This is a genomic window from Pseudomonas sp. CCOS 191 (genome assembly GCF_001007005.1).
GTDB lineage: Bacteria > Pseudomonadota > Gammaproteobacteria > Pseudomonadales > Pseudomonadaceae > Aquipseudomonas > Aquipseudomonas soli.
The window spans coordinates 3763335-3991353 of the sequence record NZ_LN847264.1; the positions used below are offsets into that span (position 1 = coordinate 3763335).

Sequence of the window (228019 nt, forward strand, 5' to 3'; positions counted from 1 at the left end):
CGGCCTGGGCTTCTCCTGGTCGCTGTTCATCCCGATGCTGGTGATCTACCTGGTCACCTCGCTGGAGGCCATCGGTGATGTAACTGCGACCAGCAAGGTTTCGCGCCAGCCGGTCGAAGGCCCGGTGTGGATGCAGCGGATCAAGGGCGGTGTACTGGTCAACGGCGCCAACTCGCTGCTGGCCGGCCTGTTCAACACCTTCCCCAGCTCGATCTTTGCCCAGAACAACGGCGTGATTCAGCTGACCGGCATCGCCAGCCGCCATATCGGCATCTGGATTGCCGCCATGCTGATCCTGCTGGGCCTGTTCCCGTCGGTTGCCGGGGTGATCCAGGCAGTGCCGGAGCCGGTGCTCGGCGGCGCGGCCATGGTGATGTTCGGCGCCGTCGCGGCCTCGGGTATCAATATCCTTGCCAGCACCCGCCTTGATCGCCGCGCCCTGCTGATCATCGCCGTGTCGCTGTCGCTCGGCCTGGGCGTGGCCCAGGTGCCGGAGTTCCTTGCGCATATGCCGTCGGCGCTGCGCAACGTACTGGAGTCGGGGGTTGCCACCGGCGGCATCTGTGCCCTGGTGCTCAACTGGTTCCTGCCGGAAAGCAAAGACCAGGCCTGAGCCCCGCCAGCCAGAGCATAAGCCCGCGCCCACCTGCGCGGGCTTTTTGCTTTATCATGGCCGCATTCATTTGCTCGAGCGTTCCATGAAATTCGCCATCGCGGTCTTTTCCCCGGCCCATGCGCCCTCCTCGCGCCGCGCCTTGCGCTTTGCCGAGGCGGTGCTGGCCGGCGGGCATGAAATTGCCCGGCTGTTCTTCTACCAGGACGGGGTACACAGTGCTTCGGCCAATATCGTCACGCCCCAGGACGAACTGGATGTTGCCGCGCAGTGGCGTGCTTTCGTCAGCGATCACCGGCTCGACGCCGTGGTGTGCATTGCCGCCGCCCTGCGCCGGGGGGTACTCGACGACACCGAGGCCAACCGCTACCAGCGCCCGGCGGTGAACCTGCCGATGCCGTGGGAGCTGTCCGGCCTGGGCCAACTGCACGAAGCCGCGCAACTGGCCGACCGCCTGGTCTGCTTCGGAGGTGATTGAAATGGCCAAGTCCTTGCTGATCATCAGCCGCCAGGCGCCATGGAGCGGCCCGTCCGCTCGCGAGGCGCTGGATATCGCCCTGGCCGGTGGCGCCTTCGATTTGCCGCTGGGCATGCTGTTCCTCGATGACGGGGTGTTCCAGCTCGCCGCCGCACAGCAGCCAGACGCCGTGCAACAGAAGAACCTGGCCGCCAACCTCCAGGCCCTGCCGATGTTCGGTGTGGAGGAATTATTCGCCTGTGGTCACAGCCTCGCCCGCCGAGGGCTGGACAACGACGCCCTGTCACTGCCGGTGGAAGTGCTCGATGACGCCGCGCTGACCGCGCTGATTGCCCGTTTCGACCAGGTGGTGACGCTCTGATGACGACCCTGCACGTAATCGCCCATTCGCCCTTCGGTGACGAGCGCCTGGCCAGTTGCCTGCGTCTACTCGGCCCGCAGGACGCGCTGCTGCTGTGCGGTGACGCCACCTACGCGCTCAAGGCCGGCACCGAGCCCTTCGCTGCCCTGCAGGCCGCCAATCTCGGCGAGCGCCTGTTCGCACTTACCGAAGACCTGCAAGCCCGCGCCCTCGACAGCCAATTGGCCAAGGCAGTGGACTACCCTGCGTTCGTCGAGCTCACCCTGCACCACGACAAGGTCAACAGCTGGCTATGAGCACCCTGACTGTCGGTGATCGCAACATCGCCCTGGACAAGGACGGTTTCCTGATCGAGCTGCAGGATTGGTCCCGCGAAGTCGCCGAGGCCCTCGCCACGCGCGAAAGCATCGCCCTGACCGCAGACCACTGGGAAATCCTCGAGCTACTGCGCCAGTTCTACCAGGAGTACCAGCTGTCGCCGGCCACCCGGCCGCTGATCAAGTACACCGCGCTCAAGCTCGGCGCCGAGAAAGGCAACAGCCCACACCTCAATCGCCTGTTCAACGGCACCCCCGCCAAACTTGCCGCCAAGCTGGCGGGCCTGCCCAAGCCGACCAACTGCATATGACCGAGCCACAGCTGAACGAAGCACGCCCCTTGACCCTGGAAACCCCGGCCGAACACCCGTTCGCCGAATTCGTGCGCATCCTCGGCAAGGGCAAGCGTGGCGCCCGTGGCCTGACCCGCGAGGAAGCCCGCGCCGCGATGACCCTGCTGCTCGAGGGCAAGGTCGAGGACACCCAGCTGGGCGCCTTCCTGATGCTGCTGCGGCACAAGGAAGAAAGCGCCGAGGAGCTGGCCGGCTTCACCGAGGCCCTGCGCGCCCATCTGCACGCGCCCCAGATCAGCGTCGACCTCGACTGGCCGAGCTACGCCGGCAAGAAGCGCCATCTGCCATGGTACCTGCTGGCGGCCAAGTGCCTGGCGGGCAATGGCATGCGTATCCTGATGCACGGCGGCGGCGCCCATACGGCAGGCAGGCTTTACACCGAGCAACTGCTCGACCTGCTGGACATTCCGCTGTGTCGCAACTGGACGGCCGTGGAACAAGCCCTGGACAGCCATCGGCTGGCCTTCTTCCCGTTGCAGGACTGGGCGCCACAGCTTCAGCGCATGATCGACCTGCGCAACACCCTGGGCCTGCGCTCGCCCATCCACTCCCTGGCCCGGGTGCTCAACCCTCTCGGCGCCCGCTGCGGCCTGCAGAGCATCTTCCACCCCGGCTACCAGGCGGTGCACCGCGAGGCCAGCCGCCTGCTCGGCGACCACGCCGTGGTGATCAAAGGTGACGGCGGCGAGATCGAGGTCAACCCGGATGTCATCAGCCACCTGTATGGCACCTCGGCCGGCGAGGCCTGGGACGAGGAGTGGCCGGCCCTCAGCGCCCAGCGCCATGTGAAGCCGGCCAGCCTGCAGCCCGAGCACCTGCTGGCGGTATGGCGTGGCGAGGCACAGGACAGCTATGGCGAGCTGGCCGTGGTCGCCACCATGGCCCTCGCCCTGCGCGGGCTGGGCCAGGACCGCGAGCAGGCGTTCAGCCGCGCTCGCGACTACTGGGCCAACCGCAGAAGCATCGAATAAGCCGATAGATAGGGCGCAGTCTTTGCGCTATTTATTCGAACGCTTTTCACTAGACTGAGCTCCAACGACAAACGACTTTGTTCCGAGGAGCTTTGCAATGGGCCTTTTGATCGATGGCCGCTGGCATGACCAGTGGTACCAGACCAGCCAGGATGGCGCGTTCAAGCGCGAGAACGCCCAGCGCCGCAATCAACTGCCCGCCGCCGAGGCCGGCCGTTATCACCTGTACGTGTCACTGGCCTGCCCCTGGGCGCATCGCACCCTGATCTTCCGCGCCATCAAGGGCCTGGAACCGCTGATCGACGTCTCCGTGGTCAGCTGGCTGATGGGCGAGCACGGCTGGACCTTCGACCAGCAGCAGGGCTCCAGCGGTGATCATCTGGACGCATTGCAGTACCTGCACCAGCGCTACACCCAGGACGACCCGCACTACACCGGGCGCGTAACCGTGCCGGTGCTGTGGGACAAGCAAGAGAAGCGCATCGTCAACAACGAGTCGGCCGAGATCATTCGCATCTTCAACAGCGCATTCAATGAACTGACCGGCAACACCCTGGACCTGTACCCCGAGCCGCTGCGCGCCACCATCGATGCGCTCAACGAACGTATCTACCCGGCCGTGAACAACGGCGTGTACCGCGCAGGCTTCGCCACCTCGCAGGAAGCTTACGAGACCGCCTTCGACGATGTCTTCAACGAGCTGGACCACCTGGAGGCGCTACTGGGCCGCCAGCGTTACCTGGCCGGTGAGTACCTGACCGAAGCCGATGTGCGCTTGTTCACCACGCTGGTGCGTTTCGACGCGGTGTACCACGGGCACTTCAAGTGCAACCTGCGCCGCTTGAGCGACTACCCGAACCTGTCCAACTGGCTGCGCGAGCTTTACCAGTGGCCGGGCGTGGCGGGCACGGTGAACATGGAGCATATCCAGAAGCACTATTACATGAGCCACAAGACCATCAACCCGAACGGCATCGTGCCCAAGGGGCCGTTGCAGGATTTCGGCTTGCCGCATGACCGGGAGCGGTTAATGGGCAAAGGGATCTGGAAGGCTTGATAAAGCTGGGGCTGCTTTGCAACGCATCGCCGGCAAGCCGGCTCCCACAGGGGCTTGTATGATCCTATGAGAGCCGGCTTATCGTGGCGATGGGCCGCAAAGCGGCCCCAGTTATTTCAGGCGTCTTGCGAGCCTTCGAACCACGCCAGCTTCTCGCGCAACTGCACCACTTCCCCGACGATCACCAGGGTCGGCGCATGCACTTCGTGGCGTGCCACCAACGCCGGCAGGTCGGCCAGGGTACCGGTGAACACCCGCTGGTTGCGGGTGGTGCCCTGCTGCACCAGCGCAGCCGGCGTGTTCGCCGCACGGCCGTGGCGGATCAACTCGGCGCAGATGGTCGGCAAGCCAACCAGGCCCATGTAAAACACCAGGGTCTGGGCCGGAGCCACCAGGTCATTCCAGGGCAGGTTGCTGGTGCCATCCTTCAGGTGGCCGGTAACGAAGCGCACCGACTGGGCGTAGTCGCGGTGGGTCAGCGGAATCCCGCCATAGGCCGAACAACCACTGGCTGCCGTGATGCCCGGTACCACCTGGAACGGAATACCTTCGTCGGCCAGCTCTTCGATCTCCTCGCCTCCCCGGCCAAAGATGAACGGATCGCCACCTTTGAGCCGTAGCACGCGCTTGCCCTGGCGAGCCAGGTCGACCAGCAGGCGGTTGATCTTGTCCTGGGGCACGGCGTGGTCGGCGCGGCGCTTGCCGACATAGATGCGCTCGGCGTCACGCCGGCACATCTCGATGATGGCCGGGGCCACCAGGCGGTCGTAAAGCACCACATCGGCTTGCTGCATCAGGCGCAGGGCGCGGAAGGTCAGCAGGTCCGGATCGCCCGGCCCCGCGCCCACCAGGTATACCTCGCCGCCCTGCTGCACCGGCGCGCCGTCGACCATCGCCTGCAACAGGCGCTCGGCCTCGGCGCCCTGCCCGGCCAGCTGGCGCTCGGCGATCGGGCCCTGGAACACGGTTTCCCAGAAGCCGCGACGCTGGTTGACGTCCGGGTACAAGGCCTTGACCCGCTCACGGAAACGCGCGGCCAGGCCGGCGAGTTCGCCATAGGCGGATGGAATCCAGGCCTCCAGCTTGGCGCGGATCAACCGCGCCAGCACCGGGGCGTCGCCGCCGCTGGAAACCGCCACCACCAACGGTGAACGGTCGACGATGGCCGGGAAGATCACCGTGCACAGGGCCGGCGCGTCCACCACGTTGACCGGCAGGCTGCGCGCCTGGGCCTCGGCCGAGACCTGGGCGTTGAGCGCCGAGTCGTCGGTAGCCGCGATCACCAGCCGGCAGCCGTCCAGGTCGGAGGCCTGGTAGCCACGCACCAGAACCTCGCCCCCGCCCTCACGGGCCAGCGTGGCGAGCTGGCCGTCGACCTCAGGCGCCACCACCCGCAGCGCGGCGCCAGCGTCGGCCAGCAGGCGCGCCTTGCGCAAGGCGATCTCGCCGCCGCCGACGACCAGCACACGGCCACCCTGCAGCTTGTGGAACAGCGGCAGGTAGTCCATTCAGCGAATGACCTCGACGCCACCCATGTACGGCTTGAGCACTTCAGGCACGCGGATCGAACCGTCGGCCTGCTGGTAGTTCTCCAGCACGGCGACCAAGGTACGACCTACAGCCAGGCCCGACCCGTTCAGGGTGTGCACCAGCTCCGGCTTGCCGGTTTCCGGGTTGCGCCAGCGGGCCTGCATGCGGCGCGCCTGGAAGTCGCCGCAGTTGGAGCAGGAGCTGATCTCGCGGTACTTGTCCTGGCTTGGGACCCATACTTCCAGATCGTAGGTCTTCACCGCGCCGAAGCCCATGTCGCCGGTGCACAGCGCCAGTACGCGATATGGCAGTTCCAGCAGCTGGAGCACGCGTTCGGCGTTGGCGGTCAGGCCTTCCAGCGCTTCCATCGACTTGGACGGCTCGACCACCTGGACCATCTCGACCTTGTCGAACTGGTGCTGGCGGATCATGCCGCGGGTGTCACGGCCCGAGGCACCGGCCTCGCTGCGGAAGCACGGGGTGTGGGCGACCAGCTTGAGCGGCAGCTGCTTGGCGTCGAGGATTTCACCCGCCACCAGGTTGGTCAGCGACACTTCGGCGGTCGGGATCAGGTAGAAATCGGCCTCGCCTTCGCGGGTGATCTTGAACAGGTCTTCCTCGAACTTCGGCAGCTGGCCGGTACCCTGCAGGGCCGGGGCCTGCACCAGATACGGGGTGTAGTGCTCCTCGTAGCCGTGCTCGCCGGTGTGCAGGTTGATCATGAACTGCGCCAGAGCGCGGTGCAGGCGGGCCACCGGGCCACGCAGAACGGCAAAGCGGGCGCCGGATAGTTTGGCCGCGGCCTCGAAGTCCAGGCCACCGCTGACTTCGCCCAGGGCGACGTGGTCCTTGATCTCGAAGTCGAAGGCCTTCGGCGTGCCCCAGCGGCGCACTTCGACGTTGTCGTCTTCGCTGGCGCCGACCGGCACGCTGGCGTCCGGCAGGTTGGGAATGGTCAGCAGGATGCCGTCCAGTTCCGCCTGGATGCCGTCAAGCTCGGTCTTGCCGGCGGCCAGCTCGTTGGCCATGCGCTCGACATCGGCCATCAGCGGGGCGATGTCTTCGCCCTTGGCCTTGGCCTGGCCGATGGACTTGGAGCGGGCGTTACGCTCGGCCTGCAGCTGCTCGGTGCGGGTCTGCACGGCCTTGCGGCGCTCTTCCAGCGATTCGATGCGCGCGACATCCAGGCTGAAGCCACGGGAGGCCAGGCGGTCAGCCACTTCCTGAAGTTGGCCGCGTAACAGTTTGGAATCGAGCATATCGTTCTCTCGTTATAAGTAGGTGTTGGTTCAGAATCGGGTCAGGGACAGGCCGGCCCAGGTCGCGAGCAGGCCGCCCACCACGCTGATAATGGTATAGCCCAAGGCCAGCGGGACCTGCCCGCTTTCCATCAGGCGCACGGTATCGAGCGAGAAGGAGGAAAAGGTGGTCAGGCCGCCGAGAAAGCCGACGATCAGCCCGGCACGCAGCTCGACCGGCACCAGCGGCTTGTGCAGGAACAGCCCATACAACAGGCCGATCAGCAGGCAGCCGACCAGGTTGACCGCCAGCGTACCGGCATAGAAGTGTCGCGGCCAGTGGGCCGTGACCCAGTTGGCGGTGGCGAAACGCAACAGCGTGCCGGCGATGCCGCCGGCGCTGACTGCGGCAATCAGTGCAATCACGGTTTTCTCCGCTGGCGGGGGCTGGCGCGATCGAGCTCGGCCAGGTGCTTGAGCTTCTCGCCGATCTTCAGTTCCAGGCCACGGGGCACTGGCTGATAGTACTGGCGCGGTTCGAGCTGCTCGGGGAAATAGTCCTCGCCGGCGGCATAGGCGTCCGGCTCGTCGTGGGCATAGCGGTACTCCTCGCCATAGCCCAGTTGCTTCATCAGTTTGGTCGGCGCGTTGCGCAGGTGCAGCGGCACCTCCAGCGAACCGTGCTCGGCCGCCTCGCGCATCGCCGCCTTGAAGCCCATGTACACGGCGTTGCTCTTCGGCGCGCAGGCGATGTAGGTGATGGCCTGGGCCACCGCCAGCTCGCCTTCGGGGCTGCCCAGGCGCTCCTGCACGTCCCAGGCCGCCAGGCACAGGCTCAGGGCGCGGGGGTCGGCGTTGCCGATATCCTCGCTGGCCATGCGCACCACCCGACGGGCGATGTACAGCGGGTCGCAGCCGCCGTCGAGCATGCGCGCGTACCAATACAGCGCGCCGTCGGGGTTGGAGCCGCGCACCGACTTGTGCAGTGCCGAGATCTGGTCGTAGAACGCCTCGCCACCCTTGTCGAAGCGGCGGCGACTGTCGCCGAGCAGGCTCTGCAGCAGCTCGACGCCGATCTCGCCGCCATCTTCGGCCAGGTCCGAGGCGTTCTCGAGGAAGTTGAGCATGCGCCGGCCATCGCCGTCGGCGGCGGCCATGAGCATCTTGAAGCCTTCGTCTCCCACCCGCAGGTTGCGCTTGCCCAGGCCGCGCTCCTCGCTCAGGGCGCGATCAACCAGCTTGCGCAGCGCGGCCTCGTCCAGGCTCTTGAGCACATAGACCCGCGCCCGCGACAGCAGCGCGTTGTTCAGTTCGAAGGAAGGGTTTTCGGTGGTCGCGCCGATGAAGATCAGCGTGCCGTCCTCCACGTAGGGCAGGAAGGCGTCCTGTTGCGACTTGTTGAAACGGTGCACTTCATCGACGAACAGGATGGTGCGTCGACCATACTGGCCGGCCTGCTGCTTGGCCACCTCGACGGCCTGGCGGATCTCCTTGACCCCGGCCAGCACCGCCGACACCGTTTCGAAGTGGGCGTCGCAAAACTGCGCCAGCAGCCGCGCCAGGGTGGTCTTGCCCACCCCGGGCGGGCCCCAGAAGATCATCGAGTGCAGCGCACCCTGCTCCAGCGCCTCGCGCAGCGGCTTGCCGCGCGCCAGCAGGTGCTCCTGGCCGACGTACTCGCCCAGGTTCGACGGGCGCAGGCGGGCGGCCAGGGGCTGGGCGACGGGTTCGCTTCGAAACAGGTCCATCACGGGCTCCGCTTACTCCTTGATGACGTCCGCGCCCTTGGGGATGTCGAACTGGAACTTGCTGTCCGGCACCGCCTGGTTGGCCTTGACGCCATTGAACAGGATGTTGGTGCGCTGGCCGACGCTGTCGATCAGCTGCATGTCATTGATCAGCCCCCGGCGGAACGACACGCGCAGCGAGTCGAACAGGGTGTCCTTGGTCTTGGGCTTCAAGGTGAAGTCCATGACCTCGCCTTGCTCCTTGGAGGTGATGTCGAAGCTCTGGCTGATCTTCGAGACGTCACCGGACAGCAGCAGCGCCGGGGTCTGGTTCAGGCGCACATCGAGCTTCTTGACGGTGGCCTGTTCCAGGTCCGGGTCCCACAGGGTGACGTTCTTGCCATCCGACACCACCACCTGCTCCTGGGGCGCGTCGGTGTGCCAGTAGAACAGGCCCGGGCGCTTGACGGTCATCTTGCCGTTGGTCTCCTGCAGGCTGGTGCCGCTGGCATCCAGGGTCAGTTGGGAGAAATTGGCCTCGATGGTCTGCGACTTCTCCAGCAATTGCGTCAGGCGCTGGACGTCCTGTTCGCCGGCGTGGGCCGACAGGCTGGCCGCAGCCAGGGCAGAAACCAACAGCATGCGAATCGCGCGCATGGAAATCCTCATTGCACAGTGAAGGGGCCGGGCGCCGTCTATGGCGCCCGGCAGGTTGTTCATCAATCGCGTGGGCCGCCCGGGGCAATCACTTCCCGCGAGCCGTTGCTGTTCATCGGCGTGACCACTCCGGCCATTTCCATCGCCTCGATCATGCGCGCGGCGCGGTTGTAGCCGATCTTGAGCTTGCGCTGCACCGCCGAGATCGACGCCCGGCGGCTTTCCAGCACGAACTGCACGGCTTCGTCGTACAGGGCATCGCTTTCCGAGTCTTCGCCATCGCCGCCACCACCGCCGCCGTCGAAGCCGCTGCCGGCCTCTTCGACGCCATTGAGGATGTCGTCGTTGTAGTCCGGCGCGCCGCGCAGCTTCCACGCTTCGACCGTGCGGTGCACTTCGTCGTCGGAGACGAAGGCGCCATGCACGCGGATCGGCAGGCTGGTGCCCGGCGGCATGTAGAGCATGTCACCGTGGCCGAGCAGCTGTTCGGCGCCGCCCTGGTCGATGATGGTCCGCGAGTCGATCTTGCTCGACACCTGAAACGCCATGCGGGTCGGGATGTTGGCCTTGATCAGACCGGTGATCACGTCCACCGACGGACGCTGGGTGGCGAGGATCAGGTGGATACCGGCGGCACGGGCCTTCTGGGCGATACGCGCGATCAGTTCCTCGACCTTCTTGCCGACGATCATCATCATGTCGGCGAATTCGTCGACCACCACCACGATGGTCGGCAGGGTCTTCAGCGTCGGCGGCTCGTCGTCCATGCTCTCGCGACGGTACAGCGGGTCGTGGATGACTTCGCCGGCTTCCTGGGCATCCTTGATCTTGCGGTTGAAGCCCGCCAGGTTGCGCACGCCCATGGCCGCCATCAGCTTGTAGCGCCGCTCCATTTCGGCGACGCTCCAGCGCAGGGCGTTGGCCGCATCCTTCATGTCGGTGACCACCGGGCACAGCAGGTGCGGGATACCTTCGTAGATCGACAGTTCGAGCATCTTCGGGTCGATCATGATCAGCCGGGCGTCTTCCGGGCCCGACTTGAACAGGATCGACAGGATCATCGCGTTCACCCCCACCGACTTACCGGAGCCGGTGGTACCGGCCACCAGCAGGTGGGGCATCTTGGCCAGGTCGGTGATCACCGGCTTGCCGCCGATATCGTGGCCCAGGGCCAGGGTGACCGGCGACTTGTTCTCGTCGAACTGCGGCGACGACAACACCTCGGAGAAGCGCACCATCTGGCGATTCTCGTTGGGGATCTCGATGCCCACGGTAGTCTTGCCGGGGATCACCTCGACCACGCGCACGCTGGTCACCGCCAGCGAACGCGCCAGGTCCTTGGCCAGGTTGGCGATGCGGCTGACCTTCACGCCCGCGGCCGGCTGGATTTCGTAACGGGTGATCACCGGCCCCGGATGGATCGAGTCCACCGCGACTTCCACGCCGAATTCCTTGAGCTTGACCTCCAGCAACTGGCCGACACCGGCCAGGGACTCAGGCGAGTACTCGATCTTCTTCTGCTCGGCCGGGTCGAGGATGGAAATGGACGGCAAGGTACCTTCCACCGCACTGTCGATGAACAGCGGGGCCTGTTTTTCCTTCATGACCCGCTTGCTCGGTTCCGGCGCCTTGTCCGCGGTCGGCGGGATGATCACCGGAGCCGCAGGCTGCGCGCGAGCTACCACGGTTTCGCGCGGCGCCACCGATTCGCGGGCCACGGCCACTTCGCGCGGCACCACCGGGCGGGCCGGCGGCTCGTCACGCGTCATCACAGGCTCTGCCCGCTCACGCAGCTGCGCCTTGGCCGGCTCGCGCCTGTCGCCTTTGCCGCCCAGGTCAAAGACCGGGTCGTCGACTTCACGCAGCTGGGCTTCCAGGCGCTTGCGCTCGTTGCGCGCCTCCCACCAGCGGCTGGCTGCGCCTTGCACCAGTTCGAACAGGTCGAGGGTGATCTTGCCCGTCAGGTCCATCACCTTGAACCAGGACAGGTCGGTGAACACCGTCAGGCCGAACAGGAACAGGGCAATGAACATCAGCGTGCTGCCCTGCACGTTCAGCAGGTTGCGCGCCAGATCGCCCAGGCTTTCGCCCAGGGCACCGCCCGCGGAGAACGGGATGTTCGCCGAGGGGTGGAAGTGGATATGCGCCAGGGCCGCGCCCGACAGCACCAGGAACACCAGGCCGATCAGCCGCCAGGAGAACAGCCAGCCGCTCCATTGCCAGGGCTGGTGGCGCTCGCGGAAGATCTGCCAGGTCTTGATCGCCAGCAGCAGCGGGAAGATGTAAGCGAAGTAGCCGAGCACCATGAACAGGATGTCGGCGAAATAGGCCCCGGCGCGGCCGGCGGCGTTCTGCACCTGCTCGGCGTTGCTGGTGTGGCTGAAGCCCGGGTCGGCGGTGTCGTAGGTGACCAGTGCCATCCACAGGTACAGGCACAGGGCGCCGACGGCAATCAGCGCACCTTCCTTCAGGCGGTAGTGCAGCTGCTGCCGCCACAGGGGCACTGGCAAGGGGGCTGGGGTTGCGGTGGATTTCTTCAAAACGCGTCTATTCCTGCGCGTGCTGCGCGTCCAATAGTGATTGGCCGGTCACCGGCCAATGAACCACTACTTTTAACATTACTGCCCACCCGCCGCCATGGCGGCACGCTGTATGGCGCGTGAACGGGGGCGACTTTCATATTGATGCAATTTGAGCATGCATTTTCTTTTGTGACAAAGGCTTATGCTGTGTTTTTGCACAGGTGTGACAGCAAATGTGCCAGATGGTGCCGGTGGCGGCACGAATGCGTGGTTGATTGGCGGTCGATTCTGCCAGGTCCGGCCCTGTCGCGGGGCAAGTCGGGTCGCCGCATCGCCGCTCCCACGCAGACCGCGCCCGCGACGAGGGTCGTTGACCTCATCCACAAGCCACGCCATGCTGGACGCCCTCCCCTCCCCCGCCGCTCAAGAACCCCATGCTCACCTGGCTGACCCGCGACTCGCTGACTTTCCCGCCCCTGGAAAAGGCCCTGCACGACCCCAACGGCCTGCTTGCCGCTGGTGGCGACCTGACCCCGGAGCGCCTGGTCGCGGCCTACCGCCACGGCTGCTTCCCCTGGTACCAGGACGGCCAGCCGATCCTCTGGTGGTCGCCCGACCCGCGTACCGTGCTGTTTCCGGACGAACTGCATGTCTCGCGCTCGCTGGCCAAGCTGATCCGCCAGGGTCGCTACCAGGTGAGCTTCGACAGCGACTTCGCGGCGGTGATTGCTGCCTGCGCCGCGCCCCGGGACTACGCCGATGGCACCTGGATTACCGACACCATGCGCGCCGCCTACTGCGAGCTGCACCGGCGCGGCATCGCCCATTCGGTCGAGGTACGCCGGGAGGGTGAACTGGTCGGCGGCCTGTATGGCCTGGCCATGGGCCGGCTGTTCTTTGGCGAATCGATGTTCAGCCGCGCCGACAATGCCTCCAAGGTGGGATTCGTGACACTGGTCGAGCACCTGAAGCAGGCAGGCTTCGTGCTGATCGACTGCCAGATGCCCACCGACCACCTGCATAGCCTGGGCGCCCGCGCCATCAGCCGGGCCAGCTTCGCCGATTACCTGGCGCAACACCTGGATCAGCCCAGTGCGGCCAGCTGGGTTGCCTAGGCGAGTTCCCGGAGCTGGCTTACACTTAGATACAACGTCTCACCTAAGGGGTTGATCATGACAGAGCTGGCGCGGTTGAAGTTCTATGCCACTCAACCCCACTCCTGCAGCTACCTGCCGGATGAGCAGGCAACCACACTGTTTCTCGACCCTAGCCAGCCGATGGATGTGCACGTCTACGCCGACCTCTCGGAAATGGGCTTTCGTCGCAGCGGTGACCACCTCTATCGCCCGCATTGCCAGCAGTGCAACGCCTGCGTGCCGGCGCGCATCCCTGCCGCGCGGTTCATTCCCAACCGCCAGCAGCGACGTATCCTCAAACGCAACGCCGACCTGACCGTCACCGCCGCCCGTCCGGCCTACAAGGAAGAGTACTTCGACCTGTACCGGCGCTATATCGAGCAGCGCCACGCCGACGGTGACATGTACCCGCCAAGCCGCGACCAGTTCTCCACCTTCCTGGTGCGCGACCTGCCGTTCTGCTGGTTCTACGAGTTCCGCCTGGAAGGCCGGCTGCTGGCCGTGGCGGTGTGCGACCTGCTGCCCAACGGTCTGTCGGCGGTCTACACCTTCTACGAGCCCGAGGAAGAGCGCCGCAGCCTCGGCCGCTACGCGATCCTCTGGCAGATCACCGAAGCCTTGCGCCAGAACCTCGAGGCCGTTTACCTAGGCTACTGGATCAAGAACTGCAAGAAGATGAACTACAAGACCCAGTATCGCCCCATCGAATTGCTGATCAACCAGCGCTGGGTCACCCTCAACTGAAAGGCATTGGCTTGAAACACAATTTTCGGGCATAATCCACGCCACTTTTTTGCCCGGTGCAGTCGTGCGTCGGGCCATCACTGGATACCGAGGGCTTTACTGCATGTCGAAAGAAGACAGCTTCGAAATGGAAGGCACTGTCGTCGACACCCTGCCCAACACCATGTTCCGCGTGGAGTTGGAAAACGGGCACGTCGTTACCGCGCACATCTCTGGCAAGATGCGCAAGAACTACATCCGTATTCTCACTGGCGACAAGGTCCGCGTCGAACTGACGCCGTACGACCTGAGCAAGGGCCGCATCACCTACCGTGCGCGCTAAGCTCAAGCCATGAAAAAGCCCGGCCATTGTGCCGGGCTTTTTTGTGCCTGGGAAAATGCATCGCGGCTGAAGCCGCTCCTACAGGCACCGCGTAACCCTGTAGGAGCGGCTTCAGCCGCGATAGACCGCGAAGCGGCCCCCAGCCTTACGCAACCTCAGCCGTGGTCTCGTAATCGAACACCAGCTCATCATCGCGCAGGTCGATGTGCACCACACCACCATGCTCGGCCAGCTCACCGAACAGGATCTCTTCGGCCAACGGCCGCTTGATCTTGTCCTGGATCAGCCGCGCCATCGGCCGCGCGCCCATCTGCACGTCGTAGCCCGAGGCCGCCAGCCAGCCGCGCGCGGCGTCGGTGACCTCCAGCAGCACACGCTTGTCTTCCAGCTGCGCCTGCAGTTCGATGAGGAACTTGTCGACGATGCTCTTGATCGTCTCGTGGGACAGGCGGCCGAACTGGATGATGGTGTCCAGGCGGTTGCGGAACTCCGGCGTGAAGCTCTTGCGGATGACCTCCATGGCGTCGGAGGAGTGGTCCTGATGAGTGAAGCCGATCGAGGCCCGCGCGGCGGTTTCGGCACCGGCGTTGGTGGTCATGATCAGGATCACGTTGCGGAAGTCCGCCTTGCGCCCGTTGTTGTCGGTCAGGGTACCGTGGTCCATTACCTGCAGCAGCAGGTTGAAGACTTCCGGGTGGGCCTTCTCGATTTCATCGAGCAGCAGCACGCAATGCGGCTGCTTGGTGATGGCCTCGGTCAGCAGGCCACCCTGGTCGAACCCGACATAGCCGGGCGGCGCACCGATCAGCCGCGACACAGTGTGCCGCTCCATGTACTCGGACATGTCGAAGCGCACCAGCTCGACACCCAGGGCCTTGGCCAGCTGGCGAGCAGCCTCGGTCTTGCCCACGCCGGTGGGGCCGGCGAACAGGAACGAGCCCACCGGCTTGTCCGGTGCCTTGAGGCCGGCACGAGACAGCTTGATGGCAGTGGCCAGCGAGTCGATCGCCGCATCCTGGCCGAACACGGTCAGCTTCAGGTCACGCTCGAGGTTGCGCAGCAGCTCTTTATCGGAACTGGTGACATGCTTCGGCGGAATACGCGCGATCTTGGCGACGATATCCTCGACCTGCGGCACATCGATGCGCTTGACCCGGTTGGCTTCCGGCTGCAGGCGCTGATAGGCGCCGGCTTCGTCGATCACGTCGATGGCCTTGTCCGGCATGTGCCGGTCATTGATGTAGCGCGAGGCCAGTTCGGCGGCGGCGCGCAGGGCCTCGTCGCTGTACTCGATGTTGTGGTGGCTTTCGAAGCGGCCTTTCAGGCCACGCAGGATGCCCACGGTGTCTTCCACCGACGGCTCGGTGACATCGACCTTCTGGAAGCGACGCGCCAAGGCACGATCCTTCTCGAAGATGCCGCGGAACTCCTGGAACGTGGTGGAGCCGATGCAGCGGATCTCGCCGGACGACAGCAACGGCTTGAGCAGGTTTGACGCATCCATCACGCCCCCGGAAGCCGCGCCGGCACCGATGATGGTGTGGATCTCGTCGATGAACAGGATCGCTTGCGGCCGTTTGCGCAGCTCGCCGAGCAGCGCCTTGAAGCGCTTCTCGAAGTCGCCACGGTACTTGGTGCCGGCCAGCAGCGCGCCGAGGTCCAGGGAATAGACCACGCTCTGGGCCAGCAGGTCAGGCACCTGGCCATCGACGATGCGCTTGGCCAGGCCTTCGGCGATGGCGGTCTTGCCGACGCCGGCCTCGCCGACCAGCAACGGGTTGTTCTTGCGCCGACGAGCAAGGATCTGCGCGACGCGCTCGACCTCCTGCTCACGACCAACCAGCGGATCGATACGACCGGCACGGGCCAGTTCGTTCAGGTTGCTGGCGTAGGCGTCCAGCGGGTTGCTGGAAGAGGAAGCCTCGCCGCCCTCCTCATCCTGCATGTCCTGGTCGCTGTCGGTGTTCGGACCATGGCCCGGCACCTTGCTGATGCCATGGGCGATGTAGTTGACGACGTCGATACGCGCCACGCTCTGCTGCTTGAGCAGGAACACCGCCTGGCTTTCCTGTTCGCTGAAGATCGCCACCAGCACGTTGGCGCCGGTCACTTCGCGCTTGCCGGAGCTCTGCACGTGGAACACGGCACGCTGCAGCACGCGCTGGAAGCCCAGCGTCGGTTGCGTCTCGCGGTCCTCGTCATGCACGGGGATCAGCGGGGTGGTGGAATCGATGAACTCCTGCAGGTCGTGCTTGAGCTTGTCGAGATTGGCGCCACAGGCGCGCAGAACGGTCGCGGCAGCCTCATTGTCAAGGAGTGCCAGCAGCAGGTGTTCGACGGTCATGAACTCATGACGTTTCGAACGGGCCTCCTTGAAGGCCAGATTGAGGGTGACTTCGAGCTCGCGGTTTAACATAGCTTCACCTCATACCCAAGTGGTCGGCGATTAACCGTCCTTCTCGATTTCACAGAGTAGCGGATGCTGGCTTTCCCTGGCGTATTGGTTGACCTGCATGGCCTTTGTTTCGGCGATGTCACGGGTAAACAATCCGCACACTGCCCGCCCTTCGGTATGGACGGTCAGCATGATCTTGGTCGCCAGCTCGCGGTTCAGATTGAAGAACGTCTCGAGCACTTCGACGACGAAATCCATTGGCGTGTAGTCATCGTTGAACAAAACCACCTTGTACATCGGTGGCGCCTGCAGGATCGGCTTGGCCTCCTGGACGGCAAGGCCCGCGCCATCGTCCTCGTGCCCGTCCTCATGCGGCTGCGGGTGATCCTGATTGAATGTTAGTCGAATCTCACTGAGTACATGCATGGAAAGAATTTCATCATGATCGACAGGTTAAGGTTGTGGGTTGACCGCGCAGGCCCCTCCCGGCGCGGGCGCCGGCTGACCTTGACTATCGGCAAAACGGTGTTACAACCAATAAGAACCCACCGTGGTCGATAAAGATCCGCGCAGTCAACCAGATTTTCTCGCAAGGTTCGTATGCGGATGAAGTGGATGATACTCCAGTGATGGAGTCCTTTGCAGAGGGACATAGGGATGGCAAGCGGTAAAGTCAAGTGGTTCAACAATGCCAAGGGCTACGGATTCATCAATGAGGAGGGTAAGAGCGAAGACCTGTTCGCCCATTACTCTGCCATCCAGATGGAAGGCTACAAGACGCTCAAGGCCGGGCAAGCCGTAAACTTCGACATCATTCAGGGCCCCAAGGGCCTGCATGCTGTGAAAATCGAGAGCGCCGACGCCGATAAAACTGGATCCAGCACAGGCAGCGCCGCTTCGGCCATCCCCCTGCAAGCCTGATCCCTGCATATTGCCGGTATACGAAAAAACCGGCCGCTTCTTTATAAAGAGGCGGCCGGTTTTTTTACCCGCCTTACATGTGCTTGATCATTGCCTCGCCAAAACCGGAACTGCCAACCAGCGTCGCACCGTCCATCAGGCGCTCAAAATCATAGGTCACCGTCTTGGCACCAATTGCTCCATTGGTGCCCTTGATGATCAGGTCCGCCGCCTCGGTCCAGCCCATGTGCCGCAGCATCATCTCGGCCGACAGAATCACCGAGCCCGGGTTGACCTGATCCTTGCCGGCGTACTTCGGCGCGGTGCCGTGGGTGGCTTCGAACATGGCCACGGTGTCCGACAGGTTGGCCCCCGGCGCGATGCCGATACCGCCCACCTCCGCCGCCAGGGCGTCGGACAGGTAGTCGCCATTGAGGTTGAGGGTGGCGATCACATCGTACTCGGCCGGGCGCAGCAGGATCTGCTGGAGCATGGCGTCGGCGATGGCATCCTTGACGATCACCTCACGGCCGGTCCGCGGGTTCTTGAACTTCATCCACGGGCCGCCATCGAGCAGTTCGGCGCCGAACTCGTCGCGGGCCACCTCGTAGCCCCAGTCCTTGAAGGCACCTTCGGTGAACTTCATGATGTTGCCCTTGTGCACCAGGGTCAGCGACTTGCGGTCGTTATCAACAACATATTGCAGGGCCTTGCGCACCAGGCGCTTGGTGCCTTCCTTCGACACCGGCTTGACGCCGATGCCGCAGTCCTGGTCGAAGCGGATCTTGGTGACCCCCATCTCCTCCTTGAGGAACTTGATCACCTTGTTCGCCTCGGGCGAGCCGGCCTTCCACTCGATACCGGCATAGATGTCCTCGGAGTTCTCGCGGAAGATCACCATGTCGACGTCGCCTGGCTTTTTCACCGGGCTCGGCACGCCCTGGAACCACACCACCGGACGTAGGCACACATATAGGTCGAGTTGCTGGCGCAACGCCACGTTGAGCGAACGGATGCCGCCACCGACCGGCGTGGTCAGCGGCCCCTTGATCGACACCACATAGTCTTTCACCGCATCCAGGGTTTCCTGGGGCAGCCAGGTGTCCTGGTCATAGACCTGGGTGGCCTTCTCGCCGGCATACACCTCCATCCAGGCGATCTTGCGCTTGCCGCCATAGGCCTTCTGCACGGCGGCATCGACCACCTTGATCATCACCGGCGAGACGTCCACGCCGATGCCGTCGCCTTCGATGTAGGGAATGATGGGGTTGTCGGGAACATTGAGCGAATGGTCTGCATTGACGGTGATCTTGGCACCATCGGTCGGAACCTTGATTTTCTGGTATCCCATGCTGCACTACTCCGCTTTTCCTGGGTGATTGGAAATCGTGCGATCCACTGAGCCTAAACCACATCCGCCGACCTGCAAGGCAGGAGCCCGCCAACACCGGCAAACAGCTGGCAAATGCCTGCGGCAACACGCCACATTGCCCCTACGTCTTTGGTCTTATAAATGCGCTGATACCACTTCGCCTTGCTGATTAGCCCAAAGGGTTTGATATACTCCGGCGCGACCATAGGGTCATCGGGGCGAACCCTAGGAAAATGCGGCTCGCCCTTGGTCATGAATGACCACAAAGCCTGGGTCGTTACCGCGGCCCAGCACTTGACGCTCGACTGATGCATCCACCATCACCGCTCGCAGCCTCTCGACTTTCCGCTCATGGCGTCGCCAGGGCGAAGCGCCTACCCTGCGCACCTCGAGACTCGAGTACGCTCAGCACATAGAGAGTTAACCCGCATGCCCACCCGTTCCAAGATCATCTACACCTTCACCGACGAAGCCCCCGCCCTCGCCACCTACTCGCTGCTGCCGATCGTCGAGGCCTTCACTGCCTCCGCCGACATCGCCGTCGAAACCCGCGACATCTCCCTGGCCGGCCGTATCCTCGCCGCCTTCCCGGAGCAACTGGGCGCCGAGAAGCAGGTAGGCGATCACCTGGCGGAACTGGGCCAGCTGGCCACCACCCCTGAAGCCAACATCATCAAGCTGCCGAACATTTCCGCTTCGGTTCCACAGCTGAAGGCCGCGATCAAGGAGCTGCAAGCCAAGGGCTTCAACATCCCCGACTACGCCGACGAGCCGGCCAGCGCCGAAGAGAAAGAATCGCGCGCCCGCTACGACCGCATCAAGGGCAGCGCGGTGAACCCGGTCCTGCGCGAAGGCAACTCCGACCGCCGCGCGCCGCTGTCGGTCAAGAACTACGCCCGCAAGCACCCGCACAAGATGGGCGCCTGGGCCGCCGACTCCAAGTCGCACGTTGCCCACATGACCCAGGGCGACTTCTACGGCAGCGAGAAGGCCGCGCTGATCGAGGCTGACGACAGCCTGCGCATCGAGCTGGTCGGCAAGGACGGCAGCACCACCGTGCTGAAAGAAAAGACCGCCGTCAAAGCCGCCGAAGTGATCGACTGCGCCACCATGAGCCGCAAGGCCCTGAAAGCCTTCATCGCCGAGCAGATCGCCGATGCCAAGGCCTCCGGCGTGCTCCTGTCGGTGCACCTGAAAGCCACCATGATGAAGGTTTCCGACCCGATCATGTTCGGCGTGATCGTCGAAGAGTTCTACAACGACGTGCTCGCCAAGCACGCCGCCGCGCTGGCCGAAGTGGGCTTCAACGCCAACAACGGCATCGGCGACCTGTACGCCCGCATCAAGGACCTGCCTGCTGAAAAGCAAGCCGAGATCGAAGCCGACATCCAGGCCCTGTACGCCGTTCGCCCGGCCCTGGCCATGGTCAACTCGGACAAGGGCATCACCAACCTGCACGTACCGAGCGACGTCATCGTCGACGCCTCGATGCCGGCGATGATCCGCGACTCGGGCAAGATGTGGAACACCGCAGGTGAGCTGCAGGACGCCAAGGCCGTGATCCCGGACCGCTGCTACGCCGGCATCTACCAGGCCACCATCGAAGACTGCAAGGCCAACGGCGCCTTCGACCCGACCACCATGGGCAGCGTGCCGAACGTCGGCCTGATGGCGCAGAAAGCCGAAGAGTACGGTTCCCACGACAAGACCTTCCAGATCAAGGCCGACGGCGTCGTGCGCGTGGTCGACGGCAAGGGCAAGGTCGTCCTGGAGCAGAACGTCGAAGCCGGTGACATCTTCCGCATGTGCCAGACCAAGGACGCGCCGATCCAGGACTGGGTCAAGCTGGCCGTCAACCGTGCCCGCCTGAGCAACACCCCAGCGGTGTTCTGGCTGGACCCGGCCCGCGCCCACGACGGCGTGATGATCGAGAAGGTGCAGCAGTACCTGAAGGATCACGACACCGCCGGCCTGGACATCCGCATCCTGGCCCCGGTCGACGCCATCAAGTTCTCCCTGGCCCGCATCCGCGAAGGCAAGGACACCATTTCGGTGACCGGCAACGTGCTGCGCGACTACCTGACCGACCTGTTCCCGATCATGGAGCTGGGCACCAGCGCCAAGATGCTGTCGATCGTGCCGCTGATGAACGGCGGCGGCCTGTTCGAGACCGGCGCTGGCGGTTCGGCACCGAAGCACGTACAGCAGCTGGTTGAAGAGAACTTCCTGCGTTGGGACTCGCTGGGCGAATTCCTGGCCCTGGCCGCTTCCCTGGAGCACCTGGGCAACACCTACGACAACCCGCGCGCCAAGGTCCTGGCCAACACCCTGGACCAGGCCACCGGCAAGTTCCTCGACACCAACAAGTCGCCTTCGCGCAAGGTTGGCGGTATCGACAACCGCGGCAGCCACTTCTACCTGACCCTGTACTGGGCAGAAGCACTGGCCGCCCAGTCCGACGACGCCGCCCTGCAGGCGCGCTTCGCCCCGCTCGCCAAGACCCTGAGCGAGAACGAAGCGACCATCGTCGCCGAGCTCAACGCCGTCCAGGGCAAGCCGGCCGACATCGGTGGCTACTACGCCCCGGATGCCGAGCTGACCGCCAAGGTGATGCGCCCAAGCCAGACCCTGAACAGCGCCATCGCCGCACTGTAAGGCTCGCTTGACGTAACAACACAAACCCCGGCCACGCACCGGGGTTTGTGCTTTCTGGGACTGGGTCTGCTGCGCAGCCCCCAGCATGCAAAAGGACAACCCCAATGACCTGGCAACCCCACATCACTGTCGCCACCGTCGTCGAACACGAAGGCAAGTTCCTCTTCGTCGAGGAGTTCAAGGCCGGCCAGCATGTCTTCAACCAGCCCGCCGGCCACCTCGAAGCCAATGAAACCATCACCCAGGCCGCCCTGCGCGAAACCCTCGAGGAAACCGCCTGGGAAGTCGAGCTCACCGGCGTGGTCGGGATCTACCTGTACACCGCCCCCAGCAACGGCGTCACCTACCAGCGCATCTGCTTCGCCGCCCGCCCCGTGCGCCATCACCAGGGCCGCGCCCTGGACAGCGACATCGTCCGCGCCGTATGGCTGACCCGCGACGAACTGCTGGCCGAGCCGTCGCGCTGGCGCAGCGAGTTGGTGCCACGCTGCCTCGACGACTACCTCAAAGGCCCGCTGCACAGCCTTGACCTGCTGCGCGACTGACGCCGGTTTGATAGAATCGGCGTTTTTCCCCTCTGATACACATCGGTAGCCATGACCAGCCCAGCACTCAAAGACCCCGCCAAGACCCGCGTCATCGTCGGCATGTCCGGCGGCGTGGACTCTTCCGTCTCCGCCCTTCTGCTCATGGAGCAGGGCTACCAGGTGGAAGGTCTGTTCATGAAGAACTGGGAAGAGGACGACGGCACCGAATACTGCACCGCCCGCGAAGACCTGGCCGACGCCCAGGCCGTGTGCGACCGCATCGGCATCAAGCTGCACACCGCCAACTTCGCCGCCGAGTACTGGGACAACGTGTTCGAGCACTTCCTCGAGGAGTACAAGGCCGGCCGCACGCCGAACCCGGACATCCTCTGCAACCGCGAAATCAAGTTCAAGGCCTTCCTCGACTACGCCCTGTCCCTGGGCGCCGACCTGATCGCCACCGGCCACTATGTGCGCCGCCGCGACACGGGCGAGCTGACCGAGCTGCTCAAGGGCCTGGACCCGAACAAGGACCAGAGCTATTTCCTGCACGCCGTCGGCGGCAAGGAAATCGCCCGCACCCTGTTCCCGGTAGGCGAACTGGAAAAGCCCGAGGTACGCGCCATCGCCGAGAAACACGGCCTGGCCACCGCCAAGAAGAAGGACTCCACCGGTATCTGCTTCATCGGCGAGCGCCGTTTCAGCGACTTCCTCAAGCAGTACCTGCCGGCCCAGCCGGGCGAGATCCAGACCACCGAGGGTGAAGTGATCGGCCAGCACCACGGCCTGATGTACCACACCATCGGCCAGCGCCAGGGCCTGGGCATCGGCGGCCTGAAGGACGCCAGCGACGAGCCGTGGTACGTGCTGGAAAAGGACCTTTCGCGCAACGTGCTGGTGGTCGGCCAGGGCAACGAGCACCCGTGGCTGTTCTCCCGCGCCCTGCTGGCCTCGGAAATCTTCTGGGTCAACCCGATCGACCTGTCCAGCCCGCGCAAGCTTACCGCCAAGGTGCGCTACCGCCAGGGCGACCAGCAGTGCACGCTGGAGCAGACCGCCAGCGGCTACCGCGCCGTGTTCGACGAGCCGCAGCGCGCCGTCACCCCGGGCCAGTCGGTAGTGTTCTATGACGGCGAGGTATGCCTGGGCGGCGGCGTGATCGAAGTCGCCGAGCCCTGGAGCCCGCGCCCATGAACAACCTCCAGGAGCAACTGATTGCCCTGGGCGGCGTATTCCAGGCCGCCGTGCTGGTGGACCGCATCGCCCGCACCGGCCAGGCCAGTGAAGCCAATATCGGCTGCATGCTCGGCAGCCTGCTGGTGGTCGACCCCAAGGACACCCTGGAAGTGTTCGGCGGCGACGACATCAACCTGCGCGACGGCTACCGGGCGCTGGTCGGCGCCCTGGAGCGCGACCCCAGCAGCCTGCAACGCGAGCCGCTGCGCTATGCCCTGTCGATGCTGGGCCTCGAGCGACAGCTGAACAAGCGTGGCGACATGCTCGATACCATCGGCAACCGCCTGCCGCAGATCCAGTCCCAGGCCGAGCATTTCGGCCTGGTTCATGAAAACGTCATCGCCTCCAGCGGAGCCTTGTACCAGGACACCCTGAGCACCCTGCGCCAGCGCATCCAGGTGCATGGCGACATGCGCTTCCTGCAGCAGGCCAGCAACGCTTCGAAGATCCGCGCCCTGCTGCTGGCCGGCATCCGCGCCGCGCGCCTGTGGCGCCAGCTGGGCGGGCACCGTTGGCAGCTGGTGTTCAGCCGGCGCAAGCTGCTCAACGAGCTGTACGGGATGATGCGTACCGCCGATTGAAATGAACCGTGGGAGCGGCGGTGCGCCGCCGCTCCCACGCCAGACACCACACGCTTCGAAATGGCCCGACCTTTGGTCAGCCACCCGACCCGGGCGCGTTTTTCATGTATGATATGCGCCCTTCCAAAAGCCTGACTGTCCGAGAACACCCCATGCAGCTCTCCTCGCTCACTGCGGTTTCCCCTGTAGACGGCCGTTATGCCGGCAAAACCCAGGCCCTGCGCCCCATTTTCAGCGAATTCGGCCTGATCCGTTTCCGCGCCCTGGTCGAAGTGCGCTGGCTGCAGCGCCTGGCCGCCCACCCGCAGATCGGCGAAGTGCCGGCGTTCAGCGCCGAAGCCAACGCCGTGCTGGACAGCCTGGCCACCGATTTCAAGCTCGAGCACGCCGAGCGCGTCAAGGAAATCGAGCGCACCACCAACCACGACGTCAAGGCCATCGAGTACCTGCTCAAGGAGCAGGCCGCGCAGTTGCCTGAGTTGGCCAAGGTCAGCGAGTTCATCCACTTCGCCTGCACCAGCGAGGACATCAACAACCTGTCCCACGCCCTGATGCTGCGCGCCGGCCGTGACGAAGTGCTGCTGCCACTGATGCGTCAGATCGCCGAAGCGATCCGCACCCTGGCCCACACCCACGCCGCCGTGCCGATGCTGTCGCGCACCCACGGCCAGCCAGCTTCGCCGACCACCCTGGGCAAGGAACTGGCCAACGTCGTCTACCGCCTGGAGCGCCAGATCGCGCAAGTGGCCGCCGTGCCGCTGCTGGGCAAGATCAACGGCGCCGTGGGCAACTACAACGCCCACCTGTCGGCCTACTCGCAGATCGACTGGGAAGCCAACGCCCGCGCCTTCATCGAAGACGAGCTGGGCCTGGTGTTCAACCCCTACACCACCCAGATCGAGCCGCACGACTACATTGCCGAGCTGTTCGACGCCATCGCCCGCTTCAACACCATCCTCATCGACTTCGACCGCGACGTCTGGGGCTACATCTCGCTGGGCTACTTCAAGCAGAAGACCGTGGCCGGCGAAATCGGCTCCTCGACCATGCCGCACAAGGTCAACCCGATCGACTTCGAGAACTCCGAAGGCAACCTGGGTATCGCCAACGCGCTGTTCCAGCACCTGGCCAGCAAGCTGCCGATCTCGCGCTGGCAGCGTGACCTGACCGACTCCACCGTGCTGCGCAACCTGGGCGTGGGCTTCGCCCACAGCGTCATCGCCTACGAAGCCAGCCTCAAGGGCATCGGCAAGCTGGAAGTCAACGAGGCCCGTATCGCCGCCGACCTGGACGCCTGCTGGGAAGTCCTGGCCGAGCCGATCCAGACCGTGATGCGCCGCTTCAACATCGAGAACCCCTACGAGAAGCTCAAGGAGCTGACCCGTGGCAAGGGCATCACCCCTGACGCGCTGCTGACCTTCATCGACGGCCTGGACATGCCGGCCGAAGCCAAGGCCGAGCTCAAACAGCTGACCCCGGCGACCTACATCGGCAACGCGGTGGCCCAGGCCAAACGCATCTAAGCTGACCGTCGCGTGCAACGCCCGGCCTGGCCGGGCGTTTTTATTCCCGTACGAAAATTACGTTTTTTCAATAGGTTGAACATGAATTCTGATACTCCACTGCAACTGTTGGGCGGCCTCACGGCCCGTGAATTCCTGCGCGACTACTGGCAGAAAAAGCCACTGCTGGTACGTCAGGCCTTCCCTGACTTCGTCAGCCCCATCGACGCCGACGAGTTGGCCGGCCTGGCCCTGGAAGAAGAAGTCGAGTCGCGCCTGGTGCTCGAGCACGGCGAGCGCCCGTGGGAGCTGCGCCGCGGCCCGTTCGCCGAGGACGCCTTCAGCGATCTGCCCGAGCGTGACTGGACCCTGCTGGTACAGGCCGTGGACCAGTTCGTCCCGGAAGTGGCCGAGCTGCTGGAAGAATTCCGTTTCCTGCCGAGCTGGCGTATCGACGACGTGATGATCAGCTACGCCGCGCCCGGCGGCAGCGTCGGCCCGCACTTCGACAACTATGATGTGTTCCTGCTGCAAGGCGACGGCACGCGCAACTGGAAAGTCGGCCAGATGTGCAACAGCGACAGCGCCCTGATCGACCACGCCGACCTGCGCATCCTCGCTGACTTCGAGCAGAGCGACGAGTGGACCCTGGAACCCGGCGACATGCTCTACCTGCCGCCGCGCCTGGCCCATTACGGCGTCGCCGAGAGCGAGTGCCTGACCTACTCGGTCGGCTTCCGCGCCCCAAGCGCCGCCGAAGTGCTGACCCACTTCACCGATTTCCTCGGCCAGTTCCTGCCGGATGAAGAGCGCTACAGCGATGCCGACGCCCAGCCGGTCAGCGACCCGCACCAGATCCAGCACGATGCCCTCGACCGCCTCAAGGCGCTGATCGACAAGCATATGTCCGACAAGGACCTGCTGCTGACCTGGTTCGGCCAGTTCATGACCGAGCCGCGCTACCCTGAGCAGGTTGTCGGTGAAGAGCTGAGCGAGCAGGACCTGATCAACTACCTCGAACAGGGCGCCGTGCTGATCCGCAACCCAAGCGCACGCATGGCCTGGTCCGAGCTCAACGACGACCTGATGCTGTTCGCCAGCGGGCGCAGCTGCCCACTGCCGGCCAAACTGCGCGAACTGCTCAAGCTGGTGTGCGCCGCCGACGCCCTGCACATCGACAACCTTGGCCAGTGGCTGCAGGACGAAGACGGCCTGATGCTGGTACAACAGCTGGTCATGCAAGGCAGCCTGGGATTCGCCGATGAATAAGATCAGTGTTCGACTGGCCGACTGGCACAAGGACAATGCCGACATCCACCGCATCCGCAGCGCCGTGTTCGTCGCCGAGCAGCACGTACCGCCGGAGCTGGAATTCGACGCAGAAGACCCGACCGCCGTGCACTTCCTGGCCCTGGAGGGCGATTACCCGATCGGTACTGCCCGCCTGCTGCCTGACGGCACCATCGGCCGGGTTTCGGTGCTCAAGGACTGGCGCGGCCTGAACGTGGGCGACGCGCTGATGCGCGCGGTGATCATCGAGGCGCAGAACCGCGACCTCAGCCAGCAGATGCTCAGCGCCCAGGTGCATGCAACGCCATTCTACGAGCGCCTGGGGTTCCGTGTGGTCAGCGAGGAGTTCCTCGAGGCCGGCATCCCGCATGTGGACATGGTTCGGGATTCGCGCGAGATCGCCTGAGCAACGGGCCGGCTAGCGCCGGCCATCGCCGGCAAGCCGGCTCCCACACCGACCGCGCCGCTCTCAAGCCAAGCGCCGCCCCTGTGGGAGCTGGCTTGCCAGCGATGAGGCCCTTACAAACAGCACAAGACAATTGCTCCCACAAACAGCGCTTTGCCTGTGGGAGCCAGCTTGTCGTGCCGACGAACCGCAGCCCCAGGATCAGGCAATCACGATCTGCCCATCCCCAACGCCCTGCCCCGCAATCCCCACCAGCGTCACGCTGTCCCCGCCGAACTTCAGCACCAGGTCATCCCCCACCTGGCTGGCATGGGCACGCCAGTCCGGCGCTGCGGTGCCGCCGTCCACGCCAATGAACACCAGCCGGTCCTGGCCGGTGAAGTCCAGCACCCGGTCCTGGCCGAAATGGCCGCTGAACAGGAAGGTGTCGCGCCCCCCGCCACCCATCAGCACATCGTTGCCCGTGCCGCCGACCAGCACGTCATTGCCGGCGCCGCCCTGCAGTCGGTCGTCACCGCCCAGGCCGAACAGCCACTGCCCCTGATTGCCCGCCACCAACTGGTCGCCTGCCTGGGTGCCGTTGAGCGAGGACGCGTAGGGGGTGATCTTGCCGCTTTCGAACAACCCCTGCGCCGCCACCCCGTGACTGACTTCCTTGCTGAAGATCAGCAGGCTCGACTCTTTGCTCACCAAGCTCTCGACATTGCGCACCAGGCTGATGCCGCCCTCGGCGTCACGCACGTACAGCGTGCCTTCGCCATCCCGGGCGATGCTCAGGTTGGCCAAGGCATCCTGCAGCTTCAGGGTGTCATGGCCGGCGCCGCCGTCGATCAGGTTGAAACCGCCGTCATCGCGGAAGGTGTCGTTGCCGGCCCGGCCTTCGAGGTAGTCGTTGCCGCGCCCGCCATGGATCAGGTCATCCTTGTCCGAGCCGATGATGAAGGTGCTGCCCTTGTGCGGCTCGGCATTGCGGTTGAGGTCCTCGACCCAGGTCGAGCCACGGGTCACGTCCGACAGGTTGCTGACCAGGATGGTCGAGTCGCGGCTGGTCCACTGATAGAAGGAGGAATCCAGCACACGCCCAAGGCCATCGGTGTAGGCCGTCGGCAGGTGCGACAGCCAGGTGGCGATGTTGCCGATGGAGAACGGCAGCAGGTTCCAGGCGTCGGACGCGTAGTGGTCATTGAAGTTGACGATATTGTTGGTGGCCGAGGCCTTGGCGCCGTCGTGCACGCCCAGGGTGCCCCAGGTCGCCGAGGTGCCGTCGAGCACACGGAACACCGGGTCGTTCTCGTAGCCGATATTCAGCACCTTGCTGGCGTCGGCGGCCTGGGTTGGCGAGGCGAAGGCGACGTAGCGCGCATCCTGGTAGAAGCCGCCCCAGCGCGAGCCGCTCAGGTCGGCCAGGCTGTTGACCGCCAGGCCGCCGAGGCTGTGACCGCTGACGGTGATATCCGCGCCGCTCAGGCCGTTGGCCTTGGCAAAGGCCGCCACATCGGCGAGCAGTTGCCCGAATGCGTTGCCGGCGTAATCACGGGCATAGCCTGCCGGGCCGATCGCCGCCAGCAGGTCATTGATGGCGTCACCGATGGTGTCGCCCAGCAGGTTCTCGCGCGGGCCGCTGGTGCCGCGAAAAGCGATACCGATGCCACTGAGCTGGCCGGCGGCATCGTAGCGGCCGAGGATCTCCACCTGCGCCGAGGTGTAGCCCTGCGCTTCGCCGTGGAAGGTACCACGGGCGTCGGTCTTGCCCTGGTAGCCCAGTTGCGCCGCGCTGATCGGCGACCAGCCGGCGGCCTTTACCTGGGCCAGGGCCCGGGCTTCGGAGTCGGGGTTCCAGGGGATGCCGGGGATCACGCCCTGGCTGTCGGTGCCGCCGATCAGCGCCTTGACCAGCGTGGCCGGCAGGCCAAGGCCGAAGCCATACTTCTGGTAGCCGGCGCTGAAGCCATCGTCGATGCCATGGTAGGCGTAGGTGGCCAGCGCCATGGCGTCCTTGTACAGCGCAGAGGAGGCAGTGCTGTCGAGCTGTCGGTAATCGAATACGGGCATTGGTTTACATCCCTGTTGTTCTTGTAGGAAGGACACCCCAGCGACATCGTCCGGTGACACGACTGACGGGCGAAAGGCAAAGCTGGCACGCATTTGCCACCTCGTCCAACCCGAAGGGATGACGTCCCTGCCAAAGATGCGGGCAAAAAACCTGTACATGCATACAGATAAAACTTGCCTGCGCGCCCTGGCTTGCGCATCCTAGTGACCAACTTTCACGATGAAGCGTTTTCGGCCATGCGCCTCTTTCTCTGCGAAAAGCCCTCCCAGGCAAAAGACATCGCCAAGGTCCTCGGCGCCCAGCGCCGCGGCGATGGCTGCTGGCAAGGCACCGATGTCTGCGTGACCTGGTGCATCGGCCACCTGCTGGAGACCGCCCCGCCGGACAGCTACGACGAACGCTACAAACGCTGGACCCTCGAAGACCTGCCGATCATCCCGCAAAAGTGGAAGATGACGGTCAAGCCCAAGACCGCCAGCCAGTACAAGGCGGTCAAGCGCCTGCTGGGCGAAGCCCGCGAACTGGTGATCGCCACCGATGCCGACCGCGAGGGCGAGATGATTGCCCGCGAACTGGTCGAGCACTGCCGCTACCGCGGGCCGATCCAGCGCCTGTGGCTGTCGGCGCTGGACGATGCCTCGATCCGCAAGGCCCTCGGGCGCCTGCTGCCCGGCCAGGAGACCTTCAGCCTCTACCATTCGGCCCTGGGCCGCTCGCGGGCCGACTGGCTGATCGGCATGAACATGAGCCGCCTGTTCACCCTGCTCGGCCGCCAGTCCGGCTACCAGGGCGTGCTGCCGGTGGGCCGGGTGCAGACTCCGACGCTGCGCCTGGTGGTGGACCGCGACCGCAGCATCGCCGATTTCGTACCCGTGCCGTTCTGGGCCATCGATGTGCAACTGGAAAGTGCGGGCGCCGTGTTCAACGCCCAGTGGCGCGCCCCCGAGGACGCCTGCGACGATCAGGGCCGCTGCCTGAAACAGGACCTGGCGCAACAAGCCGCTGCCGACATGCAAGCTGCCGGCAGCGCCCGGGTGCTGAAGATCGCCACCGAACGGGTGCGTGAAGCCGCGCCGCTGCCCTTCGACCTCGGCACCCTGCAGGAGGTGTGTTCGAAGAAGCTCGGCCTCGGCGCCCAGGAGACCCTGGACATCGCCCAGGCCCTGTACGAAACCCACAAGCTCATCACCTACCCGCGCAGCGACAGTGGTTACCTGCCCCTCAGCCAGCATGGCGAGGCCGCCGCCATACTCGCCGCCTTGCAGCGCGCCGACAGCAGCCTCGCGCCGCTGCGGGACTACCTGGACCCACAGCGCCGTTCGCGGGCGTGGAACGACCAGAAGGTCAGCGCCCACCACGGCATCATTCCCACCGCCGCCGCCAGCGACCCGGCGCGCCTGCCACCCAAGTACAAGGCGGTGTACACCCTGATCCGCGCCCGCTACCTGGCGCAGTTCCTGCCCAACCATGAGTACGACCGTACCCAGGCCGAGTTCGATTGCGCCGGCCATGCGTTGCGTGCGGTGGGCAAGCAGATCGTCGAGCCGGGCTGGCGCCGGGCATTGCCCGAGGCGCTGACCCCGGCCAAGGGTCGCGAGGCGCCACCGGCCCAAGTGCTGCCGGCGTTGCGCGAGGGCCAGGACTGTTCAGTGCGGGATCTGCAACTGAAGGACCTGTGGACCCAGCCCCCCAAGCCTTTCACCGAAGGCGACCTGATCAAGGCGATGAAGAACGTCGCCAAGCTGGTGGACGACCCCAGGCTCAAGCAGAAGCTCAAGGAAACCACCGGCATCGGCACCGAGGCGACGCGCGCCAGCATCATCCAGGGCCTGCTCGACCGTGGCTACCTGGTCAAGAACGGCAAGGCCCTGTCGGCCACGCCTGCCGCCTGCAGCCTGATCGACGCCGTGCCCCGGGCAATCGCAGATCCCGGCACCACGGCGATCTGGGAGCAGGCGCTGGACATGGTGCAAAGCGGGGAAATGAGCCTGGAAGAGTTCGTCGCCCGGCAATCGGCGTGGATGGGCAAGCTGGTGCAACGTTGCAGCGGCATGCGCCTGACCATCAGCGGGCCAGCGGCGGGCAAAGCCGCGGCACCTTGGAAGAAGAAGCGCAAAAGCGCTGGCAAGGGCAAGACAGCCGCCGGCAAACCCCGACAGCCACGGCGCAAGGCAGCGAGCTAGCGCGATGGCGCCATTTACTGGCGCAATGAAAATCCTCTGCTATTTTTTCATGAAAATAATCAGAAAAAATTTCACGAGGCCCCGGCATGTTCAAGCAATCCGCCCAGCACGTCGCCAGCTACTACGCCCGCACCTACCCCGCCACCATCCCCTTGCGCCCCACCCTGCAGGGCGGCCACGACACCGACATCCTCATCGTCGGTGCCGGCTTCAGCGGCCTGCATACGGCCCTGCGCCTGACATTGGCCGGCCAGCGCGTGACCCTGCTGGAAGCCAGCCGGGTGGCCTGGGCCGCCTCGGGCCGCAACGGTGGCCAGGCATTGTTGGGCTGGTCGTGCGACATGCCCCCGCTGGAGCGCGCCCTGGGCCTGGAGCGCAGCCGGCGCCTGTGGGACAGCATGTGCTGGGCCGCCCGCGAGCTGCGCGAACTGCCCCAGCGCCATGGTTTCGACGTCGATTACCGCCTGGGCAGTCTGTGGACCGCCGTGTTGCCGCGCCGGGTAAAACTGCTGGAGGACGCCCGGCGTGAAGCACAGGAGAAGTTCGACTACGACTGCCTGCGCCTGATCGGCCGCGAGGAACTGCCCGAATGGATCGACAGCCCCCGCTACCAGGCCGCGCTGTACGATCCCAATGGCGCCCACCTCAACCCGCTGAAGCTGGCCCAGGGCCTGGCCGGCGTGATCGAAGCGCATGGCGGGCGGATCTACGAGCAGAGCCAGGTGATCGGTTACCAGGAACACGCCGACGGCTTCGCCGCCCGCACCGATCAGGGCGAGGTGCGCAGTCGCGTAATGGTGCTGGCCTGCAACGCCTATATCGACCGCCTCGACCGCACGCTGTCGCGTCGTCTGCTGCCGGTGGGCTCCTACCAGGTGGCCACGGCGCCGCTGGACGCCGACTTCGCCGCCTCGCTGCTGCCACGCAACAGCTGCGTGATCGACAACCAGTTCGTCCCCGACTATTTCCGCCTGACACCCGACCACCGCTTGCTGTTCGGCGGTGGCTGCACGTACCTCGGTGGTATTCCCAAGGACGTCGCCGGCGCCACCCGGCCGTACTTGGAGCGGGTGTTCCCACAGTTGCAAGGGGTCGCCATCGAGCATGCCTGGGGCGGCCACATCGATTGCAGCATCCAGCGCACGCCGGATATCGGGCGCCAGGGTCAGCGTTACTGGCTGCAGGGTTTTTCCGGCCACGGCGTACTACCGACCCTGGCCGGTGCACGCGCGGTCAGCGACGCGATCCTCGGTGACGACGACGTGCTGAAGCTTTATCAGGGCATCGACAACGGCCGCTTCCCCGGTGGCGACCTGCTGGCCGCGCCGCTGGAGGCGGCGGCCAAGGCCTGGTACAGGATGCGCGACCATGTCTGACGATATCCAAGCCCTCGCCCGCCAGGTACGCGACCTGCGCAAGCATCGGGGGTTGACCCTCGACGAGCTGGCAACTCGCGTCAACCGCTCGCTGGGCTTCCTCTCCCAGGTCGAACGCGGCCTGTCGCGGCCCACGGTGGCCGACCTGACCGCCATCAGCGAAGCGCTGCGCGTACCTACCACCTATTTCTATCAGGCCGTGCCGCCCCGCGAGATCGACTGGGTGACCCGCCCCGGCGAGCGCCGCACCCTGTACTACGCCGCCGGGGTCACCGACGTGCTGGTCTCGCCGACCCTCAATGGCCGCTTCGCCATGCTCGAAAGCCACCTGGCACCCGGCGCCAGCAGTGGCGAGGGGCATCTGGACGACAGCTCGGAACAAGGCGGTTTCGTCCTTGAGGGCGAGCTGACCCTGTGGCTCGAGGGCCGCGACGACGCCGTCACCCTCAGCCCCAACGACAGCTTCCAGCTGCCACCCCACAGCCAGTTCCGCTACGCCAACCTGACCGCCCGAACGACCCGGGTTCTCTGGGTCTTCCGTTGAGAGCATGCCAATGACAAGTACAACAGGCTTCCCCGATCTGCTCAGCGAAGTGCGCGCCTTCCGCGCCCGACACCCCGACGTGCGTTACGTCGACCTGATCAGCCTGGACATCCCCGGGCATTTCTACGGCAAGCGCTACCCCATCGACATGCTGGAAAAAGTCGCCGCCGGCAGCCCGCTCAAGCTGCCGCAGAACTGCGTACTGCTCGGCGTGCAGGGCGGGCTGTTCCCGATCGGCGACTACTGCTTCAACGACGGCGACCCGGACGCCCCGCGCCGCCTGGTGCCCGGTACGCTCAAGCCGGTGAACTGGGAGCGAGAGCCGCTGGGGCAGATGCTGATCACCTCGGACGGCACTGCGGCACCCATCGAATTCGAACCCCGCGAGGTGCTGGCCCGCGTCCTGCAACGCCTCGAACGCCGAGGCATCCGCCCGGTGGTGGCGTTCGAACTGGAGTTCTACCTGTTCGACAAGACGCTGAAGGAAGGCCTGCCGCAGTTCCCCCGCGACCCAGCCAGTGGCGATGCCGACGACCAGCCGAACATGCATATCGAGCGCCTGTCGCGCTTTGCCGACGTGCTGCGCGAAATGGTCGAGACTGCCAACGCCCAGGGGGTGGACGCCAACGTCATTACCGCCGAACTTGGCCCTGGCCAGTTCGAGATCAATTTCGGCCATTGCGACGATGGCCTTCGCGCCGCCGACTGGGCGGCGCTGTTCTGCCGCAGCACCCGGGGAGTAGCGCTCAAGCACGGGCTGCGCGCCTCGTTCATGAGTAAACCCTATCTGCACGCGCCGGGCAGCGGCATGCATGTGCATGTCAGCCTGTACGACCCGGCGGGCAACAACCTGCTGTCTGCCGATAACCAGCGGCCGCTGCGCCACGCCGTGGCCGGTTGCCTGGCGCTGCTGCCACATTGCATGCCGATCTTCGCCGCCAACCACAATGCGTTTCGCCGCTACGGGGCCATGGTCAACGCCGCCAGCCGCGCCAGCTGGGGCTTCGAGGATCGCGACGCCTGTATCCGTATCCCGGAGTCGGATGCACGCAACCTGCGGATCGAGCACCGGCTGGCCGGGGCGGATGCCAATCCGTACCTGGTGCTGGCGGCGATCCTGTGCGGCATGGAGCACGGGCTGGATGCCGCGCAGGAGCCCATCGCGCCGCTGAACGAGGACCGTGGCAGCGGGATCGATTTTCCCAAGGACATGCTCGGCGCGGTGGCAGCGATGCGTGGGCATCCGGCGGTCAACGAGGGATTGGGCGCGGAGTTCGTGATGGTCTATTGCGAGAACAAGCGCCAGGACCACCTGGCGTTTCTCCAGGAAGTCAGTGCACGGGAGTATCGCTGGTTCCTGTGACATCCCTCGCGGGGCAAGCCCGCTCCCACGCGCTACGAACAGACGTCGGAGCGGGCTTGCCCCGTGATGCGGCGGCACTGGCAACCCCTACCATCCGGGATTACCATGTGCGCCTCTAGCGCGGCCGTTTGCCGCACCCCGCCGTCCAGCCTGCCCGTGCCCTCATGCCCTTCGAACTCACCGTAGAACCGCTCACCCTGCTGATCCTCGCCCTGGTCGCCTTTGTCGCCGGCTTCATCGATGCCATCGCCGGTGGCGGCGGCCTGCTGACCACCCCGGCGCTGCTCACCGCCGGCATGCCGCCGCACCTGGTGCTGGGCACCAACAAGCTCAGCTCGACCTTCGGCGCGGCCACGGCCAGCATCACCTACTACCGGCGCAAGCTGTTCCATCCGGCGCAATGGCGCCTGGCGATTGTCGGCACCCTGGTGGGCGCGTTGATCGGTGCGGTGGTGGCTCACTACATGCCGGCCGAGTGGTTGAACAAGATGCTGCCGGTGATCGTGTTCGCTTGTGGCGTCTACCTGCTGTTCGGCGGTACACCGAAGGCGCCGGTGGACGCCGATGCGCCGATCAAAAGGAAGTGGCAGTTTCCGCAGGGCTTCACCCTGGGCTTCTACGACGGCGTTGCCGGGCCAGGTACCGGTGCCTTCTGGACCGTGAGCACGTTGCTGCTCTATCCCATCGACCTGGTTCGGGCCAGTGGTGTGGCGCGCAGCATGAACTTTGTCAGCAACATTGCGGCGCTGACGGTGTTTGTCATTTCCGGGCAGGTGGATTACATCGTTGGGTTGTGCATGGGGGTGTCGGTGATGGTCGGGGCGTTTTTCGGGGCGCGGACGGCGATCAGTGGGGGTAGCAAGTTCATTCGGCCGGTGTTTATTACTGTGGTGCTGGCGTTGACTGTGCGGTTGGCTTGGCAGCATTGGTTTGGGTAGGGATCTGGATTTGGCTCTGGCTCGATTGTTTTGATTTTTGCATACATATTCTTGAAATGTGTCGACATCTAGTCACCTTTTCGCCTTTACGGCGACCTACTTTTGCTCTTGGGCAAAAGTAGGCAAAAACCGCTGGCTCCGTTCATACGGCCCCTACGCTTCGCTCCGGGGTTCCCTCGCTCCGTTCTTGCTCCCGTGGGTACCGCGCTGAACGCCCCATCCTGGGGCGCAGCGCTCGACGGCCATCCATGGCCGTCGCCCCACTACGCAAGAACTCCACTCGGCCTCCTGAAGTCGCAATTGGCGGCGCCTGGACTATTGCGCGCTTAGAAGCAAGAGCAAGAGCAAGAGCAAGAGCAAGCAATGGGAATGCGAACTTAGTTATTTGACAGTTAGTTATACATTGGCTGTCCCTGACTATCGCGGGGCAAGTCAGTTCCCACGTTAATTCCACGTAAAGCAGTGTTATCTCTATGTGAGCGGGCTTGCCCCGCGACAATCGAGAGATTAACTAAGCTTTCAACTAGCGACAGCTGCGCCAGTCCAGGCGCCGCCCGTAACTTCGCGACTTCAGGAGGCCGAGCGGAGGTCTTGCGGAGGGAGGTGACGGGCATGGATGCCCGTCAAGCGCTGCGCCCCAGGATGGGGCGTTCAGCGCGGCCCTCCCGGGAGCAAGGCCGGAGTGAGGGAACCCCGGAGCGCAGCGCAGGGGCCGTATGAATGGAGCGAGCGGCTTTGCCTACTTTGGCCAAGACCAAAGTAGGCCGCCGTAAGGGCGGAAAGGTGAATAAGCGTCGCCATCACAAATGAATGCGCATACAACTTCCAAAACCAACCAACCCAACTAAAACCAGAAACCAGAAACCAGAAACCAGAAACCAGATATCAGGCAGGCAAAACCGGTTCAGACATCCCCAACCGCCGCGCCACATACAAATCAATCAGGTACCGCGCAATCGACCGCCCCGCCGGCAAAGGCGGCAACTCATGCACATTGAACCACCGCGCATCCTCGATCTCATCCGCCTGCATGACAATCTCCCCCCCCGCATACTCAGCATGAAACCCGAGCATCATCGAATGCGGAAACGGCCAGCACTGGCTCCCCACGTACTGGATGTTCTTCACCTCGACCGCCACCTCCTCCCGCACCTCGCGCACCAGGCAGTCCTCAGCCGACTCCCCCGGCTCGGCGAACCCGGCCAGGGTGCTGTAGACCCCGGTGACAAAGCGTGGCGAACGGGCCAAAAGCACCTCGTCGCCGCGAGTAATCAGCACGATCATGCTCGGCGAGATACGCGGATAGCTGCGCAAATCGCACGGCTGGCAGTACATCGCCCGCTCCCAGTGGATCTGCGTCATCGGCTGGCCACAGCTGCCACAGAAACGGTGCTCGCGAGCCCAGGTACCGATCTGCGCGGCGTAACCGAGCACCTTGTACGTATCGAAGTCGCCTTCAAGCATGAACCGCCGCAACCCCTGCCAGCCGCAACCCGACACTTCGCTGGCACTGCGCAGCTCCAGCAGGAACACCGGCTCGCCGTCCAGATGACCGATGCCATGCTCGCACAACACGTCCAGGTCCTGGCGCTTGAGCCAGTCACGGGGGAACAGCGCGCCGTTGGCGTCCATCAGGAACCCGTCCGGGCTGCGGGCGACGGCCAGCCCCCCGGTGGTCTGCGGGTCGAGTACTGCGGTTGTCCAGCGTGCTGACATGGTTCGGGTCCCTAGATGGCGCCCGCCACTGTCAGTCAGTCGGCGAACGTCGGTTGCTGTTTGCTCATGTGGGCGGCCATGGCCACGCGCAGGTCTTCGGACTGCAGCATGGCGGCGTTCCAGGTGGCGATGTACTCCAGGCCATCGTCGATGCGATGGTCGCGCATGTAGCTGATCATCTCCTTGGTGCCGGCCACGGCGATCGGTGATTTTGCGGCAATCTCGCGGGCAATGGCAAAGACCCCGTCGAGCAGCGCCGCCTGGTCATCATAGACGCGGTTGACCAGGCCGATGCGCAGCGCTTCCTGGGCATCGACCATACGGCCGGTGTAGGCCAGCTCACGCATGATGCCGTCACCGATGATACGCGGCAAACGTTGCAGGGTGCCGACATCGGCGGCCATGCCCATGTCGATCTCCTTGATCGAGAACTGCGCGTCGCTGGCGCAGTAGCGCATGTCGCAGGCCGAGACCAGGTCGATGGCGCCACCGATGCAGTAGCCCTGGATCGCCGCCAGCACCGGCTTGCGGCAGTTGTCCACGGCGTTGAACGAACCCTGCAGGCGCAGGATGGTGCGACGCATCACCCGGGCGTTGCGGCCGACATCCTTGCCCAGCTGCTGGGCCAACGCGGCCAGCATCATCAGGTCGATGCCGGAGGAGAAATGCTTGCCGGCGCCGCTGATGACCACCACCCGCACCGCGTCGGTGTCGTCGATCCACTGGAAGATCTGGACCAGCTCCTCCCAGAAGGCGGCGTTCATCGCGTTGATCTTTTCCGGGCGGTTGATCTGCACGTGGGCGATGTTGTCGGTCAGTTCGACCTTGAACGCAGTGTATTCGGTCACGGACGGCACTCCTGTGGGGAAAGGATTCACAACGGCGGATCTTAGCGCACCCGCAAGGCGGTGCATGTGCCAAAAGCCGGACTGGACAACTTGCACCCTGACGCACGATCCGGCACCGTGCGCCACTGCTGAATCAAAAGGATACAAATTCATGTCCCGTTCCCTGACCGGCGCCCTCGCCCACAGCTTCCTGGGCCAGTCGCCGCGTTGGTACAAGGCCGTCATCTGCCTGTTCCTGCTGCTAAATCCCTTGCTGCTGACGACCCTCGGCCCGGTGGTCACCGGCTGGGTGCTGGTGATCCAGTTCATCTTCACCTTAGGGATGGCACTCAAGTGCTACCCGCTGATGCCCGGCGGCCTGCTGCTGGTCGAGGCGCTGCTGCTGCGCCTGACCACACCCGAAGCCCTGTACGAGGAGTTGCAGCACAACTTCCCGGTGATCCTGCTGCTGATGTTCATGGTCGCCGGCATCCATTTCATGAAGGAGCTGCTGCTGTTCCTGTTCTCGCGGATCCTGCTCGGCGTGCGCTCCAAGGCGGTGCTGAGCCTGCTGTTCTGCGTGTTGTCGGCGTTTCTCTCGGCGTTCCTCGATGCCCTGACCGTGACCGCGGTGATCATCAGCGCCGCGGTTGGCTTCTATGCCGTCTACCACCGGGTCGCCTCGGGCGCCAATCCTCGGGAGGAGTCGCCGCTGGACAGCGACCATGAGGTCGAACAGTTGCACCGCGAAGACCTCGAGCAGTTCCGCGCCTTCCTGCGCAGCCTGCTGATGCATGGCGCGGTGGGCACCGCGCTGGGCGGCGTCTGCACTTTGGTGGGCGAGCCGCAAAACCTGCTGATCGGCCATGAAATGGGCTGGCATTTCGCCGACTTCTTCCGCAAGGTCGCGCCGGTGTCGATGCCGGTGCTGGCGGCAGGCCTGGTGACCTGCGTACTGCTGGAGAAACTGCGGCTGTTCGGCTATGGCACGCTGATGCCCGAGCGCGTGCGCCAGGTACTGGCCACCTACGCCGCCGAGGACGATGCCGCGCGCACCCAGGCACAACGGGTGGCACTGGTGGTCCAGGGTCTGGCCGCACTGATCCTGATCGTCTGCCTGGGGCTGCACATTGCCGAAGTGGGCCTGATCGGCCTGCTGGTCATCGTGTTGATCACCGCCTTCACCGGCATCACCGACGAGCATCGCCTGGGCCGTGCGTTCCAGGACGCCATGCCGTTCACCTCGCTGCTGGTGGTGTTCTTCGCCGTGGTCGCGGTGATCCACCAGCAGCAACTGTTCAGCCCGCTGATCACCTGGGTGCTGGCGCTGCCCAGCGAGCAGCAGCCGGGCATGCTGTACCTGGCCAATGGGCTGCTGTCGGCGATCAGCGACAACGTGTTCGTCGCCACCATCTACATCACCGAGGTCAAGCAGGCGTTCGTCAATGGCGCGATGAGCCGCGAGCACTTCGAGACCTTGGCGGTGGCGATCAACACCGGCACCAACCTGCCCAGCGTGGCGACGCCCAATGGCCAGGCGGCGTTCCTGTTCCTGCTGACCTCGGCGATCGCACCGCTGATTCGCCTGTCGTATGGGCGCATGGTGTGGATGGCGCTGCCCTATACCGTGGTCATGGGCGGCCTGGGCTGGTGGGCGGTGACCTACTGGCTGTAACCGGACCATCTGTAGGAGCGGCTTCAGCCGCGATCACCCGCAAAGCGGGTGCCAGATGCCGCGGTGCCTGCATCGCGGCTGAAGCCGCTCCTACAGATGACCGCGTATCCCGCACCTGCTTTCTCTCCTCCCGTGCCCCCATCTGTCGAACCCTGACTATCGTTCAGCACTGCTGTCGATTCTCGCCACCCCCGTTCGACTATCCAGCACACCCACGAGGAGGTTCACCCCATGCGCAAGCTCATCGTCGCCGCCTTCGTCACCCTCGACGGCGTCATGCAGGCCCCCGGCGGGCCGGAGGAAGACACCAGCGGCGGCTTCACCCATGGTGGCTGGATCCCGCCCCTGGCCGACGAGGCCTTCGGCCAGGCCATGCAGACCTTGTTCAGCCAACCGTTCGAACTGCTGCTGGGACGACGCACCTACGATATCTTCGCCGGGTTCTGGCCAAACGTCGGGCCCGAGGCGCCGGACCGGGCCTTGGCCGACCTGTTCAATGGTGTGGCCAAGCATGTCGCCACGCACCATCCCGAATCCATCGACTGGCAAAACAGTCACCCGTTGGGCGCTGACGTGCCGGGCGCTGTCCGCGCCCTCAAACAAAAGGATGGCCCGACGCTGCTGACCCAAGGCAGCGGTGAACTGGTACGCCAACTGCTGGCGGCCGGCCTGGTGGATGAGCTGCGGTTGCTGATCCACCCCTTGCTGCTTGGGCGTGGCAAGCGCCTGTTCGGTGACGATGCCCAAGCCGCGGCCTTCACATTGGTGGAGTCGAGCAGCACGCCCAAGGGTGTATTGCTCGCCCACTACGCACGCAGCGGCGAGGTGCGGACGGGATCGTTCTGAACCCAGTCAGTCGAGCAGGCGGGCGATGGCACTGGCGAAGCCTTGCGGGTCTTCGAGCATCATCAGGTGCCCCACCCGCGGCAACACCGTGAAGCTGGCCGCCTGTTCCTCGGCCCATGACGGCACGTCCCAACCAGCCCGAGAATGCTCGCCGGCAAACAGATGCACGGGCTTAGTGGCGAACAACCGGCGCAAGCCATCCAGATAACCTGGCACGCCGGTCACCGCCACCACTGAACGCGCCATGGCCTGCAATGTACTCGCCGGTTGATGGGCCAACCACTGACCAGCCAGCGTCAGGCATGAGGCATTGGCCATGATGCCGGAGCGTGCCAGCCAGGCGCCGGCGTCGGCACGATAGCCTTGAAGCATGGCCTCTGCCTCGGCAGAGGCCATGCGCGCCACCGAGGCCGACCAGAACGCATCCTTCAGGGTGAAATTACCTTCGACACTGATCACGCTCGCCACATTGGCCGGGTAGCGCTGGGCAAACAGCATCGCAACCACCCCGCCCACGGAATGGCCGAGCAGATGCACACAAGGCAGATTGTGAGCCTCCAGGCTCCGTCGCAGGTGCTCGACCTGGGCGTCGATGTCGATCAGCGTCGACGGCGTGTCGTCCAGGCGACCATAGCCGAGCAGGTCCGGGGCGATCACCCGCCTTGGACCCAGGACGTGATGAAACGCTGGATGGTCCAGGCAGCCGATCAGGCCATTGATCATTACCACGGGCGTATCCATTGCCTGCCTCACCAGAGTGTTCGCGGGAAAGGCGCAGCATGCTGCCTGTCAGGTCGGTTGAAAAGCGCTATCCCATTGCGCCGCGCCAATCACCGTTTGCCCCGACGCCCTTGTTATCATCCAGGCTCAACCGGGAGGGAACCCATGCTCGACATACGCCGCGCCAGCCGTCACGACGCGCTGCAAACCTACGCCATTCGCCGCCAGGCGATCCTGTGGCAGTGCACCGAAGCCTACGATGTCGCCCTGGCCCAGGCCTGGGCCGACGTACCGTTCACCGAAGGCTATGCGGCCCTGGTCGCCGAGCATTTCCACCTCGCCTGCATGGGCGACACGATCGTCGCCACCGGCATGCTCGACCTGCGCAGCGGTGAACTGGGCGCCCTGTTCGTGCTGCCGGCGTTCATGGGCCGTGGCATCGCCCGGGCGATGGTCGAACACCTCGAAGGCATCGCCAGGGCCGAAGGTCTGGAGGCGGTCAACCTGGACTCGACCTTGAACGCAGCGGCGTTCTATCGCCGCTGCGGCTACATCGGTGATGCGCTGTCGGTCTACCAATCCCCATTCGGCCTCGAACTGTCCTGCATCCCCATGCGCAAGGTGCTGGTCGAGGTATAAGATCAGGGCCCCCTGCGCCCCGGAGACTCGCCCCATGCTGCCCACCGCCACCTCCCAGCACAGTGCCCGTCGGGTCCGCTTGCAGGCCCTGCGCGGGCGGGTCGGCCTGGGGCTGGTGGCCGGATTGTCGGTGCTGGCCGGCATGACTGACGCCATCGGCCTGCTGGCGCTGGGCGATTTCGTGTCGTTCATGAGCGGCAACACCACACGCCTGGCGGTGGCCATCAGCCAGGCGGACTTTTCGCTGATGCTGCGCCTGGCCCTGGCGATCCTCAGTTTCGTGCTGGGCAATACCCTGGGCGTATTGCTGGCCCGCCGCTTGCGCCGCCGCGCCGCGCCCTTGCTGCTGATCGTCGCCAGCCTGCTGGCGTTTGCCACGGCCTGGCCTGCGGCCACCACATTCCCTGCACTGATCGCGGCCACCCTGGCCATGGGCATGCTCAATGCCGTGGTCGAACAGGTGAACGGCCTGCCGATCGGCCTGACCTACGTCACCGGCGCGCTGTCGCGTTTCGGCCGTGGCCTGGGGCGTTGGTTGCTGGGTGAGCGGCGCCATGGCTGGCGGGTACAGCTGGTGCCCTGGAGCGGCATGCTGCTAGGTGCCGCGCTCGGGGCTTGGCTGCAGCAACGGCTGGGCTTGCAAGCGCTGGCGGCCAGTTGCGCCCTGGCCTGCGTGCTGGCGCTGGTGACGCTGTTCATTCCGCGAGCCTGGCAACTGGGCTACATGCCGCGCTGAGGGCCTCGAACGTGCGTTGAACAGCAGGCGCGCAGGCGTCGATAGTCACTATCGAGCACAGCGATTTCCATCGTGCCACTGTGGCCAATAACCTGGGTTCATCGATCCGACAGCCCCACGGAATCATCCCGATGAACACCACCGCCCGCCTCCTCCTCGCCGCCCTGGCCATCGCCGTGCTGAGCGGTTGCGCCAGCCATCCTGAGCTACGCCCCTACAGCGCCGAGGAAACCCGTCAGCTGCAACTCGAGGCACTGCAACGCCAGGGCCTGAGCCAGGAAGAGTACGAACGGCGCAAACTGGCCGTGGTGCGCGCCGATCAACAGCAAGCCGTGACCGACGCCGCCAGGGCCACGGCCGCGATCAGCGGTTGACCTCGACCTCCTCCAGGAACGCCAGCAGGTGCTCGTTGAACGACACCGGCGCTTCCTCCATGACGAAATGCCCGCAACCCGGCAGGATCACCCCGCGCACCGAATCGGCATGCCCCTGCAGCGTTCGCAGCGGCGCGTCGCCCGTGGCGTGCTCGGCACCGATCGCCAGCACTGGCATGGGCAGCGCACGCCTGGCACGCTCGCGGTTCTGCCTGATGGTCTCGGGGATCGCCCGGTAATAGGCGAAGCCCGCCCGCATCCCGCCCGGCGAGGCGTAGGCACGGATATAGACATCCGCCGCCACCGCATGCCGATGGATCGCCCAGCGGTCGAACATGAAGTTGAGATAGCCCTCCTCGCGCCCGGCGATCAGGAACTCCGGCAGATCGCGCACCTGGTTGAACAGGAAGTGCCAGAGGAAGATGTTGTCCTGCGGCGCCACGAAGATCGACGGCGCCTCGGCAAGCCCGGGGATCACCGCTTCGGCCACCGTCAACGAACGCACCGCCTGTGGTCGATCACTGGCCAGGGCATAAGCCACCCACATGCCCACATCGTGACCGACCAGGTGATAGCGCTCATGCCCCAGATGGCTCATCGCAGCATGCAGCACGCCGGCGACGTTACCGGTGTCGTAGCCTTCCTCGGGGCGGTCCGAGCCCCCCAGGCCCGGCGGGTCGATGGCGATGGCACGGAACCCGCGCGCGGCCAGGATCGGCAGCACATGGCGCCAGGCGTACCAGGTCTGTGGCCAGCCCGGCACCAGCAGCACCGGTTCGCCGGCACCGGCCACGACACAGTGGATGCGCTGTCCCTGCACCTGCACATAGACATGCTCGAAGGCGTCAGCCAAAGACTCGATGGCCAGGTTCATACCCGAGCCCCCGTGTCGATGCCCAGCATGCGCTGGATCTGATGGGCGTCGATCGGTGCGCCGGCGAAATCGTCGAATACCTGGTCCGTGACCCGGATGATGTGGCGGTTGATGAACTCGACGCCTTCACGGGCGCCGTCCTCCTGATGCTTCAGGCAGCATTCCCATTCCAGGGTTGCCCACCCCGCGAAGTCGTACTGCGCCAGCCGCGAGAAGATGGCCTTGAAGTCCACTTGCCCGTCCCCCAGCGATCGGAAGCGCCCGGCACGTTCGGTCCAGTCGCTGTAGCCGCCATACACGCCCTGTCGACCGCTTGGATTGAACTCGGCGTCCTTGACGTGAAACATGCGGATCAGTGGGTGATAGAGGTCCAGATAGGCCAGGTAGTCGAGTTGCTGCAGCACGAAATGGCTGGGGTCGAAGAGGATGCGACAGCGCACGTGCTCCCCCACCAAGGCATGGAAACGCTCGAAGCTGGTGCCGTCGTGCAGGTCCTCGGCAGGGTGGATCTCGAAGCACAGGTTGACGCCCTGTTCGTCACAGCAGTCGAGTATCGGCCGCCAGCGCCGCGCCAGCTCTTCGAAGGCAGCCTCGACCAGGCCCTGGGGACGCTGCGGGAACGGGAACAGGTAGGGCCAGGCCAGCGCGCCGGAAAAGGTCCCCATGTCCTCCAGGCCCAGGTTGCGGCTGGCCCGAGCCGCCAGTGTCATCTGCTCGGTCGCCCAGGCGGTGCGTTCTGCCGGCCGCCCAGCCAGCGCGGCCGGGGCGAAGGCGTCGCACATCGAGTCGTAGGCCGGATGGACCGCGACCAGTTGGCCGATCATGTGGGTGGTCAGCTCGCTGACCTGCAAGCCGCGCTCGGCCAGTCGCCCCTTGACTTCATCGCAGTACCCCTTGCTTTGCGCGGCCAGTTCCAGGTCGAACAACCGGGCGTCCCAGGCCGGGATCTGCAGCCCCTTGAAGCCCAGACGCCCCGCCCAGTCGGCAATGCTGTCCAGGCTGTCGAACGGCGCCGTGTCGCTGCTGAACTGCGCGAGGTGAAGGCTAGGGCCTTTGAGTGTTCGCATGATGTCACCTCATTGTTTGTTGATCGACAAACAATAGGATCGAATGGCGCTGCCCGTCAATCGCAAATTGGCTAGAATGCGCGTTTCACGTAATCAGGCAGGCGAGCGATGGCAGGGCGACCTCGGGAATTCGACAAGCAACAGGCGCTGCGCAAGGCGATGCGGCTGTTCTGGGAACATGGCTACGAGGGCACTTCGATGTCGGCCCTGGTGTCCACCCTGGGCATCGCCTCCGCGCGCATCTACGCGGCCTTTGGCAGCAAGCAGCAGCTGTTCGAGGAGGCCGTGGCCCTGTACGAATCGGCCGAGGGCGGTTTCGCCGACCGCGCCCTGGCCCTGCCAGACATCCACCAGGCCCTGGCGCAGATGCTCGAGGCCGCCATCAGCACCTACACCCGCGTCGACGAACCCCGCGGCTGCCTGGTGGTCAGCGCTGCCAGCGGCGTGGCGCCGGATAACCTTGGGGTCCAGCAATGGTTGGCCGGGCACCGCCGGCAGCGTACCGAGTCGATCATCAGCCGCCTGCGCGAAGCCCGTGACCAGGGGCAGTTGCCAGCCGAGACGCAGGTCGAGGCTCTCGGCCACTTCTATGCCACCTTCCTCCACGGCATCTCCGTGCAAGCCCGCGATGGCGTGCCGGGCGAGGACCTGCGCGGCGCCAGCCGCCAGGCATTGGCCCTGCTTCCAAACAGGCAGCCTTGACCTTATCGCCGCCCCGGCAAAGCTGTTAGCCTTGCCCTGTTCAGGTCACCACGGACAGCCCATGGCCAACCACAAGATCGAAATCCGCCGGCGCAACGTCGAAAAGATCCTGCAAGCCGCCGAGCAGGTGTTCGCAGACAAGGGCTACGCCGCCACCTCCATGGGCGATATCGCCGAACGGGCGCAACTGCCGCGCTCCAACCTGCACTACTACTTCAGCACCAAGGACGACCTGTACCGCGCCGTGCTCCAGGACCTGCTGGATGTCTGGAAGCAGGATGCCCTGTGCTTCGAGCACTTCGACGACCCGCGGGTGGTACTGACCAGCTACATCCGCGCCAAGATGGGCCATTCGCGCTCGCGGCCGCTGGGCTCGAAGATCTGGGCCGAGGAGATTCTCCACGGCGCACCGCTGCTGAGCCCCAGCCTGGACGAGATCCTGGTGCCCTGGGCGCAGCTCAAGCAGGCGAAGATCCGCAGCTGGGTCGAGGACGGACGCATCCTGCCGGTGGAGCCATCGGCGCTGCTGTACATGATCTGGGCGGCGACCCAGCACTACGCCGACTTCGGTTTCCAGGTCACCCTGCTCAATGACGGTGAGCCGCTGTCGGACATGGCGTTCGAGCAAGCGGTGCAGACGGTGACCGGCGTCATCCTGCGCGGCATCGGCCTGGAGCCCTGAGCGGCGCCCTTAGCGCCCGAGGTGCTCGCACAAGAAATCGATGAACACCCGGGTCTTGTGCGGCATATGGCTGCTGTTCGGGTACACCACGCTGATCGGCTGCCTCGGCAGGCTGTAGTCCGGCAGTACCCGCCGCAGGGTGCCGGCGGCCAGGTCCTGCTCGACCAGCCAGGCCGGCAGCACCGCTACGCCCAGGGCGGCGCGGGCCATCGCCCGAATGGCGTGGGACGCATTGGACTGGTAGGCCGCCCGGCCGACGACGCTTGCACTCCCCGCCTGCGCGCTGTGCAAGGTCCAGGCGGTCGGGCCCTGCAGGTTGCTGTTGGCAATCCAGGGTGTGTCCGTCAGTTCCTCGGGCCGTTCGATGGCATGGCGAACAAGAAAGGCCGGAGCAGCCACCAGCACAATGTCGTACTCGGCCAACTGGCGACTGCGCAGGTTCGAATCCGGCAACGCGCCAAGACGCACCACCAGGTCAAGCCGTTCGGCAATCAGGTCGCTCAGCGACGAGTCGGTATCGTAGCTGAGCGACAACGCCGGGTAGCGCTCGGCGAACAGCGGGATCAGCGGCAGGATGAAGCGCTCGCCGTACTCCCCGGTGGTGCTGATGCGCAGCTTGCCCGATAGGCCGTTGTGCCGGCGCAGTACATTGGCGAAGGCGCCTTCGACATCGCTGACGATCACCTTGAAATCTTCATAGAAACTTTGGCCGGTTTCGGTCGGGGCGATAGCACGGGTGCTGCGCGCCAGCAGCGTCACCCCCAGGGCCTGCTCCAGCGCCTTGACGTGCTGGCTGGCCATGGCTTTGCTGATGCCGAGAAAGTCCGCCGCCTTGGTGAAGGAGCCGAAGTCGACCACCGCCAGAAACGTCTGCACCCGGTTGAGCTGGGTGTGGAGGGTCGTACGCAGCATTGTTCATTTCCATCAAACAGAGTTTCAAGGGTAGCGACATCGACAGGGCCAGTCCACGCACCTAGTCTGCGCGTCGAAAAGGAGTGGCAATGACGTACCGGTATCGCGTGGCAACGATCTTCCTGATGGGGTTCTTCATCGACTGCATCAACCTGTTCATGCCGACCGTGGCGTTGCCACGGATCGCCGCCGAGTTCGCCATTGGCAACGCCAGCAGCGCGTGGGTTGGCAATGCCTACATGCTCGGGCTGACCGTGGCCGTGCCGGTGAGCACCTGGCTGGCCAACCGCTGGGGCGCGCGCCGGTTGTTGAGCGCCGCCATGCTGGCGTTCAGCGTGGCGGTGTGGGGCTGCGGCGAGGCGCAGAGCTTTGCCGCGTTGATTGCCTGGCGCCTGGTCCAGGGCATGGCCGGTGGCTTGCTGATCCCCGTGGGGCAGGCGCTGACCTTCGAGCGCTTCCAGGGCCCGGAGCGCGCCCGAGTGTCCACCCTGGTGATGGCCGTTGCGCTGCTGGCGCCGGCGCTGTCACCCACCCTTGGCGGCTTGATCGTCGACCATGGCCGCTGGCCGTGGGTCTTCCACAGCAACATTCCGCTGGCCCTGCTGACGGCGGCGCTGGCCTGGGCCTGGCTTGACCAGGCACCGGGCCCGACAGCGCCACGCCCGGACTTCAAGGGATTGCTGCTGGTCAGCGCCGCCCTCGCCTGCCTGCTGCTGGGCCTGTCGCTGTATGGTGCCGGCCATGGCGCCCTGCTGGCCATCGCCTGCCTGCTGGCGGGTGTGTCCTGCGCCCTGCTGTACCGCGCCCATTACCAACGCGCGGCGGCAGGTATCGTCGAGCTGAAGCTGCTCGCCAGTCCGCGCCTGCGGGTCTCGATGCAGGTCTACCATGCGATCCCCGGCGTGTTCACCGGGGTCAACCTGTTGAACATCTTCTATCTGCAGGATGTGCTGCAACTGAGCGCCCAGGCCACCGGCCTGTTCATGCTGCTCTACGCCGCCGGGGCCTTCGCCGCCATGTTGCTGGCTGGCCGCCTGTACAACCGCGTCGGTGCCGCCCGCCTGCTGCTGCTCGGCATGCTCCTGCACAGCCTGGGTATCTGCCTGCTGATCATGGTCGACACCCCGACGGACAACGCCGCACTGATGGCGGCCTATGGCCTCATGGGCGTCGGTGGCGGCATCGGTGCCAACACCGCCCAGACCACCGCGCTGCTCGACTTCAGCGGCGAGCGGATGCAGCAGGCCAGCGTGCTGTGGAACCTCAATCGACAGATGGCCTTCAGCATCGGCGCCGCCTTGCTGCTGATGATCTTCAACCTGTTGCTGGTGGGCCTGAGCACGCCGGACGCCTATCACCTGACCTTCAGCCTGGCCGCGCTGCTCGGGCTGGCGCCCCTGATGACACTGCACACACTACCCCCGGAGAACCCTCACCATGCCTGACCACGCGATTGCCCGCGCCGAGCGCAGCATTCATCACGTCCATGAGCTGATCCACAGAATCTTCACCCGCCCAGCGGCCGAGACCCAGGCAGTGCTCGGCGGGCTGATGGCGGTGTTCGCCGATGATTTCAGCATGGTCGGCACGGCGGGCACGGTGGTGACCCGCGCACAGGTGGAGCAACTGTTCAGCCGGGCGGCCGGCGCACGACCAGGGCTGGAGATCGTCGTCAGCGACGTCCAGGTGGTATGGCAGGCCGGGGTGAACGTAGCTGTACGCTACAAGGAAACCCATCGGTTACAAGGTGGGGTGCAGGCACGCTGGTCACTGGCACTGCTGGAGTGCAGCAACCGCGGTGTGGTGTGGCGCTGCCTGCACGAGACCGCAATCAGCTGACGCGGAGCTCGAGCAGGCGTCACCGCTGCCGAGGCGTGTTTATCGCCCTCCTCCTCAACCCGCCTCGCGATAGGGGTTGCGCGGATCCTGCGTCCAGTTCATGTACGGCTTGCCGGTGTCCTGCGCCTGCATGTCGATGCAACCTTCCACCGGGCAGGTGATCTGGCACAGGTTGCAGCCCACGCACTCGGCCTCGATCACACTGTAGGCGTGGGTACCGTCGGCCTTCAGGGTGCTGGCGATGGCCTGGTGTGAGGTGTCCTCGCAGGCGATGTGGCAGCGCCCGCAGCCGATGCAGGCGTCCTGGTCGATCTGCGCCACCGACTTGTAGTTGATGTCCAGGTACTTCCAATCGGTGGTATGCCCCACGGCCTGGCCACGAAACGCCTCGAGGCTGCGGTGGCCATGCTGGTCCATCCAGCGCGCCAGGCCGTCCTGCATGTCTTCGACGATGCGAAAGCCATGCAGCATCGCCGCGGTGCAAACCTGCACCGCGCCACTGCCCAGGGCGATGAACTCGGCGGCGTCGCGCCAGGTGCCGATACCGCCGATGCCGCAGATCGGCAGGCCGCGGGTCTCGGGGTCGCGGGCGATCTCGGCGACCATGTTCAGGGCGATCGGCTTGACCGCCGACCCGCAGTAGCCGCCATGGGTGCTCTGGTCGCCGACGATGGGGTGGGCAACCATGCGGTCCAGGTCGACGCTGGTGATCGAGTTGATGGTGTTGATCAGCGACACCGCGTCCGCCCCGCCCCGGTGCGCGGCGCGCGCCGACTGGCGGATGTCGGTGATATTGGGGGTGAGCTTGACGATCACCGGCAGCGTGCAATGGGTCTTGCACCAGCGGGTGACCATTTCCACATACTCGGGCACCTGGCCGACGGCGGCGCCCATGCCGCGCTCGGGCATCCCGTGGGGGCAGCCGAAGTTGAGTTCGATGCCGTCGGCGCCGGTGGCTTCCACCAGCGGCAGGATGAACCTCCAGGATTCTTCAACGCACGGCACCATCAGCGACACGATCAACGCACGATCGGGCCAGTCCTTCTTCACCTGGGTGATCTCGCGCAGGTTGATCTCCAGCGAACGGTCGGTGATCAGCTCGATGTTGTTGATGCCCTGCACCTGGCGGTTGGCGCCGTAATGCGCCGAGTAGCGCGACGACACGTTGACCGCCGCCGGGTCCTCGCCGAGGGTCTTCCATACCACCCCGCCCCAGCCGGCCTCGAAGGCGCGGACCACGTTATAGGCCTTGTCGGTAGGGGGCGCGGAGGCCAACCAGAATGGATTGGGTGCCTTGATGCCGGCGAATACGATGGACAAATCGGCCATTTACGCAGCCTCCACGTTGAGCATGAGTTGGGCATGGATGGCTTCGGCGGCCAGCTTGCCATGTTGCACGGCCTGGACGGTGAGGTCCTGGCCCAGCGCGGTGCAGTCGCCGCCGGCATAGATGCCGGGGATGGAGGTGCGCATGTGCGTGTCCACCTGGATGCGCTCGCCGTCGCGGGCCAGTTGTGCCGCCAGCGGATCGCCGAGGCTTTGCTCATCGAAGCACTGGCCGATGGCCTTGAAGATCGCGTCGGCGGCCAGTTCGAAGGTTTCGCCGGTATCGCCCAGGCGTCCGTCGATCAATTGCGTGCGCGCGAAGCGCATGCCGCGCACGCGTCCGGCATCATCCAGTAGCACGGCATCGGGCCGGGCCCAGGTGTGCAGGCGTACCTGGTTGTGCTTGGCGATCTCCTGTTCGTGACCGGTGGCGCCCATGTCGGCTTCGCCCCGGCGATACACCAGGTTGACGTCGCGGGCGCCCAGGCGGCTCATCTGCACGGCCATGTCGATGGCGGTGTTGCCGGCGCCGAGCACCAGGCAGCGGTCGGCCAGCGGCAACTGGGTGAGGTCGTCGGCCTGGCGCAGCTCGCGGATGTACTCGGTGGCGGCGAGCAGGCCCGGCGCGTCTTCATCCGCCAGGCCCAGCTGGCGCACGGCCCCCAGGCCCAGGCCGAGGAACACCGCGTCGTACTGGCCGTGGAGCTCGGCCAGCGACAGGTTGCCGCCCAGGCGCTGGCCATGGCGGATCTCGATTCCGCCGATGCCCAGCAGGAACTCCACTTCACGCTGGGCGTAGTCGTCCACCAGCTTGTAGCGGGCGATGCCGTATTCGTTGAGGCCACCGGCCTTTTCCCGCGCCTCGAAGACCACCACGTCATGGCCGTGCATGGCCAACCGGTGCGCGCACGACAACCCGGCGGGGCCGGCGCCGACCACGGCGATGCGCTTGCCGCTGGCCGGCGAACGCTGGAACGGATGCTCGGTGAAGTTTGCATGGTCCAGAGCATAGCGCTGCAATTGGCCGATCAGCACCGGGGCGCACTCCTGGGCGTTGTTGCGCACGCAGGCTTGCTGGCAAAGGATCTCCGTGGGGCAGACCCGGGCACAGCTGCCGCCAAGGATGTTGGCCGAGAGAATGCGTTCGGCGGCGCCCTGCAGGTTCTCGTCGCTGATGCGGTGGATGAACGAGGGGATGTCGATTTCACTGGGGCACGCATTGACGCACGGCGCGTCGTAGCAGTACAGGCAACGCGCGCTCTCGACAGCGGCCTGGCGGGCGGTGAGCGGGGGCGCGAGGTCGCTGAAGGCCTCGGCCAGCTGGTCGGCGCCGGCGCGGGGGCGCGGCAAGTGGTTCAGGGCATCGATCACGGTTGTAGCCTCTCTCGTTTTTATTGGAGGCGGCGGTGGTCAGGCGCCGGTCCGTTCTGGGGATGGAGATCTACCTTTGTTGTCGGGGGCGCGAAGCGCCCCTTTCGCCGGCAAGCCGGCTCCCACAGGGGGCTGCGGTACGTCTGTGGGAGCCGGCTTGCCGGCGAAAGGGCTGTGCGGCAGCCCCAACTGCTTCAGCGCTGAACCGGCGTCGGTTTCTGCCGTTCGGCACGCCGCTCCAGCACCTCGTACACCGACGGATAGGCCGGGCGCTCCACGTAACGCCCCGCGCCCGGCTCGGCACGCAGGTCGCCATCGGCCCAGAGCACCTTGCCCTGGCTGATGGTGTGGCTGGGGATGCCGCGCACGGTGCGGCCTTCGAAGATGTTGAAATCGACCCGCTGGTGGTGGGTCTGGGCGCTGATGGTGCGGCTGCCCTGCGGATCCCACAGCACCAGGTCGGCGTCGGCGCCGACACGGATCGCGCCCTTGCGCGGGAACAGGTTGAAGATCTTCGCGGTGTTGGTGGAGGTCAGCGCGACGAACTCGTGCATCGACAGGCGCCCGCTGTTCACCCCGGCGTCCCACAGCACCGCCATGCGGTCCTCGATGCCGGCGGTGCCATTGGGGATCCGGCTGAAGTCGTTGCGGCCCATGGCCTTCTGCTCGGCGCAGAAGCAGCAATGATCAGTGGCCGTGGTGTGCAGGTTGCCCGACTGCAGGCCACCCCACAGCGCCTCCTGGTGCGCGCGCGGGCGGAATGGCGGGCTCATCACATAGCCGGCGGCGGTGGCCCAGTCCGGATCACGGTAAACGCTGTCGTCGAGCAGCAGATGCCCCGGCAGCACCTCGCCGTACACCGGCTGGCCCTTGGCCCGGGCGTAGGTGATCTCGTCCAGCGCCTCGCGGCTGGAGACATGCACCAGGTACAGCGGCGTGCCCAGGGTTTCGGCGATGCGGATGGCGCGGCTGGCGGCCTCCCCTTCGACCTGGGATGGACGCGACAGCGGGTGTGCCTCGGGGCCGGTCAGGCCCTGGGCGAGCAATTTTTGCTGCAAGTGATAGACCAGCTCGCCGTTTTCGGCGTGCACCGTGGGCACAGCGCCCAGTTGCAGGCAGCGTTCGAAGCTGGCCACCAGGGTGTCGTCGGCGGCCATGATCGCGTTCTTGTAGGCCATGAAGTGCTTGAAGCTGTTCACCCCATGCTGGGCGACCAGCTCGCCCATCTCCTCGGCGACCTGCTCGCTCCACCAGGTGATGGCGACGTGGAAGCCATAGTCGCTGGCACTCTTCTGCGCCCAGCCGCGCCAGGTGTGGAAGGCCTCGAGCAGCGACTGCTGCGGGTTGGGGATGACGAAGTCGATGATCGAGGTGGTGCCCCCGGCCAGGCCAGCGGCAGTGCCGCTGAAGAAGTCCTCGCTGGCCACCGTGCCCATGAACGGCAGCTGCATGTGGGTGTGCGGGTCGATGCCGCCGGGCATCAGGTACTGGCCACTGCCGTCGAGGATCTCGCAGTCGGTGGGGGCTTCGAGGTCTTTGCCGATGGCGCGGATCAGGCCTTCGGCACACAGGACATCGGCGGGGTAGCTCTCTTCATGGGTAACCACGGTGGCGCCACGGATCAACAGGGACATGCCGTCTTCCTCGCAGGCTGACCGGTCTTCTGGCCGGTTCTTGGAATTGTGTTGGCCGGACACTGGAGGTGATTTCATCAATCCTGTCAGGCCTGACAAGAATCGAGGCTAGTATCTGATCGGATATTGATCAAGAAAAAATATATGCAACCACTAAAAACACTAAACAATTGATTTTTAATGATTTATTTATCAGATCACCAAAAAGTTACACCCCCTCACCATTTTGACGCACTTGACAGGAAGCCAAATTGGTCAAGATTTTCTACGCAAAATCAGGTGTTTGTTTCCTGGCTGGATGGCGCAGGCCGCGCCGGTGGTTTTCCAGGTTGCACCCGTTTGAATCACGCGGGTGATGGACCGGCCAGACAGACGGCATGCGCGGGCGCTCCCGCTTCGCCTGCCGTGTTGATGAATGCCTTTGCAGGTCAGTGAGTTACCTCCGGTCGGCGGCGGCCCGCCGGGAAGGCGCGGGCTTTCCCGGCACGTTTGTTGAAAACGCAGGCCACAACCGCCTGGCCGGGCCGGAGGTGCAGTACTGGTGGTGTGTGTACTCCGGCCATCGCGTCAGCCCGATGAGCGACAACTACAAGAAAAAAGACCTGGAGAACCCCATGCAACAGAGCAGATCACAAGTGGTCGAGCAGCATGGCCTGTACGAGCTCGACGCCGGCAGCGACGTCCTCGACAGCCCCCGCTACAACCACGACATCGCCCCGACCAAGGTGCACCAGCGCACCTGGAACAAGTGGCACATCACCGCGTTGTGGGTGGGCATGTCCATCTGCGTGCCCACCTACACCCTCGGTGGCGTGCTCACCGCCTACTTCGGCCTGAGTGTCGGCGAGGCGCTGCTGGCGATCCTGCTGGCCAACCTCATCGTGCTCATCCCGCTGACCCTCAACGCCTTCCCCGGCACCAAGTACGGCATCCCGTTCCCAGTGCTGCTGCGCGCCTCGTTCGGCGTTTTCGGCTCCAACGTGCCATGCCTGATCCGCGCCGTGGTGGCCTGCGGCTGGTTCGGCATCCAGACGATGTTCGGCGGGCTGGCCATCCACCTGTTCCTGGGTTCGCTGTTCCCCGAGTGGAAGGCACTGGGCGGCACCGGCGAGGTAATCGGCTTCATGCTGTTCTGGTCGCTGAACCTGTGGGTGGTGCTGCGCGGCGCCGAGTCGATCAAGTGGCTGGAGACGCTCTCGGCGCCCCTGCTGGTGGCGGTCGGTGTCGGCCTGTTGTTCTGGGCGCTGCCGCACATGTCGATGAGCGAGCTGCTGGCGCAGCCGCCCAAACGCCCCGAGGGCGCCAGCGTGGTCAGCTACTTCTGCGCCGGGCTCACCGCCATGGTCGGTTTCTGGGCCACGCTGTCGCTGAACATCCCCGATTTCAGCCGCTATGCGAAAAGCCAGAAGGACCAGATTCTCGGGCAGATCTTCGGCCTGCCGCTGACCATGTTCCTGTTCGCCGCCCTGGGCGTGATCATGACCGCTGCCTCCGCCTCGCTGGTGGGCCAGACAGTGTCCGACCCGGTGAGCCTGATCGGCCATATCCAGAGCCCCGGCTGGGTGGCCCTGGCCATGGCGCTGATCATCATCGCGACGCTGTCGACCAACACCGCGGCCAACATCGTCTCGCCCACCAACGACTTCCAGAACATCGCCCCGCGCCTGATCGGGCGCAGCCGCGCGGTCTGGCTGACCGGTTTCATCGGCCTGGCGCTGATGGGCCACGAGCTGCTCAAGAAGCTTGGCTGGATTGTCTCCGACCTGAGCCTGGAGAGCGTGTACTCCAACTGGCTGCTGGGCTATTCCAGCCTGCTCGGGCCGATCGCCGGGATCATGGTGGTGGACTACTTCCTGGTCCGCCGCCAGCAGCTGGACCTCGCAGGGCTGTACCGCGACGACGTGTACCCGGCGTGGAACTGGGCCGGGTTCATTGCCTTCGGCGTGCCGGTGGCGCTGACCGTGATGGCCATCGGCAACAGCAGTTTCAGCTGGTTCTACGACTACGGCTGGTTCACCGGTTCGCTGCTCGGCGGCGGGCTCTACTACGCCCTCGGCGGCATCGCGGTGCGCGGCCCGGCGCGGCTGGACCAAAACCTGAGTCATTGACCTGACACGACTTCTGTAGGAGCGGCTTCAGCCGCGATCACCCGCAAAGCGGGTGCCGGATACCGCGGTGCCTGCATCGCGGCTGAAGCCGCTCCTACCCCCTGCACACCCTCAAGAACAACAACGCCCTGAGGAGACACCCCATGACCACCCCCGCCAAGGAAATCCTGCAATCCAGCCAACGCCACATCGACAGTAACCGCCTGTGGCAATCGCTGATGGAGCTGGCCCGACTCGGCGCCACGCCCAAGGGTGGCGTATGCCGCCTGGCGCTGACCGATCTCGATCGCCAGGCTCGCGACTTGTTCGTGCAGTGGTGCGAAGCAGCCGGTTGCACGGTGAGCATCGACGCGGTCGGCAATATCTTCGCCCGCCGTCCCGGGCGCAACGCCAAGCTGCCGCCAGTGATGACTGGCAGCCATATCGACACCCAGCCCACCGGCGGCAAGTTCGACGGCTGCTTCGGCGTGATGGCCGGGCTGGAGGTGATCCGCACCCTCAATGATCTCGGCGTGGAAACCGAAGCGCCGCTGGAGGTGGTGGTGTGGACCAACGAGGAAGGCTCGCGCTTCGCCCCGTGCATGATGGGTTCGGGGGTGTTCGCCAACAAGTTCACCCTCGAGCAGACCCTGGCCAAGCGCGACGCCCAGGGCGTGAGCGTCGGCGAGGCATTGAACGCCATCGGCTACGCCGGCAGCCGCGCCGTGTCCGGCCACCCGGTCGGCGCCTACTTCGAGGCGCATATCGAACAGGGCCCGATCCTCGAAGACCAGCACAAGACCATCGGCGTGGTGCTCGGCGCCCTCGGCCAGAAGTGGTTCGACCTGACCCTGCGCGGCGTCGAGGCCCACGCCGGCCCCACCCCGATGCACCTGCGCAAGGACGCCCTGGTCGGTGCCGCCGCCGTGGTCGAGGCGGTCAACCGCACCGCCCTCGCCCACCAGCCCCATGCCTGCGGCACCGTCGGTTGCCTGCAGGCCTACCCCGGCTCGCGCAACGTGATCCCCGGCGAAGTGCGCATGACCCTGGACTTCCGTCACCTGGAAGGCCAGCGACTGGAGTCGATGATCGCCGAGGTGCGCCAGGTGATCGAGGCCACCTCGGCCAAGCATGGGCTGGAGTACGACCTGGTGCCCACCGCCGACTTCCCGGCCCTGTACTTCGACAAAGGCTGTGTCGAGGCGGTGCGTGATTCGGCGCGCAACCTGGGCCTTACGCACATGGACATCGTCAGCGGCGCCGGGCACGACGCGATCTTCCTCGCCGAGCTGGGCCCGGCCGGGATGATCTTCGTGCCGTGCGAGGGCGGGATCAGTCACAACGAAATCGAGAACGCCGCCCCCGAGGACCTCGCGGCCGGCTGCGCGGTGCTGCTGCGAGCGATGCTGGCGGCTTCGGAGGCGATTGCCAGCGGGCGGTTGGCGGCGTAGCGGTGATCTCCGGGAAATAACCCAGCCCTTGGGCTGGGCAAGCATCACCTGAGTGGGAGCGGCCGTGCGCCGCTCTCGCAAGGCCACCACCCACGGCAAATCACAACAGCCCCTTCCCGACAGACGGCTTATCGCTATATATTCCGCACCATAACGATAATCCCTCAGGAGCCGTCTTCATGCGTATTCGCTTGTCCTATCTGGCCGCCAGCACCCTCGCCAGCCTGATCTGCCTCAACAGTGCCTGGGCCGATGAAGTCCAGGTCGCCGTCGCGGCCAACTTCACAGCGCCCATCCAGGCCATCGCCAAGGATTTCGAGAAGGACACCGGCCACAAGCTGGTCGCTGCCTACGGCGCCACCGGCCAGTTCTACGCACAGATCAAGAACGGCGCGCCATTCGAGGTATTCCTCGCCGCCGACGACAGCACCCCGGCCAAGCTGGAACAGGAAAAGGAAATCGTTGCAGGCTCGCGCTTCACCTACGCCATCGGTACCCTGGCGCTGTGGTCGGCCAAGCCAGGCTATGTCGACGCCAAGGGTGATGTGCTGAAGAAGAACGAGTACAAGCACCTGTCCATCGCCAACCCCAAGGCCGCGCCCTATGGCCTGGCAGCCACCCAGGTGCTGGACAAGCTGAAGCTGACCGAAGCGACCAAGGCCAAGATCGTCGAGGGCCAGAACATCACCCAGGCCTTCCAGTTCGTCTCCACCGGCAATGCCGAGCTTGGCTTCGTCGCGCTGTCGCAGATCTACAAGGACGGCAAGGTCAGCGAAGGCTCGGCCTGGATCGTGCCCGCCGAGCTGCATGACCCGATCCGCCAGGATGCGGTGATCCTCAACAAAGGCAAGGACAACCCGGCCGCCAAGGCCCTGGTCGATTACCTCAAAGGTCCGAAGGCCGCCGCAGTGATCAAGTCCTACGGCTATGAGCTCTGATGCCCCTCGACGCCAGTGACCTGGGTGCCATCTGGCTGACCATCAAACTGGCCAGCCTCACCACCGCCATCCTCCTGGTGCTGGGCACGCCCATCGCCTGGTGGCTGGCGCGCACCCGCTCCTGGCTGCGCGGGCCGATCGGCGCGGTGGTGGCCCTGCCCCTGGTGCTGCCGCCGACGGTAATCGGCTTCTACCTGCTGCTGGCCCTCGGCCCCCATGGCTGGATCGGCCAGGCCACCCAGGCCCTCGGCCTGGGCAGCGTGGTGTTCAGCTTCACCGGGCTGGTGATCGGCTCGGTGGTGTATTCGATGCCCTTCGTGGTGCAGCCACTGCAGAACGCCTTCGGCGCCATCGGCCAGCGCCCCCTGGAAGTGGCCGCGACGCTGCGCGCCAGCCCGTGGGACACCTTCATCCACGTGGTGCTGCCCCTGGCTCGCCCCGGTTTCATTACCGCCAGCATCCTCGGCTTCGCCCATACCGTCGGCGAGTTCGGCGTGGTGCTGATGATTGGTGGCAACATTCCCGACAAGACCCGCGTGGTCTCGGTGCAGATCTTCGATCACGTCGAGGCCATGGAATACAGCCAGGCCCACTGGCTGGCCGGGGCCATGCTGGTATTCTCGTTCCTGGTGCTGCTGATGCTCTATGCCGGCCGCCGTGGCAAGGCAGGCTGGAGCTGAAATGAGCGCATCGATACAGGCGCGCCTGAAACTGGCGCGTGACGACTTCACCCTGGACGTCGACCTTGACCTGCCCGGTCGCGGCATCAGCGCCCTGTTCGGCCACTCCGGCTCAGGCAAGACCTCCTGCCTGCGCTGCCTGGCCGGCCTGGAACGTGCCGCCAGCGCCTACATCGAAATCAATGGCGAGGTGTGGGAAGACAGCGCCCGCGGGCACTTCATCCCCCCGCACCGGCGCCCGGTCGGCTACGTGTTCCAGGAGGCCAGCCTGTTCCCGCACCTGTCGGTGCAAGGCAACCTGGAGTTCGGCTGGCGCCGCATTGCCCCCCAGGCCCGCAAGATCAGCCAGGAGCAGGCCTGCCAATTGCTGGGCATCGGCCACCTGCTGGCGCGCAAGCCGGCAACGCTGTCCGGCGGCGAGGCACAACGGGTCGGCATCGCCCGAGCCTTGCTCAGCAGCCCGCGACTGTTGCTGATGGACGAGCCCCTGGCTGCCCTCGACAGCGCGCGCAAGCGTGAAATCCTCCCGTACCTGGAGCGCCTGCACGACGAGCTGGATATCCCGCTGATCTACGTCAGCCATGCCCAGGACGAAGTGGCGCGCCTGGCCGACCACCTGGTCCTGCTCGAACAGGGCAAGGCGGTGGCCAGCGGGCCGATCGGCCAGACCCTGGCCCGCCTGGACCTGCCGTTGGCCCAGGGCGAGGATGCCGGGGTGGTGCTCGAAGGCGTGGTGGTGGGCCACGACCCGCATTATGAGCTGTTCGACTTGCGCCTGCCCGGCACGGAGGGGCAGCTGCTGCGGATCGCCCACCCCGCCTTGCAGGTGGGCAGCACCCTGCGCCTGAAAGTCCAGGCCCGGGACGTCAGCCTGGCATTGGCCGCCGACGGCGCGTCGAGCATTCTCAACCGCCTGCCGGTGCGGGTCCGCGAATGCCGCCCGGCGGAAAACCCGGCCCATGTGCTGGTCAGCCTGGATGCCGCCGGCAGTGCGCTGCTGGCACGCATCACACGCTATTCGGCGGACCAGCTCGACGTGCGCCCGGGCCAGTTGCTGTGGGCGCAGATCAAGTCGGTGGCGCTGTTGGGCTGAGCAATGACGCGGCGGCTGCTGTCCATTGCAGCAAGAGTGCCCTCGATGGACTGCGCCGATGCCCGACTGCCCGTTGCCTGCCGCCCTGCATTATGTCGATGACAGCCAGCCCGGCCTGACCCGCCGGCGCTGGCGCGACCGCTTCCACTACTTCGACGCCGGCAACCAGCGGGTGCGCGATAAGGAGACCCTGGCGCGCATCGCCGCCCTGGTGATCCCACCGGCCTACACCGACGTGTGGATCTGCGCCGACCCGCAAGGGCACCTGCAGGCCACCGGGCGCGACGCCCGGGGGCGCAAGCAGTACCGCTACCACACGCAATGGCGCGAGCTGCGCGACCAGCACAAGTACGCGCGCATGCTGGCCTTCGCCGAGGTGCTGCCGAGGCTGCGCAAGCAACTGGACACGCACCTGGCCTGCCCCGGGCTTGGCCGGGAGAAGGTCATGGCGCTGGTGATCAGCCTGCTCGACACCACGCTGATCCGCATCGGCAACCGCCAGTACCTGCGCGACAACCGCTCCTACGGGCTGACCACCCTCGATACCCGCCATGTGCAGGTCAAGGGCAGCCGTATCCGCTTCCAGTTCCGCGGCAAGCGCGGCGTCGAACACAATGTCACCCTGACCGACCGGCGCCTGGCCGGCCTGGTCAAGCGCTGCATGGAACTGCCCGGCCAGAGCTTGTTCCAGTACCTGGACGAACAGGGGCAACGCCATGGCATCGGCTCGACCGAGGTCAACCAGTTCCTCCAGCAGCTGACCGGCGCCGACTTCACCGCCAAGGACTACCGCACCTGGGCCGGCAGCAGCCTGGCGCTGAGCCTGCTCAGGCCGCAGGCCTGGGAGCCCGACAGCGAGGCGCGCCGGCAGGTCGCCGCCATCGTCCGCCAGGTGGCGACGCGCCTGGGCAACACACCGGCAGTGTGCCGACGCTGCTACATCCATCCCGCAGTGCTCGAGCACTTCCACCTTGGCCGGCTTTCGGCATTGCCCCGTGCACGTCCGCGCAGGGGCCTGGAAACCGAGGAAGTGGCACTGCTGCGTTTCCTGCAGATGCTGGAGCGCCAAGACGATCATTGACGGTCACTATTTACTTCATCGAGCAGAGAAATTTCCCATATGGCGCCAAGCACCCTATCCTTGCCACCGAGCACGTTGCCGTGGGGTTGCCCCGCAGCCCTGCCGGCGCCTGCAACTAAAGATCGACAACAGAATTTGTCTGTCGGGGAATTACTATCCGCCGAAAGCGTCTTTAATGAGAAGGAAGAGGGACAGGCTCCCACCGCAGAGCACCTGGCTCGGCGGTTTTCTACATCACCAAGGAGAACTACATGCTGATACTCACCCGCAAGGTTGGCGAAAGCATCGTCATCGACGATGACATCAAAGTCACCATTCTGGGCGTCAAGGGGATGCAAGTGAGGATCGGTATCGATGCACCGAAAGATGTCCAGGTGCACCGTGAAGAGATCTACAAGCGGATCCAGGCCGGCAGCCCCGCGCCCGAGAAAAGCAACGACGAGTAACCCGCAAGCCAACCGCATCATGCCGCACGGATGCGCCTGATCGATTGCCCGCCCATGCGGGGAGCCTCTCCTGAACCTCAGGTGCCCAGTAATTCGCGCACCGTGGCGATCATCCGGTCCATGTCGAATGGCTTGTCGAACACCGCCGCGAACTTCCCGGGGCAGGCCCGGCCCTGGCTGGCCTGGGCGCCGCTCATGAGAATGACCGGCAGGTCCGCCAGTTGCAGCTCTTCGCGTATGGCCTGCAGTAGTTCCTCGCCGTTGAGCACCGGCATCATGTAGTCGGTGATCACCAGGTCCACGCGCTTTTCCTTCAAGGCCTCCAGGGCCTTGCGCCCGTTGCTCGCCTTTTCAACCAGGTAGCCTTCGTCCTCCAGGGCAAAACCGAGGATATCGGCAATCAGGTACTCGTCGTCGACGATCAGGATGCTGTTCATCCCATCAGCGATCTCCCGGCGGTGTCGCCGAGCCACTGAGCACGCCACTGGCACCGTCGAACGCCCGCGCCAGGCTGATGCCATGAGGCCCCAGATTCAGTGCCTGCAAAGCAGGGTCGTGGTCGCTGTCGCGCACCTTGATCACCGACAGGGCGCGGTGCAGTTGCGCGTCGAGCTCGGCGAAGCGCATCAGTATCAGGTTGTCGACAATGCTCGACAGGTCGGGGGCCGGCGCGGTGATTTCCGAGCCGAAGATGTCACGCATCTCCCAGGTCAGCAGCACCGTCACGCCACGGGCACGCAGCTCACCGGTCAGCGCGCGGAAGAAGGCATTCAGGCGGGCAGGCTCCAGTGCCAGGCGGCCGAAGGCTCCAAGGCTGTCGATTACCACGCGCCTGGCACCGAGCGCTTCGACCTGCGCCAACAGCTGGGCGCCGAGTTGGTCCAGCAGGCCTTCGGTGGTCGATTGCCAGCTCAGTTGCACGCTGCCTTCACGCTCGAGTGCCGGCAGGTCGAAGCCCAGCGCGCAAGCCTTCAAGCGCAACCGCGCCGGCGTCTCGTAGAAACCGAAGTGCAGGCCCGGCGCAGCCTTGGTCGAAGCGGCCAGGAACGCGATGCCCAGCGCTGTCTTGCCTACGCCCGATGGCCCCATCAGCAGGGTAACCGACGCCTCGGCCAGTCCGCCGCCGAGCATGGTATCGAGGTCGGCAACACCCGTGGCGACCCGGCTCAGGGTTTGCGCTCCTGCCTGGCTGGGGCGACTGTACAGCGACTCCAGGCGCGGGTAGACCTGCAACCCCGCCTCCGTGATCAGGCATTCGTGGCGCCCGGACAACGCACCACTGCCGCGCGTCTTGCGCAACTGGACATGGCGCACCGCCGTGCTGCCAACCAGGTGCTCGCCAAGTTCGATAACACCATCGACCATGGTGTGCTCGGGGCTACCCTCGTCCAGCCGCGCACTGGTCAGCAGCAGCAGCGTGCAGCCGGCGAACGCCGCATGCCCCTGCAGTTCGGAGACGAATTTCTTGGTGTCGAGGCTGGTTTCCGCCCTGGAGCGGGCGTTGAGCAGCCCGTCGACGATCAGCAAGGTGGCCTGCTGCCGGGCAATTTCCTGGCGCAACAGCCTGACCACCGCGTCCAGGCCGTCCTGCTCGAGGGTGTCGAATGCGCTGACGAACTGGATGGTGTCGCCCACCAGCGCCGCGTCGAAGAAGCTCAGGGTCGACAGGTACTGGAACAGCCGTTCATGGGACTCGCTGAGCAACGTCGCCACCAGGACCCGACCACCCTCACGCACATGGTTGCACGCCAGCTGGTTGGCCAGGATGGTCTTGCCCGAGCCGGGATGCCCCTGAACGATATAAGAGGCGCCGACCACCAGCCCACCTTTGAGCAGCGCATCGAGCCCCTCGATGCCCGTGGCCAGTCGCTTCAGTTGCTCTACCATGGCTGTCTATCCGTCGGTCGAAAGCGAATCGGGGCCCGTCCGGGCTGGCAGGTACAAGCTCATGCAGGTGCCCTCGCCAAGCCGGCTGGACACCTCGATCATGCCATTGCTCTGCCGGGCGAAGCCATAGGCCTGACTCAGGCCAAGGCCAGTGCCCTTGCCAAAGGCCTTGGTGGTGAAGAATGGCTCGAAGATCCGTGGCAGCACCTGCGGGTCGATGCCCTGGCCGTCATCACGTACATCGAAGCGCACGAAGCTCCCATACAGCCCATCCACTTCGCCGGACAACTGCACACTTTCGACCACCAGACGGATCTGCCCGGTGGCGGCAATCGCGTCGCGGGCGTTGAACACCAGGTTCAGCAAGACCATCTGCAACTGCCCGGCGTCCACCTCGATCAGCGGCAAGTCAGGCTGTACCTGGGGTAGCAATTCGATTTCCCGGGGCAATGCGTGCTCCGCCAGCCCACAAATGATATCGATCGCCTCGGCAGGCACGATGCGCGTGATGCTCAGTTGCCGATGCCGGGCAAAGCTGAGCAATTGCTGAGTCAGCTGGGTGCCGCGCTGGCCGGCATCGAGGATATGCTCCAGCAAGCGCCTCACGCGAGCCGGATCCTGGCTGCTGCTGGCAAGCCGCGCAGAGCTGAGGATAATGGTCAGCAGGTTGTTGAAGTCATGGGCCAAGCCCCCGGTGAGTTGCCCCAGGGCCTCGAGCTTTTGCGCCTGGAACAGTTGCGCACGCATGGCATCGAGCTGCAGGGCCGACTCGCGGCGATCAGTGATGTCGCGGGTGACCTTGGCCAGGCCGATGACCTCGCCCTGCGCGTCGCGGATCACATCCAGCGCCGCCAGCGCCCAGAACTGCGTGCCATCCTTGCGCACGCGCCAGCCTTCGTCCTGCGCCTTGCCTTCCTCGAGTGCCTGGCGCAGCAAGCGTTGCGGGCGGCCGTCGGCACAGTCCTGGGCGGTGAAGAACAGCGAGAAATGCTGGCCGATGATCTCATCGGCATCGTAGCCCTTGATCCGCTGCGCGCCAGCGTTCCAGGACACCACATGGCCGGTTGGGTCGAGCATATAGATGGCGTAGTCCACCACCGCCTGGACCAACTGCTCGTAGCGTGCCTCTGGCATCACCGAATGGGTGGGGCGGTCTGTCGAAACCATGCGAGCTCCACAAGCACCGCGAAAGGACATATTGAGCGTAGTCAAAAGTCCAGCCTGCACTGCACCTTATACGACGATCGTCAGCGCTCGCGCTCCACCACGGTCGGCACCAGCTTGCGCGGCATCGCCACCTTGAGCAGCCACACCCCCACCAACAGGATCAGCGCTGCGCCTGCAAAGGCGAGCAAGCGCCTGGGCTGCGCAGCCTCCTGCTCGAAGCCGAGCATCAGCAGGTAACCACCCAGGCTGATGAAGCCGGCATACAGGAACGCCGCCAGCAGGCAGACCAGCAGAAACAATAGGCGCCAGAACAACTTCGGGCGGATACGCCGCGATGCGTCCGGACCAGGGGGAAGCGATGACATGGCAACAGGCCTGGTTGGATCCAATGCGCGACAGTGGCGCAATGGCAGCATCCTGTCAATTGAACTATAGTGCCCGCGCCCCGGATCCCACAGGAACCATCATGACCTCCAACCTTCGCATGCAAGGGCTGCAGGACGACCTGATGCGCAGCGCCAGCGAACTCGATGAACTGAGCCAGGCGCTGGACGGCCATGTCCGTTACCTGCGTCATTCGATTCATCAGGCCGATGCGCACGCCATGGGTGGGCACGTCGATGACCTGCGCCATAGCGCCTGTGAAATGCGCGATATCGCGCGTGCTATCGAACCCTGAACCTCAGGGTCTGTACGAAATGTGTCTGCGCGAAGGCCAGACAAGGCGAAACGGGGGGAGGAAGCGCAGTGTACTGGAGTACATGAGCATTCCGAGCCCCGTTTCAACGCAGTATGGGCGAGTGCAGATACATTTCGGACAGAGCCTAGGCTGGTTGACGCTTCTATAACAATAGGTTATAAAGCGCGCCTGATTGCCTGGGCCTTGCTGCCATGAAGCGCGCCAGCAATCGTGCGAGTGTGGTGGAATTGGTATACACAGCAGACTTAAAATCTGTCGGCGTGAGCCTTGCGGGTTCGAGTCCCGCCACTCGCACCATCTTCTGTCGATGAAGGCGCCCTTGCGGCGCCTTTTTCGTACCCGCCGGAAATCCGCCGCGCAGCTGCTAGAGTGGAACCTGTCCCTGTTCACTGGAGCGCCGCCATGCGCTATAGCCTGCTCGACGGTCAACGCGACTTCATTCTGCTGCTCGCCCGCATCCTGCTGATGATCCTGTTCGTGCTCTCCGGCTGGAGCAAGCTGACCGGGTTCGAAGGCACGGTCGGCTACATGACCTCCCTGGGCGCCCCCGCCCCGATGCTGGCTGCGGCCATCGCCGTGATCATGGAGCTGCTGGTCGGCATCCTGTTGATCCTGGGGTTCTACACCCGCCCCCTGGCCTTGCTGTTCGCCCTGTTCGTGCTCGGCACCGCGCTGATCGGGCATCCGTACTGGAACATGGTCGAGCCCGAGCGCAGCGCCAACATGACCCAGTTCCTGAAGAACCTCGCCATCGTCGGCGGGTTATTGCTACTGGCCCTCACCGGCGCCGGGCGCTTCTCCCTCGACCGCCGCTGAGCACCCGCGTCGACATCAGTCGTCGCAGTCGTCGTGCCAGGCCGGGTGGTCCTCTTCGTCATCGAAGTCGTCGAGTGACTCTTCGTCCTCCTCGACTTCGTCAAGAGCCCCGTAGGCATCCGCCTCGGGGTCGTAGCCCTCGTGGAATTCTGGGTCGAGCAGATGGTCGTGCTCAGGTTCGTGCAGATCGTCTTCGTCGTGCATCACGGGCTCCGGTAACAACGGCAGGCCTGTATAGGCGTATCGGCGCATGGGGTCAATCCTCATGGCAGTTAACCCCGGCTTAACCGACCAGGCGCACAGTGCAGGCTCTCCCTTCAAAAACGTTCTTTGCCCGCCGCGCTGGCGGGCTTTTTTTGCCTGGACCTCCCTCGCACCACTGAACCGTCCGCCATTTCAGCGCTCGCATGGGTGCAGGATCTTTTTCACCCAGGAGCTTTCCCCATGGCCGTGAACATCGACCAACTGATCATTACTACCCCGGTGCCCAAATCCGCTACCAACCCTGTGGCCCTGGAGGTCACCGGCGCCCAGGCCCTCGCCAGCCTGCCCCTGGTTGTAAGCCGGCTGAGCAGTGGCGCAGTGCGCATGACTGCGCCGACCAGGGGCGCGTCGAGCAAGAGTACCCATCGAACCCGCTGCGAGTGGAAGGAAGCCACCTATTGGGCCATGAGCAGCGCCAGCCGACATTTCAGCCACCAGCGCATGGTGCTGGAGCAGGTCAACTCGGCGCAGAAGGTGGTGATCGCGCAACTGCATGTGAAAGACGACGACAGCCCGGCGATCAAGGTGTTCTGGAACAAGGGCAAGATCACCCTCGGCTTTCGCCGGGACTTTAACCAGGCAACGCCGGCCAACAGCACCCTCCTCGTCGATGTGCCTCTAGGCACGCCCTTCGACATTACCCTCGAAGTCACTGCGGCCAGGGCCGCGACGGTGAGCGCTGCCTGCAACGGCCGCAGCGGCGACTCCGGGCTGCTGCAAATGACCTCGGGCTGGAAGGACCACACCTTCAACTTCCATGGCGGCGTCTACAACCAGGTGGACTTCAGCGATGACACCCCGTCCACGGACGCGTCTGTCTGCGTGATCAGCCAGCTGGAGCTGCTGCACCGTTAGATGCTCGGGAGCCGTTGCCGGGGAACGTTCGCCGGACTTATGAAAAACTCAGTAACGTTTACTGCACGATTACCGGGTGGCCTTCACGAAATTCTGACAAACGCCTAGGCAGACTGACCTGGCTTCGATACGTTCTGTTCAACCCGCCTGATTGGCGGGTTTTCTTTTTTGTGCTCCCCGCTTACTCGAACGCAGCGCCAATTGACAACATTTTCACGTCTGCCGTGCCAAGGTGATGACTCATCCGTGAAACACTTGGCCCGCCCTCCCCAGCGGGCCTTTTCTTTGCCCACGGTTTTAGTCGAAGGCACCATTGAGCACTTCGTAGATCACGCCCGTGGCCACCGCAACCAGGATCAGGTCCACGCCCGCCTGCATCCATTCATAACCGTCATAACGCGGTAGCTGGCCCAGCAACCGGCCATCGAGCTTCTTGGCGATGCCTGGGGGCAACGGCTTGCCACGCGCCAGGTTCTTCTGGATGCCGGGAGGCAATGCAGGCCCCGGGCTCCAGTAGTCGCGGTGCCCACCCAGGATACCGAGCACATCGCCACGGTCGATCACGGGACCGCCATGACCGCCATCGTGCTTGCCCGCCCCTTGGTTGCCGTGGTTCTGCTGGGATTGCCCCTTGCCGTGCCCCTTGCCATTACCCGGGTCGGCGAAGGATATGCAGGGCGCCAGCACCAGTGCGATGGATGTCAGTGTGGCAATGACTGTGCGACGTTTGCTCATTGCTGCTTGCCTCTGAAGATTGGGCTCTGTGCAATCCTAGACCATGGCAATGACATGGGGCTTCGCCATGACCCTGCTTGAGCGATCAGGCCTATTGGCACCACGGCGGGCGCGCATATTACCGTTGCGACTTGGTAAAGTGACACCCAGCCGGTATTGAAGGACCACAGGTCAAAGGAACGACATGCTGAAACTGCTCACCGACATAGCCTTCCTGTGCGCAGGGCTATTGCTACTGACCGCCCTCTTCTGGGCATGTACCTATGAACGCAATCGCTGGCGCGCAGCCTTCGAAGCAGACTTCACGACCAAGCTGGGCAAGCTGGGTATCGAGGGCCATGAACTGGTGGTCGACAACGTCACGCTGCCGACCCCCCATAGAGCTGCCGATGTGTACCGGATCCTCCACGATCTGAAGGGCAACTATTTTCTTTACATCAAGAACGGCTACGCAGAGGGAGCACTCAAGCCCTTGACCAGCGAGCGGGCGCTGCAGGCCGCGAAAATGAGTGGATATCCCTGCAAAGGTCCGCAGGTCTAGAGGGCGCGGGCTGTCCTGCAAAATCTGGCAACACTTGCCGGCCACCCCGTCGATGAAACTCAATGGGATCGATGCTGTCCCATTGCCATCGGTTACCGCCGAGGCCGTCCGATAACGCTCACAGACGTGGCAAGGTCCACGTCGCGAAGCGATCCTGAAACGGCCTCGATATCCCGGTTTACCGGCGCGCGCATCCCACCTGTCGCGGATGCCGCCCCCATTTTTCAAGGCTGAAAGAGCGAACCATGAAACAGAACATTCTCCTCGTTGCCGTCTGCGCCGCCCTGCTCCAGGCATGTGCCCCGGCTTCCACCTCCCATGAAGGGACGCCTTCCATGCCCACCACTGCCGCATCCAGCGCAACCCAGCCCAAACTCTCGGCCTACTACTGGAACCTGGTAGCGGCCAACGATGCGTCGGGCAAGCCCATCACTGCCATGGCCCCTGGCATCGAGGGCAAACTGCGGTTGAACTTCGCCGAACGTAACCTGAACATCAATGGCGGCTGCAACAACCAGTTCGGCGGCTATTCCTACCAGGACGGGGTACTGAAGGTGCAATCACTGGCCTCGACCCTGAAGGCCTGCGACAAGCCCCTGATGGAACTGGACGCCCAGGTCGGGCGCCTGTTCAAGGGCGACCTGCGTACCACCCTCTCCGACGATGCCGGGGAGCCGGTGCTGCAACTGACCACCCAGGACGGCTCGGTACTGAAGTTCCAGGGCGAAGCCACCCCGGAAACCCGCTATGGCAGCAAGGGCGAGATCAAGTTCCTGGAAGTGGCCGCCAAGACCGTCAAGTGCAGCCATCCACTGATCCCCAACTACCAGTGCCTGCAAGTGCGCGAGCGTCGCTATGACGACGCCGGCCTGCAGCTGGCGACCCAGGACAGCTGGCACCCGCTGTACCAGTCCATCGAGGGCTTCGAGCACCGTGCCGGCGTGCGCACCGTGCTGCGCGTGAAGCAATACGAATGGAAGAACCCGCCGGCCGACGCCTCGTCGCAGGTCTATGTGCTGGACCTGGTGGTCGAGCAGGACGCTTCGGGCAAGTAATTGCCAGTCGGCGCAGGCCGCCCTGCAGCGGCCTGCGCCTGGAACCGACGGCGACCGTGAAACGCTCAGGTAAGCGCCGCGTTGACCTGCGCACTGTCGACGTATTGCTCCATGCTGACGATCTTGCCGTTGTTCAGCCGGTACAGATGGGCAAAGGTAGCGGTCATCGCCTTCCCGGTCTTGCGATAGGTGCCCGAATAGACGCCGAAGGCGGCAACCCGGTCGTCCTCGGCCACATAGGTATGCACCTTGGCCTGGTAGCCATCCCATTCGGTGGCCAGGCGATGAAACACACCCTCCATGATCGCCTGCGGGCCGACATAGGTACCGGCATAAGGGAAGCCAGCCGCCTCCGTCCAGATCACATCCGCAGCCAGCGCCGCCAGCAGATTCCGGCCATTCTGTTCGGCTGAGCCTTCGTACGAGGCTCGGATGATGTCCAGGTTGCTCCTGCTCATGGCTTTACCCCCACGTTCAGCTCGCGAATGAAAGCCTGAGGATCTGAAAAGATAGCGCTGGCAGGTAACAACTGCATGGCGTCGTCCGCTTGTTGCAGAACGAATGTCGGCACGCCTCGACCGCCCACGCGACGCAACAAGGCACGCCCCTGCCCCACACGATCATCGTTGGCCTGCAGCAAGGCCGAATCCGGACGCGTCAGCCGCTGCGCGGCGGCATCCAGACCCAAGTCCGCCAGCACTGCTGTCAACGTCTCCAGCCGAGTCACGTCCAGGCCATCGACATAGCGCGCCGCCTGAATCGCCTTGAGCGCTTCGAACTCGTGCTCTGGTGAAGTCAGGTTCACTGCGCTGAGCGCCAGGGTAGACGGAGCACTGTCGAACCCCTGAAGACGGTCGGCGAGTACCTGGTCACGATAGCGTTCACTGAAGACCTGCCCGGTCAGGCGCTCGATACGCTGGTCGTTGCTCCAGGCGTAGGCCGCAAAGTCATCATCCATGGCGCGAGCACCGCTGCCGGAAAACAGCCCCGTCGGTATCAGGCGCAACGCAAGGCCCGTGGATTCGAGAACCTGAGGCAGCGGTCCCCCTGCACCGTAGCACCAGCCGCACAGTGGATCGTAGAGGTAAACCAGGGTCTTGTTCATGGTGAAACGCCTTGAATGGAATGCCTCGAATCTTATAGCGCGCGAATTGACATTTAAACGCATACAAAATAAACACACTGTATGTTATTGGCATACATCAAGGGCAAATCAATGACCGGCGCTTCCAGCCTGAACAGGCTTGCGTACTTCACCGCGGTGGTCGAAACCGGCTCCTTCACCGCCGCTGCCGAGCGCCTCGGCATCACCAAGGCCGTGGTCAGCCAGCAGGTGGCGCGACTTGAAAGCGACTGTCGCACCACACTGCTGGTTCGCAGCACGCGGAAAGTCCGCACCACCGAGGCGGGCCAGCAGTTCTATCACCGCTGTGCCTTGATCCTCAAAGAGGCTGAAGAGGCTTTCGAGGAATTGTCCGAAACGGCCAGCGAGCCGACGGGCACCCTACGCCTGACCGCCCCTTTCGATTACGGCATCGGTGTCGTGGTGCCGGCCATCACCGCATTCTCGCAGCGATATCCGCAGTGCAAGGTCGAGGCACACTTCAGCGACCAGACCCTGGATCTTGGCGCCAACGATCTGGACCTTTCCATTCGTGTTGGCTGGATTACCGAGCAACATCTGCAGGCCCGGCGAATCGGCGAGTTTGCGCAACGATTGGTGGCCGGCCCTCAGTGGCAAGCGCGAGTGGACAAACTGCAGGCCCCGGCGGATCTGGCCGAGTTGCCGATCGTGGCGAACCTGGCGTTGCGAGAACCGACCCGTTGGCTATTTGCCAAGGGGGCCTCGCAGCGCGAAACAGTGGAGATGAAAGCCAGCCTGTCGCTCAACGCCACCTTGGCAGTGCGCGAAGCCACGCTGCTCGGGGCCGGGCTATCGGTCCTTCCGGACTATGTGGCGGAACCTGACCTGCAAGCAGGCCGGCTGATCGAAGTGCTGCCGCAGTGGTCGCTACCCCGAGGCGAGATCCATGCGGTCTTTCCAACGGCTCGCTTTCGACCGGTCAAGGTGCGGGCGTTTATCGAGCTTCTGGCAAGCCGCCTGGCTTAATGACTGCTAGCCGGCAGCCAACTTCAGGATTGGCTCTTTTTAGCGTGGAACGGCGCGAAGGTCATACCGAAGAACCAGCCGCCGATCATTGCCAGCCAGATCGATTTGTATCCCTCCACGTTGTAGGCGCACCAATAGTTGATCGCCGTAATCACAACGAAAATCGAGAAAAACTGCTTGCGGGAGTACCTGCTCAGGTAACGGGTGGCGGCTGCGTCCAGTTCTTTGAGCTTTTTCATTGCGTTTCATCCTTGAATAACCAAAACCGCAGACCTGGATCTGCGGGGGTTTTGAATGGTCGAGACCGAGGCCGGCATCCAACCGACGTAGATGGACTTTTCTCTTAACGGCTCGAAGAGATCAAGTTTTCACAGAGTCTGCGAAGGTGCCTTTCCAGGTTGCTCAAGGCTGGAATCGCGTGGCGCACGCGTGACATAGCCAAGTGCGGCGCCATTCTTCCAGCTTGTCGTACTGCGCAACGTTGAACTTCCAGTGGCGCACAAATCCGATCACACCGATGGTGGCGAGCGTGGCTCCGATGAAGAACCTGGTCCAGTCGACACCCCAGTAAGTGTTAATCAGCTTGAGACCATCGTAGAGGATGATGATACCTACTCCGGTCATGATCACAGGACCCAACAGGCGTTTGCCCGGGGGCGGACCTACGCTAGCAGCCAAATCGGTCTGATGCCGACCAGTCGTTTCGACCGTGACAGGACCATAGCTGGAGTTGGTCTGGTGAGTTGCTTGAATGCGAGTGGTACCAGCAGCGTGAATCACGGATAGCAGCTGGACATTTTGGCCTTGGCAATGCGGGCAGCAGATGGCGTTGTTGCTCACCACGTAATCATTCCTTTGAGGGGTGAAAAGCGGCCATTCTAAGGCAATTGCATACAGCAGGGCACTCAAAAAAGGGATCACCGAGCGCGTTTACCGTCGAGTCGGAGCGATCGCCAAGCCTTCCAAGTGATCCAGTTTTGGGACTGCGTGTAATTTGTTTTGGGACTTCGGAAGTTTCCGGCGCACAAAGAAAAACCCCGCAGACCTTAATCTGCGGGGTTTCGAATAGTGGAGGCCGAGGTCGGAATCGAACCGGCGTAGACGGATTTGCAATCCGGAGCATAACCACTTTGCTACTCGGCCTCAAAGTCGGAGTCAGCTTTCGCTATCTCCTTGAAACCGCTGGGCTTTTTCAAGTCAGCTGCGTTTCGATGGAGGCCATTATGTCGGCATTCGATGGACCTTGCAACCCCCTTGAAGAAAAAAATCTTCAAGGGGTTCAAGGTGTTAGCGCAGACGCCCGAGTTTGCTCCACAAGCCAACCAGGGTGTTCTCCACTGCCCCGCTGGCAGCCACGCCGATGCGCTCCTGCAGGCTCTTGCGCTCTGCGAAGCGCAGGTGGAACACGTTGGCCTCACGGGCGCTGCGGCTCAGGTATTCGTCGCTGGTGCCCAGCTCGTCGACCAGCTGGCGATTGAGCGCAGCAATGCCGAGCCAGACCTCGCCGGTCGCCACCTCGTCTATATGAAGCTGCGGGCGGTAGCGGGCGACGAAATCCTTGAACAGCTGGTGGGTGATGTCCAGGTCTTCCTGGAACTTCTCCCGGCCCTTGTCGGTGTTCTCGCCGAACACGGTCAGGGTGCGCTTGTATTCGCCGGCGGTGAGCACTTCGAAATCGATGTCATGCTTCTTCAACAGGCGATTGAGGTTGGGCATCTGCGCCACCACGCCAATCGAACCGAGCACGGCAAACGGTGCGCTGACGATCTTCTCGCCGATACAGGCCATCATGTAGCCGCCGCTGGCGGCGACCTTGTCGATGCAGATGGTCAGCGGGATGCCGGCCTCGCGGATGCGCGCCAGCTGCGAGGCCGCCAGGCCATAGCTGTGCACCATGCCACCGCCGCTCTCCAGGCGCAGCACCACCTCGTCACGCGGGGTGGCCAGGGTCAGCAGCGCGGTGATCTCGTAGCGCAGGCTCTCGGTGGCCGAGGCCTTGATGTCGCCGTCGAAATCGAGGACGAACACCCGGCGCTTGTCCTCAGGCTTTTTCTTCTGCTGTTTTTCCGCCTTGGCCTGCTGCTTGCGCACAGCCTTGAGCTGGGCCTTGTCGAGCAGGCCCGACTCCAGGCGCTCGCGCAGCTCCTTGTAGAACTCGTTGAGGCGGGTGACCTGCAATTGCCCGCCCGCCTTGCGCCGCCCTTTGCCACGCAGGCCGGCGATGGCCGACAGCACCACCAGGATGGCGATCACCAGGGTGGCGGTTTTGGCGAGAAAGCTTGCGTATTCGGCAAGAAACTCCACATTGACTCCTTGATAAACCAGCGCCGCAAGGGCGCGAACTGGATGCAAGCATACCGGGGCGCCAGAGCCGCTGCCAGCGGGTGAAAATGCTGGCAACACAGTTCAAACGACCTTTTCAAACGCTTGTATGTTTTTTCGTTGACAGCCCGCCTGGGGCAACCTAACCTCGCAGCAACCTCCAACCGGGCCGGACTTCAACGTGGGCAATCTCTACCTGATCCGACATGGCCAAGCCTCCTTTGGTGCCGCCGACTACGACGTGCTGTCGCCTGTGGGCGAACGTCAGAGCCAGGCGCTGGGTGAACACCTCGCCCAACTGGGCCTGCGCCTGGACCGCTGTGTGGCCGGTACCCTGCGCCGCCAGCAGGACACCGCCCGCCTGGCCCTGGACGCGCTGCATGCCCATGGCAACCCGGTGCCGGCCATTGAGACCGACGCGGCCTTCAACGAGTTCGACGCCGATGGCGTGATCCGCGCCCTGCTCCCGCGCCTGCTGCCTGAAGAGCCTGAAGCCCTGCATGTACTGCGCAACGGTGCCCAGCACCGCAGCGAATTCCAGCGCCTGTTCGCGCTGATGGTGCAGCGCTGGCACGACGGCGACCACGACCATGACGACCGCCTGGAAACCTGGCAGTCTTTCACTGGCCGGGTCGGCGACGGCCTGGAGCGCCTGCTCGACAGCGCCGCCAGCGGCGACAACATCGCCCTGTTCACTTCCGGCGGCACCATCGCCGCCCTGCTCCACCTGGTAAGCGGAATCACGCCGGCTCAGGCGTTCACCCTGAACTGGCAGATCATCAACACGTCGCTCAGCCACCTGAAGTTCCGTGGCCGCGACGTCACCCTGGCTTCCTTCAACAGCCAAGCCCATGTGCGGCTGTTGCGGTTGCCGGAGCTCGTCACCTACCGATGAGCCCGGTCTGTTGTGTCCTTGCGGACGCGAATATCACTTAACAAGGAATACACCATGAGCGATGTAGCTAAAGCCGTCGAGGCGATGAAGGCAAAATTCAACCCTGCAGCTGCCGCCGGCCTGGACCTGGTGTTCGGCTTCAACATCACCGACGAAGACAAGCACTACGCCCTGCTGGTCAAGGACGGCACCTGCGAGATCCAGGAAGGCGAGAACGCCGACGCCAACTGTACCCTGGTAATGGACAGCGAAACCCTCAAGGGCATCGTCAGCGGTGACACCGACGGCATGCAGGCCTTCATGGGCGGCAAGCTGCGCGTCGAAGGCGACATGATGCTGTCGATGAAGCTCAGCGAGCTGTTCCCGGCCTGATTGGCGCGGTAGAACGCGAATGAAAAAGACCGAAGCCTGATGCGCTTCGGTTTTTTTTCGCCCGCGCAAAGCCGGTCCATCAGGGCCATTGATCGGCCGGCAACACCCAGGCCAATAAGCGTCTGGCACGCTTGTACCAGCTTCGACAGGAAATTAGATTAGCCAATAGTCCTTGCTATCGATCATAAGGAAATCGCATGACGCTCACCGACCAGTCCACCCAGGTACGCCCCGGCGAAGAACTCGACGCGGCCGTCATCGATCCTTACCTCAAGGGTCATATACCTGGCCTGCAGGGCAGCCCGACCATCAGCCAGTTTCCGGGTGGCGCCTCTAACCTGACCTACCTGGTGGCCTACCCGGGCAAGGAATTCGTCCTGCGCCGCCCGCCATTCGGCCACAAGGCCAAGTCGGCCCACGACATGGGCCGCGAGTTCCGTATCCTCAACCAGCTCAATGCCGGTTTCCCCTATTGCCCCAAGGCCTACGTGCACTGCACCGATGAAGCGCTGATCGGCGGCGAGTTCTACGTGATGGAGCGGGTCAACGGCATCATCCTGCGCTCGGACATCCCCGCCGAACTCGACCTGGACGCCGGTCGCACCGAGGCGCTGTGCAAAAGCTTCATCGATCGCCTGATCGAGCTGCACCAGGTGGACTACCAGGCATGTGGCCTGGCCGACCTGGGCAAGCCGGAAGGTTATGTGCAGCGCCAGATCGAAGGCTGGGCCAGCCGCTATGAAAAAGCCCTGACCCCCGACGCACCGCGCTGGGAACAGGTGATCACCTGGCTGCGCGAGAAGATGCCCGCCGACCACCCGCGCCCGGGCATCGTGCATAACGACTACCGCTTCGACAATGTCATCCTCGACAGCAACAACCCGATGCGCATCATCGGCGTGCTGGACTGGGAAATGGCCACCATCGGCGATCCGCTGATGGACCTGGGCAACAGCCTGGCCTACTGGATCGAGGCCGGCGACCCAGCGCCAGTACAGCTGATGCGTCGCCAGCCGAGCAATGCGCCGGGCATGCTGACCCGCCAGCAGTTTGTCGACTACTACGCAGAACGCGCCGGCATTCGCATCGACAATTTCGACTTCTATTACTGCTACGGCCTGTTCCGCCTGGCCGGCATCGTCCAGCAGATCTACTACCGCTTCTTCCACGGCCAGACCCAGGACAAACGTTTAGCCCAGTTCATCCACATGAACAAGCTGTTGGAGCACATGAGCCTGCAACTGATCGGCAAATCCAGCCTGTAATCCGGCCCACAACAAGGAATACCCGAATGTCCAAGACCCACCTGTTCGACCTCGACGGCAAGATCGCCTTCGTTTCCGGTGCCAGCCGTGGCATCGGTGAAGCCATCGCCCACCTGCTGGCCCAGCAGGGCGCCCATGTGATCGTCTCCAGCCGCAAGCTCGACGGCTGCCAGCAGGTGGCCGAGGCGATCGTAGCCGCCGGCGGCAAGGCCACCGCGGTGGCCTGCCATATCGGTGAGATGGAGCAAATCCAGCAGGTGTTCGCCGGCATCCGCGAACAGTTCGGGCGCCTCGACATTCTGGTCAACAACGCCGCCACCAACCCGCAGTTCTGCAATGTGCTGGATACCGACCTGGGCGCTTTCCAGAAGACCGTCGACGTCAATATCCGCGGTTACTTCTTCATGTCGGTGGAAGCCGGCAAGCTGATGCGCGAGCACGGCGGTGGCAGCATCATCAACGTGGCCTCGATCAACGGGGTGTCACCGGGGCTGTTCCAGGGCATCTACTCGGTGACCAAGGCGGCCGTGATCAACATGACCAAGGTGTTTGCCAAGGAGTGCGCGCAGTTCGGCATCCGCTGCAACGCCCTGCTGCCAGGGCTGACCGACACCAAGTTCGCCTCGGCGCTGGTGAAGAACGACAGCATCCGCAATGCCGCGCTGCAGCAGATCCCGCTCAAGCGCGTGGCCGACCCGAGCGAGATGGCCGGGGCGGTGCTGTACCTGGCCAGCGACGCCTCCAGCTATACCACCGGCACCGCGCTCAATGTGGACGGCGGGTTCCTGTCCTGAGCACACAGGCCCCTGGCTGAAATGGCGCGGATTCCGTGGGAGCGGGCTTGACCCGCGATTGCAATCGCGAACCTGTCGCGGGGCAAGCCCGCTCCCACGGCTCGCGTACACGCCAAGCCTTTGATCTACCCTTTGACCGCCTGCAGCGTATAGCTCAGCGGCAATCTCCAGGGCGCCTCGACCAGGCGCCACTCGCCGTCATCACCCAACGCCATCTGCCCAGGCAAGGCCTCCCAGGGAATGCTCTGGTGCTCCTCCAGGGCGGTGATGCGCAGGCCGCTACGCAACAGCGCGGTGATCACCTCGCCGAGGCCATGGTTCCACTCATGGGTTTCGGTCTGCGTCAGGGCCTGCTCGGTGTCGACGTAGGTCTGGTCGCTGATCCACACGGTCGGCGCCTCGCGCTCGAAGTACGGATACTCCAGCTGCAAACGGTCCTCATGGTCTTCGTTGACCGCCATCAGCATCGGATGGCCATCGCGCAGGAACAGGCGTCCGCCCGGCTTGAGCAACGCCGCCACTGCCTGCGCCCAGCGCTCGATACTCGGCAGCCAGCACAACGCGCCGATGCCGGTGTAGACCAGATCGAAACCATCGGCAGGCAGCACCTGTGCCGCCTGGTAGACGTCCGCTTCGACATAGGCGATGCCAGCGCCGCAACGTTCGGCCAGGCCACGCGCCTGGGCCAGCGAGGCGGCAGAGAAGTCCAGGCCACAGACATCCGCCCCCAGGCGCGCCAGCGACAAGGTGTCGGTACCGATATGGCATTGCAGGTGCACCGCGCGCAGGCCATGGATATCGCCCAGGCGCGGCAGGTCGAAACGCACCACCTCGGACAGGTGGCCGGGTTCGGCGACAAAGCGTTCGACCTCGTAGTCCTTCGAGGCGGCGTGCAGTGGCGCCCGTTCATTCCAACTGGCGCGGTTGAGTTCCAGTGATCGGCTCATGCGGTGCATCCCTGTCCTGAATGGGTCAGGCGCCACGTTAACCGGCGCCGCCGAGCGCGGCAACCGCGCTGTCAACCTGAAGTTGACAGCTCAGGTATACTGACCGCCTCGTCCACGCCCAAGGATCCAGCACCCATGACGGAAAACAGCTTCGCCTTTCGCCTCAAGGAACTGCTCGAACACCACAAGCTGACCCTGCAGGCGGTGGGCACGGCCTTGGGGATCTCGCGCACGGCGGTGCACAAGTGGACCCGCGGTGGCGAGATCGACTACGCCAACCTGCGCAAGCTGGCCGACCTGCTCAAGGTCAACTGGATCTGGCTGCGCTACGGCGAAGAGGCCCTGCACAGCGTGCAGCAGGCCGAGGTGGTCGAGCTGCCGATGACCGACGTGCGCCGCCGCTACACCGCCGAGATCATGGAGAGCGAGACACGCATGAAGCTGGCCCAGGAGGGTGCGCGCATCGTCACCTGGGAATGGAACCTGGTCACCGACGAAGTGACCTACTCGCCCAACGTCGAGGCGGTGTATGGCTGGCCACTACGGCGCAACGAGGACTTCTGGGAGCACATCCACCCCGAGGACGCCAGCCACATGCAGGGCATGTATGCCCAGGCCGTGGCTGACGGCACCGGCTGCGAGTGCGACTTTCGCATCACCCGCCCCGATGGCGACCAACGCTGGATCGCCTCGCGCGCCACGGTGCTCAGCGACAGTGCCGGGCGCCCGGTGAAGATGCTCGGCATCAGCATGGACAACACCGAGCGCAAGGTGGCCGAAGAGGAATTGCGCCAGAGCGAGGCGCGCTTTCGCACCATCTTCGAACTGGCCTGGGGCGCGCTGGCCTACATCGACCCGGATGGCAGCTGGCAGCGGGTCAACGGCAGCCTTTGCGAACTGCTGGGTTACCGTGAGGACGAGTTGTACGGCACGACGTTCCAGCAGCTCACCCACCCCGACGACCTACCGGACAATCTGGCGCTGCTGCGGCGCATGCTGGCCGGCGAGATCGAACGATACGAAGTGCAGAAGCGAGTGCGCCACAAGGACGGGCACTACCTCTGGGTGCGGGCACGCACCTCGCTGGAGCGCCGCGCCGACGGGCAGCCGGAACATCTGATCAGCGTGTTCGAGGACATCGGCGCCGAACGCGAGGCAAGCCCGCGTTCTATCTGATACCTGCCCAGCGCCGAGCCTGGCAGGTGCGGGTGAAGGTCAGCGCTTGACGCCGTGCTGGATGACAATCGAGTCGGTGCCCAGCTTGGCCATCACCTCGGCCTTGCGCGCATCGGCCTCGACCTTGGCCGGGAACGGCCCCATCAGCACCACCGGCTTGCCGTCGCGGTACTCGACCCAGGACGGGATGCCCTTTTCGATCAGGCGTGCGGTCATGTCGGTCAGGGCGCCCATGTTCGGCCCCTGGATCACCTCCACGTCCCAACCTTCCGGCGCCGGCTGGTCGGCCAGCGCCTCGGCGCGGCGCTGCAGGTCGGCGCCACCGCAGACTTCGCGGATACGCAGGTTGTTGCCGGTCTCGTCGATGAGGATCTCGTACTGACCGTCGTGCTTGATCGCCACGTAGCTGCGATAAGCCTCGTACTGACCGGCGTCATCCTTGCCGCGGAACTGGCCGCAGATGGAGCCCTGGGTGTCGAAGCGCACGTTGGCGAACTTGGCCGTCTTGGGGTTGTTCAGGTGTTCGGCCACCTGCTTGTGCACGCCTTCGACCTCGTTGTTACAGCCCGCCAGGGCCAACACCGCCATTACCACCGCCAGTTTGCGCACGCCTGTACCTCCAGATTCGAAGGGGCGGATTCTAGCATGAGCGAACCGCTCGGCCGCAGGGATGAGGCGAAGGTGGAAAGTTGCAGCGTATGTCAGCGCCCATGGAACGGCGGAAAGCAAAAAGGGCGATCCTTTCGGATCGCCCTCTTCTGATTTGGTAGGCACAATTGGACTCGAACCAACGACCCCCACCATGTCAAGGTGGTGCTCTAACCAACTGAGCTATGTGCCTGTCGTGTGGTGCGCATATTAGTGATCGACTACGCACCTGTAAAGCGTTTTTTTCAAAAAAATCAAAAACTTTGCGAAATTCATCCGAGCCGCCCCGGCTACCTGCGGGCAAGGCTTTTACCGGCCGATCTCGCATGCGGCTCGCCCGCTGGAAATTACCAAAAGCAAAAAGGGCGATCCTTGCGGATCGCCCTCTTCTGATTTGGTAGGCACAATTGGACTCGAACCAACGACCCCCACCATGTCAAGGTGGTGCTCTAACCAACTGAGCTATGTGCCTGTCGTGTGGGGCGCATTCTACGCGATCCAGATACCCTGTCAACTGTTTTTTTCACGCTAAGCTACTGAATCTTAAACTATTTATAGAAAGGCCAAGGTACAGGGGGGCGTAAAGGATTTTCACCGGACGACTAGCGGGTGTTTATTATTATTGATAGCATCGGTACATTCGTTAAAAATATAAAACACGAGGTTCCTCGAGCATGGCAAACACCCCCTACCCCCAGTCCTACTACGCCGCCTCGGCCAACCCGGTGCCGCCACGTCCGGCGCTGCAGGGTGAGGTGGAAACCGATGTGTGCATCATCGGTGCCGGCTACACCGGCCTGTCCAGCGCCCTGTTCCTGCTGGAGAACGGCTTCAAGGTGAGCATCGTCGAGGCCGCCAAGGTCGGTTTCGGCGCCTCGGGCCGCAACGGTGGCCAGATCGTCAACAGTTATAGCCGCGACATCGATGTCATCGAGCGCACCGTCGGCCCCAAGCAGGCGCAACTGCTCGGTCAGATGGCCTTCGAGGGCGGGCGCATCATCCGTGAGCGCGTGGCCAAGTACGACATCCAGTGCGACCTGAAGGACGGCGGCGTATTTGCAGCGCTGACCAGCAAGCAGATGGGCCACCTGGAATCGCAAAAACGCCTGTGGGAACGCTTCGGCCACAACCAGCTGGAGCTGATGGACCAGAAGCGCATCCGTGAAGTGGTGGCCTGCGACAGCTATATAGGCGGCATGCTCGACATGAGCGGCGGCCATATCCACCCACTGAACCTGGCCCTGGGCGAAGCCGCCGCGGTCGAGTCGCTGGGTGGCATCATCTATGAGCAGACCCCGGCCGTGCGCATCGAGCGTGGCGCCAACCCGGTAGTGCACACCCCGCAAGGCAAGGTGCGCGCCAAGTTCATCATCGTCGCCGGCAACGCCTACCTGGGCAACCTGGTACCGGAGCTGGCTGCCAAGTCGATGCCCTGCGGCACCCAGGTGATCACCACCGAGCCGCTGGGCGAGGAACTGGCCCGCACCCTGCTGCCGCAGGACTACTGCGTCGAGGACTGCAACTACCTGCTCGACTACTATCGCCTGACCAGCGACAAGCGCCTGATCTTCGGCGGTGGCGTGGTATACGGTGCGCGTGACCCGGCGAACATCGAGGCGATCATCCGTCCGAAGATGCTCAAGGCCTTCCCGCAGCTCAAGGACGTCAAGATCGACTACGCCTGGACCGGCAACTTCCTGCTGACCCTGTCGCGCCTGCCGCAGGTCGGCCGCATCGGCGACAACATCTACTACTCGCAGGGTTGCTCGGGCCACGGCGTCACCTACACCCACCTGGCGGGCAAGGTGCTGGCCGAAGCCCTGCGCGGCCAGGCCGAGCGCTTCGACGCGTTCGCCGGCCTGCCGCACTACCCGTTCCCGGGCGGCCAGATGCTGCGTGTGCCGTTCAGCGCCATCGGTGCCTGGTACTACAGCCTGCGCGATCGCCTGGGCTTCTGATGTGAAGCAATCGCGGGGCAAGCCCGCTCCCACAAGGCCAATCTTGTGGGAGCGGGCTTGCCCCGCGATCATTTCAGCCTCACCGTCCCAGGCTTGTGACAGCCTGCTTCGCCGCGATCTCCTGCCCCGAACGGGCCAGTTCATCCGCCGCCTGCAGCCAGCGCTGGCGATCCACCTGGGCCGGCAATTGCCGCGGCGATTGCAGCAACACCGCCCAGCTACCCTCCTTGGCCCACGCCGACTCGAAATCATCGAAAGCCATCAACTGGCGCCGATGCATGCCCGAGCGCAGCAATACCCGCTGCTTGTAGCGGTCATAGCCAATCAACACCGCATAGCGCGGCTCGCTCCACCACGCCGAACCTTCCTGATAACGCAACAACACCGGGTAGCCGGCCGCCACCTGGGCGAGCAAGGCATCCAGGTGTTTGTCCAGCGGGTAGACGACCCGGCCGTATTCACGGGCAACCCGAGGGATGCCGGTTTCCAGGGACTCGGCGGCGGCAGGCAGGCCCAACGACTTGTCGAGCAGGCCCGGCGTGATCGGCGCGCCCTGCTGCGACAGCACGGCGGCCAGGGCCATCGAGCCACTGTGGTTGGCGTTGCCGCCGTAGAAGGGAACGCTGCTGATCTCGACCCGCTGCGGCAGGCCTTTGAGCGCGGCCGGTGGCGCGCTGGCGCAACCCGACAACGTGGCCGCCACCAGGCAGGCGGCCAACAGGCGACGTGGGCCCAGGGCCCGGGACGTGATGAGTTTTTGCAACATGGACACTCGCATGATCCAGCGCCAGGCAGGCGGTGCCCGGCCATGAGTGCCGATCATAGGGCGCGGGCGGCTTCGGGTATAGCCCGATGCGGGCTTGGAACGAAACGGCCCAAGCACTAGACCTTTGGTCAATGGAACGTCATAGGCGACAAGCTAGACTAAAGCAGTGTCTGGATGGCGGGCCTGGCTCGCCAGAGAGAAGGAGGCACACATGAGCCTGACAATGGCGATTCTAATGCTGGTTGGCATGTGGCTGAGCGTCGCAGCCGCCATGCTCTGGGGCGTGCTGCGCATCGTGCGCCGGCATGCACACCCACATCACCTGCCCCCTCAAGCCCTGGTCAAACCACAACCTGTGCGCCGTGCGCGTCGGCATGCCGGGGCGCATTGAACTGAAGCTTTCCTGAAACGCATCGCGGGGCCAGCCCGCCGCCACAAGCTACCTGTCTTGTGGCGGCGGGCTGGCCCCGCGATGGTTCACACCAGGTCAGCCCTCGGCAGCCTCACGCTTCAAGCGCGCCCGGCGAGCCATGATGTTGAGGATCTCGATCGCGGTCGAGAACGCCATGGCAGCGTATACGTAGCCTTTCGGCACATGGGCACCGAAGCCTTCGGCGATCAGGGTCATGCCGATCATGATCAGGAAGCCCAGGGCCAGCATCACCACGGTCGGGTTGTCGTTGATGAACTTGGCCAGCGGGTCGGCGGCCACCAGCATCACGATCACGGCACTGATCACGGCGATGATCATGATCGGCAGGTGCTCGGTCATGCCCACGGCGGTGATGATGCTGTCGATCGAGAAGACGATGTCCAGCAGCAGGATCTGGAAGATCGCCGCGGTGAAACCGATGGTCACGACGTTGCCGGCCTTGGACTCTTCCTTCGCGCCATGTGGGTCGACACTTTCATGGATCTCCTTGGTCGCCTTCCACAGCAGGAACAGGCCACCGGCAATGAGGATCATGTCCTTCCACGAGAACGTGTGGCCGAACACCTCGACCACAGGCTCGGTCAACTGGACGATCCAGGCCACGGTGCTGAGCAGCGCCAGGCGCATGACCAGGGCCATGCTGATACCGATACGCCGCGCCTTGGAACGATAGGCCTCGGGCAGCTTGTTGGTGAGGATGGAGATGAAGATCAGGTTGTCGATGCCGAGCACGACCTCCATGGCCACCAGGGTGGCGAGGGCTACCCAGGCGGTGGGGCTTGCGGCGAGTTCCAGCAAATATTCCATTGGTCAGTCCTGCTCTCAGATGTCCTGGGTGTCTTTCTTGTCGTCTTCGGCCTTGGCTTTCTCGCCATCGCTGCCGATGGCGTCGCTCAAGGCCTGCTGGGCGGCGTCATTGGTCTTGTCGATGGCCTGCTTGGCCGTTTCAGCGGCCTGGTCAAGCATCTGCTGGGCGGATTTCTCGGCCTGGTCGCAGCCAGACATGGCGAACAGGGCCAGGGCCAGCACCAGCGGTGTGCCAATGGATTTGAGTTGTAGCATGAGGTCCTCGCTTGTCGAATGCCGGGCGGCGCTTCATGCGCCTGATGGGGTGGCATTCTAGTGGGGCTGAAACATCCGGAAAATTCGTATTTTCAGCGTGTATACTTCGGTTTTTCCGAATCGAGGCGAACATGCTCAACTATCGCCAGCTCCACTATTTCTGGGCGGTGGCCAAGACCGGCAGCATCGCCCGCGCCAGCGAACAGCTCAACCTGACCCCGCAGACCATCAGCGGCCAGATCAGCCTGTTCGAGCAGACCTGGAACCTGGAGCTGTTCCAGCGCGTCGGGCGCCAGCTGGAACTGACCGAGACCGGGCGCCAGGCCTTGGCCTACGCCGAGCAGATGTTCCAGATCGGCGGCGAACTGGAGGCCATGCTGCGCGCCGGGCCGCAGGAGCAGATCCTGTTTCGCGTGGGCGTGGCCGACGTGGTGCCCAAGTCCATCGTCTACCGCCTGCTGGCACCGACCATGGAGCTGGAGGAGGTACTGCGCATCAATTGCCGCGAGGACAAACTCGAACGCCTGCTGGCGGACCTGGCGATCCAGCGTCTGGACCTGGTGATTTCCGACAGCCCCATGCCCAGCCACCTGGACATCAAGGGCTACAGCCAGAAGCTCGGCGAATGTGGCCTGAGCTTCTTCGCCACCCCTGCGCTGGCCGAGCGCCTGAAGCGGCCCTTCCCCGCCTGCCTGGACGACGCGCCGCTGTTGATCCCAGGCCAGGAAACCGTGCTGCGCAGCCGCCTGCTGCGCTGGCTGGCCGAGCAGCAGGTGCAACCGCGGATCGTCGGCGAATTCGACGACAGCGCGCTGATGCAGGCCTTCGGCCAGTCGGGCAGCGGCATCTTCGTCGCCCCCAGCGTGATCGCCGAAGAGGTCTGCCGCCAGTACGGCGTGCGCCTGATCGGCCAGACCGAGGCGGTAAACGAGTCGTTCTACGCCATTTCGGTGGAGCGCAAGGTCAAGCACCCGGGGATCCTGGCGATCACCGAAGGCGCGCGGCGCGAGCTGTTTCACTGGTAGGCCCGCGCCTACAGGAGCCAGCGCGGTCTGTGGTAAAGTCGCGCGCTTTCACGTAACTGGATTGCGCTGCACATGACCCCCATCCTCCGCCTCATCAACCGCACCGGCCTGGTGACGCAGATCTGCATCGGCCTGGTGGCCGGCATCGCCCTGGCCCTGCTCGCCCCCGACGTGGCCCGCGACCTGGGGTTCCTCGGCAAGGTCTTCGTCAGCGCCCTGAAGGCCGTGGCGCCGATCCTGGTGTTCATTTTGGTGATGGCCTCGATCGCCAACCACCGCCATGGCCAGGAAACCCACATCCGCCCGATCCTCTGGCTGTACCTGCTGGGCACCTTCGCCGCCGCGGTGGTGGCCGTGGTGGCCAGCATGCTGTTCCCCTCGAACCTGGTGCTGAGCACCGGCGAGGCCACGTTGAGCGCCCCCGGCGGCATCACAGAGGTGATGCAGAACCTGTTGCTCAGCGCCGTGGACAACCCGGTCAACGCATTGCTCAACGCCAACTTCATCGGCGTGCTGACTTGGGCCATCGGCCTGGGCGTGGCCCTGCGCCATGCCGGTGACACCACCCGCACCGTGGTCGAGGACCTGTCCAACGGCGTGACCCTGATCGTGCGCATGGTGATCCGCTTCGCCCCGCTGGGCATCTTCGGCCTGGTCAGCGCCACCCTGGCGCAGTCGGGGCTGGATGCACTGCTCGGCTACCTGCACCTGCTGGCCGTGCTGATGGGCTGCATGCTGTTCGTGGCCCTGGTGATGAACCCGTTGATCGTTTACTGGAAGATCCGTCGCAATCCCTACCCGCTGACCCTGCTGTGCCTGCGCGAGAGCGGCATTACCGCGTTCTTCACCCGCAGCTCGGCGGCCAACATCCCGGTCAACCTGGCGCTGTCGGAGAAGCTTGGCCTGCACGAGGACACCTATTCGGTGTCGATCCCGCTGGGCGCGACCATCAACATGGCGGGCGCTGCAATCACCATCACCGTGCTGACCCTGGCCGCCGTGCACACCCTGGGCATCCCGGTCGACCTGCCGACCGCGGTGCTGCTCAGCGTGGTGGCGGCGGTCTGCGCCTGCGGCGCCTCGGGCGTGGCCGGTGGCTCGCTGCTGCTGATCCCGCTGGCCTGCAGCCTGTTCGGCATCCCCAGCGAGATCGCCATGCAGGTAGTGGCGGTCGGCTTCATCATCGGCGTGCTGCAGGATTCGGCCGAGACCGCGCTGAACTCCTCGACCGACGTGCTGTTCACCGCCGCGGCCTGCCAGGCCATGGAGCGGCCCAGCACCTGAAGCCCCAGCCGTGCCAGCTCCCACGCCTCAGGGGAGCTGGCTTGGCCGGCGACGCCAGCAGTGATTGCTTAAGCCTGGCGCTTTACCTAGGCTAGTGGCCTTTTCCTCGCAATGAGACAGGGCCATGTCAGAACACGAAAGCACCCGCGAAGGCCGTTTCAACAGCATCGAGATCCGCGTGCTCGGTTCACTGATCGAGAAACAGGCCACCAGCCCGGAAACCTACCCCCTGACCCTCAATGCCCTGGTCCTGGCCTGCAACCAGAAGACCAGCCGTGAACCGGTGATGAACCTCTCCCCCGGCCAGGTCGGCCAGGCCCTGCGTGCCCTGGAGAATCAGGAAATGGCCCGCCTGCAGATGGGCAGCCGCGCCGACCGTTGGGAACAGCGAGTGGACAAGGGCCTGGAGCTGGTGCCGGCGCAGCTGGTGCTGATGGGTTTGATGTTCCTGCGCGGCCCACAGACCCTCAGCGAACTGCTGACGCGCAGCAACCGCCTGCATGAGTTCGAGGATGTCGATCAGGTCCAGCACCAGCTCGAGCGCCTGGTCTCGCGTGGCCTGGCCTTGCACCTGCCGCGCCAGGCCGGCCAGCGCGAAGACCGCTACACCCACGCCCTGGGCGACCCGGCCGAGATCGAGGCGATTCTCGCCGCCCGCCAGCAGGAAGGCGGCACGCGCGCCAGCGCGGCGGACGAACGCATCGAGGCGCTGGAAGCACGGGTCGCAGCGCTGGAGGCGCGCCTGGCCCAGCTCGAAGGTTGACTCAGGGCTTTTCGGCGTCGGGGAAGTTACGGCAACTCTTGCGTTCGGCCAGCTCCCGCTCACTGGGTCGCTGGTCGACGAACACGGTGCGGCCGTCGGCGTAGATTTCCAGGTAGCCCCAGTGCAGGTCCCGCTCGGTCTGCCCGGGCTTGGGCGGGACGAGCCACCAGGGTTCGCGGCTGATCAGGGTCATGGCGGGCTCCAGCGAATGTCTGGGGTAACTATAGAAGACAGGCGGGCCAGACGAACCAGGCGGGGATTGTTCCGCAAAGAGCAATTATGAAGTGCCGAGAGCACCGATTCTCCCCACCTACCGAACGGACTAATCTCGATCCTGCAAACCAAGCCCACCGACCTTGAGGATTGACCACGATGTCCCGCCCACCACTGCCCCCCTTCACCCGTGAAACCGCCATCGAGAAAGTCCGCCTTGCCGAAGACGGCTGGAACAGCCGCGACGCCGCCAAAGTGGCCCTGGCCTACACCACCGACACCCACTGGCGCAATCGCGCCGAGTTCTGCAGCAGCCGCGAAGAGGCCCAGGCCTTCCTCACCCGCAAGTGGAACCGCGAGCTCGAATACCGCCTGATCAAGGAGCTCTGGGCCTTCACCGACAACCGCATTGCCGTGCGCTACGCCTATGAGTACCGCGACGACAGCGGCCAGTGGTACCGCGCCTACGGCAACGAGAACTGGGAGTTCGCCGAGGACGGCCTGATGCGCAATCGCCACGCCAGCATCAACGAACAACCCATCAGCGAAGCCGAGCGCAAGTTCCGCTGGCCACTGGGGCGCCGTCCGGACGATCACCCGGGCCTGAGCGACTTCGGCTTCTGAAGACCGACACCGGATCAGCGGGGCCGCTCGACGGCCCCGTTTCAGGTTTGGGAAACGGACTACGCGGCCTGGGGAAACAGTGAGCCCAGCGCTGTGCCAGACTTTGCGGCGAATCCACTTCAGGACAGCCCGATGACCCTCCTTGATGCCTTTTTACAGCGTCGACGCTATGATGCCTCCCATGTGCGCAAGCGGTTTCGCATTGCGCGGAGGTGTCCAGCGATGGCAGCAAAAGCGAAGAAGGTCTCCGAACGGGACCTCGATACCCTTGAACAACAGATTCCCCTGCACGCCAGCGAGGCTACGCATTCGGCCTACCTGCGTGCCCTGCAGGCCAGCCAGCGCGGCGTGCTGTGTGTCGATGACGGTGAACTGGTGCGCGTCGGTGCCGATGGTGCCCGGACCGTGCTGGGCAAGGCCAGCCCCCGGCGCAAGGTCCGGGTCGGCGAAATGATCAGTGTACGCAGGGTCGATGACCAGACGGCCGGCGGGCGTGCCTAGGCTGCGTGTTTTTGCGGGCCCCAACGGCTCGGGCAAGAGCACCATCAAGGCCAGCCTGCCTGCGGCGCTGACACGCCTTTTCGTCAATGCCGACGAACTCGAGCAAGAGGCAAAGGACAGCGGCTTCGTCGACCTCGCCCCGTTTGGTATTCAGGCCACTCAGGCCGAACTGCTGACGTTCCATCTCGATCATCATCTGATTGCATCCCGGCAACTGGCCATGCACGCCAGGCAACTGCAACTGCTCGACAACCGGATCGACTACCGTGCAGTGCCAGTGGACTCGTACTTCGCCTCGGTGATCGCCGATTTCATCCGCCAACGCCTGCTGGAGGCAAAGCAGAGTTTCACCTTCGAAAGCGTCATGTCGCACCCGAGCAAGATCGAATTCATGCGCCTGGCACAAACCCAGGGCTATCGCACCTACCTCTATTTCGTCTCGACCGAAAACCCGCGGATCAATATCGAACGGGTCGCCATTCGCGTGCGCGCGGGCGGCCATCCCGTCAGGGACGATCTGGTGCGCAGCCGCTACGAGCGCTCCCTCGACCTGCTCCCGGAGGCCATCGCCGCCAGCCATCGTGCCTATGTGTTCGACAACTCCGGGCAGAGCGCGGTGTGGCTGGCGGAAATCACCGATGGCGTGCAACTGGAGTACCGCAACGAAGAGATACCCGACTGGTTTTTCGAAGCCTACGTGGATGAAGTGGAGCAGCAAGCAGAGACCTAGGGGTCTGTACGAAATGTGTCTGCGCGAAGGCCATACAAGGCGAAACGGGGGGAGCAAGCGCAGTGTACTGGAGTACATGAGCATTCCGCGCCCCGTTTCAACGCAGTATGGGCGAGTGCAGATACATTTCGTAGTGAGCCTGGCGCAGCGCCGCTGACGCGACGCTGCGCCATTGCCTCAGGACGCCAGGATAAAGTCCGCCGCCGTCACGCTGGTCGCATCCCCTACCCCGACCAGGCGGATGGAGTCAGGCCCACCGAAACTCACCAGGGTATCGGCGCCCACATCGGCAATGCTGACACTGACGGCAAAGGTCGCCGCGGTAATGCTCAGCGCCGTGATATCCAGCCGGTCCTGGCCGCCTGCCGGGGCGGCGTCGAAACCGAACACCTGGTCGGTGCCGAAGCCCGCCGCAAACTGGAAGATATCGTTGCCGTCGTTGGCGACCAGCGTGTCGTTGCCAGCCCCGCCACTGACAATGTCGTCACCGGCACCGCCATCGACGAAGTCATTGCCGTTGCCACCCTGCACCACATCGTTGCCGCCCCCGCCCAGTACCGTGTCGTCGCCATCGCCACCGGCCAGCACATCGATGCCGACGCCACCATCGAGGTTGTCGTTGCCGGCCCCGGCCTGCAGCGTGTCATTGCCGACGCCGCCATTGAGCGTGTCGTTGCCGTCACCGCCGTCGAGGCTGTCATCGCCACCACCACCGTTGAGGCTGTCCGCGCCAAGGCCACCGATCAACTGGTCGTTGCCGGCATCGCCATTGAGCGTGTCGTTGCCCGCGTTGCCGATAAGGGTGTCGTTGCCGCCGTCGCCGGTGAGCGTGTCGTTGCCGCCACCGCCGGTGATGACGTTGTTCAGCCCGTTGCCGGTGCCGACGAAATTGCCGACGCCGGTGTAGGTCAGGTTCTCGACGTTGGCACCCAGGCTGTAGCTGGCCAGCGCGGTCAGCACGGTGTCGATGCCACCACCGCCCGCCTCGACCACCACATCCGAGGCTGAGTCGACAATGTAGGTGTCGTTGCCGGCACCGCCCACCATTCGGTCACCACCTGCCCCGCCATCGAGCCGGTCGTTGCCGGCAGCACCCGTGAGGGTGTTGGCCAGTGCGTTGCCGGTGCCGGTAAAGTTGCCGCTACCGGTGTAGGTGAGGTTCTCGACATTGGCGCCCAGTTGGTAGCTGAGCAGGCTGGTCTGCACCAGGTCGGTGCCGCCACCGGCCACCTCGATGACACTGTCGCCGGCATTGTCGACCACGAAGGTGTCGTTGCCGAGGCCGCCGTCCATGGCGTCCGCGCCAAGGCCACCGTTGAGGGTGTCGTTGCCGTCCTCGCCGAACAGGAAGTCACCGTCGTCGCCGCCGTTGAGGATGTCGTTGCCCGCCCCGCCGAACAGCTGGTCGACAGCGCCCAGCCCATTGAGCGTGTCATTGCCGCCCAGGCCGCGCAGCACATCGTTGCCGACGCCGCCAGTGAGCGTGTTCGCCGCGTTGGTACCCACCAGCGTGACGCCGTTCAGCAGCCGCACCGCGGTGGTCGCCGCGGAGGTCACCGTCTCCTGGGCGCCGAAGCCGTCGGTGTAGCGCACGATCACCCGCAGTTGCTGGTTGCCCTGGGCGAAGCCCGGGGTGTAGCTCGCTGCGGTGGCGCCGGCGATGTCGACAAAGTTGCCGCCCACGCCCTGCTGCCACTGGAAGCTGAATGCGCCCAGCCCGTCGAGGTCGGCGATGCCGGCGGTCGAGGCAGTCAGCAGTTGCCCCTGGTCCGGCGTGGTGTCGCTGATCAGCACCGCGCCGGTCGGCGCGTCGTTGACGTTGGCCACCGGGCCGAGAATGTCACTGGCGGCGCGCTCGGCCACGCCAAAGGTGTCCACGTAGCCCACCTGCACCCGCACATGCTGGCCGACCTGGGTCTGGCCAAGGGTGAAGGTGCTGGCGGTGGCACCGGCAATATCGACCCAGCCCCCACCGTTGTTCATCTGCCACTGGAAGGTGAACGGTGCGCCGCCGATGCCGTCGGCGTCGACGATGGTCGCCGGGTTGGCGCTCAGCACCTGGTTCTGCACCAGCAACCCGGCCACGGCGGGCCCGCTGCTGGGCGCGCTGTTGACTGAGGAGTCGACGATTTCCAAGGTGCCCTTGGCGTCCTGGTACACCGCCCGCACCCGGATATTGAGGCCAGCGACATCGTCCGCCACTCGATAGGTGCTGCCAGTCGCCCGCGAGGCTTCGCCGGCGGCAACGAAGGTGATGTCCTCATAGACGCCCGTGCCGGGGATGCTCTCGACCTGCCAGTAATAAGTCACTGGCCCGTTCAGCGCACCGCTCGGGTTGGCCGCGCCCTGGTTGTCGGCATCGTGCACCGCCAGGTTGCTGACCCGCAGCAGCTGCCCGGCCACGGGCGTGTCGTCGCGCAGACCGCTGGCATCGTCGACAATCGCCAGGTGACCGGTCGGGCCGTTGTTGACGGCGCTGCCCACGCCCGAGGCCTGGGCACCGTCGGCGAACTGCAGGCGCTCGATACCGGTCAGGCGATCGACGCCGTCGCGTCCGACCACCGTGTCGGTGACAATCACCGTGTTGCCCTCGACGACGATGCGGTAGTCGGTGGCGATGCCGGAGAACAGCGCGGTGTCGTACTGGTCGGTACCGCTGAGGATCTCCCGCACGATCACCAACTGGCCGGGGTTGTAGGTGCCCTTGAGCATCAGCGGCACCATCGGCTCCATGCTGTCGAACGAGGCGATTTCCGCCCCGCTGCCGTCGTTGTTGGCGCGCACGCTGATGCGCACGTTCAGCCACTTGTCGCCATCGAGGATGTCGTCGCCGCCACGCCCTTCGATCAGGTCGCTGCCACTGCCGCCGAGGATGATGTTGCCGCCATCGTAGAAGGTCGCGCCGGCGGGCAGCAGCCCGGCAAGGCCGTTGATCAGGCTGATGTTGGTGAGCACGCTACCGGTGGCCCCGGCAGTCGGCAGCGAGGTGGCGTCCTCGTTGTCGCCGCGCAGGAAGTCGCCATGCGCCGAGCCCGACAGGCCTTCCATGATGTCGAAGCGCACCAGCGCCGAAGCCCCCGAGCCCGGAACCGGCGGCACATCGAAGAAGCGGTCGCTGTAGTCGATGCTCACGCCCTGGGCCAGGCCCTTGAAGGTTGCCCAGTCATAGCCCGAGCCGCCGATATAGCGATCGCCAAAGCCGAGGCTGCCGACCATGATGTCGTCGCCGCCCTCGCCGTTGAACTTGTCGTTCTCGTTGCCGCCGACGAACACGTCGTTGCCGATCACCGGGTCGTTGCCGAGGGGGTCGAAGTTGTCGCCGGGGGCGCCGTCCGAGGTGCCCTTCTCGATCCAGTCGTCGCCTTCGTTGCCCATGTCCTGCTCGTTGGCCTTGCTGCCGAGGATGAAGTCGTTGCCCTGGCCGCCGATGGCTTCGGAGGCATCCTCGCCAGTGACGATGAAGTCGTTGCCGAAGCCGCCGATGATCAGGTTGACGCCATTGCCGCCATGCAGCACGTCGTTGCCGTCGCCGCCCTGGATGTTATCGTCGCCGCCCATGTCGCTGATGATGTCGTCGCCAGCGCCACCGCGCAGCTGGTCGTTGCCATAGCCCCCTTCGATACGGTCGTTGCCGCCATCGCCCCAGACCGTGTCATCGCCTTCGCTGGAGACGAGGATGTCGTCGCCCTGGGTGCCACCCAGCACAATGTGCTGGTCACCGGCATAGCGGATGTAGTTGCTGTCGGGACCATCGGTCAGCGGGCTGTCGCGGAACACCACCTGCTGGCCGTTTTCCCCCAGCGGGTCGGCGTTGCCCAGGCCATCGTTGTACTGCTTGCCGCGGTCCAGCTCCAGGTAGAACCCAGGGTCGGAGAACACCAGCCCCGGCAGGTGGGTGGCCGAGGTGTTGGCCATGATCAGCTTGGCGAACGAGTTGCTCTCAAGCTCGGCGTTCATCGACAAGCCGGCGGTGCGCTCCAGGTAGTAGAAGCGGTCGCCGTCCTGCAGTTTCTCCAGCTGGTTCTCGAACACGAAGTTGAAGGTGCTGCCGAGCATGCCGCCGAACGGCGTCTTGGCCTCGGCCAGGCCACCGATCCACAGGTCGATGGCATCGACGCCGGTCACCGTCACACCCTTGAGGTCATCGGCGGTGCCCATTACCCCATCCTTGCCCGCCAGGGTCACGTTGGCCCAGGCACCGCTGCCGTTGAGGAAGTCCAGGCGGTCGCTCGGCGCGCCGGGGCCGCCGAGCACCAGGGCCAGCGCCGCAGCACGCTTGTCGTCCAGGGTATGGGCCGAAGTGATGCTGCCGTGGGTGCCATAGGCCGCGATGAAATTGATCAGCGATTCCGGATGCTTCAAGTGCTGCACCAGGTCGACCCAGCTGGTATAGGGTTTGAGCTGGGTGTCGCCGGTCTGCCCGAAGATGTCGCGGCGCACGGCGTTGAGCGAGGGGATGCCGACATCGCGGCCCCGGGCGATGTTGATCGCGGGCAGGTCCAGTGGCAGGCCGAGCAGGTTGTTGCGCAGCGCCTCGGTGACGAACTCGTCGATCTCGTTGCCGGCCTGGCGGGTCACCCCACGTACGATGGCGCTGGTCGCCTCCTCCGGCGTCACGCCGCTGGCGGCATACGCCAACGGGTTGAGGAACGCCGCGATCAGGCCGAGCTGCTGCTCGGGATTGGCGCTGGCCGGGTCACCGATGACCTTGAAGTCGACGTCAAAACGGTCGACTGTTTCGGTCAGCATCGAGTGACCGAAGCGGTACACGGTGTGCGCGAACTCGGCGACGATCGAGGCATCGAGGTCGACGTCGTAGACCTGGGTCGGGGCGAAGAACAGGTCGACGCGCGGCTGGATGGTGCGGGCGAACTCCTCGAACACCAGGTGCTGGTACTGCATCTCGGTGCCGAACTTGGCCGCCTGGAACAACCGCTCGCCGTTCCACACCAGCGCATCGACCTCTGCCTGGCTGACGGGCAAGGCGCTGACCGGGGTCAGCAGCCACTCGTTGAGGAAGGCCAGGTCGCCCGAGTCGAGCACGGTGTCCTGGGTCTGCGCCACCAGCCGGTTGTGCTCGGCGTGGAAGATCGCATGCACCGCCGTCAGACCGATGTTCTCGTTGACCCGGCCATCCCCGGCTATGTAGTGCGCGTCCAGCAGTTCATTGTCGTAGGCCAGGTTGGCGCCGGTGTGCGGGTTGACCGGCACGGCGTTGCCGGTGGCAGCGTCGGCGTCGGGGGCCAGCACTCCACCGGTGAACACTGGCACGGCATTGTGGGCGATATCGGCAAGGAACTGGTGGCCGGTGCGCACGGCGTTGGTCAGGTCGATCGGCGCCAGCGGGTTGCCTTCGACCAGCACGTCGTCAGCAGTGCCGCCCAGGCCGTCGGCGCCCTTCATCACCACCATCGGATAGCCATGCGGCCCTTTGATGAAGTTGCCATAGGCGTCGGTGGCCAACAGCGGCACATTGTCGACGTCGGCGTCGGTCAGGCGCAGGCCAAGAACATCGTTGGCCTGGGCCTTGACCACCTTCCAGGTGGCCATGCCACCGATCTCGCTGTCGTCGCCGGTACCGAACTTGCCGTCGCTACCCAGGTCGCGGTTGGTGATCAGCCGGCCGGTGGCGATGGGGCCACTGGCGGTGAGCTGGTAGCTGCGCAGGAACACCTGGTGCGAGGGGTGCGAGCTGTAGGTCTGGTTCTGGTCCACGAACGGCGTGGTGGTGTTGCTGTGCTCATGGATGTCATCGGCGTTGCCGAGGATGCCGTCCGGCCCTGGCAGGTTGGTGGCTCGGGTCAGCACCATGAAGTTGGCGGCGCCGCCTGGCACGTACAGCGGATCGTCCGGCTGCAGGGGGATGAAGATGGTCCCCGAACCGCCCTTGGTGACCAGGTCAAGGCCATGGTCGAAGAACTGGCCGAAGAAGGTCATCCAGGCGTTGAACGGCGCCGACAGCCCGGCATCCGCCGAGGTGTTCTCGAACAGGAAGACATCATGGTCGTCGCTGGTGCCGAACTGGCCGTCCATGCCCGGGCTGGCGACCACCCGCACACCGTCCTTGAGCTGGTCGTCATTGCCGGGGGTGCCGAAGTCCAGCACGCCGTTGGCGCCGGGGTCGTAGGCGCTGGCGTAGGCCGCCGGGTTGTTCGAGGTCTGGTCGACGATCAGGTTGCTGATGGTGCGTGGCTGCGAGTCGAACACGTAGCCGCTGGTCTGCTGGTAGGACGAGCCGGGAATGGCCGGCGAACCCGGGCCGAAGAACCCGGCGGGCGCGCCCTCGGCGGCGTTGAACACGGGGTCGGTCAGGCGCGGGAAGACATGGTCGGCGGCGCCGTAGCCGGTGTGGTCGTGGCCATTGAGGTTCATCAGGTTATTGTTCGAGCCGTCGACCGCACGCAGGCCCAGGGGCGCGCGGATGTTGGGGATCAACGAGAGGATGTCCTGCCCGGCGGCGTCCGCCTCGGCGATCTTGATCTGGGCCAGGATGAAGTTGAGGTCGGAGCGGACCATGTGCAAGCCATCGCCCCCCGCACTGGCATCGACCACCGGCGTCGGCGCAGTCGGCACCACGGGAGCGCCGGCCTCGACCACGCTGGTGGGCGCGCTGAACAGCACCTCGGTGGTGCCATGGCCGTCCTGGTAGATCGCCTTGACCCGCAGCGACAGCCCGGCCAGGTCCGGCGACACCTTGAACGCGGTGCCATCGGCGCTCTGGAACGCCAGGTCGCCGGCCGGCAGCAGGATGATGTCCTGGAACACGCCGCTGCCGGGATCGGCCTCGAACTGCCAGTAGTAGGACACCGAGGCATTGGCCAGGGTACCCAGCGGGTTGCCCGCCGTGACATTGTCGCCGTCACGCACGCCAGCCATGCTCACGCTGAGGATATCGCCGACGGTGATCGCACCACCGTTGCCGTCGCTGAGGCTCGGGCTGCCGGTCGGCTGCGCGTTCAGCCCCGGCACCAGCACGCGCTGGGCATCGGCGAACTGCAGGCGCTCGATATGCAGCAGGGTATCGGTGCCGTCTCGCCCGGCCACGGTGTCGGCCACGGTCCACACATCATCTGCCAGGTCGGCGGTGCCACGGGTGTCCTGGGTCACCACATACTCGGCCTGCACCCCGGAGAAGACCGTGGTGTCGAAGGCGGCGCCGCCGGTCGAGGTGCCGGGCAGGATCTCGCGGATGGCCTTCAGCTGGCCCGGGTTGTAGGTGCGATCGAGCATGAACGGGATCATCTCGACCATGCTGTCGAAGCTGGCGATCTCGGGGCCGGTGTGGTTGACGTCGCCCGGGGCATACACCGCGATGCGCACGTTGAGCCACTTGTCACCATCGATCAGGTCGTCACCGCCACGGCCTTCTATCAGGTCGCTGCCATTACCGCCCAGCAGGATGTTGCCGGTGGCGAAGCCGGTAGTCGGCAGCCCGGCGTCGGCAAGGAACTGCGCCAACCCGCGGATCAGCGCAACATTGCTCAGAGCACTGCCCGTCGTGCCGCCATGGTTGAGGATGGTCACCGCATCGACGTCATCGCCCTTGAGCACGTCGGCGAAGCGCGAACCGGACAGGCCCTCGACCTCGGCGAAGCGGTCGAGGATCGACGCCGGCGAGGCGCCGACCGGGTTGAACACCCCGGCGTTCTGGTTCGGCGCATTGCCATGGGGCTGCGCCAGCGCGGCCAGGCTCAGGTCGGCGGTGACGCCGACCTGGTCGTTCTTGTAGGTGACCCAGTCGAAGCCGGACATGCCGTCCATCTTGTCCTGGGCATCGCTGCCGACGAAGATATCGTCGCCGCCCTCGCCGATCATCTCGTCGAAGCCGCCGCCACCGACAAAGATGTCGTTGCCCACCACTTCATCGGTGAGCAGCGGCGCGAAGTTGTCGCCCGGCGCGCCGTCCTGGGTGCCCTTCTCGATCCAGTCGTCGCCCTCGTTGCCGGTGGGCGGCAGGTTGGTCTTGGCGCCAAGGATGAAGTCGTCGCCCTGGCCGCCGAAGGTGGTGCTGATGTCTTCGGTGGTGATGATGAAGTCCTGGCCATCGCCGCCCAGGATCAGGTTGCCGGCGGCGAGCATGCTGCCGGCCACGATCACGTCGTTGCCGGCGTTGCCCTCCAGGCGGTTGTCGCCGAACGCATCGGTGATGATGTCGTCGCCTGCGCCACCGAGCACGGCATCGTTGCCGGCGCCACCTTCGAGGTAGTCGTTGCCGCCGTCGCCATAGAGCGTGTCGTCGCCTTCGCCGGAGATGATGATGTCATCGCCCGCAGTGCCGCCGAGCACCACATGGTCCTCGCCGGTGTAGTGCAGGTAGTTGCCATCCGGCCCCACGGTGTCGGGGTCGTCGCGAATGACCAGCGGCACGACCTCCACGCCGTTGATCTCGATTCCTCCGGCGGGGTCGGCGCGACCGTTGCCGCCCAGCCCGGTGAACTGGTTGGCCTGGTTGACCTCGAGGGTGAAGGTCGGCGTCAGGAACACGGTGTTGGACAGGTGGGTGACATCCGAGTTGGCCATGATCAGCTTGGCGAACGAGTTGTTTTCCAGCTCCGCGCCAAAGTTCAGCCCGGCGGTGCGCGACAGGTAATAGAAGCGGTCGCCGTTCTGCAGGGCCTCCAGCTGGGTCTCGAAGACGAAGTTGAAGGACGAGCCGAGCATGCCGCCGAAAGGCATCTTCTGTTCGGCCAGGCCGCCGACCCAGAAGTCGATGGCGTCGACCCCAGTCACCGTCACCCCGGTCAGGTCGTCCGCGGTGCCCAGCACGCCGTCCTTGCCGGCCTTGGTCACGTTGGCCCAGGTGCCGGTACCGTTGAGGAAGTCCAGGCGGTCGGAAGGCGCGCCGCTGCCGCCCAGCACCAGGGCCAGCGCTGCGGCGCGCTTGTCGGCCAGGGTGGTCGCCGAGGTGATCGAGCCGTGAGTGCCATAGGCGGCGATGAAGTTGACCAGCGACGCCGGGTGCTTGAGGTGGTCGGCAAAGTCGACCCAACTGATATAGGGCTTGAGCTGGCTGTCGCCGGTCATCGCGTAGAACTCGCGCCGCGCCTCGTTGAGCGAGGGGATACCGGTATCACGGCCCCGCGCCAGGTTCAGTGCCGGTAGGTCCAGGGGCAGGCCGAGCAGGTTGTTGCGCAGTGCCTCGGTGACGAACTCGTCGATCTCGTTGCCAAGCTGGCGGGTCACGCCGCGGATGATCGCCCCGGCCGCTTCATCAGCGGTGGCACCACTGCCGGCGAAGGCCAGCGGGTTGAGGAAGGCGGCGATCAGGCCCAGTTGCTGGTCCGGGTTGTCCGGGTCGCTGAGAATCGGGTTGAACGCAGGGTCGAAGCGGTCGACGGTCTCGGTCAGCATCGAGTGGCCGAAGCGGTACACCACATGGGCGAACTCGGCGAGGATCGCCGGGTTGATCGAGGTGTCGTAGCCGTTGGGCGCGAGGAACTCGTCGATCTGCGGCTGGATGGTACGGGCGAACTCCTCGAACACCAGGTGCTGGTACTGCATCTCGGTACCGAACTTGGCGGCCTGGAACAGGCGCTCGCCGTTCCACACCAGCGCAGCCACCTCGGCGGGCGTGGCGGGCAGCGCAACCACGTCGATGGCCAGCCACTCGTTGAGAAACGCCAGGTCGCCGGAGGCAAGCACAGTGTCCTTGGTCTGCTGGACCAGGCGGTTGTGCTCGGAGTGGAACACGTGGTGCACGGCGGTCAGGCCGATGTTCTCGTTGACCCGGCCGTCACCGGCGATGTAGTGGGCGTCGAGCAGCTCGTTGTCGTAGCTCAGGTTGTTGCCACCCGGGCCCATGGGCTGGGCATTGCCCACGGTAGTATCGGCGTCGGCCTGCAGCACCCCGCCGACCAGCACCGGCTCGGCATTGTGGGCGATGTCGTCGAGGAAGCCGTGGCCGGTGCTCACGGCATTGGCCAGGCTGATGGGCGCGGCGCGGTTGCCTTCGACCAGCTGGGTGATGTCGTCGGCGGTCCCGGCAATGCCGTCGGCACCATTGCCCACGCGGATCACCACCTGCGGCATGCCGTTGGGCCCGCGCAGGAAGTTGCCGTAGGCGTCGGTGGCCAGCAGCGGCACCCGGTGCACGTCGGCGTCGGTCAGGTTGATGCCGAGGATGTCGCGGGCCTGGGCCTTGACCACGGCCCAGGTAGCCATGCCGCCGTTCTCGCCGTTGCCATCGTCGCTGGTGCCGAACTTGCCATCGGCGCCCAGGTCGCGATTGGTGATCAAACGCCCGGTCGCCACCGGATGGCCGCTCGCGTCGAGGGCGTACTCGCGCAGGAACACCTGGTGCGAGGGGTGCGAACTGTAGGTCTGGCTCTGGTCGACAAAGGGCGAAGTGGTGTTGGGCTGGCCATCGTCGGCGGTACCGAGCACGCCATCGGCACCGGCCGTGCGCACGGCGCGCGGCAGCACCATGAAGTTGGTCGGGCTGTTGGCCACGTACAGCGGGTCGTCCGGTTGCAGCGGGATGAACACCATCTGGCTGCTGCTCTTGGTGACCAGGTCCAGGCCGTGGTCGAAGAACTGGCCGAAGAAGGTCATCCAGGCGTTGAAGCCGGCGGTCAGGCCAGCGTCCGGCGACTGGTTGGGGATGAAGAACACTGCTTTGTCGTCCGCGGTGCCGAACACCCCGTCGATGCCGGGGCTGAGCACCGGGGCGGCGCCGCCGTTGGCATCGACCGCGGCCGGGTTGTTGGCGGTCTGGTCAACGATCAGGTTGCTGATGGTACGCGGCTGGCTGTCGCTCACCGTGCCGGTGCCGGCATAGGCCGCCCGGTACTGGGCATCCATCAGGCGCAGGAAGGCGTTGTCGGCGGCGCCGAACTCGCTTTGCCCGGCCACCAGGTTGTTGTAGCTGCCGTCGACGGTGCGCAGGCCGAACGGCACCTGGCTGTTGGGCAGCAGGTCGATGAGGCTGGCGCCGTTGGCATGGGCCTCGGCGATGAAGATCTGCTGGAGGATGAATTGCAGGTCGGACTTGCTGAAATTGGCCATGTTGGCTGACCTCGATCTGTCGGGCGGCGGGCAGGCGCAGGCGCTCGCCACGCCCGGTCATTGGCGTGCACGGTTATGCGGTTCGATTGTTAGTGGCGAACACGGGCGCAGCCCGCCGAGCGGGATACGAACCTGGAATTCGCGGGGTTCAGGGCTCGCCGACGATCAGGCGCGGCGCGCCCGGGCCCTGGGTGGGCCATGGTTTCGCGAGTGGGAGGGGAACGTCCTGTAGAGCCCATTCACTCGGTACAAGAACAGGAAACGAGTCATGTTCTGCTCCTACAGGAATGTCGACGGAGGATTCGCGGAGGGGTCGGGGCGACAGCAGGCCTGCGGCGAAAGTTCCCACGAACTGATTAAGACTAAAGTTGCGCTGTAAAATCTTGTCAATATTTCGTCAGAAAAAAACCTTGCCAGCGATAATGGTTATCAACCCACTGTTTTTAATAGGAACTTGAAGGAATCCATAGAGCAAAAAGATATTACAAGATGTTTCTGAGGCACCTACTCTGCTGCTTGTGGGCTGCTTGCATTGTATTCGGAAAACGCGCCAAAAGAGCGACCAACCTTTCTGCAAACCAGCAACCACAAGGCTTTTAGCCCGCACGCCGCAACGGCGGGCGGCTTTTGCGCAGAGGGAGGCTCCCCCCGATGACCAGGCATCCAGGTACCCGCTCCGAGCTGGCCGAGGCACTGTTTCATTTGCGACGCAGTTTCTATGCCCTGGCGGTGTTCAGTGGGGTAATAAACGTCATGATGTTGACACCTGCGGTGTACATGCTGCAGGTCTACGACCGCGCGCTGGTCAGCCGCAACCTCACCACCCTGGGCATGCTGACGGTGCTGGTGACGGGCCTGTTCCTGCTGATGACCGCCCTGGAGTTGCTGCGCAGCCGGGTACTGGTGCGGGTTGGCAACCGCCTGGACATGGCGCTGAACCGGCGCCTGTTCAGCGCCGCCTTCGAGCGCAACCTCAGCCGTGCCGGTGGCAGCCCCGGCCAGGCCCTGCAGGACCTGGCACAGGTGCGCCAGTTCCTCACCGGCAATGGCCTGTTCGCCTTCTTCGACGCCCCCTGGACGCCGATCTACCTGCTGGTCGCCTACCTGATCCATCCGTTGCTGGGGCTGGTCACGCTGGTTGGCTCGCTGATCCTCGCGGCCCTGGCCTGGCTCACCGAGAAAGCCACCAAGCAGCCGCTGTCCGAGGCCAACCACGCCGCCCTCGCCTGCGCCCACTACGCCAACAATAACCTTCGTAATGCCGAAGTGATCGAGGCCATGGGCATGCTGCCGTCGATCAGCCAGCGCTGGTTCCAGAGCCACCTGCGCATCCTGCAGATGCAGACCCTGGCCTCCGACCGCGCCGCGGTCATCGGCAGCATCGGGCGCTTCGTGCGCATCACCTTGCAGTCGTTGATCCTCGGCACCGGCGCCCTGCTGGCCATCGAAGGCAAGATCACCCCCGGCATGATGATCGCCTGCTCGATCCTCACCGGCCGTGCGCTGGGGCCAGTGGAACAGGTGATCGCCGCGTGGAAACCGCTGCTCGGCTGCCGTCTGGCCTGGAGCCGCCTCAACGGCCTGCTGCAAGACTACCCGCAGCGCCCGCCGAGCATGTCACTGCAACGGCCCGTGGGCATGCTCGCCGTGGAAAACGTCTACGCCGGGGCGCCCGGCACCAGCAACACCATCCTGCGCGGGGTCAGCCTGAGCCTGTTGCCGGGCGAAAGCCTCGGCGTCATCGGCCCCTCGGCCTCAGGCAAGTCGACCCTGGCGCGGCTGCTGGTCGGGGTATGGCCGGCCCAGGCCGGCAAGGTGCGCCTGGACGGCGCCGACATCTTCACCTGGAACAAGCGCGAACTGGGCCCCTGGCTCGGCTACCTGCCCCAGGACGTAGAGCTGTTCGAAGGCAGCATCGCCGACAACATCGCCCGCTTTGGCGAGGTGGACAGCGACGCGGTCATCCGCGCCGCCAGGAGCGCCGGCGTGCACGACATGATCCTGCGCTTCGCGCAGGGCTACGACACCCGCCTGGACAGCGACGGCAGTCCGCTGTCCGGTGGCCAGAAGCAGCGCATCGCCCTGGCCCGCGCCTTGTACGGCGAACCCAACCTGATCGTGCTGGATGAGCCGAACGCCAACCTTGACGACGTCGGCGAAAAAGCCCTGGTCGACGCCCTGGCCGAGCTCAAGGGCCGCGGCGCCACCGTGGTGCTGATCTCGCACCGCCCCAACGTGCTCTGCGCCGTCGACAAGGTACTGATGCTGCGCGATGGCGGCGTGCAGATGTTCGGCAGCCGCGACGAAGTGTTCGCCGCCCTGCGCACGGCCAGCGTGATCCCCGCTGGCACCGCGACCCCACTGGCCGCCGTCAAGGCAAGGGAGTGACCGATCATGTCCACCACCGCGCATACCGAACTGCTTGCCGCCAACACCGAGCTGCTCGACCTGGACGTTGGCAAACCCGTGCGCTGGGGCCTGTGGCTGGTGCTCGCCGGCTTCGGCGGCTTTCTCCTGTGGGCCTGGCTGGCGCCGCTGGACGCCGGAGTGGTCGCCACCGGCACGGTCAAGGTCACCAGCAACCGCAAGGCCGTGCAGCACCTGAGCGGCGGCACCGTGGAGGCGATTCTCGTACACGAAGGCGAGCGGGTCGGCAAAGGCCAGCCGCTGGTGCGCCTGGATGCCCTGCATGCCGTGGCCGAACATGGCGCGGTCAGCGCCCAGTACATCGTCAGCAAGACCGTGGAGAACCGCCTGGAAGCCGAGCGAGATGGGCGCGACACAGTCATCTTCGCTCCCGAACTGCTCAGGCAATACGCAGGTGACCCACGCCTGCTGGCGGCCATGGACCTGCAACAGCACCTGCTCGATACGCGGCGCGCGGGGCTCGCCGGGGAGATCAGCATCCTCGAGGAAAACCTCGCCGCTTCGGCGGTGCAGCTCAAGGGCCTGCAGCAGGTGTACGGCGCCCGCGCCTCGCAGATCGGCTTCCTCGGCCAGGAGCTGCAAGGCACGCGCATGCTCGCGGCCGAAGGCTACGTGCCGCGCAACCGCTTGCTGGAGCTGGAGCGCAGCAATGCCGACCTCTCCGCCGGCCAGGCGGAGAACCTCAACAACATCGCCCGGGTGCGCAGCCAGGTCACCGAGCTCAAGCTGCGCGTCCTGCAACGTCGCCACGACTACCTCAAGGAAGTGCAGTCGCAACTGACCGACACCGCCAAGGAGAGCACCACCCTGGCCGACCGTTTGCGCGCCCTGGACGACGAGGTGACTCACACGGTCATCCGCGCGCCCATCGACGGCATGGTCCAGGCCCTGGGCATCGCCACCGTTGGCGGGGTGGTGCAGCCCGGCGCGCGGATCATGGAGGTGGTCCCGCTCGACGAGCCGCTGCAGGTCGATGCGATGATCCCGGTGCAGGCCATCGACAAGATGACGCCGGGGCTGGCCGTGGACATCGCCTTCCCCGCCTTCAACCACGCCAGCACGCCGAACATTCCCGGGCGCGTGCTGACCGTCTCCGCCGACCGCCTGCTCGACGAGGAGAGCAAGCAGCCGTTCTACCTGGCCCAGGTGGAGGTCACGGCCGATGGCATGGCCATGCTCGGCAGCAACCATATCCGGCCCGGCATGCCCGCCACCGTCACCATCAAGACTGGCGAGCGCAACCTGCTGAGCTACCTGCTCAAACCCCTGCTCGAACGCGTCGACGCCGCGTTCAAGGAGCAATGAGATGAACCGCCACTGCCTTGGCCTGTGCCTGCTGGCGCTGGCGTTGCCGGCCAGCGCCATGGACCTCAGGCAGGCCTGGGACCTGCTGCAGTACCAGGGGCCGATCTACCGCGCCGCGGTGCATGAACAGCAGGCTGGCCTGGAAAATCGCGCCATCGGCCAGGCCGGCCTGCTGCCGCAGGTCAACGCAGCGGCCTACGCCAACCGCATCGACGGCAGCCAGCGCCAGCACGGCATCGACAATGACCTCGACTACGACTCCACCGGCGCCAACCTGCGCCTGCGCCTGCCGCTGTTCAACAAGCAGAAGATGGCCGAGTACCGCCAGGGCCAGCAACGCGCCGACTACAGCGTCGCTGTGTTCGATGCCAAGAGCCAGGACGCCGCCGTGCGCCTGGCCGACAGCTACTTTGACGTGCTCCTGGCCAGCGAGACCATCACCCTGGCCCGGGCCAAGCTCGCCTCGTTCGAGGAACAGCTCACCTCGGCCCGGCGGCGCATGCAGCTGGGTGCCGGCACCGTGACCGATATCGACGAGTCCCTGGCCCGCCGCGACCTTGCCGAAGCCCAGTTGATCGAGGCCCAGGACGACCTGGCCAATGCCAGCCGCAAGCTGGCCGAATACATCGGCGAGACACCGGCGTCGCTGACCACCCTGCAAACAGACTTCGCCACCCCGCCGCTGCTGCCGGACAACCTGCGCGACTGGCTGGCCCGGGCCCAGGCCGACAGCCCATTGATCCATGCACGCCAGCACAGCTACGCACTGGCCGAGGAAGAGTTCAAGCGTGCCAAGGCCGGTCACTGGCCGACCCTGGACTTCGTCGCTGGCTACACCGCCGGCAAGAGCCAGTCGATATCCGAGCTCAACCAGCGCAACCACTACAGTTCGATCGGCCTGGAGCTGAACATCCCGCTGTACAGCGGTGGCGGTGTCAGCGCGCTGAGCCGGCAGGCCAGCGCCAACAGCGCCAAGGCCCTGGACGAGCTCGACGCCACACGCCAGGAAGTCATCACCGGCACCACACGCGAGTTCCGCGGCGTGCAGAGCGGTGCCCTGCGCGTGCACGCGCTGGAGCGCGCGGTCGCCTCCAACGAACGCTCGCTGCTCTCGGCGCGCAAGGGCTTCAGCGCGGGCGGCACCAGCACCAATGCCGATGTGCTCAACGCCGAGGAGCTGCTGTTCGTGGCACGGCATGACCTGTTCGAGGCCAAGCTGCATTACCTGATGTCACGGCTGCGCCTGGCGTCTTCGGTGGGCAGCCTGGGGGATGACGACATCGACCAGATCAACCGCTACCTGGGGCCGGAGTTGTTGGTGAACAACTAGGTTGGGATAGAGCCACGCGACATCTGCCCACAGTTTGGCGATACTGCGCAGCCCTCATCCATGAAAAGGACTTCGCTGATGAAGCGACTGCTTACCCTCGCCCTCCTCACCCTGGCCATCGCCGGCTGCGACAAGGCCGAACAGACCGCCGCAGTGTCTGGCCAATGCGCCAAGGACACCGACTGCAAAGGTGAGCGCATCTGTGAAAGTGGACAGTGCATCAACCCCCAGCCGCAGCCGGCGCTGCTGGCCAAACCGGCCACCGCGCCACTGGCGCCGAGCATCGCCTACGAGCCGCTGCCAGTCGGCGACGAAGGCGCCGGGCCGTTCACCGTGCAAGGCATGGAGCTGGGCACTGCACTGAACTACCAGTCCCGGGCCGGCGTGGTGAACGTCATGGAGGCCGTCGTCGCCGATGCCGAAAGCACCGGCTACGTCGCCATCGAAAAGGCCTATACGTTCGGCCCCAACCGCTATGTACTCGTGGTGTCCACGGGCGAAGGCGGCAATGCCTGCCCGGCGTCGACCTATGTCTTCAGCTTCGATACCAGCGGTGAGTACGTGGACGGCAAGGCCGAAGTGGACGGCTGTTCGGAAATGGTCGAAAGCATGGCCGAAGGCAACAAGCTGACCATCAAGAAGGACGGCGCCGCGACCGTGGTGTACAACGGCCAGGTGAAGTAAGTGACTGGTGCGCGCGGCGCCTTGCGGGTCCCGGCAACACGCTCCTCAGCCCCTGAAACAGGCGGACTCAGGCCGGCACCACATTGACCCAGAACCCCAGCACCCGCTGGACCCGGACTGGCAGCACTTCGCTCAGCAGCGTCAAGCTGTCGTCCGGCTGGTCGAGGGACAAGGATCTGCTGACCTGCAATCCCGCGACCCGCGGGTCGCACCTGAGCACGCCGGGACGATAGTTGTCGAGTTCCTCCAGCACCTCGGCCAGGGGCATGCGCTCGGCCACCAGGTGCCCGTGGGTCCAGGCTCCGGCCCCATCCGGCAGCGCGGCTCTTGGGGTGCTGCCCTTGTCGCCGAACAGTTGCTGCCAACCGGCTTCCAGTACCACCGGCGCTGCCGAACCACACGCGATCGACGCCACGCCATCGAGCATCTGCACCAGGGTGGCGCCGGCCTGTTGCTGAACGATCAAGCGTGCCGCCTGCCCCGGCAGAATGCGGGCCTGCGCAGTTCGCAGGCTGACTCCAGCGCCCTGCGTCACCTCCAGCAACACCCGTCCACGTTGCAAGATCACGGCGCGGCCAACGCTGTCCAGTGCGCTGCGGCTGTCCAGTAGCACTGAAAGGCCCGACGCCAGCCGCCAGCCACGTCGTTGCCCGGTGCCAGTGGCGCAATCGCTGAACAGGGTTGGCAGCGCGCCGCACTGGCTCACGCCATAGCCACTGGCGAGGAGCGCACCGGCCACGCTCAGTCCGCCGAGCAGTGCCCGCCGCGATACCTTCGCCCCGCCACTCCAGGTGCCCAGCGGCTCGGCGTGATTGTTCTGGATCAGGTCCAGTGCCGGCTCGCGGTTGGTTGAAGACATACGACGACTCTCTGGGGAGGGCGAAAGGCGCTTATGATAATTCTTATCATTTACTTCCTGCCAGTTGCTTCAGTCCACTCCAAAGGCAGGCCTTTCAAGATGCTCGCCACAGCGCTTGCTGCAGACACCCGGAGAGCAAGCCCCGGGGCACGCGCCGCTCCAGAACTTTTTCCATTTTGCCGGTCTATTGGGTGAGTGCGTTCCACGGTTGTTCCAACAACTACCGAACACACGCTCAACTGCCAATCAGAGGTTGTCTTCACTCATGAAAATCCCTGCCCCATACATGCTGCTCCTTGGCCTGTTCGCACTCGCGACCGCAGGCTCGGCAACCGCCGCAGCGATGAAGACTTCGACACCTCCCTCCCATACCCTCGACCTGGCGGACCGCAAGGCCACTGAAACCCCTTGGCCAAGCCTGGCAAGCGCGCCATCGGCACCGCTGCTGGCCCATGACGACCGCTACCGCCACGACGAGCGCTGGCATGACCACCGCGACGACTGGCGCCGGGAGCAGTGGCGTCGCGAACAATGGCGCCGGGAGCAGCACCGCCGGGCAATGGAGCGGCAACGCTACTGGGACCGTCACCATGATCGCGCCCTGCACCATCGCTATGACGATGACCGCCGCTACTATCGCCGCTGAACAGTCCCACGCATTTCCACCCACAGCGTCACGAAGCTTACAACCATGCCCTATCAGACATGGCCACGTTGCAACAAACGTAGGAGCGGATTCATCCGCGATGCGCCGCGCGGGCGGCGCTCGATCTCGCAGGCGCCGCAACACTCTCGTCGAACCCCAGGAAAAATGGCAATCTAAAGCCCGCAGTGGACCATCAACAGGATGTTCAAGGGAGTCATATCTTCATGACAGCAATGGATCGCGTTTTTCATGACCTTCACCAGCAAGGGCTGTTGCTGCTGGCCAATGTGGCGGATGCCGGCGGTGCACGCCTGGTCGAACGCCAGGGCAGCAAGGCAGTCGCCACCAGCAGCGCCGCCGTGGCCTGGTCCCATGGTTACCAGGATGGCGACAAGCTGCCCCTGGCGCTGCTGGCCGGCACCGTCGAGTCGATGGCAAGGGTAATCAGCGTGCCGCTGACCGTGGATATCGAAGGCGGCTACTCGGACGCTCCCGAACAGGTCGCCAAGGTCGTCGACACCGTCATCGCCGCCGGCGCGGTGGGCATCAACATCGAGGACGGCACCCAGCCCCCCGAACAGCTCCTGCGCAAGATCGACGCCGCCAGAAACGCCGCCAGCCAGCGCGGGGTCGACCTGTTCATCAACGTGCGCAGCGATGTCTACCTGAAGAACCTGCTGCCCGCCGAGCAACGCCTCGAAGAGCTCCTGCGTCGCGCCACGCAGTATGCCGCCGGTGGCGCGAACGGGCTGTTCGCCGCCGGCGTGGTCGAGCCCGGCGAGATCGCCACGCTGTGCCGGGAGGTGACGCTGCCGGTCAACCTGCTCTGGCGCGCAGGCTTGCCCGGCCCTGCCGAACTGCAACGGCTTGGCGTTCGCCGCCTGAGCGCCGGCTCGAGCATCGCCGAGTTTCTCTACGGTGCCATGAGCGGCCTCACCCAGCGCTTCCTGCAAAGTGGGCAGCTCGACACCGGTGGGTTGAAGGCCCACAGCTATGCAGAACTCAACGCTCTGATGGCACCTTCTGAACAGTAGGGAAAGCCTGTACCTGCTGAAAAGCACCTGACCCTTATTGGTTCGTGGTGGGCTGGTCAAGGCCTTGCTCTACCTTGACGGCAGCGGATGCCCTAAAAGGCAGAGCAAGCGCCCCACCTCCGTGGGCTGATCACCTTCGGCCCACTGGACGATTAGCCGGAATCGCCCTAGCATCGGCGCCCCCATGGCCTCACTCACGGACGATCATGCCCCCCGCCGCCCGCCTGTTTGCCCTGTTCGCCCTGTCCACCCTGGTCAGCGCCTGCAGTCTCAATGGTACCTATATCGACAGCGCCCGCCCGGATGCCGCCAAGCTGCGTTACATCTCGGGCAATGGCAGCGCCACCCTCGACCTGTTTGACAGCGCGCGCTGTGAAGCCCGGACCACCGGCATGCTCAACAACCTGTTCGTGCCCGACTCTCGCCGGCGGGCCGACATGAGCGTGCCGCCGCCAGCAAACAGCAACAGCTACTACGAGATCCGCCTCGAACCCGGCCAGCCGGTACATGTTCGCGCCAACACACAGGGCGCCACCACGGTCTGCTCGGCCTCGTTCACCCTGACACCACAGGCAGGCTCCGAGTATGAACTGAGCTTCGACCAGTCACCTGGCTACTGCCAGGCGGCACTGGTGCGCCTGCAACGGGTCGAGGGCAAGGACCAGCGGCAGCCCTATCCGATGATCGACACCATCCCAAGCGCCTGCCGGGGTACCTCAGCGTTGTTTCCGAAACAACCCACACCGCTGCCCGATACCCCTCGGCGCACCGCGTTGATCGATAGCATCATCCACGACAGCGTCACCCCGGAGATGGAGCAACTGACCACGTTGCGCACTGCCGTCGCCATCACTCGTCAAACCGCTCCCGAAGCCCAGGTAGCGGCACGCAAGCGGGAACTGGGCCTCGATCTGCCAGAGGCCTACTGGCAGCAGTACCAGCAGAACCTGCAGAGGCTCGCCGAGGCGCTCGCCAACCTCAAGGCACGTACGCTAGAGCGCTACGACGCCGACAGCCGCGCCTACTTGCGTAGCGTGCGCGACGAGCAGCTACAGGTCTGGGCCGGTGGCAACAACGACGCAGGCCTGCGCAGCAAGGCCCAGCGCATGCGCGACATGGCGTACTACTACAACTATGTCCTGCAAGAGACGGTCGCGCAGATCAGCCTCGAACACTTGCGCAGCATGGCTGAACTGGATCAACGCGAAGGGGTTTGCAAGCGCTTCGCCGGATGCTGGAGACTGTAGTCAGTCACACGAGCGGAAGTCTTCCCCATGCAAGTGATCGCCGCCCCCTCGAACCTCGGCCTCAGCCCCCTGCGGCCCGGCCACCAACCCGGTACCTGGCGAGCCCCGTCAGCCCTGCTTGCAGCTGGCCTGCTACGGGCGATCAAGGCCAGCACCGTGAAGCATCTGCCGCGCCAGCCTACTCAGCCGAGGCGCAGCCCGGCACCCGCCTGCGCAACGGCCACGCCCTGCGCGCGTTCAACCTCGCCCTCGCGGACATGGTGCGCGCCGCCACGCTGCAGGACGAATTCGCATTGGTCCTCGGCGGAGACTGCTCCATCCTGCTCGGCGCACTGGCCGGTGCGCGCCACGCAGGCCCGCTGTCGCTCCTCCACATCGACGGGCACAGCGACTTCCGCCACCCCGGCAACTACGACCCGGCACAGAGCCTGGGCGCCGTCGCAGGCATGGACCTGGCCCTGGCAACCGGCCGTGGTGAGGCGCTGGCGACCGACTGGCCCGGCATAACCCGCCCGCTCGTCGCCGATGCCCAGGTTATCCAGCTGGGCGAGCGCGAGAACCGTGACCATGACTTTGCCTGGCCCGATATAAACCATACGGCCATCAACCGGATCGACGTGTTCGAGGCGCTTGCCATCGGCCCGGACGCAGTCATCGCACGGATCCGGGACACGCTCGCTCAGGTGCCTGACCAGGGGCTCTGGATACACCTCGACGTCGATGTGCTGGACCAGGCGGTCATGCCCGCGGTCGACAGCCCCGGCTCACCGGGCATCGCGCCCGACGACCTGGCGAAAATCCTCATCCCGTTCGTGGCGGATCGACGCTGCCGGGGCATGACGGTGACCGTCTTCGACCCTGACCTGGACCCCGACGGGCGCTGTGCGGCGACGATCGTCAAGCTGCTGGGGCGATTGCCGTTCCCACCCAGCACGACCGATTGAAGCAGCCGCCATTTTGCTTGCGTACCGGTAGTGCCCCGCCCCCGACCCTGTGTATGCTGCTCGGGCGCGGCAAGCGGCCCACGGCGGCTTGCAGGACATCGCGCGGCCGCCCTGCGTGATCGGACCATGACCGGGCTACCCGTATCGGACACCCCCGCCCTATGCCCGTCGACCTGCAAGCGCTCTACCCCAGGCTGATCCACCTGATGCTGGACACCGTGTTCGTGGTCGACCGGGACGACACCATCGTGTTCGTGAGCGATGCCTGCAAGGCCTTGCTCGGCTACCGCGCCGACGAGCTGACCGGCACCCCGATCACCCGCTACATGCACCCGGACGACCTGGAGGCCACCCGTGCCTCGATCGTCCAGGTGATGAACGGCAACGCCCATTTCGACTTTCGCAACCGCTATATCCGTAAGGATGGCGAGGTGGTCCATATCCTCTGGGCGGCGTTCTGGTCCGACGAAGTGGGGGCGCGGATCGGTGTGGCCCGCAACATCACCGCCCTCACCCAGGCCGAGCAGGAACTGCGCTTCCTCGCCCATCACGACCCGCTGACCAAGCTGACCAACCGCTCGCTGTTCAACGACCGCCTCGCCACGGCCCTGCGCATGGCTCGCCAGCAGCACCGGCAGCTGGCCTTGCTGTTTCTCGACGTCAATGATTTCAAGGGCATCAACGATGTGCATGGCCATGCCGCCGGCGACCGCGTGCTGTGCACCATCGCCCGCCGGCTGCAGGACAGCGTGCAGGCGGCGGACACCGTGGCGCGGATCGGCGGCGACGAGTTCATCGTGCTGCTGACCGACGTGCTCTCGGAGGATGCCGTGTACGAGATGGTCGAGCAGATCGCCAGGGTCATGGAGCAACCGCTCGGCGCCGAGTTCGGCGAGGTCAGGATGCCCTCCTGCAGCATCGGCGTGGCCTGCTACCCCAGCGATGGCGAGGATGCCGACACCTTGCTCAGCCACGCCGATAGCCAGATGTACCTCAAGAAACGGCGGCGCGTACGCGTGGGGTGAGCCGACCTCATCGCGGGGCAAGCCCGCTCCCACGCGTTCGGGCCACGCGTTTGGGTAATGGTCCGAGCGATTGCTCAGCCCTTCCAGGCCTCCACCACCACCCGCGTGGCTGCCGCGATCGTCTCGCTGTTCCATGGCGCATCCGCCTTGGCTCCACGGCTGAACACCACCACGATCCACGGCGCCCGGCCTTTGGGCCAGATGACCGCGACATCGTTGGCCACGCCGTAGTCACCCGACCCGGTCTTGTCGCCCACCACCCAATCCTTCGGCACGCCGGCGCGGATACGGGCATCGCCCGTGGTGTTTCCCTTGAGCCAATCCTGCAGCTGTTGACGCTCGGCAGCAGCCAGGCCGTCGCCCAGCAACAGACGCTGCAGAGTCACGCCCATGGCCAGGGGCGTGGTGGTGTCACGCGGGTCGCCCGGCAAGGCGGTATTGAGCGTCGGTTCGTTGCGGTCGAGGCGGAACGTCGGGTCACCCAGGCTCCGGGCAAACGCCGTAAGCCCCGGTGGGCCACCGACCAGCTCGAGCAACAGGTTGCCGGCGGTGTTGTCGCTGTACTGCACCGCGGCGGCGCAGAGCCCGGCGACGGTCATGCCGGCGCCGACGTGCTTTTCGGTGACCGGGGAATACACCACCAGCTGTTCGGCGCCGTAGGCGATACGCCGCTCCAGCAAGCCCGGCTCGGCCTGGCTGCGGTGCAGGATGGCGCCGGCGAGGACGGCCTTGAAGGTGCTGCAGAACGCGAAGCGCTCCTCGGCGCGCCAGGCCAGTTGCTGGCCGCTGCCGGTGTCCAGGGCCCACAGGCCGATCGTGCTGCCGGTTGTGGCCTCCAGTTGCTGCAATGCTTTGCGCAGCGGGTCATCCGCCCAGGTTGGCAGGGCCAGCAGGGCCGAGCAGCCGAGCGCGCCCTGGAGCACGCGACGGCGGCTGAGGGTGGGAGTCATGCGGGTATTCCTTACGGCAATGAGCAAAACGCGAAGGCTAGAACGTTTTAGCATGCGCGCCAAGCAGAGGATGCGCCCAGGGCTGCCTGCGCGGCGCATGGCACGCGCTTCTCCCGTGACCGCGTCAGGGTAATTCTTTTCGCGCCACCGCCCTGGCCACCCTTGCGCTGACCGGCAAAAGGCAGGACAGTAACCGGGTATTCCCGCAAAGAAACGGAGATTCGCCTTGACTACCGATCGCCTGAGCCTGCTCCAGTTCGAGCACCTCAGCCTGAAACCCGCCGCCGCCAGCCAGTTCGCCCTCTCGTTGAAGGAGCTTGAACAGCTGACCCTCCCCGAGCGCTACGCCTTCCGCGCTGCCCACTACCTGGGCGACCTGGCCGAAGCGGAGAACAGCCAGCAACTGGCGGTTGCCAAGGACCAGGGCATCGGCTTCACCCAGGGCCTGCTCACCGCCGCGGCAATCGAAGACGCACTGGCGAAAAGACTGATCGAGGTCTTCAATAACGCCAGCGAACGCGCCCACAAGCTGTTGCCTCAGTAATGCCTTCAAGAGCCCGGCGCCATGCCGGGCTCTGCCCTGCCCCGATCCTTTTCTACCAGCTTCTGCGTCTCGCCTGGCATAGCCCAAGGAGTCCACATGCCCCTGGTACGCATCGACATCAAGCGCCACCCCGACCCGACTCACCTGCGCACGCTTGGCCAGATCGTCTACGCCTGCCTGCGGCGCACGATCAATGTCCCCGAGCACGACAACTTCCAGGTCCTGACCGAGCACGACGGTGATCGCCTGGTGTTCGACCCTCAGTACCTGGGCATCCAGCGCTCCGACGGCCAGGTATTCATCCAGATCACCCTCAGCGAAGGCCGCACCCTGGAGCAGAAGAAGGCGCTGTACCAGGCGATCGCCGAAGGTTTCGAACGCGAGGCCGGGGTCCGCCCGCAGGACGTGTTCATCAACCTGGTCGAAGTGCGCAAGGAGAACTGGTCGTTCGGCAACGGTATCGCCCAGTACGCGCTCTGAGGTAAAACGACTATCTGTCGCAGAGGACCTGCGTCCACCCCGGCATGACACGCACTCATTCAAGGAAGAAAAGAGATTGAAAACAGTTTTTGGCGCACTGTTGTCGGCTTGCCTGACGACGCTTGCCTTTGCCGATGAGAACGCCATCGGCTTCCAATCCTCCACACTGCAGGATTCGCACACTGGGCGCCCACTGCAGATGGTTGTCTGGTACCCGACCGCAGCGACCTCCACCGCGCAACTGATCGCCGACAATGCGCTGTTTGCCGGTGTCGCTGCCGTTCCTGACGCACCGCCATCCAGCGGCGAACACCCCTTGGTGGTGCTCTCTCACGGCTATCGGGGCAACTGGAGCAACCAGGCATGGCTCGCCAGTGCCCTGGCCCACAAGGGCTACATCGTCGCCGCAGTCAATCATCCTGGCAGCACGACCCATGACCGCAGCCCAGAAGCTGCCGCGCAGTTATGGCAGCGGCCGGTTGACCTGCGCCGCGCCATCGATCGGGTCACGGCTCAACCGGATAAGTTCGGCAGGGTCGCCGCTGGCCGCATTGCCGTGGTGGGCCATTCACTCGGTGGCTGGACCGCACTGGAAATCGCCGGTGCGCGTTTCGATCCAGATCGCTTTGCCCACGACTGCAACGCCCACCCGCAGCTGTCCAGCTGCTCCGTTTATGAGCAGATGAAGCCGGCAGGCACGCCAGAGGCGAAGACCGCGCTCGGCGCCAATCTGCGCGATGAACGCGTCAGCGCTGTGGTGAGCCTGGACCTTGGCCTTTCACGGGGCCTCACCGATGAAAGCCTGGCCACGTTGCCCGTACCAGCGCTGGTGATCGCCGCCGGCGTCCCCTCGCGGGAACTTCCCGCCGAGCTTGAGTCCGCCAACCTGGCCAAACGCCTGCCCGCGGCGTCAAGCCGCTACGTCGAGATCGGCGACGCAAGCCATTTTACCTTCATGTCGCTGTGCAAGCCTGGCGCACAGTCATTGCTCGAAGCAGAAGTGCCCGGCGATGGCATCATTTGCCTGGACGGCGATAACGGCCGCGCCCGCGAAGTGATCCAGCAGCAGGTCACTTCACTGATAACAGCATTTCTCGCCCAGCCAGCCGGCGAAACAACAGGCAGTCTTTGAACGTGCGGTCAATACCGACAACTGACCTCACCGCGCAGCAAGGGCGTCCTGCTTTGGCATGAGAAACCGGGCGAACAATTCGGATTGTGACCGGACATTCAACTTGGCGTAGAGGTTACGCCGATGCACCTTGATGGTTTCCACCGAGAGCGCCAGCTTGCCGGCCACTTCCTTGTTGGAGAAGCCACTCAGCAGCAACCTGAGCACATCGCTCTCGCGCGCGGTGATCTGCGTGGCCAGCTGCGCAACCGTTTCCGGCCATGACAGTGGCTCGGCAAGGTGTTCGTTCGCATCGACTTCAAAGGCCATGCGCTGGTGCATGAGCGCAGTCACCCAGGGCTTGATGATATCGAGCAGGGTAATTTGCTCCTGGCTGAAACGAACCTTGCTGCCTATGGACATGCACAATGTTCTGTCGGGGTCGAGCTGGACGTTGTATTGGACTTCATCCGCCGAAATATAGTGAGCAAAATACTGCTGATAGTATTCAGTCTCGACAAAGTATTCCGGCGCTATGTCCAGCAGATGAAAGAAGCCACTCTGCGGGTTTTCCCGATTGGCGATATAAAACGGGTCCAGCAGGTAAAGCCCCTTCACATAGCGATGAATGAACGCATCGACCTCCTGCGCATCGGCCACTTCAGGAAGAGCCACCACGTCCACCTGCTGCTGGCTGAAGATCAGCACCACCCAGTTGTCGATCTGCACATACTCATTCAATACCCGCACCAACGAACTCCAGAACGCGGGGCGGTCCAGCTGCATGATCAGCTTGCCGATCGAACGGTGCCACGCCAGGCCATGAAGGTCGAACGGCATTTTCTACCCCTTTTGGGTTAGGAATTAGCAGGTCAGCGCTACGTAATCGGAGGTATTTACTATCCGGGCCTGCCCGGTATAGTCGCTGTCTGGGCCCAGGACGGGCCAGAAGATACATCGTTTCGATAAGGATGTTGCATGAGAACGTCACGTTTGCGAACCATTTTTGCCGCCTCGCTGCTCGGAGCGGCAATCAGCACCTCGGTGGCCGCGGCCCAGCCCGGCATGCACCTGTACAACTGGTTCGGGCTGCTCGCGCCAGAGACTCCCAAGGCCTTCGAGCAGGCAACCGGCACGCGGATGCGCATGGATGCATTCGACAGCGCCGACATCATGCAGAGCAAGGTAATGGCCGGGCGCACGGGGTATGACGTGGTCGTGGCCACCTCCAACGTATTGCCCAGCCTGATCCAGGCGGGCGTGCTGCAGCCCTTGGACCGTGAGCAACTGAGCAACCTGGCGCATATCGACCCTGCGCTGCTGGCCCAGGTCGCGGTCAATGACCCTGGCAATCGTTACGCGGTGCCCTACCTGTGGGGCACCACCGGCATCGGCTATGACGTCGACAAGGTCAAAGCGGCATTGGGTGAACAGGCGCCGGTGGACAGCTGGGACCTGATCTTCAAGGAAGAGAACATCAGCAAGCTGCAATCCTGCGGCGTGGCGATGCTCGATTCCCCGAGCGAGATCATCTCGATTGCCTTGCATTACCTGGGACTGCCCAGCAACAGCAAGAACCCGGACGACTACCAGAAAGCCCAGGCGCTGCTGTTGAAGATACGCCCCTACGTCCTCTACTTCGACTCCTCGCGAATCGACACCGACCTGGCTGACGGCAATATCTGCGCGGTTGTCGGTTGGGCCAATGGTGCCCTTGCGGCACAGGCCCTGAACGAGAAGACCAACACCGGGCGCCGGATTTCCTACAGCCTGCCGCGCGAGGGCGCGCTGGTCTGGTCGGAGAACCTGGTACTGCTCAAAGACGCCCCTCACCCCAAGGAAGGCATGGCGTTCATCAACTACATGCTGCGGCCAGAAGTCATTGCCAAGACCTCGAACCACACGCTGTACCCCAACGCCAACAAGGACGCCACCGAGTTTGTCGAGCAGAAACTGCGCGACAATCCCTGGATCTACCCGGACGCCACGACGATATCCACGCTGATTCCACTTGAGCCACTGCCGTTGAAACTGGAGCGGATCCGCACCCGGGTCTGGACCAAAGTGAAAAGCGGTGTGTGATCTGAAGTAATGGGGTGCCTGCTACCCCATGCCAGCCCTTGATCGTGTCCATTGGCGTGCAGCGCGCTGCGCGCCAATGCCTGTTGCTCAATTGAGTCCGACCTTGAAAAGAGAACAGTGGATGTTCAGCCCAGCCCAACAAACTCGATTCAGTTTGACGATCGACGGTATCGATCACGCTTTCCACGTGCTCGCATTCAAGGGGGAGGAAGCGCTCGGCAGGCCGTACTTCTTCAATGTGGAGCTGATCGCCGAGCGGGCTGACCTGGATCTCGAATGCCTTTTCGACCGTGAGGCTTTCCTGTCCTTCGACAACAATGGCAACGGCATTCATAGCCGGGTCTACCACATCGCTCAAAGCGGTAATGCACAAGGCTCGAAGCGCTACAGCATGACCCTGGTACCGCACCTTTCCTACTTGCGCCACCGCATCAACCAGAGAATCTATGAACAGTTCTCGGTACCGAACATCGTTGCCTTGATCCTGGAAGAGCACGGGATCGTCGGCGACGCTTATCGGTTTCATCTAGGCTCGACTTACCCCGAGCGCGACTACTGCACCCAATACGACGAAACGGATTTGCACTTCATTCAGCGCCTGTGCGAGGAAGAAGGCATCCACTTCCATTTCCAGCACAGTGCCCAGGGCCATGTGCTGGTGTTCGGTGATGACCAGGCGGTGTTCCCCAGGTTGGGGCAACCTGCCGCCTGCAACCAGGACGGCGACAATCCGCTCGATTTTCGTGGCCTGGCGGATCATCAAGCTGAAGGGCAAAGTGACCAGACCCATTTGGCCAGTGGCCATGTGCTGGACATTTGCGGGCACCCGCGCCAGGCGTGGAACGCCCCGTGGCTCCTGACGCGGGTCATTCACCAGGGCAGGCAACAACGGATAGCCGCTGAGCCCGGCGCCACTGACCAGGTGGATGACGTTGCTCAGGGATACCGCAACCACTTCATGGCTGTTCCCTGGGATACGTCGTACCGTCAGCCGTTGACTCACCGCAAACCTGAGCTACCCGGCAACCAGACCGCTGTCGTCATCGCGGTGGAAGACGAGATGTCCCAGCGTGACCGGCGCCTGGCAAAGATACAGGTCAAGTTCCCTTGGGACCGCGAAGACTGGTTCGACGACAAGAGCAGTTGCTGGCTGAGCGCGTCCTCCAGTTGGTGCTGTGCGAGCACACCGCCGCACACGGGCATGGAAGTCATGGTCACCTTCGTGGAAAACGACCCCGATCAACCGCTGATCAGCGGTTGCCTGTGTTGCCGCTGACCGCACGCCCTGCCCGGGCCAGCGACGATTGGTGTACCGTTGCCGCGCCGAACCGATGTTCAGCCCCTACCCTGATCGATGGAGCCCGCTCGATGGCCAACACGCCGTTCTTTCCCCTGCAGCCCCTGGCGGACGAACTGCTGCCCTGCCTGCCCGACGCCTGTACCGATGGCTCCCACGACCTCGCCCATGTGCAACGGGTGTGGAGCAACGTCCGGCGCATCCAGGCCAAGGAAGGTGGCGACCTCGAAGTGCTGCTCGCCGCCACCGTGCTGCACGACTGCGTGGCGGTGGAGAAGAACTCGCCTCTGCGCAGCCAGGCCTCGACGCTCTCGGCCGAGCGGGCCGCTGCGATCCTCACCAACATGGGCTGGCCATCGGCACGCGTCGAACAAGCGGCCCATGCGGTGCAGACCCACAGTTTCTCGGCGGGCATCGCGCCGCTGAGCCTGGAGGCGAAGATCCTCCAGGACAGCGACCGCCTCGATGCCCTCGGCGCGGTGGGCGTCGCCCGTTGTTTCTATGTCGCAGGCCGCATGGGCTCGTCACTGTACGACTTCGAGAATCCCACTGCCGAAGGGCGGGACCACCAGGACAACCGGTACGCCATCGAGCATTTCCACACCAAGCTGCTAAAGCTCGCCTCGGGGTTCCAGACTGTCGAAGGGGCTCGGCTGGCGACGCTCCGGCATGAACGGCTGGCGTCGTTCCTGGACGATTTCATGGATGAGATCGGCGTGGCCTGAGCTCGTCTCAGGTCGCCGGCACCTGCAACCCGGTCTTCACATTGCTCATCGACACCAGCGTCTTGAAGCGCTTCACATTATTGCTCTGGAAGAACAGCTCCCGCGTCAACTGGGTGTACTGCGCCATGTCCCGCACCAGCATGATCAGCACGAAGTCGCATGCCCCCGCCACGTAATAGCACTGCTGCACCTGCGGGCAGGCCATGAAGGTGCGTTTCATGGCGTCGAGCAGGTCAAGACGCTCATTCTCCACCTCCACTTCGGTGATCACCGTCAGCGTGTAACCCAGCGCCAGCGGGGCGACCTGGGCCACGGTGCGCTGGATCACGCCGTCTTGGGTGAGTTTCTTCAGCCGACGGTTAACCGCAGCCGACGACAGGTTCACCTGCACGCCAAGGTCGATCTGGGAAGTGCTGGCATCACGCTGCACGGCGTCGAGCAGTGCGCGATCGAAGGGGTCAAGGCTCATGTAGGTTGGGTCCTGTCAGGCGTATGCAACTGCAATGAGATTACGCTTTTTGCCTGAAAATCAAACTTTCAGTTCACCACAAGCAAATATCATTTCACCCACACCGCATGAATGAGGCCCTGGAGAAGCGCATGAGCAAACTGCACCTGAACGGCCCGAAACTGCTGGAACAGATCCGTGCACTGGGCGAGATCGGCGCCGATGCGCAAAACGGAGGCCGCACGCGTATCGCCCTCACCGACGCCGACAAGGCCGGCCGCGACCAACTGGTTGCGTGGATGCGCGAGCTCGAACTGGAAGTCGCTATTGATCGCATCGGCAATATCTTCGGCACGCTACGCGCGCCCGGCGATGCCGCACCGCTGATGATCGGTTCGCATATCGACAGCGTCACCAATGCCGGCGCCCTGGACGGCTGCTACGGCGTACTGGCCGGGCTGGCGGTACAGCGGGCCTACCGCGAGGCCGGCGTGACGCCCGCACGCTCGATTACCGTGGCGGCCTTCAGCAACGAGGAAGGTGTGCGCTACCAGCCGGACATGATGGGCTCGCTGGTGCATGCCAGCGGGCTCGCGCTGCAGACAGCGCTGGACACCCTCGGCACCGATGGCACACGCCTGGGTGACGAGCTGCAACGCATCGGCTACGCCGGCAACATGGAGCCTGGCGCCATCATGCCCCACGAGTACCTCGAGCTGCATATCGAACAGGGGCCGCTACTGGAAGCCGAGCAAACGCAGATCGGGGTGGTCGAGAACCTGCAAGGGATCTCCTGGCAGCAGGTGACGGTAACAGGCAACGCCAACCACGCCGGCACCACCCCGACCCGCTTGCGCCACGACGCAGGCTTCGTCGCCTGCGCCGCGGTCACCGAGCTGCGGCGCCTGGCCCGGGATAGCGGCACGACACTGGCCACCACCGGCTGCATGCGTTTCGAACCCGACGTGATCAACGTGATCCCACGCCGCGCCACCTTTACTGTCGACCTGCGCGACCCGGACGAACAGCGCCTGCAACAGGCCGAGGCGCACCTGGCGCGGATACTCCGGGCGCTTGCCGAAGCCGAAGGGGTCACCCTCGAAACCGAGCAGTTGGTGCGTTTCCAGCCGGTGACATTCGACGCCGCGCTGGCCAAAGCCATCGAGGCCAGCGCCCGGCGCCTGGGCCTGAGCCATCGGCGCATGACCTCCGGCGCCGGGCACGACGCGCAGATGATCGCGCGCATCGCCCCGGCGGCGATGATCTTCGTGCCCAGCCAGGGCGGTATCAGCCACAACCCCCGCGAGCATACCGACGACGCCCAGTTGCTCGACGGCGCGCGGGTGTTGCTGGACGTGGTCACCACACGGCTGAACCCCACACGCTGATCCCGCCCTGTTGCTCTGCCTATTGGAGAATCACATGCTTTTCGCCAACCCCAACGCCACCCGCACGCCCTACCCTCGTGCCCTGCAAGCCCTGATGAACATCGGCCAGGCAAACGAGAGCCGCCAATGGCTGGCGCACTGGCCGCAACTGCGTGCCACCGGCACGCCACTCTACGACCTGCCTGACCTGGCCGCCGAACTGGGTGTCGGCCAGGTGCGGGTCAAGGACGAATCGGTGCGCTCACCCCTGGGCAGTTTCAAGGCATTGGGGGCGCCCATCGCCCTGGTGCGCCTGATCCTGCGCACCTTCCCCGGGCAAGGCTTGACCGCCGCCGACCTGTTCGCCGGCCGGCACGCCAGCCAGCTGGCCGGTTTCAGCGTGGTCAGCGCCACCGATGGCAACCATGGCCGCGCCCTGGCCGCCGCCGCGCAGAGCGTGGGGTGTCGCTGCGTCATCGTCCTGCACGCCCACGTCAGCGTGGAGCGCGAACAGGCCATTGCCGCCTACGGCGCGCAGATCGTACGGGTCGAGGGCAACTACGACGCCTCGGTGGCGCACGCCGCGGCCTTGGCTCAGGCCCACGGCTGGCAGGTGGTTTCAGACACGTCCTACGATGGCTACGAACAGATCCCCGGCGATGTGATGCAGGGTTACGGAACCCTCGTCGCCGAACTGGTCGAGGCCAGTGGACAAGATCCGGCCTTCACCCATGTGTTCCTGCAAGGAGGCGTGGGTGGCTTGGCGGCGGGCATCGTCAGCTACCTGTGGGAGCTGATGGGCGAGCAGCGCCCGACTTTCATCGTGGTCGAACCAGAGCAGGCCGACTGCCTGCTGCAAAGCGCCATGGCCGGCCAGCCCCGTGCCGCCAGCGGCTCGGTGGACTCGTTGATGGCCGGGCTGGCCTGCGGGGAAACCTCACCGCTGGCATGGCGGTTCCTGCAGCCGAGTGTCGACTTCTTCATGACCCTGGATGACAGCGATGCCATCGCGGCGATGCGCCGCCTGGCGCAAGGCAGTGCTCGGGATATTCCGTTGCTGGCGGGTGAGTCGGCGGTTGCCGGGTTGGCAGGGTTGGCGCGGTTGATGGCGGTGCCTGCGCTGGCGGCCCAGGTAGGCCTCGGGCGCGATTCGAGGGTATTGCTGATCAGCACCGAAGGGGCCACCGCGCCAGCCCTGTATACCGAGTTGGTGGGGGAAACGCCGGCATCGGTGCTGGCCAGGCAACGGGCGTGGCGCTGAATCAGGATACCCTCTGTGGAAATTCGCTTTACCTGTCTATAACTTCAGGGTTCATCATCGCCCCATTGCATGAGGGGAAGACAGGTGTATCGCATTTCCGAACTGGCGGCGAAGGTGGGACTCAGCCGCTCCACGCTGCTCTACTACGAAAAACTCGGGCTGGTCACCTCACGGCGCCAGGCCAATGGTTATCGCCTCTACCATGAGCAGGACCTGCAGCAGTTGCGCCTGTTGCAACAGCTGCAGGCCGGCGGCCTGAGCCTGAAGGAATGCCAGGCGTGTCTGGAGGCGCGACTCGACCGGCCGGCCCTGCTCGAACGTCTGCGCAGCCTCGACGAGGAGATCGCCGCCCGGCAGCGCTCGCGTGAACTGCTCGCGGCCATGCTTGGGTTGTCGTCCATGCGCCCCTGGCACCAGGCCCTCGAGCAGCAGGCGCCCGGCGCCCACCTGGCGTGGCTGCGCAGGCAAGGTTTCAGTGAAAAACAGGCCCTGCGCCTGAAATGGCTTTCGCGCGACATGAACCAGCACGAACACTACATGGCCGACTTCGAACGCATTGTCGAAGGCCTGAAGCACCTTGGGCCAGGCTCGGCGCAGGATTCGCTGAAAGCGTTGCGCGCCCTGCCCCGCCCGCCCGCGACATTGCTGGACATCGGCTGCGGCCGTGGCGCCACCAGCGTGCTGTTGGCCGAACACAGTGCGGCGCAGATCACCGCGCTGGACAACGACGAACACAGCCTCGGCTGCCTGCGGGAAACCCTGGCCGCCAGAAGCCTGCAGGAGCGCGTCACGCCGCTGTGCGCAAGCATGACCCATCTGCCATTCGCCCCCCAGCGCTTCGACACGATCTGGGCCGAGGGCTGCGCCTACATCATGGGCTTCGACAACGCCCTGGCGTACTGGCGCACCTTCATCGAGCCCCAGGGTTGCCTGGTGGTCAGCGACCTGGTGCGAGTGGCCGACAGGCTAGCGCCAACGGCCGAGGCCTTCTGGCAAGCCGCCTACCCGGACCTGCAAAGCGTCGACACCCGCCTGGCCGCCATCACCCGCCAAGGCTATCGCTGCCTGCTGCACTTCCCTCTGAGCGCGCAGGCCTGGACCAACTATCTGGAGCCGCTGCGCGAACGCGTGGCCGCCCTGGCAAACGACACGTTCGCCTCCCAGGCCCTGGCCGACATCCGGCGCGAACTCGAGATCCATCAAAACCACCTGGGCGAGTACGGGTATCATCTGTTCATCATGCAGACACGCTGAACCCGCCCCAGGACATGGAGTCACCATGAACATCGAAAAACTGCAGAACCGCCTGGACTTCCTGCGCCAGGCCGAACAACTCAAGAGCGTGCTGCGCAGCGCCCATACCTCCAGCGGCCGTGCCGAAAGCACCGCCGAGCACACCTGGCGGCTGTGCCTGATGGCCATCACCTTCGCCGACGAACTGGGCGACCTCGACCTGCTCAAGGTCCTGAAGATGTGCCTGGTCCACGACCTCGGCGAGGCCATCAGCGGCGACGTGCCCGCCGTCAGCAAGCAGGGTTTCCCCGACAAGAGCCAGCAGGAGCGCGACGACCTGCTGCAACTGATGGCGAGCCTGGATGCGCCCCTGCGCGAGGAGATCATGGGGCTGTGGGAAGACTACGAAGCCGCGACGTCCGCCGAAGCCCAGGCGGTCAAGGCCCTCGACAAGCTGGAAACCCTGCTGCAGCACAACCAGGGCCGCAACCCACCGGGCTTCGACTACGCCTTCAACCTCAACTACGGCAAACGCTACACCGCCGCCACACCGCTGTTCGAGGCCCTGCGCGGCCTGATCGACGCCGACACGCGCAGGCACCTGGACAATGGCATTGCCCTGCGCGACGAACGCCCTGAAGACATCGACGCCATCGGCCAACTGACCGAAGCCGCCTTCGCCGACGCCGAGCACAGCAGCCACACCGAGCAGTTCATCGTCACGGCGCTGCGTCGGGCGGGGCAGCTCACTGTCTCGCTGGTGGCCGTGGAAGCCGGCGCTGTCGTCGGCCATGTGGCGATTTCCCCGGTCACCCTGGCGTCGGGCGCCAGCGGCTGGTTCGGCCTCGGGCCGGTGTCGGTGTCGCCGGCGCGCCAGGGGCAAGGCATCGGCTCGGCGCTGATCAATGCCGCGCTGGCCCGGCTGCATGGGCTGGGCGGCCAGGGCTGCGTGGTGCTGGGCGACCCGCGCTACTATGCCCGCTTCGGCTTCAAGGCCCAGCCGGGCCTGACCTTGCCGGGGGTGCCTGCCGAGTACTTCCAGGCCCTGGCCTTCAGCGGTGATGTGCCGCAGGGCAGTGTGCAGTACGCCACGGCGTTCGAGGCAACCTCCAACGCGTAAAGCGCGGTCGCTGCAGGCGCGGGGCAAGCCTGCGCCTGCAGGTTACGCATCATCACAAGAGTCGACGCGGGCAGATGTGCTCCGCAGCCAGCGACCATCGTCTACCTGAACGGTTTCGACCGCGTCTTTCCTCCGCACCAGGTTTTCCGATGCAAGCACTCCTGCAAGAGATCCTCGACCACGTCCGCCCCCGGCTCGTCCAGGGCCAGGTGGCGCAGTACATTCCCGCCCTCGCCCAGGTCGACCCCAACCAGCTGGGCATCGCCGTGCAGAGCCTGGACGGCCAGCTGCACTGCGCCGGGGACGCGCGCACGCCGTTCTCGATCCAGAGCATCTCCAAGGTGTTCAGCCTGGTGCAGGCGATCAATCACAGCGGCGAGGACATTTGGTCGCGGCTGGGCTACGAGCCTTCGGGGCAGGCGTTCAACTCGCTGGTGCAGCTGGAGGTGGAAAAGGGCCGGCCGCGCAACCCGTTCATCAATGCCGGGGCGCTGGTGATCTGCGACATCAACCAGTCGCGCTATGCCACACCTACCCTGTCGATGCGCGATTTCGTCCGCCGCCTGGCGGCCAACCCGCGTATCGTCAGCGACACGGTGGTGGCCGAGTCGGAGTACCAGCACCGCGCGCGCAATGCGGCCATGGCCTACCTGATGCAGGCCTTCGGCAACTTCCACAATGATGTCGACGCAGTGCTGCGCAGCTACTTCCACCACTGCGCGCTGTCGATGAGCTGCGCCGACGTGGCCCGTGGCTTCGCCTTCCTGGCCAACAGCGGCTACTGCCCGCACAGCGGTGAACAAGTGCTCAGCCCACGTCAGGCGCAGCAGGTGAACGCGATCATGGCCACCAGCGGGCTGTATGACGAGGCCGGCAATTTCGCCTACCGGGTCGGCCTGCCGGGCAAGAGCGGCGTGGGCGGCGGCATCGTCGCGGTGGTGCCGGGGCGCTACAGCATCTGCGTGTGGTCGCCGGCGCTGAACGCCTCGGGCAACTCGCTGGCGGGGTTGCGGGTTCTGGAGCTGTTGAGCGAACGGATTACCGGGTCAGTGTTTTCGGCGGTCTGAGCGAAGTCGTCTAAGGAGGGCTTTCGCGCCAGGCCGTCGGGCTCAGCCCTGTCCAGCGCTTGAACGCCCGGCGAAAACCGCGCACATCGCTGTAGCCCAGCGTCTCGGCGATGCGCTCGATGGCCATCCGCGGGTTGCCCAGCAGGCTCATCGCCCGCGCCTGGCGCACCTGCTCCTGCAAGCCGTCAAAGGTCATGCCGTGCTCGTTCAGATGCCGGCGCAGGGTGCGACTGCTCATGTTCAGGTCAGCAGCGACGCTATCGATACGGCAGCCCTGGGGCAAGTCGCGGGCGATGGCGCGCTCCACGGTCTGCAGCAGGCTGGCCTTGTGCTGCAGCGGCGCGCATTCCATCTCCAGCAGCGTGAGTGCCTGGCGCAAGGCTACGGGCTGATGACCTGGCAAGGGCTGGTCCAGCCAGTGGCTGGCGATCACCATGCGGTTGTGCAGGCAACCGAACGCCACCTCAGGGCCCAACAGGCAAGCGTAGGCCTCCAGGTAGGCCGGCGCGGCATGGGTGAACTCGAAGCGCAGCGGCGCGAAGCCGGTGCCGATCAGCGCCCGGCTGTAGACCATCAGGCTGGCGAAGAACTCTTCCACCGCGAACACCTGGATATCGGCATAGGGCAACCGGCATTCGACCTCGACGAAGGTCTCCCGCTCGCCCTCATGCAGGCTGTATACCGCGATGCCGCCGCTGGTGTGCTGGTAGCGCGCGCCCACCTCGAAGGCATCGCGCAGGGTCCGGCACAACGACAGCACATGCCCCAGCAGGCCCAAGGTACCCAGCACATTGCGATGCCCGACCCATAGTCCCAGCCCCTGCCCGGGCAGGGCCTCCAGGGTGCGGCGGATCAGCGTCACCGCCTGACGGCAGGCGATGCGCTGGGCCGGGTCCTGCAGCTCGCCGGGGGTGAAGCCCAGGCCGCGACACAGCCGCTCGCCGTCAAGGCCACGGTCGCTGGCGAGCTGGATCAGCGTCTGCAGCATGAAAGGCGAGGCCAGCGCCTGGTCCAGCTGCGGGTCGAGGGGGGTATGGGGCATGGCGACGACTCCCGAACCGAGACGCCTGGATTCTTGTTGTCGGGGCTGCGCTCGGCGCCGTCATCATATCGCGCAGTGGAAGGCCCTGGCGGCGAGAGTAACAAAATATTGCAGGGTGTCCGGCAAAGCCCCCCTGCCTGGCCGGTACGGCCCTGCATCCCCGGGCGGCCAGCGCTTATTTGTATAGGGCGGCCGACGCCGCTCGCCCACAACAACAAGAACGAGCCCGACCATGACCCCGACCCGCCGCCCCTGGCTGCCCCCGGCAGCCGCCTGCATGCTCAGCGCCAGCCTCGCACTCCCGGCCCACGCCACCGAGAACGGTGTCGATAACATCGGCCCCGGCACCGACGGTTTCTTCGTCCTGCCGCTGAACGTCGACCAACTGCCGGAGCACATGTTCGCCTTCAACCTGTACTACAACCACTACCAGGCGCGGAAGCTGGATATCAGTTCGCTCGGTGGCAAGGTCCCGCAGGTGAAGATCACCTCCGACGCGATCATCCCGCGGCTGGACTATCTCAGCCCGCTGCGCGTGTTCGGCGGTCGGCTCGGCGGCTACGTGGCGCAGCCCTACATGCGCCAGCAAGTGGCGATGTTCGGCCAGCGCAGCCGCCACGAAAGCCAGGGCGACGTTACGGTCGCACCAATCATCCTCTGGGACCTCGGCCCACGCCTGACCCTGGGCGCGGCACTGGAGATCACCCTGCCCACCGGGGATTACGAAGCCACGCGCCTGGCCAACACCAGCAACAACTTCTACACCTACAAGCCTCTGTTGTCGGCGACCTGGCTGCCCAGCGAACGCAGCGAGCTGTCGGTCAAGGCTACCTACAGCTTCAATGAAGAGAATCACGACACCGACTACCGCTCGGGCCAGCTGTTCCATTTCGACTATTCAGCCAGCTACCGGGTGACCGACAACCTGCGCCTGGGGGTCAATGGCTACTACGTGAAGCAGACCACCGACGACAAGCAGTTCGGCCGAACCGTGAGTTTCATGGGCGAGGATGTCGATGACGGTGTGCGTGGCCAGGTGTTCGCCATCGGCCCGGCGCTGCATTACACCTTCCTCGAGTACGCCAGCATCGAGGCGCGCTGGGCCAAGGAGTTCGCGGTGCGGAACAGGCCGGAGGGCGAGATGCTGTGGGTCAAGCTGAGCTTGCCGTTCAGTTTGTGATGCTCCTGCTAGGTGCAAGGCGATAGTCTTGCAGTGCTCTCGAGATCGAGCGCCGCCCGCGCGGCGCATCGCGGATGAATCCGCTCCTACATCTGTTGCAACGTGGCCATGCCTGATAGGCCATGGTTGTTAGCCTTGTGTGTTCGACGCGATTTTTCGGTGGGCATTGTTGCCGCCCCACCTGTCTCAAGCCTTGCACCAAGGCTGGCAACCATGGCCTGACAGGTTCGGTACGTTGCAACGAATGTAGGAGCGGATTCATCCGCGATGCGCCGCGCGGGCGGCGCTCGATCTCAAAGGCGCTGCAACGCTTATGTCGAACCCCCTGAAAGGGCTCACGCATATACCGGCCATCTCTCTACGATCCGCCCCTCGCGCACCGCCAGCAGGTCGCCGAACTGCAGCAGGATCGCCTCGGACTGGGTCGGTCGCAGGAACACCTGGTCGTCGACCTGCAGCCCGACCGCGGCCGAGCCATTGAGCATTTCCTGGTTGGAGCTGCGCCCGTACAGGCCGTTGAAACGCAGGCCCCGGGGCGACTCCGGCTCGGCCAGCCAGTTGCCGCCGTAGATGAAGAAGGTCTCGCGCTGATTCGGGTCCCACCAGGCGAACAACGCCGACTTGCCGTCCAGCGCCGGGATCTGCACCGCCCCCGTGCGCTTGATCACCGGCGTGGCGATGTAAGCCGCAGGCATGTGGTCCTGCAGCGACGGCAGGTCATAGTGGCTGGGCTTGAGCAATGCCGAGCCCACCGACACCTCGCTGCTGGTGCGCTCGTGCTCGTGCATGCGATAGCTCGGGCTGCCGGCAGTGTTGAGCGTCAGGTCCGTGCGCCACAGCCCGGGATAGCGGCTACGGGCATGCTCGACGAAACCGTCATACGCGCCCATGACCTTGGCGAACAGCGCCTCGGGTGAACCCAGGATGCCCGGCACACCCATGCCGACAAAGGGGTCGTAGCCCATGAAGCCGGCGAAGGCCAGGTGCCGGGGGTTGGCGGCGATGATGGCGAGCATCCGCTCCAGCTCCGCCACATCCTTTACCCCGCCACGGTGCAGGCCGACATCCAGCTCGATATTGATCCGCAGCCGTGTGCCCAGCCCCTGGGCCAGCGCCAGGTACTGTTGCAGGCGCTCGGGGGTGTCGAGCAGCCATTGCAGCTGCCTGGCCGGATCGAAAGCGCCGCGGTGCGCTTCGTAGAACAACTGCGCCGAACGCACCGGCAACGGTTTGCCGAGCAGGATGTCGGCCTCGGCAAAGCGCACGGCGTCATGGTTGAGGAACGGCTGGTGGAAGGACATCAAACGGCTAGTGCCTGCGCGCCGTGCGATGTAGTCGAGCAACTGCGGCGAAGGCAGCGACTTTTCCACCAGGCGCAGGTGCTTGCCGGCGCGGCGCACCGACTGGGTCACCACGTCGATGTTGTGGTCCAGGCGGTCGAGGTCGATCAGCATCACCGGGCGCATCGGCCCGTGCTCGCGCAGTTCGCGCTGCAGCCTGGCGAAATAGTCGCTGTGCGGCGCGCCCTGTGCGCCGGGGCGCAGCCAGGCGCCGGCGGCGGCCAGCAGCACGCCGGCACCGGCGGCGCCAACCAGGAATCTGCGTCTGTTCATCTACACCTCCTAGTGGGCTACGCCCAGGATCGAGGCCAGGTGGGCATTGAGGAACTTGCCGGTCGGGTCCAGCGCCTGGCGCACCTCGGTAAAGTCCTTCCAGCGCGGATACAACGGTTGCAGGGTGCGCGCATTGAGGGTGTGCAGCTTGCCCCAGTGCGGGCGCCCGGCGTACTTCCAGAAGATCGGCTCGATGGCGGCGAAGAAGTTGTGGTGGTCCATGCTGTAGTGCTGGTGCACCGAGATCGAGCAGCTGTCGCGCCCTTCGAACATGCTCAGCGGGATATCGTCGGCCTTGACGTAGCGGTACTCGATGGGGAACCAGGTGCGCAGGTCGCGCTCGCGGATCAGCGCGAGGATCTCCCGCAGGCAGGCCGGCCCCTGCTCGGCGGGCACCGAGTACTCCATCTCGTTGAAACGCACGTTGCGCACATTGGCGAAGATCGCGTACGAGTCATCGACCCGTTCGTCGAAGCTGGCGACATGCCGCAGGCTGTTGAGCAACGCCCGCCGCGCGGCGGGAAAGTCACTGCCGTACTTGTCGAGCTTCTCGATCAGGCTGACGAACTCATTGCCGCCTTCACTCGCCGGGTCCCGGGCGGCGGTCGGTCCATCCTCGGTTTCGTTGAGGGCGATGGACAGCGCGTAGTCGGAGTGGGTGATCACCAGCATTTCCCAGTGCTGGTTTTCGCGCGTGTTCTTTTCCACCTCCTCCAGCAATTCGTCGGTACGGGCGATCCACTGCCGCTCGCGCAAGCGGAAGGCCTCGCGGTTCTGCAGGCGGATCCGCGTGGCCACGCCCAATGCGCCGAGGGACACCCGCGCCGCAGCGAACACTTCAGGGTGCCGGCGGCTGTCGCAGTCGAGCACTTCACCGCTGGCCGTGACCAGTTGTAGACCGCTGACCCGTGAAGAATACGAACCGAAGCCGACGCCGGTACCATGGGTCGAGGTGGCGATCGCGCCAGCCAGGGTCTGGTAATCAATGTCGGCCATGTTCGGCAGCGCCTGGCCCACCGCCTTGAGCGCCGCGCCCATCAACGCCATCGGCGTGCCGGCGGCGAATTCGGCCTGCAGCGTGGCGGGGTCGTGATCGAGCAAGCCGCTGAAGTGACCGAGCGACACCAGGGTGCCATCGGTTGGCACCAGGGCGCTGAAGGAATGCGCCGAGCCGACCGGGCGCACTTTGCCGGTGGCCTGGCCGATGACCTGGACCAGCTCGTCCAGGCTCTGCGGCGCCAGCCGCGCCTCGGGCAAGCAGCTCTGCGCGCCGGACCAGTTGCGCCAGGGAATCAGCCGTGGCGCGCGCAACAGCTGCGCCAGCGCCGGGTTGCCGGACAGCGCCAGCAAGGCGCAGGCCGCGCCCGCCTGTTGCAGCCAGCGGCGTCGAGAGAGGTGGATCGCCATGGGGATACCTTGCGTTCAGTGGAGGGGCTGGCCGGCCATGTAGCCGATCAGGGCCAGGAACTGTGCCTCGGAGCACTGCATGCACAGGCCCATGGGCGGCATGCCCTGGTAGCCGTTGATGCTGTGGTCGAGCAGGCGGTCGGTACCCTGGGCAAGACGTGGCGCCCAGGCCGCCGTGTCGCCGGCCAGGGGGGCACCGGAAGCCGGGTTGGCGTGGCAGGTCTTGCAGGTGCTGGCATAGAGCGCGGCCAACGCCGGGTCGGCGGGGGCGGCCTGGGTGGCGGCGGGTTCGCTGTCGTCCCGGCAACCGCCGAGCAGCAGGGCCAGGGTGGTCAGGGCTGCTGCGCGCAGCAGCGGTGGAAAAAGCGGCATGGTGCTCCCCTCTTCTACCGTGCTTGGGCACGGCGTTTTCTTGTGGTGGGTAGGGGCAACAGTAAGGCGGGAACAGGCTGGCGGTTCAGGGCATTGGCGGCCAGCGAGGGGGGTGGGATCGGACAATCCTGCAAGGCCCCTTCAGCGCAGGCCTTTGAAGATCCTCGGACGTGGTAGGGATCACATCAGGGTTGCCAGGTGCTCGTCGCAACCCTTGCGGCGCCTAGCAGACCGAGCGCCGCCCGCGCGGCGCATCGCGGATGAATCCGCTCCTACATTCGTTGCAACGTACCGAACCTGTCAGGCCATGGCTGCCAGCCTTGGCGCAAGGCTTGAGACAGGTGGGGCGGCAACAATGCCCACCGAAAAATCGCGTCAAGCACACAAGGCTAACAACCATGGCCCATCAGGCATGGCCACGTTGCAACAAATGTAGGAGCAGATTCATCCGCGATGCGCCGCGCGGGCGGCGCTCGATCTCACAGGCGCGGCAACTCTAACGTCGAACACCTTGAAAAGCCTTGCCCCGCGATAGACCGCAGGGCGGCCCCGTCAGCCCTTGTTGATCAGGCCGTCAAGCTGACCTTCGACCGTCACCGGCCCGACCTTCAGCTTGCCGTCATCCAGCGACACGCTGGGCAGGCCGGCTTCAGGCAGCTTGGGCAGGTCGAGGGTGGCCTTGACCTGGTAACCGAGCGGTTTCACCTCGGCCCCGACCGTGTTCCCGCCCTGCTCCACGCCCTTGACCTGCAGCCCCAGCTCGCGCTGCGCCGCGATCTGCGACGTTTCCTGGACCCCGGCCTTGCGCAGGAACTCGCCCTGCGCGTTGAACGACGGCGTGTAGCCGAAGGCGGGCTTGGCTTCGCCCTCCTTGGCCTCGCCCGGTTTGCCGACCAGGCCGGCGCCCAGGTCGAGACGCACCGAGGTGGTGGTGTCCTGACGTTCCTGGATGCTGAGCCCGCCGTCGAGCTTGCCGCCGATGTGCTGGCCTTCGACACGGGCGCCGCTCAGTTGCGCCGCGCCCATGCTGTTCAACGCCACCGTGTCGGCGGCGATCCGGCTGTTCTGCTGGGTGGTGCCCTGCAGATGATCCACATGCACCTTGCCGCCGAGGTCGAAGTCATGGGACGCAGTGGCCTGCTTGTCGGCGTCGGCCGGGGTATTGCGGCTCAGGTTGCCGCCGGCCTTCAGCTCGACGCCCCAGTTGTTGCGGCTCTGGGTGGACTGCGCCGACTCCAGCGCCAGGCCACCCTCGTCTGCGCCGACGTTGATGCCCCTAGCTGCGACCTGCGTGCCCTGCAGATGCACCGACTGGCCGGCCAGGTCCACATTGGCGTGGCTGTTCAACTGGCCGCCGCTCAGGGTCTGCGAGCGTTCGTTGGTCTGGCCCATATTGAAGTTGCCGCCCAGCTTGCCGCTCAGGTCGCGGCCCTGCTCACCGGTGGCTGCCTTGCCGCCGAGATTGAGGCCGCCGCCCAGGTGGCTGCCGCTGACGGTCCGGGTGTCGCTGGCGGCCTGCAGGTCGAGAGCGCCACCGGCCTTGAGTTCGACCGGGCCCGCCGCGTCGATGCGCGTACCTTGCAAGGTCTGGTCGCCACCGCTGCCCAACCGCACCGGGCCGCTGCCGCTGATGCTCGCCACCTGGGCCTTGCTGTCGGCACTGTGTTCGCCGGCATGGTCGAGTTGCAACCCTGCGCCCAGGTCGACCTTGTCCCCCACCGGCAAGGTGCCCACGGTCAGCGAAGCACTGCCACCGAGGCTGCTGGTGTCGCGACGCTCATGGTTGCTGGCCTGCTCCAGGGCCAGCTTGCCGCCAGTGTTGACGGCCACCGCGCCCTGGCCACCGTCGAGGCGGCTGCCTTCGAAGCGGGCATCGCCGCCGACCTGGATGTTCAGGCCCTGATTGCCAGTGAAGGTGCCGACCACGGCAGTGGAACGGTCTTCGGCCAGGCTCTTGCTCCCCCCCGAACCACTGGCGGTTACATTCAGGTCCTCGCCGGTCTTGGTGTAGACCCGGGCGGATACATCGGCATTCACCTGCTGCTCGCTGCGGCTGTGGGTATTGCTGGCCGCGTCGGCCTGCAACGTGCCGGCCTTGACGTTCAGCGCGCCGCCGTTGGCGTTGTACTGGGTGCCCTGGTCCTTCAGCGCACCGGCCACATCCAGCTGGACGCCCTGGCCGTTGAACTGGCTGACCACCGCGGTGCCGGTCTGCTCGCCCTGCTGCTGGCTGGCATGGCCCACGGCCAGGTCGACGCCCAGGTTCGGCGTGCCAAGCTTGCCCAGGGCGTCGGTCAGCGAGGTCTTGCCCGCAAGCACGTCCTTGACATCGCCCAGCGGCAACTTGCCGTCGAGCGCGTCCTTCACCGACACCTTGCCGTCCACCACATCCTTGACCACCCCGGCGATCGGCCGGGCGATGTCCTTGTACTCGACATTGACACCGACATCCGCCGTCCAGTTGCTCTGCTGGTGGCTGCTGCTGGTGGTGTCGCGAGCCGCGCGGTTGTCCACCTGGTTGGCGCTGACGCTCAGGGTGCCGGCGCTGTTGACCTGCGCGCCTTCGCTGGCCAGGGTGTCGGCCTTGATGGTCAAGCTGCCGGCGCTGTCGATGCCGGTGGTCTTGGCAGTGCTGCTGTTCGAGGTGTCCTGCTGGGTGCCATGGGCGAAGTCGACCCCGGCGCCGGCACGGTCGAGGCCGGCGGTGAGGTAGACGCCACCCCCGGTGTGGCTGCTGTCGCGGGACTCGCTGCGGCTGTCCTGCTCGGCCAGCAACGACACCTGCTTGCCGGCCAGGGTGGTGTCGCCTGCGGTGGACTTCACCGCTGCGCCCTTGATGGTCAAGTCAGCGCCGGCGGTCAGCTGAACCTCGCTGCCGCTGAGGCTGGAACCCTGCTGGCTGACCTGGCTGCCAGTGGCGCTCTGGCGATCGCTCGCATAGCCGACGCCGGCGCGATACTGCCCCGAGCCCGGCGCGGTCTCCTTGGCCGAGGCCACGAAACCACGGCTGCTGCTGGCGCTGCCGTGCTCGCGGGTGTCCTGGGCCGAGGCGACCTTCAGGTCGCCCGCCGCGTCGGCGTTCAACGCGCCGGTGGCCTTGACCGTGGAGCCGACCACCTCGATGCTTTCGGCGCTGTTCAGGCCGACACTGCCACCGGCCACCAGCTCGCTGCGCACGGCGGTGCTTTCCCGGCTGTTCTGCTTGGCTTCGTTGTGGCTGACGCCGAAGAACTTGCTCTGCTGGTTCTGGCTGTCGCGCTGGTCGGTGCGCGAGGCGTTGCTGATCTGCACCTGCTTGCCGGCGATGCGGATGTCCTGGCCGCTGGTCAGCTGGGCACCTTCGGCCAGCACCGAAGCCTTGGCCCGCAGTTCGATATCGCCGCCCTTGAGCTGGCTGGTGACGCTGCGCTGGGTTTCGCTGCGGTTGTCCCAGTCGGCCTTCCAGAAGCCCTTGGTGTGCTTGCCCTGGTCGCTGTTGACCTGGCGTTCGGTGGCAGCGGTCAGGCGCAGGTCGCCACCGCTGTTCAGGCTCAGTTGACCCGGAGCCTCGATGCTGGCGGCATTGGCGGTGAGATCATGGCCGGCATTCGCCCGAGCATCACGCTGGGCCACGACCTGCACCCCATGCTCGCGGGTATCGCTGTCGATCTGGGTGCGCTGGTAGGTTTCCCAATCGATGCCCAGTGCACCGCTGCGCCAGTTCTCGCGTTTTTCCTGGAGCTTGCGGCTTTGCACGGTGCTCAGGGTGAGGTTGCGCCCGGCATCGAGTTTGACGTCGCGCCCGGCCACGTCGGCGGCGGCCAGGGTCAGGTCCTGGGCACCACGCAGTTGCACATCGCCCTGGCTGCTGCGCACGCCCGCGCGGGTCGCTTGCAGCGAGTCGGCCACGGCGGCGCCGCTGATGTTCAAATCACCCGCCGAGTCGATGCGCACGCCGTCGCGGCCTTCGATCTGCCCCGGCCCGACCCGCACCCCGGCACCCTGCGCGGTGCTGACGATATTGATGCGCCCGGCCTGCATCGCGCCGAACAGGCTGGCGTCGATACGCTGCTCGCCGCTGGCCGCGCCGCCGTCGAGCACCTTGACCTGGCCGCTGGCGTAATCCACCTGGTTGCGGCCCACGGTGAGGTTGAGCTGGTCCTGGGCATCCAGGCGGCCCTGGCTGTCGATGCGCGGGGCGATCAGGTTGACCGAACCGCCGTCGTTGCGCAGGCCGGCGCCCTGCACCTGCAACTGGCCGCTGGCGTCCTGGGTGCCCAGGGCCTTGAGCCGGCCCGCTTCCAGTTCGGGGCGGCCCACCACCAGGCTGGCGTTGGGCGCGTTGATGAAGCTGGCGCCATTGACCGAGATGCCGTTGGGGTTGGCCAGCACGTAGTCGGCGGCACGGCCGAAGATTTCCTGGGCGCCATTGATGGCGGAGGCATTGCGGCTGACCACTTCATTGAGGATCACGCTCGCCGCCTGGCCCTGGAACTGCGGGTTGGCCGCCAGCTCGCCGGCCAGCTGCGAGTGCCCGGCCTGCAGGGCGTTGTTCAGTACCAGGCCCTGGCGGTCGACGTTGTAGTCGAGGAACTGGTTATGCGACAGGCCCGCGCCGTTGGGGGCAACGATATTGACGATGGGCACGCCGCCCTGAGTCTGCAGTTGCGCCGTGCCCCCAGGCCCGGGGGCGACCACCACGCCGCCGGCCAGCGCCTGGGGCAGGCTGGTGGCCAGCAGCAGGCTGGCGATCGCCCAGCGCAGCTTGCCTTGCGGGGACAAATTGAAGGTAAAGGGGGTCTTGGGCATAGGTCACTCTCCATGTAGGTACTGCTGAATCGGTGCGCTCAAATCTGCACGGCGGCCCGCAACAGCCAGACTTCGGGCTCGCGCTGGTAACCGCGGGGCGTGTTGAGGCTGCGCTGGTAGTCGATGTCCAGCTGCAGCGCCTTCCAGCCCAGGTTCACGCCCAGGCTCGCGCCGCTCAGGCGCTGGCTGGCGGCGCCGTGGTCGGCCTTGATCCAGCCGTGGTCCAGGCCCAGCCGAGGGGTGATGCTCAACGGCCCCTGAGCCCGCAGCGGCAGGCGCAGGGTGTTGCGCCATACCGCCCCACTGGCGCCGGACAGGCTGCTGATGCGGTAGCCGCGCACGGCCGAATCGTCGGTGCCGAGCAACTGTTCGATGGCCGGCAGCGGGTCGGGGCTGTACTGCAGGTTGAGCTGGCTCTGCCACTGCCAGGCCTGGCCCAGCAGCTGGCCATTACGCCACTGGCTGAGGCCGGCGCGGTACTTGTGGAACTGCGCCATGGGCAGGTCGGGCACCGGGCGATCGGCGTCATCGTCGGCACCGAACCAATGCAGCCCCTGGGCATAGTTGAGGTCCAGGTTCCACACCGCGTGGTCGAGCCAGAACAGGTTGAGCCCGGCCTCGGCCACGGTCAGCGTCGGGCTCTGCACGTCCAGGCGGACCTTGGCGAACTCGCTGTCGACATCCTTGTGCGCCAGTTGCAGGATGGCGCTCAGTTGATGGCGCTGGTCGCGCCACAGCACGCGCTCGCCGCGCAGGCTGAGCTGGTCGGTGATGCCGCGGCTATGCAGGGTCAGCGTGCTGAGCTTGACCGGCGAGCGGTACTCGGCATGGCTGGCGAACAGGCTGAAGGTCCAGTAGCCATAGGGGATCGCGTAGTACAGGCTGGCGTTGCGGCTGTAACGGTCGCCCTGGTTGAGGGTATCGCTGGCCGACAGGCTGAGCAGGTCGTTGAGTGCCAGCGGGTTATCCAGGCCCAGGCTGAGCACGCGACGGTCACGCCCGGTGCTGGCGCTGCCAAGGTTGTCCAGGCCCAGGCCCACGGCCACCCGTGGCTGGCCGGCGCTGCGCGGGCGCAGGATGATCCGCGAGGCGCCCGGCTGGCTGCCGGGGGCGATGTCGGCGGTCAGGTCGACCGAGCGCAGGCGGTTGAGCTGGTCCAGGCCCTGCTCCAGGTCACGCAGGTTCAGCGGCTCGCCGAGCATGCCGGGGAAGGCCCCGGCCAGCGACACCGGCAGGTGCTGGTCGGCCAGTTCGATGGCCTCCAGGTAGCCCTCGTCCACCAGGATGTCCAGCGACTGCCCGGCTGCCGGGGCGCTGCTCAGGTAGGGCCGGCTGGCGATATAGCCCTTTTCCAGGTACAGCGCGGTGATACTCGCCAGCAGCTGGTTGATCTGCCCCACGCCCATGCACGCCGCCACCAGCGGATCGATGCGCGCATCGAGGGTGGCACGGTCGATCAGGGTAACGCCGCCCACCCGCACCCCGGCCAGCGGCCAGCAGTGCGTGTCCGGGGCCGCGGCCTGGGGGACCTGCGCGGAAGTATCGGGCCCGGTGAACGCACCGCGCTGCAGTTGACGGCGGCGTTGTTCCAGTTGCAGTTGCTGCAGGTCCTGTTGTTGCTGTTGCTGTTGGCGCAACACTTCCTGGCCGGGCGTAAATGTCTCGGCATGCAGGTTGCCGGCGCACAGGCAAGCCAGTGCGACAGACAGCATTAATTGACGACGATCAACAGCAGACAGGTACGGCATACAACACCCATTCGCAGGCAAAGGCACAGCGAGAATCGCAGTACTTGGAACTTCCCAGCACGGTCACCGAGGGTTATCGGCACACGCGCAATAACTTTAGAAAGTTGAGCGTTGTTTGTTGAAACGCTCACGGAAAAGTTAACGACTGCTAATTACCACATGGCGCCGGGCATGACCGCATGGTCACTTGATAGCCCGTGGTAAAGCGGGTATGGGGTGGAGGGATCGAATTGTCCAACAATCGAACTTGATGACTGTCTGGCCCCACGGTACTTGTAGACACGAGCAGGAGACACCGGACTTTAGTCGTAAGGGAGGATAGCTGGTCAACTTTCTGCTTTATCGGCAGATTGAGCGGGAGATAAGTGGGTTGAAAATTGCGCAAAAGTTGCGCCATATAATCAAGAGTGATTGGCTCTGGAACGTATATTTTTCCAGGTGTTCGACGAGCTTAGTGCAGCGCCTGCGAGATCGAGCGCCGCACAGGCGGCGCATCACCACACAAGGCCCCACATCTATTTCGGGCCAATCAATACTGTGCCATTACCTGGGCCGCCTTGTGGGTACGACGCGGTTTCAGCGTGGGCGTCACTGGCAATCAACCGTCCATGCTCTTGGTCAACGCTTCGCTACCCTTGGGCGGGTAGACCACCTCCTGGGTATCGAGGTCGCGAATCTCGGAGGTAATGGTGATGGTCATCGTCTCTCGCCCGGGTGGGCCATTGATGGCATCAACCGTGTCAAAGTCGACGATGTAGCGCTTGCCTGCACGAAACTCGACGTCACGCGCGGTGAAACCGCATTTACCGCCACCGGTTCCCAGCGCATTCATCGAGGCCCAGCACCAACTCAGCGAGTGCTTGCCCGGCTTCAGCCGCAGCGCCTGCTTGCCTGCAATATCGAGGATCGACCGGCGCCCGGCCCCTTCGAGCAATTGGTCATCGACATGGGTGGCCAGCAGTAGCCGATGGAACGGCACGCCCAAGGCTCGGTAACGGACAGTGGCGAAGTACACGACCGGTGCGTCGGCCTGGTTACCGGACAGATCATGGGGCGTCACCGTTTCCGGCGCCCAGTCGCCCTGGTATTCCTTGTAGTGGTAGTTGGAGCAGGCGCCGAGCAGGCCGGCAAGTGACAGGGCGACAACCGATTTGAGGCAGGACGACAGACGCATGGTTCTTCCTTGATGAATGCAGGCGCAAGGATAGCGGCTGCGCACCCTGAAAATCAAAATGCCATCACAGGTGCAGAAGCCGTCGCGACGATCACCTTGAAAGGCCTGACGGTAAAGGCGGTTTTGTCCCGCGCCAGGGCCATCCGTGCCGCACACAAATGATCTAGCAGGGAATTATTTAGCGCACCGTTGTATCTGACCCTAGGTACAAGGCCGGCCAAACCATGGCCATGCCCCAAGCCTTCAAGGACAACGGCCCATGAAATCACGCAGAAAACCCGTCAAGCCCATCGGTTTGAAGGACATCACCATCGTCGACGACGCCAAGATGCGCAAGGCCATCACCGCCGCCGCCCTGGGCAACGCGATGGAATGGTTCGACTTTGGCGTCTACGGCTTCGTCGCCTATGCCCTGGGCAAGGTGTTCTTCCCCAACGCCAGCCCCGGCGTGCAGATGATCGCGGCGCTGGCCACCTTCTCCGTGCCCTTCCTGATCCGCCCGCTGGGCGGGCTGTTCTTCGGCGCCCTGGGCGACCGCTACGGGCGCCAGAAAGTGCTGGCGGCGACCATCGTGATCATGTCCCTGAGCACCTTCGCCATCGGCCTGATCCCCTCCTACGCGAGCATCGGCATCTGGGCGCCGATCCTGCTGTTGCTGGCGAAGATGGCCCAGGGCTTCTCGGTGGGCGGTGAATACACCGGTGCCTCGATCTTCGTCGCCGAATACGCCCCGGACCGCAAGCGCGGCTTCCTCGGCAGCTGGCTGGACTTCGGCTCGATCGCCGGCTTTGTCCTCGGCGCCGGCGTGGTGGTGTTGATCTCGACGCTCCTCGGCGAGGAACAGTTCCTCGAATGGGGCTGGCGCCTGCCGTTCTTCCTGGCCCTGCCGCTGGGCCTGATCGGCCTGTACCTGCGCCACGCGCTGGAAGAAACCCCGGCCTTCCAGCAACACGTCGAAAAACTCGAGCAAGGTGACCGCGAAGGCCTGGCCAGCGGCCCGAAAGTGTCGTTCAAAGAGGTGGCGACCCAGCACTGGCGCAGCCTGCTGACCTGCATCGGCGTGGTGATCGCCACCAACGTCACCTACTACATGCTGCTCACCTACATGCCCAGCTACCTCTCGCACAACCTGCACTACAGCGAAGACCACGGCGTGCTGATCATCATCGCGATCATGGTCGGCATGCTCTTCGTGCAGCCGATCATCGGCCTGCTCAGCGACAAGTGGGGGCGCAAGCCATTCATCATCATCGGCAGCGTCGGGCTGTTCGCCCTGGCGATCCCGGCGTTCATGCTGATCACCAGCGGCAAGCTGGCGGTGATCTTCGCCGGCCTGTTGATCCTCGCCGTGCTGCTGAACTTCTTCATCGGCGTGATGGCCTCGACCCTGCCGGCGATGTTCCCCACCCACATCCGCTACAGCGCCCTGGCCAGCGCCTTCAACATCTCGGTGCTGATCGCCGGCCTGACCCCGACCCTCGCCGCCTGGCTGGTGGAAACCACCGACAACCTGTACATGCCGGCCTACTACCTGATGGTGATCGCCGTGATCGGCCTGCTCACCGGCCTGACCATGAAGGAGACCGCCAACCGTCCGTTGCGCGGCGCCGCCCCGGCCGCCTCGGATATCGACGAAGCCCGCGAACTGCTGCAGGAGCACCACGACAATATCGAACAGAAGATCGAGGACATCGACGCGCAGATCGCCGAGCTGGAGGCCAAGCGCAAGACCCTGGCCCAGCAGCACCCGCGCATCGATTGAGGGGGCTTGCGCATTCCGCCGGATTGCTTGCCTGATCCTCTGAACCTGCGGGGTGCATCGATTGCGCAACGGGGCCATGTGCTAGCGTTTCTGGATTGGGGAACAGCGTATTCCCCGCTTCCAGAACCGATGATCAGCAGGTGAGCCCATGGAACTAAGAATCAACCAGCAGACCTACCAGGTCGAGGCTGACGCCGACACGCCCTTGCTCTGGGTGATCCGCGACGACCTGGGCCTGACCGGCACCAAGTACGGTTGCGGCCTGGCCCAATGCGGCGCCTGCTCGGTGCTGGTGGACGGCAATGTGGTGCGCGCCTGCGTCACCCCGGTGGCCGGCGTGGTCGGTCGTGAAGTCACCACCATCGAGGCCATCGAAGCCGACGCCGTGGGCAAGCGCGTGGTCGCCGCCTGGGTCGAGCACCAGGTGGCCCAGTGCGGCTACTGCCAGTCCGGCCAGGTGATGGCGGCCACCGCGCTGCTCAAGCACACCCCCAAGCCCAGTACCGAACAGATCGACGCGGCCATGGTCAACCTGTGCCGCTGCGGTACCTACAACGCCATCCATGCCGCCGTGCACGAACTGGCCCAAGGGGAGAACGCCTGATGAACGCGCGTATCGACACCCCTGACGACCTGGCACGGCTGCGCAGCGGCGAAACGGTCAACCTGTCGCGCCGGCGTTTTCTCGCCGGCAGCGCCATCGGTGCCCTGGTGCTGGGTTTTGGCCTGCCGCTGGGCTCGGCGCGGGTGCAGGCCGCCGCCACATCCCCCGAGCGTGGCACCCAGGTGCCGGCCTTCCTGGAAATCCGCGCGGACGGCAGCGTGCACCTGCTCAGCCCGTTCATGGAGGGCGGGCAAGGCGTCAACACGGCCATGGCGCAGATCATCGGCGAGGAACTGGACGCCGACCCGGCCACCTTCGTGGTCGAAAGCGCGCCAGCGGGCGAGGCCTACGTGGTGATGGAGAACGGCCTGCGCATCACCGGCGGCAGCATGTCGGTGCGCATGAGCTACCCGACCATGCGTCGCCTCGGCGCCCTGGCCCGCGCCATGCTGCTGCAGGCCGGCGCCGAGCAGTTGGGGGTGCCAGTTGGTGAACTGAGCACCGAGCCTGGCAAGGTGGTGCACGCGGCCTCGGGCCGTGCGCTGGGCTACGGCGAACTGGCCGCCAAGGCCATGGACCTGCCGGTGCCGGACCCTGCCAGCGTCAAGCTGCGCGACCCCAGCCAGTTCCGCTGGATCGGCAAGCCGGTGCAGCGCCTCGACGCCTACGACAAGTCCACCGGCAAGGCCGTCTACAGCATCGACGTCAAGGTCGACGGCATGCTCCACGCCGCGGTGCAGCATGCGCCGCGCCTGGGCATGACCGTAGGCAACCTGCGCAACGAGGAACAGGTCAAGGCGATGAAGGGTGTGCACTCGGTGCATCAACTGCCCGGTGCGGTCGCCGTGGTCGCCGAACGCTGGTGGCACGCCAAGCGTGCGGTGGAAGCGCTGCAGGTGGACTGGAAGGAAGTGGCCGCCGACAGCCAGGTGCGGCCTATGCCTGCCGACTTTTCCAGCGATGGCTGGCGCGAACACCTGGCCGCCCAGACCGGGCCGAGCCGCGACGAGGAAAACCATGGCGATGTCGCCGGCGCCCTGGCCGCGGCCAAGACCAAGGTCGAGGCCACCTACCACAACCAGTTCCTCAACCACGCGCAGTTGGAACCGCCCTCCGCCACCGCCCGTTTCAACCCCGACGGCTCGCTGGAAGTGTGGCTGCCCAACCAGGCCCAGGACATGTTCCGCGACGACATCGCCAAGCGCACCGGCCTGGACCCGGCGCGGATCACCCTGCATTCGCCACTCCTCGGCGGTTTCTTCGGTCGGCACTTCCTGTACGACTCGGCCAACCCCTACCCGCAGGCCATCGCCCTGGCCAAGGCGGTCGGCAGGCCGGTGAAACTGATCTGGAGCCGCGAGGAAGAGTTCCTGCGCGATGCCATGCGCCCCATGGCCGTGGTCAAGTTCCGCGCCGCGCTGGACGAGAAAGGCCTGCCGGTGGCCATCGAGGCGATCAGCGCCACCGAAGGCCCGACCGAGGCCATTGCCGGCAAGCAGGGCGACACGGTCGACCCCACCGCCCTCGAAGGGCTGTCGGGCAAGGCCTACGCCATCGCCAACAAGCGTATCGCGCAGATCTATGTCAAAGGCCCGGCCATGCTCGGCTACTGGCGCTCGGTGGGCAATTCGCTGAACGACTTCTTCTACGAGTCGTTCCTCGACGAGCTGGCCGACAAGGGCGGCCACGATCCCTTCGAGCTGCGCCTGCAACTGCTGCGCGACAACCCGCGCCTGACCACCCTGCTGCAGGCGGTGGGCGAGCTGTCCGGCGGCTGGAAGCGCGGCCCGTTCACCGCCGAGGACGGCAGCAAGCGCGCCCGCGGCGTAGCCATGGCCTCGCCGTTCGGCTCGGAGGCGGCGGTCATCGCCGAAGTGTCGCTGGAGAGCGGCCAGGTCAAGGTGCACGACATCTGGCAGGCCATCGACCCGGGCAGCATCGTCAACCCGGCGATCATCGAGGCCCAGGTCAACGGCGCGGTATCCCTGGGCCTGTCCCAGGTGCTGCTGGAAGAATCGGTGTGGCTGAACGGCATGCCACGGGCGCGCAACTACGACCTGTACCCGGTGTTGCCGCCGTCGCGCATGGCCCGGGTGCATGTGCGCATCGTCGAGAGCGGGGCGAAGATGGGCGGCATCGGTGAACCGCCGCTGCCGGCGGTGGCGCCTGCGGTGGCCAACGCCGTGGCCCAGCTCACCGGCCAGCGCGTGCGCAGCATGCCCCTGAGCCGCCATACCTTCAGCTGACACGACAAGGACAGCCCATGAACAACAGCCGATTCGCAAGAACCGCAGGCTGGCTGGCCTTGCCGTGCCTGGTCGCGGCAGGCCTGCTGGCCTGGTACGTCACCCGCGAGCCTGCCACGCCCTTCAGCGCCTCGGACAGCGCCGACGCCGCCCTGGTCAGCCGCGGTGAATACGTCGCCCGCCTCAGCGACTGCGTGGCCTGCCACAGCCTGCCGGGCAAGGCGCCCTTTGCCGGAGGCCTGGAAATGGCCACGCCGCTGGGGGCGATCCATGCCACCAACATCACCGCGGACCGCGAGCACGGCATCGGCGCCTACAGCCTGGCCGACTTCGACCGCGCCGTGCGCCAGGGCGTGGCGCCGGGAGGGCGAAGGCTATACCCAGCCATGCCCTACCCGTCCTATGCCAAGCTCAGCGATGACGATGTGCGCGCGCTCTACGCGTTCTTCATGAAGGGCGTGCAACCGGCAGCCGAAGCCAATATTCCCAGCAGCATTCCCTGGCCATTGAACCTGCGCTGGCCCATCGCCCTGTGGAACGGCCTCTTCGCACCGACCACCGCCTATGCGCAGAAACCCGACCAGGATCCGCTGTGGAATCGCGGCGCCTACATCGTCCAGGGCCCCGGCCACTGCGGCAGTTGCCATACGCCTCGGGGCCTGGCCTTCAACGAGAAAGCCCTGGACGAAAGCGGCGCGCCGTTCCTCGCCGGGGCCCTGCTCGATGGCTGGTACGCGCCGAGCCTGCGCCAGGATCACAACACCGGGCTCGGGCGCTGGAGCGAAGCCGAGATCGTGCAGTTCCTCAAGACCGGGCGCAATCGCCATGCAGTGGTGTACGGCTCGATGACCGAGGCGTTCAACAACTCCACGCAGTTCATGAGCGACGACGACCTGGGCGCGATCGCCCGCTACCTCAAGGCATTGCCCGGCGACCCTCGGCGTGATGGCGCACCCTGGCAGTACCAGGCGACGGCCGCCGCGCCTGATGCGCCCGGCGCGCACACCTACGCGACCCGTTGCGCCAGCTGCCATGGTGCGGATGGCAAGGGCCAGGCCGAGTGGATGCCGCCGCTGGCGGGGGCCACCTCGATGCTGGCCGCAGAGAATGCCTCGGCGATCAACATCACCCTCAACGGCTCGCAGCGCATCGTCGCCGCCGGGGTGCCGGACGCCTACCGCATGCCGGCGTTCCGTGAGCAGTTGTCGGACCGGGAGATCGCCGAGGTGCTGAGTTTCGCCCGCAGTGCCTGGGGCAATCAGGGTGGCGCGGTGCAGGCCAAGGCGGTGGGCGAGCTGCGCGTGCATACCGACCCTGCCAGCAGCAGCCCGATCATCCTGCATATGCGCTGATACCGCCATCGCCGGCAAGCCGGCTCCCACAGGTACAGCGCAGGCCTTCAAACCGATGCGTTCGGAGTGGGAGCCGGCTTGTCGTGGCGACGAACCGCGGCGATGGGCCGCGCAGCGGCCCCGATCACAGTCAACTGAAATACCGAGGACACCATGGAAAGCATCGACCTGCTGGTCCTGCGCACCACCCACGACTGGCTCCAGGCCGGGCACCGCGTGCTGCTCGCCACTGTCGCCCGCACCTGGGGCTCCTCCCCTCGCCCGGTCGGCTCGATGATGGCGCTGCGCAACGATGGGCGGGTGGTCGGCAGCGTGTCCGGTGGCTGTATCGAGGACGACCTGATCCATCGCTACACCACCGCCTATGGTGGCCCCGGCCTGCCCCTGGGCAGGCCCGAGGTGATCCGCTATGGCGTCAGCGCCGACGAGGCCCACCGCTTTGGCCTGCCCTGCGGTGGCACCCTGGAACTGATCCTGGAATTCGAACCGGCAGTATTGCCGCTGCAGCAACTGCTGGAGCACCTCGACCAGGGCCGGCTGATGCGCCGCCGACTGGCCCTGCAAAGCGGCGTGGTGAGCCTGGCCGCCACCGCCACGCCCGAGCAGTTCAGTTTCGATGGCCAGCACATGGTCAACACCCTCGGCCCCGGCTACCGCATGCTGCTGATCGGCGCCGGGGCCCTGGCCGAGTACCTGGCGACCATGGCCTTGTTCAACGGCTTCCGGGTGGCGGTGTGCGACCCTCGCCCCGAACACATGGCCACCTGGGCGGTGGCCGGCGTCGAGCACCTCAAGGGCATGCCGGACGATGCGGTACGCGCCTTCAACGCAGACCTGCGCACCTGCATCATCGCCGTCAGCCACGACCCCAAGCTCGACGACCTGGCGCTGCTCGAGGCCCTGCACAGCCCGGCGTTCTACATTGGCGCCATCGGCTCGCGGCGCAACAGCCAGCTGCGCCGCGAGCGCTTGATCGAGCATTTCGGCGAGAGCGAGGCCTCGTTGCAACGACTGCATGGCCCCATCGGCATCTACATCGGCAGCAAGACCCCGGCGGAGATCGCAGTGAGCGTGATGGCCGAAGTGCTGGCCGCCAAGAATGCCGTGACACTGCCCGGAGCTGTGAGCGTGTCCGCCGCCAAGGCCCTGGAACAGCCAGCCTTGTGAGCGGGCCACACACCGGCCAACTACTGTCTATGCTTGCTCAACGCGAACCACCCCTCGGTATCGACCACAAGGAAGACAGGCCAATGAACTCGACCCTCGCCCGCGCCATCGCTTTCACCTCGCTCATCGGCGCGACCAGCCTCGCCGCCCACGCCGCCGAACTGCCCATCGCCAGCGAGGCGCTGGAAAGCCATATCACCACCGAAGTGACCAAGATCGACCTGCCCAACCGCCAGGTCACGGTCAAAGGGCCCCACGATAAGGACGTGACCTTCCAGCTCACCGAACAGGCCAAGGCCTTGCCCAACCTCAAGGTCGGCGACCAGGTCGACATCAAAGTCACCCGTGCCATCGCCTATGTACTGAACACCAATGTCGGCGGCGCGCCCAAGGCCTCCGAGGAATCGGGCACCATCCGCGCCACCGCGGCCAACCCCAACCCTGGTGGCGAGGCTTTCCGCCAGGTCAAGGTCACCTCGCAGATCAAGAAGATCGACCTCAACACTCATGAAGTCACCCTGCTGCCGCCCGAAGGCAAACTACAGGTGGTCAAGGTCGAGAACCCCGAGCTGCAGGCACGGATGAAAAACCTCAAGGTCGACCAGACCGTCGAAGCCATCTTTACCGAAGTACTGAGCGTGGAAACTTCCCGCCCAGCCCAGTAAAACCTTTGGCCGGCCCGCGCATCGAAAGCCATGTGAGCCTTTCCCCCCTTCAGGAGGTTTCCCATGGCGATGCGCCTGGCCGTGCCGTTTTGCTGCTGCCTCACCCTCGCGCTCACGGGCTGCACCAGCGCCCGCGACGAGCAGCCACCGCCCACCACGCAACAGGTCGAGCTCCAGCGCTACCAGGGCACCTGGTACGAACTGGCGCGCCTGCCGATGTTCTTCCAGCGCAACTGCGTGCAGTCCGAGGCCCGTTATGGCCTGCGCGAGGACGGGCGCATCGACGTCACCAACCGCTGCCTGGAAAACGACGGCCAATGGAACCAGGCCAATGGCATCGCCGAGACGCAGGTGCCCGGCCGCACCGACAAGCTCTGGGTACGCTTCGACAACTGGTTCAGCCGCCTGGCACCGGACCTGACCAAGGGCGAGTACTGGGTGCTGTATCACGACGTGGATTACCGCGTGGCCGTGGTTGGCCACCCGAACCGCGAATACCTGTGGCTGCTGTCGCGCACCCCCACCGTCAGTGACCAGACCCGTGACCAGTTGCTGGCGCTGGCGCGCAAGCAGGGTTATCCCACCGAGCAGTTGATCTGGCGCCAGGCCAAGCCCTAGCTACCTACGTTCACGCCCTGTAAGGTGAGCCACCCAGCTCACCCAAAGGATTGCGTGCAATGATCACCTGCCACCTCAAGTACATCATCGATCCCTACCAGGTCCCCGCCTTCGAAGCCTACGGCAAGCTGTGGATCGGCCTGGTCAACCGCATGGGCGGCAGCCATCACGGCTACTTCCTGCCCAGCGAAGGCGCCAACAATGTCGCCTACGCGCTGTTCAGCTTCCCCAGCCTGGCGGCCTACGAGGAGTACCGCAAAGCCTCGGAAACCGACCCCGAGTGCATCGCCGCCTTTGCCCTGGCCACCGAGCAGCGTTTCATCCTCAGCTATGAACGCAGCTTCCTGCGGCCCGTGCTCGACTGAATTTCCCAGGCAAGACCCAGGCTCCCGCAGGCGCCGGTAAAGCCAACGGCGAACGCCACTGAACTATTGCACCTCGATCACGATCCTCACCTAAGCACCCTCGACCCAGGATCGTCGATCGACAAAGAGCCTAGCCAGTGTCGACCACCACCCTCCCCCGTAGCAGCCCCTCTTGCGCGCAAGTCGCGCGGGAGAGGGCTCGGCTGCGGATAGCGCTGGCCAAGGTTCACAAAACAACAGTATTTCCCAGCAGAACCGGTATTTTTTCTGTAACGAAAATGTAAAATTCGTTTTCGCATACCTATAACAAGCTGGGAGCTTCACATGTTTGCCTTCTTCCGCCCTGCCGCGCACCAGGCGCCGCTGCCCGACGAGCGCGTCGACAGCACCTATCGCCGCCTGCGCTGGCAAATCTTCGCCGGGATCTTCTTCGGCTATGCCGGCTACTACCTGCTGCGCAAGAACTTCTCCCTGGCCATGCCCTACCTCATCGAGGAAGAGGGCTACACCCGCGGCCAGCTGGGCCTGGCGATCTCCGCCATCGCCATCGCCTACGGTTTGTCCAAGTTCCTCATGGGCCTGGTCTCGGACCGCTCCAACCCACGCTACTTCCTGCCCTTCGGCCTGCTGATCTCGGCCGGGGTGATGTTCATTTTCGGTTTCGCGCATTGGGCCACGTCCAGCGTGACAATCATGTTCGTGCTGCTGTTCATCAACGGCTGGGCCCAGGGCATGGGCTGGCCGCCAAGCGGGCGGACCATGGTGCACTGGTGGTCGCAGAAAGAGCGCGGCAGCGTGGTGTCGGTATGGAACGTCGCCCATAACGTCGGCGGCGGCCTGATCGGCCCGCTGTTCCTGCTGGGCCTGGCCTGGACCAACGACTGGCATGCGGCCTTCTACGTGCCCGCCACGGTTGCCGTGCTGGTGGCCGTGTTCGCTTTCGCCACCATGCGCGACACCCCGCAATCGGTCGGCCTGCCGCCGGTCGAGCAGTACAAGAACGACTACCCCGAAGGCTACGATGAGAGCCACGAGCAGGAGTTCAGCGCCAAGCAGATCTTCGTCCAGTACGTGCTGTGCAACAAACTGCTGTGGTACATCGCCCTGGCCAACGTGTTCGTCTACCTGCTGCGCTACGGCGTGCTGGACTGGGCGCCGACCTACCTGAAGGAAGCCAAGCACTTCAGCGTCGACACCACCTCGTGGGCCTACTTCTTCTACGAGTGGGCCGGCATCCCCGGCACCCTGCTGTGCGGCTGGATGTCCGACAAGATCTTCCGCGGCAACCGTGGCCTGACCGGCATCGTGTTCATGGCCCTGGTGACCGTGGCCACCCTGGTGTACTGGCTCAACCCACCGGGCAACCCGACCATCGACATGATCGCGTTGTTCGCCATCGGCTTCCTGATCTACGGACCAGTGATGCTGATCGGCCTGCAGGCGCTGGAACTGGCGCCGAAGAAAGCCGCCGGTACCGCGGCGGGCTTCACCGGGTTGTTCGGTTACCTGGGTGGCTCGGTCGCAGCCAGCGCGGCGATGGGCTACACCGTCGACCACTTCGGCTGGGACGGTGGCTTCGTGATGCTGGTCAGCGCGTGCGTGCTGGCTATTGCGTTCCTGATTCCGACCTTGCGCCATACCAAGGTGGCCAGTGCCGGTCGTGAGGCAGTGGCCTGACAGCCTCGGCTGACGCTCAGGTAAAAGCCCGGGGCCTGAACCCCGGGCTTTTTCTCAAGCGGCTTGATGCAACCGCGTGATCACCGGTTGCTGGCGCTGGCGCGCCTGCCAGATGTCGTAGTCCACCTGGATCGTCAGCCACAGCCGCGCCGTGCTGATGCCGGCCATTTCCAGGCGTACCGCCAGGTCCGGAGAAACCGCCGCTCGGCCATGAAGGACCCGCGACAGCGCCTCACGCGAGAAACCCAGATGCTCGGCGAACGCCTTGACCGTCAAGCCCAAGGTCGGCAGGACATCTTCACGCAGGGTTTCGCCGGGGTGAGGCGGGTTGTGCATAGCCATGATCTTGCCCCTTGTCAGTGGTAGTCGAGATAGTCGACCAGTTCGACATCAAAGCCTGTGAAACGGAATACCAGGCGCCAATTGCCGGACACGCTTATCGACCAGAAACCGAGCCGCTCTCCTTTGAGCGGGTGCAACTGCCAGCCAGGCACATTCATGTCCTCGGCGACCACGGCACTGTCGAGGAACTGCAACTGTCGCCGCAGTCGCTGGACATGGGCAGCCTGAATGCCGCGGGTATTACCCGTTTCGTGGAAGAGCCGCAGGCCTTTGTGGCGAAAGCTGATGAGCATGGGGCACGCATCCGTTCCATGCGACAAAACCGGAGTGTGACCCCACGCGTCACACATGGCAAAGTATCATATGTGACCCCATGCGTCACACCCTGCCGATGAAAATGTCATGCACTGCCTACGTGGAGCTACCAAAGGCTGTGAAGCGTCGAAGGATCTCGCCATACTCGCACTATCAGCTGTTCAGAAAGACAAGACGCTCCAGGGATAGCCGATCCGGCGTCTATACATGGAAGCAAGATTTCAGGAGCCACAGTTGACCGCCCCAGCCTTCACCCCAGAGTACCTGGCCAGGCACGTTGGCAATGGGCCAGTCGACAAACAGGTCAGAAACTGGCTCGCCACACTCCCCAGCCTGGAGCGCATCGCCTTTCTGAAGGACCTGTGGTCTATCAATACCCGCTACGCCCTGTTGCTGACACAAGGCGCCAGACTCTCCCGGCAGGAAAATGCAGCATTGCTCCGCCACTGGCTGGAGTCAGGCAACCATAATGCAGCGCAGGCGCTGATCAGCTATTTGGAACCCGTACTCGGCAGACGGGTGTTCTGGCGCATCGCCGCACAATCAGCACTCACCGAGGCGATGGGCGACTTCCTCAACTATCACAGCCAGGGTCGGCTGGACGCCGAACGCTCACCGCCAACGGTTTGCACATGAATACCCGGGAGAAACCATCTACCTCTGCGCGATGGGTTTCGCGGTAGCCGAGCCTCTGATAGATCCCGATGTTCTCCGCCATCCGCTCATGGGTGTAGAGCCTGATCGCCGCACACCCTGCTGCACGTGCATGGGCCTCGGCAAAATCGAGCATGTGTCGACCGATACCCTGCCCTTTGCATGCAGGTCGTACGGCAACGTTCACCAGTAGCAGGTCGCCCTTTTCACGGCGTACAACAAGAACGCCAGCGATACTCCTGGCCTGCATGGCCACGAACACATCGTCGTCACGTATGACCTGCGCATAGTCATCCAGCATGGGGGCTGGCTTACGGCCGATTCGTGCGATATAGGGGGTGTACGCTTCAGCGACCAACTCTGCTATTTCGCCAGCCTCTTCGACACAGGCCGGACGCAGGGTGACCACAGTGCGCATCATGTCACCCTTGAGAGGCGGCGCCATGGACTGGCCACAGTACCGCCTGCGCAGCCACTACATATCCCTTGCTGCTATCGAAGGTCACGCTGGGTGAACCGTAAAGCTGATAGCCCAAGGCCAGGCTCTCGGAAATGCGCTGGCAGAAACTGGCGTCGTCCTTGCCGGTGATCAGGCGATAGACCGGCAGGTCGTTGGGTGGGGACGAGGGCATTTGAGTTCTCCTTTCAAGACCGACGTCAATCGCGTGCGGGGCCGAGCATCATGCCATAGCTACTGCGCCGTTCGCCTCGATGTGTCTGACGCAGCTCCCCAACGGTATAAAAACCCTGCTTGCCATCTGTAGGAGCGGGCTTGCGCGCAATGGCGCCAACAGTGATACAGAAATGACCTACACCAAACACAGCCATTCTGACGTTCAGATCAGCAGCTGGCTCCTCAATTTGCATCTACAGTCAGGTCCGATGCAGCAAGTGCGCAAAAAACACTCCGGTAAAAACACTGCCCGCTTGCAAGCCATCATCGAACGCCAAGTCATGCCACATGGACGCACCACGACCATGGACCTAGAATGCCAGACACGACAAGGATGCACCGATGACCTTTCCTGATGGGCTGCCCGACAACTGTCCGCTACCAGCGGCTGTGAGCTGCTCCGGTATGATTTATATGGTTTCACTCAACAACCCCGTGCACGAACAGGATTGCCTCTCGCAGGCGGAGCGTGGCCGGGCCGCTGACGCAACCGGCGAAAATGCCTGCATTCGCCATGGGTTGTCCGTATTTCCCGACCTTGCCAGCTGCAGCCATCAGCAATCATTGTTCCCAAGACTTGGGAAGTACATTGCTACTGCCAGGCTCGAGCCAAGCCACGGAAAGATTCTGCAGACACCGGCAAAGCGCAACCCTCTCCATATGACGTGGTGGCCATGCAAGGACGTCGAGCGCAAGCTTCTGTTCTCGATGGCGGAGGTTTGAGCATGCTGTGGTCCGTTACCTCTAACCCCATCAGCCCCCGGCCCTTTGAGAAGCTGCATATCGCGGAGGTCCTTTACGAGTTCGACGGCCCCAAGATATTTACCACCTTGGGAAGCGATTCCCTCCTGCGTTTCTGGTACGAAAGCGAGGAAGACCGCGAAGATAAGTTGATTCGCTATCTGGTTACCCCCACCAGCCCCTCTCTGATCCAACAGTTGAAAGCTGGGCACAAAACTGTCCATGACCTGCTCAAACAGAGTTGGCTCTGGGTGGTCGATATGCACTACGACATGTCCCCCGCCATGGCCTGGAGCCTGGAAAGCCTGGATGACGTACCCCTTCAGTTCAAGCCAGAACCCCATGCCACCCTTTGCCCAGAGCATATGCCGCTGCTTTCCTATCGCCTCATCGGGCCGGGTCTGAAGGAAGGCGCAGTACCCGCCAGCGTGATTGCACGAGCGGTCAACAGCCCGGCAAGCGCGCTCAAGAAAATCCTCGAAGTCGTCACGCAAAGCGTCTCGCAAGGGAGGCCGGAAGAGAGTTTCAGGAAATCATACGATCTTCCTGCCACGCGCTTTGCCTACAACAGTTTCGAAGTTTCGTTCAGCATCCCCAACTCCGACCAACTGGATCTGCATACCTCTCCCATAGACACTTATGCCCAAAGTGCGCGCGTGCTCGAGTCGGGTTTGAGCTGGCTTGTCGAGCGGTCAGGCAACGAGCCTGAGATTTCCATACTGGAAGCACTGAGGGACCTGACACCACCGACTCACGGCCAGGTGGAGTCTGCCGAGATTCGCGGGCAGTTGATCAAGAACAATCAAGTCATCCGCCTGAACCGCCACCACCGAAAGTTCATCAGTGAGACGCTCGCCCGGCACCTTACGCAAAAGCACCAACTCGTGAAGACCAGCGGCCAGATCCGAGAACTGGACAAGGACAACCTGACCTTCATCCTCCGTGGCCGCCCCAACGGCGAGACCGAGCTGAAATGTGCTTTCAACGACAGCCTCTACGATGACGTTGTCGAGCACTTCGCCAGCGAAGTGAACATCAGCGTCACCGGCCGCCTCCGGCAATCCAAGGCAGTGCTGGAGATCAGCGATATTGAAGCCATACCGGATGATACTGTTTAGCACTCTTGCAGTATCTATGCGTCTTAAAGTCCCTTAGCTGAACTACCGCTCAGGGAGCACAGTGGCAGGCATCACCAACGTGGGAGCGGGCTTGCCCCGCGATAGCGCCAGCGCGGCCATCCACGCAGCCAACGTCAATCATCGCCAGACATGCCCACTTCTACTACTGCATCCCGCGCAGAATGCGCCACGTCAATGCCGTGTCTGCGGCTCACCTCGTATCTGTACCTGCGCCAACGCCGAGTCCAGCAGTGCGCGTACGGTTTCCATCTCATGCACCGCCGTCAGCGCCAGTGTTGCTCCGAGCGAATGCGGATGCGAGACCAATACCGACTGATGGGCCACGATAAGGGCGCAGCGCACGTATTCCGCCGCCTGAATCAGGGTGTCTTCGAGGTGATGAGGGGAAGGATTGGATGGGGGTGGATCGGGGACGATCTTCAACATTTCGACTTCTCCTGCAGTTAAAGATAGGTCGCCATCCTTCCTTTGCAGTGGAGGGGTGGCGACTACGTACAGGCTGCAAAAACCGGGGCAGAAGAAGGTAACCCGGCAGGTCTGAAGACCTCCCGTACGCAGCCACCATGAAACAAACCTCACAGTGCGGTGATGCACCTGAAGCCTGGCAACGGCGTCCTTCTTCTTTGGCACGGGTTTGCAGACCCGGTCGCTGAATTGGCAACGACCAGGGGAGCCTAGGTTGCAAGGAAGGCCGTAGCAATGGCTTAAAGGTGGCAAAAGAATGATTCGGAAATGGACTACAAGCAATAAGGAAAAGCTGATAGCCCAGTGTCAGAAGTCGCAGGCTCAGTCACCGCATTTCGCCCGATCCCGCACCGGACACTGCGCCCGGTGCAGGTTCAACGCGGTATTGATGATGCCGATATGGCTGAACGCCTGCGGGAAATTCCCCAGCATCCGTTTGCCCACCGGATCGTACTGCTCGGCCAGCAATCCCACGTCATTGCACAAGGCAGTGAGCCGCTCATAAAGCGCCTGCGCCTCCTCCTGCCGCCCCAGCAGCACGTAGACATCCGCCAACCAGAACGAACACACCAGGAACGTCCCCTCCCCTGGCGTCAGGCCGTCACTGCAACTGTCACTGTCGTAGCGCAGCAGCAGGCCGTTGCGCAGCAGGCGGGTTTCGATCTGTTCGAGGGTGCGCAGGAAACGTGGATCGTCGGCCGGCAGAAAGCCGGTCAGGGCGATCTGCAGCAGGCTCGCGTCCAGCTCGGTCGAACCGTAGTCTTGGACGAAGTGACGCCCATCGGCATCCAGCCCGCGACGGCAGACCTCGTCACGGATCTGGTCCGCCACCTGGCGGTAATGTCGCCCCCGTTCACGCCCTTCCTCGGTGGTGTCGGCCAGGCTCGCCGAGCGGTCGAAGGCAACCCAGGCCATGACCTTGGAGTGCACGAAGTGGTGACGACCGCCGCGCACCTCCCACAGCCCCTCGTCCGGCTCGCGCCAGATGCTTTCGAGGTATGGCAGGATCGAGCGGGCGATGGCGGCGCTGCGCGGATGACGGGGCAGCCCGCCCTTGATGGCCTGGGTCATGGCGTCAGCCAGTTCGCCGTAGATATCCAGCTGCAACTGCTCGGACGCGGCATTGCCGACTCGCACCGGCTGCGAATGCTCGTAACCGGGCAACCAGGGCAGGCTGAACTCCGGCAGGTCGCGCTCGCCCGCCAGCCCATACATGATCTGCATCTGCTCGGGGTTGCCCGCCACCGAGCGCAGCAGCCACTCGCGCCAGGCCTGGGCTTCGTCGAAGTAGCCGAGGTTCATCAGCGCCAGCAAGGTCATGGTCGCGTCGCGCAGCCAGCAGTAGCGGTAGTCCCAGTTGCGCTCGCCACCGACGCGCTCGGGCAGCGAGGTGGTGACGGCGGCGACCATGCCCCCGGTGGGCGCGTAGGTCATGGCCTTGAGGGTCAGCAGCGAACGGCGTACCCGCTCGGTGTATGGGCCGACGTCGGGGCAGCGGGCGGCGAAGGCCTGCCATTGGGCGATGGTCTGCTCGAGGTCGTGGTCGACATCGCAACCGGGCTGCACAGGCAGGTGCGAGGGCTGGTGGCAGAGGCTGAACACCTGGCGCTCACCGGCGCGCACGCGAAACCGGGCAACGCTGTGGTGGTCTTGGCCATGGGTCTCGGTGCTGCTGCGCAGGATCAGGCGATCGGGGCCGGCAACCGCGCTCAGGGTCAGCGGGTCGAGCTTCTCCACCCAGGGCACGCTGCGGCCATAGTCGAAGCGCAGCACCAGGTCCATCTCGAACGCCGTCTCGCCGGCCAGGCCCTCGACAATGCGCAGCACTGCGTTGGCCTCGCCCAGAGGCATGCAGTCGAGCACGCGGGCACGGCCGCTGGCGGTGATCCAGGTGGTTTCCAGTACCAGGGTGTCATCGAGGTAGCGGCGCGCGCTGTGCTCGACCGGGTCGGTGGGGGCGATGCGCCAACGGCCGTTTTCCTCGTTGCCCAGCAACGCGGCGAACACCGCCGGGGCGTCGAAGCGTGGCAGACACAACCAGTCGAGGGCGCCGTCGCGGTTGATCAGGGCGGCGCTGCGGCAGTTGCCGATGAGGGCGTAGTCTTCGATCAGGGCGGGCATCTCGGATCCTCAGGCAGTGGGCGTGAGTTTGGATGCCGAAGCGCGATTGCCGGTTCCGTTGAAATGCACTCGGCGCAGGTTGCCGAGGCGTTGGAATCGATGCGCAGGAACATTGATCCACGGCACTGATTCACTGTTGCGCTGTGTTAGAAATACCGGGCCAGTGGTTGCTTATCAGGATGAATAAGCTTCTGCCCGTGCGCAACCATTGCGCTGAGTCACTACTTTCAACAAGGACGTTTTATGAAGATTGTCGGTTTATCCGGAATACTGCCCTCACGCTGCGTCAGCAACCAGGACGTTATCAACCTGGTGGAAGAACACTCCCGCAACACCTTCCAGGAAGACTTGCCGAAAACATTGAAGACCATCGGTAAGTTGCTGGAAAAAAGCGGCAGCGACACACGCCATTGGCTGGCGGCTGACGAGACGCCGATGCAATTGATGGAAGCGGCGTTCGACGCGGCGCTGGCCCAGGCCAATATCAGCAAGGCCGACCTGGACCTGCTGATCTATCCCAACGTCACCCGTGGCTTCATCGAGCCGGCCAACAGTACCTTCATCGCCAAGGCACTGGGCCTGAACTGCCGCAACTTCGACGTGGTCGACGCCTGCAACGGCTGGGTGACGGCCATGGACGTCATCAACAGCAAGATGCAAGCGGGTGAAATCCGCTACGCCGCCATCGTCAACATGGAGTTTGGCATGTCGGCGGGCGGGCCGGTGATGCCCAAGAACTTCTCGCTGCAGTCGCCGGCCGAACTGGCCTACAAGTTCCCGAGCTTTACCATCGGTGAAGCCGCCGTTGTCACCATCCTCAGTAACGAAGCAACGGATAACTTCAAGTTCTCGTACATCAACCGACCCGACCTGAGTGACTTGTCGACGATCTCGTTGCCGGACTGGAAACTGTTCTGCAACGAGGCGGATATCGCCAAGATCGAACCCACCGGTGGCCAGTATCAATTCAACTCCTATGCCGCCGCCCTGCACGAAGATGGTCGCAATGAAGCGATAAAAGTCTTCAACCTGCAAAAACTCACCGCGGACGACGTGCACAAAGTGTTCATCCATACCGGCTCGCCAAAGATGTGGGAGCATATTGGCCAGATGATCGGCGTCGATCACAAGTTGCATCACGTCGGGCACAAGACCGGCAACATCATTACCGCGTCGATTCCCTTCGGTATCTTTGATGCGATGAGCCGGGGCGAAGCCGAACAAGGTCAGTTCTGCATGGGCTGGGCGGGCAGTGGCGGGATGGTGTTCTCGGCCCTGTCGTTCACCTTGTAGGGCACATCCGCGCACCTACCGCCAACGGCGGTAGGTCGCTGCAGGCTCACCCCAGCGTATGCCACTCGCGCTTGTCCCGCGCCAGCAGCTCATCGCCGGCCTCGGGGCCATCCTCTCCCGCCGCATACTCATGCACCTCGCCACCCTCGGCCGCCCAGGCATCGAGGAACGGCTGCACGGCACGCCAACCGTTCTCGATATTGTCGGCGCGCTGGAACAAGGTCTGGTCACCGGTAAGGCAGTCGTAGATCAACGTCTCGTAGCCGGTTGCCGGGGTCATCTTGAAGAAGTCCTTGTAGGCGAAACCCAGCTCGACATTTTCCATCACCAGCTCCGGCCCCGGGCGCTTGGCCTGCAGGTCGAACCACATGCCTTCGTTGGGCTGGATCTGGATCTTCAGGTAGTTGGGCTTGGGCCGCTCCAGTTCGCTTTCGCGGAACTGCGCGTAGGGCGCCGGTTTGAAGCAGATGGCGATCTCGGTATCGCGCACGCTCATGCGCTTGCCGGTGCGCAGGTAGAACGGCACCCCCGCCCAGCGCCAGTTGTCGATCATCACCTTGAGGGCGACATAGGTCTCGGTCTGGCTGTGCGGGGCGACATTGGCCTCCTCGCGGTAGCCGGGCAGTTTCTTGCGGCCCTGCTTGCCGGTGCCGTACTGGCCACGCACGGAGTTGCGCAGGGCCATCTTCTGCGACCAGGGGCGGATGGCACCGATCACCTTGGCCTTTTCACCGCGCACCGCATCGGCGCCGAAGGCCGCCGGCGGCTCCATGGCGACCATCGCCAGCAGTTGGAACAGGTGGTTGGGCACCATGTCGCGCAGGGCGCCGGTATTGTCGTAGAACGCACCGCGCGTCTCGACGCCGACGGTTTCGGCGGCGGTGATCTGCACGTGGTCGATGTAATGATTGTTCCAGAACGATTCGAACAGGCCGTTGGAGAAACGGCTGACCAGGATGTTCTGCACGGTTTCCTTGCCCAGGTAATGGTCGATGCGGTAGATCTGCCGCTCGTTCATCACCTTGAGCAGGCAAGCGTTGAGCGCTTCGGCGCTGGCAAGGTCAGTGCCGAAGGGTTTCTCCACCACCACCCGGCGAAAGCCGCCGCCCGACTCGTCGAGCAGGCCGGCGTCGCCCAGGCGCTGGGCCACCTCGGGGAAGAAGCGTGGCGAGGTGGCCAGGTAGAAAATGGCATTGCCATGGCCGGTTTTAGCGATGCGCCGAGCCAGGGCCTGGTAAGTCTCGGGGTCGAGGAAGTCGCCGGTCTGATAGTCCAGGCGCTTGGCCAGGCGCGCCCAGAGCTTTTCGTCCAGGCACTTGGCACTCCCTTCCGCGCCCTTGTCCCGCGCCTGCATGAAAGCATGCAGGCGCGCGGCAAAGTCCTCGGCCGTGGCCGGGTTGTGGTCGACCCCAACGATACGCAGGTTGCGGTCGAGCAGGCCGTCACGGCTGAGGTTGTACAGCGCCGGCATCAGCAGGCGCTTGACCAGGTCGCCGTTGGCGCCGAACAGGAACAAGGTGCATGGCGGCGCCGCGGGGATGGTCGGTTTAGTCATTTAGTCCTTCTTTTTCTCGACGTGGCCGCCGAAGCCCAGGCGCATGGCGGAGAGGATCTTGTCACCGTAGGTGCCCTGCTGCTGGCGCGAGCGGAAGCGGGCGAACAGCGCGCTGGACAGCACCGGCACCGGCACGGCCTGTTCGACGGCGGCGTCGATGGTCCAGCGCCCTTCGCCGCTGTCGGACACCGAGCCGCTGAATTCGGTCAGTTGCGGGTCGGCGACCAGCGCGTCGGCGGTCAGGTCCAGCAGCCAGGAGGTGACCACGCTGCCGCGGCGCCACACTTCGGCGATCTCGGCCACATTGAGGTCGAAGCGCTGCTCTTCCGGCAACTCCGGGCCACCCTTGCTGCGCAGCAGGTCGAAACCTTCGGCGTAGGCCTGCATCAGGCCGTACTCGATGCCGTTGTGCACCATCTTCACGTAGTGACCGGAGCCGGGCGGGCCAGCGTGGATGTAACCGTGTTCGGCGCGCTCGTGCTCGCCGCTGCGGCCCTGGGTGCGCGGAATGTCGCCGACGCCCGGGGCGAGGGCCTTGAACAGCGGTTCCAGGCGCTCGAACACCTCTTTCTCGCCGCCGATCATCATGCAGTAGCCACGGTCCAGGCCCCACACGCCGCCAGAGGTGCCGACGTCGAGGTAGTGCAGGCCACGCTTGCCCAACTCGGCAGCGCGGCGCACGTCGTCCTTGTAGAAGGTGTTGCCACCATCGATGATGGCGTCGCCCGGCTCGAGCAGGTCGGCCAGTTGCGCGATGGTCTGCTCGGTAATTTCGCCGGCGGGCAGCATGACCCACACCGCGCGCGGCGCCTTGAGTTTCTGCACCAGCGCCCCTAGGTCGTGGGCGCCAACGGCCCCCTCGCCTTCCAGGGTAGTGATGGCTTCGCGGTTGCGATCGTGGACCACAGTGCTGTGACCTGCGCGCATCAGGCGCCTTGCGATATTGCCGCCCATGCGGCCAAGCCCGATGATTCCCAGTTGCATGTGCCGACGCTCCCGTTGGTTTTGCTTTACAACAATTGAAGATTTCAGATTAGTCCAGCGTTCTGGCGTAGGGTTCACCGACGAACGGGGCGACAACGATAAACAAAAAAGTTCCCAAGGGCCTGCAAAGAATTCAGAATGCGCGCCGCGTGAAGCGTCTACGCTTCAAAATGTCACCAGCCATGCGAGGTGTGCCCATGGGAACCCTGATGCCTGCAACTCCCACCCAGACCCTCTATGTCACCGTGCGCCGCGACGAGCTGCGCCAGTTGAAGGATGAGCGCGATCACCTGCGCCAGCAGGTCGCCCAGCTGAACCTGCTGCTCGAACAGGCCCGTGTGCAAGGCAAGGCCGCCGGCCTCTGATTCACCGCCCCTCTGCGTGGGAGCTGCCAGGCTCCCACCTCGTCACAGCTTCCCTTCCTGATTGCGTTGTGCCGCGTCTGTCGCCAATCCGCTGCGCCTACGCTGGCTAGTCTCATATTTTGCAACAACTCGCCAACGTTTGCGCGGGTAAACCGTCGCGACAAAAATGACCAACGGGTCACTTTCTTTGCGTTTCGTCCCCTACACTCCAGATTCGGCCCGCGTTTTGCTCGGAAAAAGTGACGTAAAAAAGTCGAACTTTCCAAAACACGGGCAGGTCAGGACTTAAGTAGGGCCAACGCAAAAGGACTTCCTCACGCTAGGCCCGCACACCCCAACCAGTCCATACGTCTTTCGGCGGGAATGCCGAGCGTGCCGTGCCTGCGCGCACGAATCTGGGGCAAGGACGCACTACGAAGATGCAACAACGATCAGAGAGCAGACCCACGAGCCAACGCCAAGCAAACAGAACAAGGGACGGAGAGAAGTATGATCAGTGCCGCTGTCGAACCTCACGTAGAGTCATTCAACCCGGATAACCGCGAGCCGCTGCCTGCGTCCCTCGCCCCGACAGTCAAGGCACCCGGCGCGCAGCGCCAGCACAACCCGAACAAGCGCAAGATCCTGTTCGTCACCTCGGAGATTGCCGACCTGGTCAAGACCGGCGGCCTGGGCGACGTGTCCGCTGCCCTGCCCCGTGCCCTGGCGCACCTGCACGATGTACGCGTGCTGATCCCCGGCTACCGCCAGGTGGTCGAGAGCGACAACCCCATTCACATCGTCGGCGAACTGGGCGGCCACGCCGCGCTGCCGCCGTGCAAGATCGGCCGCATGGATCTGGCCGACGGCCTGGTGATCTATGTGCTGATCTGCCCCGAGCTGTACCAGCGCGACGGCACGCCCTACGGCGCCAACAACGGTCGCGACTGGCCCGACAATCATATCCGCTTCGCCCGCCTGGGCCTGGCCGCCGCGGAAATCGCCGCCGGCGAAGGCATGGCCCACTGGCGCCCCGACCTGGTGCACGCCCACGACTGGCCGGCCGGGCTGGCCCCGGCCTACATGCACTGGCGCGGCCTGAGCACCCCGACCTTGTTCACCATCCACAACCTGGCCTACCAGGGCGTGTACAGCCGCGGCTGCAGCCCGGAACTGGCGATCCCCGACCACGCCATGCAGCAGGAAGGCATGGAGTTCTACGGCAAGCTGTCGTTCCTCAAGGCCGGGCTTGCCTATGCCAGCCACATCACCACGGTCAGCGCCACCTACGCCCGGGAAATCACCACCCCCGAGTTCGGCTGCGGCCTGGACGGTTTCCTCGCCAGCAAGGCCCAGCAAGGACTGCTCGGCGGCATCCCCAACGGTATCGACGAAAGCTGGGACTCGGCCACCGACCAGCACCTGGACCACAATTTCAGCATCAACGACTGGGACGGCAAGGCACGCAACGCCGACCAGGTGCGCGCGCTGTTCGGCCTGGAAGCGAGCGATGGGCCGCTGTTCGCCGTGGTTTCGCGGCTGGTCTACCAGAAAGGCCTGGACCTGACCCTGGGCGTTGCCGACTACATCGTCGAACAAGGCGGCCAGATCGCCATCATCGGCCGTGGCGAACCCGAGGAAGAACAGGCCATGCGCGAACTGGCCCTGCGTCACCCGGGCCGCATCGGCGTGCGCATCGGCTTCAACGAGACCGACGCCCGGCGCATGTTCGCAGGCAGCGACTTCCTGCTGATGCCGTCGCGCTACGAGCCCTGCGGCCTGAGCCAGATGTACGCCCAGCGCTTCGGCTCGCTGCCGGTGGCGCGCAACACCGGCGGGCTGGCCGACACCATCGAGAACGGCGTGACCGGTTTCCTGTTCGACGACTCCAGCGTGGACAGCTACCGCGAAGCCCTGGGCCGCGCCTTCTATGTGTACGGCAAGAAGCACCTGCTCAATGCGATGCGCTGCCTGTCGATGACCCAGCCGTTCAACTGGTGCCAGGCGGTGGAACCCTATGCGCGCCTGTACGAAGACCTGGTGAAGCAGACGCAGCACGCCCATTACTGAGCGGAGAGCCGACGATGCACAAGCATGGCGCACAGTTGCTGGACGCCACGTCGGCGCGCTTCGCCCTGTGGGCGCCGGATGCGCGCAGCGTGAGCGTGGCGATCGGCCAGCAGCCGCCCGTGGCACTGCTGCCCGACGACGATGGCTGGTACACCGGCGTCGCCCCCTGCCAGGCGGGCGAGCGCTATCAGTTCGTGATCGACGATGAACTGCGGGTGGCCGACCCGGCCTCGCGCTGCCAGCCCGAGGGCGTGCAGGGCCCCAGCGAACTGGTCGACCTGGACGGCTACCCGTGGCGTCATCCCTGGCAGGGGCGGCCCTGGCACGAGGCGGTGATCCAGGAGCTGCACGTCGGCCTGCTCGACGGCTACGCCGGCGTGGCCAGGGTGCTGCCGCGCCTGGCCGAACTGGGGGTCAGCGCCATCGAGCTGATGCCGCTGGGGCAGTTCCCTGGCGAGCGCAACTGGGGCTACGACGGCGTGCTGCCGTTCGCCCCGCAGCACAGCTATGGCCGCCCGCAGGACCTGTGCGCGCTGGTCGACGCCGCCCATGGCCAGCACTTGATGGTGCTGGTGGACGTGGTCTACAACCACTTCGGCCCGGACGGCAACTACCTGCACCGCTACGCCAGCCCGTTCTTCCGTGAAGACCGCCAGACCCCGTGGGGCGCGGCCATCGACTTCCGCCGCACCGAGGTGCGCGAGTTCTTCATCCAGAACGCCCTGATGTGGCTGTGCGACTACCGTTGCGACGGCCTGCGCCTGGATGCGGTGCACGCCATCGACCAGCCGGACTTTCTCGTCGAGCTGGCCCAGCGCGTACGCGCCACGGTCGAGCCCGGGCGGCAGGTCTGGCTGGTGCTGGAGAACGAGCACAACCAGGCCACGCTGCTCGAGCAAGGCTTCGATGCGCAGTGGAACGACGACGGCCACAACGCCCTGCACGTACTGCTGACCGGCGAAACCGAAGGCTACTACGCCGACTACAAGGACCGGCCAATCGAGCAGTTGGCGCGCTGCCTGGCCGAGGGTTTCGTGTTCCAGGGCCAGCCCGACCGCCACGGCAGGCCGCGCGGCGAACCCAGCGGCCACCTGCCGCCCAGCGCGTTCGTGCTGTTCCTGCAGAACCACGACCAGGTCGGCAACCGCGCCCTGGGCGAACGGCTGTCCCGACTCTGCCCGCCGCAGGCGCTGAAGGCCGCCACCACCCTGCTGCTGCTGACGCCGATGATCCCGCTGCTGTTCATGGGCGACGACGACGGCAGCCGCAAGCCGTTCCTGTTCTTCACCGACTTCCACGACGCGCTGGCCGATGCCGTGCGTGAAGGCCGGCGTGGCGAGTTCGCCCATTTCGAGGCCTTCGCCGATCCGCAGAAGCGCGAGCAGATACCCGACCCCAACGCCGAGGCCACCTTCGAGACCTCCAAACCTCGGCAACAGGAGGTGCTGGCCGGCTGGCACGGCCTGTACCAGCAACTGCTCGAACTGCGCAGGCGCCATGTCATCCCGCACCTGCCCGGCACCCGCGCCGAGGGCTGCGAGGTGCTCGGCGCCAAGGCGCTGACCGCCCGCTGGCGCCTGGGCGACGGCCAGCAGCTGCGCATCGACCTGAACCTCGATGCCCAGCCCCAGCCGGTCACCCTACCGGCCCTGCCCCGCCGCCTGTTCGACAGCAGCGACAACGCCCACCCCGACTCGACGCTCGCCGCGCATAGCTGCGTGGTGAGCCTGCTGCCCCCCGACCAGGAGACGCCATGAGCGCAGAGCCCCTTCACCGCCTGGCCGCCCGGGTGGGCCTGGCCCGCGACTGGATCGACGCCAACAACCGCCCGCAGCAGGTCAGCGATGACGTGCTGCGCCAGGTGCTCTCAGGCCTTGGCCACCCGGTAGGCAACGCTGCCGAGATCGACGCCAGCCTGCGCGCCGTGGAGCAGGCCGAAGACAGCGAGCACCTGCCACCGCTGCTGACCGTCGACATCGACCAGCCCCTCGACCTGCAGCGTTACTTCAGCGCCGCCAGCCAGGTGCGCTGCAGCCTGGAAGACGGCAGCCAGCGCAGCCTGACCCTGGACGCCCAGGCGCGGCTGCCGGCCGGCTTGCCCCTGGGCTATCACCGCCTGGATATCGATGGCCGGACCTGCACCGTGGCCGTGGCACCCGCGCGTTGCCATGCCCTGCAAGACTGCGTGGAGCAACCCCCACCCCGTTGCTGGGGCCTTGCCGTGCAGCTGTACAGCCTGCGTCGCCCCGGCGATGGCGGCTTTGGCGACTGCCTGGCGCTGGAACAACTGGCGCGCCACGCCGCCGAGCGCGGCGCCGATGCCCTGGCGATCAGCCCGATCCACACCCTGTCGGCCTTCGACCAGCACCACTACAGCCCCTATTCGCCGTCCAGCCGCCTGCTGCTCAATGTGCTCTATGCCAGCCCCGGCGTGGTCTTCGGCGAACGCGAAGTGCGCATGGCCACCGAGGCCTGTGAACTGCAGGCCACCCTCGAAGCGCTGGAGCAGCAAACGCTGGTGGACTGGCCCAGGGCCGCCGAGGCCCGGCTGCGCCTGCTCGAAGCGCTCTACCGGCACTTCAGCCAGGGCGAGCACCCCTTGCGCGCGGACTTCGACAGTTTCCGCGCCAGCGCCGGCGAGCAACTGGAACACCACTGCCGCTTCGAAGTGCTGCAGGCCGAGGCGGTGAGCAACGGCCTGGGCGCGGACTGGCGCAACTGGCCCAAGGCCTGGCACGACCCCTACGACCCCGAGGTCGAGGCCTTCGCCAACGCCTATCCGGCGCGGGTCGAGTTCCATGCCTTCTGCCAGTGGCTGACCGAGCGCAGCCTGCAACGGGCCCAGGACGCGGCGCGCGGCAACGGCATGGCCGTGGGCCTGATCGCCGACCTGGCAGTGGGCGCCGACGGAGCCGGCAGCCAGGCCTGGAGCCGCCAGGACGAACTGCTGGCTGAACTCAACGTCGGCGCCCCGCCCGATATCCTCAACCGCGCCGGGCAAGACTGGGGCATCTGCGCATTCTCCCCCGAAGGCCTGCGGCGCAATGGCTACCGCGCCTTCATCGAGATGCTGCGGGCCAACCTGGCCCATGCCGGCGGCCTGCGCATCGACCATGTGATGGGCCTGCGCCGCCTGTGGCTGATCCCCCGTGGCGCCAAGCCCAGCGAAGGGGCCTACCTGGAGTATCCGCTGGACGACCTGCTGCGCCTCCTCGCACTGGAGTCGGTGCGACACCAGGCGATCATCCTCGGCGAGGACCTGGGCACCGTGCCCGAGGGCTTGCGCGAGCGCCTGGCCGACAAGGCCGTGCTGGGCATGCGCGTGCTGCCGTTCGAGCAGCAGCCGCCGGGCCGGTTCACGCCGATCCTCGACTGGCCGGACAACGCCCTGGCCACCACCGGCACCCATGACCTGGCGCCGCTCGCCGGCTGGCTGGCCAGCCGGGACATCGACTGGAGCCATCGCCTGCAATTGATCGACGCCGCCACCGAACTGCACTGGCGCCACACCCGGGCCCTGGAGCGCGACGGCCTGCGCCGCACCCTGGAGCAGAACTACGGGCCACTGCGCGACGATTCGGCGCTGATCGACGCGGCGATCCGCTACGTCGGCCATACCCGCGCACCGCTGGTGCTGGTGCCGCTGGAAGATCTGCTGGGCTGCGACGAGCAACCCAACCTGCCCGGCACCACTACCGGCCATCCCAACTGGCGCCGCCGCTTCAAGGCGCCGGTACGCGAGCTGCTGGACGACGAGGACGCCGCCCGGCGCCTGGAACTGCTGGCCCAGGCCCGCGAACAAGCCTGGGAGCGTGACCGATGAAACCCTTGACCGCGACCCTGCGCCTGCAACTGCACAGCGACTTCACCCTCGACCATGCGGTACCGCTGGTGCCCTATTTCGCCCGGCTGGGTATCAGCCACCTGTACGCCTCGCCGATCCTCACCGCCCGCGCAGGCTCACGCCACGGCTATGACGTGGTCGATCCGACCCGGGTCAATCCCGAACTCGGCGGCGAGGCGGCGCTCGAACGCCTGGTGGCCGCCCTGCGCCAGCATGGCATGGGGCTGATCGTCGACACCGTGTCCAACCACATGGCCGTGGGCGGCGCCGACAACCCCTGGTGGCAGAGCCTGCTGGCCTGGGGCCGGCGTAGCCCCTACGCGGAATTCTTCGATATCCAGTGGCATTCCAGCGACCCGTTGCTGGCCGGCCAGCTGTTGCTGCCGTTCCTCGGCAGCGACTATGGCGCCGCCCTGCACAACGGCGAGATCCCGCTGACCTTCGATGCGCAACACGGGCGCTTCGAAGTCGCCCACCATGAGCACCGTTTCCCGATCTGCCCACTGGACTATCCACGCATCCTCGGCCAGGCCGACGATCCGCGCCTGCAAGCGCTGGCCGCGCACTTCAGCGCCCTTGGCGAGGCGGCAGAACCGCTGGCCGAGGCCCAGCCGCTACACCGCGAACTGGCGCGCCTGGCCGCCGCCGGCGCGGATCCGCAAGCGGCCCTCGCCGCCTTCGACAGCCGCGACGAAGCAGGCTTCAAGCGCCTGCATTTGCTGCTCGAACGCCAGACCTATCGTCTGGCCAGCTGGCGCACCGCCGCCGACGACATCAACTGGCGGCGCTTCTTCGACATCAACGAACTCGGCGGCCTGCGCGTGGAACGTGCGGTGGTGTTCGAGGCCACCCACGCCAAGCTGTTCGAGCTGATCCAGCGCGGCCTGGTCGATGGCCTGCGCATCGACCATATCGATGGCCTCGCTGATCCGCGCCGCTATTGCCGCAACCTGCGCCGCCGGGTCGATTCGCTGCTGGCGCGACGTCCCGTCGATGCCGCGCTGGCCCACTTCCCGATCTACGTGGAAAAGATCCTCGGCACGGACGAACACCTGCACCGCGACTGGCTCACCGACGGCACCACCGGCTACGAATTCATGAACCAGGTGTCGCTGCTGCAGCACGACCCTGCGGGCGAGCCCACCTTGGACGAACTATGGCGCAGCACCAGCGAGCGTCCCGAATTCCCCGAGGAGGTGCGCATCGCCCGCCACCTGGTGCTCAACGCCAGCCTGGCCGGCGACTGCGAATCGGTGGCCCAGGCCCTGCTGCAGGTGGCCCGCGACGACCTGATGACCCGCGACCTCACCCTCGGCGCCATTCGCCGGGCGCTGCAGGCGCTGGTCGAGCACTACCCGGTGTACCGCACCTACATCAACGCCTGCGGCCGCCCTGCCGAGGACGAGGCGTTCTTCCAGCAGGCGCTAACCGGCGCGCGCCAGTCGCTGGGGGAAGCCGACTGGCCGCTGCTCGATCAGCTCGAACGCTGGCTTGGCGGCCAACCCTGGCGGCACCTGCCGCCAGGCCGCCCGCGCAAGCACCTGCGCCACGCCTGCGTGCGCTTCCAGCAACTGACCGCCCCCAGCGCCGCCAAGGCCGTGGAGGACACCGCCTTCTATCGATCCGCCCGGCTTCTGTCGCGCAACGACGTGGGCTTCGATGCCGAGCGTTTCAGCGCCGATGCGGCCTGGTTCCACAACGAAGCCCAGCGCCGCCTGCGCGACTTTCCCGACAACCTGCTGGCCACCGCCACCCACGACCACAAGCGCGGCGAAGACTGCCGCGCGCGGCTGGCCGTGCTCAGCGAACGCGCGCCCTGGCTGGCCAGCCGTGTCGAGCATTGGCGCGAGCTGGCCGCGCCGTTGCGCGAAGCACTGGACGATGGGCAGGCGCCAAGCCCCGGCGACGAGCTGCTGCTGTTGCAGACGCTGCTCGGCAGCTGGCCGCTGGACCTCGACCTGCATGCCCCGCAAGCCCTGAAGCGCTACGCCGAACGCCTGCGCCAATGGCAATGCAAGGCCCTGCGCGAAGCCAAACTGCGCAGCAGCTGGGCCGCACCCAACGAACGCTACGAGGCGGCTTGCGCGGCCTATGTCGACGGCCTGCTGCTGGACGAGGAAAACCAGCAGCTGCGCCAGTCCCTGCACGAGGCCGCGCAGCGCCTGGCCTGCCCCGGCGCCTTGAACGGCCTGGTGCAGTGCCTGCTACGCATGACCACCCCCGGCGTGCCGGACCTGTACCAGGGCAACGAGTACTGGGACCTTTCGCTGGTTGACCCGGACAACCGCCTCCCGGTGGACTACCCGGCCAGGCGCGCCAGCCTCGACGACGGCACGCCCCTGGCCGAACTGCTCGCCCACTGGCGCGATGGCCGCATCAAGCAGGCCCTGGTGGCCCGCGTGCTGGACGCCCGCCAGGCCCATCCCGAGCTGTTCCAGCGCGGCGCTTACCTGCCGCTGAGCGTACAGGGCCGCCACGCCGACCAGGTGCTGGCCTTTGCCCGCCTCGGCCAGGGCGAGCGCGCCGTCATTGTCGTGCCACGGCTGGCCAGCGCCCTGCTGGGCGCGGCCACCACCCCGTTGATCCCGGCTCAGAACTGGGACGATACCCGGCTTGTACTGCCGTTTGCCTTGTCGCCTGCCAACTGTTCGGGACTTTTCGGCGGCGGTGCTGTCACCCCTTCAAGGGAGCTGATGTTGAGCACCGTGCTGGCAGAGTTTCCGGTCAATGTGTTGATTGATCATGCCTAACTGTATTCAGGAGCGTCGTGATGAGTGTCGATGAAAAACGTATTCGCGAGTTCGCCTATCAGATCTGGGAGTCGGAGGGTAAGCCCGAGGGGCGCGAGGAGGAACATTGGGACAAGGCGCGCAAGTTGGCCGAAGCCGAGGCGCTGGCCCCCAAGGCGCCGCCACGCAAGAAGGCAGCGGCCAAGCTGAAGGCCGCTCCCCCCGTGGAAAAACCGCTCCCGGTGAAAAAAACCAGAGCAGTGAAGAAGCCGGCAGGCTGAATTCGTCGTAGTACCTGTACCGGCCTCATCGCTGGCAAGCCAGCTCCCACAGGGTCCGTGCAGACTTCTCAGGTACCGCTGTACCTGTGGGAGCTGGCTTGTCGTAGCGACGAACCGCAGCGATGGGCCGCACAGCGGCCCCGCTTCCGACCACGGACCATGAGGACCGCCATGAGCCCCCGCACCCCGAAGAAAACCCGCTCCGTCGCCCCGTCGCGCATTCGCGAAGGTCTGCCCTTCCCCCTCGGCGCCACCTGGGACGGCCTTGGGGTCAACTTCGCCCTGTTCTCGGCCAACGCCACCAAGGTCGAGCTGTGCCTGTTCGACGCCACGGGCGAAAACGAAATCGAGCGCATCGAGCTGCCCGAGTACACCGACGAGATCTACCACGGCTACCTGCCCGACGCCCACCCGGGCCTAATCTACGGCTACCGGGTACACGGCCCCTACGAGCCCGAGAACGGCCACCGCTTCAACCCCAACAAGCTGCTGATCGACCCCTATGCCAAGCAATTGGTGGGCACGCTGAAATGGTCCGAGGCACTGTTCGGCTACACCATCGGCCACCCCGACGGCGACCTGTCGTTCGACGAGCGCGACAGTGCGGCGTTTGTGCCCAAGTGCAAGGTCATCGACCCGGCCTTCACCTGGGGTCGCGACCAGCGCGTGTCGATCCCTTGGGAGCGCACCATCATCTACGAGGCCCACACCCGCGGCATCAGCATGCGCCACCCGGCGGTGCCCGAGCACCTGCGCGGCACTTTCGCGGGCCTGGCCAACGACGAGTTGCTGGGCCATATCAAGGAGCTGGGCGTGTCGAGCATCGAGCTGCTGCCGATCCACGCCTTCGTCAACGACCAGCACCTGCTAGACAAGGGCCTGAACAACTACTGGGGCTACAACAGCATCGCCTTCTTCGCCCCCCACCCGCGCTACCTGGCCAGCGGCAAGATCGCCGAGTTCAAGGAGATGGTCGCCCACCTGCACGACGCCGGGCTGGAGGTGATCCTCGACGTGGTCTACAACCACACCGCCGAAGGCAACGAACGCGGCCCGACCCTGTCGATGCGCGGTATCGACAACGCCTCGTACTACCGCCTGATGCCCGACGACCGGCGCTTCTACATCAACGATTCCGGCACCGGCAACACCCTGGACATGAGCCATCCACGGGTGCTGCAACTGGTCACCGATTCGCTGCGCTACTGGGCCGGCGAGATGCACGTGGATGGTTTTCGCTTCGACCTGGCGACCATCCTCGGCCGCTATCACGACGGCTACAGCGAGCGCCACGGCTTCCTCGTCGCCTGTCGCCAGGACCCGATGCTCAGCCAGACCAAGCTGATCGCCGAACCCTGGGACTGCGGCCCCGGCGGCTACCAGGTGGGCAACTTCGCCCCGGGCTGGGCGGAATGGAACGACCGCTTCCGCGACACCGTGCGCAGCTTCTGGAAAGGCGATGAAGGCATGCTCGCCGACTTCGCCGCGCGCATCACCGCCTCGGGCGACCTGTTCAACAACCGCGGCCGGCGCCCCTACGCCTCGGTCAACTTCGTCACCGCCCACGACGGTTTCACCTTGCGCGACCTGGTGTCGTACAACGACAAGCACAACGAGGACAACGACGAGAACAACCAGGACGGCACCGACAACAACCTGTCGTGGAACTGCGGCGTCGAAGGCCCCACCGACGACCCGGCGATCAACGCCCTGCGCATGCGCCAGATGCGCAACTACTTCGCCACCCTGCTGCTGGCCCAGGGCACGCCGATGATCGTCGCCGGCGACGAGTTCAGCCGCACCCAGCACGGCAACAACAACGCCTACTGCCAGGACAGCGAGATCGGCTGGGTGAACTGGGACCTGGACGAAGACGGCCAGGCGCTGATGGCCTTCGTCAAGCGCCTGACCCGGCTGCGCCTGGCCTATCCGATCCTGCGGCGTTCGCGCTTCCTGGTCGGCGACTACAACGAGGCGATCGGGGTCAAGGACGTCACTTGGCTGGCTCCGGACGCCAGCGAGATGACCGTCGAGCAGTGGGAAGATCCGCACGGGCGTTGCCTGGGCATGCTGATGGATGGCCGCGCCCAGGTCAGCGGCATCGCCCGGCCCGGCGCCGAGGCGACCATGCTGTTGATCGTCAACGCGTACCACGACGTGGTGCCGTTCACCCTGCCGGCGGTGCCGGAGGGCGACTACTGGAGCTGCCTGGTCGACACCGACCGGCCCGAGCTGCGCAAGGCGCAGCACCTGGCGTTCGATACCGTGTTCGAGGTCAAGGGGCGGTCGTTGCTGCTGATGGTGTTGCAGCGAGAAGAGGACTGAACCTGCAATGGGCCTTTCGGTCCTACACTGTAGCCTTGATCGCCAACGCTGCCCCCTGTAGGAGCGGCTTTAGCCGCGATCCAGACGCCGCGATGATGGGCACCCGCTTCGCGGATGATCGCGGATGAATCCGCTCCTACAGGGGACGTGTCAACAGGAGCCGTCGTGAGCAGTCCAGGTTTCGCCAGCGTCAGCCAGGCCCCGGCCGTGCACCGGGTCAAGGTGCTGACGGTCAACACCCACAAGGGCTTCACCGCCTTCAACCGGCGCTTCATCCTGCCGGAGTTGCGCGAGGCGGTGCGCAGCACCGGGGCTGACATCGTGTTCCTGCAGGAAGTACTCGGCAGCCACGACCGCCACGCCGCGCGCTACCCCGGCTGGCCCCAGACCTCGCAGTACGAATTCCTTGCCGACAGCATGTGGAGCGACTTCGCCTACGGCCGCAACGCGGTCTACCCCGACGGCCACCACGGCAACGCGCTGCTGTCCAAGTACCCGATCATCGAGCACCGCAACCTCGACGTATCGATCACTGGCCCCGAGCGCCGCGGCCTGTTGCACTGCGTGCTGGACGTACCCGGCCAGCGCCAGGTGCATGCGATCTGCGTGCACCTGTCATTGCTCGAACGGCATCGGCAGAAGCAGCTGCACCTGCTGCGCCAACTGCTCGACGCCCTGCCCGCCGACGCCCCGGTGATCATCGCCGGCGACTTCAACGACTGGCAGCTGCGCGGCAACCGCACCCTGCGCCTGCACCGCGACCTGCACGAGGCGTTCGAGCGCCACCATGGCCTGCTCGCCCGCACCTACCCCGCCCGCCTGCCCCTGCTGCGCCTCGACCGCGTGTACCTGCGCAATGCCGACAGCCACGCGCCGAGAATCCTCGGCAACAAGCCCTGGACCCACCTGTCCGATCACCTGCCGCTGGCGGTGGAAGTGCGGTTGTAGCAACGATTCGGCATAGCCACGCGGCGGGAAATCACCATTGTCGATATACCTGCTTGAAACTTGTCATTATTCAACAAGTTAACTAGTCAAACAGGCATTTCGCGATCATTTCACGCTTTCTTGACGCAAGCGCCGTCCTCTCCTTAGCTGAACAGTAATCACCAGATGGAAAATCTCGTGCCGGGCCTCTAGCTCGCGCCCTCGTGCGCGTTCCAAGAAGCTGGCGCGCTGGTTTGGGTCGCCCCTGTTCTTGTCGTACAGCTCGTGACATCAGGCCAGGTATCGGGCTGTTTACTTCACACAACAACAGGAGATCCGCCATGAAAAGCACCTCGAATCCCTCGCGCTTCGACGCTTTTTTCTGTGCGGTTTCCACGTCGCTGCTCCTGGCAACCCCGGTGGAAACCTTCGCGTTCGAACTGCAGGAGGGCGAGCCGTTCGCCCCCTTCCTGGCGCAGCCCGAGGTGCCGCGACTATCGCTCGATCCGGTCAGCGCCAGCGGCCTGAGCCAGGGCATGCTCAACGCATTTTCCGAACGCATGGGCGAGCGCCACGGCCAACTCGACAACGAACACATCGCCAGCCAGTGGGCGCAATTCTTCCCCGGCACGCCGCGCCAGGGCGCCCAGCCACCGGCACAGGTGGAGGCACCCAGCCAGCAGATGGTGATCGGCCCGGACCTGTTCGTGCGTGAAACCAACGCGGGCAATGTGCACCGCGCGGGCATCTTCGTCGGCCACAACAACCTGCAGAGCACCTTCAACGGCATGCGCCCGCTGCTTGGCGACAAGCAGCGCAACGCGGTCAACCTCAGTGGCGAAAGCCTGGGCGTGTACTGGAGCATGACCCACGAGCAGGGCTGGCACGTGGACGCCGTGGCCATGGGCACGCGCATCGACGTCAACGGCCGTTCCCAGGCCGGCCAGCGCCTCGACGACAGCGGCCACGCGATGACCTTCTCGGTGGAGGGCGGTTTCCCCATCGGCCTGGGCGCCGGCTGGGTGATCGAGCCCCAGGCGCAGTTGATCAACCAGCAGTTCTTCCCCGGCAGCCAGGTGCAGGAAGAGACCTTGCAGGCCTTTGACAGCCAACCCAGCTGGAGCGGCCGGGTCGGTGCCAAGCTGTCGGCGCGCTACGAGGTGCGTGGCATGCCCATCGAACCCTATGTGCGCACCAACGTCTGGTACGACTTCAGCAACGCCGACCCGGTGAAGCTGGACCAGGTGGACAAGATCTCCAGCTCGCGCAGCGCCGCCACGGTGGAACTGGGGCTGGGCCTGGTGGCCCGGGTGACGCCGAACGTGGCGCTGTTCGTCAGCGCCGACTACAGCTCCGATGTGGATGACAATGACCTGAATGGGCTGATCGGCAGCCTGGGGGTCAGGATGCGCTGGTAAGCAGGCTCGGCCTCATCGCCGGCAAGCCGGCTCCCACAGGGATAGCACTCTGTGGGAGCCGGCTTGCCGGCGATGAGGCCAGGACAGTCGACACATCAGGCCGGCTTCATCACCAATACTCCCAACGGCGGCAGGTTCAGCGCCAGCGACAATGGCTGGCCATGGCTGGGGAGCTCATCGGCCACCACCGCCCCGAGATTGCCGACATTCGACCCGGCATACAGCTCGGCGTCGCTGTTGAGCAGTTCCACCCAGTGCTCGCCAAACGGCACGCCGATGCGGTAGCCCTCGCGCGGTACCGGGGTGAAGTTGGCCACCACCAGCAACGGCTCGCCCTGGCTGCTCCAGCGCAACCAGGCATACACACTGTTGTGCGCATCGTCACCGATCAGCCACTGGAAACCCTGGGGCTGGCAGTCCTGCTCGTGCAGCGCGGGCAGGTCGCGGTACAGGCGGTTGAGGTCGGCCACCAGCTTCTGCACGCCCTGGTGCTCGGAGTACTGCAGCAGGTACCAGTCCAGCTGCTGGTCGTGGTTCCATTCGCGCCACTGGCCGAACTCGCAGCCCATGAACAGCAGCTTCTTGCCCGGATGGGTCCACATGAACGTCAGGTACGCCCGCAGGTTGGCGAATTTCTGCCAGCGGTCGCCGGGCATCTTGTCGATCAGCGAATGCTTGCCGTGCACCACTTCGTCGTGAGAAATGGGCAGGATGAAGTGCTCGGAATAGGCGTAGATCAGCCCGAAGCTCATCTCGTTGTGGTGATAGGTGCGGTGGATCGGGTCGTTCTGGATGTAGTGCAGGGTGTCGTGCATCCAGCCCATGTTCCACTTGTAGGCGAAGCCCAGGCCGCCCTGCTGCACCGGCTGGCTGACGCCGGGCCAGGCGGTGGATTCCTCGGCGATGATCAGCGCGCCCGGCGCTTCATGGGCGGCGACGCTGTTGAGGTGGCGGATGAAGTCGATGGCCTCGAGGTTCTCGCGCCCGCCGTGGCGGTTGGGCACCCATTCGCCGGCCTTGCGCGAATAGTCGCGGTAGAGCATCGAGGCCACCGCGTCCACGCGCAGGCCGTCGATATGGAAGTGCTTGAGCCAGTGCAGCGCCGAGGCCAACATGAAGCCGCGCACCTCGTTGCGGCCGAGGTTGTAGATCAGCGTATTCCAGTCCTGGTGGAAGCCTTCCAGGGGGTTGTCGTATTCGTACAGGGCGGTGCCGTCGAACCGCGCCAGGCCATGCTCGTCGGTGGGGAAATGCGCCGGCACCCAGTCGAGGATCACACCGATGCCGCCCTGGTGACAGGCGTCGACGAAGAAGGCGAAGTCCTCGGCGCTGCCATAGCGCGAGGTCGGGGCGAACAGCGACAGCGGCTGATAGCCCCAGGAGCCACCGAAGGGGTGCTCCATGATCGGCATCAGCTCGATATGGGTAAAGCCCAGCTCCTGCACGTAAGGCACCAGGCGCTCGGCCAGTTCACGCCAGTTGTAGTAGCGGGCGACCTCGCCGGCGTCGTCCAGCTCGCAGCGCCAGGAGCCGGCGTGCAGCTCGTAGATCGACAGCGGCGCACTGTAGGCGTGGCGCTGGGCCCTGTGTTCCAGCCAATGGCCATCGCGCCATTCGTGGGCCAGGGCGCCGGCCACCTTCGACGCGGTGCTCGGCGGCAGTTCGGTGGCGCGGGCCAGGGGGTCGGCCTTGAGGGGCAGCACGCCGTCCTGGCCGAGCACTTCGAACTTGTAGGTCTCGCCCACGCCGAGGCGCGGCACGAACAGTTCCCACACCCCGGCGCCATGGCGCAGGCGCATGGGGTGGCGACGGCCATCCCAGTTGTTGAATTCGCCCACCACCGACACCCGCCGGGCATTCGGCGCCCAGACCGAAAAGCACACCCCGGCAACCCCATCCACCTCGGTCGGCTGGGCGCCGAAACGCCCGGACAAGTCGCGGTGGTTGCCCTCGGCGAACAGGTACATGTCCATCTCGCCCAACTGCGGGCCGAAGCTGTAGGGGTCCTCGGTGACCTGTTCGCCGCCGGCCCAGCCGATCTGCAGCAGGTAGGGGGCCGCCTGGTCCAGGTGCGCGGTGAACAGCCCGGGCACGCCACCCGGGCGCATCTCGGCGAGTACCCGGCCGTCGTCGCGGGCCAGCACGCGCACGCTCAGGGCACTGGGCAGGAAGGCCCGGATGAACTGGCCGCCCGCACCATCGGGGTGCGGGCCGAGTACGGCGAACGGGTCGGCGTGCTCGGCGCGGGCCAGGGCATCGAGGTCCCGTTGCCGAAGGCCGCCGTTGTCACGCGTGGTTGCATTCATCTATGACTCTCCCCAGGTACTGATCAGTCCATGCAGGCCATGCAAAGGCACGGCCAGCCAACTTGGCCGGTTCTCGGCTTCATAGGTAATTTCGTAGGCGGCCTTCTCCAGGCAGAACAGCTCCAGCGCGGCGCGCTCGCCCTCGGCCTGTTGCCAGGCGTGGGGCATGGCGGCGGTGGCCAACCCGTAGGCTTCGACGAAGGCATGGCGCGACTGGTGCAGGTACTGCCGGGCGACCCGCTGCCGGGCCTGGCGCGCCGCTTCGGAGAGGTCTACCGCCGAGGCGCTGCGCAGGATCATCGCAGCAGCATAGTCGAAGGATCGCAGCACACCGCTGACATCCTTGTACGGGCTGTGCTTGGCCCGGCGTTCGTCCAGCGGCCGCGCCGGCTCGCCCTCGAAATCGATCAGGTAGGCGTCGCCCTGTACCACCAGTACCTGGCCCAGGTGCAGGTCGCCGTGCACCCGCATCAGCAGCCCGCCCTGGGCCTGGCGGGCGAGATTGTCGATATGCTGTTGCAGGCCCTCGCGCTGTTGCTGCAGGTCGTCGACCAAGGCCTGGCTGTCGCTGTCGAGGGTGTCACGGTGTTGGGCGAGCAGGTCGAGGGCATGGCTCAGCTCGGCACTGATCTGGCGGCTCCAACGCTCGCTGTCGCGGGCGTCGCTCGGGCGTGAACGGAACGCTTCGTCGTCGCTCGGCGCGGCCAGCAGCAGGTGCATCTCGCCCAGGCGCTGGCCGAGCAAGGCGGCAAAACCGGTCAGCTCGGCCAGGGCATCAGTGTGCGCCTCCTGCTCAATGCTGGCGGGTTCCATCTGGTCGCGGATCGCCCGTTCCAGGGTGTTCTGCGTCCAGTCCCAGGCATCGCCCTGGTTGCTCAGGTAGCCTTGGGCGATCATCAGCAGGTGCGGCTGCTCGCTGTCGTCCACGCGGCTGACCCAGGCCAGCAACGGAGAGATATTGGCAAAGCCGGCGGCGGTCAGGTAGGCGCTCATTTCCAGCTCCGGGTGAATGCCCGGATTGACCCGGCGAATCAATTTGAGCACCAGGCTGCCACCGACCACCACCGAGCTGTTGGACTGCTCGGCGCTCAGGTAGCGCACCTCGCTCTGCTCATCGAGCTGCAGCGCGGCCAACTGCTCGGTGCTGTGGAAGCGCAACTCGCCCAGGCCATCGCCACAGGCCAACCGCAGGCCGTCCTGACAGCCCTGGAGCACGGCGCGAATGAAGGGTTCGAGCACGAAGGCATCGGTGATCAGCCCCACCTGGCGGCCACGGCGTACCCGCGACAGCGCCAACTGCTGGGGCAGCGCGGCATTGATCTGCTCCTCCGGCAACAGGCCGAAGGGCAGCTGGTAGTGGGTGACCACGCCCTCGCTGTGCACCTCCAGCTCGCCAAGCAGCACCGGCAACGCCGGGGTGGCCATGCGCACGCCATAGCGCAGGCGGACCTGGTCGATCGGCCCTTCCTTGCCGGCGAACCAGCGGCGCTTGGGCAGGTACTGCGGCAGGATCGCTGCCTGCAACGTCTCGCGCGCCGGCGACTCGAGCAGTTCCTCCATGCGCTTGCGCAACACCAGGGTGCTCAGCTCGGGCAGGCCCTCGCTGGGCTGGATATGCCAGCTGGGCATGCGGTCGTGGCTGGCCAGCAGGAACCAGTAGAAGCCGTAGGGTGGCAACGTCAGCAGGAACGGCAGCTGGCCGATGGGCGGGAAGGCGCTGCCGCCAAGCATCTCCACCGGCACCTTGTCGGCGTACTGCGACAGCTCCAGCTCGGCGGCCTGGGCGGCCCGCGAGACGTTGGCCACGCACAGCACGATCTCGACGTTGCCCTCGGCATCGGTGTATTCGCGGATATAGGCCAGCACCCGCCGGTTGCTCGGCGTGAGCATCTTCAGGCTGCCGCGACCGAAGGCCTTCTGCTGCTTGCGCACCGCCAGCAGGCGACGGTTCCAGTTGAGCAACGAATGCGGGTCGTGGGCCTGGGCCTCGACGTTGATCGTCTGGTAGCCGTACAGCGGATCCATGATCGGCGGCAGCACCAGGCGCTGCGGGTCGGCGCGGGAAAAGCCGCCATTGCGGTCCGGCGACCACTGCATGGGAGTGCGCACGCCATCGCGGTCACCCAGGTAGATGTTGTCGCCCATGCCCAGTTCGTCGCCGTAGTACAGCGTCGGCGTGCCGGGCATCGACAGCAGCAGGCTGGTGAGCAGCTCGATACGCCGCCGGTCGCGTTGCAGCAGCGGCGCCAGGCGCCGGCGAATCCCCAGGTTGATGCGGGCGCGGCGGTCCTCGGCGTAGTAGTTCCACAGGTAGTCGCGCTCACGGTCGGTGACCATCTCCAGGGTCAGCTCATCGTGGTTGCGCAGGAAGATCGCCCATTGGCAGTTGGCCGGGATCTCCGGGGTCTGGCGCAGGATGTCGGTGATCGGGAAGCGGTCTTCCATGGCCAGGGCCATGTACATGCGCGGCATCAGCGGGAAGTGGAAGGCCATGTGGCATTCGTCGCCATCGCCCTCGCCGAAGTACGGGCGGGTGTCCTCGGGCCACTGGTTGGCCTCGGCCAGGAGCATGCGGTCGGGGTAATTGGCGTCGATCTCGGCGCGGATCGCCTTGAGCACCACATGGGTCTCGGGGAGGTTCTCGTTGTTGGTGCCGTCGCGCTCGATCAGGTAGGGGATGGCGTCCAGGCGCAGGCCGTCGACACCGATGTCGAGCCAGAAGCGCATCACCCCGATCACCGCCTTGAGCACCTGCGGGTTGTCGAAGTTGAGGTCCGGCTGGTGCGAGTAGAAGCGGTGCCAGAAGTACTGGCCGGCCACCGGGTCCCAGGTCCAGTTGGACTTCTCGGTGTCGAGGAATATGATCCGCGTGCCGTCGTACTTCTGGTCATCGTCCGACCACACGTAGAAGTCCCGGGCCTTGCTGCCAGGCTTGGCATGCCGGGCGCGCTGGAACCAGGGGTGCTGGTCGGAGGTGTGGTTGATGACCAGCTCGGTGATCACCCGCAGGCCGCGCTTGTGCGCCTCGGCGATGAAGCGCCTGGCGTCGGCCATGCTGCCGTAATCCGGGTGCACGGCCTTGTACTCGGCAATGTCGTAGCCGTCGTCGCGCCGTGGCGAGGGGTAGAACGGCAGCAACCAGAGGGTGTTGACGCCCAGTTCGGCGATGTAGTCGAGCTTGCCGATCAGGCCTGCGAAATCGCCGATGCCGTCGTTGTTCGCGTCGAAGAACGATTTCACGTGCAGTTGGTAGATCACCGCGTCCTTGTACCACAGCGGATCGTCGATGAAGGCTGCCGGGCGGGAACGCTTGGCCATTGGGGACTCCTTTGTGTCCGAGGGTTCAGCTTGAAGCCCATCGCGGGGCTAGCGCGATTTCTCGATGCGCCAGATACCGAACGGCTGGTGCCACGGCTCGATGCGCATCCACTGGGTCTTGCCATGCCAGCTCCAGCGCTGGCCGTTCATCAGGTCCTCGCCCTGGGTGTCGGCGCTGTCGTCCAGCCCCAGCTCCCATAGCGGCAACTCGAAGCTGGCCTCCTGGGCGTTGTGCGGGTCGAGGCTGATGGCCACGAGGATGAAGTTGTCGCGCTCGGGGGTGCGCTTGGCGAAGTAGAGAATGTTGTCGTTCCAGCAGTTGAGGAACACCACCCCCAGGTGAGTCTGCAGGGCGCGGTTCTGTCGGCGGATGCGGTTGAGCTGGGCGATCTCGGCAACGATGTTGCCGGGCTGGGTGAAGTCCCGGGGGCGGATCTCGTACTTCTCCGAGTCCAGGTACTCCTCCTTGCCCGGCAGCGGCGTGCCCTCGCACAGTTCGAAGCCCGAATACATGCCCCACAATCCCGAACCCATGGTCGCCAGCGCCGCACGAATGAGAAAGCCCGCCCGCCCGGAGGTCTGCAGGAAGAAGGGGTTGATGTCCGGAGTATTGACGAAGAAATTGGGTCGGTAGCACTGGCTCCACGGCGGCTGGTTGAGCTCCTCGAAGTATTCGCGCAGCTCCTGCTTGGTATTGCGCCAGGTGAAGTAGGTGTAGCTCTGCGCGTAGCCGACCTTGCCCAGGCGCGCCATCATCGCCGGGCGGGTAAAGGCTTCGGCGAGGAATATCACGTCGGGGTGCTGGCTGCGCACATTGGCGATCAGCCATTGCCAGAACGGCAGCGGCTTGGTGTGCGGATTGTCGACGCGGAAGGTCTTCACCCCCTCCTCGACCCAGCCGACCACCACGTCGCGCAGCGCCAGCCACAGGCTCGGCACCGCCTCGGGGGCGTAGAAGTCGACGTTGACGATGTCCTGGTATTTCTTCGGCGGGTTTTCCGCGTAGCGAATGGTGCCGTCGGGGCGCCAGCTGAACCAGCCGGGGTGCTCCTGCAGCCAGGGGTGGTCCTGGGAGCACTGGATGGCGAAGTCCAGGGCGATTTCCAGGCCGTGCTCGGCGGCGGCGGCGACCAGGCGGCGGAAGTCCTCGCGGCTGCCCAGCTGCGGGTGGATGGCATCGTGCCCGCCTTCGGGGCTGCCGATGGCATAAGGGCTTCCGGGGTCGCCGGGCTCGGCCTGCAAGGCGTTGTTGCGGCCCTTGCGGTGCTTCATGCCGATGGGGTGGATCGGCGGGAAATACAGCACGTCGAAGCCCATGTCGCGGATCATCGGCAGGCGCTGGTGCACGTCGTCGAAGGTGCCGTGGCGTTCGGGGTCGTCGGTGACCGACCGGGGGAACAGCTCATACCAGCTGGCAAACTGGGCCGCCTCGCGGTCCACATCCAGCGGGAATTCACGGCTGCGGGTGAGGTAGCTGCGGTGCTCGGCCTCCCCCATCAGGCGTGCAGCGTCGGGGTGCAGCAACAATTTCACCTGTTCATCCACCGGCAAGCCCGGCAAGCGCTGTTGCAACTGTGCCAGTTGCTCGCGCAGCAGGCCGTCGCTGCGTTCGATGCCCTTGCCCAGCAGCAGGCGGCCCTCCTCCAGCTCCAGCTTCACCTCCACGCCAGCGGCATACTTCTTCTCCAGGTCATGGCAATAGGTGGCCCAGGGGTCGATCCAGGCCTCGATGCTGAATAGATGCAGGCCCAGCTCGGCAGGCGTGAAGTCTGCCAGCCATAGGTCGTTGCCCGGTGAATGCATGGCCACACAGTGCCAGCGCCGGCTGTGGGCCTGGCGCCAGTGCAGGGTCACGGCCAGGCGGTCGTGGCCGTCGGTATAGACCTTGGCGCCCACATCGACCTTGTGACCGCGCACGGCCTTGGCGGCGAAGGTGCCGCCGTCGAGCACCGGGCTTGCGTCCTCGATCACGATACGCGGCGCCAGCAGGGCCTGGGACAGGCTGATGGCCTGGTCCGGGTGATCACCTGCCATCGGCACGCTTTCGAACGGCTCGTTACCAGACATCGACCTTGCTCCCCTGGGCTGGTGGCGGTAAGGGTTCAGAGCCGTGCGCAAGCGCGAGGGTTCAAAAAAAATGAGCGCAGGGCGCAGGCTTGGGTCAAAGCCTGCGACACCTCTTCATTCATCCCGCGAGGCCAGGCCCATGAACATTCCCATTCCACCGGAGACACCCGACCCGAACATCGACGACCCGACCTTGCCGCCGCCGGTGCCCGAGGAGGACCCGGACGAGCTGCCGATCAAGCCGACCGTGCCGCCGACGGTGGGCGACCCGCCGAGCCAGGAGCCGCCGGTGAAAGCTTGAGGATAGACAAGACTGCGCAAATCTGACCGCCTTGGCCGGCCTCGTCGCGGGGCCGGCATTCACAGCACAAACCTGGCTCAACCGCACCTGGCATTTCTACCAGTAGCACCTACCCGCAAAGCCACGTACAGAGAAGGCTCACTCTCTGACGATCCTTCCGGCATGCACTCACGCCTCTACATCGCCTTCCACGTGCAATGGATCCTCGCAAGCTTCCTGGAGCAGAGCCTGCACCAGATCCGCCCCGACATCACCCTGGACGAGCTGGGTGCCGACAGCTTCGACCTCGTGGAGCTGCAGGCGATCATGGAGGAAACCTTCGGCATCTTCATCGCCGAGCCCCTGCGGGCCCACGTCACCTTCGCCGAACTGGTCGACCTGATCTACAAGACCATGGCTAACCCCCCAGCTCCTCCACACTGATCTCGCGCATGCGAAACTTCTGCACCTTCCCTGTCACCGTCATCGGGAATTCTTCGACAAAGCGGAAATGCCGTGGCGCCTTGAAATGTGCCAGCCGCGCCTTGCACCACTGCTGCAGCTCATCCGCCGTGGCGCTGTGTCCCGGATGCAGGCGAATCCACGCCACCACCTCCTCGCCGTACTTGCTGCACGGAATCCCCACCACCTGCGCCTCGGCCACCGCCGGGTGGGTGTGGAAGAACTCCTCCAGCTCGCGCGGATAGATGTTCTCGCCACCGCGAATGATCATGTCCTTGTTGCGCCCGACGATGCGCACGTAACCGGCTTCGTCCATCACCGCCAGGTCGCCGCTGTGCATCCAGCCGGCCGGATCGATGGCGTCATGGGTAGCCTGCAGGTTGTCCCAATAGCCGAGCATCACGCTGTAGCCGCGGGTGCACAGCTCGCCGATCTCGCCTTGTGCGACGATACGGCCGTCGGCATCCACCAGCTTGGTCTCCAGGTGCGGCTGGGTGCGGCCCACGGTGGTCACGCGCAGTTCCAGGCCATCGTCGGGGCCGGTCTGCAGCGACACCGGGCTGGTCTCGGTCATGCCGTAGGCGATCTGCACCTCGGCCATGTGCAACTGGTCGATCACTTTGCGCATCACCTCGATCGGGCAAGTGGCGCCGGCCATGATGCCGCTGCGCAGGGTGGAAAGGTCCATGGCCTGGCGCGACGGGTGGTCGAGCATGGCGATGAACATGGTCGGCACGCCATAGAGGATGCTGGCACGCTCCTCGGCCACGGCGCGCAGGGTCAGCTCCGGGTCGAAGGCGTCGTTGGGGTAGATCATGGTGCTGCCGTGGGTGATGCAGCCGAGGTTGGCCATGACCATGCCGAAGCAGTGGTACAACGGCACCGGGATCACCATGCGGTCACACTCGGTCAGGCCCAGGCTCTGGCCGACCATGTAGCCGTTGTTGAGGATGTTGTAGTGGCTCAGGGTCGCGCCCTTCGGCGCGCCGGTGGTGCCGGAGGTGTACTGGATGTTCACCGGCTGGTCGAACTGCAGGCCCTGCTGTCGCGCCTGATAGGCGTCAACCTCGACCGCCCCTGCCCGCCCGGCCAACGCGGCCCAGGGCAGGAAGCCCGAGGGCGGCTCGGCGGCCAGGCTGATCACGCCGCGCAGGTCGGGCAGGCGTTCGCTGGCCAGTTCGCCCAATGCGTGGGTGGCCAGATCCGGCACCAGTTCCTGCACCATCGCGTGGTAGTCAGAGGTCTTGAAGGCACCGGCGCACACCAGCCAGCGGCAGCCGGACTGGCGCAGCACGTATTCCAGCTCACCCACGCGGTAGGCCGGGTTGATGTTGACCAGAATCGCGCCGACCTTGGCCGTGGCCAGCTGCAGGATGCACCACTGGGCGCAGTTGGGCGCCCAGATACCGACCCGCTCGCCCCCCTCCACCCCAAGCGCCATCAGCGCCCGGGCCTGCACATCGACCTCGGCGGCCAGCTCGCGCCAGCTGTAGCGCAGGCCCTGGTGGCGCACCACCAGCGCCTCGCGCTCGCCGTGGCGGGCGACGGTGGCATCGAAGGCCTGGCCGATGGTCAGGGTCAGCAAGGGGTGGTCCTGACGGCCGCGGGTATAGCTTGGTTGAGGCATGGTGATCCCTTCTTGTGGTTGTTCTGGGCATGACTGAAGCAGGCGGCAAATACTCTGGCGCAGATTTACGTTTACGTAAAGGTGATGATCCGATTGACAGCCCCGGAAGGCAGGTTTACGTTAACGTCAACCACGCATCACGACGACCGGACGGGAGCGCGGTTGTGGGAGCGGGCTTGCCCCGCGATGAGGCCGGACCAGGCAACACAGCTGGCCGTTCTGACGGGCATCGCGGGGCAAGCCCGCTCCCACAACCCCGTTTCCGCAAGGTCGCCGTGGTACCCAAATTTCAAGAACAAGAAGGTGCCCACATGCATTACCCCAGCCTGAACTTCGCCCTGGGCGAGACCATCGACATGCTCCGCGACCAGGTGCGCACCTTCGTTGCCGCCGAACTGGCGCCGCGCGCCGCGCAGATCGACCATGACAACCTGTTCCCTGCCGACATGTGGCGCAAGTTCGGCGACATGGGTCTGCTGGGCATCACAGTGCCGGAAGAATACGGCGGCGCCGGCCTGGGCTACCTGGCCCACGTGGTGTCGATGGAAGAAATCAGCCGGGGCTCGGCATCGGTGGCCCTGTCCTACGGCGCCCACTCCAACCTGTGCGTCAACCAGATCAACCGCAACGGCACTCACGAGCAGAAACTCAAATACCTGCCCAAGCTGATCAGCGGCGAGCACATCGGCGCCCTGGCCATGAGCGAGCCCAACGCCGGCTCCGACGTGGTGTCGATGAAACTGCGCGCCGAAAAGCGCGGCGACCGCTACGTGCTCAACGGCAGCAAGACCTGGATCACCAACGGCCCCGACGCCAACACCTACGTGATCTACGCCAAGACCGACCTGGACAAGGGCCCCCACGGCATCACCGCGTTCATCGTCGAGCGCGACTGGAAAGGCTTCAGCCGCAGCAACAAGTTCGACAAGCTCGGCATGCGCGGCTCCAACACCTGCGAGCTGTTCTTCGATGACGTCGAAGTGCCGCAAGAAAACATCCTCGGCCAGCTCAACGGCGGCGTGCGCGTGCTGATGAGCGGCCTGGACTACGAGCGCGTGGTGCTGTCGGGCGGCCCGACCGGCATCATGCAGAGCTGCATGGACCTGGTCGTCCCGTACATCCACGACCGCAAGCAGTTCGGCCAGAGCATCGGCGAGTTCCAGCTGATCCAGGGCAAGATCGCCGACATGTACACCCAGCTCAATGCCAGCCGCGCCTACCTGTACGCCGTGGCCCAGGCCTGCGACCGCGCCGAGACCACTCGCAAGGACGCCGCCGGGGTCATCCTCTACACCGCTGAACGCGCCACGCAGATGGCCCTGGAAGCGATCCAGATCCTCGGCGGCAACGGCTACATCAATGAATTCCCGGCTGGCCGCCTGTTGCGCGACGCCAAGCTGTACGAGATTGGCGCCGGCACCAGCGAGATCCGCCGGATGCTGATCGGCCGCGAACTGTTCAACGAAACCCGCTGAGCATAAGGAACGGGCGCACATGGCTACCCTGCACACCCAGATCAACCCGCGCTCGGCGGAATTCGCCGCCAACAGCGCGACCATGCTCGAACAGGTCCAGGCCCTGCGCGGCCTGCTCGCCCAGGTCAGTCAGGGCGGCGGGCCGAAGGCCCAGGAGCGGCATACCTCGCGGGGCAAGCTGCTGCCTCGCGAGCGTATCGACCGCCTGCTCGACCCGGGCTCGGCGTTCCTCGAGATCGGCCAGCTGGCCGCCCATGAGGTGTACGGCGAAGACGTGCCGGCCGCCGGCGTGATCGCCGGCATTGGCCGCGTCGAAGGCGTGGAATGCATGATCGTGGCCAACGACGCCACGGTCAAAGGCGGCTCCTACTACCCGCTGACCGTGAAGAAGCACCTGCGCGCCCAGACCATCGCCCTGCAGAACCGTCTGCCATGCATCTACCTGGTGGACTCCGGCGGCGCCAACCTGCCGCGCCAGGACGAGGTGTTCCCCGACCGCGAGCACTTCGGGCGGATCTTCTTCAACCAGGCCAACATGAGTGCCCTGGGCATCCCGCAGATCGCCGTGGTGATGGGTTCGTGCACCGCCGGTGGTGCCTACGTGCCGGCCATGGCCGACGAAGCGATCATGGTGCGCCAGCAGGCGACCATCTTCCTCGCAGGCCCCCCCCTGGTGAAGGCCGCAACCGGTGAAGTGGTCAGCGCCGAGGACCTCGGCGGCGCCGACGTGCACTGCCGCACCAGCGGCGTGGCCGACCACTATGCCGACAACGACGAACACGCCCTGGCCATCGCCCGGCGCAGCGTCGCCAACCTCAACTGGCACAAGCAGGGCAAGCTGCAGTGCCAGGCGCCGATTGCACCGCTGTATGGCGCAGAAGAGCTGTACGGCGTGGTTCCGGCAGACGCCAAGCAACCGTTCGACGTGCGCGAGGTGATCGCCCGTCTGGTTGATGGCTCGGTGTTCGATGAGTTCAAGGCGCTGTTCGGCACTACCCTGGTGTGCGGCTTCGCCCACCTGCACGGCTACCCGGTGGCGATCCTGGCCAACAACGGCATCCTCTTTGCCGAAGCCGCGCAAAAAGGCGCGCACTTCATCGAGCTGGCCTGCCAACGCGGCATCCCGCTGCTGTTCCTGCAGAACATCACCGGTTTCATGGTCGGCAAGAAGTACGAGGAAGGCGGCATCGCCAAGCATGGCGCCAAGCTGGTGACCGCGGTGGCCTGCGCCCAGGTGCCGAAGTTCACGGTGATCATCGGCGGCAGCTTCGGCGCCGGCAACTACGGCATGTGCGGCCGCGCCTACGACCCGCGCTTCCTGTGGATGTGGCCCAACGCCCGCATCGGCGTGATGGGCGCCGAGCAGGCGGCCGGCGTGCTGGCCCAGGTCAAGCGCGAGCAGAGCGAGCGCAGCGGCGAGGTGTTCAGCAGCGAAGACGAGAAGAAGCTCAAGCAGCCGATCCTCGACCAGTACGAGCGCCAGGGTCACCCTTACTACTCCAGCGCCCGGCTGTGGGACGACGGTGTCATCGACCCGGCGCAGACCCGCGACGTGCTCGGCCTGGCGTTGTCCGCCGCGCTGAACGCCCCGATCGAACAGAGCCGCTTCGGCATTTTCCGGATGTGACCCATGAGCGAATTCGCCACCCTTGAACTGGTCAAGGACCCTCGCGGCTTCGCCACCCTGTGGCTGAGCCGGGAAGACAAGAACAACGCCTTCAACGCGCAGATGATCCGCGAGCTGATCGTCGCCATCGACCAGCTGGGCGAGGACGCCAGCCTGCGCTTCGTGGTGCTGCGCGGCCGTGGCCGGCACTTCAGTGCCGGCGCGGACCTTGCCTGGATGCAGCAGTCGGCGCAGCTGGACTTCAACACCAACCTGGACGACGCCCATGAGCTGGGCGAACTGATGTACGCCCTGCACCGGCTCAAAGTGCCGACCCTGGCCGTGGTCCAGGGCGCGGCATTTGGCGGCGCGCTGGGGCTGATCAGTTGCTGCGACATGGCCATCGGTGCCGAAGACGCGCAGCTGTGCCTGTCGGAGGTACGCATCGGCCTGGCGCCGGCGGTGATAAGCCCGTTCGTGGTCAAGGCCATCGGCGAGCGCGCCGCCCGCCGCTACGCCCTCACCGCCGAGCGCTTCAGCGGCGTGCGCGCCCGCGACCTGGGCCTGCTGGCCGAGGTGTACCCGGCCGCCGAACTGGACGCCCAGGTCGAGGCCTGGGTCGACAACCTGCTGCACAACAGCCCGCAGGCGCTGCGCGCCACCAAGGACCTGTTGCGCGAAGTGGATGACGGCGAGCTGAGCCCGGCCCTGCGCCGCTACTGCGAGAACACCATCGCCCGCATCCGCGTCAGCGCCGAAGGCCAGGAGGGCCTGCGCGCCTTCCTGGAAAAACGCCGCCCTGCCTGGCAAGACAACAAGGAACCGCGCCCATGAGCCGACCCACGCTGACTACCCTGCTGGTCGCCAACCGCGGCGAGATCGCCTGCCGGGTGATGCGCACCGCCAAGGCCATGGGCCTGACCACCGTGGCCGTGCACAGCGCCACCGACCGCGACGCGCGCCACAGCCGCGAGGCTGATATCCGCGTCGACCTCGGTGGCAGCAAGGCCGCCGACAGCTACCTGGTGATCGACAAGCTGCTCGCCGCTGCCAAGGCCAGCGGCGCCCAGGCGATCCACCCGGGCTATGGCTTCCTGTCCGAAAACGCCGGTTTCGCCCGCGCCATCGAACAGGCCGGGCTGATCTTCCTCGGCCCGCCGGCCAGCGCCATCGACGCCATGGGCAGCAAGTCGGCGGCCAAGGCGCTGATGGAAGCCGCCGGGGTGCCGCTGGTGCCGGGCTACCACGGTGAGGCCCAGGATCTGGAGACTTTCCGCGCCGCCGCCGAGCGCATCGGCTACCCGGTGCTGCTCAAGGCCAGCGCCGGCGGTGGCGGCAAGGGCATGAAGGTGGTCGAGGAGGAAAGCCAGCTGGCCGACGCCCTGGCCTCGGCGCAGCGCGAGGCGCAGTCGTCGTTCGGCGATGCGCGGATGCTGGTCGAGAAATACGTGCTCAAGCCGCGCCACGTGGAGATCCAGGTGTTCGCCGACCAGCATGGCAACTGCCTGTACCTCAACGAACGCGACTGCTCGATCCAGCGCCGCCATCAGAAAGTGGTCGAGGAAGCCCCGGCGCCGGGCCTGTCCCCCGAGCTGCGCAAGGCCATGGGCGAGGCTGCGGTACGCGCCGCCCAGGCCATCGGATATGTGGGCGCCGGTACCGTGGAGTTCCTGCTCGATGCCCGCGGCGAGTTCTTCTTCATGGAGATGAACACTCGGCTGCAGGTGGAGCATCCGGTCACCGAGGCCATCACCGGGCTTGACCTGGTGGCCTGGCAGATCCGCGTGGCCTGCGGTGAGCCACTGCCTTTGACTCAAGAGCAGGTGCCGCTGATCGGCCATGCCATCGAGGTGCGGCTGTACGCGGAGGATCCGGCCAACGAATTCCTCCCGGCCACCGGCACCCTGGCGCTGTACCGCGAGTCGGCGCCGGGCGAAGGCCGTCGGGTGGACAGCGGTGTCAGCGAGGGCGATGTGGTATCGCCGTTCTACGACCCGATGCTGGGCAAGCTGATCGCCTGGGGACAGGACCGCGAGCAAGCGCGCCTGCGACTGCTGGCGATGCTCGATGAGTTCGCCATTGGCGGGCTGAAGACCAACATTGCCTTCCTGCGCCGCATCCTGGCGCACCCGGCGTTTGCCGAAGCGGAGCTGGACACCGGGTTCATCCCGCGTCACCAGGATGTGTTGCTACCCCCGCCACAGGCGCTGCCGGCGCAATTCTGGGAGGCCGCCGCCGAAGCCTGGCTGCAAGGTGAGCCGGCACAACTGCGCCAGGACGACCCCGCCTCGCCCTGGACCTTGCGCGATGGCCTGCGCCTGGGGCTGCCGGCACGCAGCAGCCTGCACCTGCAATGCGACGGGCATGAGCAGGCGGTGGCGCTGGAGCGTAGTGCGCCTTCGACGTATCGCCTGGAGGGTGAGCAACTGTGCCATGAGCAGGACGGCCTGCGTCGTCGTTACCTGGCGGTTCGCCGGGGCGGCACGCTGTACCTGCAGTGGCAGGGCGAATTGCACGCAGTCGGTGCCCATGATCCGATCGCTGCGGCCGAGGCCAGCCACAGCCACCAGGGCGGGCTGGGTGCGCCGATGAACGGCAGTATCGTGCGGGTGCTGGTGGAGCCGGGGCAGGTGGTCGAGGCCGGTACCGCGCTGGTGGTACTGGAGGCGATGAAGATGGAGCACAGCATCCGGGCGCCACATGATGGGACGGTGAAGGCGCTGTTCTGCCAGGAGGGGGATATGGTCAGCGAGGGGACAGTGCTGGTCGAGCTGGAGGAGGCGTAACGGCGGCAATGTGTTCGCCGAAAGGGTTGTTTCGCCTATGAAATCGAGCGCCGCCCGCGCGGCGCATCGCGGATGAATCCGCTCCTACATTTGTTGCAACGTGGCCATGCCTGATAGGCCATGGTTGTAAGCCTTGTGCGCTCGACGCGATTTCTCGGTGGGCACTGCTGCCGCTCCACCTGTCTCAAGCCCTGCGCCAAGGCTGGCAACCATGGCCTGACAGGTTCGGTACGTTGCAACAAATGTAGGAGCGGATTCATCCGCGATGCGCCGCGCGGGCGGCGCTCGATCTCAAGAGCGCTGCAAGGCTACCGTCTGGCCCCTCTCGGCCCCAACGCGATCTAAAGCACCCCGTGCATCCGCACAACGACCCCGAGAAACTCGCAGCCGTCCTCGCACACCAAGGTCGGATAAGTATTGTTGAGCGCCTTCAAATACCGCTGCCCACCCTCCTCGGTCAGCTGCCGAAAGATCGCGGACTTGCCAGGCAGCCGGGCAATCACCAGACGCCCCGGCTCTACGGCCACGCCGTCATCGACCAGGATTCGAACCCCCTCGGGCACGCTCCTGCCGCTGGCCGCACTCATGGTGTCGTTCTCGACCCTCAGCCAGAACGCCTTGCCTTGGGCCAGGTAGTCGGTCTGTTCGAAGACATCGGATGCCTCCCCCTGCTCCTGACCCAACGCGGCCCAATCACGCACCGGATAGCGGAAACATACGAAGTATTTCGCCAGCCCGTCGTCATCGTCCTCTTCCTCGAGGCCGTAACGCGCCGGCTCCTCACCCACCTGCCCCAACACACGCAGCTGCATGCTGACCTGGTAATGCGGCATGCCCAGCTCGATGAACGTACGGTTCATCGAGTCGACCCGAGGCTGACGGCGCTTCTTCAGCCAATGGCCGATGCTGCCTTGGGAAACCCCAACGCGTTCGGCAAGCTGCTCCTGGGAGATATCGAGCTCCTCGATCCGTTCCCGAACCAGGGCTATCCATTTGTCCATATTCATCGCAGGCACGATACGGACTGACTCCTTGCGTTCAATACACATCAAGTAGTATTTGCCAAAACACATTTAAATACTTTAGGTATTAGAATCGAGCTTCACCTTTCACCTACTGGTATTCGCAGGTAATCAGGATGAACATCTCGAAAGAAACGGAAACAGATCTCGACGAAGAAGCAGCCCGCCGCGCCCTCGATTTCTACCTCAACCCCACCCCCACGCCCCGCGACCTGGAGCGTTCACTGTGGACCCTGCGCGAAGGCGTCAGCGACGCCCAGGCCAGCGAGCACGCCATGGCCCTGCTGCGCTGCGCCTCGGCCACGGCACAGGAAACTGGCAACCATCTGCAGGGCACGACACGGGAAGTGGTGTTTGCGCTGATGCACATGATCAACATGGCCCGCGCCCTGCTGGAGCAGCGCCACGCCACGGAAAAGGCATCGATCTGAAGGGAGAACTGTGAGCAGGCGCTGGATTTGGCACCAACGCGATATTTGGCACTTCTGATAAATCAGAGAAAAATCAATATGTTGTGCTATTTTTCGGTGCCAAAGGCTGCGCTAAGGAAAATGGGGATTTTCTTCATTCTTACGCATTTTTGCAGGCTATTTGGCATTCAAAATCGTCTCTAGCCCGCATGTTTACTGGGGATGCCAAAGACAGCGCTTCACAGTGCCAAATCCACCGCCTCCTCACACCACGGCACAGGAAACCGGCAACCATCTGCAGGGCACGACACGGGAAGTGGTGTTTGCGCTGATGCACATGATCAACATGGCCCGCGCCCTGCTGGAGCAGCACCACGCCACGGAAAAGGCATCGATCTGAAGGGAGAACGTGATAGCCGACGAACGGCAAAAGCCCCGATTGCCGGGGACGAGGAGTGCGTCAGGAATATTTTTTTAGCCGATCGCTGAAAAATCATTTGACTGGCAAATGATAACGATTATTATTGCACTCAGCAGGTCGCGAGACCCGCTGGATAACCTGCAACGTCCTCAGGTCGGACGCTCAGATTATCTCCTCATCAGGCTAATCACGGTTTTTGACCCGGCTTTTTGCCGGGTCATTTTTTTTGGCTCTTCAGGCTAATGAAGATCGTTTAATGGCCGCGATGATAGCAAAAGTGTGTCAGCACGTGAATGCTCATTACAAATCTTTGCGGAATCAGCACTTGAGAATCAATCTCGTTTAACCTAAGCTGGCTCCGCATCAAGGAAGATGCCCCCACCCCTTTCCTTATGAGCAAGGAGCTGTCCATGACCCGCCTGCTGCTGCCCCTCGAGCACGACCCGCGCCCTGCCGAACTGCACGCTGAAGACGCGCTGCTGCATGCACTCAAGCGCTTGCCGCGCCGGGTCCAGCAAGTCTTCCTGCTCAACCGCCTCGACCAGCAGAGCTTCGCCGCCATCGCCGAACGCCTGGACCTGCCACTGATCAGCATCGAGCGCCACATGAACCAGGCCCTGCAGACCGCCCGCGCCCCCGGCGACGCGCTGGCCAGCATCGCCGGCCAATGGTATGTGCGCCTGCAAAGCCCGCAGGTGACCTCCAGCGAACGCATCGATTTCCGCCGCTGGCTGGATGCTGACCCCGACCACCTGCGCGCCTTCCACGAAACCGAACTGCGCTGGCGCAGCCTGCTCGCCCCGGCGCGGCAATTAGGCCATGACGGCTGGTACCGGCAAGGGCGCGCGGCGCTGTCGCTGGGCGGCTGTTCGATTGCCGTCGGGCTTGGTGTTGCTGCGCTTGTGGCGCTGGGGCTGTTGACCTGATTCACAGGGGTGGACTGATCCACGACTGCGTCAATTAACCTGCGCACCCGCACCACCAGGCGGTGTAGAGTACGGTCACAACAACGCCAACAGGAGGCTGGCAATGACCGTGACGCTCTCCCCGCTGCACATCGACTGCGATTTCGACTCCGGCAACATCCTGGTCCTGGACGCCAGCGACCCTGCGCACGTCCACCTGAACATCCGCAAGGACAGTCACAGCGACCACTTCCAGTGGTTCCATTTCAAGGCCAGCGGCCTGACTCCGGGCCAGGTCCATCGCTTCAGCCTGGACAACGCCCACCAGTCCTCCTACAAGAACGCCTGGACCGGCTACCACGCCGTGGCCTCGTACGACCAGCAGACCTGGTTCCGCGTGCCCAGCCAGTTCGACGGCAAGGCCCTGAACTTCGACTTCAAGGCCGAACAGCCACAAGCCTGGTTCGCCTACTTCGAGCCTTACCCCCGTGCGCGCCACAACCAGTTGATCGAGCGTGCCAAACAGATCCCCGGCGTCGAACTGCTGGCCAGCGGGCGCAGCGTGCAGGGGCGGGATATCCCGCTGCTGCGCGCAGGCAACGGCACGGATGGCAAGCGCAAGCTGTGGATCATCGCCCAGCAGCACCCGGGCGAGCACATGGCCGAATGGTTCATGGAAGGTGTGATCGACGCCCTCGAAGCCAATGGCCCGGTCATCCAGCAACTGCTGGCCAAGGCCGACCTGTACCTGATCCCGAACATGAACCCGGACGGTGCCTTCCTCGGACACCTGCGCACCAACTTCAAGGGCAAGGACCTCAACCGCGCCTGGCAGGACGCCAGCGTCGAGCTGAGCCCCGAGGTGTTCTTCGCCCAGAGCCAGATGAAGCTGCATGGCGTGGACGCGTTCATCGATGCCCATGGCGACGAGGAGATCCCCCATGTGTTCACTGCGGCCTGCGAGGGCAACCCCGGCTACACGCCGCGCATCGCCAAACTGGAAGAGCAGTTCCGCAGCACCCTGTGCAGCCTGACACCAGACTTCCAGACGAAGTACGGCTATACCCGCGACGAACCGGGCCAGGCCAACATGACCCTGGCCTGCAATGCCGTGGGCCAGGCTCACGACTGCCTGTCGCTGACCCTGGAGATGCCGTTCAAGGACCACGACGATGCGCCGAATCAGCGCACCGGGTGGTCGGGTGAGCGCTCCAAGGCGCTGGCCGGGGCGGTGCTTGAGACGTTGCTGAAGATGGTCGGCGATCTGCGCTGAGCTACGCCAGCACTCAGAACTGCACATCCAGGATCACGCTGTCGGTGTAGGTCGCCGCTGGCGGCGTGGCCTGGTCGGTGTACACCTTGGCGTTGTAGTTGAACACCTGGCTGCCCGTGCCGGTCCCCGCCCCGGGGTTCACCTCGGCATCGCTGCTCGAACGCCGCGCCGCGCCCACCGAGCCCCAGCGCACCACGCCTGCGCTCTTGAAGATGTCGTAGGCCAGGTAGTTGTTGGCACTGGACTTCATCCGCCGCCGCCCGCCCGACACATTCTGCCCGTCGTCCAGCCCCACCGTGTAGTTGCTGCCCTTGGTGCACGACACGCTCAGGCTCTGGTTCACCGTGCCGAACCCGGCCACCACCGGTGCGCTGGCGAAGCTGATATTGGGCGTGGTGATCTGGCAGTCGTTGCTTACCGTCAGGCTGACGTTCAGGGTCTTGCTGCCACTGCCGATATCGCGCCCCAGGCAGATATTGCCGATGCCGATGCCCGAGCAGTAGTTCCAGCTCCAGGCGACGGTCAGCGTTTCCTGGTACAGGCCAGCGGCGACGTTGCTGCCGATTTGTGTACGCAGATAGATCGGTACCGCCTTGGGCGTCGGACCATTGAGCAGGCCGAGCAGGTCGATGATGCCATTGCGAGCAAAGTCGAAGGCAACGCCCCGAGTGATCGGGTAATTGACACTGTTGTCGGCATACAGGGTGTAGTTGATGACATCGCCGGTCGGGCCGACCAGGCCACCGGAGGCGGGCGTGATGGTTGCGTAGAAGTGGTCATTGCTGGACAGCAGGCTGAGCAGCGAGCCGGTGCACTGCAAGCCGGAATTGGTGGTCGAGGCAGTCTGCACGGTGGTACGTACCAGCGTCGAGTTGACGGTGCCGAACGCCGCTGGCGTGGTGGCCACCGACGAGCACAGTGCCCAGGCCGGGCATGGCGCCAGCAACAGGCCAAACAGCAGGCCGTGCCGTCGAACATTCACTGGCACACCAACGGACCGATCAACGGAATCGGCCCCTCCCCTTCAGGCAGGTCGAACGCCACCTGGCACTGCCCGCCATCGGCCTTGTCCACCTGCAGGCGATTGTGCGGCGCCAGGTTTTCCAGGTAGACCAGCCCATCCCAGCCCACCACCGCCTCGGCGCCGCTTTCCTGGTGGCGTACCCGGCTGCCCAACTTGAGTTCCTGCTGATTGCCGTCGACCAACACCAGGCTCGCCGCCAGCACACGCTTGAGCGGGAACTCCAGCAGGTAACCGCTGCCACGGCGCACGGCAACGCGCTGCTCCACCTGCGGCGCCAGCACATCGGCGGGCAGGTCCATGGGGTCGATCTCGTATTTACCGCGGTAATAGCCGCTGCTGTAGGGCACCAGCAAGTGGCCATTGCGGTCGGTGCGGCCGATTTGCTGGTTCTCGTAGCGCACCGGCACGTCGGCGTAGCCGCTGGTGCTGACCACCACAAAGGCGTCGTCGATGCGGTTGGCGGCGAACAGCCCCGCATCCATCAGCACCAGCGAACCGCTGGCGTCGGCCCAGCGGGTCATCTCGCCGCTGCTGCCGTAGGCGCCCACCTGCAACTGCACCGATTGCAGGCGCCAGGTCAGGTCGGCCTGACGGTAGTCGTCGCGGTTGCCGCCAGTGGCGTAGCCCAGGTTGTAGCCCACACCACCGCCCACCGGCACCGCCTGGCTGTAGTTGACCCGCTGCAGGTCCTGGCCGTCCTTGCTGCGCTCGGCGCTGAAGGCCAGGGTGCCGCGCAGGTCGAAGGGGATCACCAGTTGCGCCTGCACCGCCCACTGGCTGTCACCGACCTCGCGGTTGGCCGACAGGTACAGGCTGCTGTTGCGCCACAGCGGCTTGCTCCAGCTGAGGTTGATCAGCCGCGTGCGCGTGCCGTCACCAGCGCGCACATCGAAGTAGCCGGCGCCGAGGCTGCCGTAACTGTCCAGGTTCAGGCTCAGGGTCGCCTGCTCGCTGCGCTGGCTCAGGCGCGTGTAGGGGCTGTCGACCCGCGAGAGGTCGGCGTAGTCGCCATGGCGCTGCACACGCTGGTAGTTGAAGCCGATGCGCCGACTGTTGTACTGGTAGCCCAGCGCCAGCTGCTGGCCTGTATCGCCCTCGAAGCGGCTCTGGGTCACGGCCGCATTGAGCACACCGAAGGTCCCCAGGCGCAGGTTGCCGCCCAGGCCGCCGAGCATCAGCGACTCGGCGCTCTCGGCATGGGTTTCCACGGTGAAATAATCGGACAACCCATGGCGCAGGGTCGCCGAGGCCACACCCGGGCCGTAGGCGAAATCGCGCACGGCGTAGTCGCGGCGCAGGCTGCCGGCGGCCACCGAGAAGTCCGACAGGCCCTTGGCCAACAGGCTGCTGGTGACATAGAACGGCAAGGTGGTCGACACCTGCCGGCCCAGGGCATCGGTGGTGACCACCACCGCTTCGCCGGCGCCATTGATGAACGGCACGTTGGTCAGGGTGTAGGGCCCCGGTTGCAGCTCGGTGCTGCTGCTCTTGTAGCCGTTGATGAACAAGTCCAGTGAAGTCGGCACGGCGGCTTCGCCGGCAAAGGCCGGCAGCGGATAGGTGACCAGGTCGGGACGGGCGCCGAAGTCGCGGGACAGTTGCAGGCCGCCCACGCGCACCGAGGTGGTCCAGGGCAGCGCGCCGGTCACCAGGTCGCCGGCCTCATAGGTAAGCAGGCGCTGCTCGTCGGTGTAGCGGAAGGTGGTGTCGTAGCGCAGGAAGCCCTGCCGGCCCTGGGCCTGGGCGCCATTGAACGACTGGCGCCATTGCCCGGTGGTGGAAAAGGTGCCCCAGTCGTCGAACAGGCGCAGTTCGTTCCAGGCGGCCAGGTAGCTGCCGCCCTCATCGGTGTCGTTGAGGTAGGCGTCGTAGTTGAGCAAGGCGCCGAAGCTGCTGCGGGCGTCGCTGGCCGGGTACAGGTTGCGCTCACCGACCTGCTGGTCGGGCAGCCAGGCCGGCGGCACCTGCAGCAGCAGGCGCTGGTTCTGGCTGTCGTAGTCGCTGTGCAGGCCAGAGATATCGTCCAGGGCCACCTCGCCTTGAGGCTCGCCCGGCAGCCTGACGCCCGCCTCGCGCAGCACCTCGCTGGCCAGGTACAGGCGCCCGGCGCGCTGCTGCACCGGCACCAGCTCAGCCTTGGCCACCTGGTTCACCAGCAGGTCGAGGTACAGCGTGGCGTCGGCGATGCCGGCATGTTCCGAGGGCGGCGGCGGCAGCTCGTCGGCCACGCCCAGGCCGGGTCCCAGCACCGCCAGGCCCAGCCACAACCGGTGCGTTGCCACCCGCACCCAGCTCACACACGATTTCCAACCATTGCCGGGTCCTCCCTGGCCCCTGTGATCCGTTCAAGCGTGGGTCATTGCCCCTGTTTGATGGCCTGCGCCACCTCCTGGCCGTTGACCCGCCCTTTCAGCACGCTGGCAGCACCCGGCGTGGCCGGTGCCGGCCAGCGCATGCTGGCGCCGGGCAACACATAGCCGAGCAGCCCTTCGACCAATGGCCTGTCCTGGCCAGCCTGCTGCAGCACCACGTCGGTCAGGCGCGCATGCACCGGCCCCGTGTTGCGCAGCTCGACATAGGGCTTGCCCTGTACCGTCACCGCGCGCCAGCTCAACTGCGGCTTGCCCACGCCTTCGGCGCTGCGCTTGCCCTCTGGGTCGGGCTTGCCCCACAGCCCTTCGCCGTAGACGAACAGCGGTACCGAATAGCGCATCTGCAGGCGGATCGCTGCCTTCGGCCCTTCGCTGGCGGCATCAGCCGGCAGTGGTGACGGTATTTCGTCGATGATGATGCGGTACGCCTGCTCCTGGCCCGCAGGCGAACTGCCCGTGCGGGTCAGGCGGATAAGTTGCTTCTGGCCCGCCGGAATATTGGCCACCGGCGGGCTGCCAATGATCTCGCGCTGGGCCTGGAACTGCTCCTGGTACTCGCCCTGGCGCCAGGCGAACACCCGCACCTGCAGGCTGGCCGGCGCCGTGCCACGGTTTTCCAGCCACAGCGCGCCGGCCTTCTGGTCAGCCTCCAGCACCGGGTCAATCGGCCAGATCAACACCGAAGTGGCCGCGAAAGCCGGTGCACTGGCCAACAGCAGCAGCCCGATGATCCCACGCGCCCAGTTAGCGCCTGCCCCCATGCCCCTCTCCTTCTCTGTTATCCGCAGTGGCCTTTCACCAGGTCACCGTCACTTGCACGACATCGGTGTAGGTCCCTGCCGGCAAGGTGCCGGTCAGGGTGGTACGGCCATAGACCGGCAGTTTGATTGCGGTCGGGTCGCTGTAGCTCACCGCCACGCTGCTGCCAATGCCCAGGCTCTGGCTGAAACCGGCGTCGCGGTAAAGCTGATAGGCCAGCAATTGTGTACCGCCCGAGCGCTTGAGATTGCGGGTGCCGCTGGCGCTGTTCTGGCCACCGTCCAGGCTCATGCTCAAGGCCACGCCGGGGGTGCACTGGAAAGTCACCGTGCTGCCGCCAAGCGAGGTGCTCAGGGTGGCCGTGGACAGTGCCGAGCTGGTGCCGTAGTCGAGCACGCCATAGGCCGTCACGCCGCCCACCACCAGGCAGCCGGCGACGATCTGTGCCGTCACCTGGAAGGTGCTGGTGGTGACCGCGTGGGCGCCCTGGGTCAACGCTAGGCACAAGCCGACCGCCAGTAGCCGCGCAGTGCCTGGCATGGCTCAGAAACTCAGCTCGACCGCCACCGTGTCGGTGTACACCCCGGCCGGCAGACCGGCCTTGCCGCGGGCCTGGCCGTACAGGTTGACGGTCTGCGCCACGCCGGTACTGGTCGGCAGGGTGATGGTGCCGTCGATCGCCAGCAGCTGGGTATGGCCGGCATCGGTGTAGAAGTCGTAGGGCACGAAATTGCCCGCGCCATCGGCCAAGGCCCGGGTCCCGCCGGCGGACTGCGAGTCATGGGCGCCGGCACGCACCTTGATCGTCGGCACCGTGCCTGCCGAGCAGAGAATGCTCATGGCCCCGCCGCCACCGCCGAGCACCTGGCCATTGGCGGTGGTGAACAGTGAATCCTGGGTGCCGAAGTTGAGGCTGCCGAAGTTGAGCCCCGAGGTGCCACCGCTGCCGTTGACCTGGCAGGCGGCGGTCAGGGTCAGGGTCGAGCTGATGGTGCCGGTCACGGTGGCGGCCTGGGCCTGGGCCGTCAGGGCGAGGCCAAGGCCGGCGAGGATGCAGCGGGTGAGGTGCTTGGGCATTGCAATCTCCTTGCGTGTTACCAGTCCAGGGTCACCCTGAGGGTGTCGCGATACAGCCCGGCGGGCAGCGCGCGGGGTTGCGCGACCACCACGCCGTAGATGGGCACGGGCACTTGCTGGGTACTGCTGATGGTGAAGGTACGGGCCTGGCCGATGCCGTAGCGGCTGTTGCCGCCCGGGTCGATGGCCAGCTGGTAGGGAATCAGTTCGCGGCCATTGCTCAGGCGGCGCACGCCGTCGCTGCCGTTCTGCCCACCATTGATGCGCACGCTGAACGCGCGTACCTGGGGCGAACAGCTGATCTGCAGGCTGCCCTCGCCGCCGGCCTCGTCGACCCGACTGGTCAGAGGTTGATCCCAGGTCGGCCCCCGCGCACCGAAGTCCATCAAGCCCGGGTTGCCCAGGGTAGCCGGTTGCGGGTCGCTGCTGATCTGGCAGGCGGCGCTGATCACCAGGCGCGCCTGGATGAAACCGGTGGTGGTGCCGTGGGCCGCGCCACTGGGCAACAGCAGCGGGCCAAGGGTGAGCAGCAGGATCGAACCACGGTGCAGCGCGTCCATGAGCATGAAGCCTCCCTACCAGGTGACCGTGACTTTGAGCAGATCGGCATACAGGCCAGCGCGGGGCACCCAGGCCAGCTTGTCGATCCGTGCGTAGAGGGGAAGCTCCACCGAGCCGCTGTCCGGCACCCGCGCCGATTGCGCAACGTCCACCGCCAGCGGCTGGCGCCAGGCGGCGTCGCGGTAGAGGCGATAGGGAATCGGCCGGGCCTGGACATCGCGGCTTGCCAGGTAGCGCAGTTCGCCGACACCGCCGTGCTGGCCGCCATCGACACGCACCTGGTACGGGGTATCGGGGTTACACTCCAGTCGCGGCGGGCGCTGGGCCAGCAGCACGCCACTCAACGGTGCACCAGGGCCATCCAGGCGCGCCGCGCTGCCCAGGTCGATGCGCCCCAGCGCCTGCGGGCCGGCATCGCGTTGCTGGTTGACCAGCATGCACCCGCGCTGCACGCGCACCTGCACTTCGACAAGAAAATCCGCTGCCATGGCGTTGCCACTCAACCACAGGCCCAACAGCATGGCCACAAAGCGCTCCGTCACCTGTCAGTCCTTCCTGTATAGGTTGAACTTGAGCGTAGCAGCGCGATTGGATCCGGGCCGGGCAAGCCCTACCCCTCTTTGGCATTAATGAAAATGGTGGGACCGAGGGCTATGCAGCCCTTTACGAGCGCGACAAGCGCGACACGATAGAATTTTCTTGCCTGGCAACGAAACCCCAGCGCCTGGCGCCTTTCAAAACAAGCAGATCCGGCAAAGTAGCCGGCATTCTGATACCGTTCACCAGCAACATCCTGTGCAATACGCATGCACCATGCGTGGACGGACCCTACAGGAGAGTCCCGTGACGACCGAACAGACCTCGCTCGAGCAGGCCATCGAGCGCTGTGCCCAGGAACCGATCCAGGTTCCGGGCAGCATTCAGCCACAGGGTTTCCTGTTGGTGCTGGACGAGACCGACCTGCGTATTCTCCAGGCCAGCGAGAATGCCGAGCGCTGGCTGGGCGTACCTGCCCGCGCGCTGGCGGGCCAGGCCTTCGCCGAGCTGGTCAGCGCCAGCTTCGACCTGCGCGCCCGCCTGGCCAACCTGCCCGGCGACGAGATCTTCCCGTTTCACATCGGCGACACACGCCTGCACGACGGTGCGCCTTGGCAAGCGCCGCTGCGGGTCCTGGCCCACCGCCACGACCAGGTGCTGATCCTCGAACTGGAACCGCACCGCGGTACTGCGCAGGGTAGCGAGAAGGACAACTACTACCCGCTGGTCCGCGCCTTCGTCAGCACCCTGCACCAGGTCACCAGCATCGACGAGTTGCTGCTGCAGTCCGTGCGCCAGATCAAACGCATCACCGGCTTTGGCCGGGTCAAGGCCTACCGCTTCGACAGCGAGGGCACCGGCACGGTCCTGGCCGAGGACGCCGACCCGGGCTACCCGAGCTACCTGGGGCTGTGCTTCCCGGCTTCGGACATCCCGCGCCAGGCCCGCGAGCTGTATCGGATCAACCGCATCCGGGTGATCGAAGACGCCAACTACCAGCCCTCGCCCCTGGTGCCGGCCAGCAATCCGCGTACCGGCAAGGCCCTGGACATGAGCTTCGCCTCGCTGCGCAGCGTATCGCCGGTGCACCTGCAGTACATGCGCAACATGGGCACCCTGGCGTCGATGTCGCTGTCTATCGTGGTCGATGACCAGCTATGGGGCCTGGTGTCCTGTCACCATGACCAGCCAAGGCCGGTGGATTTCCAGACCCGCACGGCCTGCGAACTGCTGGCCAATGTGCTGTCGTTGCAGATCGAGGCCATCGAGTCCCACGACAGCACACGCCAGCTGCTCGACTTGCGCCAGCGCATCGTGCGCATGCTCGGCTCGATGGCCGACCACGACAGTGTCAGCGATGGCCTGCTCGCCCAACCCGAAGTGATGCTGCAGTTCGCCGGGGCCTCGGGGGCGGCGATCATCAGCGCCGAGCGCTGCGACCTGATCGGCGCCACGCCGCCGGCGGCGCTGGTCAATGCCCTCGCGCACTGGCTGGCGCGGCGTGACGGCGAGGCGGTGTTCCATACCGACAACGTTCACCGTGACATCGAAGAGCTGCCCGAGCTGGCCCGGCATGCCGCCGGGGTAATGGCAGTCGCGATCTCGCAGATTCATTCGCACTATCTTGTCTGGTTCCGGCCCGAGCAGGCCCACACGGTGAACTGGGCGGGCCGGCCGGAGAAGTCCGTAGGTTTGCAAGGCAATCTCAATCCACGGCACAGCTTCGAGCGCTGGCAGCAGGAAGTGCGCGGTTTCAGTGCGCCTTGGCACCCGCTGATCGTCGAAGGCGTATTGGAGCTGCGCGGCGCGGTGCTCGGCATCGTCTTGCGCAAGGCCGAAGAACTGGCACAGCTGGCCGGCGAGCTGAAGCGCTCGAACAAGGAACTCGAAGCCTTTTCCTACAGCGTGTCCCACGACCTGCGTGCTCCGCTGCGGCACATCGCCGGCTACAGCGAACTGCTCGGCGAAATAGAGGGGGAGCAGCTCTCCGAGCGCGGCAAGCGCTTCCTCGGCCATATCGAGGATGCCGCGCAGTTCGCCGGCACCTTGGTGGACAACCTGCTCAACTTCTCGCAGATGGGCCGTTCGGCGCTGCGCCTGTCCGACGTCGACCTCAATACCCTGGCCGACACCATCCGCACGGAACTGGTGCCGGACTATGCCGGGCGCGACATCGTCTGGGAAATCGCCGACCTGCCCAAGGTGATCGCCGACCCGGCATTCATCAACATGGTCCTGCACAACCTGATCGCCAATGCCATCAAGTACACCCGTGGCCGCGCGCCCGCGCGCATCGAGATCGGCGCGGTGCGTCACCGGCACGAGCTCGAGTTCTATGTGCGCGACAATGGCGTGGGCTTCGACATGGCCTATGTCGACAAGCTGTTCGGCGTGTTCCAGCGCCTGCACCGCATGGAAGAGTTCGAAGGCACCGGGATCGGCCTGGCCAGCGTGCGCCGCATCATCGAGCGCCACGATGGCCGGGTGTGGGCCGAGGGCCGCATCAACCAGGGCGCCAGCTTCCACTTCACCCTGCCACTCAACCCAAAGTCTGCCTGAGGCCGGACATCATGCTCAAACCTATCCTGCTGGTCGAAGACAACCCCAGAGACCTCGAACTGACCCTGCTCGCCCTCGAGCGCAGCCAACTGGCCAACGAGGTGGTCGTGGTGCGCGACGGCGCCGATGCACTGGACTACCTGCTGCGGCGCAACGCCTTTGCCGGACGCGACGGCGGCAACCCGGCAGTGATGCTGCTGGACCTGAAGCTGCCCAAGATCGATGGCCTGGAAGTACTCAAGGTGGTGCGCGAAACCGCCGAGTTGCGCAGCATCCCCATCGTCATGCTGACGTCCTCGCGCGAGGGGCCGGACCTGAGCCGGGCCTATGAGCTCGGGGTCAATGCCTATGTGGTCAAGCCTGTGGAGTTCAAGGAGTTCGTCACCGCCATCTCCGACCTGGGCATGTTCTGGGCGGTGCTCAACGAGCCACCACCCGGCTCGCTGCGCCTGAACCGTCGCGGCAGCAACTGAGGCGGACACGATGCAGCTTACTCCGCTGAAACTGCTGATGGTCGAAGACAGCGCCATGGATGCCGAACTGATCCTGGTGCGCCTCGAGCGCAGCGGGTTTCAGGTGCAATCACGGTTGGTGTTCGACCATGTCGGTGCCGAGCACGCCCTGGGCGAGTCCTCGTACGACCTGATCCTGTGCGATTGCGTGCTGCCGAGCTCCTCCGGCACCGATGTGCTGGCCATCGCCCAACGCCTGGCGCCACACATCCCGTTCATCTTCCTCTCCGGCATCTACGGCGAAGAGCACGCGGTGGAGATGATCCGCCTCGGCGCCACCGACTACGTCCTGAAGAAGAACCTGCCACTGCTGCCCAAGGCCGTGCGCCGGGCGCTGACCGAAGTGCAGGAACGCCAGCGTCGACGCCGTGCCGAAGAAGCCCTGGCCGAGGCGGAGGCGCGTGCCCGCATCGCCATCGATGCCGCCGGCATGGGCACCTGGGACTACCGCCCGCAGGACGAGCAGCTGGTCTGGGACGACCGCTGCAAGATGCTGTTCGGCCTGCCCAGCGACACCCGGATGACAATCGAGGTGTTCTACGCCGGCATCCACCCCGACGACCAATCCCGTGTGCGTAACGCCGTCGAGCAGGCCATGCGCCCTGACAGCGATGGCCATTACCGGGCCGAGTTCCGTATCGCGCAACCCGGCGCACTGGAACCGCGCTGGCTGCTCTCCACCGGCCAGACCCAACTCGTCGACGGCCTGTGCGTACGTTTTTCCGGGGTGCTGCAGGACATCCACCAGCAGCGCCAGGCCACCCGAGCGCTGGAGCAACTCAACGAGATGCTCGGCGAGCGGGTCGAGCGCCGCACCCGCGAGCGCGACCGCGCCTGGGAACTGTCCCAGGACCTGCTGGCGGTACTCAACAAGGACCTGACCCCGGTAGCCCTCAACCCGGCCTGGGAAGCCGCGTTGGGCTTTCCCCGTGAGCGGTTGGCGCAGATCTCGCTGCTGCAGCTGCTGCCGGAAGCCGACCAGGAAACCTTCCTCACCGAGCTGGCCGCGCTCTCCCAGGGGCGCACCAGCGCCCGCTTCGTCGGCCGCATCCTGCATGCCGAAGGCCAGCAGCGCTGGCTGTCGTGGGTGGTGGTGCCGGACGACAACCTGCTGCATGTGGTTGCCCGCGACATCTCCAGCGAACGCGAGGCGGTGCTGGACCTGGCCGAGGCCAACGAACGCCTGCGTGAACAGATCGCCGAACGCGAACGCATCGAGGCCGCGCTGCAGCAGATGCAGCGCCTGGAAGCGGTGGGCCAGCTCACCGCCGGAGTGGCGCACGACTTCAACAACCTGCTGACGGTGATCCTCACCGGTGCCAGCTTCCTGCAGAACGACCTGGACAAAGGCCTGCTGGACAAGGCACACAAGCGCCTGCAGCACATTCGCGAGGCGGGCGAGCGCGGGGCCAAGCTGACCAGCCAGTTGCTGGCGTTTTCGCGCAAGCAACGCCTGGAGCCGGTGCCGTTGAACCTCAACCGCACGCTGGCGGGGCTGGAGGAACTGCTGCGCCGCACGCTGGGTGGCAGCGTCGCAGTGCGCCTGGAGCTCGATGCTGGGCTATGGCAAGCCCTGACCGACCCGACCCAGACCGAAATGATCATCCTCAACCTGGCGATCAACGCCCGCGACGCCATGCCCGAGGGCGGCCAGCTGACCCTGGCCACGCGCAACACCCGGGTCAACACCCACCCACAACGCCCGGAGGACCCGGAGCCCGGGGAGTATGTGGTGCTGAGCATCCGCGACAGTGGCTGCGGCATGAGCGAGGAAGTGCTGGCCAAAGCCTTCGAGCCGTTCTTCACCACCAAGGACATCGGCAAGGGTTCGGGCCTGGGGCTGGCGCAGGTGTTCGGCTTCGCCAAACAGATCGGCGGTGGCGTGCGCATTGATACAACGCCAGGCCGCGGCACGTTGGTCAGTGTCTACCTGCCAGCGGTGAAGGCCCGTGCCGATGCGCTCACGGCAGGCGAGGACGATGTGCGCCCGCTTTTCGCCCGAGGGACCGAGCGTCACATCCTGCTGGTTGACGACGACCATCTGGTGCGCGAGATGATCGGTGACCTGCTGCAGCGCCAGGGCTACGAGGTACACCAGGCGCACAACGGTAAGCAGGCCATGGCCCTGCTCGATGAACGCATAGACCTGCTGCTCACCGACTTCGCCATGCCGGAGTTCAATGGTGCTCAACTGGCGCTGGCGGCCCGCGAGCGCTTTCCGCGCCTGCCCGTGGTGTTCCTCACCGGGTACGCCCAGCTGCAAGGGCTGGAATTGCCGGGATGCCAGGTGGTGCAGAAACCGGTGCACGAACACATCCTCGCCCAGGTGCTGGCCGAGTCGCTGGAAAACAGGTAGGCAGAAACGAAAAAATCGCCGAAAGGCGATTGAGGAGAGAATACAGCTTGGAAATGGCAGGGGCGGCTGGATTCGAACCAACGCATGGCAGGATCAAAACCTGCTGCCTTACCGCTTGGCGACGCCCCTGTATCGGATCTGGCGAATGACTGATCACCGCCTCACTGACAACCCCTGACAGCTCCGTGTGTTGCTGCTCGGGAATGGCCGGCACTTTAACAACCTTTTTTCGAGGTGGGAAGCTTTTTTTTAAAAAAAACGCAGAAAAACAGCAGGTTAGTTGTATCAGCCAGCTTTCGAGAGGGTTCTCGCGGCGCATCCGACAACCGCTCGTCGCAATTCCACCGCCTCGCTTCAACACAATCGCATTCCTCCATTCCAATCAGATAGAGCCCATCGGCGCATCACAAGGAGGACGCCATGCCCGTTTCCCATGACCTCTACCAGGACCTGCACTACCCACGCGAAATCGTCCAGCAACGCCGCCAGCAAGACCCGCAGCTCGACCGCCTGCTGGACGAGTACATGGACATCGACAACCAGGTGCTGGCCGCCGAGTCGATCTCAGCAGGCAACTTTGTGGACGAAGACCTGCGCCATCTCAAGGAGCGCCGTCTGGCGGTCAAGTACATGATCGAACGCCGACTCGAGCACAGGACCTGACCCTATCGCTTTTCGCGATCATTAGGTGCTGGTGATGGCCAGGCCGGCCCTGGGCAAGAGCCTGGACGGCGCCATCGCCTATCTGATGCGTACGCGCAGCCGGACAGTTGCATCAGTACGGGTCAGCCTGAGCCCGCTCGATGAGGCCACTATTGTCTAGAGTGAAATCGGAGCAACGCCGAGATCACCCATGAACAGTGTTCCGCACTCGCGCCGCCGCCACAGCCTCGCCCTCATCCCCCGCAGCGTCTGGGCCCTGGGTTTTGTCTCGCTCCTGATGGACATCTCTTCGGAGATGATCCATGCCCTCCTCCCGCTGTACATGGTCAGCGTGCTCGGCACATCGGTGCTGGCCGTCGGCCTGATCGAAGGTATCGCCGAGGCGACGGCGGCGTTTACCAAGGTGTTCTCCGGCACCCTCAGCGACCGCCTGGGCAAGCGCAAGCTGCTGACGGTGATCGGCTACGGCCTGGCCGCCGTGACCAAGCCGGTGTTCCCGTTGGCCCCAGGGCTGGAATGGCTGACCGCTGCGCGTTTTCTCGACCGTGTCGGCAAGGGCATCCGTGGCGCGCCGAGGGATGCGCTGATTGCCGATGTCACTCCCGCCGAACTGCGCGGCGCAGCATTCGGCCTGCGCCAGGCGCTGGATACGGTCGGGGCCTTTTTCGGGCCATTGCTGGCGATCCTGTTGATGTGGTTGACCGCGAGCCACTTCCAGACGGTGTTCTGGGTGGCGGTAGTCCCCGCATTTATGGCGCTCTATGTGCTGGTCGCCTTCGTTCGCGAGCCCGACAAGCCCGCAGCGACAAGTGCGCGCGCCGCTCCCCTGGCATTGCGTGAGCTGGCCCGGCTGGGCAACCGTTACTGGCGCCTGGTCATGTTGGCCACGCTGTTCACCCTGGCACGCTTCAGCGAGGCCTTTCTGCTGCTGCGCGGTCAGGCGCTTGGCCTTGCGGCACTGTGGGCGCCAGCCGTGCTGGTGCTGATGTCGCTGGCATATGCACTGTCGGCCTACCCCGCCGGCGCACTCTCCGACCGGATCGGGAGACAGGGTGTGTTGATGGCCGGGCTGGCCCTGCTGGTAATGGCCGATCTGCTGCTGGCCTGGTTGCCGGGCCTACCCGGCCTGGTGCTGGGAGTTACCCTGTGGGGACTGCACATGGGCTTTACCCAGGGCGTGTTCAGCGCCCTGATCGCCGACAGCGCGCCCGAGGCGCTGCGCGGGACTGCGTTCGGCGTGTTCTACCTGGTGACCGGGGTGGCGTTGCTGGTAGCCAGTGTGCTGGCCGGTGGTTTGTGGGACTGGGCGGGGTACCGGGCGACGTTCATGGTGGGGGGCGGGTTCGCTCTGATCACGCTGGCCGGGCTGTGGTTTACCCGACGCTAAAACTGGCAGGACCAATCTCATTGCCTGGACTGCGCCATAGCGGGGCAAGCCCGCTCAAGGATGCGGGCGTCCTGGAATCACGGGGTCATGGCTGACGGCTGCGGCTCCAGGAGCGACCAGCCCCCCTGCCCGTCCACCTCCAGGCGATGGGAATGGAACGCCGCCAGGGTGCTGCGGTGCCCGACGCTGACCAGCAGCGTCGCCGGCAACTGCTCACGCAGCAGCGAATACAACGCATGTTCCAGCCCTTCGTCCATCGCCGAGGTGGACTCGTCGAGGAACACCACCTGCGGCCGGTTGAACAGCACCCGGGAAAACGCCAGGCGCTGCTGTTCGCCCAACGACAGGATGCGCGACCAGTCACGCGGCTCGTCCAGTCGCTCGGCCAGGTGGGCAAGATTGACCTGGCGCAAGGCCTGTTGCATGCGCGCATCGTCCCCAGGCGCGCCCTGCGCCGGATAGGCGATGGCAGTACGCAGGTCACCCAACGGCAGGTACGGACGCTGCGAGAGGAACAGCGCCTGCGTCCCCAACGGCCGCCTGACCTCACCGTCGGCATGGGGCCACAGGCCCGCCAGGGCGCGCAGCAAGGTGGTCTTGCCGCTGCCCGATGGCCCCTTGATCAACAGCGCCTGGCCGCTGTGCAGGTCCAGGTCGAGATCGGTGATCAGCGCGTGACCGTCGGGCCGACGCACCTGCAAGCCATGGATGCCCAGCGCATGCGCCTGGTCCACGGTGGTCACCCGTGGCAACTCACTGGCCTGCTGGTTGGCATCGAGAAACCCGGTCAGACGGTCGAGGGTGGCACGATACTGGGCGAAGGTGTCGTAAGACTCACGGAAGAACGACAGTGAATCCTGCACCTGGCCAAAGGCCTGGGCGGTCTGCATCACGTCGCCGAGCTTGATCGCACCACTGAAAAAGCGCGGCGCCTGGAGGATGAACGGGAACACCACCGCCACCTGGCTGACGCCCAGGTTGAACCCGCTGAACTTGAGGTTCCGGAATACCAGGGCCCAGGCGTTGCCGATCAAGGCGAAGAAACGCCCGAGCAAGGTGCCGCGCTCCACCTGCGCGCCCTGGTAGAAGGCGATGTTCTCGGCGTTCTCGCGCAAGCGCATGAGCGCGTAGCGGAAGTTGGCGGTGAGTTTTTCGTTGAGGAAATTCAGGCGGATCAGCGGCTGGCCGAGGCGAAAGGCGATCCAGGTGGCGATCAGCACATAGATGTAGACAGCAAACACCATCGCCCGGGGGATTTCGACGCCGGCCACGGCCAGTGGCGCGGACAGGCCCCAGAGAATGCCGGTGAACGCCACCAGCGACACCACCGCGCCAACCGCCCCCAGCGCCAGGGAAAGGGAACCGGTGACAAAGTTGTTCACGTCCAGCTCGATACGCTGGTCGGGGTTGTCCACGGGCTCTGCGAGAAACTGCCCACGGTAGTAGGCATCGCCGTGCATCCAGTCGGCGGTCAGGCGCTCGGTGAGCCACACCCGCCAGCGGATGTTGAAGGCCTGGGTCACATAGAAGGTGAACAGCGAACGCAGTACATGGATGGTCGCCAGCACCGCGAACACCCCGAGCATGTACCAGAACGCCGTCTGGTCCAGGGCCTGCAAGGCACTGTAGAAACCGTTGTACCAGAACGAGAACAGCACGTTCAGGCGCACCGCGAACAACGTCAGCACCAGCAGCAGGGCGAAGGCCAGCAGCGGGCGCCAGCTGCGGCGCCAACTGAAATAAGGTCCGGCCAGGTGCCAGAACTGAGCGCCCCAGCGAGTGCAGCGCACCGCCAGGAAGGCGGCGGTGATGAAGCAGCCAAGGGTGACCAACGAGGCGATCGCCAGCCAGCTCAGGCTCGCTTGCAGGGCCTGGTGCCAGTTCATGTCCATGGTGGGCTTCCGTCAGGGTGTTTTTGCGAGCGTAGCACCGGCTATTCGTTAACCCTGCGAACATGACGGACATTTCATCCAGGCCATGCGCTGCGCCAACATCTGTGCATGACGTGTCCGGGCGCGGATAATCGCGGCACAGCCACTGCAGAACCAAGCCATGAACATTCGTCTTGCTTCGACCAATCGCTCCAATGAGCCGATGCGCCGCTTGCTGAAGCGCCAGGGCTTCGTCGCAAGCGGCGTAGTCGAAAACCTCGACCAAGGGGATCCGGAGCGGGTCTATTTCTGGATATCAGAATAAGCCGGGGCGCCTTGCGCCCTATCGCCGGCAAGCCGGCTCCCACAGGGTAGCGCATGATCTCGAGCTGACGCGGTCGGTGTGGGAGCCGGCTTGCCGGCGATGGGCCGGTCCTGCCCTACATCAAATCATCGGGTGCACCGCCTCTCGCACCAGCGCATCCAACTCCAGGCCCCCATCAGCCTGCACCCTCTCGGTCAACTGCCGACGCATGCCAGGCGTCCAGAAGCTCTGCAAATGCTGCTTCACCCCCTGCACCGCCTTGGCATGATCCGGCTCACTGTCGAAGTAATGGGCGATCTGGTTGGCCATCTTCACCAGGTTGTCACTGCTCATCGGCGCACCTCCGCCTTTTCCGCCTGACGCCGCTCCTTGAGCAAGCGCCGCTGCTCGTCGCTGAAGCTCTGGTAGCGCTTCTGCCATTCCGACGGCTGGAACACCTTCACCACCTCCACTGCGGTGACCTTGTATTCCGGGCAGTTGGTGGCCCAGTCGGAGTTGTCGGTGGTGATCACGTTGGCCCCCGACTCGGGGAAGTGGAAGGTGGTGTACACCACCCCCGGCGCCACTCGGCTGCTGACCCTGGCGCGGAGTACGCTCTGCCCGGCGCGGCTGCCCACGCCCACCCAATCGCCATCGGCGATGCCGCGGCTCTCGGCGTCGCTGGGGTGGATCTCCAGGCGGTCCTCGTCGTGCCAGGCGACATTGCTGGTGCGCCGGGTCTGCGCGCCGACGTTGTACTGGCTGAGGATGCGCCCGGTTGTCAGCAACAGCGGGTAGCGGCTGTTGACCCTCTCGTCGGTGGGCACATAACCGGTGAGCATGAAGCGCCCCTTGCCGCGCACGAACTGCTCGATGTGCATGGTCGGCGTGCCGTCGGGGGCGGCGTCGTTGCATGGCCACTGCAGGCTGCCGTGGCGGTCGAGCTCGGCATAGCTGACCCGGCGGAAGGTCGGGGTCAGGCGGGCGATCTCGTCCATGATCTGCGACGGATGCTGGTAGTCCATGTGATAGCCCAGGGCGTCGGCCAAGGCCAGGGTCGCCTCCCAGTCGGCCTTGCCGGCCAGCGGTTCCATCACCTTGCGCACCCGCGAAATGCGCCGCTCGGCATTGGTGAAGGTGCCATCCTTTTCAAGGAACGAGCTGCCCGGCAGGAACACATGGGCGAACTTGGCTGTCTCGTTGAGGAAGATGTCCTGCACCACCACGCATTCCATCGCCAACAGCGCGGCGGTGACGTGCTGGGTGTTGGGGTCGCTCTGGGCAATATCCTCACCCTGGCAGTACAGCGCCTTGAAGCTGCCGTCCAGCGCAGCTTCGAACATGTTGGGTATGCGCAGGCCCGGGTCAGGTTGCAGGGTCACGCCCCAGGCCTGCTCGAACTCGGCGCGCACGCTTTCGTTGGAGATATGCCGGTAGCCGGGCAACTCGTGGGGGAACGAGCCCATGTCGCACGAGCCCTGCACGTTGTTCTGCCCGCGCAGCGGGTTCACCCCCACCCCTTCCCGGCCAATGTTGCCGGTGGCCATGGCCAGGTTGGCGATACCCATTACCGCAGTGCTGCCCTGGCTGTGCTCGGTCACGCCCAGGCCATAGTAGATCGCCGCATTGCCGCCGGTGGCGTACAGCCGGGCGGCGGCGCGGATCTGCTCGGCGGGCACGCCGCACACCGGGCCGAGCACCTCAGGGGCGTTGTCGGGCTGGGCGACGAAATCGCGCCAGCGCGCGAAGTCCTCGGTTTCGCAGCGGGCATTGATGAAGCGCTGGTCGAGCAGGCCCTCGCTGACGATCACATGGGCCAGGGCGTTGAGCATGGCCACGTTGGTACCCGGACGCAGTTGCAGGTGCAGTTCGGCGCGGGCATGGGGCGCATCGACCAGGTCGATACGCCGCGGGTCGATGACGATCAATCTCGCGCCCTGGCGCAGGCGGCGCTTGAGTTGCGAGCCAAACACCGGATGGGCGTCGGTGGGGTTGGCGCCGATCACCAGCACCACGTCGGCCTGCATCACCGAGTCGAAGCTCTGGGTGCCGGCGGACTCGCCCAAAGTCTGCTTGAGGCCGTAGCCGGTGGGCGAATGGCAAACCCGCGCACAGGTGTCGACGTTGTTGTTGCCGAAGGCCGTGCGCACCAGTTTCTGCACCAGGTACGCCTCTTCGTTGGTGCAGCGGCTGGAGGTGATCCCACCGATCGAATCTCGTCCGTACTTGAGCTGGATGCGCCGCAACTCGCTGGCGGCATAGGTGACCGCCTCGTCCCAGCTGACCTCTTGCCACGGGTCCTCCAGGCGCTTGCGAATCATCGGTTTGGTGATGCGATCCGGGTGCGTGGCGTAGCCCCAGGCGAAGCGGCCCTTGACGCAGGCATGGCCGTGGTTGGCGCCGCCATTCTTGTCCGGGACCATGCGCACCAGCTGGTCGCCCTTCATCTCGGCGCGGAACGAGCAGCCCACGCCGCAATAGGCACAGGTGGTGATCACCGCGCGCTCGGGCTGGCCGAGCTGGATCAGGCTTTTCTCGCTCAGGGTCGCCGTCGGGCAGGCCTGCACGCAGGCGCCGCAGGACACGCATTCGGAGCTGAGGAAATCGTCACCGCCGGCCGCCGCCACCCGCGAGTCGAAACCGCGCCCGGTGATGGTCAGGGCGAAGGTGCCCTGGATGTCTTCGCAGGCACGCACGCAGCGGCTGCAGACGATGCACTTGCTCGGTTCGTAGTCGAAGTACGGGTTGGAAACGTCCTTGCCTTCGTCCAGGTGATTGGCGCCGTCATAGCCATAACGCACCTCGCGCAGGCCGACCTGGCCGGCGACGGTCTGCAACTCGCAGTTGCCGTTGGCCGAACAGGTCAGGCAGTCCAGCGGATGGTCTGAGATATACAGTTCCATCACGTTGCGGCGCAGGTCGGCCAGGCGTGGCGTCTGCGTGCGCACCACCATGCCCTCGCCCACAGGCGTGGTGCAGGACGCCGGGTAGCCGCGCATGCCATCGATCTCGACCATGCACATGCGGCACGAGCCGAAGGCCTCGAGGCTGTCGGTGGCGCACAGTTTGGGGATGCTGGTGCCGAGCATGGCCGCGGCGCGCATCACCGAGGTGCCGGCGGGCACGCTGATCGAACGGCCGTCGATGACCAGGCTGACCTGCGCCTCGCTGATGCGTTGCGGGGTACCCAGGTCGAGGTCGCTGCTGGGGTCGAAGTAATTGATCATTGCGCGGCCTCCAGGCCGAAATCGGCGGGGAAGTGCTTGAGGGCGCTGACCACCGGGTACGGGGTCATCCCGCCCATGGCGCACAGCGAGCCGTATTGCATCGTGTCGCACAGGTCGCGCAGCAACCCCGCCTGGCTTTCGCGGTAGGCCGGGTCGGTGCTGGCGATCAGTCGGTCGACCACTTCCACGCCGCGGGTCGAACCGATCCGGCACGGCGTGCACTTGCCGCAGGATTCTTCGGCGCAGAACTGCAGGGCGAAGCGGGCCATGCCGGCCATGTTCAGGGTGTCGTCGGCCAGTACCACGCCGCCATGACCGAGCATCGCGCCAATGGCGGCGAAGGCCTCGTAGTCCAGCGGCGTGTCGAACTGTTCAGGCGGCACCCAGGCACCCAGCGGGCCGCCGACCTGCGCCGCCTTGATCGGCCGGCCACTGGCGGTGCCGCCACCGTAGCCTTCCACCAGCTCGCGCAAGGTCAGGCCGAAAGCGCGCTCCACCAACCCACCCTGGCGGATATTGCCGGCCAACTGGAACGGCAAGGTGCCGAGCGAGCGGCCCATGCCGAAGTCGCGGTAATAGGCCGCGCCCTTGGCCAGGATGATCGGCACCGAGGCCAGGGTGAGCACGTTGTGCACCAGCGTCGGTTGGCCGAACAGGCCCTCCAGCGCCGGCAACGGCGGCTTGGCGCGGACGATGCCACGCTTGCCCTCCAGGGACTCGAGCAACGCGGTTTCCTCGCCACAGATATAGGCACCCGCGCCGACCCGCACCTCGAGGTCGAAGGCCACGCCGCTGCCGGCGACATCCAGGTAACCGGCCTCGCGAGCCAGCAGGATCGCCTCGTTGAGCGCGCGCACGGCATCGGGGTACTCCGAGCGCACATAGATGTAGCCCTTGCTCGCCCCCACGGCTAGGCCGGCAATGATCATGCCCTCGATCAACAGGAACGGGTCGCCCTCCATCAGCATGCGGTCGGCGAAGGTACCGGAGTCGCCCTCGTCGGCGTTGCACACCACGTACTTCTGCGTGGCCGGCGCCTGGCGCACGGTGCGCCACTTGATACCCGCCGGGAAGGCCGCGCCACCTCGGCCACGCAGGCCAGAATCGAGCACCGCGGCGACCACTTCGTCGCCGTCCAGCAAGGTGGCCTGGCGCAGCCCCTCGAAGCCACCGTTGGCGTGGTAGTCATCCAGCGACAGTGGCCGGGTGATGCCGGCGCGGGCGAACAACAGGCGCTGCTGGGTTTTCAGGTAGGGAATGTCCTCGACCGGCCCCAGCGCCAGCGCATGGCCGGCGTGCTCGCCCGCCAGGGCATCGAGCAGGCCCGGGACATCCTCAGGTGTGACCGGCCCGAAGCCCAGCCGGCCTTGCGCAGTGTCCAGTTCTACCAGCGGCTCTAGCCAATACAAGCCACGGGAGCTGGTGCGCTTGATGCGTACCGGCAGGTTGCGCTGCGCCGCCTCGCGGGCCACCGCATCGGCCACCTGGTCGGCACCGACTGCACGGGCCAGCGAATCACAGGAGATGCACAGGTTCAACATGCCTTCACCTCCTCTCGGCAGCTCGCCACCAGCGCCCGTAGGCGCTCCGGGGTAACGCGGGCGTGGAGCTGGCCATCGAGCTCCAACGCCGGCGAGCAGGCACAGGCACCCAGGCAGTACACCGGGCGCAGGTCGAGCGCACCGTCTTCGCTGCGGCCGTGATCATCCAGCCCGAGCTGCTCGCGCAATTGCGCGGCCAGCGCCTCGGCGCCACGGCTCTGGCAGGACTCGGCGCGGCACAGGCGCAGGGTATGGCGGGCCGGCGGCGTGGTACGGAAATCGTGGTAGAAGCTGAGCACCCCGCGCACCTCGGCCTGGCTGAGGTTGAGGGCATGGGCGATCTCGGCGACGGCGATGCCGGGGATGTAGCCGGCGCCGGCCTGGATGGCGTGGAGAATCGGCAACAAGGCGCCGGGGGTGTCCTTTTCACGGGCCAGGACACGCTGGATCAACGGCAGGTGGTTCAACTCATCAGGCATACAGCAGACCTCGGCAACCCGGCCCGGCCCTGATCGCGGGCCAATGTCCGGCGGTGTTCAGCTGCGGTGCGCCGGCCGCGTCACGGTGGCGGCAGGCCAGGCACCCTCCTTGCCTGTGGCCATGCGTCTTGCTGCGCGCGGTCCACGGGCATCCTCAGAGCATGGCAGCTATTGCGCGAAGAGGTTGTGCGCGGGCGACCCGGCGCGTCCTGAAACCGACCATTGGAGGGCCCCCGCATAGGCAGCCCTGACACTCAGTCCACGACCACATGCGGCACGAACCGCGAGCTGTCCTTGGTGATCAGGGTGTCGTCTTCACGAATGCCGATCCCCGAGGCCAGATCACCGACCACCCACGAGCCGATCAGGGTGTAGCTGTCACCGAACTTCGGCAAAGGCGCGAAACCTTGCAGGATATACGGCGCATCATCGTAGGGCCCATCCTCGAACACCCGCTGGTTATCGGTGGTGCGAATGTCCACATTCGCTCCCTCGCGGGAGAAATACGGCTTGCGCACCCAGCCCTTGGGCACTGGCCGCCGGGGGTCTTCGTCGAGGAAGGCCGGCAACAGGTTCGGGTGGCCCTCATGCCATTCCCACAACAACGGCAGGATGCCCTTGTTGGAGATCAGCGACTTCCACGCTGGCTCGACGAACTGGGTATCGCAACCGGCGATGGCCTGGCCGAAGTCCTCGTGGAAGATATGCTCCCAGGCGTGCAGCTTGAACAGGCGAGGGATCGGTCGGCCTTCGAGGTCGACAAAACGCCCCTCGTCGTTCAGGCCGATATCCTCCAGGTCGATATGCCGGGTGCTGATACCCACGTGCCCGGCCATCTTGCGCAGGAAATCCGTGGTGCCGCGGTCCTCGATCGAGCCGCCGATGGCCGAGAAGTAGAACGGGCTTTCACGTTCGAAGGCGGCAAAGGCCCGCACCAGGTCTTCAGCCAGGGTGTTGAACTGGCTGGCATGGGCCGGCAGCACGCCGCGCTCGATCTGCTGCTCAAGCCAGATCAACTGGAACGCCGCAGCTTCGTACAGCGATGTCGGCGTGTCGTAGTTGGCCTCGATCAGCTTGGCCGGGCCCGTGCCGTCGTAGCTGAAGTCGAAACGCCCGTAGAGGTGCGGATGCCCCTCCTTCCACGAACGACGCACCAGGTCGAAGAACGCCGGTGGAATCGCCAGGCGGGTCATCAGCGCTTCGCTGTCGACGATGCGCGCCACCGCGTCCAGGCACATCGCGTGCAGCTCCTGGGTGGGCGCCTCCAGGTCGCGGCTGACCTGGGCCTCGCTGAACTGGTAATAGCCCCGCTCGTCCCAGTAGCGTTCGCCATCGATGGTGTGGAAGGCGAAGCCCTCACGCTCGGCGGTTGTGCGCCAATCCGGGCGTTCGTCGCAGTGGACCTTGCGCATGCTCAACCGCCGAAACTGAAGCCGCCGCTGCTCTTGCCGCCCCAGCCGCTGCGCGCAGTGGCCTGGCTGCCGAAGCCGCCACGGGAGATCGACGAGGACACGCTGGAGCGGGTCGAGGTTCTGGACTTGTAGCTGCTACCGCTGGAACTGCCGGAGTAATAGCTGCTGTAGCTGCCGCCGCTCTGCTGGGCCTGGTCGGAGCGCTCGAAGCGCTTGCCTTGGTCGATCTGCTGGCCGAGGGTGGTAGTGCGGTAGCCACCGCTACTGTCACGGTACTGGTAGACCGGCTGCGAGTAGTACTGGCGATTGCCGCCGCTGAGCACCTGGCCAAGCAGCAGGCCGGTGAGCAGGCCATTGAAGTTGCTGCCACCGCTGGCAGCCTGGCCGCTGTTCTCGACCTGGGCGCGGGCCGCATCGACCTGGGACTGGCTGACTTCGCCCGACACCGCCAGCTCGAAACCGCCGAGGCGCGGCATGTAGCGGTTGTCGCTGGTGACCTGGCAGTAGTCCGGCACGAAATCGGCCTCGCACGCCGCCTTGTCGCCATAGGTCGGCGCGACCCGACGGTGATCGGCCAACGCCTCCATATAGGCATCGGAACACACGTCCACCGGCATCTTGTCATCGACACAGGCCTGGACGGTGGTGTAGTTGCTGCGCTTGCTGACCGTGTAGGTCTCCTCGGGCGCGCTGCACGCGGTGAGCGCCAGCGGCAGGGAACTGGCCAGCACCAGCTTGACGGAACTGCGTCTCATGTATGGCTCCTTGCGCGCAAACGGCTCAGACCGACGGGGTCATGCAGGCCGAATTGAGGAAGCCCACGCTGATCGCCACGGCGGCGGCGTAGATCGCGGCGGCCATTTCGCCCTTGGCGATGCGGCTGGCCAACCCCTTGAGCACCAGGCTGGTGATGGCGAAGGCGAGCAGTTGCACCACGGCGGCGATCACCACCCAGACCACGAAGTCGAGCAGGCTGACGCTGTAGGCGATGATGTTGCTGGCCGGCAGCGAGAAGCCGATCAGCGCGCCGCCCAGGGCGATGGCCGCAGCGCTGTTGTTGTCGCGGATCAGGGCGAATTCGCGGTGCGGGGTGAGGTGCGTGTAGATGAACTGGAACAGCCAGAACAGCACCAGCGCCACGCTGATGTAGAGAATGAAGCCGATCACTGCCTGGGCGTTGAGCGACATGCGAAGTGCGTCGAGCATGGTGAATCCTTGTCAGATGACGTTGAAGTCCGTTGATTGCAGGGTGACACCCACCGAAGTGGTCAGGCTGACATTGCCGTCCTCGTCTTCCTCCACCGACAGCAGGAGGAATTCGCGGCGATCGGTCAGGCCGGTTTCGCGGGCATACAGCATCGACAGGTGCTGGATGCGGTAGCTGGTCTCGGGGCTGGTGACCCACTCGCTGATCGGCGTGAGCTCGGTCTGCCCCTCTTCACTGCCCCATTGGCGAACGAACTCGTAGCCTTCGTGCTCATAGTACGGCAGGCCGATGTTCGACTCGGGGCCGACCAGGCGCTTGAGCTCCGCGTCGCTGGTGACCGGCACCACGCTGTAGTAGCCGAACAGGATGATGTCACGGACATCGTCAGCGGACGCGCCGTTCATCACCACCTGCAGCCAGTAGTCCTCGTCTTCCATATAGAAGCGCGCCAGGCGCACCGACTGGCCGAGGTCGACTTCACCGACCGCCCAGACCACTTCCTGCTCGGGGACCTCCAGCTCGGAATGCCCGTCGAGCAGCAGTTTGAGCGAGCGATCGAGCTTGAGCATGCGCCCGCTGCCCAGGCCGAATGGCAGGTTGCCTTGGGCCTGGCTGCCGGCGGCAGGTTTGGGGGCTTCGAAGCCCATGAAGCGTTTCAACCAACCCACGGGGCATCTCCTGGGTGAGAGGGTGACGGAACAGGAGCCAGTACTGGAGCTGTAGCGAACAGGCTGGGCCTGTTGGAAGAAGGCGACATTGAAAATCCCTTGGGTCGCGGCAGTCCTTTGGCGGGGGCGACACGATACTGCTTTTCGTGTGCCCCGCCAACGGGTCTGCAGCAGGGTTTTGCGGCAGCCGGGCCGGCTCCATCGCGGGGCAAGCCCGCTCCCACGGGCCCACGAAAGGCCGGCCCGCTCAACGCATCACTCCGCTGGCTTGGCCGCCTTGGCCTTCAAGCGTGCCAGCACATCGTCGGCACCACTGTTGCTGGCGCCGATCCCGGCCGACTTCAGGCGTGCTTCCAGATCGCTGCCATCGGCCTTGCCGGCCAGCTCCGCCGCCGCTTCCAGCTCGGCCGCGCGCTCGGTCTGGCGCTTCTTGATGCGGTCCAGCGAGCCGACCGCCGTTTCCAGGCTGCCATTGGCGCCGCCGGTGGCCGACGCCGCACTCACCTGGGCACGCTGCACGCTCTCGCGGGCCTTGACCAGGTCTACCTGCTGCTTGAGGCCCTTGATCTGCGCCTCGGTCTTGCTCACGGTGGCAGTGAGGGTAGTCACCGACGCACCGAACTGGTCGGCCAACGCCTGCTCGCTGTCACGCTGGTTGGTCAGGTCGGCGATGCGCGCCGCGCATTCGTGGGCCAGGCCCTCCTCGCCCTTGTCCAGCGCGGCAATGGCTTTCTGCTCCCAGTCGCCGATGGTCTTGTCGAACTCGGTGATGCGCTGCTGCGCGGTCTTGTGCTTGGCCATGATCTTGACCAGCTGGTTGCGCGCATCGATCAGGTTGTTGTCCGCGTCGCGGATCTCCTGGTCGAGGATGCGCAGGGCCTGGGAGTCGACGATCGCCTCACCGACTTCCGAAGCGCCGCCACGCAGGGCGGTGACGATCTTTCTCAACAAACTCATGGTGCAATCTCCGGAATCAGTGGGTGAAGTAGTCTTCGAAATCTTCGGCGGCGGTGATGACGTTGTCGGCCAGGGTGTGGATCTCCTGGACGATATTGTCCAGCGACGAGGCCGCGCTCAGGGCGCCGAACATGGTGTACACCGACTCGCCCGAAGGCAGTGTGTGCAGGCCGATGGACGACAGCGGGAACACGTCGCGGGTGCGCAGCACCGCATCGTTGAATGCAGCGCGGTCTTTCACCTGGCTGGCTTCCACTAGCAGCGTGTCGACCAGGATCTGCTCACCGGCTACGGCGATGTACAACGGCAGGCCGTCCAGTTCGTTCATCACCAGCTTGAGGCTGGGCTCGGCGCCCTGTTGCAGGGACAGGCCGATCGACCCGTCGCGCACCTCGTCCAGGCCTTGCAAGGCGCCGTGCAGCGTTTCGATCGTCCAATGGGTGTGCTCGGTCATGAAATCCTCCGTTCTGACCTGTTTGCCCGCGTGGGGCTGACGTAAAGCCTTCTCGATACCGCGCAGGGCGGCGGCGTGCTCGGGCAGGATCCACAGCTCACGCTTGACCAGGCCCGCGGCCTTGAGCCGGGCGCGCATGTCACGCATGTAGTCGGTGGAGCTTTTCTTGCCTGCCATCGAAGGGGGGTGTCCTTGTCTCACATGTGATGCACGTTACGCCTGGATCATGAGCTGCGCAAGCCTCACATGTGAGGAGCAATGTCCACACTGTGCGCCCGCGCCAACCTACCCCGCCACCCGCGTCAGCCGCTGCAGCGCCTCGATCACCTGCGGATCACGCACCTCGAGCACATCCATCTGGATTCTTGCGATCACCGCCTTGAGCAGCTCGGTCTGACTCATCCGGGTTTGCCCCAGCAGCGTCAGGAAATCCTCGGCCATGTGCGCGTTGACCTTCATCGACAACCGCCGCGTGGCTCCGGACGCCGGCAACCCCCTCTGACGCCGCTGCGCGTCGAGTGCCTGGACGAAGGCCTCGTGGCCGGGCTGCAGACCCGCCCCCTGGCGGGCCTGCACCAGCCAATGGAAATAATGGGCGAGGAACAGCTTGCGCAGGTGTGCCCCCGCCTCGCTGCTGACCGCTTGCATCGCCGCGTCTAGCACATCGAGATACACCGCCGGAAGCCGCGCCTCGATGGACTTGAGCTGCTGCTTGCGCGCCTCGCGGATTGCCGGAGTGGACTGCGGCGGGATGGCCACCACCGTATCGCAGCCATCGCACACGCCCACCAGGATGTCCCGCGCCACGCCCAGGCCGTCACTGAAAGGCACGTCGCGCCGGGTGTAATGCATGGCGACCAATGCCTGGCAACGCTCGCACAGGGCCTGGCCGGTGTCGCCCTCGAACAGGATATTCATGCTTGGGTTACTCATTCGTGAACACTGATGAACCACGTCTGCGGCTCGATGAAATAGAACTTGATGTACCAGCCGGAGCGCCTGAGCACATGGACTTCGATGGCTGGCACGGCATGGTGTGGGCTGCAGCTGTAGTGAGTGCCATTGCAAGCACGGATGACCTCGATGACATCGCCCGCACTGACCGCGCCAAGGGCCAACAGGTTCTTTACCTCGATATCGCCCCGCGCTGCATGCAGGTACCTCCCGGATTCGAGCGCGGCAATCACCGCGCTCCTGGCTGCCTTGAAGCCTTTTGGCATGACCCCTCCCTGGCATTACGAAAATCATCGTACATTTTTCTGGCCGAATCCAGCTTGCGCTTCGACTCAGCCGACCAACGGCGCTGTCGCGCACCGATGAAGCCTGGGCATGAACTATGGCCGCGGGCACGCAAGTGTGTGGCCTGGATGTGTAACCAGCGCTTTCGGGGATTTACAGCGTGTTTCGCGCGATCCTTGCCGACTCGATGATGACCCGCTGATCCGTGCGCCTCGATTGCCAGGTAATGCGCTGCGATAGCTGGGGCTGGCTGTCAGGTAGCGATCCCGGAAACAGCATTGACGCCTTCCAGCGTCGCGAAGGACATATCCTTTGCCGTGAGCAGGAAGTCGCTTACATAAGGCACTTCGAGCATGTCGCTGCGGACCGCCGCATACAGTTTTGCCTGCAGCCCCTTCTCCCCCAGTCGCTTGGTGGTCACGTAACCGCGCGAGCTGTATTCATGCACGGCCCAGTTCGGCAGGCAGCACACACCACGGCCGCTGGCCACCAGCTGCATCATCATGATCGTCAGCTCCGAAGTACGTACTTGCGCCGGCTCGATGTCGGCCGGATCAAGGAAGCGGGTGAAGATGTCCAGCCTGTTGCGTTCGATCGGGTAGGTGATCAGCGTCTGGCTGGCGATATCGGCGGGTTCGAGGTACGGCCTTGCGCACAAGGCGTGATGATTGTCGATGGCCAGCAATGCCTCATAGCCGAACAGTGGCACGTAGCTGATCCCCGGCAGTTTCATCGGGTCGGACGTTACCACCAGGTCCAGGTCGCCCCGCTCCAGAGCCGGCAGTGGCGCGAACGAGAACCCCGACGCCAGGTCCAGCTCGACCTCCGGCCAGGCACCGCGAAATTCATCCACCGACGGCATTAGCCATTGATAGCAGCTGTGGCACTCGATCGCGATGTGCAGCCGCCCGGCGGTGCCACCCGCCAGCTTGCCCAGGTCCCGCTCGGTGGCGCGGATCTGCGGCAGCACCTGCTCGGCCAGCTCCAGCAGCTTGAGCCCGGCGCTGGTAAAACGTACCGGCTTGGACTTGCGCACGAACAGCGGCATGCCAATCCGGTCTTCCAGCTCGCGGAACTGATGCGACAGCGCCGATTGCGTCAGGTGCAGCCGCTCAGCGGCTTCGTACAGGCTGTCGGTTTCGCGCAAGGCATGGATGGTGCGCAGGTGCCTCAGATCGATCATGAGAAAAACTACACTTGCATGCAAAAAAAATGAGTTTGTCTCATGACGAGCCAATCTTTGACAATCCCCTCATCGAATTTGCGTGAGCGAGAAAGGCAGCCTGGCTTGGCGCGGCCGCCATGATCTCAACCCTGGCCTTTCTTGCCTCGCTTCAGACATCAGGGCACACGACCACCATGAATAACGAGTTTGCATTCACCCTCAAACGTATTTGTTTCGATGAGCACTACCAGCCTTCGGACAAGACCCGCACCACCACCAACTTTGCCAACCTGGCCAGGGGCAACAGCCGCCAGGAGAATCTGCGCAATACCTTGAGGATGATCGACAACCGCTTCAATGCCCTGGCGCACTGGGATAACCCCAAAGGCGATCGCTACACAGTCGAGCTCGACATCATTTCAGTGGAAATGGATATCGGCCTCTCGGGCGCCGCCCCTGCACTGCCCTTGATTGAAATATTGAAAACGACAGTGGTCGATCGGGAAACCAACGAGCGTATCGACGGCATGGTCGGCAATAATTTTTCATCGTACGTGCGCGATTACGATTTCAGCGTGCTGCTGCTGGGCCACAACAAGGATCGGCAAACCTTCAGCACACCCGATGATTTCGGAGACCTGCACGGAAAGCTGTTCAAGTGCTTCGTGAATTCGAGCGCCTACAAGGAGCATTTCAGCAAGCCCCCGGTCATCTGCCTGAGCGTTTCGAGCAGCAAGGTTTATCACCGCACGGAAAACCGGCACCCGGTCCTGGGCGTGGAATACCTGCAGGCTGAATACTCACTGACCGATGAGTACTTCAAGAAGATGGGTTTGAAGGTGCGCTACTTCATGCCGCCCAACAGCGCCGCGCCGCTGGCGTTCTATTTTGCCGGCGATTTGCTGGGCGACTACAGCAACCTGGAACTGATCAGCACCATCAGCACGATGGACACCTTCCAGAAAATCTACCGGCCTGAAATCTACAACGCGAACTCCGCCGCCGGCAAAACCTACCAACCCAGTTTGCAGCACCAGGACTACTCGTTGACGCGCATCGTTTACGACCGCGAAGAGCGCGGCCGCCTGGCTGTCGAACAGGGGAAGTTCGCGCAAGAGCATTTCATCAAGCCCTACCAGGCCATTCTCGAGCAGTGGTCCGCCCGTTGCGCGCTTTGACTCAACCAGACACAAGGTTTTCCAGTATGAAAAAGCTGTTACCCACCTCCACTGCCGGCAGCCTGCCCAAACCCGCCTGGCTCGCCGAGCCTGAGAAGCTCTGGTCGCCATGGAAGCTGGAGGGTGATGAACTGACCGAGGGCAAGCAAGACGCGCTGCGCTTGTCCTTGCAAGAGCAACAGCACGCCGGTATCGATATCGTCAGCGATGGCGAACAGACACGTCAGCATTTCGTCACGACCTTTATCGAACACCTCGACGGTGTCGATTTCGAGAAGCGCGAGACCGTCAGAATCCGTGATCGCTACGATGCGAGCGTGCCGACAGTCGTAGGCGCTGTTGCTCGCCGCAAGCCTGTGTTCGTCGATGACGCCAGGTTCTTGCGTCAACAAACCTCGCAACCCATCAAGTGGGCGTTGCCAGGCCCCATGACGATGATCGACACACTGTATGACGCCCACTACAAGAGCCGCGAAAAACTGGCCTGGGAGTTCGCCAAGATCCTCAACCAGGAGGCTCGCGAACTCGAAGCGGCGGGTGTCGATATCATCCAGTTCGACGAACCGGCCTTCAACGTGTTCTTCGACGAGGTCAATGACTGGGGTGTGGCCACCCTGGAGCGCGCCATCGAAGGGCTCAAGTGCGAAACCGCCGTGCATATCTGCTACGGCTACGGCATCAAGGCCAACACCGACTGGAAAAAGACCCTGGGCTCGGAATGGCGGCAATACGAAGAAGCCTTCCCCAAGCTGCAGAAATCCAGCATCGACATCGTCTCGCTGGAGTGCCACAACTCCCACGTGCCGATGGACTTGATCGAGCTTATCCGTGGCAAGAAAGTGATGGTTGGCGCCATCGATGTCGCCAACCACGCCATTGAAACCCCAGAGGAAGTCGCCAATACCCTGCGCAAGGCCCTGCAGTTCGTCGACGCCGACAAGCTCTACCCTTGCACCAACTGCGGGATGGCGCCCCTGCCGCGCCAGGTGGCAAGAGGCAAGCTCAATGCGTTGAGCGCGGGCGCGGAGATTGTTCGCAGAGAGCTGGCAAACAAGCGCTGAGCCCAGGTCGGAGGCAACAGGTGGAGGCCCGGACAGATGCGGGCCTTCCCACACCTCCGAGCGGTACCCACACCCAGGATCTACTATGTCACTCCCTATCGAGCCATCGAGCTTTCGCGAAGCGCTCGGGCACTACGCCTCCGGTATCACGGTCATTACATCGCACACCGATGACGAGCCGATCGGCTTCACTTGCCAGTCGTTCTACAGCGTGTCGATGAACCCGCCACTGGTGTCATTCAGCGTGATGTCCAGTTCGGCCAGCTACCCAAGGATTCGCCAGGCCGGTCGCTTCGCGGTCAACATCCTGGCGGGTGAACAGGTCGAGATTTCCAACCAGTTCGCGCGGCGCGGCACGGACAAGTGGCACAAGGTGCAATGGCAACCGTCACCGTTGGGCAACCCGATCATTGCCGGCAGCCTGCACTGGATCGATTGCGAGATTCACGCTGAACACGCCGCGGGCGATCACCTGATCGTCATCGGTGAAGTGAAGGCGTTGAACCTGCAGCAAACCACGTCCTCGCAGCCCTTGCTGTATTTCAAGGGGCAGTATTGCAACCTCGCGGCGCAGGGTGCCACGAGCGCCTGATGCGATCGCAGGTCATCAGAACAGCCCGCCCATGGTCAACGTCAGGCCACCGCCCGCCTGCACGCCGATGTTGAACCCGGCGGAGAGGATCACGCCCTTCGCCGAGCGCAGCAGGCGCGGCAAGGTTTCCTGCGGCAAAAACGCGCCACCCGCCCCTATCGCGGCGGTACCCAGGACCAACAGCTTGGGATCCAGGCCGAACAGCACGCCCGAGCCGCTGCCACCGCCAACCAGGCCCAGCCCGCCTTCGAGGAACACGCACCCGCCCTTGAAGTCGTCGCGCACCAGGCCCCGGGCCGCGACCGATTCAGCCACCAGTACCTTACCGATCGCCGGGAGGTCTGCGCTGGTGCCCACCGCGCCGACGCTTTTGCCGCGCACCAGCAGGTTGATCTTGCCTACCCGTGGCAACCGCGCGCCTGCGCCAACGCCGACCCCGAGCGAACCGTAGCGAAACTGCTGCTCGGCCTTGTTCGGATCGGTCAGGGTCAGCAAGCCACCGCTGGCGGCGGCAAACATCACCGTCAACCCACCCCCGCTGGCACTCTTGTATTCCCAGTCGCTGACACTCAGCGGCAATGTGATCTGCATGTGCACCTCCGTGTAGTGGCAGCGCCATTCGACGCTGGCCAATCCCTGTGTCCAGATCGACAGCAGCATAGCAACCCGCGCCTTGCCAGCCCCATAGCCCCAATGAGCTATTGCCAAACTGTCACAAGGCGCCAGCCCATACGGATGACGAGCCGATCGGCGTCACTCGCCAGTGGTGAAGCTTGTCTAAAGTAGTTCCCATCACACACCCCGCCCATGGAATGGAGAAGCAAAGATGCCGGCTTGCCCGATCCCCACCGACGAAGCGCTGCGCCAGCACGCCCTCGATGAGATGAACCTGGTCGATACACCCGCCGAGCATTACCTCGATACCCTGGTGCGGCTCACCCAGGACCTGGCGCACGTGGACACCGTGCTGATCAGCCTGATCGACCAGGACCGCCAGTGGTTCAAGGCCAGGATCGGGCTGGACGCCAGCGAGACCCCGCGCGACGTGTCCTTCTGCGGGTACGCCATTCTCGATGACGGCACCTTGCTGGTGCCGGATGCCACGCGCGACCCGCGATTCGTCGACAATCCGCTGGTGCTGAATCCGCCCTATATCCGCTTCTACGCCGGACATCCACTGCGCGCCGGAAACGGCAAGGCCATCGGTACGTTGTGCATGTTCGACCCGCAACCGCGCCTGCTGAACGAGATCCAGCAGGCGAATTTCAAGGACCTGGCCACACTTGCGGAGGGCTATCTGCAACTGCGCAGCCTGATCCAGACCAACCGCGACTTGCGCCTGGAGATGGACCGCGAACAGCGCAAAGCGCTGCTCGACCCCCTGACCCAGCTGTGGAACCGCGGAGCGTTGGCCGCCTTCCATGACCGTGAGCGGCGCCTGGCCCACGAGCGCGGTTTGCAGCTGGGGGCGATTTATGCGGACCTGGACCACTTCAAGGCCGTCAACGACCAGCATGGCCACGCGGCCGGCGACCAGGTGCTGTGCGAGTGCGCCCGCCGCCTGCGCGCCGCGCTTCGCCCCGATGACCTGCTGGTGCGCCAGGGTGGCGAGGAATTCGTCGCCTTGCTGCCGGTCAAGGACAGCGCGGAACTGAACGGGATCGCGCAACGGGTACGTCAGCTGATTGGCACCCAACCGGTGCAGTTGGCCAGCGGCCCGCTGCGGGTAAGCCTCAGCGCAGGGTGCACTCTGTTCGCCGAGGGGGAAGCACTCGAAGACGCGCTGAGTCGCGCCGACAGCGGGCTGTATGCCGCGAAGCAAGGGGGGCGGGATCAGGTGGTCTATGTGCCGGGCGCGTTTTGAGCGGGGTGGAGTGCGCGAAGGCCAGAGTGCCCGTTGTTATGCATCAAGCCCGCTACTCCTTGCCGGCATGCACGCGCCCAACGTTTCGGAGTTGATAGGCTGCGTGCGCGACCTGACTAGCAGCAGGCTCAGAGAAACACGTAGATGCCTCAGTCAGAACCCCGAGCGCTGCCATCGAGCGCCGAAGCCGCGAGCCTCGCCAACGCCAACCTGCCCTCCGGCTCAGCGCCGTCCTCGATCATCCAGGTTGCCGACAACCCTGCCCACGCCAGCACCCACTGCAACAGCCTGTGACGCTCAATACCGGCTGCCTGCGAAATGATCGCTATACGCCGTGGGAAGCGCCCCGGCGCCTGCGCGCTGGCTTCGTCCGGGTTGCAGAGGATGTTGGCAAAATCGAAGCCCCGCTCGCCGTACAACCCCTTGGGATCGATGGCGAGCCAACCGGCCGGCCCGAAATCCAGCACATTGCCGTGATGGATGTCGCCATGCAGTACCGCAGCGTCCTGGGGAGCTGCGAAAAGCGCCCTCGCCGCCTTTGCGCTGTGCTCCAGCACCCCACCGTGCGTCGCCGCCGCGCTCCACAATGCGTCGAACCATTGCTCCAGCGGCACCAACGCAGGCCTCGGCGTAGACCGTGGCGCATGCAGGCGCGCCGCCACGGCACAGAGAATGCGCGTGGCCTCGTCATCCCTGCCATCTGCGACCATCTGCGCAAGTGACGCCGAACCTTGCGCCCGCTTCATCAGTAATGCCTCGCCCGCGTGGGCCAGTACAGGGGCTGCACCGTCGCCTGCCCACCAGGCCATCAGCTGGCTGCCGGCCTGCTCCTCCGGCGCCTGCGAGACTTTCAGCATCGCCGGTGTATCGCCTTGGCGAACGGGCAATAGATGGCCATTGAGTGAAACGAAAGCCTCCCCATCGATGGTCAGCCCCCACTGCTTCAGGTATTGGTCGAACATAGGCTCGCTGGTACTCACGCTTTCCATTTAATATCGCCGTTTGCCCCTGTGGACCCAGGGTTGCCAGGTACGGCCAGTGAAACATAGTCCCAAGGCGGTGACGGAGCACGATGAACAATATCCCGGGAATGAATGTGGTAGTGGTGGGAGCAGGTATCGTGGGGGCCTCCGTTGCCTACCACCTTTCTTGCCAAGGCGCGCAGGTGACCATCGTGGAGGCTGGCCATGTAGCGTCTGGCGTGACCTCCACTTCCTTTGCATGGATCAATACCACCTACAGTGACGCAGATCCTGTCGCCGCACTGCGGGCCGCAGCCGTATCGGACTATCGTCGCCTCGAAGCGCAACTGCCAGACCTACTCATACAATGGACCGGTTCGCTGACCTATGGCCTCCCGGAAGTACCGGCCGCCCCTGCGACGGGTACAGGGATATCAACGGTATCCCGCGCTCAGATCCTCACCCTGGAACCTAATCTGAAACACCCTCCTACCCAGGCCAACCATGCTCCAGAGGAAGGCGCGCTGAACGCAGTAGCGGCCACCCGGGCCTTGATCAAAGGCGCTCAAGCCCGAGGCGCCAGGTTGCTGGAGCAGACACAGGTGGAAGGGTTCACGGGTAGCGCAGATAAAGTCTCAGGTGTGAAAACCACCCAAGGGGTAATCGATGCGGACCTGGTGGTGCTTGCGGCGGGGACGGGTACCACGCTATTGACGGAGGTGTTGGGCTACCCACTTCCGCTCGAAGCCTCTCCTGCCATCTATATCCGCTACCACTCGCCTCCCCACCTTGTCCGAGGGATCATTTCCAACGCAGCCATGGAGGTGCGACATGCTGATGACGGCAGCCTGTTGGCGGCGGAGGATTATCTGGACAATGCCGCAGATAACCAACCAGGCGCCATTGCGCTGA

Annotated in this window: 207 protein-coding genes, 5 tRNA genes and 2 pseudogenes (2 of these 214 only partly in view); 126 read left to right on the top strand and 88 right to left on the bottom strand. The window is 65.0% G+C overall.

Annotated elements, in window-relative coordinates; all coding sequences use genetic code 11:
- From CCOS191_RS16605 to CCOS191_RS16635, 7 genes are all read left to right on the top strand, one after another.
- Window positions 1–613: the 3' end of a nucleobase:cation symporter-2 family protein gene (locus CCOS191_RS16605; protein ID WP_046856163.1), read on the top strand. It extends 767 nt beyond the left edge of the window; the window shows 613 of its 1380 coding nt (coding positions 768–1380); the start codon falls outside the window, past its left edge; it ends in the stop codon at window positions 611–613.
- An 85-nt stretch (window positions 614–698) separates the two neighbouring features.
- Window positions 699–1091 (top strand): sulfurtransferase complex subunit TusD, encoded by a 393-nt coding sequence (gene tusD / locus CCOS191_RS16610; RefSeq protein ID WP_028692375.1) that lies wholly within the window; start codon window positions 699–701, stop codon window positions 1089–1091.
- A gap of 1 nt (window position 1092) precedes the next feature.
- Window positions 1093–1452, top strand: coding sequence for a sulfurtransferase complex subunit TusC (tusC, locus tag CCOS191_RS16615; protein ID WP_046856164.1), 360 nt, complete (start codon window positions 1093–1095; stop codon window positions 1450–1452).
- Entirely contained in the window at window positions 1452–1748 is a 297-nt protein-coding gene (gene tusB / locus CCOS191_RS16620) for a sulfurtransferase complex subunit TusB (protein WP_046856165.1), read from the top strand. Before tusC ends, tusB begins: the two co-directional genes overlap by 1 nt.
- Entirely contained in the window at window positions 1745–2080 is a 336-nt protein-coding gene (locus CCOS191_RS16625) for a TusE/DsrC/DsvC family sulfur relay protein (RefSeq protein ID WP_046856166.1), read from the top strand. The genes tusB and CCOS191_RS16625 overlap by 4 nt, the downstream gene beginning before the upstream one ends.
- A 29-nt stretch (window positions 2081–2109) precedes the next feature.
- Window positions 2110–3093 (top strand): glycosyl transferase family protein, encoded by a 984-nt coding sequence (locus CCOS191_RS16630; RefSeq protein WP_442963673.1) that lies wholly within the window; start codon window positions 2110–2112, stop codon window positions 3091–3093.
- 97 nt (window positions 3094–3190) lie between these two features.
- Window positions 3191–4150 carry a glutathione S-transferase family protein gene (locus CCOS191_RS16635; protein ID WP_046856168.1) on the top strand — a complete coding sequence of 320 codons (960 nt, stop codon included), beginning with the start codon at window positions 3191–3193 and terminating at the stop codon, window positions 4148–4150.
- A gap of 116 nt (window positions 4151–4266) precedes the next feature.
- On the opposite strand, the gene cysG is transcribed toward CCOS191_RS16635, so the two are convergent.
- The 6 genes from cysG to CCOS191_RS16665 all read right to left on the bottom strand — a co-directional run bounded on the left by cysG (window position 4267) and on the right by CCOS191_RS16665 (window position 11842).
- A complete protein-coding gene (gene cysG / locus CCOS191_RS16640) occupies window positions 4267–5658 on the bottom strand; it encodes a siroheme synthase CysG (protein ID WP_046856169.1) in 1392 nt (463 codons plus the stop codon).
- On the bottom strand, window positions 5659–6939 hold the full coding sequence (serS, locus tag CCOS191_RS16645; RefSeq protein WP_038705845.1) for a serine--tRNA ligase: 1281 nt from the start codon (window positions 6937–6939) through the stop codon (window positions 5659–5661).
- Window positions 6940–6969: 30 nt separating this feature from the next.
- A complete protein-coding gene (crcB, locus tag CCOS191_RS16650) occupies window positions 6970–7344 on the bottom strand; it encodes a fluoride efflux transporter CrcB (RefSeq protein ID WP_023630958.1) in 375 nt (124 codons plus the stop codon).
- The gene (locus CCOS191_RS16655) at window positions 7341–8666 is read right to left on the bottom strand and encodes a replication-associated recombination protein A (protein ID WP_046856170.1); all 1326 of its coding nucleotides are present in this window, start codon (window positions 8664–8666) and stop codon (window positions 7341–7343) included. The genes crcB and CCOS191_RS16655 overlap by 4 nt, the downstream gene beginning before the upstream one ends.
- Window positions 8667–8678: 12 nt before the next feature.
- Window positions 8679–9302, bottom strand: a complete 624-nt coding sequence (lolA, locus tag CCOS191_RS16660; protein ID WP_031315274.1) for an outer membrane lipoprotein chaperone LolA — start codon at window positions 9300–9302, stop codon at window positions 8679–8681.
- A 62-nt stretch (window positions 9303–9364) separates the two neighbouring features.
- The gene (locus tag CCOS191_RS16665) at window positions 9365–11842 is read right to left on the bottom strand and encodes a DNA translocase FtsK (RefSeq protein ID WP_052752627.1); all 2478 of its coding nucleotides are present in this window, start codon (window positions 11840–11842) and stop codon (window positions 9365–9367) included.
- A 416-nt stretch (window positions 11843–12258) separates the two neighbouring features.
- Between CCOS191_RS16665 and aat the strand changes: the two genes are divergently transcribed.
- From aat to infA, 3 genes are all read left to right on the top strand, one after another.
- A complete protein-coding gene (gene aat / locus CCOS191_RS16670) occupies window positions 12259–12939 on the top strand; it encodes a leucyl/phenylalanyl-tRNA--protein transferase (RefSeq protein WP_023630956.1) in 681 nt (226 codons plus the stop codon).
- 57 nt (window positions 12940–12996) lie between these two features.
- Window positions 12997–13704, top strand: coding sequence for an arginyltransferase (locus tag CCOS191_RS16675; protein WP_023630955.1), 708 nt, complete (start codon window positions 12997–12999; stop codon window positions 13702–13704).
- Window positions 13705–13807: 103 nt separating this feature from the next.
- Window positions 13808–14026 (top strand): translation initiation factor IF-1, encoded by a 219-nt coding sequence (gene infA, locus CCOS191_RS16680; RefSeq protein WP_002553999.1) that lies wholly within the window; start codon window positions 13808–13810, stop codon window positions 14024–14026.
- Between the two features lie 145 nt (window positions 14027–14171).
- On the opposite strand, the gene clpA is transcribed toward infA, so the two are convergent.
- Together clpA and clpS are read right to left on the bottom strand one after the other, a co-directional pair.
- Window positions 14172–16442 carry an ATP-dependent Clp protease ATP-binding subunit ClpA gene (clpA, locus tag CCOS191_RS16685; RefSeq protein WP_038705843.1) on the bottom strand — a complete coding sequence of 757 codons (2271 nt, stop codon included), beginning with the start codon at window positions 16440–16442 and terminating at the stop codon, window positions 14172–14174.
- A 30-nt stretch (window positions 16443–16472) separates the two neighbouring features.
- Window positions 16473–16847 (bottom strand): ATP-dependent Clp protease adapter ClpS, encoded by a 375-nt coding sequence (gene clpS, locus CCOS191_RS16690; protein WP_046856171.1) that lies wholly within the window; start codon window positions 16845–16847, stop codon window positions 16473–16475.
- A gap of 231 nt (window positions 16848–17078) precedes the next feature.
- Here clpS and cspD point away from each other — a divergent pair, with 231 nt between their 5' ends.
- The gene (gene cspD, locus CCOS191_RS16695) at window positions 17079–17342 is read left to right on the top strand and encodes a cold shock domain-containing protein CspD (RefSeq protein WP_046856172.1); all 264 of its coding nucleotides are present in this window, start codon (window positions 17079–17081) and stop codon (window positions 17340–17342) included.
- 73 nt (window positions 17343–17415) lie between these two features.
- Here the strand turns inward: cspD and icd are convergent, their stop codons facing one another.
- On the bottom strand, window positions 17416–18672 hold the full coding sequence (gene icd / locus CCOS191_RS16700) for an NADP-dependent isocitrate dehydrogenase (RefSeq protein ID WP_046856173.1): 1257 nt from the start codon (window positions 18670–18672) through the stop codon (window positions 17416–17418).
- Between the two features lie 450 nt (window positions 18673–19122).
- Between icd and CCOS191_RS16710 the strand changes: the two genes are divergently transcribed.
- The 7 genes from CCOS191_RS16710 to CCOS191_RS16740 all read left to right on the top strand — a co-directional run bounded on the left by CCOS191_RS16710 (window position 19123) and on the right by CCOS191_RS16740 (window position 26890).
- Window positions 19123–21348 carry an NADP-dependent isocitrate dehydrogenase gene (locus tag CCOS191_RS16710; protein ID WP_046856175.1) on the top strand — a complete coding sequence of 742 codons (2226 nt, stop codon included), beginning with the start codon at window positions 19123–19125 and terminating at the stop codon, window positions 21346–21348.
- A gap of 104 nt (window positions 21349–21452) precedes the next feature.
- Window positions 21453–21893 carry an NUDIX hydrolase gene (locus CCOS191_RS16715; RefSeq protein ID WP_046856176.1) on the top strand — a complete coding sequence of 147 codons (441 nt, stop codon included), beginning with the start codon at window positions 21453–21455 and terminating at the stop codon, window positions 21891–21893.
- A 51-nt stretch (window positions 21894–21944) separates the two neighbouring features.
- The gene (gene mnmA / locus CCOS191_RS16720) at window positions 21945–23069 is read left to right on the top strand and encodes a tRNA 2-thiouridine(34) synthase MnmA (protein WP_046856177.1); all 1125 of its coding nucleotides are present in this window, start codon (window positions 21945–21947) and stop codon (window positions 23067–23069) included.
- Window positions 23066–23692: a high frequency lysogenization protein HflD gene (gene hflD, locus CCOS191_RS16725; RefSeq protein WP_038705842.1), complete on the top strand. Its 627-nt coding sequence runs from the start codon at window positions 23066–23068 to the stop codon at window positions 23690–23692. The genes mnmA and hflD overlap by 4 nt, the downstream gene beginning before the upstream one ends.
- Before the next feature lie 152 nt (window positions 23693–23844).
- Window positions 23845–25215, top strand: coding sequence for an adenylosuccinate lyase (gene purB / locus CCOS191_RS16730; RefSeq protein ID WP_046856178.1), 1371 nt, complete (start codon window positions 23845–23847; stop codon window positions 25213–25215).
- Between the two features lie 81 nt (window positions 25216–25296).
- Complete coding sequence (locus tag CCOS191_RS16735; RefSeq protein WP_046856179.1) at window positions 25297–26463, top strand: ribosomal protein uL16 3-hydroxylase; 1167 nt, start codon at window positions 25297–25299, stop codon at window positions 26461–26463.
- Window positions 26456–26890: a GNAT family N-acetyltransferase gene (locus CCOS191_RS16740; protein ID WP_046856180.1), complete on the top strand. Its 435-nt coding sequence runs from the start codon at window positions 26456–26458 to the stop codon at window positions 26888–26890. Before CCOS191_RS16735 ends, CCOS191_RS16740 begins: the two co-directional genes overlap by 8 nt.
- Before the next feature lie 201 nt (window positions 26891–27091).
- Here the strand turns inward: CCOS191_RS16740 and CCOS191_RS16745 are convergent, their stop codons facing one another.
- Complete coding sequence (locus CCOS191_RS16745) at window positions 27092–28942, bottom strand: polyurethane esterase (protein WP_046856181.1); 1851 nt, start codon at window positions 28940–28942, stop codon at window positions 27092–27094.
- A 237-nt stretch (window positions 28943–29179) separates the two neighbouring features.
- Here CCOS191_RS16745 and CCOS191_RS16750 point away from each other — a divergent pair, with 237 nt between their 5' ends.
- The 5 genes from CCOS191_RS16750 to CCOS191_RS16770 all read left to right on the top strand — a co-directional run bounded on the left by CCOS191_RS16750 (window position 29180) and on the right by CCOS191_RS16770 (window position 35347).
- Window positions 29180–31126, top strand: a complete 1947-nt coding sequence (locus CCOS191_RS16750) for a DNA topoisomerase III (protein ID WP_046857838.1) — start codon at window positions 29180–29182, stop codon at window positions 31124–31126.
- A gap of 86 nt (window positions 31127–31212) precedes the next feature.
- Entirely contained in the window at window positions 31213–32502 is a 1290-nt protein-coding gene (locus tag CCOS191_RS16755; protein ID WP_046856182.1) for an NAD(P)/FAD-dependent oxidoreductase, read from the top strand.
- On the top strand, window positions 32495–33046 hold the full coding sequence (locus tag CCOS191_RS16760; protein ID WP_046856183.1) for a helix-turn-helix domain-containing protein: 552 nt from the start codon (window positions 32495–32497) through the stop codon (window positions 33044–33046). Before CCOS191_RS16755 ends, CCOS191_RS16760 begins: the two co-directional genes overlap by 8 nt.
- Before the next feature lie 10 nt (window positions 33047–33056).
- The gene (locus CCOS191_RS16765) at window positions 33057–34409 is read left to right on the top strand and encodes a glutamine synthetase family protein (protein WP_046856184.1); all 1353 of its coding nucleotides are present in this window, start codon (window positions 33057–33059) and stop codon (window positions 34407–34409) included.
- Between the two features lie 164 nt (window positions 34410–34573).
- Window positions 34574–35347, top strand: a complete 774-nt coding sequence (locus tag CCOS191_RS16770) for a TSUP family transporter (protein ID WP_046856185.1) — start codon at window positions 34574–34576, stop codon at window positions 35345–35347.
- 885 nt (window positions 35348–36232) lie between these two features.
- Here CCOS191_RS16770 and nudC read toward each other — a convergent pair.
- On the bottom strand, window positions 36233–37063 hold the full coding sequence (gene nudC / locus CCOS191_RS16775; protein WP_046856186.1) for an NAD(+) diphosphatase: 831 nt from the start codon (window positions 37061–37063) through the stop codon (window positions 36233–36235).
- Between the two features lie 35 nt (window positions 37064–37098).
- The gene (locus CCOS191_RS16780; protein ID WP_046856187.1) at window positions 37099–37911 is read right to left on the bottom strand and encodes a crotonase/enoyl-CoA hydratase family protein; all 813 of its coding nucleotides are present in this window, start codon (window positions 37909–37911) and stop codon (window positions 37099–37101) included.
- A gap of 151 nt (window positions 37912–38062) precedes the next feature.
- Here CCOS191_RS16780 and nhaB point away from each other — a divergent pair, with 151 nt between their 5' ends.
- Window positions 38063–39565 (top strand): sodium/proton antiporter NhaB, encoded by a 1503-nt coding sequence (nhaB, locus tag CCOS191_RS16785; RefSeq protein ID WP_046856188.1) that lies wholly within the window; start codon window positions 38063–38065, stop codon window positions 39563–39565.
- Window positions 39566–39796: 231 nt separating this feature from the next.
- Entirely contained in the window at window positions 39797–40411 is a 615-nt protein-coding gene (locus CCOS191_RS16790) for a dihydrofolate reductase family protein (RefSeq protein ID WP_046856189.1), read from the top strand.
- A 6-nt stretch (window positions 40412–40417) separates the two neighbouring features.
- Here CCOS191_RS16790 and CCOS191_RS16795 read toward each other — a convergent pair whose 3' ends face one another.
- A complete protein-coding gene (locus CCOS191_RS16795; RefSeq protein WP_046856190.1) occupies window positions 40418–41152 on the bottom strand; it encodes an alpha/beta fold hydrolase in 735 nt (244 codons plus the stop codon).
- Window positions 41153–41296: 144 nt separating this feature from the next.
- Here CCOS191_RS16795 and CCOS191_RS16800 point away from each other — a divergent pair, with 144 nt between their 5' ends.
- The 3 genes from CCOS191_RS16800 to CCOS191_RS16810 all read left to right on the top strand — a co-directional run bounded on the left by CCOS191_RS16800 (window position 41297) and on the right by CCOS191_RS16810 (window position 42880).
- Window positions 41297–41770 (top strand): GNAT family N-acetyltransferase, encoded by a 474-nt coding sequence (locus CCOS191_RS16800; RefSeq protein ID WP_046856191.1) that lies wholly within the window; start codon window positions 41297–41299, stop codon window positions 41768–41770.
- A gap of 34 nt (window positions 41771–41804) precedes the next feature.
- The gene (locus CCOS191_RS16805) at window positions 41805–42506 is read left to right on the top strand and encodes a YoaK family protein (protein WP_038705833.1); all 702 of its coding nucleotides are present in this window, start codon (window positions 41805–41807) and stop codon (window positions 42504–42506) included.
- Window positions 42507–42637: 131 nt separating this feature from the next.
- A complete protein-coding gene (locus tag CCOS191_RS16810; protein ID WP_046856192.1) occupies window positions 42638–42880 on the top strand; it encodes a hypothetical protein in 243 nt (80 codons plus the stop codon).
- On the opposite strand, the gene CCOS191_RS16815 is transcribed toward CCOS191_RS16810, so the two are convergent.
- Entirely contained in the window at window positions 42870–43754 is an 885-nt protein-coding gene (locus CCOS191_RS16815) for an alpha/beta fold hydrolase (protein ID WP_046856193.1), read from the bottom strand. The two genes, CCOS191_RS16810 and CCOS191_RS16815, sit on opposite strands and share 11 nt — an antisense overlap.
- Window positions 43751–44821 carry a sugar phosphate isomerase/epimerase family protein gene (locus CCOS191_RS16820; protein WP_046856194.1) on the bottom strand — a complete coding sequence of 357 codons (1071 nt, stop codon included), beginning with the start codon at window positions 44819–44821 and terminating at the stop codon, window positions 43751–43753. The genes CCOS191_RS16815 and CCOS191_RS16820 overlap by 4 nt, the downstream gene beginning before the upstream one ends.
- Window positions 44822–44929: 108 nt before the next feature.
- Between CCOS191_RS16820 and CCOS191_RS16825 the strand changes: the two genes are divergently transcribed.
- Together CCOS191_RS16825 and CCOS191_RS16830 are read left to right on the top strand one after the other, a co-directional pair.
- The gene (locus CCOS191_RS16825; protein ID WP_046856195.1) at window positions 44930–45523 is read left to right on the top strand and encodes a TetR/AcrR family transcriptional regulator; all 594 of its coding nucleotides are present in this window, start codon (window positions 44930–44932) and stop codon (window positions 45521–45523) included.
- A 61-nt stretch (window positions 45524–45584) separates the two neighbouring features.
- A complete protein-coding gene (locus CCOS191_RS16830) occupies window positions 45585–46205 on the top strand; it encodes a TetR/AcrR family transcriptional regulator (RefSeq protein ID WP_023631488.1) in 621 nt (206 codons plus the stop codon).
- 9 nt (window positions 46206–46214) lie between these two features.
- On the opposite strand, the gene CCOS191_RS16835 is transcribed toward CCOS191_RS16830, so the two are convergent.
- Window positions 46215–47117, bottom strand: a complete 903-nt coding sequence (locus CCOS191_RS16835) for a LysR family transcriptional regulator (RefSeq protein ID WP_046856196.1) — start codon at window positions 47115–47117, stop codon at window positions 46215–46217.
- An 89-nt stretch (window positions 47118–47206) separates the two neighbouring features.
- Between CCOS191_RS16835 and CCOS191_RS16840 the strand changes: the two genes are divergently transcribed.
- Together CCOS191_RS16840 and CCOS191_RS16845 are read left to right on the top strand one after the other, a co-directional pair.
- Window positions 47207–48562 (top strand): MFS transporter, encoded by a 1356-nt coding sequence (locus CCOS191_RS16840; RefSeq protein ID WP_046856197.1) that lies wholly within the window; start codon window positions 47207–47209, stop codon window positions 48560–48562.
- Window positions 48555–48956, top strand: coding sequence for a DUF4440 domain-containing protein (locus CCOS191_RS16845; protein WP_046856198.1), 402 nt, complete (start codon window positions 48555–48557; stop codon window positions 48954–48956). Before CCOS191_RS16840 ends, CCOS191_RS16845 begins: the two co-directional genes overlap by 8 nt.
- A gap of 54 nt (window positions 48957–49010) precedes the next feature.
- Here CCOS191_RS16845 and preA read toward each other — a convergent pair whose 3' ends face one another.
- From preA to hydA, 3 genes are all read right to left on the bottom strand, one after another.
- Entirely contained in the window at window positions 49011–50285 is a 1275-nt protein-coding gene (gene preA, locus CCOS191_RS16850) for an NAD-dependent dihydropyrimidine dehydrogenase subunit PreA (RefSeq protein WP_046856199.1), read from the bottom strand.
- Complete coding sequence (locus CCOS191_RS16855) at window positions 50286–51653, bottom strand: NAD(P)-dependent oxidoreductase (RefSeq protein ID WP_046856200.1); 1368 nt, start codon at window positions 51651–51653, stop codon at window positions 50286–50288.
- A gap of 194 nt (window positions 51654–51847) precedes the next feature.
- A complete protein-coding gene (gene hydA / locus CCOS191_RS16860) occupies window positions 51848–53287 on the bottom strand; it encodes a dihydropyrimidinase (RefSeq protein ID WP_046856201.1) in 1440 nt (479 codons plus the stop codon).
- Between the two features lie 614 nt (window positions 53288–53901).
- Here hydA and CCOS191_RS16865 point away from each other — a divergent pair.
- From CCOS191_RS16865 to csrA, 7 genes are all read left to right on the top strand, one after another.
- Window positions 53902–55395 (top strand): NCS1 family nucleobase:cation symporter-1, encoded by a 1494-nt coding sequence (locus CCOS191_RS16865; protein ID WP_046857839.1) that lies wholly within the window; start codon window positions 53902–53904, stop codon window positions 55393–55395.
- Between the two features lie 143 nt (window positions 55396–55538).
- Window positions 55539–56825 (top strand): Zn-dependent hydrolase, encoded by a 1287-nt coding sequence (locus CCOS191_RS16870; protein WP_046856202.1) that lies wholly within the window; start codon window positions 55539–55541, stop codon window positions 56823–56825.
- A 179-nt stretch (window positions 56826–57004) separates the two neighbouring features.
- Window positions 57005–57763, top strand: a complete 759-nt coding sequence (gene modA / locus CCOS191_RS16875) for a molybdate ABC transporter substrate-binding protein (protein ID WP_046856203.1) — start codon at window positions 57005–57007, stop codon at window positions 57761–57763.
- Window positions 57763–58443, top strand: a complete 681-nt coding sequence (gene modB / locus CCOS191_RS16880) for a molybdate ABC transporter permease subunit (RefSeq protein WP_046856204.1) — start codon at window positions 57763–57765, stop codon at window positions 58441–58443. The genes modA and modB overlap by 1 nt, the downstream gene beginning before the upstream one ends.
- A 1-nt stretch (window position 58444) precedes the next feature.
- Window positions 58445–59536 (top strand): molybdenum ABC transporter ATP-binding protein, encoded by a 1092-nt coding sequence (gene modC / locus CCOS191_RS16885; protein WP_046856205.1) that lies wholly within the window; start codon window positions 58445–58447, stop codon window positions 59534–59536.
- Window positions 59537–59594: 58 nt separating this feature from the next.
- Entirely contained in the window at window positions 59595–60617 is a 1023-nt protein-coding gene (locus tag CCOS191_RS16890; RefSeq protein WP_046856206.1) for a DNA topoisomerase IB, read from the top strand.
- 251 nt (window positions 60618–60868) lie between these two features.
- Window positions 60869–61063 carry a carbon storage regulator CsrA gene (csrA, locus tag CCOS191_RS16895; RefSeq protein WP_023628788.1) on the top strand — a complete coding sequence of 65 codons (195 nt, stop codon included), beginning with the start codon at window positions 60869–60871 and terminating at the stop codon, window positions 61061–61063.
- Between the two features lie 77 nt (window positions 61064–61140).
- Here csrA and CCOS191_RS16900 read toward each other — a convergent pair whose 3' ends face one another.
- From CCOS191_RS16900 to CCOS191_RS16915, 4 genes are all read right to left on the bottom strand, one after another.
- Window positions 61141–61500 carry a response regulator gene (locus CCOS191_RS16900; protein ID WP_046856207.1) on the bottom strand — a complete coding sequence of 120 codons (360 nt, stop codon included), beginning with the start codon at window positions 61498–61500 and terminating at the stop codon, window positions 61141–61143.
- Window positions 61501–61504: 4 nt separating this feature from the next.
- A complete protein-coding gene (locus CCOS191_RS16905; protein WP_046856208.1) occupies window positions 61505–62950 on the bottom strand; it encodes an ATPase domain-containing protein in 1446 nt (481 codons plus the stop codon).
- 6 nt (window positions 62951–62956) lie between these two features.
- A complete protein-coding gene (locus CCOS191_RS16910; protein ID WP_046856209.1) occupies window positions 62957–64117 on the bottom strand; it encodes a two-component system sensor histidine kinase NtrB in 1161 nt (386 codons plus the stop codon).
- Between the two features lie 80 nt (window positions 64118–64197).
- Entirely contained in the window at window positions 64198–64482 is a 285-nt protein-coding gene (locus CCOS191_RS16915) for a hypothetical protein (protein ID WP_046856210.1), read from the bottom strand.
- A gap of 101 nt (window positions 64483–64583) precedes the next feature.
- Between CCOS191_RS16915 and CCOS191_RS16920 the strand changes: the two genes are divergently transcribed.
- The 3 genes from CCOS191_RS16920 to CCOS191_RS16930 all read left to right on the top strand — a co-directional run bounded on the left by CCOS191_RS16920 (window position 64584) and on the right by CCOS191_RS16930 (window position 65633).
- Window positions 64584–64796, top strand: a complete 213-nt coding sequence (locus tag CCOS191_RS16920) for a hypothetical protein (RefSeq protein WP_046856211.1) — start codon at window positions 64584–64586, stop codon at window positions 64794–64796.
- A gap of 233 nt (window positions 64797–65029) precedes the next feature.
- Window positions 65030–65114, top strand: a tRNA-Leu gene (locus CCOS191_RS16925).
- Window positions 65115–65219: 105 nt separating this feature from the next.
- A complete protein-coding gene (locus CCOS191_RS16930; RefSeq protein WP_046856212.1) occupies window positions 65220–65633 on the top strand; it encodes a DoxX family protein in 414 nt (137 codons plus the stop codon).
- 15 nt (window positions 65634–65648) lie between these two features.
- Here the strand turns inward: CCOS191_RS16930 and CCOS191_RS16935 are convergent, their stop codons facing one another.
- On the bottom strand, window positions 65649–65837 hold the full coding sequence (locus CCOS191_RS16935; RefSeq protein WP_046857840.1) for a hypothetical protein: 189 nt from the start codon (window positions 65835–65837) through the stop codon (window positions 65649–65651).
- Between the two features lie 240 nt (window positions 65838–66077).
- Between CCOS191_RS16935 and CCOS191_RS16940 the strand changes: the two genes are divergently transcribed.
- The gene (locus CCOS191_RS16940) at window positions 66078–66752 is read left to right on the top strand and encodes a polysaccharide lyase family 7 protein (RefSeq protein ID WP_046856213.1); all 675 of its coding nucleotides are present in this window, start codon (window positions 66078–66080) and stop codon (window positions 66750–66752) included.
- Between the two features lie 297 nt (window positions 66753–67049).
- Here CCOS191_RS16940 and CCOS191_RS16945 read toward each other — a convergent pair whose 3' ends face one another.
- Complete coding sequence (locus CCOS191_RS16945) at window positions 67050–67487, bottom strand: anti-virulence regulator CigR family protein (RefSeq protein WP_046856214.1); 438 nt, start codon at window positions 67485–67487, stop codon at window positions 67050–67052.
- 184 nt (window positions 67488–67671) lie between these two features.
- On the opposite strand from CCOS191_RS16945, the gene CCOS191_RS16950 reads away from it, so the two are divergent.
- Window positions 67672–68028 carry a hypothetical protein gene (locus CCOS191_RS16950; protein ID WP_046856215.1) on the top strand — a complete coding sequence of 119 codons (357 nt, stop codon included), beginning with the start codon at window positions 67672–67674 and terminating at the stop codon, window positions 68026–68028.
- 245 nt (window positions 68029–68273) lie between these two features.
- Window positions 68274–69083, top strand: coding sequence for an META and DUF4377 domain-containing protein (locus CCOS191_RS16955; protein WP_046856216.1), 810 nt, complete (start codon window positions 68274–68276; stop codon window positions 69081–69083).
- Between the two features lie 65 nt (window positions 69084–69148).
- Here CCOS191_RS16955 and CCOS191_RS16960 read toward each other — a convergent pair whose 3' ends face one another.
- Both CCOS191_RS16960 and CCOS191_RS16965 read right to left on the bottom strand, forming a co-directional pair.
- Window positions 69149–69541, bottom strand: coding sequence for a nuclear transport factor 2 family protein (locus tag CCOS191_RS16960; RefSeq protein ID WP_046856217.1), 393 nt, complete (start codon window positions 69539–69541; stop codon window positions 69149–69151).
- The gene (locus tag CCOS191_RS16965; protein ID WP_046856218.1) at window positions 69538–70188 is read right to left on the bottom strand and encodes a DsbA family protein; all 651 of its coding nucleotides are present in this window, start codon (window positions 70186–70188) and stop codon (window positions 69538–69540) included. The genes CCOS191_RS16960 and CCOS191_RS16965 overlap by 4 nt, the downstream gene beginning before the upstream one ends.
- 111 nt (window positions 70189–70299) lie before the next feature.
- On the opposite strand from CCOS191_RS16965, the gene CCOS191_RS16970 reads away from it, so the two are divergent.
- The gene (locus CCOS191_RS16970; RefSeq protein ID WP_197541421.1) at window positions 70300–71193 is read left to right on the top strand and encodes a LysR family transcriptional regulator; all 894 of its coding nucleotides are present in this window, start codon (window positions 70300–70302) and stop codon (window positions 71191–71193) included.
- Window positions 71194–71216: 23 nt separating this feature from the next.
- On the opposite strand, the gene CCOS191_RS16975 is transcribed toward CCOS191_RS16970, so the two are convergent.
- The 4 genes from CCOS191_RS16975 to sohB all read right to left on the bottom strand — a co-directional run bounded on the left by CCOS191_RS16975 (window position 71217) and on the right by sohB (window position 73497).
- Window positions 71217–71432 (bottom strand): hypothetical protein, encoded by a 216-nt coding sequence (locus CCOS191_RS16975; RefSeq protein ID WP_046856220.1) that lies wholly within the window; start codon window positions 71430–71432, stop codon window positions 71217–71219.
- Window positions 71433–71595: 163 nt separating this feature from the next.
- Window positions 71596–72033, bottom strand: a complete 438-nt coding sequence (locus tag CCOS191_RS16980; RefSeq protein ID WP_156177633.1) for a hypothetical protein — start codon at window positions 72031–72033, stop codon at window positions 71596–71598.
- Between the two features lie 229 nt (window positions 72034–72262).
- Window positions 72263–72336: transfer RNA gene (locus CCOS191_RS16985), tRNA-Cys, on the bottom strand.
- 144 nt (window positions 72337–72480) lie between these two features.
- Window positions 72481–73497 (bottom strand): protease SohB, encoded by a 1017-nt coding sequence (gene sohB / locus CCOS191_RS16990; protein WP_046856222.1) that lies wholly within the window; start codon window positions 73495–73497, stop codon window positions 72481–72483.
- 199 nt (window positions 73498–73696) lie between these two features.
- On the opposite strand from sohB, the gene CCOS191_RS16995 reads away from it, so the two are divergent.
- The 4 genes from CCOS191_RS16995 (at window position 73697) to CCOS191_RS17010 (ending at window position 76841) form a co-directional block, all read left to right on the top strand.
- The gene (locus tag CCOS191_RS16995) at window positions 73697–74410 is read left to right on the top strand and encodes a histidine phosphatase family protein (RefSeq protein WP_038705820.1); all 714 of its coding nucleotides are present in this window, start codon (window positions 73697–73699) and stop codon (window positions 74408–74410) included.
- A gap of 54 nt (window positions 74411–74464) precedes the next feature.
- Window positions 74465–74782: an SCP2 sterol-binding domain-containing protein gene (locus tag CCOS191_RS17000; protein WP_023630010.1), complete on the top strand. Its 318-nt coding sequence runs from the start codon at window positions 74465–74467 to the stop codon at window positions 74780–74782.
- A gap of 197 nt (window positions 74783–74979) precedes the next feature.
- Entirely contained in the window at window positions 74980–76047 is a 1068-nt protein-coding gene (locus tag CCOS191_RS17005) for a phosphotransferase family protein (protein WP_046856223.1), read from the top strand.
- A gap of 26 nt (window positions 76048–76073) precedes the next feature.
- Entirely contained in the window at window positions 76074–76841 is a 768-nt protein-coding gene (locus CCOS191_RS17010) for an SDR family oxidoreductase (RefSeq protein ID WP_046856224.1), read from the top strand.
- A gap of 125 nt (window positions 76842–76966) precedes the next feature.
- Here the strand turns inward: CCOS191_RS17010 and CCOS191_RS17015 are convergent, their stop codons facing one another.
- Entirely contained in the window at window positions 76967–77788 is an 822-nt protein-coding gene (locus tag CCOS191_RS17015) for a class I SAM-dependent methyltransferase (RefSeq protein WP_046857841.1), read from the bottom strand.
- Between the two features lie 135 nt (window positions 77789–77923).
- Here CCOS191_RS17015 and CCOS191_RS17020 point away from each other — a divergent pair, with 135 nt between their 5' ends.
- Window positions 77924–78964 carry a helix-turn-helix domain-containing protein gene (locus CCOS191_RS17020; RefSeq protein WP_046856225.1) on the top strand — a complete coding sequence of 347 codons (1041 nt, stop codon included), beginning with the start codon at window positions 77924–77926 and terminating at the stop codon, window positions 78962–78964.
- Between the two features lie 39 nt (window positions 78965–79003).
- On the opposite strand, the gene CCOS191_RS17025 is transcribed toward CCOS191_RS17020, so the two are convergent.
- Together CCOS191_RS17025 and CCOS191_RS17030 are read right to left on the bottom strand one after the other, a co-directional pair.
- On the bottom strand, window positions 79004–79573 hold the full coding sequence (locus CCOS191_RS17025; RefSeq protein ID WP_046856226.1) for an SPOR domain-containing protein: 570 nt from the start codon (window positions 79571–79573) through the stop codon (window positions 79004–79006).
- Window positions 79574–79728: 155 nt separating this feature from the next.
- Window positions 79729–79805 (bottom strand) — tRNA-Val (locus CCOS191_RS17030).
- A gap of 20 nt (window positions 79806–79825) precedes the next feature.
- On the opposite strand from CCOS191_RS17030, the gene CCOS191_RS28025 reads away from it, so the two are divergent.
- Entirely contained in the window at window positions 79826–80005 is a 180-nt protein-coding gene (locus CCOS191_RS28025; protein ID WP_156177636.1) for a hypothetical protein, read from the top strand.
- Between the two features lie 2 nt (window positions 80006–80007).
- Here CCOS191_RS28025 and CCOS191_RS17035 read toward each other — a convergent pair.
- A tRNA-Val gene (locus CCOS191_RS17035) sits at window positions 80008–80084 on the bottom strand.
- Window positions 80085–80286: 202 nt separating this feature from the next.
- Between CCOS191_RS17035 and CCOS191_RS17040 the strand changes: the two genes are divergently transcribed.
- Window positions 80287–81570, top strand: a complete 1284-nt coding sequence (locus CCOS191_RS17040) for an NAD(P)/FAD-dependent oxidoreductase (RefSeq protein WP_046856227.1) — start codon at window positions 80287–80289, stop codon at window positions 81568–81570.
- A 79-nt stretch (window positions 81571–81649) separates the two neighbouring features.
- On the opposite strand, the gene CCOS191_RS17045 is transcribed toward CCOS191_RS17040, so the two are convergent.
- Window positions 81650–82393 (bottom strand): peptidase C39 family protein, encoded by a 744-nt coding sequence (locus CCOS191_RS17045; protein ID WP_046856228.1) that lies wholly within the window; start codon window positions 82391–82393, stop codon window positions 81650–81652.
- A gap of 154 nt (window positions 82394–82547) precedes the next feature.
- Here CCOS191_RS17045 and CCOS191_RS27525 point away from each other — a divergent pair, with 154 nt between their 5' ends.
- Entirely contained in the window at window positions 82548–82727 is a 180-nt protein-coding gene (locus tag CCOS191_RS27525; RefSeq protein WP_081941225.1) for a hypothetical protein, read from the top strand.
- Window positions 82728–82823: 96 nt separating this feature from the next.
- Here the strand turns inward: CCOS191_RS27525 and CCOS191_RS17050 are convergent, their stop codons facing one another.
- Window positions 82824–83576 (bottom strand): TerC family protein, encoded by a 753-nt coding sequence (locus tag CCOS191_RS17050; RefSeq protein ID WP_046856229.1) that lies wholly within the window; start codon window positions 83574–83576, stop codon window positions 82824–82826.
- A 15-nt stretch (window positions 83577–83591) separates the two neighbouring features.
- Window positions 83592–83831, bottom strand: a complete 240-nt coding sequence (locus CCOS191_RS17055; protein WP_046856230.1) for a hypothetical protein — start codon at window positions 83829–83831, stop codon at window positions 83592–83594.
- Window positions 83832–83962: 131 nt separating this feature from the next.
- On the opposite strand from CCOS191_RS17055, the gene nhaR reads away from it, so the two are divergent.
- From nhaR to CCOS191_RS17070, 3 genes are all read left to right on the top strand, one after another.
- Window positions 83963–84856, top strand: coding sequence for a transcriptional activator NhaR (nhaR, locus tag CCOS191_RS17060; RefSeq protein WP_046856231.1), 894 nt, complete (start codon window positions 83963–83965; stop codon window positions 84854–84856).
- 72 nt (window positions 84857–84928) lie between these two features.
- On the top strand, window positions 84929–86140 hold the full coding sequence (gene sstT, locus CCOS191_RS17065; protein ID WP_046856232.1) for a serine/threonine transporter SstT: 1212 nt from the start codon (window positions 84929–84931) through the stop codon (window positions 86138–86140).
- Window positions 86141–86264: 124 nt separating this feature from the next.
- Window positions 86265–86903, top strand: coding sequence for a YceH family protein (locus CCOS191_RS17070; RefSeq protein ID WP_046856233.1), 639 nt, complete (start codon window positions 86265–86267; stop codon window positions 86901–86903).
- 1 nt (window position 86904) lies between these two features.
- Here CCOS191_RS17070 and CCOS191_RS17075 read toward each other — a convergent pair whose 3' ends face one another.
- Complete coding sequence (locus CCOS191_RS17075; protein WP_046856234.1) at window positions 86905–87096, bottom strand: hypothetical protein; 192 nt, start codon at window positions 87094–87096, stop codon at window positions 86905–86907.
- A gap of 179 nt (window positions 87097–87275) precedes the next feature.
- On the opposite strand from CCOS191_RS17075, the gene CCOS191_RS17080 reads away from it, so the two are divergent.
- From CCOS191_RS17080 to CCOS191_RS17090, 3 genes are all read left to right on the top strand, one after another.
- Window positions 87276–87740 (top strand): nuclear transport factor 2 family protein, encoded by a 465-nt coding sequence (locus CCOS191_RS17080; protein WP_046856235.1) that lies wholly within the window; start codon window positions 87276–87278, stop codon window positions 87738–87740.
- A 222-nt stretch (window positions 87741–87962) separates the two neighbouring features.
- On the top strand, window positions 87963–88241 hold the full coding sequence (locus CCOS191_RS17085; protein ID WP_046856236.1) for a hypothetical protein: 279 nt from the start codon (window positions 87963–87965) through the stop codon (window positions 88239–88241).
- Window positions 88213–88971: a zeta toxin family protein gene (locus tag CCOS191_RS17090; RefSeq protein ID WP_046856237.1), complete on the top strand. Its 759-nt coding sequence runs from the start codon at window positions 88213–88215 to the stop codon at window positions 88969–88971. Before CCOS191_RS17085 ends, CCOS191_RS17090 begins: the two co-directional genes overlap by 29 nt.
- A gap of 177 nt (window positions 88972–89148) precedes the next feature.
- Here CCOS191_RS17090 and CCOS191_RS17095 read toward each other — a convergent pair whose 3' ends face one another.
- Window positions 89149–99975 carry a peroxidase family protein gene (locus CCOS191_RS17095; protein WP_046856238.1) on the bottom strand — a complete coding sequence of 3609 codons (10827 nt, stop codon included), beginning with the start codon at window positions 99973–99975 and terminating at the stop codon, window positions 89149–89151.
- A gap of 651 nt (window positions 99976–100626) precedes the next feature.
- Here CCOS191_RS17095 and CCOS191_RS17100 point away from each other — a divergent pair.
- The 4 genes from CCOS191_RS17100 to CCOS191_RS17115 all read left to right on the top strand — a co-directional run bounded on the left by CCOS191_RS17100 (window position 100627) and on the right by CCOS191_RS17115 (window position 105721).
- Complete coding sequence (locus CCOS191_RS17100; RefSeq protein ID WP_046856239.1) at window positions 100627–102363, top strand: type I secretion system permease/ATPase; 1737 nt, start codon at window positions 100627–100629, stop codon at window positions 102361–102363.
- 6 nt (window positions 102364–102369) lie between these two features.
- Window positions 102370–103707, top strand: coding sequence for an HlyD family type I secretion periplasmic adaptor subunit (locus CCOS191_RS17105; protein WP_046856240.1), 1338 nt, complete (start codon window positions 102370–102372; stop codon window positions 103705–103707).
- A gap of 1 nt (window position 103708) precedes the next feature.
- Window positions 103709–105037 carry a TolC family outer membrane protein gene (locus CCOS191_RS17110; protein WP_046856241.1) on the top strand — a complete coding sequence of 443 codons (1329 nt, stop codon included), beginning with the start codon at window positions 103709–103711 and terminating at the stop codon, window positions 105035–105037.
- A 78-nt stretch (window positions 105038–105115) separates the two neighbouring features.
- Window positions 105116–105721: a hypothetical protein gene (locus CCOS191_RS17115; protein WP_046856242.1), complete on the top strand. Its 606-nt coding sequence runs from the start codon at window positions 105116–105118 to the stop codon at window positions 105719–105721.
- Between the two features lie 67 nt (window positions 105722–105788).
- Here the strand turns inward: CCOS191_RS17115 and CCOS191_RS17120 are convergent, their stop codons facing one another.
- A complete protein-coding gene (locus tag CCOS191_RS17120; RefSeq protein ID WP_052752628.1) occupies window positions 105789–106580 on the bottom strand; it encodes a FecR family protein in 792 nt (263 codons plus the stop codon).
- A 265-nt stretch (window positions 106581–106845) separates the two neighbouring features.
- On the opposite strand from CCOS191_RS17120, the gene CCOS191_RS17125 reads away from it, so the two are divergent.
- The 5 genes from CCOS191_RS17125 to CCOS191_RS17145 all read left to right on the top strand — a co-directional run bounded on the left by CCOS191_RS17125 (window position 106846) and on the right by CCOS191_RS17145 (window position 111476).
- Window positions 106846–107226, top strand: a complete 381-nt coding sequence (locus CCOS191_RS17125) for a hypothetical protein (protein WP_082120449.1) — start codon at window positions 106846–106848, stop codon at window positions 107224–107226.
- Window positions 107227–107450: 224 nt separating this feature from the next.
- Entirely contained in the window at window positions 107451–108260 is an 810-nt protein-coding gene (locus tag CCOS191_RS17130; protein WP_046856244.1) for an isocitrate lyase/PEP mutase family protein, read from the top strand.
- A 206-nt stretch (window positions 108261–108466) separates the two neighbouring features.
- Complete coding sequence (locus CCOS191_RS17135) at window positions 108467–109507, top strand: hypothetical protein (protein WP_046856245.1); 1041 nt, start codon at window positions 108467–108469, stop codon at window positions 109505–109507.
- A 257-nt stretch (window positions 109508–109764) separates the two neighbouring features.
- On the top strand, window positions 109765–110451 hold the full coding sequence (locus CCOS191_RS17140) for an arginase family protein (RefSeq protein ID WP_197541422.1): 687 nt from the start codon (window positions 109765–109767) through the stop codon (window positions 110449–110451).
- A 161-nt stretch (window positions 110452–110612) separates the two neighbouring features.
- Complete coding sequence (locus CCOS191_RS17145) at window positions 110613–111476, top strand: sensor domain-containing diguanylate cyclase (RefSeq protein WP_046856246.1); 864 nt, start codon at window positions 110613–110615, stop codon at window positions 111474–111476.
- A 74-nt stretch (window positions 111477–111550) separates the two neighbouring features.
- Here the strand turns inward: CCOS191_RS17145 and bla are convergent, their stop codons facing one another.
- Window positions 111551–112426, bottom strand: a complete 876-nt coding sequence (gene bla, locus CCOS191_RS17150; RefSeq protein WP_082120450.1) for a class A beta-lactamase — start codon at window positions 112424–112426, stop codon at window positions 111551–111553.
- 226 nt (window positions 112427–112652) lie between these two features.
- Between bla and CCOS191_RS17155 the strand changes: the two genes are divergently transcribed.
- The 3 genes from CCOS191_RS17155 to CCOS191_RS17165 all read left to right on the top strand — a co-directional run bounded on the left by CCOS191_RS17155 (window position 112653) and on the right by CCOS191_RS17165 (window position 114582).
- A complete protein-coding gene (locus CCOS191_RS17155) occupies window positions 112653–112970 on the top strand; it encodes a hypothetical protein (RefSeq protein ID WP_046856247.1) in 318 nt (105 codons plus the stop codon).
- A 96-nt stretch (window positions 112971–113066) separates the two neighbouring features.
- The gene (locus CCOS191_RS17160) at window positions 113067–113450 is read left to right on the top strand and encodes a tautomerase family protein (RefSeq protein ID WP_023632461.1); all 384 of its coding nucleotides are present in this window, start codon (window positions 113067–113069) and stop codon (window positions 113448–113450) included.
- A gap of 76 nt (window positions 113451–113526) precedes the next feature.
- Entirely contained in the window at window positions 113527–114582 is a 1056-nt protein-coding gene (locus CCOS191_RS17165; protein WP_046856248.1) for an alpha/beta hydrolase family protein, read from the top strand.
- Between the two features lie 27 nt (window positions 114583–114609).
- On the opposite strand, the gene CCOS191_RS17170 is transcribed toward CCOS191_RS17165, so the two are convergent.
- Window positions 114610–115401 (bottom strand): response regulator transcription factor, encoded by a 792-nt coding sequence (locus CCOS191_RS17170; RefSeq protein ID WP_046856249.1) that lies wholly within the window; start codon window positions 115399–115401, stop codon window positions 114610–114612.
- Between the two features lie 138 nt (window positions 115402–115539).
- Here CCOS191_RS17170 and CCOS191_RS17175 point away from each other — a divergent pair, with 138 nt between their 5' ends.
- The 3 genes from CCOS191_RS17175 to CCOS191_RS17185 all read left to right on the top strand — a co-directional run bounded on the left by CCOS191_RS17175 (window position 115540) and on the right by CCOS191_RS17185 (window position 118665).
- On the top strand, window positions 115540–116643 hold the full coding sequence (locus CCOS191_RS17175; protein ID WP_046856250.1) for a polyamine ABC transporter substrate-binding protein: 1104 nt from the start codon (window positions 115540–115542) through the stop codon (window positions 116641–116643).
- A 121-nt stretch (window positions 116644–116764) separates the two neighbouring features.
- Complete coding sequence (tssI, locus tag CCOS191_RS17180) at window positions 116765–117919, top strand: type VI secretion system tip protein TssI/VgrG (protein ID WP_046856251.1); 1155 nt, start codon at window positions 116765–116767, stop codon at window positions 117917–117919.
- A gap of 92 nt (window positions 117920–118011) precedes the next feature.
- Complete coding sequence (locus CCOS191_RS17185) at window positions 118012–118665, top strand: HD domain-containing protein (protein ID WP_046856252.1); 654 nt, start codon at window positions 118012–118014, stop codon at window positions 118663–118665.
- A gap of 7 nt (window positions 118666–118672) precedes the next feature.
- Here the strand turns inward: CCOS191_RS17185 and CCOS191_RS17190 are convergent, their stop codons facing one another.
- Window positions 118673–119134, bottom strand: coding sequence for an Lrp/AsnC family transcriptional regulator (locus tag CCOS191_RS17190; protein ID WP_046856253.1), 462 nt, complete (start codon window positions 119132–119134; stop codon window positions 118673–118675).
- 131 nt (window positions 119135–119265) lie between these two features.
- Here CCOS191_RS17190 and CCOS191_RS17195 point away from each other — a divergent pair, with 131 nt between their 5' ends.
- The 6 genes and pseudogenes from CCOS191_RS17195 (at window position 119266) to glsB (ending at window position 125161) form a co-directional block, all read left to right on the top strand.
- Window positions 119266–120501, top strand: coding sequence for a Zn-dependent hydrolase (locus CCOS191_RS17195; protein WP_156177639.1), 1236 nt, complete (start codon window positions 119266–119268; stop codon window positions 120499–120501).
- Window positions 120502–120535: 34 nt separating this feature from the next.
- Window positions 120536–121741, top strand: coding sequence for a diaminopropionate ammonia-lyase (locus CCOS191_RS17200; RefSeq protein WP_046856255.1), 1206 nt, complete (start codon window positions 120536–120538; stop codon window positions 121739–121741).
- An 84-nt stretch (window positions 121742–121825) separates the two neighbouring features.
- Window positions 121826–122995: a MerR family transcriptional regulator gene (locus CCOS191_RS17205; RefSeq protein WP_046856256.1), complete on the top strand. Its 1170-nt coding sequence runs from the start codon at window positions 121826–121828 to the stop codon at window positions 122993–122995.
- 25 nt (window positions 122996–123020) lie between these two features.
- Window positions 123021–123578: pseudogene (locus tag CCOS191_RS28465) on the top strand (HD domain-containing protein); the annotation flags it as partial.
- A gap of 9 nt (window positions 123579–123587) precedes the next feature.
- Window positions 123588–124094, top strand: a complete 507-nt coding sequence (locus tag CCOS191_RS28470) for a GNAT family N-acetyltransferase (protein ID WP_231867517.1) — start codon at window positions 123588–123590, stop codon at window positions 124092–124094.
- Between the two features lie 149 nt (window positions 124095–124243).
- Entirely contained in the window at window positions 124244–125161 is a 918-nt protein-coding gene (gene glsB, locus CCOS191_RS17215; protein ID WP_046856257.1) for a glutaminase B, read from the top strand.
- Between the two features lie 10 nt (window positions 125162–125171).
- Here glsB and CCOS191_RS17220 read toward each other — a convergent pair whose 3' ends face one another.
- Window positions 125172–126203, bottom strand: coding sequence for an AraC family transcriptional regulator (locus CCOS191_RS17220; protein WP_046856258.1), 1032 nt, complete (start codon window positions 126201–126203; stop codon window positions 125172–125174).
- Window positions 126204–126435: 232 nt separating this feature from the next.
- Here CCOS191_RS17220 and CCOS191_RS17225 point away from each other — a divergent pair, with 232 nt between their 5' ends.
- Entirely contained in the window at window positions 126436–127383 is a 948-nt protein-coding gene (locus CCOS191_RS17225) for a SphA family protein (protein ID WP_046856259.1), read from the top strand.
- 335 nt (window positions 127384–127718) lie between these two features.
- Here CCOS191_RS17225 and CCOS191_RS17230 read toward each other — a convergent pair whose 3' ends face one another.
- From CCOS191_RS17230 to CCOS191_RS17255, 6 genes are all read right to left on the bottom strand, one after another.
- The gene (locus CCOS191_RS17230) at window positions 127719–128996 is read right to left on the bottom strand and encodes a DSD1 family PLP-dependent enzyme (RefSeq protein WP_046856260.1); all 1278 of its coding nucleotides are present in this window, start codon (window positions 128994–128996) and stop codon (window positions 127719–127721) included.
- 9 nt (window positions 128997–129005) lie between these two features.
- On the bottom strand, window positions 129006–130337 hold the full coding sequence (locus tag CCOS191_RS17235; protein ID WP_172670927.1) for a D-arabinono-1,4-lactone oxidase: 1332 nt from the start codon (window positions 130335–130337) through the stop codon (window positions 129006–129008).
- Window positions 130338–130418: 81 nt separating this feature from the next.
- On the bottom strand, window positions 130419–130775 hold the full coding sequence (locus CCOS191_RS17240) for a c-type cytochrome (RefSeq protein ID WP_046856262.1): 357 nt from the start codon (window positions 130773–130775) through the stop codon (window positions 130419–130421).
- Between the two features lie 552 nt (window positions 130776–131327).
- On the bottom strand, window positions 131328–135563 hold the full coding sequence (locus CCOS191_RS17245; protein WP_046856263.1) for a hemagglutinin repeat-containing protein: 4236 nt from the start codon (window positions 135561–135563) through the stop codon (window positions 131328–131330).
- A 38-nt stretch (window positions 135564–135601) separates the two neighbouring features.
- Window positions 135602–137311, bottom strand: coding sequence for a ShlB/FhaC/HecB family hemolysin secretion/activation protein (locus CCOS191_RS17250; protein WP_046856264.1), 1710 nt, complete (start codon window positions 137309–137311; stop codon window positions 135602–135604).
- A 598-nt stretch (window positions 137312–137909) separates the two neighbouring features.
- Window positions 137910–138485 carry a hypothetical protein gene (locus tag CCOS191_RS17255; RefSeq protein WP_046856265.1) on the bottom strand — a complete coding sequence of 192 codons (576 nt, stop codon included), beginning with the start codon at window positions 138483–138485 and terminating at the stop codon, window positions 137910–137912.
- Between the two features lie 259 nt (window positions 138486–138744).
- On the opposite strand from CCOS191_RS17255, the gene proP reads away from it, so the two are divergent.
- From proP to glpT, 9 genes are all read left to right on the top strand, one after another.
- Window positions 138745–140247, top strand: coding sequence for a glycine betaine/L-proline transporter ProP (gene proP, locus CCOS191_RS17260; protein ID WP_023631310.1), 1503 nt, complete (start codon window positions 138745–138747; stop codon window positions 140245–140247).
- A gap of 148 nt (window positions 140248–140395) precedes the next feature.
- Entirely contained in the window at window positions 140396–140851 is a 456-nt protein-coding gene (locus tag CCOS191_RS17265) for a (2Fe-2S)-binding protein (protein ID WP_023631311.1), read from the top strand.
- Complete coding sequence (locus CCOS191_RS17270) at window positions 140851–143097, top strand: xanthine dehydrogenase family protein molybdopterin-binding subunit (protein WP_046856266.1); 2247 nt, start codon at window positions 140851–140853, stop codon at window positions 143095–143097. Before CCOS191_RS17265 ends, CCOS191_RS17270 begins: the two co-directional genes overlap by 1 nt.
- 17 nt (window positions 143098–143114) lie before the next feature.
- Window positions 143115–144449 (top strand): c-type cytochrome, encoded by a 1335-nt coding sequence (locus tag CCOS191_RS17275; RefSeq protein ID WP_046856267.1) that lies wholly within the window; start codon window positions 143115–143117, stop codon window positions 144447–144449.
- A 153-nt stretch (window positions 144450–144602) separates the two neighbouring features.
- Window positions 144603–145616, top strand: a complete 1014-nt coding sequence (locus tag CCOS191_RS17280) for an XdhC family protein (RefSeq protein WP_046856268.1) — start codon at window positions 144603–144605, stop codon at window positions 145614–145616.
- 83 nt (window positions 145617–145699) lie between these two features.
- Window positions 145700–146281: a hypothetical protein gene (locus CCOS191_RS17285; RefSeq protein WP_046856269.1), complete on the top strand. Its 582-nt coding sequence runs from the start codon at window positions 145700–145702 to the stop codon at window positions 146279–146281.
- A gap of 63 nt (window positions 146282–146344) precedes the next feature.
- Window positions 146345–146899, top strand: a complete 555-nt coding sequence (locus tag CCOS191_RS17290) for a lipocalin family protein (protein WP_046856270.1) — start codon at window positions 146345–146347, stop codon at window positions 146897–146899.
- 59 nt (window positions 146900–146958) lie between these two features.
- Window positions 146959–147264, top strand: coding sequence for an NIPSNAP family protein (locus CCOS191_RS17295; RefSeq protein WP_046856271.1), 306 nt, complete (start codon window positions 146959–146961; stop codon window positions 147262–147264).
- A gap of 324 nt (window positions 147265–147588) precedes the next feature.
- The gene (gene glpT / locus CCOS191_RS17300; RefSeq protein WP_046856272.1) at window positions 147589–148941 is read left to right on the top strand and encodes a glycerol-3-phosphate transporter; all 1353 of its coding nucleotides are present in this window, start codon (window positions 147589–147591) and stop codon (window positions 148939–148941) included.
- Between the two features lie 54 nt (window positions 148942–148995).
- Here glpT and CCOS191_RS17305 read toward each other — a convergent pair whose 3' ends face one another.
- Together CCOS191_RS17305 and CCOS191_RS17310 are read right to left on the bottom strand one after the other, a co-directional pair.
- Window positions 148996–149283 carry a HigA family addiction module antitoxin gene (locus CCOS191_RS17305; protein WP_046856273.1) on the bottom strand — a complete coding sequence of 96 codons (288 nt, stop codon included), beginning with the start codon at window positions 149281–149283 and terminating at the stop codon, window positions 148996–148998.
- A 14-nt stretch (window positions 149284–149297) separates the two neighbouring features.
- Window positions 149298–149576, bottom strand: coding sequence for a type II toxin-antitoxin system RelE/ParE family toxin (locus CCOS191_RS17310; protein WP_046856274.1), 279 nt, complete (start codon window positions 149574–149576; stop codon window positions 149298–149300).
- Between the two features lie 256 nt (window positions 149577–149832).
- Here CCOS191_RS17310 and CCOS191_RS28030 point away from each other — a divergent pair, with 256 nt between their 5' ends.
- Entirely contained in the window at window positions 149833–150234 is a 402-nt protein-coding gene (locus CCOS191_RS28030; protein ID WP_156177642.1) for a hypothetical protein, read from the top strand.
- Here CCOS191_RS28030 and CCOS191_RS17315 read toward each other — a convergent pair.
- Both CCOS191_RS17315 and CCOS191_RS17320 read right to left on the bottom strand, forming a co-directional pair.
- Entirely contained in the window at window positions 150173–150697 is a 525-nt protein-coding gene (locus CCOS191_RS17315) for a GNAT family N-acetyltransferase (protein ID WP_442963649.1), read from the bottom strand. The genes CCOS191_RS28030 and CCOS191_RS17315 overlap by 62 nt on opposite strands.
- On the bottom strand, window positions 150675–150884 hold the full coding sequence (locus CCOS191_RS17320) for a DUF1737 domain-containing protein (RefSeq protein WP_046856275.1): 210 nt from the start codon (window positions 150882–150884) through the stop codon (window positions 150675–150677). The genes CCOS191_RS17315 and CCOS191_RS17320 overlap by 23 nt, the downstream gene beginning before the upstream one ends.
- 383 nt (window positions 150885–151267) lie before the next feature.
- Between CCOS191_RS17320 and CCOS191_RS17325 the strand changes: the two genes are divergently transcribed.
- The gene (locus CCOS191_RS17325; RefSeq protein ID WP_046856276.1) at window positions 151268–151648 is read left to right on the top strand and encodes a hypothetical protein; all 381 of its coding nucleotides are present in this window, start codon (window positions 151268–151270) and stop codon (window positions 151646–151648) included.
- A 2-nt stretch (window positions 151649–151650) separates the two neighbouring features.
- Entirely contained in the window at window positions 151651–152784 is a 1134-nt protein-coding gene (locus CCOS191_RS17330) for a hypothetical protein (protein ID WP_046856277.1), read from the top strand.
- 192 nt (window positions 152785–152976) lie between these two features.
- Here CCOS191_RS17330 and CCOS191_RS27535 read toward each other — a convergent pair whose 3' ends face one another.
- Together CCOS191_RS27535 and CCOS191_RS17340 are read right to left on the bottom strand one after the other, a co-directional pair.
- Window positions 152977–153231, bottom strand: coding sequence for a hypothetical protein (locus CCOS191_RS27535; RefSeq protein WP_082120452.1), 255 nt, complete (start codon window positions 153229–153231; stop codon window positions 152977–152979).
- Window positions 153232–153591: 360 nt separating this feature from the next.
- Entirely contained in the window at window positions 153592–155391 is a 1800-nt protein-coding gene (locus CCOS191_RS17340; protein WP_046856279.1) for a glycoside hydrolase family 15 protein, read from the bottom strand.
- 243 nt (window positions 155392–155634) lie between these two features.
- On the opposite strand from CCOS191_RS17340, the gene CCOS191_RS17345 reads away from it, so the two are divergent.
- Window positions 155635–156684 carry a 3-oxoacyl-[acyl-carrier-protein] synthase III C-terminal domain-containing protein gene (locus CCOS191_RS17345; protein WP_023630065.1) on the top strand — a complete coding sequence of 350 codons (1050 nt, stop codon included), beginning with the start codon at window positions 155635–155637 and terminating at the stop codon, window positions 156682–156684.
- Window positions 156685–156730: 46 nt separating this feature from the next.
- On the opposite strand, the gene zwf is transcribed toward CCOS191_RS17345, so the two are convergent.
- A complete protein-coding gene (gene zwf / locus CCOS191_RS17350) occupies window positions 156731–158239 on the bottom strand; it encodes a glucose-6-phosphate dehydrogenase (protein WP_046856280.1) in 1509 nt (502 codons plus the stop codon).
- Window positions 158240–159259: a phosphogluconate dehydrogenase (NAD(+)-dependent, decarboxylating) gene (gnd, locus tag CCOS191_RS17355; protein ID WP_269451421.1), complete on the bottom strand. Its 1020-nt coding sequence runs from the start codon at window positions 159257–159259 to the stop codon at window positions 158240–158242. It lies immediately after the preceding gene.
- Window positions 159260–159420: 161 nt separating this feature from the next.
- Between gnd and CCOS191_RS28225 the strand changes: the two genes are divergently transcribed.
- From CCOS191_RS28225 to CCOS191_RS17395, 9 genes are all read left to right on the top strand, one after another.
- The gene (locus CCOS191_RS28225) at window positions 159421–159588 is read left to right on the top strand and encodes a DUF6026 family protein (RefSeq protein ID WP_220036851.1); all 168 of its coding nucleotides are present in this window, start codon (window positions 159421–159423) and stop codon (window positions 159586–159588) included.
- A gap of 489 nt (window positions 159589–160077) precedes the next feature.
- The gene (glgA, locus tag CCOS191_RS17360; RefSeq protein ID WP_046856282.1) at window positions 160078–161637 is read left to right on the top strand and encodes a glycogen synthase GlgA; all 1560 of its coding nucleotides are present in this window, start codon (window positions 160078–160080) and stop codon (window positions 161635–161637) included.
- Window positions 161638–161651: 14 nt separating this feature from the next.
- The gene (gene treZ, locus CCOS191_RS17365) at window positions 161652–163394 is read left to right on the top strand and encodes a malto-oligosyltrehalose trehalohydrolase (protein ID WP_046856283.1); all 1743 of its coding nucleotides are present in this window, start codon (window positions 161652–161654) and stop codon (window positions 163392–163394) included.
- On the top strand, window positions 163391–165460 hold the full coding sequence (gene malQ / locus CCOS191_RS17370; RefSeq protein WP_046856284.1) for a 4-alpha-glucanotransferase: 2070 nt from the start codon (window positions 163391–163393) through the stop codon (window positions 165458–165460). The genes treZ and malQ overlap by 4 nt, the downstream gene beginning before the upstream one ends.
- A complete protein-coding gene (locus CCOS191_RS17375) occupies window positions 165457–168231 on the top strand; it encodes a malto-oligosyltrehalose synthase (RefSeq protein ID WP_046856285.1) in 2775 nt (924 codons plus the stop codon). The genes malQ and CCOS191_RS17375 overlap by 4 nt, the downstream gene beginning before the upstream one ends.
- Window positions 168232–168248: 17 nt before the next feature.
- Complete coding sequence (locus CCOS191_RS17380; RefSeq protein ID WP_046856286.1) at window positions 168249–168491, top strand: DUF2934 domain-containing protein; 243 nt, start codon at window positions 168249–168251, stop codon at window positions 168489–168491.
- 171 nt (window positions 168492–168662) lie between these two features.
- Window positions 168663–170816 (top strand): glycogen debranching protein GlgX, encoded by a 2154-nt coding sequence (gene glgX, locus CCOS191_RS17385; protein ID WP_046856287.1) that lies wholly within the window; start codon window positions 168663–168665, stop codon window positions 170814–170816.
- A 114-nt stretch (window positions 170817–170930) separates the two neighbouring features.
- On the top strand, window positions 170931–171764 hold the full coding sequence (locus CCOS191_RS17390) for an endonuclease/exonuclease/phosphatase family protein (RefSeq protein ID WP_046856288.1): 834 nt from the start codon (window positions 170931–170933) through the stop codon (window positions 171762–171764).
- A 320-nt stretch (window positions 171765–172084) separates the two neighbouring features.
- Window positions 172085–173161, top strand: coding sequence for an autotransporter domain-containing protein (locus tag CCOS191_RS17395; protein WP_046856289.1), 1077 nt, complete (start codon window positions 172085–172087; stop codon window positions 173159–173161).
- Window positions 173162–173256: 95 nt separating this feature from the next.
- On the opposite strand, the gene glgB is transcribed toward CCOS191_RS17395, so the two are convergent.
- Genes glgB through CCOS191_RS17410 form a run of 3 tightly spaced genes read right to left on the bottom strand, consistent with a single transcriptional unit; the run spans window position 173257 to window position 180852 of the window.
- On the bottom strand, window positions 173257–175467 hold the full coding sequence (gene glgB / locus CCOS191_RS17400) for a 1,4-alpha-glucan branching protein GlgB (protein WP_046856290.1): 2211 nt from the start codon (window positions 175465–175467) through the stop codon (window positions 173257–173259).
- The gene (gene treS / locus CCOS191_RS17405; protein WP_046856291.1) at window positions 175468–178785 is read right to left on the bottom strand and encodes a maltose alpha-D-glucosyltransferase; all 3318 of its coding nucleotides are present in this window, start codon (window positions 178783–178785) and stop codon (window positions 175468–175470) included.
- Between the two features lie 48 nt (window positions 178786–178833).
- Complete coding sequence (locus tag CCOS191_RS17410) at window positions 178834–180852, bottom strand: alpha-1,4-glucan--maltose-1-phosphate maltosyltransferase (protein ID WP_046856292.1); 2019 nt, start codon at window positions 180850–180852, stop codon at window positions 178834–178836.
- 139 nt (window positions 180853–180991) lie between these two features.
- Here CCOS191_RS17410 and CCOS191_RS28230 point away from each other — a divergent pair, with 139 nt between their 5' ends.
- Together CCOS191_RS28230 and CCOS191_RS17415 are read left to right on the top strand one after the other, a co-directional pair.
- Window positions 180992–181153: a hypothetical protein gene (locus tag CCOS191_RS28230; protein ID WP_167388392.1), complete on the top strand. Its 162-nt coding sequence runs from the start codon at window positions 180992–180994 to the stop codon at window positions 181151–181153.
- Between the two features lie 162 nt (window positions 181154–181315).
- Window positions 181316–181576 carry an acyl carrier protein gene (locus tag CCOS191_RS17415; protein ID WP_046856293.1) on the top strand — a complete coding sequence of 87 codons (261 nt, stop codon included), beginning with the start codon at window positions 181316–181318 and terminating at the stop codon, window positions 181574–181576.
- Here the strand turns inward: CCOS191_RS17415 and CCOS191_RS17420 are convergent.
- On the bottom strand, window positions 181551–183221 hold the full coding sequence (locus tag CCOS191_RS17420; RefSeq protein ID WP_046856294.1) for an AMP-binding protein: 1671 nt from the start codon (window positions 183219–183221) through the stop codon (window positions 181551–181553). The two genes, CCOS191_RS17415 and CCOS191_RS17420, sit on opposite strands and share 26 nt — an antisense overlap.
- 311 nt (window positions 183222–183532) lie before the next feature.
- Here CCOS191_RS17420 and CCOS191_RS17430 point away from each other — a divergent pair, with 311 nt between their 5' ends.
- From CCOS191_RS17430 to CCOS191_RS17445, 4 genes are read left to right on the top strand one after another with little or no spacing between them, the layout of a single operon-like run.
- Window positions 183533–184696: an isovaleryl-CoA dehydrogenase gene (locus CCOS191_RS17430; RefSeq protein ID WP_023631987.1), complete on the top strand. Its 1164-nt coding sequence runs from the start codon at window positions 183533–183535 to the stop codon at window positions 184694–184696.
- A 19-nt stretch (window positions 184697–184715) separates the two neighbouring features.
- The gene (locus CCOS191_RS17435) at window positions 184716–186323 is read left to right on the top strand and encodes a carboxyl transferase domain-containing protein (protein WP_046856296.1); all 1608 of its coding nucleotides are present in this window, start codon (window positions 184716–184718) and stop codon (window positions 186321–186323) included.
- Between the two features lie 3 nt (window positions 186324–186326).
- The gene (locus tag CCOS191_RS17440) at window positions 186327–187136 is read left to right on the top strand and encodes a gamma-carboxygeranoyl-CoA hydratase (RefSeq protein ID WP_038705777.1); all 810 of its coding nucleotides are present in this window, start codon (window positions 186327–186329) and stop codon (window positions 187134–187136) included.
- On the top strand, window positions 187133–189088 hold the full coding sequence (locus CCOS191_RS17445) for an acetyl/propionyl/methylcrotonyl-CoA carboxylase subunit alpha (protein ID WP_046856297.1): 1956 nt from the start codon (window positions 187133–187135) through the stop codon (window positions 189086–189088). The genes CCOS191_RS17440 and CCOS191_RS17445 overlap by 4 nt, the downstream gene beginning before the upstream one ends.
- Window positions 189089–189429: 341 nt before the next feature.
- Here CCOS191_RS17445 and CCOS191_RS17450 read toward each other — a convergent pair whose 3' ends face one another.
- Entirely contained in the window at window positions 189430–190137 is a 708-nt protein-coding gene (locus CCOS191_RS17450) for a S24 family peptidase (RefSeq protein ID WP_046857845.1), read from the bottom strand.
- Between the two features lie 89 nt (window positions 190138–190226).
- Here CCOS191_RS17450 and CCOS191_RS17455 point away from each other — a divergent pair, with 89 nt between their 5' ends.
- The 4 genes and pseudogenes from CCOS191_RS17455 to CCOS191_RS17465 all read left to right on the top strand — a co-directional run bounded on the left by CCOS191_RS17455 (window position 190227) and on the right by CCOS191_RS17465 (window position 193119).
- Window positions 190227–190541, top strand: a complete 315-nt coding sequence (locus CCOS191_RS17455) for a DUF6124 family protein (protein ID WP_046856298.1) — start codon at window positions 190227–190229, stop codon at window positions 190539–190541.
- A 250-nt stretch (window positions 190542–190791) separates the two neighbouring features.
- Window positions 190792–190920, top strand: a pseudogene (locus CCOS191_RS28040) (DUF6124 family protein); the annotation flags it as partial.
- A gap of 431 nt (window positions 190921–191351) precedes the next feature.
- Complete coding sequence (locus tag CCOS191_RS17460) at window positions 191352–191867, top strand: DUF4880 domain-containing protein (protein WP_046857846.1); 516 nt, start codon at window positions 191352–191354, stop codon at window positions 191865–191867.
- Between the two features lie 103 nt (window positions 191868–191970).
- Window positions 191971–193119: a M14 family metallopeptidase gene (locus tag CCOS191_RS17465; RefSeq protein ID WP_046856299.1), complete on the top strand. Its 1149-nt coding sequence runs from the start codon at window positions 191971–191973 to the stop codon at window positions 193117–193119.
- A gap of 13 nt (window positions 193120–193132) precedes the next feature.
- Here the strand turns inward: CCOS191_RS17465 and CCOS191_RS17470 are convergent, their stop codons facing one another.
- The 7 genes from CCOS191_RS17470 to CCOS191_RS17500 all read right to left on the bottom strand — a co-directional run bounded on the left by CCOS191_RS17470 (window position 193133) and on the right by CCOS191_RS17500 (window position 199454).
- Window positions 193133–194101: a Csu type fimbrial protein gene (locus CCOS191_RS17470; protein WP_046856300.1), complete on the bottom strand. Its 969-nt coding sequence runs from the start codon at window positions 194099–194101 to the stop codon at window positions 193133–193135.
- A complete protein-coding gene (locus CCOS191_RS17475; protein WP_172670928.1) occupies window positions 194098–196431 on the bottom strand; it encodes a fimbria/pilus outer membrane usher protein in 2334 nt (777 codons plus the stop codon). The genes CCOS191_RS17470 and CCOS191_RS17475 overlap by 4 nt, the downstream gene beginning before the upstream one ends.
- 68 nt (window positions 196432–196499) lie before the next feature.
- Entirely contained in the window at window positions 196500–197276 is a 777-nt protein-coding gene (locus CCOS191_RS17480; RefSeq protein ID WP_046856302.1) for a fimbrial biogenesis chaperone, read from the bottom strand.
- Window positions 197277–197310: 34 nt separating this feature from the next.
- Window positions 197311–197814 (bottom strand): Csu type fimbrial protein, encoded by a 504-nt coding sequence (locus CCOS191_RS17485; RefSeq protein ID WP_082120453.1) that lies wholly within the window; start codon window positions 197812–197814, stop codon window positions 197311–197313.
- A gap of 3 nt (window positions 197815–197817) precedes the next feature.
- The gene (locus CCOS191_RS17490; protein WP_046856303.1) at window positions 197818–198351 is read right to left on the bottom strand and encodes a Csu type fimbrial protein; all 534 of its coding nucleotides are present in this window, start codon (window positions 198349–198351) and stop codon (window positions 197818–197820) included.
- Window positions 198352–198368: 17 nt separating this feature from the next.
- Window positions 198369–198902: a Csu type fimbrial protein gene (locus CCOS191_RS17495; protein WP_046857848.1), complete on the bottom strand. Its 534-nt coding sequence runs from the start codon at window positions 198900–198902 to the stop codon at window positions 198369–198371.
- Window positions 198903–198926: 24 nt separating this feature from the next.
- Window positions 198927–199454 carry a Csu type fimbrial protein gene (locus CCOS191_RS17500; protein ID WP_046856304.1) on the bottom strand — a complete coding sequence of 176 codons (528 nt, stop codon included), beginning with the start codon at window positions 199452–199454 and terminating at the stop codon, window positions 198927–198929.
- 271 nt (window positions 199455–199725) lie between these two features.
- On the opposite strand from CCOS191_RS17500, the gene CCOS191_RS17505 reads away from it, so the two are divergent.
- The 3 genes from CCOS191_RS17505 to CCOS191_RS17515 are packed head-to-tail and all read left to right on the top strand — an operon-like array spanning window position 199726 to window position 204876.
- Window positions 199726–202008 (top strand): ATP-binding protein, encoded by a 2283-nt coding sequence (locus tag CCOS191_RS17505; RefSeq protein WP_046856305.1) that lies wholly within the window; start codon window positions 199726–199728, stop codon window positions 202006–202008.
- 11 nt (window positions 202009–202019) lie between these two features.
- Window positions 202020–202481 (top strand): response regulator, encoded by a 462-nt coding sequence (locus tag CCOS191_RS17510; protein ID WP_046856306.1) that lies wholly within the window; start codon window positions 202020–202022, stop codon window positions 202479–202481.
- Window positions 202482–202491: 10 nt separating this feature from the next.
- A complete protein-coding gene (locus tag CCOS191_RS17515) occupies window positions 202492–204876 on the top strand; it encodes a response regulator (protein WP_046856307.1) in 2385 nt (794 codons plus the stop codon).
- Between the two features lie 54 nt (window positions 204877–204930).
- On the opposite strand, the gene CCOS191_RS17520 is transcribed toward CCOS191_RS17515, so the two are convergent.
- A tRNA-Gln gene (locus CCOS191_RS17520) sits at window positions 204931–205005 on the bottom strand.
- Between the two features lie 291 nt (window positions 205006–205296).
- On the opposite strand from CCOS191_RS17520, the gene CCOS191_RS17525 reads away from it, so the two are divergent.
- From CCOS191_RS17525 to CCOS191_RS17530, 3 genes are read left to right on the top strand one after another with little or no spacing between them, the layout of a single operon-like run.
- Entirely contained in the window at window positions 205297–205539 is a 243-nt protein-coding gene (locus tag CCOS191_RS17525; RefSeq protein ID WP_046856308.1) for a hypothetical protein, read from the top strand.
- Window positions 205540–205573: 34 nt separating this feature from the next.
- Window positions 205574–205699, top strand: coding sequence for a hypothetical protein (locus CCOS191_RS28545; protein WP_269451389.1), 126 nt, complete (start codon window positions 205574–205576; stop codon window positions 205697–205699).
- A gap of 30 nt (window positions 205700–205729) precedes the next feature.
- Window positions 205730–206926 (top strand): MFS transporter, encoded by a 1197-nt coding sequence (locus tag CCOS191_RS17530; RefSeq protein WP_046856309.1) that lies wholly within the window; start codon window positions 205730–205732, stop codon window positions 206924–206926.
- A gap of 77 nt (window positions 206927–207003) precedes the next feature.
- On the opposite strand, the gene CCOS191_RS17535 is transcribed toward CCOS191_RS17530, so the two are convergent.
- Window positions 207004–208818 (bottom strand): ABC transporter ATP-binding protein/permease, encoded by a 1815-nt coding sequence (locus CCOS191_RS17535; RefSeq protein WP_046856310.1) that lies wholly within the window; start codon window positions 208816–208818, stop codon window positions 207004–207006.
- 160 nt (window positions 208819–208978) lie between these two features.
- Between CCOS191_RS17535 and CCOS191_RS28235 the strand changes: the two genes are divergently transcribed.
- Window positions 208979–209122 carry a hypothetical protein gene (locus tag CCOS191_RS28235; RefSeq protein WP_177330351.1) on the top strand — a complete coding sequence of 48 codons (144 nt, stop codon included), beginning with the start codon at window positions 208979–208981 and terminating at the stop codon, window positions 209120–209122.
- A 120-nt stretch (window positions 209123–209242) separates the two neighbouring features.
- Here the strand turns inward: CCOS191_RS28235 and CCOS191_RS17540 are convergent, their stop codons facing one another.
- The 13 genes from CCOS191_RS17540 to CCOS191_RS17600 all read right to left on the bottom strand — a co-directional run bounded on the left by CCOS191_RS17540 (window position 209243) and on the right by CCOS191_RS17600 (window position 221468).
- Complete coding sequence (locus CCOS191_RS17540; RefSeq protein ID WP_046856311.1) at window positions 209243–209455, bottom strand: formate dehydrogenase subunit delta; 213 nt, start codon at window positions 209453–209455, stop codon at window positions 209243–209245.
- Window positions 209452–212328: a formate dehydrogenase subunit alpha gene (gene fdhF, locus CCOS191_RS17545; protein WP_046856312.1), complete on the bottom strand. Its 2877-nt coding sequence runs from the start codon at window positions 212326–212328 to the stop codon at window positions 209452–209454. The genes CCOS191_RS17540 and fdhF overlap by 4 nt, the downstream gene beginning before the upstream one ends.
- On the bottom strand, window positions 212325–213869 hold the full coding sequence (locus tag CCOS191_RS17550) for a formate dehydrogenase beta subunit (protein WP_046856313.1): 1545 nt from the start codon (window positions 213867–213869) through the stop codon (window positions 212325–212327). Before CCOS191_RS17550 ends, fdhF begins: the two co-directional genes overlap by 4 nt.
- Window positions 213863–214348 (bottom strand): formate dehydrogenase subunit gamma, encoded by a 486-nt coding sequence (locus CCOS191_RS17555; protein ID WP_046856314.1) that lies wholly within the window; start codon window positions 214346–214348, stop codon window positions 213863–213865. The genes CCOS191_RS17550 and CCOS191_RS17555 overlap by 7 nt, the downstream gene beginning before the upstream one ends.
- Window positions 214349–214602: 254 nt before the next feature.
- A complete protein-coding gene (locus CCOS191_RS17560; RefSeq protein WP_046856315.1) occupies window positions 214603–215760 on the bottom strand; it encodes a glutathionylspermidine synthase family protein in 1158 nt (385 codons plus the stop codon).
- A 2-nt stretch (window positions 215761–215762) separates the two neighbouring features.
- The gene (locus CCOS191_RS17565; RefSeq protein WP_046856316.1) at window positions 215763–216515 is read right to left on the bottom strand and encodes a DUF1190 domain-containing protein; all 753 of its coding nucleotides are present in this window, start codon (window positions 216513–216515) and stop codon (window positions 215763–215765) included.
- 25 nt (window positions 216516–216540) lie between these two features.
- The gene (locus CCOS191_RS17570; protein WP_046856317.1) at window positions 216541–216966 is read right to left on the bottom strand and encodes a DUF350 domain-containing protein; all 426 of its coding nucleotides are present in this window, start codon (window positions 216964–216966) and stop codon (window positions 216541–216543) included.
- Window positions 216967–216978: 12 nt separating this feature from the next.
- Window positions 216979–217635, bottom strand: a complete 657-nt coding sequence (locus tag CCOS191_RS17575) for a DUF2491 family protein (protein WP_046856318.1) — start codon at window positions 217633–217635, stop codon at window positions 216979–216981.
- 255 nt (window positions 217636–217890) lie between these two features.
- Window positions 217891–218592, bottom strand: coding sequence for a PspA/IM30 family protein (locus tag CCOS191_RS17580; RefSeq protein ID WP_046856319.1), 702 nt, complete (start codon window positions 218590–218592; stop codon window positions 217891–217893).
- A 16-nt stretch (window positions 218593–218608) separates the two neighbouring features.
- Window positions 218609–219223 (bottom strand): YjfI family protein, encoded by a 615-nt coding sequence (locus CCOS191_RS17585; RefSeq protein ID WP_046856320.1) that lies wholly within the window; start codon window positions 219221–219223, stop codon window positions 218609–218611.
- 108 nt (window positions 219224–219331) lie between these two features.
- Window positions 219332–219964, bottom strand: a complete 633-nt coding sequence (locus CCOS191_RS17590) for a hypothetical protein (RefSeq protein ID WP_046856321.1) — start codon at window positions 219962–219964, stop codon at window positions 219332–219334.
- A gap of 11 nt (window positions 219965–219975) precedes the next feature.
- Entirely contained in the window at window positions 219976–220266 is a 291-nt protein-coding gene (locus CCOS191_RS17595; protein WP_046856322.1) for a hypothetical protein, read from the bottom strand.
- A 272-nt stretch (window positions 220267–220538) separates the two neighbouring features.
- Complete coding sequence (locus CCOS191_RS17600; protein WP_046856323.1) at window positions 220539–221468, bottom strand: LysR family transcriptional regulator; 930 nt, start codon at window positions 221466–221468, stop codon at window positions 220539–220541.
- A 176-nt stretch (window positions 221469–221644) separates the two neighbouring features.
- Here CCOS191_RS17600 and CCOS191_RS17605 point away from each other — a divergent pair, with 176 nt between their 5' ends.
- The 3 genes from CCOS191_RS17605 (at window position 221645) to CCOS191_RS17615 (ending at window position 224281) form a co-directional block, all read left to right on the top strand.
- Window positions 221645–222628 (top strand): DUF1852 domain-containing protein, encoded by a 984-nt coding sequence (locus tag CCOS191_RS17605; protein WP_046856324.1) that lies wholly within the window; start codon window positions 221645–221647, stop codon window positions 222626–222628.
- Between the two features lie 26 nt (window positions 222629–222654).
- The gene (locus tag CCOS191_RS17610) at window positions 222655–223689 is read left to right on the top strand and encodes a methionine synthase (RefSeq protein ID WP_046856325.1); all 1035 of its coding nucleotides are present in this window, start codon (window positions 222655–222657) and stop codon (window positions 223687–223689) included.
- A gap of 85 nt (window positions 223690–223774) precedes the next feature.
- Entirely contained in the window at window positions 223775–224281 is a 507-nt protein-coding gene (locus CCOS191_RS17615) for a flavin reductase family protein (RefSeq protein WP_046856326.1), read from the top strand.
- Between the two features lie 15 nt (window positions 224282–224296).
- On the opposite strand, the gene CCOS191_RS17620 is transcribed toward CCOS191_RS17615, so the two are convergent.
- The gene (locus tag CCOS191_RS17620; RefSeq protein ID WP_046857849.1) at window positions 224297–224872 is read right to left on the bottom strand and encodes a hypothetical protein; all 576 of its coding nucleotides are present in this window, start codon (window positions 224870–224872) and stop codon (window positions 224297–224299) included.
- A 235-nt stretch (window positions 224873–225107) separates the two neighbouring features.
- Here CCOS191_RS17620 and CCOS191_RS17625 point away from each other — a divergent pair, with 235 nt between their 5' ends.
- On the top strand, window positions 225108–226145 hold the full coding sequence (locus tag CCOS191_RS17625; RefSeq protein WP_046856327.1) for a sensor domain-containing diguanylate cyclase: 1038 nt from the start codon (window positions 225108–225110) through the stop codon (window positions 226143–226145).
- A 149-nt stretch (window positions 226146–226294) separates the two neighbouring features.
- Here CCOS191_RS17625 and CCOS191_RS17630 read toward each other — a convergent pair whose 3' ends face one another.
- Complete coding sequence (locus CCOS191_RS17630; RefSeq protein WP_156177651.1) at window positions 226295–227107, bottom strand: aminoglycoside phosphotransferase family protein; 813 nt, start codon at window positions 227105–227107, stop codon at window positions 226295–226297.
- Between the two features lie 110 nt (window positions 227108–227217).
- Between CCOS191_RS17630 and CCOS191_RS17635 the strand changes: the two genes are divergently transcribed.
- Window positions 227218–228019, top strand: partial view of an NAD(P)/FAD-dependent oxidoreductase gene (locus CCOS191_RS17635; RefSeq protein WP_046856329.1) — the 5' portion only. The gene runs 263 nt beyond the window's last position; 802 of the gene's 1065 nt are visible here — the first part of the coding sequence; it begins with the start codon at window positions 227218–227220; its stop codon lies off the right edge, out of view.

Bases quoted from the DNA above. Each gene is read 5' to 3' on its own strand.
- CCOS191_RS16635 (WP_046856168.1), top strand. From the start codon at position 3,191: ATGGGCCTTTTGATCGATGGCCGCTGGCATGACCAGTGGTACCAGACC.
- CCOS191_RS16815 (WP_046856193.1), bottom strand. From the start codon at position 43,754: ATGAACCTGGCCATCGAGTCTTTGGCTGACGCCTTCGAGCATGTCTAT.
- clpA (WP_038705843.1), bottom strand. From the start codon at position 16,442: ATGTTAAACCGCGAGCTCGAAGTCACCCTCAATCTGGCCTTCAAGGAG.
- CCOS191_RS28235 (WP_177330351.1), top strand. From the start codon at position 208,979: ATGAACATTCGTCTTGCTTCGACCAATCGCTCCAATGAGCCGATGCGC.
- CCOS191_RS17325 (WP_046856276.1), top strand. From the start codon at position 151,268: ATGACCTTTCCTGATGGGCTGCCCGACAACTGTCCGCTACCAGCGGCT.
- CCOS191_RS16910 (WP_046856209.1), bottom strand. From the start codon at position 64,117: ATGGTTTCGACAGACCGCCCCACCCATTCGGTGATGCCAGAGGCACGC.
- treS (WP_046856291.1), bottom strand. From the start codon at position 178,785: ATGGCCAAGCGTTCCCGCCCGGCAGCCTTCATCGACGATCCGCTGTGG.
- CCOS191_RS17485 (WP_082120453.1), bottom strand. From the start codon at position 197,814: ATGCCAGGCACTGCGCGGCTACTGGCGGTCGGCTTGTGCCTAGCGTTG.
- CCOS191_RS16805 (WP_038705833.1), top strand. From the start codon at position 41,805: ATGCTGCCCACCGCCACCTCCCAGCACAGTGCCCGTCGGGTCCGCTTG.
- CCOS191_RS16825 (WP_046856195.1), top strand. From the start codon at position 44,930: ATGGCAGGGCGACCTCGGGAATTCGACAAGCAACAGGCGCTGCGCAAG.
- CCOS191_RS17615 (WP_046856326.1), top strand. From the start codon at position 223,775: ATGTCACTCCCTATCGAGCCATCGAGCTTTCGCGAAGCGCTCGGGCAC.
- CCOS191_RS17620 (WP_046857849.1), bottom strand. From the start codon at position 224,872: ATGCAGATCACATTGCCGCTGAGTGTCAGCGACTGGGAATACAAGAGT.
- CCOS191_RS17000 (WP_023630010.1), top strand. From the start codon at position 74,465: ATGAGCGATGTAGCTAAAGCCGTCGAGGCGATGAAGGCAAAATTCAAC.
- CCOS191_RS16830 (WP_023631488.1), top strand. From the start codon at position 45,585: ATGGCCAACCACAAGATCGAAATCCGCCGGCGCAACGTCGAAAAGATC.
- CCOS191_RS17590 (WP_046856321.1), bottom strand. From the start codon at position 219,964: ATGAATATCCTGTTCGAGGGCGACACCGGCCAGGCCCTGTGCGAGCGT.
- CCOS191_RS16675 (WP_023630955.1), top strand. From the start codon at position 12,997: ATGACAGAGCTGGCGCGGTTGAAGTTCTATGCCACTCAACCCCACTCC.
- hflD (WP_038705842.1), top strand. From the start codon at position 23,066: ATGAACAACCTCCAGGAGCAACTGATTGCCCTGGGCGGCGTATTCCAG.
- CCOS191_RS17075 (WP_046856234.1), bottom strand. From the start codon at position 87,096: ATGACCCTGATCAGCCGCGAACCCTGGTGGCTCGTCCCGCCCAAGCCC.
- CCOS191_RS17420 (WP_046856294.1), bottom strand. From the start codon at position 183,221: ATGCCTCAACCAAGCTATACCCGCGGCCGTCAGGACCACCCCTTGCTG.
- infA (WP_002553999.1), top strand. From the start codon at position 13,808: ATGTCGAAAGAAGACAGCTTCGAAATGGAAGGCACTGTCGTCGACACC.
- CCOS191_RS17145 (WP_046856246.1), top strand. From the start codon at position 110,613: ATGCCCGTCGACCTGCAAGCGCTCTACCCCAGGCTGATCCACCTGATG.
- CCOS191_RS17195 (WP_156177639.1), top strand. From the start codon at position 119,266: ATGAGCAAACTGCACCTGAACGGCCCGAAACTGCTGGAACAGATCCGT.
- CCOS191_RS17270 (WP_046856266.1), top strand. From the start codon at position 140,851: ATGAACGCGCGTATCGACACCCCTGACGACCTGGCACGGCTGCGCAGC.
- CCOS191_RS17600 (WP_046856323.1), bottom strand. From the start codon at position 221,468: ATGATCGATCTGAGGCACCTGCGCACCATCCATGCCTTGCGCGAAACC.
- CCOS191_RS17375 (WP_046856285.1), top strand. From the start codon at position 165,457: ATGAAACCCTTGACCGCGACCCTGCGCCTGCAACTGCACAGCGACTTC.
- CCOS191_RS17395 (WP_046856289.1), top strand. From the start codon at position 172,085: ATGAAAAGCACCTCGAATCCCTCGCGCTTCGACGCTTTTTTCTGTGCG.
- CCOS191_RS17530 (WP_046856309.1), top strand. From the start codon at position 205,730: ATGAACAGTGTTCCGCACTCGCGCCGCCGCCACAGCCTCGCCCTCATC.
- nhaR (WP_046856231.1), top strand. From the start codon at position 83,963: ATGCTCAACTATCGCCAGCTCCACTATTTCTGGGCGGTGGCCAAGACC.
- CCOS191_RS17330 (WP_046856277.1), top strand. From the start codon at position 151,651: ATGCTGTGGTCCGTTACCTCTAACCCCATCAGCCCCCGGCCCTTTGAG.
- CCOS191_RS17315 (WP_442963649.1), bottom strand. From the start codon at position 150,697: ATGGCGCCGCCTCTCAAGGGTGACATGATGCGCACTGTGGTCACCCTG.
- CCOS191_RS16760 (WP_046856183.1), top strand. From the start codon at position 32,495: ATGTCTGACGATATCCAAGCCCTCGCCCGCCAGGTACGCGACCTGCGC.
- glsB (WP_046856257.1), top strand. From the start codon at position 124,244: ATGCAAGCACTCCTGCAAGAGATCCTCGACCACGTCCGCCCCCGGCTC.
- CCOS191_RS17340 (WP_046856279.1), bottom strand. From the start codon at position 155,391: ATGCCCGCCCTGATCGAAGACTACGCCCTCATCGGCAACTGCCGCAGC.
- bla (WP_082120450.1), bottom strand. From the start codon at position 112,426: ATGACTCCCACCCTCAGCCGCCGTCGCGTGCTCCAGGGCGCGCTCGGC.
- CCOS191_RS17320 (WP_046856275.1), bottom strand. From the start codon at position 150,884: ATGCCCTCGTCCCCACCCAACGACCTGCCGGTCTATCGCCTGATCACC.
- CCOS191_RS16970 (WP_197541421.1), top strand. From the start codon at position 70,300: ATGACCGGCGCTTCCAGCCTGAACAGGCTTGCGTACTTCACCGCGGTG.
- clpS (WP_046856171.1), bottom strand. From the start codon at position 16,847: ATGCATGTACTCAGTGAGATTCGACTAACATTCAATCAGGATCACCCG.
- CCOS191_RS16820 (WP_046856194.1), bottom strand. From the start codon at position 44,821: ATGCGAACACTCAAAGGCCCTAGCCTTCACCTCGCGCAGTTCAGCAGC.
- tusC (WP_046856164.1), top strand. From the start codon at position 1,093: ATGGCCAAGTCCTTGCTGATCATCAGCCGCCAGGCGCCATGGAGCGGC.
- CCOS191_RS16890 (WP_046856206.1), top strand. From the start codon at position 59,595: ATGCCCGACTGCCCGTTGCCTGCCGCCCTGCATTATGTCGATGACAGC.
- modB (WP_046856204.1), top strand. From the start codon at position 57,763: ATGCCCCTCGACGCCAGTGACCTGGGTGCCATCTGGCTGACCATCAAA.
- nudC (WP_046856186.1), bottom strand. From the start codon at position 37,063: ATGTCAGCACGCTGGACAACCGCAGTACTCGACCCGCAGACCACCGGG.
- CCOS191_RS17085 (WP_046856236.1), top strand. From the start codon at position 87,963: ATGGCAGCAAAAGCGAAGAAGGTCTCCGAACGGGACCTCGATACCCTT.
- CCOS191_RS17295 (WP_046856271.1), top strand. From the start codon at position 146,959: ATGATCACCTGCCACCTCAAGTACATCATCGATCCCTACCAGGTCCCC.
- CCOS191_RS17255 (WP_046856265.1), bottom strand. From the start codon at position 138,485: ATGCGTCTGTCGTCCTGCCTCAAATCGGTTGTCGCCCTGTCACTTGCC.
- CCOS191_RS17550 (WP_046856313.1), bottom strand. From the start codon at position 213,869: ATGTTGAACCTGTGCATCTCCTGTGATTCGCTGGCCCGTGCAGTCGGT.
- CCOS191_RS16930 (WP_046856212.1), top strand. From the start codon at position 65,220: ATGCGCTATAGCCTGCTCGACGGTCAACGCGACTTCATTCTGCTGCTC.
- CCOS191_RS16940 (WP_046856213.1), top strand. From the start codon at position 66,078: ATGGCCGTGAACATCGACCAACTGATCATTACTACCCCGGTGCCCAAA.
- CCOS191_RS16960 (WP_046856217.1), bottom strand. From the start codon at position 69,541: ATGAGCAGGAGCAACCTGGACATCATCCGAGCCTCGTACGAAGGCTCA.
- preA (WP_046856199.1), bottom strand. From the start codon at position 50,285: ATGGCCGATTTGTCCATCGTATTCGCCGGCATCAAGGCACCCAATCCA.
- CCOS191_RS17010 (WP_046856224.1), top strand. From the start codon at position 76,074: ATGTCCAAGACCCACCTGTTCGACCTCGACGGCAAGATCGCCTTCGTT.
- CCOS191_RS16975 (WP_046856220.1), bottom strand. From the start codon at position 71,432: ATGAAAAAGCTCAAAGAACTGGACGCAGCCGCCACCCGTTACCTGAGC.
- CCOS191_RS17540 (WP_046856311.1), bottom strand. From the start codon at position 209,455: ATGAGCAGTGACAACCTGGTGAAGATGGCCAACCAGATCGCCCATTAC.
- CCOS191_RS17345 (WP_023630065.1), top strand. From the start codon at position 155,635: ATGAAGATTGTCGGTTTATCCGGAATACTGCCCTCACGCTGCGTCAGC.
- CCOS191_RS17555 (WP_046856314.1), bottom strand. From the start codon at position 214,348: ATGCCTGATGAGTTGAACCACCTGCCGTTGATCCAGCGTGTCCTGGCC.
- CCOS191_RS17120 (WP_052752628.1), bottom strand. From the start codon at position 106,580: ATGTCTTCAACCAACCGCGAGCCGGCACTGGACCTGATCCAGAACAAT.
- csrA (WP_023628788.1), top strand. From the start codon at position 60,869: ATGCTGATACTCACCCGCAAGGTTGGCGAAAGCATCGTCATCGACGAT.
- CCOS191_RS16745 (WP_046856181.1), bottom strand. From the start codon at position 28,942: ATGCCCGTATTCGATTACCGACAGCTCGACAGCACTGCCTCCTCTGCG.
- CCOS191_RS17505 (WP_046856305.1), top strand. From the start codon at position 199,726: ATGCGTGGACGGACCCTACAGGAGAGTCCCGTGACGACCGAACAGACC.
- CCOS191_RS17135 (WP_046856245.1), top strand. From the start codon at position 108,467: ATGCCCCCCGCCGCCCGCCTGTTTGCCCTGTTCGCCCTGTCCACCCTG.
- CCOS191_RS16655 (WP_046856170.1), bottom strand. From the start codon at position 8,666: ATGGACCTGTTTCGAAGCGAACCCGTCGCCCAGCCCCTGGCCGCCCGC.
- CCOS191_RS17445 (WP_046856297.1), top strand. From the start codon at position 187,133: ATGAGCCGACCCACGCTGACTACCCTGCTGGTCGCCAACCGCGGCGAG.
- CCOS191_RS17050 (WP_046856229.1), bottom strand. From the start codon at position 83,576: ATGGAATATTTGCTGGAACTCGCCGCAAGCCCCACCGCCTGGGTAGCC.
- cysG (WP_046856169.1), bottom strand. From the start codon at position 5,658: ATGGACTACCTGCCGCTGTTCCACAAGCTGCAGGGTGGCCGTGTGCTG.
- serS (WP_038705845.1), bottom strand. From the start codon at position 6,939: ATGCTCGATTCCAAACTGTTACGCGGCCAACTTCAGGAAGTGGCTGAC.
- CCOS191_RS17480 (WP_046856302.1), bottom strand. From the start codon at position 197,276: ATGGGGGCAGGCGCTAACTGGGCGCGTGGGATCATCGGGCTGCTGCTG.
- CCOS191_RS17015 (WP_046857841.1), bottom strand. From the start codon at position 77,788: ATGAGCCGATCACTGGAACTCAACCGCGCCAGTTGGAATGAACGGGCG.
- CCOS191_RS17175 (WP_046856250.1), top strand. From the start codon at position 115,540: ATGAGAACGTCACGTTTGCGAACCATTTTTGCCGCCTCGCTGCTCGGA.
- glgX (WP_046856287.1), top strand. From the start codon at position 168,663: ATGAGCCCCCGCACCCCGAAGAAAACCCGCTCCGTCGCCCCGTCGCGC.
- CCOS191_RS17560 (WP_046856315.1), bottom strand. From the start codon at position 215,760: ATGCGCAAGGTCCACTGCGACGAACGCCCGGATTGGCGCACAACCGCC.
- CCOS191_RS17580 (WP_046856319.1), bottom strand. From the start codon at position 218,592: ATGAGTTTGTTGAGAAAGATCGTCACCGCCCTGCGTGGCGGCGCTTCG.
- CCOS191_RS17305 (WP_046856273.1), bottom strand. From the start codon at position 149,283: ATGGCTATGCACAACCCGCCTCACCCCGGCGAAACCCTGCGTGAAGAT.
- CCOS191_RS16865 (WP_046857839.1), top strand. From the start codon at position 53,902: ATGCAACAGAGCAGATCACAAGTGGTCGAGCAGCATGGCCTGTACGAG.
- CCOS191_RS17190 (WP_046856253.1), bottom strand. From the start codon at position 119,134: ATGAGCCTTGACCCCTTCGATCGCGCACTGCTCGACGCCGTGCAGCGT.
- CCOS191_RS17240 (WP_046856262.1), bottom strand. From the start codon at position 130,775: ATGCCGCTTTTTCCACCGCTGCTGCGCGCAGCAGCCCTGACCACCCTG.
- CCOS191_RS17510 (WP_046856306.1), top strand. From the start codon at position 202,020: ATGCTCAAACCTATCCTGCTGGTCGAAGACAACCCCAGAGACCTCGAA.
- CCOS191_RS17630 (WP_156177651.1), bottom strand. From the start codon at position 227,107: ATGTTCGACCAATACCTGAAGCAGTGGGGGCTGACCATCGATGGGGAG.
- CCOS191_RS17140 (WP_197541422.1), top strand. From the start codon at position 109,765: ATGGTGCGCGCCGCCACGCTGCAGGACGAATTCGCATTGGTCCTCGGC.
- CCOS191_RS17390 (WP_046856288.1), top strand. From the start codon at position 170,931: ATGATCGCGGATGAATCCGCTCCTACAGGGGACGTGTCAACAGGAGCC.
- modA (WP_046856203.1), top strand. From the start codon at position 57,005: ATGCGTATTCGCTTGTCCTATCTGGCCGCCAGCACCCTCGCCAGCCTG.
- CCOS191_RS28545 (WP_269451389.1), top strand. From the start codon at position 205,574: ATGGCCAGGCCGGCCCTGGGCAAGAGCCTGGACGGCGCCATCGCCTAT.
- CCOS191_RS17220 (WP_046856258.1), bottom strand. From the start codon at position 126,203: ATGCCCCATACCCCCCTCGACCCGCAGCTGGACCAGGCGCTGGCCTCG.
- CCOS191_RS17045 (WP_046856228.1), bottom strand. From the start codon at position 82,393: ATGATCGGCACTCATGGCCGGGCACCGCCTGCCTGGCGCTGGATCATG.
- CCOS191_RS16945 (WP_046856214.1), bottom strand. From the start codon at position 67,487: ATGAGCAAACGTCGCACAGTCATTGCCACACTGACATCCATCGCACTG.
- CCOS191_RS17265 (WP_023631311.1), top strand. From the start codon at position 140,396: ATGGAACTAAGAATCAACCAGCAGACCTACCAGGTCGAGGCTGACGCC.
- CCOS191_RS16835 (WP_046856196.1), bottom strand. From the start codon at position 47,117: ATGCTGCGTACGACCCTCCACACCCAGCTCAACCGGGTGCAGACGTTT.
- glpT (WP_046856272.1), top strand. From the start codon at position 147,589: ATGTTTGCCTTCTTCCGCCCTGCCGCGCACCAGGCGCCGCTGCCCGAC.
- CCOS191_RS16625 (WP_046856166.1), top strand. From the start codon at position 1,745: ATGAGCACCCTGACTGTCGGTGATCGCAACATCGCCCTGGACAAGGAC.
- CCOS191_RS16770 (WP_046856185.1), top strand. From the start codon at position 34,574: ATGCCCTTCGAACTCACCGTAGAACCGCTCACCCTGCTGATCCTCGCC.
- CCOS191_RS27525 (WP_081941225.1), top strand. From the start codon at position 82,548: ATGAGCCTGACAATGGCGATTCTAATGCTGGTTGGCATGTGGCTGAGC.
- CCOS191_RS17020 (WP_046856225.1), top strand. From the start codon at position 77,924: ATGACGGAAAACAGCTTCGCCTTTCGCCTCAAGGAACTGCTCGAACAC.
- aat (WP_023630956.1), top strand. From the start codon at position 12,259: ATGCTCACCTGGCTGACCCGCGACTCGCTGACTTTCCCGCCCCTGGAA.
- proP (WP_023631310.1), top strand. From the start codon at position 138,745: ATGAAATCACGCAGAAAACCCGTCAAGCCCATCGGTTTGAAGGACATC.
- treZ (WP_046856283.1), top strand. From the start codon at position 161,652: ATGCACAAGCATGGCGCACAGTTGCTGGACGCCACGTCGGCGCGCTTC.
- CCOS191_RS17170 (WP_046856249.1), bottom strand. From the start codon at position 115,401: ATGCCGTTCGACCTTCATGGCCTGGCGTGGCACCGTTCGATCGGCAAG.
- CCOS191_RS17430 (WP_023631987.1), top strand. From the start codon at position 183,533: ATGCATTACCCCAGCCTGAACTTCGCCCTGGGCGAGACCATCGACATG.
- CCOS191_RS17090 (WP_046856237.1), top strand. From the start codon at position 88,213: ATGACCAGACGGCCGGCGGGCGTGCCTAGGCTGCGTGTTTTTGCGGGC.
- CCOS191_RS16755 (WP_046856182.1), top strand. From the start codon at position 31,213: ATGTTCAAGCAATCCGCCCAGCACGTCGCCAGCTACTACGCCCGCACC.
- CCOS191_RS16795 (WP_046856190.1), bottom strand. From the start codon at position 41,152: ATGGATACGCCCGTGGTAATGATCAATGGCCTGATCGGCTGCCTGGAC.
- CCOS191_RS17310 (WP_046856274.1), bottom strand. From the start codon at position 149,576: ATGCTCATCAGCTTTCGCCACAAAGGCCTGCGGCTCTTCCACGAAACG.
- CCOS191_RS17460 (WP_046857846.1), top strand. From the start codon at position 191,352: ATGACCCGCCTGCTGCTGCCCCTCGAGCACGACCCGCGCCCTGCCGAA.
- CCOS191_RS17250 (WP_046856264.1), bottom strand. From the start codon at position 137,311: ATGCCGTACCTGTCTGCTGTTGATCGTCGTCAATTAATGCTGTCTGTC.
- modC (WP_046856205.1), top strand. From the start codon at position 58,445: ATGAGCGCATCGATACAGGCGCGCCTGAAACTGGCGCGTGACGACTTC.
- CCOS191_RS28225 (WP_220036851.1), top strand. From the start codon at position 159,421: ATGGGAACCCTGATGCCTGCAACTCCCACCCAGACCCTCTATGTCACC.
- CCOS191_RS16920 (WP_046856211.1), top strand. From the start codon at position 64,584: ATGACCTCCAACCTTCGCATGCAAGGGCTGCAGGACGACCTGATGCGC.
- CCOS191_RS16905 (WP_046856208.1), bottom strand. From the start codon at position 62,950: ATGGTAGAGCAACTGAAGCGACTGGCCACGGGCATCGAGGGGCTCGAT.
- CCOS191_RS16810 (WP_046856192.1), top strand. From the start codon at position 42,638: ATGAACACCACCGCCCGCCTCCTCCTCGCCGCCCTGGCCATCGCCGTG.
- CCOS191_RS17535 (WP_046856310.1), bottom strand. From the start codon at position 208,818: ATGGACATGAACTGGCACCAGGCCCTGCAAGCGAGCCTGAGCTGGCTG.
- CCOS191_RS17115 (WP_046856242.1), top strand. From the start codon at position 105,116: ATGAAGCGACTGCTTACCCTCGCCCTCCTCACCCTGGCCATCGCCGGC.
- CCOS191_RS17095 (WP_046856238.1), bottom strand. From the start codon at position 99,975: ATGGCCAATTTCAGCAAGTCCGACCTGCAATTCATCCTCCAGCAGATC.
- CCOS191_RS17595 (WP_046856322.1), bottom strand. From the start codon at position 220,266: ATGCCAAAAGGCTTCAAGGCAGCCAGGAGCGCGGTGATTGCCGCGCTC.
- CCOS191_RS16740 (WP_046856180.1), top strand. From the start codon at position 26,456: ATGAATAAGATCAGTGTTCGACTGGCCGACTGGCACAAGGACAATGCC.
- CCOS191_RS17040 (WP_046856227.1), top strand. From the start codon at position 80,287: ATGGCAAACACCCCCTACCCCCAGTCCTACTACGCCGCCTCGGCCAAC.
- CCOS191_RS17275 (WP_046856267.1), top strand. From the start codon at position 143,115: ATGAACAACAGCCGATTCGCAAGAACCGCAGGCTGGCTGGCCTTGCCG.
- CCOS191_RS16935 (WP_046857840.1), bottom strand. From the start codon at position 65,837: ATGCACGACGAAGACGATCTGCACGAACCTGAGCACGACCATCTGCTC.
- CCOS191_RS17070 (WP_046856233.1), top strand. From the start codon at position 86,265: ATGTCAGAACACGAAAGCACCCGCGAAGGCCGTTTCAACAGCATCGAG.
- CCOS191_RS16950 (WP_046856215.1), top strand. From the start codon at position 67,672: ATGCTGAAACTGCTCACCGACATAGCCTTCCTGTGCGCAGGGCTATTG.
- CCOS191_RS16765 (WP_046856184.1), top strand. From the start codon at position 33,057: ATGACAAGTACAACAGGCTTCCCCGATCTGCTCAGCGAAGTGCGCGCC.
- CCOS191_RS17415 (WP_046856293.1), top strand. From the start codon at position 181,316: ATGCACTCACGCCTCTACATCGCCTTCCACGTGCAATGGATCCTCGCA.
- cspD (WP_046856172.1), top strand. From the start codon at position 17,079: ATGGCAAGCGGTAAAGTCAAGTGGTTCAACAATGCCAAGGGCTACGGA.
- CCOS191_RS17410 (WP_046856292.1), bottom strand. From the start codon at position 180,852: ATGTCTGGTAACGAGCCGTTCGAAAGCGTGCCGATGGCAGGTGATCAC.
- CCOS191_RS17080 (WP_046856235.1), top strand. From the start codon at position 87,276: ATGTCCCGCCCACCACTGCCCCCCTTCACCCGTGAAACCGCCATCGAG.
- CCOS191_RS17465 (WP_046856299.1), top strand. From the start codon at position 191,971: ATGACCGTGACGCTCTCCCCGCTGCACATCGACTGCGATTTCGACTCC.
- CCOS191_RS17160 (WP_023632461.1), top strand. From the start codon at position 113,067: ATGCCCCTGGTACGCATCGACATCAAGCGCCACCCCGACCCGACTCAC.
- CCOS191_RS17440 (WP_038705777.1), top strand. From the start codon at position 186,327: ATGAGCGAATTCGCCACCCTTGAACTGGTCAAGGACCCTCGCGGCTTC.
- CCOS191_RS16790 (WP_046856189.1), top strand. From the start codon at position 39,797: ATGCGCAAGCTCATCGTCGCCGCCTTCGTCACCCTCGACGGCGTCATG.
- CCOS191_RS17105 (WP_046856240.1), top strand. From the start codon at position 102,370: ATGTCCACCACCGCGCATACCGAACTGCTTGCCGCCAACACCGAGCTG.
- CCOS191_RS17245 (WP_046856263.1), bottom strand. From the start codon at position 135,563: ATGCCCAAGACCCCCTTTACCTTCAATTTGTCCCCGCAAGGCAAGCTG.
- CCOS191_RS16800 (WP_046856191.1), top strand. From the start codon at position 41,297: ATGCTCGACATACGCCGCGCCAGCCGTCACGACGCGCTGCAAACCTAC.
- CCOS191_RS17515 (WP_046856307.1), top strand. From the start codon at position 202,492: ATGCAGCTTACTCCGCTGAAACTGCTGATGGTCGAAGACAGCGCCATG.
- tusD (WP_028692375.1), top strand. From the start codon at position 699: ATGAAATTCGCCATCGCGGTCTTTTCCCCGGCCCATGCGCCCTCCTCG.
- CCOS191_RS16845 (WP_046856198.1), top strand. From the start codon at position 48,555: ATGCCTGACCACGCGATTGCCCGCGCCGAGCGCAGCATTCATCACGTC.
- CCOS191_RS16735 (WP_046856179.1), top strand. From the start codon at position 25,297: ATGAATTCTGATACTCCACTGCAACTGTTGGGCGGCCTCACGGCCCGT.
- CCOS191_RS17565 (WP_046856316.1), bottom strand. From the start codon at position 216,515: ATGAGACGCAGTTCCGTCAAGCTGGTGCTGGCCAGTTCCCTGCCGCTG.
- mnmA (WP_046856177.1), top strand. From the start codon at position 21,945: ATGACCAGCCCAGCACTCAAAGACCCCGCCAAGACCCGCGTCATCGTC.
- CCOS191_RS17055 (WP_046856230.1), bottom strand. From the start codon at position 83,831: ATGCTACAACTCAAATCCATTGGCACACCGCTGGTGCTGGCCCTGGCC.
- CCOS191_RS17455 (WP_046856298.1), top strand. From the start codon at position 190,227: ATGAACATCTCGAAAGAAACGGAAACAGATCTCGACGAAGAAGCAGCC.
- tusB (WP_046856165.1), top strand. From the start codon at position 1,452: ATGACGACCCTGCACGTAATCGCCCATTCGCCCTTCGGTGACGAGCGC.
- CCOS191_RS17225 (WP_046856259.1), top strand. From the start codon at position 126,436: ATGACCCCGACCCGCCGCCCCTGGCTGCCCCCGGCAGCCGCCTGCATG.
- CCOS191_RS17625 (WP_046856327.1), top strand. From the start codon at position 225,108: ATGCCGGCTTGCCCGATCCCCACCGACGAAGCGCTGCGCCAGCACGCC.
- CCOS191_RS17610 (WP_046856325.1), top strand. From the start codon at position 222,655: ATGAAAAAGCTGTTACCCACCTCCACTGCCGGCAGCCTGCCCAAACCC.
- CCOS191_RS17280 (WP_046856268.1), top strand. From the start codon at position 144,603: ATGGAAAGCATCGACCTGCTGGTCCTGCGCACCACCCACGACTGGCTC.
- purB (WP_046856178.1), top strand. From the start codon at position 23,845: ATGCAGCTCTCCTCGCTCACTGCGGTTTCCCCTGTAGACGGCCGTTAT.
- CCOS191_RS17230 (WP_046856260.1), bottom strand. From the start codon at position 128,996: ATGAACAGACGCAGATTCCTGGTTGGCGCCGCCGGTGCCGGCGTGCTG.
- CCOS191_RS17130 (WP_046856244.1), top strand. From the start codon at position 107,451: ATGACAGCAATGGATCGCGTTTTTCATGACCTTCACCAGCAAGGGCTG.
- fdhF (WP_046856312.1), bottom strand. From the start codon at position 212,328: ATGATCAATTACTTCGACCCCAGCAGCGACCTCGACCTGGGTACCCCG.
- CCOS191_RS28230 (WP_167388392.1), top strand. From the start codon at position 180,992: ATGAACATTCCCATTCCACCGGAGACACCCGACCCGAACATCGACGAC.
- CCOS191_RS16900 (WP_046856207.1), bottom strand. From the start codon at position 61,500: ATGAACAGCATCCTGATCGTCGACGACGAGTACCTGATTGCCGATATC.
- CCOS191_RS16955 (WP_046856216.1), top strand. From the start codon at position 68,274: ATGAAACAGAACATTCTCCTCGTTGCCGTCTGCGCCGCCCTGCTCCAG.
- malQ (WP_046856284.1), top strand. From the start codon at position 163,391: ATGAGCGCAGAGCCCCTTCACCGCCTGGCCGCCCGGGTGGGCCTGGCC.
- CCOS191_RS16915 (WP_046856210.1), bottom strand. From the start codon at position 64,482: ATGTCATCGCTTCCCCCTGGTCCGGACGCATCGCGGCGTATCCGCCCG.
- zwf (WP_046856280.1), bottom strand. From the start codon at position 158,239: ATGACTAAACCGACCATCCCCGCGGCGCCGCCATGCACCTTGTTCCTG.
- CCOS191_RS16965 (WP_046856218.1), bottom strand. From the start codon at position 70,188: ATGAACAAGACCCTGGTTTACCTCTACGATCCACTGTGCGGCTGGTGC.
- CCOS191_RS17605 (WP_046856324.1), top strand. From the start codon at position 221,645: ATGAATAACGAGTTTGCATTCACCCTCAAACGTATTTGTTTCGATGAG.
- CCOS191_RS17525 (WP_046856308.1), top strand. From the start codon at position 205,297: ATGCCCGTTTCCCATGACCTCTACCAGGACCTGCACTACCCACGCGAA.
- CCOS191_RS17285 (WP_046856269.1), top strand. From the start codon at position 145,700: ATGAACTCGACCCTCGCCCGCGCCATCGCTTTCACCTCGCTCATCGGC.
- hydA (WP_046856201.1), bottom strand. From the start codon at position 53,287: ATGTCCCTGTTGATCCGTGGCGCCACCGTGGTTACCCATGAAGAGAGC.
- CCOS191_RS17450 (WP_046857845.1), bottom strand. From the start codon at position 190,137: ATGTGTATTGAACGCAAGGAGTCAGTCCGTATCGTGCCTGCGATGAAT.
- CCOS191_RS27535 (WP_082120452.1), bottom strand. From the start codon at position 153,231: ATGTTGAAGATCGTCCCCGATCCACCCCCATCCAATCCTTCCCCTCAT.
- CCOS191_RS17110 (WP_046856241.1), top strand. From the start codon at position 103,709: ATGAACCGCCACTGCCTTGGCCTGTGCCTGCTGGCGCTGGCGTTGCCG.
- CCOS191_RS17435 (WP_046856296.1), top strand. From the start codon at position 184,716: ATGGCTACCCTGCACACCCAGATCAACCCGCGCTCGGCGGAATTCGCC.
- glgB (WP_046856290.1), bottom strand. From the start codon at position 175,467: ATGAATGCAACCACGCGTGACAACGGCGGCCTTCGGCAACGGGACCTC.
- CCOS191_RS16710 (WP_046856175.1), top strand. From the start codon at position 19,123: ATGCCCACCCGTTCCAAGATCATCTACACCTTCACCGACGAAGCCCCC.
- CCOS191_RS16750 (WP_046857838.1), top strand. From the start codon at position 29,180: ATGCGCCTCTTTCTCTGCGAAAAGCCCTCCCAGGCAAAAGACATCGCC.
- CCOS191_RS16870 (WP_046856202.1), top strand. From the start codon at position 55,539: ATGACCACCCCCGCCAAGGAAATCCTGCAATCCAGCCAACGCCACATC.
- tssI (WP_046856251.1), top strand. From the start codon at position 116,765: ATGTTCAGCCCAGCCCAACAAACTCGATTCAGTTTGACGATCGACGGT.
- CCOS191_RS17570 (WP_046856317.1), bottom strand. From the start codon at position 216,966: ATGCTCGACGCACTTCGCATGTCGCTCAACGCCCAGGCAGTGATCGGC.
- CCOS191_RS17125 (WP_082120449.1), top strand. From the start codon at position 106,846: ATGAAAATCCCTGCCCCATACATGCTGCTCCTTGGCCTGTTCGCACTC.
- CCOS191_RS17005 (WP_046856223.1), top strand. From the start codon at position 74,980: ATGACGCTCACCGACCAGTCCACCCAGGTACGCCCCGGCGAAGAACTC.
- lolA (WP_031315274.1), bottom strand. From the start codon at position 9,302: ATGCGCGCGATTCGCATGCTGTTGGTTTCTGCCCTGGCTGCGGCCAGC.
- CCOS191_RS17200 (WP_046856255.1), top strand. From the start codon at position 120,536: ATGCTTTTCGCCAACCCCAACGCCACCCGCACGCCCTACCCTCGTGCC.
- sstT (WP_046856232.1), top strand. From the start codon at position 84,929: ATGACCCCCATCCTCCGCCTCATCAACCGCACCGGCCTGGTGACGCAG.
- CCOS191_RS17490 (WP_046856303.1), bottom strand. From the start codon at position 198,351: ATGCCCAAGCACCTCACCCGCTGCATCCTCGCCGGCCTTGGCCTCGCC.
- icd (WP_046856173.1), bottom strand. From the start codon at position 18,672: ATGGGATACCAGAAAATCAAGGTTCCGACCGATGGTGCCAAGATCACC.
- CCOS191_RS16715 (WP_046856176.1), top strand. From the start codon at position 21,453: ATGACCTGGCAACCCCACATCACTGTCGCCACCGTCGTCGAACACGAA.
- CCOS191_RS17100 (WP_046856239.1), top strand. From the start codon at position 100,627: ATGACCAGGCATCCAGGTACCCGCTCCGAGCTGGCCGAGGCACTGTTT.
- glgA (WP_046856282.1), top strand. From the start codon at position 160,078: ATGATCAGTGCCGCTGTCGAACCTCACGTAGAGTCATTCAACCCGGAT.
- CCOS191_RS17290 (WP_046856270.1), top strand. From the start codon at position 146,345: ATGGCGATGCGCCTGGCCGTGCCGTTTTGCTGCTGCCTCACCCTCGCG.
- nhaB (WP_046856188.1), top strand. From the start codon at position 38,063: ATGTCCCGTTCCCTGACCGGCGCCCTCGCCCACAGCTTCCTGGGCCAG.
- CCOS191_RS17185 (WP_046856252.1), top strand. From the start codon at position 118,012: ATGGCCAACACGCCGTTCTTTCCCCTGCAGCCCCTGGCGGACGAACTG.
- CCOS191_RS16840 (WP_046856197.1), top strand. From the start codon at position 47,207: ATGACGTACCGGTATCGCGTGGCAACGATCTTCCTGATGGGGTTCTTC.
- CCOS191_RS17585 (WP_046856320.1), bottom strand. From the start codon at position 219,223: ATGGCAGGCAAGAAAAGCTCCACCGACTACATGCGTGACATGCGCGCC.